The organism is Achromobacter sp. 10T422 (genome assembly GCF_056394065.1).
Map to the genome: position 1 here is coordinate 803,806 of NZ_JBFTHD010000001.1, position 177,457 is coordinate 981,262.

A 177,457-nucleotide genomic window follows, 5' to 3' on the forward strand; every position below is an offset into this window, starting at 1 on the left:
CAGAAGCTGGGCCGCACGCTGGGATATCCCACCATGAACCTGCGCGTGGCCGAACGCTGCGCCGCGCGCTCGGGCATTTACGTGGTGCAGGTATATGGGCTGGCTGACCAGCCCCTGCCCGCCGTGGCCAGCCTGGGTGTGCGCCCGACGGTCGAAGACCGTGGCCGCGTGCTGTTAGAGTCACACCTGCTCAACGACACCCTCAACGCTTACGGTAAACTCGTACGCGTCGAATTCCTGCACAAGCTGCGGGACGAAGAAAAATTTCCTGACCTCCCTTCCCTGACTGCCGCCATCGCCGAAGACGCGCGAAACGCGCGCGCCTATTTTGCCGTTCATGGACTATAAAAAGACCCTCAACCTGCCCGATACCCCCTTCCCCATGCGGGGCGACCTTGCCAAGCGCGAGCCCGCCTGGATTTCGCAGTGGGAGGAAAACCACGTCTACCAAGCGATCCGTGCGGCCAGCCGCGGCCGGCCGCGTTTCGTCTTGCACGACGGCCCGCCCTATGCGAACGGCGACATTCACATCGGCCACGCGGTCAACAAGATCCTGAAGGACATCATCGTCAAGAGCCGCAACATGGCCGGCTATGACGCGCATTACGTGCCGGGCTGGGACTGTCACGGCATGCCGATCGAAATCCAGATCGAAAAGAAATACGGCAAGCACCTGCCCGTGGCGGAAGTGCAGTCGAAGGCTCGCGCCTACGCGCTTGAGCAGATCGACCGCCAGCGCAAGGATTTCAAGCGTCTGGGCGTGCTGGGCGAGTGGGATCGCCCGTACATGACCATGAACTTCAGCAATGAAGCCGACGAGATCCGCGCGCTGGGCCGCATCCTGGACAAGGGCTATGTGTTCCGCGGCTTGAAGCCCGTGAACTGGTGTTTTGACTGCGGTTCGGCGTTGGCCGAAGCCGAAGTCGAATACGCCGACCGCGTTGACCCGGCCGTTGACGTCGCCTTCCCGTTTGCCGAACCCGCCAAGCTGGCGGCCGCCTTCGGGCTGGATTCGGTAGACGATGGCGCCATCGTCATCTGGACGACCACGCCCTGGACCATCCCGTCCAACCAGGCGCTGAACGTGCATCCGGAAATCGAATATGCGCTGGTGCGTGTATCGCCGGCGCCCAAGTTCGGCCCCTTGCTGCTGGTTGCGAAAGACCGCGTCGAAGCGTGCCTGAAGTCGTGGAACCTGGAAGGAGAAGTCATCGCCACGGCGCCTGGCGCCGCCCTGTCGGAAATTGAATTCCGCCACCCGCTGGCGCAGTTCAACCCCGCCTATGACCGCCGCGCGCCCATCTACCTGGGCGACTACGTCACGGCCGACTCGGGCACGGGCGTTGTGCATTCGGCTCCGGCCTACGGTATTGAAGACTTTGTGTCGTGCAAGGCGCACGGCATGAAAGACACCGACTTCATCAGCCCCGTCATGGGCGATGGCAAGTACGTGGACAGCCTGGCGCTGTTTGGCGGCCTGTCCATCTGGGACGCCAACCCCAAGATCGTCGAAGCGCTGACCGAAGCCGGCGCCCTGATGCACGTTGAAAAGCACAAACACAGCTACATGCACTGCTGGCGCCACAAGACGCCGATCATCTACCGCGCCACCAGCCAATGGTTCGCCGGCATGGACGTAGCCCCCAAGGATGGCGGCCCGACCCTGCGCGAATCGGCACTGGCCGGCATCGACGCCACGGCCTTCTACCCGGCCTGGGGCCGCGCCCGCCTGCACGCCATGATCGCCAACCGTCCGGACTGGACCCTGTCGCGCCAGCGTCAGTGGGGCGTGCCGATGGCTTTCTTCGTGCACAAGGAAACCGGCGAGCTGCATCCGCGTACGGCTGAACTGCTGGAACAAGTGGCGCAGCGCGTGGAGAAAGACGGCATCGAAGCCTGGCAAGCCATTGAACCGCGCGACCTGCTTGGCGATGAGGCCGACCAGTACGAAAAGAACCGCGACACGCTCGACGTGTGGTTCGATTCCGGCAGCACGCACGCCACGGTGTTGGGCGGCAAGGACGGCGAGTTCGCCGGTTCCCACGGCGCTGAACTCGGCTGGCCTGCCGATCTGTACCTGGAAGGGTCCGACCAGCATCGCGGCTGGTTCCATTCGTCGTTGCTGACCGGCTGCATGCTGTACGGCCAGCCGCCCTACAAGGCGCTGCTGACGCACGGCTTCGTTGTTGACGGCCAAGGCCGCAAGATGAGCAAGTCGGTGGGCAACGTGATCGCCCCGCAAAAGGTGTCGGACTCGCTGGGCGCGGAAATCCTGCGCCTGTGGGTCGCCTCCACCGATTACTCGGGCGAGCTGTCGATTTCGGACGAAATCTTGAAGCGCGTGGTCGAAGGCTACCGCCGCATACGCAACACGCTGCGCTTCCTGCTGGCCAACGTGGCTGACTTCGACGCCGTGTCGCAAGCCGTGCCGTACGGCGAGCTCTTCGAAATCGACCGCTACGCGCTCGCTATGACGGCGCAGATGCAGTCCGAAGTGCAGGCCAACTACGAACGCTATGACTTCCACCCGGCCGTCTCGCGTTTGCAGACGTTCTGCTCGGAAGACCTGGGCGCGTTCTACCTGGACATCCTGAAAGACCGCCTGTACACGTCGGCCCCCGGCAGCGTGGCGCGCCGTTCGGCGCAGACGGCGCTGCTGGACATCACGCAGACGCTGCTTAAGCTGATGGCCCCGATCCTGTCCTTCACGGCCGAAGAAGCCTGGAAGGAACTGGTCGGCTCCGCGCTTAAAGCTCAGGCCGACGCCGCCCGCACGACGATCTTCACCGAGGTCTATCACACGCTGCCGCCGTTTGCCGACGCCGATGCGCTGTCGGCCAAGTGGACGCGCCTGCGCGCCATTCGCGCCGACGTCCAGCGCAAGCTGGAAGAAGTGCGCACGGCAGGCGACATCGGTTCGTCGCTGCAAGCCGAGGTTGATCTCTACGCCAATGGCGACGACCAGCAACTGCTGGCCAGCCTGGGCGACGACCTGCGCTTCGTGCTGATCGTGTCGCGCGCCACCGTGCATGCCGGCGAAGGCGAGACCCGCATTGAGGTCACGCCGTCGGCGCACAAGAAGTGCGAACGCTGCTGGCACTGGCGCCTGGACGTTGGCCAAGACGCGGATCACCCCGAGATCTGCGGCCGTTGCGTGTCCAACCTGTTCGGCACGGGCGAAGCCCGCGACAAGGCTTGAACATGGCCCGCCCCTCCGATTCGGGAGTGACGGGCACGGCGCCCGCCCGCGCAACCCCTGCGCGCGTGGGCGGCTGGCTGGCGCTGGCCTTGCTGATCATCGTGCTGGACCAGGTGACGAAGGTGTATTTCAACACCTCGTTCCAGTACGGCGAACGGGTCAACGTGCTGCCGGTGTTTGACTTCACGCTGATGTACAACCGGGGGGCTGCGTTCAGCTTCCTGGCGTCCGAAGAAGGCTGGCAGCGCTGGCTCTTCACCGGGCTGGGCATCGCGGCCGCCATCGTCATCACGATCATCTTGCGCCGCACGCACGGCCAGCCGCGCTTCAGCCTGGCGCTGACGCTGATCCTGGGCGGCGCCATCGGCAACGTTATCGACCGTGTGGTGTATGGCCACGTGGTGGACTTTCTGCTGTTCTACTGGAACGACTCCTACTTCCCCGCCTTCAACCTGGCGGACGTGGGCATCAGCTGCGGCGCCGTGCTGTTGGTGCTGGACGAACTGCTGCGCGCTCGCAAGAAGCCGCAGGCCTGACCGACGCCAGCCAGGATTCAAAACCTGGATCGAGTCCAACGGCGAGCCGGACGGCGAACCGGGGCGCAATGCCCCGGCCGCCCTGCTTCACACAGGGTTTTGTCCTATTTGATACCCCCTGAATGCATGGCGAACGGCGCAATGCCGCAATGCAGAATAAAATCACCCTCCATTCCTCGTTTTCACGGCGCTGAACCCGCCGCCACGCCCTCATGCTCGATCTCGCCCGCAAACGCATCGTCCTCGGTCTGACCGGGGGCATCGCCTGCTACAAAATCGCCGAGCTGGTGCGGCGCATGACCGAACAAGGCGCCACCGTCGACGTGGTGATGACCGAGGCGGCCACGCACTTCATTACGCCGGTGACCATGCAGGCGCTGTCCGGCCGGCCCGTGTTCGTGGATGCCTGGGACGCACGCGTGCCCAACAACATGGCGCACATCGACCTGACGCGTGGCGCGGACGCCGTGCTGATCGCACCCGCCAGCGCCGACTTCATGGCCAAGCTGGCGCATGGCATGGCCGACGACTTGCTGTCCACGCTGTGCCTGGCGCGCGCCTGTCCGCTTCTGGTGGCGCCTGCCATGAACCGCGAAATGTGGGCCAACCCGGCCACGCAGCGCAATGTTGAACAACTGCGCGCGGACGGCATCAGCGTGTTGGGTCCTTCGGCTGGCGAACAGGCTTGCGGCGAAACGGGCGACGGCCGCATGCTGGAAGCGCATGAACTGCTGACCGACCTGATCGCCTTCTTCCAGCCCAAGCTGCTGGCCGGCCGCCATGTGCTGCTGACCGCCGGCCCCACGTCCGAACCCGTGGACCCGGTGCGCGTGCTCAGCAACCGCTCGTCGGGCAAGACGGGCTATGCCCTGGCCCGCGCCGCGCGCGAAGCCGGCGCCCGCGTCACCTTGATTACCGGCGCCACGTTCCTGCCCGTGCCGCGCGGCGTGACCTCCCTATCCGTCACCACAGCGCGTCAGATGCATGACGCCGTGATGGCCAGCGCCACCGACGCCGACATCTTCATCGCCGTAGCCGCCGTGGCGGATTGGCGCGTGAAGAACGTCAGCACGCAAAAGCTGAAGAAAACCAGCGAAGGCGGCGGCGCACCGCTGATGGAATTCGAACCGAATCCGGACATCCTGGCCGAAGTGGCCAAGTTGGAAAACGGCCCGTGGTGCGTGGGCTTTGCTGCGGAAACCGAGAAGCTGGCCGAACACGCCGAAGCCAAGCGCCAGCGCAAGGGCATTCCGCTGCTGGTGGGCAATTTGGCGCACAAGGTCATGGATGCCGACACCACCGAACTGGTGCTGTTCGACGAGCAAGGCGCGCACCCGCTGCCGGCGGGCGACAAGCTCGATGCCGCACGCCGTCTGATCGCGGAAATCGCAGCGCGGTATCCCGCTTGATAGCATTTCCCGCTTGCTAGCATTTCCCGCTTGATAGCACTTCCTGCCTGATGCCACTTCCCGCCTGACGCAGCATCCAGGCCAATACCGCCAGCCGATTACCACTGGCAAAAAAAGGGCCCCTTGTCGGGGCCCTTTTGCTTTTACTGCTCCAGGCTGATGTTCGCAGCCTTCACGATGTCCGCCCATTGCTTGCGGTCATTTTCCAGGAACGCGGCGGTCTTCTCCGGCGTCATGTCCGTGACTGGCTCCGAGCCCAGCTCTGCCATTTTCTCAATGACAGACGGCTCCTTCAGCACGTCTTGCAGCGCCGCGTAGTAAGCCGCCTGCACATCCGCTGGCAAGCCCGCCGGCGCAAACACGCCCTGCCACGTCGGCATGTCAAACCCCTTCAGACCCTGCTCGTCCAGCGTCGGCACGTTGGGCAATTGAGGCGCGCGCTTGATCGAGGCCACGGCGATCGCCTTGACCTTGCCTTGCGAGGCCAGCGGCGCGGCGGTAGAGATGTTGTCCATCGTCATCGCAATATGGCCGCCCAACAGGTCGGTGATGACCGGGGCCGCGCCACGGTAGGCCGCGTGCGGCACCTTCACGCCCATCTTGTACAGCATGGTCTCGGCGATCAGGTGATTGGAAATGCCCACGCCTGCGGTGCCATACGTGGCGGTTGGCGTGTTCTGGAAATACGTTTTGAGTTCGGCCAGGTTATTGGCCGGCACGTCCTTGTTCACGATGACCACATTGGGCTGCACGGCCGCCAGCGTGATCGGCGTGAAGTCCGAGGGCTTGTAGTTCGTGCCCTTCGGGTTCAGGACATGCGTAATGGCCATGGAACCGGCGGCGGCGATGCCGATGGTGTAGCCGTCAGCGGGAGACTGCGACAGGCGGAAGGCCATGATGTTGCCCCCCGCGCCCGCCAGGTTTTCAACGACGACCGATTGGCCCAGGCGCTTGGACAGCGGCTCGGCCAACAGGCGCGCCAGCGTATCGGCCGAACCGCCCGGCGCGAAGCCGACCAGCAGACGAACCGGCTTGGTGGGCTTCCACGCGTCGGCAGCGAGCGCCGAAGAGGCGGCCGTCAGGGCCGTGACGGCAAACAGAGCGCCCACGGCGCGATGCAGGGTAAGGCTGAACATGAAGAACACTCCAAACAATAAATTGACGAAGACGGCTTCGTCTCCCCTTGCCGCTCTACCGGCGTCGTCGCGGCGTGTCACCGCTGCAACGACGCATCGGTTTGCCTAGGCGGCTTTATTCCAGAATTTGCGATAACGCCTGCGCCACCAGGCGGTTGGACAGCAGCACCGGGCGGCCCGAGGCCTGGGCAACGGCGTCGCGCATGCGCTCGGCGTAACCCATGCAATGCATGACGATCACATCGCAGGACGCCAGCGCCTGCCCCGCTTGCGCGAAGTTGCGCGCGGCTTGGTCGGCGTCGGCCTCGTAGGGCGATGCGTGCACAACTTCGGTCGCGCAAGCCAGCGGCACGGCCATGTGAAAGAAATCGAGCTGTTCGGCCAGCGGCACCACCAGCCCCACCTTGCGGCAGTGCGCGGACAATCCGGCCACCAGATGGTCAACCACCTGCTGCGGCTCGATAACCAGCGTGCGCATCGGCGCGATGGCCGTACCGGTGCACAGTGGCACCAGCACGTCGTAGCCCGCGTCATCCGCTTGGCGCATCACGTCGGCCAGCCGCGCTTCCGCGCGGGCGGCGTCCAGTTCGATCTGCGCGCCGTCACGCATGCGGGTGGCGAAGCGGTACTCGCCATCGCGCGGCGCCATTGCGGCAAGCGCCGCGGCGTCCAGGCCATCCAGCGCGCCGAACTCATCAATGCGCACCGAGTCGCCCAACAGCCGCGCCATTTCCGGCACGACATCACTGCGCGGAGATTGGCCAATGGTGAAGAAGGCCACGCGGCGCGATTGCAGCGCGTTCATGCCGCACCGCCATCTTCGCGGCCCACGGTTTGCAGATGCGCCATCGAGCCATAACGGCCTTGCAGCGCACGCCATTCCGCGTCATCGAAAAACGCCATCGTGCGCTGGCCAAACATCTTGGCGATCTCGATGCAGAAGCGCATGGCGACGTCCGCATCCACGGCGTTGGTCACACCCGTGGCGCAGCCCGGCACGGCAGTCTGCGCGGTCAGCGCCACGCCCACCACGGGCGCATCGGTCACGATGGCCGGCTGCATCAGCGAGTTCACGTGCCACAGCCCGTTTTCATACGGCGTGATGTCCTGCGTCGTCAGCGGCAAGGTCACCGGCAGTTCGCCGCTGACCCAGCCCATCACATCCAGCATCGTTTCGGGAATGCGCAGCAGATAGCCCTGCTTGGCCACCGGCGTCAGCGCCACGCCGCGCTTGTTCACCAGACGGTTGCCGCGCGTGGTGTCCACCGACAGAATCGCGTCCATGCGCGGGTCGACTTCGTGCGACATCATTTCGCGCATGGGAAACGGCGAACGCATCATCGGCACGGGGTGGTGCGGACGCGTGCCGGCGCGCGGGCAGATGTGCGTGCGGATACGCACGGCGCCAGGCAACACGTCGCCCTGACGCGCCATGGCCATCAGCTTGAGCGCCGCGGCAATCGCCACCACCGCCCCGTCGCTATCGGACACCAGGCCCGTCACGGCGGGACGCGCGCCGATGCCGCCCAGGCGGCCAACAATGCCCAGCTGCGGCGCCGATGCGTCCAGGCCGGGAATGACGATGGATAGAAAATCCGTGGCTGCGCCATCGCGTTCCAGGCGGGTCACTTCCACCTCGCACTCGCCGGCCTCGCGCAGCACCTGCGCGACCGCGTCACCCGTGATGTGGGCGGACGACAAGAGCTCGATGGTGTCGATCACATGCTTCATGCCGGGATCTCCAGCGGGCCGGGTCGGAACACGCGCGGTTCGGTGTGGCCCAGGAACAGCGGCGCATCATGCGGGCCGACCAGCGCAACCTTGCCGCCGCGCACGCGCAGCGCCGAGCCTTCCGGCAGGCCCAGAACCGGCATCGCGGGATTCAGCGTGCAGAACTCAGCCAGACGCTGGGCGCGCGTTTCGCCGCGATGGCCGGGCGGGTGCGCGTTGGTGTAGTGCGGGTTGATCTGGAACGGGATCAGGCCCAGACCGTCGAAGCCGCCCGGGTCGGTAATGGGCATGTCGTTGGTGGTGCAGATGGTGGGGCACGTCAGATTGGAGCCAGCGCTCCAGCCCAGATAAGCGGCGCCCGCGCGCACGCGGCGCGTCACCACGTCCAGCAAGCCTTGACGGCGCAACTGGCCCAACAGATTGAACGTGTTGCCGCCGCCCACGATGATGACAGCGGCGTTTTCCAGCGCGGCCACCGGGTCTTCGGCACGGTGCAGGCCCTGAATGGCAAGCCCTGTGTCCGCCAAGGCCGATACCACCAGCGCGGTGTAGTCGTCCCAATCCCGCGTGACGCCGGCGAACGGCACGAACACGGCCGGCGCGCCTTGCGGCAAGGATTCGATCAGTTCGCGGATGTCCGGCATTGCGTGGACCAGATAACCGGCGTCGCTGCTGGAATTGCTAAGTAGCAAGAGGTTCATGGGAGAGGTTCCGTCAGGGGATGTTCGGGGGAGCGCCCGCGTGGGCGCGTCAACAAGAGAAAGGATTCAAGCCACCCAGAGGGTTTAGGCCAATGGGTTCAAGCCAAAGGGTTCAAGCCAGCCAATAAGGGTCGTGCAGTTCGCGGCCCAACGCCGCCACCTGTTGCAGCACCGAATCGCGCAAGCGCGCCACGCGCGCCGCATCGGCCTGGAACGACACAAACGACAGACACAGACCGCGCAATTCGCCGGTGGCCGGGTCACGCACCGCGGCCGCCACGGCGCCGATGCCGGGCATGGCCTGGTCAATCGCCACGCCGCAATGGTCTGCGCGCGTCTGCTCGACCAGGCGGGCCAGGTCGCCGACGGTGGCCGGGCAATCACGGCCTTCCATCGGCAGGCGCTGGGCCGGGTCGGCACCGTACAGCGCTTGAAATTCAGCATCGCTCAGGCGCGACAACAGCGCCCGGCCCATCGCCGTGCCGGACGCATTGCGGCGCGAGCCAGGCGGTGACAACACCTGCACCGGATGCGAGCCATTCAGGCGTTGCAGCACCACGGTTTCACGTTGGTTCAAGGTGGACAAATACGCGGTCAAGCCGCTGTCGTCGGATAGGCGAGTCAACACCGCGCGGCAGGCTTCATCCAGCGGCGTTGCGGCCATGCCGGCACGCACGGCCTGCGCCAGCAAGGCCCCTGCGCGATAGCGGCGCGTGGCGGCGTCCTGGTCCAGCATGCCGTAATGCTGCATCTGGTTCAGCAAGCGAGAGGCCGTGCTCTTGGGCATGGCCAGCCGCGCGGCGACGTCGGTAAAGCTCAGCTCCGTCGCGCCTTCCGCGTACAGCGACAGCACGCGTTGGACTCCATCTAGAATGCTCATGAATGTTCCATAAAACGGAACTTAAGTTCCTTAATATCGAACAAGAATAATGCAAGGCGTGGAATGCGGTCAATTAGGCGCGACCCAACAAGGAAAAGCCCCCGTGTTATCGGGGGCTCGTCATGGCACGAGTGCCAAGTCTGGCGGGTGTAGCAGAGGCAGCGGGCCTAGCGGGTCGACAATTCCGACCACTCCGCCAGCGGCAGCGGCGGCTGCGCGTGCAGAATGCGCGCCAGCACCAGCTTCAGTTCGCCCCAGCCGCCGCGTTCGCTAGGCCAGCTCGATGGCGTAACGGGCGTCCAGCTGCCATCCGGCCCGCGCTCGGCCATCTTGAAGCGGAACGTGTAATGCCCCGCCATGCCCATGCGCAGATCCGTCACAACGAGCGCATCGCCAATGGCGTCATACCGCAGCCAGTTGTCCGTGAACCAGCGCAGGCGCGCGTGCAGCGGCACGTTTTCCAATGCTTGGCCCAGATCCAGATTCAGCGGCTGGCGCAGCCATTCCGGCTGCCCGCGGTCGAACAGGCTGCTGACGGATTCGTAGTAATTACCATCCGCGGTCTTGGCGATGACGCGCCACACCAGCGTGTTGAACGGCATCGACACCGCGCGCAGCTCGGTCACGGCGATGCCCTGCTGCTGCATGGCGTCGCGCACGCGGTCTTCGGTGACGATACGGCTGGCCAGCCCGAAGCCCAGATAGGCCGTGCTGAAGATCAACGCCCCCGCCAGGAACCGGCGCGCGCGGCTCGTCATGCCCACGGCTATGGCATAGACCACGCCCAGCAATAAGGGCACGGTATAGATTGGATCGATGATGAAGATGGCCGACCAGCTTTCGGGAATGGCCGCCAGCGGCCAGAACAGCTGCGTGCCATAGACGGTGAACGCGTCCAGCACCGGGTGGGTCACCAGCACCAGCCATAAGGTCAAGAACAACCTTCGCCCGCCGTAGGGCGCTTGCGGCCAATATTTACGTATCAGCCAGGTCAGCAGCAAGGCCAGCCCGGTCAGCACGAAGATGGAATGCGAAAAGCCCCGGTGATAGGTCATCAGCGACACGGGGTCGGGATAGCGCATCAGCACGTCCAGGTCGGGCACCGTTGCCAGGGCCGCCCCGTAGATCAGCGCCCGGCGCCCCTGAAAGCGCCCCAGCATTGCCCCTTGTATCCCCGCACCCAGCACCGCTTGTGTTACCGAATCCATAGTTCCCCAGTCGTACGCATCAATCAGAAAGCCTAGATAACACTTGGCCATTAAAGCAGGCGTTAAGATACCCGATTGCATTCAGCTAATTTTCAGACTCCGCCTTCATGGACCAATATATCGACAAGATCGGCCTCTTCATCGAGGCCAACCAGATCTGGGCCGGCCCGATCACCTTCCTGCTGACCCTGGGCGAATCCATGGTGCTGCTGGGCCTGTTCATTCCCGCCACCGCCTTGATGCTGCTAACGGGCGGCCTGATTGGCGCCGGTACGCTCGACCCCTGGGGCGTCATCATATGGGGCATAGCAGGCGCCATCGTCGGCGACGCGCTGTCTTACTGGCTGGGCCGTTGGGCCGGCCCCGGCGTCTTGCGCCGCTGGCCGCTCAAGCAACAGCGCACCGGCGTGGCGCGCGCCCGGCTGTTCTTCTACCGCTATGGGTTCGCCTCGGTACTGATTGGCCGCTTTCTGGGGCCTATCCGGTCCACCATTCCCACGGTTGCGGGCGTCATGGGCATGGCGCAAAGCCGCTTCCAGCTGGCCAATGTGCTGTCGGCCCTGCTGTGGATGCCGCTGATGCTGGCCCCGGGCTATATCACCGCGCGCAGTCTGGGCACCGCCGAAAACGCGCAGCAGATCGCCATGATGATCGGCGCAGGCCTCTCAGTGCTGCTAGGATGCGGACTTCTGCTCGCCATGATGCGCAAGCGCCGTCAGCCGGCGCGCGTCCGGCGCGGCAATTGAACCAGAGAGAAATTCATGGCGATTGATTTGGAGCCGAAGAACGGCGATTTCGCACGCTACATCGAGAACCTGACGCGCGCGGGCGGCGTCACGCCCGGCCGGGTTCCCGACAAGCGTGAGGCGTCGCGGCAGGCTTCGTCCAAGGTGGCCGTACCCGTCCCGCCCCCCGTCACGTCTGATTCCCTGTCCACCGCGCCCTGGGGCAATACGGCGTCGCGCACGCCGTCCCCCCCGTCCCACGCTCAGGCGCCCGGCTCGACCGCGCAGTCCGACACCGGCGAGGCGTCGATGGCGCAGCGCGCACGCCTGCGCAAGATCGGCATTGTGCTGACGGTGGGCGGCATTCTGGCTGGCTGGTCAGCGGTGAACATCGCGATTCGCGCCTTTCGCAGCCCCCAATTTGAGCTTGGCGAACTGATGCCGGCCGTGTTCCTGGGCTTCTTCGCGTTCATGCTGCTCAAGGCGGCGGGCAATGCGCGCAAACCGCGCAATGGGATGGGCAAACTGCCGCCGCTGAAGACCTCGTCGTATCGCAAGGACGGCAAGTAAGCGGCCCAGGCTGGCGGACATTCATGCTCACCCATGGTGGGCTACCCAATGGTGCTGACCATTGGTGCTAACATTTCCGCCGCAATTGAGCAGACCCCTAAAGACCCCCGGAGTGAAAGTGAATAACGTTGTCGGATTGAACCAGGCCCAGGCGGCCACGATGCTGAAGTTGCAGGACCACTTGAACAGCATGATCAATCCTGACTGGGTCAATGGCGGTTCCCGTTTCCTGCGCGCCGCCTTCGTCGAGTCCGCCGAGGCGCTTGAGCACTACGGCTGGAAGTGGTGGAAGAAGCAGACCATTGACCTGCCCCAAGTGCAGATGGAACTGGTCGACATCCTGCACTTCTACCTGTCGCACACGATTGTCCAGGCCCAAGGCCAGCAAGACGGCGCCGCGAACGCGCTGATGGCCGATCTGGCCACGGAAGCAACGGTCACGCTGGACGGCAAGGCCTATGCGCTTGGCGCCCTGACCGTGCCTGAACTGCTGGAGCTGATTGGCGGCCTGGCCGTTTGCGGCCGCGCCAGCTACAAGGTGCTGGAGCAGACCATGACGGCGTGCGAGATGACCTGGAACGACGCCTACACGCAGTACGTGTCGAAGAACGTGCTGAACATCTTCCGCCAGCAGCATGGCTACAAGGAAGGCACGTATATCAAGATCTGGAACGGCGAAGAAGACAACGTGGTGTTGGCCCGCCTGCTGTCGCAGCTGGACCCCGCCAGCGCGGACTTTGCCGACGCGATGCAACGCGAGCTGGAACAGGCGTATTCGCGCCTGTAATCGCTGCGCGTTCCCGCAAGACAAAAACGCCGCTATCAAAGCGGCGTTTTTGTTTGACCTGCCCTTTTGCGATCAGCGCTGCCCGAAGCGCGTTTCGCCAAACAGATCTTTTTGATCGCGCGGTTGCGAACGCCAGTACTGATGTGGCGCGGTAACCTGGCCGCCCAACTGCGCCGCGGCATGCCACGGCCAGCGCGGGTCATACAACATGCCGCGCGCCAGCGCGACCATGTCCGCTTTGCCTTGCGCCACGATGTCTTCGGCTTGCTGCGCCTCGGTGATGAGACCCACGGTGATGGTGGGCATGCCGACCTGGCGCTTGATCTCGTCGGCGAACGGCACCTGGTAGTTCGGCCCCACCGGAATCTTCTGCTGCGAAGACACGCCGCCGCTCGATACGTCGATGAACTCACAGCCGCGCGCTTTCAGCTCCTGCGCAAACGCGATGGTCTGTTCAAGGTCCCAGCCGCCGTCGACCCAATCAGAGGCCGACACACGCACGCCCAGCGCCACGTGGTCCGGCGTGATCTCGCGCACGGCCTGGAACACTTCCAGCGGAAAGCGCATACGGTTTTCAAGCGAGCCGCCATAGGCGTCCTGACGCTGGTTCGACAAGGGCGACAGGAATTGATGCAGCAGATAGCCGTGCGCCGCATGCAGTTCAATCGCGTCAAAGCCCAAACGAATCGCACGCCGGGCGCTATCGACGAAGGCGTCGCGCACGCGCACCAGGCCGGCCTCGTCCAACGCATGGGGCGGCGGTTCCGATGCATTGTGCGCAATGGCCGAAGGCGCCCAGCCTTGCCAGCCGCCCGCGCTGGGTGGCACCAGCTGGCCGCCATTCCACGGCGCATCGCTTGAGGCCTTGCGGCCGGCGTGGCCCAATTGGATGCCCAGCTTGATCGGCGAATAACGGCGTATGGCGGCCACCACGCGGCCCAGCGCAGCCTCGGTTTCGTCAGACCACAGGCCCAGATCCCCGGGAGAAATACGGCCATCGGCTTCCACCGCCGTGGCTTCTGTGAACAGCAGCGCGGCGCCCGACAGGGCAAGATGGCCCAGATGGATCATGTGCCAATCGGTAGCGCGGCCGTCTTCCGCCGAGTATTCGCACATGGGCGCGATGACGATGCGGTTGGCCAGTGGGACGTTACCGACTGACATGGGACTGAACAGGTGACTCATGGGCGGCTCCAGCAGATTGAACGCGACAGCATAGCAACCGCCCATGACCGGAAAGCCAATCCCAACGCCCCCGGCAGGGTTAAACCGCAGCCCTTTTGCCCTTGCCTGCCGGGCGCGCCACGCATCGCCCGCCTACTGCCCTTCGATCACCGAATCCAGAAACTGGCGCGTGCGCGCCTCCTTGGGCTGGCTGAACAGCACGGACGATTCTGCGTCTTCAACGATATTGCCCTGGTCAAAGAACAGCGTGCGGTCCGAGCTGCGTTCGGCGAACTTCATCTGGTGCGTCACGATGATCATCGTCATGCTGCGCCGGGACGATAAGTCGCGCAGAATTTGCAGAATGCCGCCGACAAGCTCCGGGTCCAGCGCCGACGTCACTTCATCGAACAGCATGATCTCCGGGCACATCGCCAGCGCGCGCGCAATGCCCACGCGCTGCTTCTGCCCACCCGACAGCTGTGCCGGATAGACGTCCAGCTTGTCGCCCAGCCCCACCATGTCCAGGTACTCCACGGCGCGCTCGCGCGCCTGGTCTTTCGTCATGCCCAGCACATGCACCGGCGCTTCCATGGTGTTGCCCAGCGCCGTCATGTGCGGGAACAGATTGAAGTGCTGGAACACCATGCCGATCTTGCCCCGCACGCGGCGCAGGTGTTCGGAATTGACGCCAACCGGCCGGCCCTGCTCGTCCGTCCACATCGGCTGCCCGTCAATTTCGATATCGCCGCTGGTGGGCTGGTCCAGCGTCATCAGTACGCGCAGCAAGGTGGATTTTCCGGAGCCCGACGGCCCGATCACGGCCACCGTCTGGCCCGCCGGAATCTCCAGATTGATGCCGCGCAGCACCTCCAGCTCTCCGTAACGCTTGTGCAGATTCTTGATGTTCAAGCTGGCGCTCATCGCTTTCCTCCATATCGTTGCAGTCGGGCCTCCAGGCCGCGCACACCCCATGCCGCCACCAGGCTCAGCGCCAGGAACAGCACGCCCACGAGCGTCAGGGGCTCGGTGTACCGGAACGTTGCCGACCCGATCATCTTGCTTTGCTGCAGCAGTTCAACCACGGTGATGGCCGACAGCAGCGGCGTGTCCTTGAACATGGCGACCAGGTAATTGCCCAGCGCCGGCACCACGGGCGGAATCGCCTGCGGCAGCACCACGCCGACGGCGGTGCGCCAGCGCGACATGTTCAATGCGGTGGCTGCTTCCCATTGCCCGCGCGGCACCGCTTCAATGCCCGCCCGATAGACCTCGGCGCAATACGTGGCGTAGTGCAGGCCCAGCGCGATGACCCCAGTCACCAGCGGCGACATTTGCGCGCCAGTCAGCGGCAGCACATAAAACAGGAAATACATCTGCACCAGCAGCGGCGTGCTCCGGATGAACTCGATCACGAACGCCGTGGGCAACGAGACAATGCGCAGCCGCGACCGGCGCAGCATCGCCAGGACCAAGCCCAAGGTCACCGCGACCAGCATGCCCAGCACGGTCGCTTCAATGGTGATGACCAGCGCCGAGCCCAGCGTGGGCAGAATTTCCAGTGCGAAAGACCAATCGAATATCGGTGTCATCGGACGCGAACCCTCCGCTCAAGCATGCGCACGCCCGCCGTGATCAGCAGCGCCACCGCGAAGTACAGCAGCAGCATCAGCGTAAAGATCTCGGTAGTGCGCAGGGTTTCGCTGCGCAGCAGTTGGCCGCGGAACGTCAGGTCGGTGATGGTGATCAGCGACACCAGCGCGGTGTTCTTCATCAGTTCAATCAGCAGGTTGCCGGCAGGCGGCAGCATGGCGGGTATGGCCTGCGGCACCACGATGCGGCGCATGATTTGCGCGCGGGTCAGGTTCAGCGCCACGCCCGCTTCGCGCTGGCCGGGCGGCACGGCGCGAATGGCGCCGCGCACCACCTCTGCGCCATAAGCGCCCGCGTTCAGCGCCAGCACCACAATGCCCACCAGCATGGCAGGCAGTTGCACGCCAAACAGCGGCAGCACGAAATAGAACCAGAACAGCTGCACCAGCGCTGACGTGCCGCGAAAGACCTCGACGTAAATCGATGCCAGCCAGCGCACCGGCCGCACCGGCGACAGCCGCCCGATGCCTGATAGCAGCGCCAGCGGCACCGCCAGCACAACGGCTCCCGCCATGATTTCAAGCGTGACGACCAGCCCCTCTAGCAGGGGCGGCACCAGCTCCGCGATATGTTCGGATACGAGCTGCATCGGCGCCCCCCTTTACTGTCCGGCGCAGAGCTTGGCGGCGGTGACACCGTTAGGCAGCTCCTGATCGGTGAAGCCAAACGGCGCCACCAGCTTCTTGTGCTCGTCGGTACCGATGAACTTGGCCAGTTCCGCGTTAAACGCATCCGCAAACGCTTTGTCGTCGGTGCGGAACGCATAGGCGCCATAGCCACGCACGCCCTTGCCGTCGATCACCGGGTCGGTGAAGGGGTCGGCCTTTTCCAAGCCGCTGCCGTCTTGCGTCTTGCCCATCAGATCATTGATGGTGAGGGCGGTAGCGGCATAGGCGTCGGCGCGGCCGGCTTGCACGCCGGACAAGGCGCTGACCGCATCGGGAAACACCACCACCTGGCCTGACGGAATCTTCACTTTCTGGGCGTAATCGCCTTCGATGGCGCCCACCACCACGCCCAGTTTGGCGTCGGGGTTCTTCACCACGTCTTCATAGCTGTGCAGGTTTTTCGGGTTGCCCTGCTTCACCAGGAAGGCTTCACCCACGCCGTAGGTCGGGTCCGAAAACGCCACCTGCTGGCAGCGCTCGGGCGTGACGTACATGCCGGCTGCGATGATGTCGAAGCGCTTGGCGGCCAAGCCCGGAATCAGCGAGCCGAACTCGGTCAGCACGCCTTCCACTTCGTTGATGCCCATGCGCTTGAGCACGATGCGGGCGATCTCGACGGATTCCCCCGTGACCTTGGCTTCCTTGCTGTCCATGTAGGCAAACGGCGCCTCGTTGGCGTAGCCGATGCGGATCTTGCCAGCCGCCTTGGCGGCTTCCAGGGTATTGGCGGCGCCTGCCGCTGCACCGCCAGCCGCAGGCGCGCCCTTGTCGGCGCCCGAGTCGGAACATGCGGCCAATACGCCCAGGCTCAGGGCCAACAGCAAGCGTCTGGATCGTAGCAAGGTCATGAATCATTTCTCCCGTATTTATTTCTAGGTACATGGCTTCGCTAAAAATAATACGCTAAGAAATGATTTCTATACGAATCATTAAGGCGTGAAAAAGCAGGCCTAAGCGTGCTTTTAGGGACTGATCCCCTATGGGGCGTCAGCAAATGTTACGAACCGTAGAAATCCATGCAAGCGCCCTATTGCGCGTACGAGAACCGGCCATTCTTGACGATGCCCATCACGCGGGCGCGCTCGTCGAACCCCTGATGGTTGTCCTTCGAGATATTCAGCACGCCGTTGGGCACGACCAGCTCGCGGGTGTTTTCCAGGGCGTCGCGCAGAGCGCTGCGGAACTCCGGCGTGCCGGGCTTGGCGCCCGTTTTCAGCGCGCGCGCCACGGCGGAATCCAGCAGCATCCAGGCCCCGTACGCGTCGCCCGCAAACTGCGTCAGCGTGTTGGCGCCGTACTGGCCTTCATACTTGTCGGCAAACGCCACGGCCACCTTCTTGACCGGGTTGCTGTCGGGCAGCTCGCGCGCCACCACGCCCGGGCCGGTCGGGAACAAGGTGCCTTCCACGTCCTTGCCGCCCACTTGCAGGAATTCCAGCGTGCCGATGCCATGCGTCTGATAGATGGCGCCGGTGTAGCCGCGTTCCAGCAGCGTCTTCTGCGGCAAGGCCGACGGCGTGCCCGCCCCCGCAATCAGCACGGCGTCCGGCTTGGCGGCGATGACTTTCAGCGCCTGGCCCACCACCGATGCGTCCGTGCGCTGAAAGCGTTCCTGCGCCACGATCTTCAAGTCGTTGCCGGCGGCGGCGGTGAACTCCTTCCACCAGCTGTCGCCGTAGGAATCCGCGAATCCGATGAAGGCAACGTTCTTCAGGCCCTTCTTCTTCATGTCCTCGACCAGCACCGTCGCCATCAGCGAATCGTTCTGCGGCATCTTGAACGCCCAGGCGCGCTTGGGGTCGGACAAGGGTTCAACGATGACGCTGGAGGCGGCCAGCGCAATCATCGGCGTCTTGGTCTCGGCCAGCACGTCCAGCGCGGCCAAGGCGGCCGCCGTGGTGTTGGGGCCGACGATGGCGTCCACCTTGTCTTCGGACGTGAGCTTGCGCATGTTCTTCACCGCGCGGCTGACGTCGGTGCCGTCGTCCAGCACCACGTAGCGCGCCGGTTCGCCGCCCAGGGTGTTGGGCCACAGGCGAATCGCGTTATTGGTCTGGATGCCGATGGCGGCGGCGGGGCCCGTCGTCGACACATCCACGCCGATCACGATTTCGGCATGGGCGGACAAGGCGGGAATGACCAGCGCGGCGGCGCAGGCGATGCGAAGAAAATTGCGAGACATGACAGCAGCTCTTGGGAAGGAGTGTAGAGATGCCGTTATTTTGCCTGATGCGGATGGCGCCCAGGCCGGGCATCCGGCTCTGAGCCAGGCAGTTCTATGTCTGCCCGCCGGCCTGCCGCCCGCCGTTACATCGGCTTGCCGTTGCGCACCGCTGGATTCCGCGCCCGCCCCTCGGGCTCGCCGTATCATCGACGATGCCGCTCAGGCAACGCGCACCGCCCTTTTCCGGGGTGCGCATTCCTGCACCGGACGCGCCCGCCACGGGACGCGTCCCCTCTCACAAGGAGTCACTATGAAGAAAACCGCATCCGCCGCCTGGTCGGGCGATCTGAAGACTGGCAAGGGCACGATCTCTACGCAAAGCGGCGCACTGAAGGCTCAGCCTTACGGGTTCAACACGCGCTTTGGCGACACGCCGGGCACCAACCCCGAAGAACTGCTGGGCGCGGCCCACGCGGGCTGCTTCACCATGGCGCTGTCCAATATCCTGTCCGAAGCCGGCATGGTTGCGACCAGCCTGGACACCAAAGCCGAAGTCACGCTGGACAAGGTGGACGATGGCTTTTCCATCACCGCCGTCCACCTGACCGTGGAAGCCGTCATTCCCGGCGCCACCGCCCAAGCCTTCGAGGAAGCCGCGCGCAAGGCCGAAACGGGTTGCCCGGTGTCCAAGGTGCTGAAGGCCAAGATCACCATGGACGCCAAGCTCAAGTCTTGATCCCGAACGGTTGAAGATGGGTGCGTCCACCAGGGGCGCGCCAGAAGCCGGGGCAGGCCCCCATTGGGCGGACCTATCCCCGGCTTGTTGAAAATCAATTTGACGGTCGGCGATCGCTTCTGGAAAATGAGAACCATTCTCAGGAGTGTCGTATGACCGGTTTCATCTACGCGATATCAGGCGGCAAAGCCGCCCTTGCGCAAGACGCCCAGCTGTCGGCGAACCTGCGCCGCATGGTCGGTTCCGGCATTCTGGTGGCTGTGGGCTACATCGATCCGGGCAACTGGGCCACTGACATCGCAGGCGGCAGCGGCTTCGGCTATGGCCTGCTGATGGTCGTCATCACCTCCGCCTTTCTGGCGCTGGGCTTTCAGATTCTGGTGTCGCGCCTGGCGCTGGCCACGGGCCAGGACCTGGCCTCGCTGACCGCGCAGCATTTGTCTCCCGGCTGGTCCAAGACCGCATGGCTCGCGGGTGAAGCGGCCATTCTGGCGACCGCCTTGGCGGAACTGATCGGCGGCGCCATTGCGCTGCGCTTGCTGTTCAACCTGCCGCTGATTGCGGGCGTGGCCGTCACCGGCGTCGGCACGTTCGCCGTGCTGGCGCTCACCCGTGGCAACGCCGACCGCCATGAGCGTGTGATCGCCCTGCTGCTGGCGGTGGTGGCCGCGTCGTTCGTCTTCCTGCTGTTCAAGGCGAATCCTGCCTGGACAGCCGTGGCGCACGGCGTCACGGAAACCGGCCGCGCGCTGCGCGACCCGCAGGGTTTCCTGATCGCGCTTGGCATCCTGGGCGCGACGCTGATGCCGCACAACCTGTACCTGCATTCCGGCTCGCTGGCTGAACGCGCGAAAGCGTTGCCTGACTCCGCCCGCGACATGGCCATGCGCGTCGCCCGCAACGACACCATCGTGTCGCTGGGCATCGCCATGCTGATCAACTCGGCCATCATGATTGTGGCGGCGGCGTCGTTGTCGGGTTCGGGCCTGATCGTGTCCAGCCTGGACGATGCCCACGCCGTCATTGGRCACACGCTGGGCGTCGGCGCCGCCATCGTGTTCGCCGTGGCGCTCTACGCCGCGGGCCAAAGCTCCACGATCACAGGCGTGTTGGCCGGCCGCATTCTGTCCAAAGGTTTTCAGATCCGCAGCAACTGGTCAGACCGCCGCCGCGCGCTCATGACGCGCTTGATTGCAGGCGCCGCCGCCGTGGGCCTGCTGATCTTCACGGGCGGCAAAGACCCGGACGAACTGCTGGTGCTTAGCCAGGTCATCCTGAGCCTGGCCCTGCCCTTCGCGCTGGGTCCGCTGGTGCTGTTGGCCTGCCGCAGAAAGCTGATGGGCCAGTACGCGCTGCGTGGCGCCTGGGCATTGGCCGCCATCAGCGCCACCGTTGGCATCGTGATACTGGATGGCTACTTGCTGGTGGACATGGTGGTCTAAGCGCCAGGAAAAACGCAAAAAACGCAAAAAAAACGCCAGCAATATCGCTGGCGTTTTTTCTGGCTGACCGCTTGCGCTTAGTGGCGGGCGGAGACAACCGGGTGTTGCTGTCGGCCGGCGTCCATGTCGTGCAGGACTTCGCCGACGGCGCCGCCAAAAGAGGCCAGGCGCACTTTCAAACGCAGCCACATGCCACGGTTGAACGGGCCGGACAGGGTTTCCGCTTTGACGGCCTCGCGGATCAAGGACCGCTCCAGCGCATCCGACATACGGGCATTTTTCAACGCGGTATCGCTCATGATTCTCTCCTTGAGAAAGGCGATGTGGAACAACACGAATTCATGTTAGATCCGCGTTTGTTGCGTTGCAATAAAAACTTCAACCATTATTTTGTTCGTTGCGCAATGGGTACAAACACCACCATAACGGTGCATGCGGCACCACATTAAGCACTAGTCTTGTGCAGCGCCATACGGCTTTCAGCGGGTTAGATGCGCCTGGATCAGCTTATCGGCCATGTCCGCCACCCGTCCGGCCGGGCCGCCCTCTCCGAATAACTGGCTCGACACGAAAGCGCCTTCGATCAGCAGCAGCAGGCCATCGGCCAGCGCCTCGGGGTCAGCCGCCCCCATGCCCGCCGCCATCTCGTTCAAGCGGCGGCGCAACTCCAGCTTGTGCTCCACCGCCACGGCGCGCGCCGGGTGCCCCGCTTCCGGGTACTCGACGGCCGCATTCGTCAGGCCGCAGCCCCGGTAGCCGTTCTGCACAGCGCGCTGGCTCAAGCCCGACAGGTACTCCAGCAATTGCGCGCGCGGGTCACCCGGGTGGGCCGCGCACGCGCCATCAAAGCGCGCCCAGAATTCGGCGTCGTAATCGCGCAAATAGGTGGCCGCCAGCTCGTCCTTGGACGAAAAGCTGCGGTACAGACTGGGCTTGGTCACGCCGGCCTGGTTGACGATGGCGTCGACGCCCACGGCGCGGATGCCATCGCGGTAGAACATTTCACGCGCGGTCTTGCGGATGCGGTCGGCGGCCAGCAGCGGCTTGGCTGCGGGCTGCGGCGCGGCGCCGGACGAGGTGGAAGGTTTACTGGCCATGGACGTTTCCTTCAAAGGTGATGCATCAAACGGACAACATCAATCGGGGCGGAATCAAATACCGCTTGACGATGTTACTGACCGGTACGTACTATTCGCAAATCCCAATACGTACCGGTCAGTAACATGAGTATATCCCACCTCCCCATCCCGTTTCGGCGTGCCGGCCAAAAGTACGCTTTTGTCGTCGTCGCGGTGATTTTCCTGGCGCTGCTGGTCTCGGCGGGGCTGCGCTCCACGCCCAGCGTATTGCTGGTGCCGCTGGAAGAAAGCTTCGGCTGGAGCCGCAGCTCGATCTCGTTTGCCGCTGCCGCCGGCATTTTCCTGTACGGCCTGGTTGGCCCGTTTGCCGCCGCGGCGATGGAACGCTTTGGCTTGCGCCGGGTGCTGATCAGCGCGCTGATCATGATGTCGGCGTCCAGCGCTGTCAGCGCCTACATGACCGAACCCTGGCATTTGCTCATGAGCTGGGGCGTGTTTTCGGGCATCAGTTCGGGCGCCGTCGCCTCGGTGTTGGGCGCGACGATTGTGAACCGCTGGTTCACCAAGCATCGCGGCCTGGTGATGGGGCTACTGACCGCCAGCACCGCCAGCGGCACGCTGGTGTTCCTGCCCATCCTGGCCACGCTGGCCTCATCCGGCGACTGGACGCGCGTCGTTTGGACGGTGGCAGCCGCCGCCGCCGCGCTGGTGCCGCTGGCCTGGTGGCTGGTGCCAGACCGCCCGTCCAGCGTGGGCCTGGTGCCTTACGGCAGCGACCCGCACGCCCCGCCCGCCCCCGCTGCACCGCGCACCGGCATGGTGGCCGCAACCTTCGGCGCGCTGGCCCGCGCGTCGAAGACGACGACCTTCTGGTTCCTGTTCGCCACGTTTTTCATCTGTGGGTTCACCACCAACGGCCTCGTCGGCACGCACCTGATCGCGCTCTGCGGCGACCACGGCATGCTGGAGGTGCAAGCAGCCGGATTGCTGGCGCTGATGGGCGTATTCGATCTGGTCGGCACCACGGCATCCGGCTGGCTGACTGACCGCTACGACCCGCGCAAGCTGCTCTTCGTCTATTACGCGCTGCGCGGCCTGTCGCTGATCTACCTGCCCTATTCCGACTTCTCGTTCTACAGTCTGTCGATCTTCGCCATCTTCTTCGGCCTGGACTGGATTGCCACCGTGCCGCCCACGCTGCGCCTGACGACCGAAGCCTTCGGCGAACGCGATGCGGCCATCGTGTTTGGCTGGATCGTTGCGGGCCACCAGTTGGGCGCGGCCAGCGCCGCGTGGATGGCGGGGGCCATTCGCGAAGCGCAAGGCAGCTACCTGATGGCGTTTGTGATCTCGGGTGCGACCGGTCTGATCGCTGCGGTGATCGCGCTGCGGATCGGCAAGAAGCAAGTCACGCCACAACCTGCCTGAATCCGGCCCGCTGATTACGAAAACCTCCGGCGACGTAAAGCTCCTACAACCACAAGATCCGGCAACGACAAGCTCCGAGAACGACAAGCTCTGACAACGAAAAAGCCCGGCATTGAAAAAATGCCGGGCTTTTTATTGCTGACGAACCGCGATACCAAGGCTATGCCGACGCTTCCTCGACTTCGCCCAGATACGCGGCGCGCACCTTCGGGTCATGCAGCATGTCGCGCGCCGGACCCGACAGAATGATCTCGCCCGACTCCATCACATAACCGCGATGGCTGTTTTCCAGCGCCAGGCGCGCGTTCTGTTCAATCAGCAAGATCGTGACGCCTTCGCTGGCGATGGTGCGCACCACGTCGAAGACCTTCTCCACCATCAGCGGCGCCAGGCCCATGGACGGTTCGTCCAGCAACAGCAGCTTGGGGCGCGCAATCATTGCGCGACCCATCGCCACCATCTGCTGTTCGCCGCCCGACAAGGTGCCTGCCGCCTGCTTGCGGCGCTCGGCCAAGCGGGGGAACAACGTGAACACGCGGTCAGTGTCCTGGCGCACTTGCGCGGCATCGCGCCGGATGTACGCGCCCATCGCCAGGTTTTCTTCGATGGTCAGCTGGCCGAAGATGCCCCGGCCTTCCGGCACCATGACCAGCCCGCGGCGCACAAGCTCGTGCGACTTCTGGCCGCCGATCGACTGGCCGGCATAGACCACTTCGCCGCCCGCCATCGGGACCAGCCCGCAGATGGCGCGCAGGGTCGTGCTCTTGCCCGCGCCATTGGCGCCGATCAGGCAAACGAGTTCGCCTTCGTCCACACGCAGATCAATGCCGCGCACGGCGCGAATTCCGCCATACGCCACTTGCAGACCGCGCAATTCCAACAGGGGTGTGGATGCCGTCATGATGCGGGGCTCTCCTTGTGAATCAGCGGGTCTTGGGCCGCGCCCGCGCCCAGGTACGCTTCAATGACCTTGGGGTCGCGCTGCACTTGCGCGGGCTTGCCCATGGCCAGCACCTTGCCGTATTCCAGCACCAGCACGCGGTCGCACAAGCCCATGACAAGCTTCATGTCGTGTTCGATCAGCAGCACGGTAACGCCGTCATCGCGGATCTTCTCGACCAGCTTGCGCAGCACCACTGTTTCCGACGCGTTCATGCCGGCAGCCGGTTCGTCCAACGCCAGCAGCTTCGGGTCGGTGGCCAAGGCGCGCGCAATCTCCAGGCGGCGCTGATCGCCATACGGCAACGACCGCGCCACGTCATTGGCGCGATGGCCGATGCCCACGTAGTCCAGCAGTTCTTGCGCCCGGGCTTCGATGGCCGCCTCTTCTGCCCGCGTGCCGCGCGTGCGCAGCACGGCGCCGAACACCCCCGCCTTCGTGCGCATGTGACGGCCGATCATCACGTTTTCAATCGCCGACAAATTGGCGAACAAGCGGATGTTCTGAAACGTGCGCGCCAGCCCCGCAAAAGCGACTTCATGCGGCTTCTTGCCCGACATGGATTCGCCGTTGAAGGTGCAGCTGCCATCTTCCGGGATGTACAGCCCCGTCAGCACGTTGAACAGCGTGGTCTTGCCCGCGCCGTTGGGGCCGATCAGGCCGTAGATCTCGCCCTGCTCGATATCGAAGCTGACGTCCGACAAGGCTTGCAGGCCGCCAAAGCGTTTGCCCAACCCTTGCGCTTGCAGCAGTTTGCTCATGCCGCACCCCCTTGGGTCTTGGTCGCCAGCTCGCGCTTGCGCACGGCCGATGGCCACAAGCCCGCCGGGCGGAACAACATCACGCACACCATCGCCAAGCCGAACAGCAGCATGCGTATGCCTTCAGGGTCCAGCACGACGGCGCCAAACAGCATGTGCTGAACGGGCTCCACCACCGCGCGCAGAAACTCCGGCAAGGCGGCCAGTATCAACGCGCCCAAAATCACGCCAGGGATATGGCCCATGCCGCCCAGCACCACCATGCACAGAATCGAAATCGACTCCATCAACGAGAAGCTCTCGGGGCTGACAAAGCCTTGCATCGACGCAAACAATGCGCCCGCCACACCGCCAAACGACGCGCCCATCGCAAACGCCAGCAGCTTGATGTTGCGCGTGTTGATGCCCATGGCCTTGGCCGCGATTTCGTCTTCACGAATCGCTTCCCATGCGCGCCCGATGCGCGAATTCTGCAAGCGCACGCACACGACGATGATGATCAACGTCAGCGCCAGCAGCAGGTAGTAGTACTTCTCTGGCCCCGTGAACCGGATGCCCATCAGGGTTTCCGTTCGCCCGAAGGTGAATTCGCCCACCTTGAACGTGTCGATACGGTTGATGCCCTGCGGCCCGTTGGTGATGTTGATGGGCGCGTTCAGGTTGTTCAGGAAAATACGGATGATTTCCCCAAAGCCCAAGGTCACGATGGCCAGATAGTCGCCTCGCAACTTCAGCGTAGGCGCCCCCAGCAAGACGCCGAACAGGCACGCCACCGCCAGCGCAATCGGCAGAATCGCCCAGAACGGCAGATGCAGCCCGAAATGCGGCGAGGCCAATAGCGCCCACGTATAAGCGCCCACCGCGTAGAACGCGATGTAGCCCAAGTCCAGCAGGCCGGCGAAACCCACCACGATGTTCAGGCCCAGCGACAGCATCACATACAGCAGCGCAAAGTTCAGAATCCGCACCCAGCTTTGCCCGGCCATGCCGATCACAAAGGGCAGCACCGCCAGCACAATGCCGATCAGCGCAATGCCGACCAGGTTGCGGGTCGACAGCCCGCTGTTTTTCAAGGAGGTGCTCATGCGCGGTCTCCCACGCGTTCGCCCAGCAGGCCCGACGGACGGAAGATCAGCACCAGCACCAGCACGAAGAACGCAAACACGTCCTGGTAATGGCTGCCCAAGAAGCCGCCGGTGATGTCGCCGATGTAGCCTGCGCCCAGCGATTCAATAATGCCCAGCAGCAAGCCGCCCGCCATTGCGCCCACCATGTTGCCGATGCCGCCCAGCACGGCGGCCGTGAACGCCTTCAGGCCCAGCATGAAGCCCATGGTGTATTGCGACACGCCGTAGTAGGTGGCGACCATCATGCCCGCCACCGCGGCCAGCGCCGAGCCGATCAGGAACGCCGCCGAAATCACGGTGTTGATGTTCACGCCCATCAGGCCCGCTACCTCGCGGTTCTGCGCGGTGGCGCGCATGGCCGTGCCAAGACGGGTCTTGTGCACAATCGCCAGCAAGCCGCCCATGATCAGCGATGCAATCACCACAATGGCGATCTGCAAGGTGCTCATGCGGGCGCCAGCAAACTCGAACACGCGCGGCGACAGCACCTGCGGAAAGTTCAGATAGTTGCGGCCCCAGGCCATCATCGCCACGTTCTGCAAAATGATGGACACGCCAATTGCCGTGATCAGCGCAGCCAGGCGCGGCGCGCGGCGCAGCGGCCGGTACGCCACGCGCTCGGCCGTCCAGCCCACCGCCATGCACAGCGGCACGGACACCAGCAGGCCTACGCCCAGCACCACGAAGGCGGACACGCCAGGGTCGCCGCCCACCAGCGAAATGGCGATCGTCGTGGCCGCCATTGCGCCAATCATGACGACATCGCCATGCGCGAAGTTGATCAGCCCGATGATGCCGTACACCATGGTGTAGCCAAGGGCGACCAGGGCGTACACGCTGCCTAGCGTGACGCCGTTAATCAGTTGTTGAATGAAGATATCCATAGGGGCCGCGGAAATAAGCCTGGAAAAATCGCGCCGGACACGCGGCCCGAGCCATCATGGGCCGGGTGCGGTGCGCGCGCCGCCACGCCGGTCGGCGTGGGCGGACGGAGCGGGTGGCCCCCGGCAACGCCGGGCCCACCCTGCGTTCAACCGGCCTTAGTTGGCCTGGCTGACCATCGTTTCAACCATCTCCCACTTGCCGTTTTTGACTTCGTAGATGGTGACCGAGATTTCCTTCAGATCGCCCTTGGCGTCGTAGGAAATGTGCTCGCTGGTGGCGCCCTTGCGGTCAAGCTTGGCCAGCACGGGCAGGTACTTCTCGGGCTTGGCGGAACCGGCCTGTTCGATGGCCGTGATCATGTTCCATGCGCCGTCATACGCGTACGGTGCGTAGACGCCGGGGGCCTTCTTGAAGCGCGCCTGATAGCGCTGCTCGAAGTCCTTGCCTGCGGTCATCTTGTCCAGCGGCACGCCGGCCAGCGAGGCAAAGGTGCCGTCGGCAGCGTCGCCCGCCAGCTTGATGAAGGTGTCGCTGCGGGTCATTTCACCGGAGACCAGCGGCGCCTTCAGGCCCAGCGTGGCCAGCTGGCGCTTCATGGGACCAGACTGCGCATCCAGGCCGCCGTAGAAGATGGCGTCGGGCGCCGCGCCCTTGATGTTGGTCAGGATGGCGGTGAAGTCGTTCGCCTTGTCGGTGGTGTATTCGCGGCGGACCACTTCGCCACCGGCGGCCTTCACGGCCTTTTCGACTTCATCGGCCAGGCCTTGGCCGTAAGCGGTGCGGTCATCGATGATCGCAACCTTCTTGGCCTTCAGGTTCTGCACCATGAACTTGCCCACCGCGGCGCCCTGCTGGGTGTCGCTGGTCATCATGCGGAACGTGGTTTCGTAGCCTTGCTTGGTGTATTCCGGCGACGTGGCCATGGCGATCTGGGGCAGACCGGCTTCATGGTAAACACGCGATGCGGGGATGGTCGTGCCCGAATTGAAGTGGCCCAGAATGCCGACGACGTCCTGGTCGACCAGTTGCTGCGCCACCTGCACGCCAACGCGCGGGTCGGCTTGATCATCACGCGACACCAGCACGAACTTGGCGGGCTGGCCGTCAACCTTGATGCCCTTCTTGTTGGCCTCTTCCAGCGCCAGATTCAGGCCGTTCTGCATGTCTTCGCCGTAGTGCGATTGCGGACCGGTCAGGGGCGCGGCGAAACCGAGTTTGATATCGGCAGCCTGTGCGGCGGCCGTCATGCCAACAGCAGCAACGCTGGCGGCGAGAAGCTTCAAAGTGGTGCGGAACTTCATGGGGAATCCTCCGGGATGTCGGACTACTGGCCGTGTACTTGTTCTAGCACTTAAGGCCTTGTTATACCTGAGCTTTTAGCCAGGCTTTTGGTTTTTTCTACTACCGCGGGCCCAGCGGTGGCCGGGTCCCGCGTATGCATTTTCTGCAAAGTCTGGATGCCGGGTTGCGACATCCAGACTTAAGGTGCGACCGGATTTTCGTTCCAGTGCAACCTTGCCCGATATTGGAGATAACCCTCAGTCTCCAGAGGGTTCCCAGATGGTCACATCAACCGATGGTCATGAGGCTGGCGTTGCCCCCTGCGGCGGCCGTGTTGACGCTGATGGAGCGTTCGGTCAGCAGGCGTTCCGGCACATATCCGGCACCCGCCGCCAGGGCGTCAGACGTCAAGCCATGCACCGACAGGATGGCGCCGGGACGCTGCGCGATGCGCTGGTTCAGCGCTTGCAGCGCGTCGCCATCGCCTTCGAACAACACGGCCTGGTAATCGGCCTGATCGACTTCGTCATCAGCCAGAATGCCCGCCTGCCCTTGCTGCTCGGCGTCCAGCTTGGCCAGCAGCGCTTGCGCCGCAGGCGTGTCCGCGAACCAGGCGTGGTTGCCCGTCAGACGCGCCACAGACCACTGCGCACGCGCACCGGCCTCGGTGGCGGCCACGCAGTACACCGCGCCACGCGGCTCAACCATGTACGTGTTGGTTTCACCCGTGGGGCCCGGCAACGCAATGCGTTGCGGCAGCGGCGCAGCAGCGTCCAGCGCCGGCGGCAAGCCGGCCGGGCGCGTACCCAGCAATCGGTACATGTACAGCGGGCCACCGGCCTTGGGGCCGGTGCCGGACAGGCACTCGCCGCCAAACGGCTGCACGCCCACCACGGCGCCCACGATATTGCGGTTGACGTAGACGTTGCCGGCATGGACCTGCCCCGTCACGTGCGCAATGGTTTCGTCGATGCGGGTGTGCACGCCAAAGGTCAGGCCGTAGCCCGTGCCGTTGATGGCGTCCAGCAAGGCGTCGAGCTCGTCGCGCTTGTAGCGCACCACGTGCAGCACCGGGCCGAACACTTCACGCGTCAGTTCGCTGATGTGGTCGATTTCAATGATGGTCGGCGGCACGAAAGTACCGTGGCGGCATTCGCCATTGAGTTCCACTTGATCCACGCGATGGCCCGCCGTGCGCATCGTTTCGATGTGCCGTTGGATGCCATTGCGGGCGTCGGTGTCGATCACGGGGCCAACGTCGACCGACAGGCGGTCGGGGTTGCCCACGCTGAGTTCGCGCATTGCGCCGCGCAGCATGGTCAGCACGTGGTCGGCGTTGTCTTCCTGCACGCACAACACGCGCAGCGCCGAGCAGCGTTGGCCAGCCGAATCAAAGGCCGAGCTCAGCACGTCGAACACAACCTGTTCAGACAAGGCGGACGAGTCCACCACCATCGCGTTCTGACCGCCGGTTTCAGCGATCAGCGGAATGGTGTGGCCGTCGTCATCCAGGCGGTCGGCCAGCGTGCGCGCGATGATGCGGGCTACGTCGGTCGAACCGGTGAACATCACGCCGCGCACGGCGGGGCTGGCCACCAGTTGCGCGCCCACGGTCTCGCCACGGCCCGGCAGCAGTTGCACGGCGCCGTCCGGCACGCCGGCCGCGCGCAGGATGGCCACGGCTTGCGCGGCGATCAGCGGGGTTTGTTCAGCGGGCTTGGCCACGACGGTATTGCCGGCGGCCAGCGCAGCCGCGACCTGACCGGTAAAGATGGCCAGCGGGAAGTTCCACGGGCTGATGCACAGCACGGTGCCCAGCGGGCGGTGCGTGTCGTTGCTGAATTCCTGCTCGGCCTGATCGGCGTAATAGCGCAGGAAGTCCACGGCTTCTCGCACTTCGGCGATGGCGTTGGGCAGCGATTTGCCGGCTTCGCGCACGATCAGGCCCAACAGGGTCTGCATCTGCTCTTCCAGCAATTGCGCGGCGCGGCGCAGGCATTGCGCGCGCTCGGCCACCGGGGTCGATTGCCAGATGGGCGCCGTGTTGGCGGCAGCACGCAATGCAGCGTCCGCTTCTTCGGATTGCGCTTCCACCACGTGGCCCACCACGTCGCGCAGGTTGGCGGGGTTGCGCACTTCAACGGCACGCGCCGGGTCCCAGGCCTGTTCGCCTTCGCCCAGCATGGGGCCGGCGCGCCACGGCGTGCCGGCGCTGGCCAGCAGCGCAGCGGACAACGAGCCCAAGCGGTGTTCGTTGGTCAGGTCCAGCCCGGCCGAGTTGGCGCGAGCGCCCTGCTGCACGTTGCCGTAAAGCTCACGCGGCAGTGCAATTTTTTCGTGCGGCGCACCCAGCGGCACGATGCGCGAGGCCGCTTCCACCGGATCGGCCACCAGCGTTTCGACAGGAATGCTGTCGTCGCCGATCAGGTTCACGAACGAGGTGTTGGCGCCGTTTTCCAGCAGGCGGCGCACCAGGTACGCCAGCAGCGTTTCATGCGTGCCGACCGGTGCGTAGATGCGGCACGGGCGGTTCAGCTTGCCTTGGGCCAGCGGGCCGACCACTTCGTCGTACAGCGGTTCGCCCATGCCGTGCAGACACTGGAATTCGTATTGGCCCGGGTAGTAGTTCTGCCCCGCCAATTGATAGATGGCCGCCAGCGTGTACGCATTGTGCGTGGCGAACTGCGGGTACACGGCTTCGGGCGCACCCAGCAGCTTGCGGGCGCACGCCAGGTAGGCCACATCGGTGTACAGCTTGCGGGTATAGACGGGGTAGCCTTCCAGGCCATCCACTTGGGCGCGCTTGATCTCGCTGTCCCAATAGGCGCCCTTCACCAGACGCACCATCACGCGGTGGCGGCTGCGGCGAGCCAGGTCGATCACGTAATCGATCACGAACGGCGCACGCTTCTGATACGCCTGGATGACAAAACCAATACCGTTCCAGCCGTCGAGCTCGGGCGCGAAGCACAGCGCTTCCAGCAGGTCGAGCGAGATTTCAAGACGGTCGGCTTCTTCGGCGTCGATGTTCAGGCCGATGTCGTAGCTGCGGGCCAATGCCGTCAGCGCCTTCACGCGCGGCAGCAGTTCGGCGATGACGCGTTCGCGCTGGCTGCGCGAATAGCGCGGGTGCAGCGCCGACAGCTTGATCGAAATGCCCGGGCCTTCGTAGATGCCACGGCCGGCCGCGGCCTTGCCGATGGCGTGAATGGCCTGCTCGTACGACGCGTAATAGCGGTCGGCGTCTTCGGCCGTGGTGGCGGCTTCGCCCAGCATGTCGTACGAATAGCGGAAACCGCGCGCTTCCATCTTGCGGTTGTTCGCCAGCGCTTCAGAGATGGTCTGGCCCGAGACGAACTGTTCGCCCATCATGCGCATGGCCATGTTCACGCCCTTGCGCACGAGCGGCTCACCGCCCTTGCCGATCAAGCGCGTCAGCGCCTTGGACAGCGACTGTTCGCTGCTCACGGCCACGAGCTTGCCGGTGATCATCAGGCCCCAGGTGGCGGCGTTGACGAACAGCGATTGCGAACCGCCCATGTGCGACTTCCAGTCGCCACGGGCGACCTTGTCGCGGATCAGCGCATCGCGCGTGGCGCGGTCAGGAATACGCAGCAGCGCTTCGGCCAGGCACATCAGCGCCACGCCTTCCTGGCTCGACAAGGAAAATTCCTGGATCAGCCCTTCCACCCCACCGCCGCTGCGCTTGCCGCGCAGCTTCTTGACGAGGTCCGTCGCCATCGCATGGACCTTTTCCAGGTTGGGCATGCGGGCCTGGCCCAGCAAGAGCGGAACACATTCAGGTTCGGGGCGGCGGTAGGCGGCGGTGATCGCCGCGCGCAGCACCGACTGCGGCTGCACGTCCTGGCCAAACTCGTAGAACGGCGGCGTCGGGGCGGCATGGGCGTCGCCGCCCTCTTCGTCCGCGCCGGTATCCATGCCCAGATGCGACATTTCGGCGGGCAGATGGCCGCGCTCGATCTTGTCCAGATAAGACAAGATGGCCTGCTTGTGCAGCCAATGCGGCGTGCAATTGAGTTTGTTCGCGGCGGCTTTCAGGCGGTCGCGTAGTGCGTCATCGACTTTGACGCCGAGGGTCGTGCTGGCCATAAGAGATTGCTTCCTGTCGCATGGCAAAGGTAATACTGGATTCGAATGAATCCCAGTATGGGTAGGACCGTATGCTAGACAGGTTGCAACCGAGTTTGTATTAAGGTTAACCCTAGGTTAGACCTTGGTTAACCAATTGAGATCGTGCAGGTTTCTTAATCCTTGAGCGCGGAGCAGCCCAACATCTGCACCGAAGCCGATCCCGCCGGGGTTTGACCTCGGATCGCAGATGCCATCACCCCCGCCAAGCTGACGACCGCCCGCTGCTGCGCGGCGATCAACGCTGGCACGCCGGCTTCCGTCACGTTTTCCGTGACGACGCTGCGGCACAACAGACCCATGCCTTTGGCATTGACGGGCCTCACGCGCCAGGTGGCGTCCAGCTGCGCCATTTTCCCGGACACGAGATCAAAGCGTTGCACGTCCGTCTGCACCCGCCACACAGGCGCCCCCGGGCCAGGTTTGACCGCCTGCACATCCAGCGCCCCCAATTCGCGCTTGAGCGCATCGGACAAGGCGCCGCGCAGCTCATCGCCCAGCGGCGAGCTCCAGCGCTCGGAATACAGCGCCGACACGCTGCCATCACCCGTGCGCACCATCAACTGCGGCTGGTCGGCCTGGGTAGACAGGGTGACGCCCTGAACCTCGATCAGATAGCTGGCGGGCGCAGTGGCGGACGACGCCGGCGTTTGGGCCGCCGGCCCCTGCAAGGTGTAGTAATTCACGGGTGGCGATGACCCGCAGCCCGCCAACGCGGCGGACAAGGCAAGCAAAGACAGGACGGGACGCATGTGGGTAAGAGTCATGGTTCTTTAGTTCCTGACAGGGCCTGAACCGGGAATCGGGTCGTTGCCACGGCCGCGCAACAAGGCTTCGGGGTTGGATTGCAGGAAATCAGCCAAGGCGCGCAACGAACGAGCCGCGCGGCCGAGTTCCTGCATCGCTTTTTCGGTGTTGACCGGCAAGGATGCGTCGGACGCCAGCATTGCGTTGATGTTCGCCATCGATTCCTTGGCCTGCTTCAGCATGCTTTGCGCTTCCGGCGCCACCTGCTTGTCCAGGCGGTTCATCAGCTTGGACGTGCTGGCCAGCGTGGTGCGCAAGTCTTCGCCAATCTTGTCGAACGGAATCTTCTCGATCTTGGCGACGATGTTGCTGACCTGCTGCTGCAACTGATCCAGGTTGCCCGGGATGGTCGGGATCACGGCGGGGTCAGACGGCTGGAAATCCACCGGCTTGGCGTTCGGGAAGTTGTCCAGCACCACATACAACTGGCCGGTCAGCAGGTTGGACGTGCGCAACTGCGCGCGCAGGCCATGCTTGATCATCACGCCCAGCAAACGGGTACCCGCAACATCGCCATCCTTGGTCGCCCGTTCGCGCACTTCGTCATAAACGCGGCCCAGGCGCTCCGGATACAAGGTCGCGTCCACGATCGAGTAGAAGCGCTTGGTGGCCGGGTCAAAGTCCAGGGTGATCTGCGTAACGTTGCCCAACGTAATGCCGCTGAAGTCAATCGACGCACCCACCGTCAGGCCACGGATCGACTGGTCAAAGCGCATGCGGATCGGGAAGGCTTCGCCGTCGGGGTTGGCCTTGGCGGCCGCTTCGGTCGAATACAAGTCGAAGTTGGCGTCCGCAGGCGCGGGCGCACTGCCGTCGCGCGCGCTCTGCACGGATTCAAAGGCCACGCCGCCAATCGCCATCGACACGAGGGATTGCGTACGCACCTTCAACCCGTCTGCATTGACGCTGAAGTCCACGCCGCTGGCGTTCCAGAAACGCGTGCCGTTGGTCACGAACTTGTCGTTGGGCGCATCCACGAACACTTCAACGTTGACGGCGGTGCCGGTCTTGTCGAGCTCATAGCCGATGACGCGGCCCACATTGATGCGGCGGAAATAGACAGGCGAGCCGATGTCCAGCGACCCCAGGTCGGATGCCTTCAGCTTGAAGCGCTTGCCTGCGCGGTCATGCGTGACCGCAGGCGGAATCTCCAGGCCTTCAAAACTGAATTTGGTGGCTTTGGCGGAACCATTCTTGCCTTCGCTGGCGTCCACGCCGATGTAGGCGCCCGACAACAAGGTGCCCAGGCCCGACACGCCACTGACGTCCAGACGCGGCCGCACGACCCAGAAATTCGTGCCTTCGCGCGCCAGGTCCGACACGTCCTTGGCCAGCTCGGCCTGCACGACGACCTTGCTGCGGTCGCCATTGAAGCCAATGGACTTCACCGTACCGATGTTCACGTCTTTGTAGCGCAGCTGGGTCTTGCCGACTTCCAGCCCTTCAGCCGTATTGAACGAGATCGAGATATCCGGGCCGGCCTGCATCCAGGTCCGCACCACCAGCGACAAGCCCATCAGCGCGGCCACGATGGGCACCAGCCAGATCCACGAGATCCGGCTCTTCTGCTTGCGCGAGATCGCTGGCGACTTGAACTTCTCTTCACCGGCTTCGGGCTTTTGATCGGACATCTACTTTCCTTTTTATTCTTGAGCGGGAAACCATCGTTGTTGCTAACCCACTTCCTTGCCTGCAAGGGGCGCCGCGCGATCCGCTGGGCGCGAGAGGCTGGCGCCCTCGACCTCGGGCGCATCGATTTCACTTTCGCCTTCCAGGTCCCAACTACGGCGCAAGTCGAAGCTCATGGCCGCCAACATCGTCAAAATCACTACCACGCCAAACGCCGCCGCACCTGCGCCGGCGCTGATCTCCATCAGTCCCTGAAAATCTGCCAGGGCCGCCAGCAATATAACGACAAAAACATCCAGCATCGACCACTGGCCAATGAACTCCACCATTTGATACAAGCGGGTACGCGGACGCAAGTTGGTCGTGCTACGCCACTGTTCGGTCAACAGCAGCAGGATCAGCGCCAGCAGCTTGGTCAATGGCACGGCCACGCTGGCAATGAAGACAATCAGCGCGATGTCCCACGACCCCATCTGCCAGAGCTCAACCACGCCGCCCAGAATGGTATGGGCGCTGTCGCCCAACACGGAACTGACCTTCATCACAGGCAGGACGTTAGCCGGAATGTAGAAAACGACTGCCGCCAGCAGCAACGCCCACGTGCGCGCCAGGTGATCCGGCTTGCGGTAGTGGACGACGGCTTCGCAGCGCACGCAGTGGTGTTCTTCTTCGGGGTCGGCCTCACGCGGCAGCGCCTGCACCTGACCACAGACGTGGCAGCCGGCCAGCACCGTATCCGGCCCGGTCTCGGGGATGTGCACGGGGGCCACGCCGGCAGTTTCGGCATAGCGCCACAACACATGCGGCGACAGGCGCCCCAGCATCGTCAGGAAAATGGTCAGTGCGCCGAACGCGCCCAGGCCAATGCCGGGCGACACCGCCGCCATGCCGGCCAGCTTCACCACCGCCACCAGCACGCCCAGCAAAAACACCGGAATCATGCACCACGGACGCAGAATGCCCAGCAGGCGCATGGCGCCCCGGAACCCGACCGGCTCGCGGCCTTGGGACAAGGGGCCCAGCACCCACAACAACACGGTCAGCTGCAGCAGCGGCAACGCAAAGCCAGCCAGGCCCGTCATCACGGCGACGACCCAATGGCCTTGGCGCCACGTAATGGAAATGGCGTCCAGCAAGGACGCCTGTTGCACCATGCCCTGTACAGACATGGAAGCGACCGGGTAGGCGTTAGCCACCCCGAACACAATCAGGGCAGTGAGGGCGAGGGCCAGCCAATTGGACAAAGTAAGCCCGCTGTAGCGCCAGAGTATGGCTCCGCAGCGGGCGCAATTGGCGGTCTCTCCAGGTTCAAGCTGATGTCGGCGATAAACGCTTGCGCAATGTTCGCACTCGATCAGCGGCTGGTGGTCCGCGGTCATTAATCGATCAGTTCGACTTCCTGCTTATCCGGCGCATCCGATGACGGCGGTTTCCCGTTGTCGTCGAAGTCCAACGTCACCTTGCCCGAATCGTCCAGGTCCACCGTGACCGAACCGCCGTCAACCAGCTTGCCAAACAGCAGCTCGTCGGCCAGCGCGCGGCGGATGGTGTCTTGGATAAGACGTTGCATGGGACGCGCGCCCATGAGCGGGTCGAACCCCTCCTTGGCAAGGTGTTCGCGCAGTTTCGTGGTGAACACGGCTTCCACGCGGCGCTCGTGCAACTGGTCTTCGAGTTGCATGAGGAACTTGTCCACCACGCGCAGGATGACCTCGCGGTCCAACGCGGCGAACGGAATGATTGCATCAAGGCGGTTGCGGAACTCAGGCGTGAACATGCGGCGGATTTCCGCCATTTCGTCGCCCAGCATCCGCGAATTGGCAAACCCGATCGACGGACGGTTCAAGGTTTCGGCGCCCGCGTTCGTCGTCATGATGAGGATGACGTTGCGGAAGTCTGCCTTGCGGCCGTTGTTATCGGTGAGCGTGCCGTGGTCCATGACCTGCAGCAGGATGTTGAACACATCCGGGTGCGCTTTTTCGATTTCGTCCAGCAGCAGCACGCAGTGCGGCTGCTTGGTGATGGCTTCGGTCAGCAAACCGCCCTGGTCGAAACCAACGTATCCCGGCGGCGCGCCGATCAAGCGCGACACGGCATGACGTTCCATGTATTCCGACATGTCGAAGCGCAGCAGCTCGACGCCCAGCGTGAACGCCAGTTGGCGAGCCACTTCGGTCTTGCCCACGCCCGTGGGGCCCGACAGCAGGAACGCGCCAATCGGCTTTTCCGGCTTGCCCAGGCCTGAGCGCGCCATCTTGATGGCGGCAGACAAGGCATCGATGGCGCCGTCCTGGCCGAAGACCACAGTTTTCAGGTCGCGGTCGAGCGTGGCCAGTTTGCTGCGGTCATCGTTGGACACCGACTGCGGCGGAATGCGCGCAATCTTGGACACGATGTTTTCGATGTCGACCTTGCCGATCACCTTCTTCTGGCGCGAACGCGGCAGCAGACGCTGTGCGGCGCCGGCTTCGTCGATCACGTCAATCGCCTTGTCAGGCAGATGACGGTCATTGATGAAGCGGGCCGACAATTCGGCGGCAGCCGACAACGCAGCGGCAGAGTAGCGCACGCTGTGATGCTCTTCGAAACGGCTCTTCAAGCCGCGCAGGATCTGCACGGTTTGCTCGACGCTGGGTTCCGGCACATCAATCTTCTGGAACCGGCGCGACAGCGCGTGGTCTTTTTCGAAGACGCCGCGATATTCCGTATAGGTGGTGGCGCCAATGCACTTGAGCTGGCCGGAAGACAGCGCCGGCTTCAGCAGATTGGACGCATCCAGCGTGCCGCCCGAGGCCGAACCGGCGCCGATCAGCGTATGGATTTCGTCGATGAACAGGATCGCGTCGGGATTACCGCGGATCTGCTTGAGCACGCCCTTCAGGCGCTGTTCGAAATCACCGCGGTACTTGGTCCCGGCCAGCAGCGCGCCCATGTCCAACGAAAAGACTTGAGCCGCTTGCAGAATTTCAGGCACTTCGCCGCGCGTGATGCGCCACGCCAGGCCTTCGGCGATGGCGGTCTTGCCCACGCCCGCTTCACCCACCAGCAGCGGGTTGTTCTTGCGGCGGCGGCACAACACTTGAATGACGCGCTCGACTTCGTGCTCGCGTCCGATCAGGGGATCGATGCGGCCCGCCAGTGCGGCGGCATTCAGGTCGGTGGCATATTGATCCAGCGGCGACTGACGCGATTCGCCCTGTTCTTCACCATTGGTCTGCTGCTCTTTCTGCACGGCGGCGGACTCCACCTGGGGCTGTTTGGTAATGCCATGCGACAGGAAATTGACGACGTCCAAGCGCGTGACGCCCTGCTGTTGCAGGTAGTACACGGCATGCGAGTCCTTTTCACCGAAAATGGCCACCAGCACGTTTGCGCCGGTCACTGGCTTCTTGCCAGTACCCCCTGCGGAAACGTGCATGATTGCGCGTTGAATCACGCGCTGGAAGCCCAACGTCGGCTGCGTGTCGACCTCGGCGCCGCTTGGAATCACCGGGGTGTTTTCCGAAACGAACTGGCGGAGGTTGCGGCGCAAGTCGTCCAGGTTCGCCGCGCATGCGCGCAGAACCTCGACTGCCGAAGCGTTGTCAAGCAATGCCAGCAGCAGATGCTCAACCGTAATAAATTCGTGCCGGGCCGAACGGGCCTCGACGAAAGCCATATGCAGGCTGACTTCAAGCTCTTGAGAAATCACGCTTCCTCCGTATTGCATCGAAGCGGTCAAATACACGATTCATATTCTATGCCGATCATGGCGTAACGCCAGAGATTTCAAAAACCACTCTGTCGTGGCGGCCTTGCGTGTCCATGACGGTAAGCGTATACCGGCCGTCTTGCGCCAGCACTAAATTAAACGGATGGCTCGACGCGCCGTGTTTCACCACACGCCCATCAAGCATCCACCATACTTCGCCTTCGGCGCCTTGCACATCGACATCCAGCGCCACTTGCTTGCTGCCTGGCACGGGCCGCAGCACCGATCCATTTGCAACGCCACCCAAGCGCAAAGGCCCTTGCGTGGCGTCGGCATAACCGGCAAACGACGGCGGCGCCGTGTCATTCAGCAGCCAGGCCGCGCGCTGTTCGGGACATTCCCCCGAGGGCACGCTGCCCAATCTGTAACCCAAGGGCCAGCACGTGACCGCTGCCTGCACCGTTTCGGGCCGGCTGCGCACCTGCTGCGCGCCTTCTGGCAATGCCGCCACAATATCCTGCAGTAGCGGCGCCGCCACATTCGCCCCAAAAAATCCGGGGTTCGGCGTTCCATCGGGCCTGCCGACCCAAACGCCAATCGTCCATCTGTCGGTCACCCCGATGGCCCAGGCGTCGCGGAATCCGAAGCTGGTTCCGGTCTTCCAGGCCAGCCGCCGGGCCGGACTGCCCGACTGATAAAACGGCCGGTCAGGGTGCCCGCCGCCTTCGAGAATATCGCGAACGATCCAGGCGGCTCCAGGGCTCATCATACGGGACTCAATCCGAGGCTGCTCCGCCCGCAGGCGGGGCCGCCCAGAGATGCCGCCCCGGGCCAAGGCCCGATAAGCACCCACCAATTCTTCCAATGTGGTGCCACCCCCGCCCAAAATCAAGCTCAAATTTGGATCTGCACCCGCGGGCAAACGTAACCGTACCCCGCCCGACAGCATCATCGATGCAAAACTGACGGGGCCAACACGGTCCAGCAAGTCCACGGCGGGCACGTTCAGCGACCGCTGCAGCGCCTGCGCCACACTGATCGGCCCCGAAAATGCCGCCTGGAAATTACCGGGCGCGTAACCGCCGAACGACATGGGCGCATCGATCAGCAGGCTTTCCGAGTGAATCAGCCCCTCGTCCAGCGCCTGCGCGTACAGAAACGGCTTCAGAGTAGAACCCGGCGAGCGCACGCCACGCACCATATCCACATGCGCATAACGGGTATCGTCGGAAAAATCAGCCGATCCGGCGTAGGCCTTGACCTCGAGCGTATCGTTATCCATGACCAGCACGGCCATGGACACCTTGGGCGGCAGGCCGTCAACGCGGTCCAGCAACATTTGTTCCACCGACGCCTGCATGTCGGCATCCAGCGTGGACGACACCAGCGGCGGGCGTTCGCCCGGACGGCGCGACGCAGCCTTGCCACCCGCCTCTTGCAACAGCCGTTGCGCGGCCAGCGGCGCGAGCCAACGCGCACGCAGCGGCGGCGCAATCACGTTTTCGATCTTGGCATCAGCCACTTCCGCCGGCGTCCAGCGGCCCAGCTCGGCCATGCGGTCCAGCACCTTGTCGCGCGCGGCTTGAGCGGCGTCGGGATGACGGTCGGGCCGTAGTCTGGATGGGGCCTGCGGCAAGGCGGTCAGCATCGCGGCTTCGGCCGGGCTCAAGTTGCGGGCCGACTTGCCCAGCCACAGCCGCGAGCCCATTTCCACGCCTTCCACAATGCCGCCCATCGGCGCATGCGTCAGGTACAGCGACAGGATTTCGTCCTTGCTGTAGTGCATTTCCAGCTGCACCGCGCGCCACGCTTGCCGCAATTTGGCGGACATCGAGCGCGACGGCTTGCCGGCTAGTTGAGGGTCAATCAGGCGCGCCACCTGCATGGTGAGCGTTGACCCGCCCGACACGATGCGGCGGTTCGTGGCCCATTGCCAGCCAGCGCGCGCAAGCGCCACCGGGTTCACGCCGGGATGCCAGTAGAACCAGCGGTCTTCGTACGTCAGCAGGGTTTCCAGATAGCGGTCGGAAACCTGGTCCGGTTTGACGGGATAACGCCAGATGCCGTCGCGGCTGGGATAGTTGCGCAGCGGCGTGCCGTCGGCAGCGACGACCACGGCCGCGCCGCCCGAGTCGATACGGGGAAGCGGATACAAGCGGTCGAGCACGAATAACAACGCGGCCAGCGCAAACAACACGCTGGCCGCGATGATGCCGCGCCGCCGCCAACGCCGGGCGCGCTGGGCGCCTGGCGTTGAGGTAGCGGCGGCGTTCAAGGACGCTTGGCGCCGCGATCGCGGATGTCGACCGTGCTCCACTGCTCACCCACGCCGCGGATTTCGGGGCGGTACATATCCTCGGCCACCGTCGACGGCACCGCATAGCGGCCCGGCGTCACGACGCGCACCAGATAGAACACATCCACCTTGCCACGGCCCAACGACACGGCGGCCACGTAGCGGTCATCGCGGAACTCGCGATGCTTGATGTTGGAATCCGACATCGCTTCCGCCACGCGGCGGCCGCCAATCGTCCATTCCTGCATCTCGGGGCTTTGCGACAGGTTCAGGTTTTCAACTTCGAAACCTGCCGGCACGCGGTCCTCGATCAAGGCATCAGGAATGATCTGGTTGGCGCTGGCCTGCACCCACACCACCAGCATGTCGCCGGTTTGCAGGCTGCCGCCATCCCACGGACGGCCGTCCGGGCGATACCAGCCACGCTTCAACTGAATCACGTCGTTGCGCGGCTTGGGCGCCACCGTCGGGCTGCCCTGGATGTCGTATTCAACAAACAGCGATTGCGCACCCGTGTTGATGATCTGCGTATTGGCCAGATCAGCAGCCGGCACAGACACCATCTGATCGCTCTTGCCGCCATCGAGCTCCTTGCGATCGCCATTGACCAGCAGCGCCGCGGACCACGGCGTGCTCTTGTCGCCGCCCATGACGCGTGCGGCCAACAACAGCGACATGCGTTCTTGGGTCGACAGGTACGAGCGGTTGCCCAGTCGCGCCGTCAGTTGCGTCAGCAGGTTTTCCAGGCGGTCATGCTTCAGGCCGTACTGGTTCGCCAGCGCGTATGCCAACGAATAGTCACGCACGCTGCTGCCGTAGTCGCCCAGCCATTCGTCGTAATAGGCGTTGTAGTCGCGGCGCGGGAAACCATATTCGCGCGTCATGGCGGCATCCAGCGCAGACTTCATGCGCCCTTCATCGCCCATCAGCTTGAATGCGGCGGCCAGCTGGATCAGCGGCAGCGGCGAACGCGCCCGTTCCTGGTAGTTGTCGAACAGTTGACGCACCGTGGCAAGCGGCGCCTTCTTGTCGCGAGCCAATGCCAGCACCGCGGTCGCAAGACCGGCGAAACGGCGATGGTCTTCGCGCAGGATGTTGGCGTCGCTGCCGTCGATACGGCCGGCTTCAACGTTGCGGCGCAGGTTCACCGACCACGTGCCAAAGCCATTGGACGTCTGCTGCACTTGCTCCAGCAGCCATTGACGCGAACGGTCCAGCGTGGCTTCGGGCACTTCAAAGCCCTTGTCGCGCGCGTCTTGCAGGAAGCCCACGGCATAGGCCGTCAGCCAGACATCGCGGGACGTCGAGCCGCTCCAGAGGTTGTACGAACCCACGGCGTTGCGCATGCCCGACAAGCGCGCGATAGCGGTCGAGACCTGCGCCGCGCGTTCAGCTTGCGAATGCGGCTTCAGGCCGTATTGCTTGGCGACGTCTGCATCGATCAGCACCCACGGCAAGGCACGGCTGATGGTCTGTTCCGTGCATCCGTACGGATACGCGAGCAGGCCTTCAACCAGGCGGTTGACGTTGAACGGCGGGCGGTTCGACACCGTCACGCTGACCAGCGCCGAATCCGGATAGTACGAAGACACCCACGACGCTTGCGCCGCGTTCGTCTCGCCCGGATTCAGGCGCAGACGGCGCACCTGACGTTCACCCGCGTAGGCCGGCTGCACTTGCAGCACCGATTCGCGCACCAGGTGCACGGGCTTGCCCGCGCCCTGGCCATCAACGGTCAGGCGGATCAGGCCCAGGCCGTACGAACCCGTCGTGGTGGCGTTAAAGCGCAAGGTGGTGCGTTGCTTGTCCTTCAGCGTCAACGTGCGCACGCCATCGGGAATGGCCAGCGGGTCCAGCGCTTCCAGCTTGATCGTGATCTTCTGATCGGAGCCGCTCAGGTTGGATACGTCCAGCGCAATCGCGGCCTGGTCGCCCGGGGTGATGAAGCGCGGCGTGTTCAGTTCGGCCACGATCGGCGCCGCCACCACCATTTCGGTGTCGGTGCTGCCGTAGTTGTCAGCGGTGAAGGCCACTGCCATCAGGCGCAGCGTGCCGTTGAAATCAGGCAGGTCCAGCGGGATGTCCGCTTCGCCTTGCGCGTTCAGCGTCACCGGGCCCGAGAACAGGTCAACAAGCTTGACCTTCTTGGGCAGGCTCTTGCTGTCGCCGCGCATGGCGGCGTCACCGCCCCACTTCAGCTTGCCCTTGGTGCCGTCCATTTTTTCGATCAGCTTGCCGTACATGTCCAGCAACTCGGGCGCGTAACGGTGCTTGCCGAAGAAATAATCCAGCGGATTGGGCGTGGCGTACTGGTTGATGTTCAGGATGCCCACGTCCACGGCAGACAGCGTCACCGTGGCCTGCTTGCCCTGGGCGCCATCCACCTTGACGCGCACGGTCGTCTTGGTTTCGGGCACCGCCTTGGGCGACGCGGTCAGCTTGACGTCCAGCTTGCGGTCGGCGCTGGCGATCGGCAGGAAAGCCAAGCCCAACGCGCGGGCCGGCGTGACGCGGTCGCCTTCGCTACCCGGGCGGAACACGGCGGCGGCCACGTACAGGTCGTGACGCTTCCAGTCCTTGTCGATGGGAATTTCAACTTCCGTGCCCGTCGCTTTCACGGACACCCACTTGGACCACAGCATGCGGTCGCCTTCCACGGTGACCAGCGCCTGGCCGTCGTGCGGCGGCGTCAGCGTGACCTTGACGGTATCGCCCGGCTTGGCCGGCACGCCTTCAAGCTTCATCTGCACGCGGTCGGGGCGGTTGCCCATCGAATCAGCGTCCTGCGCATTCCAGCCCGCATAGAAGCGGTAACGCATCGTCTCGCCCGTTTCCGGGTCGGCAATTTCCAGACGGTAGCGGCCCCACTTGACCGGCACGGTCAGCTGGCTGCGATCTTTCAGCGCGATCTCGCGCGAATCGAGCAGTTCTTCGGTTTCGGTATAGCCGCTGTTCCAGCCGCGCTGGTCGTCGAAACGCCAGTAGTACTGACGCTCTTCGCGGAACAGACGCATCTGGGCCTGGGCCAGCGGTTCGACCTTGCCTTGCGCGTTGACGCGGATCACTTCGAAACCGGCCGGCGCGCCTTCGCGGGCCACGTCGCTGTCGAATTGCGGACGCACGGCAATCAGCTTGTCGGCGGGCCAGACGCTGCGCTCGATCGAACGCACGACCGGGCGGCCGCCCGATTCCAGCAGGCTGGCGGACACGCGCACCTTCATGGGCGAATGCGTGCCGGCCGTGTTCGGATTCACTTCCAGTTGCGCGTAACCCTTGTCGTCCAGCGCCGCTTCGGGCAGTTCGCCAAAGGTGCGGCGGGAATCATCGGCCACGTCGCCAAAGATGAAGCCCGGCCATTGCTGCGCCAGCGCGAAACGATCGCGCTTGACCTGGAAGGTCGACAGCAGGCGGTTGCCGGCAGCAGGTGCGCCGTACAGGTAGTCGCCCTGCACATCCACCGTCAATTCTTCGTCGGGCGACAGCACTTCCTGCTCGGACGTCAGCGCCATCTTCATGCGCTCAGGCAGGAATTCCTCGACCTGGAATTTCCACGACGCATCCGGCGCGCGCGACGCGGGGTCGACACGCAACTCGAGCAGCCAGGTACCGGTTTGCGCATCCAGCGGCAGAGCAATGGCGCGCTCAACATAGCCCACCAAATCTTTGTTCGGCTGCCACAACGTGGTCTGCACCACACGGCCATCGGGGCGCTTGATGGTGGCGGTGAGCGGCGCGGGGGTCAGCATGCGGCCGTCGAGATCGCGCGGCAGCACCGACACGTTGAACGTTTCGCCCGGGCGGTACAGATTACGGCCGGCGTAGACAAACAGGTTGTTCGGGCGCGAGGAATGGCCGCCCGTGTCGAATTCCGACAGGTCCAACGCCGGCTCGGCCAGCGCCAGCACCGTCATTTCCTTATCGCGCGAGGCGCGGATGACGCGCGCATTGGTGAAGCTGCCTTCAAAGCGGACATGGCCCTGCCCGTCGGCAGCGGCCTTGGCCAGCGACTTGCCGCTGCCGTCCACCAGTTCGAACACGGCGCCAGAGATCGCCTGGCCGGACTTCAGCGACACGGAATAGGCTTCGATGCGGTCGCTGTAGCGGCGCGCATGCAGACCGATGTCGCTGACGTAGAAGTACGTGACTTGGTATTCGTAGCGGAAACGGCCGGGCTGGCTCATCACCGCGATGTAGATGCCGGGCTCTTGCAGTTCCTTCACGCCTTCAACAGGCAGGAACGTCACATGGCGGCGGTTGGGCTTGTCGTCCGTCAGGAAGCGGCCTTGGTAGACGCTGGTCGTCAACGAATTCAGGCGGTCCAGATCCCAGTTGCTGACCGAACCCTTCAGGCTGCGGTTGTCGGAATAGCGCCAGCCATCATCTTCGTTGTAGCCGCCCTCGTCGTCCTCGGACTCGGTGGCCGTGTTGCGGCCAATGCCCAACACGGTTTCGAACAGTTCGGGCACGCGGTCAGGCGCCACGCGCAGGAACTGCACGTCGACTTCCGACACGTTGACGGTCGCCACGGGCAAACCGCCGTTCTGACCGGCCGGCAGCACCACGCCGCGGCTGGCGAAGTAGAACGAAGGCGGCATGGCCTGCGTGTTCACTTCGCAGTTGGTCGTTTCCGCCAGCACGACCTTGTCGCCCACGCCGGCCAGACCGGAGCGGACCGTGATCGCGTACTTGCGTTGCGGCTGGATGAACGGGAAATACACCATGCGCGGGTTTTCGCCCACGATCCAGTTGCCCTTCAGGATCTTGCCTTTAGGCGCGGAGTCGCCTGCCTTGACCGAGGCGGGCTGGTCGGACGTTGCAGACTCGCTGCTTTCGCCGTCCTTGCCCGAAGACGCACCCAGGTCGGTGACCTGCAGGAAATTGTCCAGGTTGCCTTTGGCGTCAACCGGCTGCGTGAAGGTGACGGATAGCGCCAACGCATCGTTGTATTGGCGCGGCTGGCACGTCAATGCCGCAAAAGGATCTGCTGCGCCCACTGTCGCGCTGGCGGGCAGCACAGGCTTGGCTTCGCCTGCGGCCGGCGTGGCCGGAGTCGCCGTACTGGCCGCAGGGGCCGACACAGGCGCCGGCGCCGGGCTCGCCGCCTGGCGATCCTTGCCCATCCACCAACCCGCGCCAATCGCGCCCGCTAATACCGCAACGCCGGCAACCGCCAGCCAGGTCTTACTGATCTTTCCACTCACGGCAAACCCCTCCGCCTACTCAACCACAACGCTCCTTAGCGGCGGAGCTGCCGACCAACGCGATCCGCGCGCTTCCCGGTGCGCGGATACTGCTGTTCAACTCATGGACAGCACAACGCCGCCATCGCTGGCGGCGTCTTCATTCTTAGTATTAAACGGGTTCCATCACGCATTGAAGCGGGTGCTGACGCGCCCGCGCATACTGGCCCACTTGCGCAATACGGGTAGCCGCGAGATCGCGGGGATACACCCCGCATACTCCACGCCCTTCGTGATGCACTTGCAGCATGATCCGCGTGGCCTCTTCGTGGTTCTTATTGAAAAATTTCTGCAAGACTTTCACGACGAATTCCATCGGCGTGTAGTCGTCGTTCAACAACAGCACTTGATACATCGGAGGCGGCGCGGCGCGTGCCGGTGCCTTCTCGACGGCCAAATCATGCTGGGTATCCAAGGTAGAACTCATAGGGCGGCTATTCTATTTAAACTGGGGACGCCTAACGCGCAACTTACGCAAAATTACACGCAGAAATACGTAGTTTCCATACTTGACGACACGAAGAAAAGCGGCGCATTATCAGCGCATTCTGGGGTTTTCAACTCATCGAAAATCTGCCAGGAAGCCGGAGGGGGGGACAGAGGTCTAGACCGCGATGCCCTTCTGTCAACATACGATTCAATGAGGCAGTCCGCATGTCTGATCCGACCGCAACCGCCGTCCAAGGGGACAATCCCAAATCGACGGGCACCGTCAAATGGTTCAACGATGCAAAGGGGTTTGGCTTCATTACGCCCGACGACGGCGGTGAAGATTTGTTCGCCCACTTTTCGTCCATCCAGATGAATGGTTTTAAAACCCTGAAAGAAGGCCAGAAAGTGGCCTTCGAAATTATCCAGGGGCCCAAAGGTAAACAGGCACTTAATATCACGGCTGCCTGAGTTACCCTTAAAGTGCAACGGTAAGGTTGCACCATTATCAGGCGGGGCTTTCGAGCCCCGCCTTGTTATTTTCTAATTACTGCGCCAGGCCATGCTGAAGAATGCCGAGTTGTTCCCTGTCAGTCGCACGTTGTTTAAGACAGCGTCATCAATCGTTAAACCCGCATGGTTGAAAGCGTTATCAGCGGCGTTGGCCGCCGCCGCATTCGCACTGTCTGCCAGCGCCCACGCACAAACCGGACCGCAACCGCAATTGCCCACCACGCAATTGTCGGCGGGCATCCATATTATCCGCGCAGAAGTCGCCAATACTGACGCCACCCGCCAAAGCGGACTGATGTTCCGTAAAGAGCTGCCCGGTAACGACGGCATGCTGTTCGTGTTCGAGCAGCCCGACGTGCAGTGCTTCTGGATGCGCAACACCCTGCTGCCGCTCTCGATTGCCTTTATCGCCGACGACGGCACGATCGTCAACATCGATGACATGGCGCCCCAGACCGAAGACCCGCATTGCGCGAAGAAGCCCGTGCGCTACGCCCTGGAAATGGCCCAAGGCTGGTTCGACCAGCATGGCATCAAGGCCGGCCGGAAAATCGACGGCCTGCCCTGAACGGCCCGCTCAGAGGCGGCCACACCCCCGCCAGATACAGCAAGGGAGCCCCGCGGGGCTCCCTTTTCATTTCCGCCCCGGACGAAGCGGCGGAAAAAACAACACTTCAGGGATCAGACGCGCTCGATGATCAGCGCAATGCCTTGACCCACGCCGATGCACATCGTGCACAGTGCGTAGCGGCCGCCCGTGCGGTGCAGTTGGTTGATCGCGGTGGTGGCCAGACGCGCGCCGGAGGCGCCCAGGGGGTGACCCAGGGCGATCGCGCCGCCGTTGGGGTTCACACGCGGATCGTTGTCGGCCAGACCCAGTTGGCGCATCACGGCCAGGCCTTGTGCGGCAAACGCTTCGTTCAGTTCGATGACGTCCATCTGGTCCAGCGTGAGGCCGGTTTGCGCCAGCACCTTCAGCGTGGCGGGCGCCGGGCCGATGCCCATGATGCGCGGCGCAACGCCAGCGGTTGCCATGCCAACCACGCGAGCGCGCGGGGTCAGGCCGTGGCGAGCGGCAGCCTTTTCGTCAGCCAGCAGCAGCGCAGCGGCGCCGTCGTTCACGCCCGAGGCGTTGCCGGCCGTGACGGAACCGCCTTCACGAACCACGCCCTTCAGCTTGGCCAGCGATTCCAGGCTGGTTTCGCGCGGGTGCTCGTCCTTCGACACGACGATGGCGTCGCCCTTCTTTTGTGCGATCGAGACCGGCACGATCTCGGCATCGAACACGCCTTCTTTCTGCGCGCGAGCCGTCTTCTGCTGGCTGGCCAGCGCGAACAAGTCCTGGTCTTCGCGGCTGATCCTGAAATCGTCGGCGACGTTTTCGGCCGTTTCCGGCATGGAATCCACGCCGTACTGCGCCTTCATCAGCTTGTTGATGAAGCGCCAGCCGATCGTCGTGTCATAGATGGCGGCGTTGCGCGAAAACGCGCTGTCGGCCTTGCCCATGACGAACGGCGCACGGCTCATGCTTTCGACGCCGCCAGCCAGCATCAGGCCGGCTTCACCGGCGCGAATGGCGCGGGCGGCGGTGCCAATGGCGTCCAGGCCCGAACCGCACAGGCGGTTGACGGTGGCGCCGGGCACTTCGATCGGCAGACCGGCCAGCAGCGTGGCCATGCGGGCGACGTTGCGGTTGTCTTCGCCAGCCTGGTTCGCGCAACCCATGATCGCGTCATCCAGTTCTTCCCAGCGCACGCCGGGGTTGCGCGCTACCAGCGCCTTGATGGCGACAGCGGCCAGATCGTCGGGGCGCACCGATGCCAGCGCGCCGCCGTAGCGGCCGAAGGGAGTGCGGATCGCATCACAAATAAAGGCATTCACGGTCATGAGAAGCTCGGAGTGAAGTGAGAAAAACGGGATCGGACGATCTTAACGCAGCGCTTTTCGCGCCATATTGGTGCACGACCAGGATGTCCGCCACACGGACAGTGTCCAGTAGGTGTTCACCCTGATTGTGCACCGCGCACGCACGGCTTCGGTGCGTAATGAAGGGGCGTGGCTGTCGTTGCGTGGCTGGAACAGCGGGCTGAGCCACGCCCCATCAGCCCGCCGGCGCCTTCGCTTGCGATGCGCCCGCATCGCCCTTCGCGGCCCGGCCGGCCTCGACAATGGCTTGCCGGCGGAAGCGCCCTGCCGCCAGATGGTAGAACGGTTGCGGGCAGAACTGGCGTGACACGCCCGAGGCCAGCAGCGAGCACACCAGCAGCCAGAACAGCATCGGCTGGCTGCCCGTCATTTCCATCACCACCACGCTGGCGGTCAGCGGCGCCTGGGTGGCTGCGGCCAGAAACGCCGCCATCGACACCAGCACCAGCACGCGCTGGTCCACGCCCTCGCCCGCCAATTCCCAGATATGCTGGCCGATGCCCGCGCCCGTGGTCAGCGCGGGCGTGAAGATGCCGCCCGGAATGCCTGCCCAATAAGACGCGACGGTCGCCGCCAGTTTGGCCAGGCCAAAACCCGCCGGCGCGGTGTCTTGGCCCGACAGCAGATTGGCCGCCACGCCGTAGCCCGTGCCGTACACGGTGCCAGCGGTACACAGGCCGATCACGGCCAGAATCAGCCCCATGATGAACGCCGTCCAGATGGGATGCGTGCGTATCCAGGCGCGCCATGCGGCGGGCGCTGCCCCGGCTGCGCCCTTGCCCAGCAAGCGCGCAAAAATGCCGCCCAGCGCGCCATTGATCGCACCGCACACGACAATCCACATGACCATGCCGTGCGCCAACGGCGCGCCGCCGAACACGCCGAAGTACGGGTTGTTGCCTTGCACGGCCACCACCAGAAAGCCGGCCGCCAGCACGCCAATCAGCACCAGCCGCTGCCAGCGCAGCACCGTGCCACGGCCCAGTTCTTCAATCGCGAAAATGACGCCGGCAAGCGGCGCGTTGAAGGCAGCGGCCAGGCCGCCTGCGGCCCCTGCGGCGATCAGTTCGTTGGCGTGAAAGCCGCGCAGTTGCACGCCGCGCCGCTTCCAGAAGTCGCCCCAGGCCAGCATCAGCGCCGCGCCCACCTGCACCGATGGGCCTTCGCGGCCGATTGATGCGCCGGCCAGCATGCCGAAGAACGCCAGGGGAATTTTCCAAAGGGTTTGCAGAAGGGACACCAGACTGCTTTGGCTGGGGCCGGGCGGCAGTGACAGCGCGCCAATGACTTGAGGAATGCCGCTGCCCGCGGCATTGGGCGCGAAGCGCAGCGTCAGCCAGCGCAAAGCGGCCAGACTGAACGGCAACACAATCAAGGCCAGCCAACCGTTGTGGCCCACCCATTCGCGGTTCCAGTCCAAGGCCTTGTCGGCCAGATACGCAAAGCCCAGCGACATCAACGCCACCAAACCGGCACCGCCCAGCAACAGCGCCATTTGCAGGCTCTTGCGTGACAGACGATTGATTTGGCGCACCTTTCGGCGCATCAGGCGGCGGACGCCGGCGGAGGTCCGGCGGAAAGAATCAGTCAGGCTCATGGGCTGCTGGCAGACGGCGGAAAGTGGCTAACCTTACCATTCCAACCTGACCCGCAGCTCAAAAACCGAGACAAAACGAGCACGGCGAATCCGCCGCCGCGCTCGTTCTGCCACCGGCTTAGAAGGTCGACCAGTCGTCGTCCGACGCGTTGGCCAGCGCGGGGCGCGCTTGCGACGGGCGTGCCGCCGATGCCGCCGGTTTCCTCGTCACGACCGGCACGGCCTGCACCAGGCGGGCTTGTGCATGGCCTGCCGAACCGCTGCTGGCGTCGACCTTGAAGCGGCGCACTTCCTGCGCCAGTCGGCGGGCCTGCTCTTGCATGCTGGCCGCAGCCGCCGCCGCTTCTTCCACCAGCGCCGCGTTCTGCTGCGTCACGGTGTCCATCTGCGCCACGGCCTGGTTCACCTGGCCGATGCCGGACGATTGCTCTTCCGACGCGCTGGCAATTTCGCGCACCAGAATTGCCACCTGACGCACGCTGTCGACCACTTCACGCATGGTGCGTCCGGCTTCATCGACCTGACGCGTGCCGCCTTCAACGCGCGTGGCCGACTCATCGATCAAGGCCTTGATTTCCTTGGCGGCCACGGCCGAGCGTTGCGCCAAGGTGCGCACTTCGCCTGCCACCACCGCAAAGCCACGGCCCTGCTCTCCCGCACGCGCGGCTTCTACGGCAGCGTTAAGCGCCAGGATGTTGGTCTGGAACGCAATACCGTCGATCACGCCGGTGATATCGGCGATGCGGCGCGAGCTGTCGGAAATGGCGCTCATGGTCTGCACGACGCCTTCAACCACCTCACCGCCACGCACGGCAACGCTGGAGGCCTGCGTGACCAGACGGTCGGCTTCGCTAGCGTTGTTGGCGTTCTGCTGCACGGTGCTGGTCAGCTCTTCCATCGACGCGGCGGTTTCTTCCAACGACGACGCCTGCTCTTCCGTGCGTTGCGACAAGTCGGAGTTGCCTTGCGCGATCTGCGACGAGGCCGAGGCGATGCTCTCACAGCCGTCACGCACATCAGCAACGATGCGGGCCAGGCTTTCGTTCATGGCCTTGAGCGCGCTCATCAGCTCGCCCGTTTCGTCGCGCGTGGCGACCTGGATATCAGTCGTGAGGTCGCCTGCGGCAACCTGGCGCGCGGCCGATACCGCTTGCTGCAACGGACGCACGATGCCGCGCGTCACCAGCCAGCCCAGCAGCATGCCAATCGCCACGCCCATCACGGCCAGCACGATCATGATCAAGCGCACGGTGTCGTACAGATTCGTGGCTTGGTCAACGGACTGCGCCGTGGACTTTTCCTTGCCCACGGCCAGGTCGGTCATCAAGTCATCAAGCTTTTGCGACGACGCAATGACGCGCTTTTCGATCTCGAGCACCTTCGGGTCCGTTTGCGTCATCGACTGCGATTTCGCTGCCGCGAAGAACGCTTCAGACTCACGCTTCCAGACCTGCTCGGTCTCCACGAACTGGGCCAGCAGGCGCTTGCCGTCTTCTTCATGGAAGTTCTTCGCAGCCTTCTCACGCAGCACGACCATGTTCTTTACCGCATCGTCAAACTGCTTCTTCAACGCCTGACGATCCTGCTCGGTGGTGGCGGCCAGATAGCCGCTGCGGGCGCGGCCCGCGTAGATCAGGTTGATATTGGCTTCTTTCAGATCCGATATGCCACGCAGCTCGGTGTCATACAGCCGATCATTCAATTCATTGATCCGAGACARCCCCCAAACGCCGAACGCCCCGATCGCGCCGCCGATCAGCGCCACAAGCAAAAACGCGCCCGACAGGCGCGCCCCAATGCGCAAGCCCGAAAATAACCGCAACATGCTTCCCTTCCCTGTAGATACCCCGGTTTATGGCGGGCAAGCCGCAGTCCTGGGCCCCGTGGTTCAGTCTCAGACCGATGGCAACAATAGCGGGACGAAATCCTAGGGAGAACCCTAAAGAAAAGGGTGTTTCTTCGTCATTTCTTCGCAATGAATTCGACAATCGACAGGTTTTTGTCAGCTGAATTTTTCCTGAACGAAAAAAAGAAAACCCCTTGCGGTTCGCAAGGGGTTTGGTCGGGGGCCGCGACGCAAGGGCCGCGGCGTCGCCCCGCTTTACCGATCAGGCAAAGTTCTTGGCGGCGAACTCCCAGTTCACCAAGGCCCAGAAGTTTTCCAGATACTTGGGACGCGCGTTGCGGTAGTCGATGTAGTACGCGTGTTCCCAGACATCACAGGTGAGCAGCGGCTTGTCGGCCGTGGTCAGCGGGGTAGCAGCGTTGCTGGTGTTGACGATGTCAACCGAACCATCCGCCTTCTTGACCAGCCAGGTCCAGCCCGAACCGAAGTTGCCGGCTGCCGACTTGTTGAACGCTTCCTTGAAAGCGTCGAAGCTGCCCCACTTGGCGTTGATGGCGTCAGCCAGCTTGCCCGAGGGTGCGCCGCCGGCCTTGGGGGCCAGGCTGTTCCAGTAGAACGTGTGGTTCCAGATTTGAGCGGCGTTGTTGAAAATGCCACCCGAGGACTTCTTCACGATGTCTTCCAGCGACAGCGTTTCGAATTCCGTACCCGGGATCAGGTTGTTCAGGTTCGTGACGTACGTCTGGTGATGCTTACCGTAGTGGAACTCCAGCGTTTCCTTGGAGATGTGCGGAGCCAGCGCGTCCAGTTCGTAAGGCAGGGGGGGAAGAGTATGTGCCATGTGTTGGTTCCTTCTGTTGAGTGCACGATCAAGCCGTTCAATTGTATCGGCAACTAATGAGGATACCTTGTTAAACCCGCGCCCGTGCGGGGTTAACGGATGCATGTGCTTATGCGATGGCGCGCATTGATTTTGTAAACGCTACTCTTTCTCGTATCGCAGTTCCCTGCCCGCGCTGGACTCAACCAGCGCGCCGTCTTTGTGCCGCGTGAACGTCTTGTGCATCGGCGTGCCGGCGGCCGATTCAGGCACCTCGACATCGATGCGGATGGCGCGTGCGCCGGCATCAATCTTGCTGACATCAACCGGATGCCAGCGCGCGCCCGAGGGCAGCGGCAGGAACACGGACAAGGCCTTCAACGTACCCGGCGCGATCGGCGCCGTGACGCCATCCGCGCCTTCCGAGGAGCGCGGCCCGCCGCCATAGTCGGCATCCGTTGACGACATCGCCACATCGATTTTGACGGGACGGTCGCGGTAGTACACGCGCACAGTCAGGGGATCGGCGCTTGCCGCCCCCGACTCGGCATGCACCGCCGCGATGGGGGAATCCGGTTGTATCGGCGGCGTGTCCAGGAACACCTGCTTGCCGTCGCTGCGCCACGTGCCGCGCGCCGAGATATCGACCGCGCCGTAGCTCATGATGTAGTCGAAGCTGCCATCATGCGACAACAGCAATTCGCTGCCCACTTCCCGCACGCCACGCAGTGAGTAGTGGCCAGGCAAACTGGAAGCATCGGTGGATTTGCTGGCGGCTTTGGCGCTGCCACGCGGCGCGGGCGCGGGCGGTGCGCACGTGGCAGTCAATGACACGCCAGCGTCTTGCAAGACCTTTGCGAACGCGGGCGCAGACTGGCACGCCAGCGTGTACGAAAACGTTTGCCCCGGCGGCGCAGACGCATTGTCGAAACGGGCATGGTGACGCGCCAGCAAGGCCAGCATGCGGGGCTGCCCCGTTTCCAGCGCCACCCATGCCGGGCTGCGGCCCGCCGCGTCAGCCAAATCCGGCTGCGCGCCCGCGCTCAACATCGCGTCGGCCAGGTCTTCGCGGCCCAGCTCGATGGCGGCGATCAAGGGCGTTTGGCCATTGTCGAGCACCGCGTCCAATGCCCCGTGCGACGCCTGCACCCATTGCAGCATGGGCACGACTTCACCCTGCCGCGCCACGATCAACTGCCGGCTGTGCAGCAACTGCGACACGATGCGTTGCGGCAACGGCGCGGCGTCGCGCACGCACGCGCCCTGCTCGCCCGTAAAGCCCGCCGCCCGCAATTGCGCAAAGAAACCCGGCTTGTCCAACAGATTGAGCTCGCCGCGTTCCGGCACGCACGCGTCCGCGATGCGTTGCCCCGTGGCCTGACTGACCCGCTGCACCAGCGCCATGTCGCCCGAGGCCACTGCCGCGTTCAACAAGGCATACCGCGCGGGCGCGCGCGGCAGGCGCGGGTCGTCCAGCTTGGCGCCTGCGCGCAGCAGACGATCCAGCATCGCGGTGTCCTGCCGGCCAATCAACCAATACAAGGCGCTTTCGCCATTGGGCGCCAGGCCTGCCGGGTCGACACGCTTGGCCAGCAAGGCGTCGACGACCGGCGCCTGGCCGGAGGTGGCGGCCAATATCAACAAGGGCGTGGGGTCGCCGGCGCTGTCGCGCGGCAGTTCGATGGACGCGCCCGCGTCGATCAGCATCAAGGCCAGCGCCGTGTCGCGGTTCTCGAGCGCACGGCGAATGGCGTTCGCCCCCAACGACTTCAAATCGAATCCGGCATCGGCGAACTGCCGCAGCGTGGCCGCGTCCCCGGCCTCAAGGGCAACATCCACTGCCGACTTCACGTCGTAGCCGTCACGCTTGACGCGCGGGTCCGCCCCCGCCGCCAGCAGCAGCTTGACGGCATCAGGCTTGCGGGCCTGGACGGCTTCGGCCAGCGGCGTGTTGCCATACTCATCGAGCGGATCGCCGTCCACGGCTGCACCCAATTCCAGCAGGCGTTGCAGCGTCTTCACGTCACCCTGCCGCGCGGCAAGATTCATGATCGGCCGCGCCTGCATTTCCAACTTTGTGAACACCATGGCGCTGCCTCGCGTCTGCGGGCCATGCTGCGTAAACGGCATGCCTTTACGCAGCAATTGCGCGGCAATGTCGGGGTGGCCGCCTGCCACCGCGGCTTGTGCGGCATCCAGCCAGACGTCGCGCCCGCCGGTTTCGCCGTAGCTCGTTGCGGAAATATGGCGCGGGCCCAACTCCATCAGCACGGGTACCGCGCCGGCGTTACCCAGGTAGGCCGCCAACGCCAATGCGGTCAGGCCGTCTTCATAGGCGGGCTTGCTGCCGGTTGCGGCCAAGGCTTTCAAGGGCGCGGCGCCTTCGGTCAATTCCACCATCGGCCCCCACGCCAGGTAGTCCGCCACGTCAGGTTCGAAATCCGCAAAGGGCTTGGCCGCGCCGGCCTTGAACAAGGCCAGCACCATCTGCGTCATCGACGCGCGATCCACCATGCGCGGCAGATACGTCATGCGCACGGCAAATTCAAAATCGCGGTTCAGCAGGAAATCCAAAGGCGTGCGGTTTTCATCGCCGCGCTGGTTTGGCTTTGCGCCAGCGGCAAGCAGGCTGTCCATGATCTCGGGCGTGCCATACAGCAAGGCCAGATGAAGAGGCGGCCGACGCGATTCGTAGGTGACGTCATCCAGCGCGGGCTTCGTGGCCAGCAGCGCGGCCAGCATGCGGGTGCGGGCCGGCAAGATCGCCTGATACGCCTTGCGGATATTGGCGGCGTCTTCCGGCGTGATGCTCCAGTACACGTCTTTGGCGCGCAAGGCGCGCGGCGGCATCAGCAAGGCATGCAGCAGCGGAATGCCATCCAGGGCGTAGTCGCCGGGATGATCCACCGCAGGCAGCGCGGCAAGGAACGCGGCGTCGTCGCTTGCACGGACGGCGGCAAACAGCGCCTGCGTTTGCGGCGTATCGGCGGTTTTGTATTCGCGGTAAAGCGATTCGCAGTCGCAGGGTTTGCTTGGAGGCTGGTCCGCCACTTGTTGGGCTTTACTGGATTCCACGGCGGTCGGGTCGACCTTTACGCTTTCAGAGGCAGCCGCTTCGGCCTGTGCGAATACCGGGGGCCCCATCGCGATTGCCGCGCCGGCCAGAACGCCGGTTAACCAAGCCTTGCTTGCCTTGTGCTGCATCGCGTCGCCTTAGAGTGCGTCGTAAAGTCAGTGCGTTGAAAAGACAGCGGGTCGAAAAGTCAGTGCATTGAAAAGTCAGTGGGTCGAACAGCCCGTGGGTCGCGGATTACTGGGCCGGGTTCAACCCGACGAAAGCATCAGCCGGGGTCGCGCGTCTTGCGGGTTTGCTGAACTTCAACCTGGGCGCCGCCTTGCGCAAAGCTCAGGTCCAGTGCTTGGCCCGCCGCCAAGGCAGACGCGTCGCGCACGATATGGCCATCGGCGTCGCGCGCAATGGCGTAACCGCGCGACAAGGTATTGCCGGGGTCCAGCGCACGCAGTTGAGCGGAGGCTGCCGCCAGCCGGTTACGGCCTTGGACAAGCAGACGCGCATGCGCCTGGCCGAGCTGGCGCGTGGCGCTGGCCAGGCGATCGGCCGCGCGGCCGGTATCAGGCACGCGATGCGTCAAACGCTGCGCCAGCAGATTGACGCGCGCCGTGCGCCGGCCTTGCGGACCCGACCACGCAGACGCCAACCGGAAGCGCAGGCCATTCAACCGTTCGCGCTGATGCTCAAGCCGTTGCGCGGGCGACACCAGCTGGCCCGACGCGCGGTCCAGCCGCTGCGCGGCGCGTTCCAGGCGGCGTTGCTGGCCTCGCACCATGGTCTGGGCCGATTGCATGACCCGGCCCATCAACTCTGACCTGGGCACGCAAGCCAGTTCGGCGGCGGCAGTGGGGGTGGGTGCACGCACGTCCGCCACAAAATCCACAATGGTGAAGTCGGTTTCGTGGCCTACGCCACTGATCACGGGAATGTCGCTGGCCGCGACCTGACGCGCCAGATCTTCGTCGTTAAAGCTCCACAAGTCTTCGATGCTGCCCCCGCCGCGCACCAGCAGCAGCGTGTCAACTTCGGCACGCTCGTTGGCCAGGCGGACCTGGGCGGCGAGCCTGCCGGCCGCGTCCGCCCCCTGAACCGGGGCCGGATAGATGATGACGGGCACCTGGGGCGCACGCCGGGCCAGCGCCGACAACACATCGCGCAGCGCCGCGGCGTGCAGCGAGGTAATCACCCCGATAGCGCGCGGCAGCCGGACGGGCTCGCGCTTGCGGGCAGGATCGAACAGGCCTTCAGAGGCCAATTGCTCTTTCAGCCGCAGAAATGCTTCATATAGATTGCCCAGCCCGGCGCGCCGCATGGCGTCGGCCTGCAACTGGTAGTCGCCCCGGGGCTCGTACAGCGACACCCTGGCCCGAATTTCGACCTGGTCGCCTGCGCGCGGCACGAAACCGACTGCACTGGCGCGGCTTCGGAACATGACTGCCCGCACCGAGGCCCGGCTGTCCTTGAGCGTGAAGTACCAATGCCCGGATGCCGCCTGCGTGAAGTTGGAAATCTCTCCGCGCACCCATAACGCCGGGATGCTGCGCTCCAACAACTGCCCCACTGCTTGGTTTAGCTGGGCAACTGTCAGGATATCCCGCGTGAATGCGTTGTTTGTGACTGCAAATTCAATTGTCATGGGGCTTTCCGATGCGTACCTGTCCACAGGGCATACGTAGCGGGCCGCAATGATACCGCGTTCACAGATTTTTGCAGCGGCGGCCCTGACAGCCAATAAATTCCGCACAAGGTACTGATTTTTATAGGATTTTTATAAAAACCCAGTTGCGCTCAATTGAAGCAAACAAGCGCCAGCCCCGTGCCCACAAGCGTTTCGGCAGAGTTTTACACAGAATTATCCACAACTTCTGTGGATAATTCCGGCACTTGTCCGCCTTGCCACAACCCCGCCGCACCGTTACAGTTTCGTCTTGATCAGACGTCTGCACGCGCCGTTCTGCGCGCCCGGATTCCCCCAGGAGTTGAACGCTTTGCTATCCATTCTGCGCGAGGCCGGCTGGCCTATCTGGCCCCTGCTGGCCACCTCCGTGCTGGGTCTGGCGCTGATCTTCGAGCGCTTCCTGTCGCTGCGCCGCAGCCTGATCCTGCCGCGTGGCCTGAATGAACAGGTCGCCGACATGCTGCGCAATCATCAGGACACCCCGGAATCCATCAACCGGCTGGAACGCAATTCCCCGCTGGGCCGCGTGCTGGCAGAGGTGATGCGTCACCGTCATCTGCCCCGCGAAGAACTGCGCAACGTGGTCGAAGACACGGGCCGCGCCGTTGCGCACGACCTTAGCCGCTACATTCCCGCCATCGGCACAATTGCCGTGGTGGCGCCGCTGATGGGCCTGTTCGGCACCGTCGTCGGCATGATCGAAATCTTTGGCTCTTACACCCCTGGCGGAGGCGACCCGGCGCAGTTGGCCCGCGGGATCTCGATGGCGCTGTACAACACCGGCTTTGGCATCCTGATCGCCATTCCCGCCATGATCGCGCACCGTTACCTGCGCAGCCGCGTCGACGGTTATCTAAGCGCCATGGAGCAATCCGCGTCGCGCCTGGTGCGCGCCGTGTCGTCGCATTCTGCGGCACGCGAGGGGCGTTCATGAATTTCCGCGGCTCACGGGGTGATCGCGACGAGCTGGACATCAACCTGATTCCGCTCATCGACGTTTTGCTGGTCATCCTGATCTTCCTGGCGGCCACCACGTCGTTCGCACGCTTCACGCAGCTGAAAGTGACGCTGCCGCAAGCCTCGTCCGAGCAAGACACCCCGCCCGCGTTGGAAGTGGCCGTCAGCCAGGATGGGCGGTATGCGTTGAACGGCACGCTCATCGACGTGTCCACGCCGCCCGAAATCGCCGACGCGCTGCGTCAGGCCGCCGCCGGCAAGCCCGATGCGCTGGTGGTCATCAATGCCGACGCCCAAGCCACCCATCAATCCGTGATCAACATCATGGAAGCCGCCCGCCTGGCGGGCATCGGCCGCGTCAACTTCGCCGCCCAGACCACCCGGTGAGCAATCCGCGTTCGTCCCCTTCGCTGCTGGCCCGCCAGTGGCAGCATGGCGGCTGGCTGTCGACCCTGCTGCTGCCGCTGTCCGCCTTGACCGCGTGGGCAGTGGCGCGCAAGCGCGCCGCTTATCTCAGCGGCGCCAAACCCAGCTACCGCGCCCCCGTGCCGGTGGTGGTGGTGGGCAACGTCTACGTCGGCGGCACGGGCAAAACGCCCATGGTCATCGCCACCGTTGAAGGCCTGCGCGCACGCGGTTACACGCCGGGCGTCGTCAGCCGGGGGTACGGCGTAAAGATCGGCCCCGACGCGCGCGTGGGGGCCGGCGCGCTGGAAGCGGCCCGTTTTGGCGATGAACCCGCATTGATCGCCCGCGCCACGGCCGCCCCCATTTCCGTACACTCCAAGCGCGCACTGGCGGCGCAGGCCTTGTTGAAGGCCCACCCCGAGGTCGATGTCATCGTCTCTGACGACGGCCTGCAGCATCTGGCGCTGGCCCGAGACATCGAAATCGTGGTGCAGGATGCGCGCGGCGTGGGCAACGGGCGTTTGCTGCCCGCCGGCCCCTTGCGCGAACCCGCCAGCCGTTTGCAGGATGTGGATGTGGTGGTGACGAACATCGGCACGGCGGACGGCCGACCGGCCAACACCGGCAATGGCCGGCCCCGGCAAGTGCGGATGTGGCTGGAACCGGGCGATACGCGTCAGATCGAAACGGGCGCCACGCGCCCCTTGGCCGGCTATGCCGGGCAGCCCCGCATCGCAGCGGCCGCCGGCATTGGCAACCCGGAACGCTTCTTCACGACGCTGCGTGCAGCGGGCATCACGTTGGACGCGACCCTGCCCCTGCCCGACCACCACGCTTACGCCGAGTCCCCCTTCAAGACACTGGCGGCGGACACCATCCTGGTMACGTCCAAGGACGCCATCAAGTGCGCCGCCTTGCACGACGCGCGTTTGTGGGAAGTGCCGGTGGCGGCCGCGTTTTCAGACCCGGGTTTGTTTGATTGGCTGGCGCAGGCTCTGCGCCAGCCCGCCCGCGTCCAGCGTTAAAAGAACGCGGATTTCGCGGCGCTGCGGCGCTGTGCGTATTCCAGCAGGGCTTTCTCGCGCATGGACGCGGCGCGCTTGCGCATCACGGCTAACGGCGCATGCACCAGCACCAGCAATGCGGCAAGCAACAGCCACGCCATGCGTGCGGCAGACGGCCACGGGTTGTCCAGGCTGCGCGTGGCGTCGATGGTGATTTCTGGCGCGCCGGAGGCGTCGCTGCCCACGTGCACAACCAGGCCGTTAACCGAGAACGGCATGGCGCCTTCCGGCGAAAACATGCGCTTTTGCTGTTCCCACGCAGCCAGCGGGTCATTCATGCCGCTGTGCTTGAGCTCGGGCAACGCAGCATGCGGGCCGGGCAACACCCGCAGCACCACCCCGCCCCGTTGCGATGCCATCGCCAGTCCGGACGCCCGGTCCAACGCTGCCCTGACTGCGGGTTCCGCACTGGCTCGCGCGCGGCTCTGCACGGCCTTGATCGAAGGGGACAGCATCACGCCTTCGTCGTTACGGCCCTTGGAGGTGAACGTGCCCGCTTCCGCAAGCTTCAGCAGTTCCAGCCAGGATTCCGGCTCTTCCCTGGCCAGCATGATGTTTTCCACAAATTCATGCTTCAGCGCGTCGCACGCGGAGATCGCGTCGCCCGATGCCGATTCACACGCCGCCTCGATGCCCTGCACCGTCTTGGTCAACCCGATCACGTTCGCCGCCGTGACCGATCGCGCGCTGTAGAGCGCCATCGGGTCATTGCGTGATTGCCCCAGCGCCTGGCTGCGGATCAACATATCCATCATCGGGTTGGGCTTGGTTTTCAGGAACGCGCCGGTGTACAGCCGCAGCAGTGGCTCGTCGACGGCCAGCGGGGCGAGTGTGGGCGGGCTGCCCTCCCAGCGCAGTTGGCTGCAATCGAACGCCACCCGGTTCACGGCTTCGTCAGACTGCAATTCGCAACGCGCGCTTCCCCGCAGCGACACGACCGTGCCGACCGCCGGCAGATCCTTGGCCAACGCGGCGGCCGAATCAAACTGCTGCGGTTGCGCGCCGCGTACCCAGGCGCTGGTGAGTGCGGCGTCGCCGTTCAAATTGTCTGCAGTCAGCAACAACGCCCCGCCCGCCAACAGGCCCACGAGCGTCAGCGTGGCGTGCCTGCCCCAGAATACGCGCGGAAACAGGCGCTGCTCTTCGTCCAGCGAGTAGTTGCTGTCCATGCGCACGACGGAGTAATCCTGCACCCGCATGTCGACGTCGATGCGGCCGTCGTCGGGCAAAGTCATCGTGCTGCGCCAATGGTCGGGCAGCTTGATGGGCAACTTGTCGCCCAGGAAAAGCTGCGTTGACACGGCCTGCGAGTTTTCCGGGTTGGTCAGCACGATGACGTTGAGCTCTCCGCGCGCCCGATTCACTTTCTGCGGCGCATCGGGCTGGCGGCGGCGCCAGGTCAGCCACAGGGCCAGCACCGCCAACGCAGCCGCGGCGCCCGCGAACGCCACGCCGCCATCCGCCGCCGTTATCGCCAAGCCGATAAAAGCCAACAGCCACACCATGGCAATCCAGAACGCGATACCCGGCCGTTGGCGCTCGGCGATTTCGGCGGGCGTTTCGTCGCGCTGGTTCAGAATGTCCACGCGCACGGCCTCGGCAAGGTCATGCTCGGAGGCCTGGCCTGCCGGCGTGCCGGTGGGGCGATCTGTGTGCAGCTCGGCCTGCGGCTCAGACGTGTCCAACGGCGCCACATCCTGCAACGCCCCGATTTTTCCGCTGGCCCATTGCTGGTCCTGCTTCTGGCGGCGCTGTTCGCGCTCGCGCCCGCCGGCAAGGTCGAACTCGCCGTTCAAGGCGACGACGATGGCGAATTTCTCGGTCATCACGACTTCGGCCACATTGTCTTCGCGCAGGAAGTCGCGGGCGTCATAGGGCAGCACCACATCCACGCCACCCAGGGTGTCATGCATGGTGGACCCGCCCTGGCCGGTCTCAAGACCGTGCCGCACGAACGCCCCCTTGAGCGGGAAAACGCTGTCATTGACCAGGCTGGCCGTCTTCTTGGGATTCGCGGGCGACACCAGGAACGGCTGCACCATGGCGGCTTCTTGCGCCGACAACGTCCGCAACGCCTGACCTTCATGTTTGAGTTCGCGCAGCGCCCCCTTGTTATCGCTGCGCCGCATCATGTACGTAATCCAGCTGATCAGTGACCACACCAGAATGATCAGCATCAACCCCAGTTTGAGGGTGTTGGAATCCATCTCGCTACTTTCCCTTTGCGTAGAAACGCGGCGGATCATAGCGGGGATGCGTCCCGAATTTTGAAAATGCCGATTCAATTCATGACATTAATTAACCAAACGAGTAAGGACGGCGTTTGCAGACCCGCAAAAATCGGACTTCTCCCAGGACGTGCCGGTCCATCCGCTACCTAAACTGTTTTAGAATCGCGGTCATGGAATCCCGACTTCTCGACATCCTCGTCTGCCCCTTGTGCAAGGGCCGCCTCGAACACGACCGCCAGCAAGCCGAACTGGTTTGCCGCGCCGACCGCCTGGCCTTCCCGCTGCGCGACGGCATCCCCGTCATGCTTGAGTCCGAAGCGCGCGCGCTGGACGACGCCCCCGCTGCCCACTGACACGCCGCTACCGTGAGCTTCATCGCCCTGATCCCGGCGCGTACCGCCTCAACCCGCCTGCCCGACAAACCGCTTGCCGACATCGCCGGCAAGCCGATGGTCGTGCGCACCGCCGAGCGCGCCGCCCTGTCGGGCGCGTCGCAATTGTTCATCGCGACCGACGACGTCCGCGTCCAGGCGGCCGTGCAGGCCCATGGCCTGACCGCCCTGATGACGCGCAGTGATCACCCCACCGGCACCGACCGGCTGGCGGAAGCGGTGGACCAGCTGGGCTTGCCCGATGACGCCATCGTGGTGAACGTGCAGGGCGACGAACCGCTGATCGAACCCGAACTCATCGACGCCGTCGCGGCCAAGCTCCAGGCTTGCCCCGAGGCCGATATCGCCACCTGCGCCTGCCCGCTGGCCGACGCCGAGGCGCTGTTCAACCCGAATGTCGTAAAGCTCGTCTGCGCCACCGACGACCGCGCGCTGTATTTCTCGCGCGCCCCCATCCCCTGGGCCCGCGACGCGCTGGCTTCGGGCGAACGCGTGCTGGCCGACGGCCTGCCCGCCTGGCATCACATCGGGCTGTATGCCTACCGCGTGTCATTCCTGCGCCGCTTCCCGACCCTGCCGCAAGGCGTGCTGGAACGGTTCGAGTCGCTGGAACAACTGCGCGCCATGGAACATGGCCATCAAATCGTCGTACACCGGGCGTCCAGCCCTCCCGCAGCAGGGGTAGATACCCCGGCGGATCTGGAACGCGTCCGGCTGATCTACAGCAAACAGATGTAAGGGTTATTTCGCATGGCGCAGCCCCGCATTGGCTGCTGCGTTGCGGCATAATCCCCCGGATCACAAAAAATAAACCCCATCAGGAGCACTCATGCGTCTTATCTTGCTCGGACCCCCCGGCGCCGGCAAAGGCACCCAGGCCGCGTTTCTCACCCAACACTTCGGCATTCCTCAAATCTCCACCGGCGACATGCTGCGAGCCGCGGTGAAGGCAGGCACGCCGCTGGGTATTGAAGCCAAAAAGGTCATGGATGCCGGCGGTCTGGTTTCCGACGAGATCATCATCGGCCTGGTTCAAGACCGCCTGAAGCAGCCTGACTGCGCCAGCGGCTACCTGTTCGACGGTTTTCCCCGCACCATTCCGCAAGCCGATGCGCTCAAGAGCGCTGGCGTCAAGCTGGACTACGTGGTGGAAATTGAAGTTCCCGAAGAAGACATCATCGAACGCATGAGCGGCCGCCGCGTGCACCAGCCCAGCGGCCGCAGCTACCACGTCCGCTTCAACCCGCCCAAGGTTGAAGGCAAGGACGACGTCACCGGCGAAGACCTGATCCAGCGCGACGATGATCGCGAAGAAACGGTGCGCCATCGCCTGTCCGTGTACCGCGAACAAACCCGTCCGCTGGTCGATTACTACTCGACCTGGGCGCAGCAAAGCGCCGCCGAAGCCCCCAAGTACCGCAAGATTTCGGGCGTGGGCGCTGTCGACGAAATCAAGTCGCGCCTGTTCGAAGCCGTCAAGAGCTGATTGGCGCCTTGATGGCCAAAGGCCTTCGGCGCCGGCTGGACGCATTGCGCTCCGGCACCGGCCCGAAGGCCTTGTCGCATTCGGCGCCTGCCGCGCCGCACAACTTCCCTTGAACTGATCTGGTGGTAGAGACATGGAAATCGCGAACAAGGTATTCATCGTTACGGGCGGCGCGTCCGGCCTGGGTGCAGGCACCGTGCGCATGCTGGTGGAAAATGGCGCCAAGGTCGTCATCGCCGACGTGCAGGACGAGCCCGGCCAGGCCTTGGCCAAGGAACTGGGCCAGCGCTATGTGCATTGCGACGTGACGCAGGAAGCCGACGGCAAGAGCGCCGTTGCCGCTGCCCTGGAACTGGGCTCGCTGTTCGGTCTGGTGAACTGCGCGGGCGTCGCGCCCGCCGCCAAGATCGTGGGCAAGAACGGCGCGCACCCGCTGGACCTGTTCCAGAAGGTCGTGTCGATCAACCTGATCGGCAGCTTCAACATGATGCGTCTGGCCGCTGAAGCCATGAGCGCCAACACGCCCGAGCCCACCGGCGAACGCGGCGTGATGATCAATACGGCATCGGTTGCCGCCTTCGACGGCCAGATCGGCCAGGCGGCTTATGCCGCGTCGAAGGCCGGTGTCGCCGGCATGACCCTGCCGATCGCCCGCGATCTGGCCAAGACGGGCATCCGCTGCATGACCATCGCCCCGGGCATCTTCGGCACGCCGATGATTTTCGGCATGCCGCAGGAAGTGCAGGATTMGCTGGCCGCCAGCATCCCCTTCCCCGCCCGCTTGGGCCGCCCGGAAGACTACGCCAAGCTGGTTTACAGCATCGTCACGAACGATATGCTGAATGGCGAAACGATTCGTTTGGACGGCGCCATCCGCATGCCGCCGAAGTGATGTAGTACAAAGGCAGGCCCACGACGTGGGCCTGCCTTTTTTTGTTTGACCGCCTTTTTCTCGTAGTCCGTCTCGGGCCGGCCCGCACTTTTTACGTAGTCCCATCCATGAGCCTGTTTCGTTCGGCGGCCACTGTCAGCAGCTTCACGTTGCTGTCCCGCATTTCCGGCCTGATCCGCGACATCCTGGTTGCCCGCGCCTTTGGCGCCGGCCCCATCACCGACGCCTTCTGGGTCGCGTTCCGTATCCCCAACTTGCTGCGCCGCCTGTTCGCCGAGGGCGCGTTCGCCCAGGCGTTCGTGCCGATTCTTGGCGCCGCGCGCAACAAGCGGTCGGAAGAAGAAGTCCGCATCTTGCTGGACCGTGTGGCCCTGCTGCTGACGGCCACCCTGATGCTGATCACGCTGATCGGCATCGTCGCCGCACCCTGGGTCGTATCCGCCATGGCCAGCGGCCTGCGCGGGGCGGCCCGCGATACGGAATTCGGGGCCGCCGTCTGGATGACGCGGATGATGTTCCCGTACATCTTCTGCATGTCGCTGATTGCCTTCGCCTCGGGCGTGCTGAACACCTGGCGGCGCTTTGCCGTGCCGGCGTTCACGCCGGTGCTGCTGAACCTGTCGATGATTGCCGCCTGCATCTGGCTGGCCCCGCGCATGGACGTCCCCGTCTACGCACTGGCCATCGGCGTGATGATCGGCGGCGTGGCGCAGTTGGCCGTGCAATGGGTGGCGCTGGCCCGCCTGGGGCTGACGCCACGCTTTTCGCTGCGTTTTCGCCAAGCCTGGGCCGACCCCACCGTGCAGCGCATCCTCAAGCAGATGGCGCCCGCCACGCTGGGGGTGTCCGTGGCGCAGATTTCGCTGCTGATCAACACCAATATCGCCACCTGGCTCACCCCGGGCAGCGTGACCTGGCTGTCTTTCGCCGACCGGCTGATGGAATTTCCGACGGCCTTGCTGGGCGTGGCGCTGGGCACCGTGCTGCTGCCCAGCCTGTCGGCGGCCCACGCCCGCGACGACCACGGCGGCTATAGCGCGCTGCTGGACTGGGGCCTGCGCCTGGTGCTGTTGCTGGGGCTGCCCGCCGCAGTGGGCATGGCGCTGCTGTCGGATGGCTTGGTCGCCACGCTGTTCCACTACGGCGCCTTTGCCGCCCAGGATGTGCTGCAGACCCGCCTTGCCGTGATTTCCTATTCCGCAGGGCTGATCGGCCTGTTGGCGGTGAAGATCCTGGCGCCGGGCTTCTACGCCAAGCAAGACATCCGCACGCCCGTGAAAATCGCCATCGGCGTGCTGATTTTGACGCAGGTGATGAACCTGATTCTGGTGCCCTTCATGGCGCACGCCGGCCTGGCCCTGGCCATCGGGCTGGGCGCCTGCCTGAACGCGCTGGCGCTCTTGATTGGCCTGCGYCGCCGTGGCGTGTATCAGCCCGGGCCGGGCTGGACGGTGTTTGCGCTGCGTTTGCTGCCTGCGCTGGCCGCATTGGCCGCCCTGCTTTGGTACGCGGATGGCCGTATCGACTGGCTCGGGTTGCAGGCCCATGCAGGCCTGCGCGCAGCCTGGCTAGCAGGCGTGTTGGCCGCCAGCGGCGTGGTCTACTTCGGAATGTTGTTACTCTTTGGCTTCCGTCTTAAGGACTTTGGACGACGTCCAAGCCGCTGATTTCCACCCTCAGGGCAACATTTCCCCCAAAAAGCCGGCTACCTGCCGGCTTTTTGCATTAGATTCGTCAAGAATTGACAACCACCCGGTAATCTTTGGTAAAAAACCTTTATTATTTACAAATTGCCATCGAAAGGATTCCTGTCGGCGYCGCCGCCAGGGAGAAGAAGTGAAGTACGCCCAAGGACAACCCATGGCGGACCAGGTGATCAATTGGTTGCTACTGCTGCGCTCAGGTAAAGCGACAGCGCAGGACTACAACGACTTCCTGGCGTGGCGTGCGGCTGACCCCGTTCATGAGAATGCCTGGCAACAACTGACAGGCACCCTCGCAGGGTCGACATTTGGCCGGCTTGGTGACGCATATCCCGCAGCGGGATACACCAGTACTGCCTCGCAAACCGCATCGTCGCTGATCCCGCCGCCCCCGGCCATCGTGCCGCCCCGCCGCCGCTTTCTGACCGGCGCGCTTGCGCTCGCCAGTACCGGCGCCTGCGCCGCCTATGTCGGCAACGCCTTCTACCCGCTGAACAACGTGGCGGCTGATGCCGCCACCGCTACCGGCGAACGCCGCCGCTATATGCTGTCAGACGGCAGCCAGTTGCTGCTGGATGCGCGCAGCCGCGTCAACCTGGATTTCACCCCCGCCTACCGCCAGGTCCGCCTGCTGGATGGCGCGGTGACGGTTTCGGTGGCGCCCGATGCGCGCCGCCCGTTCCTGGTGCAAACCGCTGAAGGCACCGTGCGTGCGCTCGGCACCCGTTATATGGTCCGCCAACAGGCCCAGCGCACGGTTGTCGTGGTGCATGAGCATGAAGTCGAAGTCGAGACCATGGCGGGCGCTCACGGTACCGTGCGCGCGGGCACCGGCGCCCGGTTCGACATTTCCCGCATGGACACCCCGCGCGCGGAACTGATGGCTGAAGCTGCCTGGGAATCGGGCTGGGTGGACGCCCGGGGCCGGCCGCTGGCGGAAGTGATTGCCGCGCTGCGCCCGTATCGCACCGGGACGCTGCGCGTATCGATGGCAGCGGGCGGTTTGCCCGTTTCCGGCCATTTCCCGTTGGACGACACCAACGCCGCACTCGACACGCTGCAAGACATGATGCCCATCCAAGTACGCCGTTTCACGCCGTGGTTCGTGTCGATCAGCGTCGCGACCTGACAACGCTCAGTCCCCGGCCTGTGTTTCTGCGGCCCGCTTCGTTGTATACTCAGTACCGTGTTTTTATCCAGTAGGCGCCGCGGGTTTTCCTCAAGGCTGTGGTTCTAGGCTTTACAGAGGATCATCCGAAAGGGTTCTCTAGCTAGGACTCTCCAGCCCAGGAACGCTTTCCCCCCTGCGCCCCCCGCCCGGTTGACGGGCGCTCCATCGACAGATCAAACATTAAAAGCTTGCAATCCCATAGGGACTTGCTACAATGTTCGACTTTGCCGAATTCAACTTATATAGCAACATGGCCAATACCGCCCAAGCCCGCAAGCGCGCTCGCCAATCCGTTGAGCGCAACAAGCACAATTCCAGCCTGCGCTCGATGCTGCGCACCGCCATCAAGCGCGTTCGCCAATCCATCGCCGCTGGCGACAAGGCTGCGGCTGGCGACGTGTTCCAGAAGGCCTCGAGCGTGATCGATCGCGTGGCTGACAAGAACATCATCCACAAGAACAAGGCTGCTCGCCACAAGAGCCGCCTGGCTGCCGCTATCAAGGCGCTGGCCTAAGATTCTGCCGCCCCAGCTTTTTTGGGGCGTCATGAATACGGCAAATGAAGAAGGATGCCCTAGGGCATCCTTTTTTGTTGCCTGCTCCAACCTGCTACGCCCTTCTACGCCCCCAGCCGCGCTTTGATGGCGTCAGCGGCCTCGATCAGCGACGCCATGAACGTCTCCACCAGCGGGTTGGCCGGACGATGCTCCGGGAACACCACGTTGACGCGAAACGGGAACGCGCGCCGCAGCGGCCGGATATGCAAGCCGCGGCCCACGAAATCCAAGGCGGTCAGCGGGTTGACGATGGCAACCCCCAGCCCCTGACGCACGAACGTACACACGGATACCGCAGTCGGGGTTTCCACGATCGAGCGCCGCAGCACCCCGGCTTCCGCAAAGGCTTCGTCAATCTGAATGCGGTAGGGGTCGCTGGATGACAGGCTGACAAAGGCGTGGCCTTCGAAATCCGCCAGATCGATCTCGGCCTTTTCCAGTAGCGGATGGCCATCGGGCAACACGCACACCTCATCCACCTGCAAAAGCAGCTGCACCCGCGTGCCAGCAGGCGCCGCATCGTGTTCGGTCAGACCCAGGTCATAGCGCTGCGCCGTCAGCCACTCTTCAAGAAACGGCGACTCCTGCGTCTCAACCGACAGGCTCACGCCCGGATGCTGGCCATGAAAGCGCCGGAACGCGTCAGGCAGGATGGAATGCGAAAACGCGGGCAAGGCAATCACCGAGAGCTGCCCGCCACGGAATTCGCGCAGCCGCGCCGCCGCCGACGCCACGCGCTCAAGCCCCGCATAGGACTGGCGAATCTCGTCATACAGCGCCAGCGCCGGCATGGTGGGCCGCAGCCGCCCGTGCACGCGCTCGAACAGCGCAAAGCCGATGCCCTGCTCCATGCGCGCCAGTTCGCGGCTGACGGTGGGCTGCGACGTGCTGAGCAGCTCGGCCGCCCGCGTCACGCTGCCCGCAATCATCACCGCGCGGAACACTTCGATATGCCGATGCGTCAGCATGGACCACTCCATATCAGGAATGAATGGATCTTCAACATATAAGCATTTTACTGGATGCCCTGAAACCGGCATCATGCCGCCTGGTTTCCCTTCCCCTTCAAGGTCCGCACGACATGGCATTCGATCCGCGCCAACTCACCCAACTCGCCACCGAACACGGCACGCCGCTGTGGGTATACGACGCCGCCGTCATCCGCGAACGCATCGCGCAACTGCGCCGCTTCGACACCATCCGCTTTGCGCAGAAAGCCTGCTCCAACCTGCACATCCTGCGCTTGATGCGCGAGGAAGGCGCCGTAGTGGACGCGGTGTCGCTGGGCGAGATCGAACGCAGCCTGGCGGCCGGCTTCGACCCCAAGGGCGAGCCTGAAGGCATGGTCTTCACGGCCGACCTGATCGACCACGCCACGCTGGCCACCGTGCTCAAGCACGGCATCACGGTCAACGCCGGCTCACTGGACATGCTGGACCGCGTGGGCCAGGCGTCGCGCGGCCATCGCGTGTGGCTGCGCATCAACCCCGGCTTTGGCCACGGCCACAGCAACAAGACCAACACCGGCGGCCCGCAAAGCAAGCACGGCATCTGGATCGATGACGTGGCCGAAGCCGTGTCCATCGTGCGCCGCCACGGCCTGAAGCTGGTGGGCGTGCACATGCACATCGGCTCGGGCGTGGACTACGGCCACCTGTCCAGCGTCTGCGACGCCATGGTCGACGTGGTGCGTTCGCTGGATCACGACATCGAAGCCATCTCGGCGGGCGGCGGGCTGTCCATCCCCTACCGCGACGGCGAGCCGCGCATCGACTGCGACCACTACTTTGAACAGTGGGATGCCGCCCGCAAGCGCATCGAACAATTCCTGGGCCACGACATCCGCCTTGAGATCGAACCGGGCCGCTTCCTGGTTGCCGAAGCGGGCGTACTGGTGTCGGAAGTGCATGCCATCAACCGCCGCCCCGAGCGCGACTTCGCGCTGGTGGACGCGGGCTTCAATGACCTGATGCGCCCCGCCATGTACGGCAGCTTCCACCGCATCTCGGTGCACGCGCCCGACGGCTCCGCGCCGCAAGGCGTGGCCGAAACGCGCATCGCCGTCGCCGGCCCGCTATGCGAATCGGGCGACGTGTTCACGCAAGAAGAAGGCGGCGTCATGTCCGACCAGCTTCTGCCGCAGCCGCGCATTGGCGACTACATGGTCTTTCACAACGCGGGCGCCTACGGTTCGTCGATGTCTTCGAACTACAACAGCCGGCCGCTGGCGCCGGAAGTGTTGCTGAACGAGGGCAGCGCCCGGCTGATCCGCCGCCGCCAGACCATTCGTGATTTGCTGGCGCTGGAAGACTAAGCGGCCGGACGCTGCAATAGCATGAAGCAATAGAACCGGACCATAGATAACGACGCAGCAGAAAGACGCCGCAAGCCTGAACAACAAAGCCCCGCCGATCAACACACGGCGGGGCTTTTTTATGCGTATCGCTGGGACGTTGATGCGATCAGGTCGGAAACGCGTCGCGCAGCGCGAAGGTGGCTTGTTTGAAGACGCCCAGGTCAGTGCCCACCGCCACGAAGTGCATGCCCATGTCCAGGTAGCGGCGCGCGTCCGCATGCACCGGCGCCAGGATGCCAACCGCCTTGCCTTGCGCCGACACGCGCGCATGCAGATGGCGGATGGCCTCTTGCACTTCGGGGTGGCCCGGATTGCCGATGTGGCCCAAGGCCGCGGCCAAGTCCGACGGCCCGATGAACACGCCATCCACGCCTTCCACCGACGCGATCTCATCCACCGCATCAATGCCCGGCCGGCTTTCAATCTGCAGCAGCACACAGATGTTGTCGTTGATGGTCTGCAAATAATCCGGCACGGTGCCGTAACGGTTGCTGCGCTGCGCGCCCGCCACGCCGCGTATACCTTGCGGCGGATAGCGCGTGGCAGCCACCGCCAGGCGCGCATCGGCCTCGGATTCAATGAACGGAATCAGCAGGTTATAGAAGCCGATATCCAAAAGGCGCTTGATCTGCACCGGGTCGTTCCACGACGGCCGGCCCACCGCCGCGCTGGCGCTGCCCTGCAAGGCTTGCAACTGTTGCAGGAACATCGGCACTTCATTGGGGGAATGCTCGCCATCCAGCAGCAACCAGTCGAAGTCCGCCAGCCCGACGAGCTCGGCCGTAATGTGGCTGGACATGCACATCCAGAATCCGATCAGGCGCTCGCGGGCCAGGATGCGTTGCCGGAAGCGATTGGGTAAGGGTGAGTTCATTGCCGCCTTCGTGTTTGCAGAAAAGGGAATACGGGAATACGGGAATACAGGAATCATGCCGGGCCGAAGCCCGGCGGTACAGCGGGCAAGCACTAGGGCATGCCCTTAATCCATGCGGGCGCCGGACGCTTTCGCGGCCTTGCCCCACTTTGTGATTTCGTTATCGACAAACGCCGAGAACGATTTCGGGTCGTCCGCCACCACCACGAAGCCCACGCTTTCAAGCTTCTTGCGGATGTCGGGTGACGCCAGCGCCTTCACCGTGGCCTGATTCAGACGCTGGATGACCGCAGGCGGCGTCTTCGCAGGGGCCGACAATCCAAACCACGATTCTGCCGAGAAGCCTGGGTAGCCGGACTCCGCGACTGTCGGCGTGTCGGGATAGGCCGGGTTGCGCTTGGCGCTTGCCACGGCCAAGGCACGCAGCTTGCCGGACGTGACCTGCGGCAGCAGCGTGTCTTGGTTCAGGAACATCACCGACACGCGGCCGCCGATCATGTCGGTAATTGCCGCAGCGCCGCCTTTGTATGGCACATGCACCAGATCAATCTTGGCGTCCTGCTTCAACATCTCCATGGCCAGATGGCCCGACGAGCCGCTGCCCGAACTGGCGAACGTGTACTTGCCCGGGTTCTCGCGCGAGAGCTTGATGAAGTCTTCGATGGTCTTGCCCGGGAACTCCATGTTGGCCACCAGCACGTTGGGGCCGGTTGCCAAGAGCGAGATGTGCGCGAAGTCGCTGTTGCGGTACGGCATGTTCTGGTAGACCGCGTAGCTGATGGCGTTAGACCCAACGCCCGACAGCAGCAAGGTGTAGCCGTCGGGTTCCGCCTTGGCCACCACGTCCGAGCCGATGTTGCCGTTGGCCCCGCCCTTGTTCTCGACGATGACGCTCTGGCCCAGCTCTTTGGACAATTCGGCAGCCAGCAAGCGGCCCACGGAATCCGTGCTGCCGCCCGCCGGGAACGGCACGATCAGCTTCACGGGTTTGGCGGGCCATGTGGCCGCTTGCGCGCGGGCGGCGTTCGGCGCCATCGCCAGCACGCCGATCGTCGTGGCGGCCAGCGCGGCGGTCAGGATGGCAAGGCGTCTGCGCGCCAAAGGTTTGTGTTGTTGCATGGTTGTCTCCTCGTGGTTTTTCTAGGTATGGCGCCCGGTGTCCGGGTCTGCTGTTGTCTTGCAAAAACACGGCTATGCAAAGGCCTGCGCCCGCCTACTTGTCGTCCAGCAGGTAAGGCGTGCCCGCGCGTTCGCAGATGCCGCGCAAACGCTCGGCCAAGGCCGCGGAAATGGGGATGCCCGCGCGCAGCCGGCGCGCACGCTCAGCCGCTTCGGGTTCGCCCGCCACCAACACGGGTTCGTCGGGATTCGCGGGCGGGGTGTCGTGCATCGAATCGATCAAGTCATCCATGTCGGACTCAAACGACCCGGCCGCACGGAACGCATCGGGATTCAAGGCCAGGAAGAAATGCCCGACGTCATCGGGCTCCCCCGGCTGACGCGTGGGCGCGCGGCGTGCGGCGAACGCGCTGCCGCTTAACGTGCCGCCTAGAATCTGCGCCATCATCGCCAGGCCGTAGCCTTTGTGGCTGCTCATTGCGGGCGTGCCGCCCAACGGCGTCAAGCCGCCTTCGGGCCGTTTGAAGATGAACTGCATGGCGGCGTCGGCGTCTGTGACCGCCCCGCCCTGCCCGTCCACCGCCCAGCCCGGGGGCAGCGGCTTACCCAGAAAGTCGTAGACCTTGACCTTGTTGGCGGCGACGGTGGTGGTTGCCATGTCCAGCACAAAGGGTTCGTTGTGAGCCGCGGGCGCGCCGAAGGCGATGGGGTTGGTGCCCAGCATGGGCATGGCGCCGCGCGTGGGCACCATGATGACGCCGTTGGCGCTGCTGGTCACCAGCCCGACCACGCCGCGCTCAACCGCGATGCGTGCGTAAACGCCGGCGGCGCCGAAGTGATGCGAGTTGCAGACCGACACCGCACCCACGCCGTGTTCCAGGGCCTTGTCCACGGCCAAGTGCATGGCTTGCGCAGCCACCGGATAACCCAGCCCGCCCATGCCGTCGATCAACGCACTGGCGCCGCTGTCGCGCACGATCTTCGCGCGCGCATCCAGCCGCAGCGACCCCGCGCGCCATTTTTCTTCATACGAAGGCAGCATCGAAATGCCGTGCGAATCGATGCCCAGCAAATCCGTTTGCGCCATCAGACCCGCCGTGGTGTGCGCCAGATCTTCATCCATGCCCCACGCTTGCAGCACCTGCAAAATCTGCTCGCGAACCTGCTCCACCTGCACGTCCGTTCCTGTTGCTACGTTGCCTTGCACTGAGTCGTCTCCGTTCGTTATGGGTAGTGCGATGCCGGGCGCGGCGGCGGGAAGGGGCTGCGCGCGCCTAGTCCCGTTCGCGGTCCACCAGCCGATGGCGCGCCTGCCCCAGATGAAATTGCATGGCCACGCGGGCGCGCTCGCTGTCCTGTTCGCGGATGGCGTCCAGGATGGTGGCGTGTTCATCCACGACGCGCTGGGCGCGTTGGCGCGAGCCGGTGCGCGTCAGGCTCAACGTCAGCCGCATGAAACCGTTGATGGATTCGTGGATGCTCTCCAGCACCCCCAGATAGAAGTCGTTGCCGCTGGCCTCTGCGATGCTGGCGTGAAAAGCCAGGTCCGCTTCGGGCGACACCTGGCCGTGCGTCAGGCTGTCGGCAAAAGCCGCATGCGCATCGGCGATCTTCTTCAGTTGTTCGTCTGTGCGGCGCAACGCCGCCAGACGCGCGGCGTCGCCCTCCAACGCCACGCGAACCTCTTGCGCGCGCAGATACGCGCTGACGTTCTGCACATCGTTGAAGGTTTTCAGACGCGGCGCGGGCTGATGGCTGACAAACGTGCCCAAGCCTTGATGCGCGGTGATCAAGCCATCTGCACGCAAACGCAGCAATGCTTCGCGCACGACCGGACGCGACACGCCGAAGCGTTCCGATATTTCGTTTTCGGATGGCAGCTTGTCGCCCACGTTCAGGCCGCCCGAGACGATCTGTTCAAAGATCTGTCCGTAGACCTGATCCGCCAGCCGCACCCGATGCCCGCGTTCAAGCGGTTGGGAAGCTGACGCGTCGGACTCGACGGGCGTCTGCGGCTCGGACGAAGAAGATGCTTTGGATCGGGCCACGAAACCTCCTGAATGCTTAGGGCCTGCTCGCCTTGACGCGAACAGCGCTCATCGTACCGCCAACAGGCGATGCAATGAGCGGCATGCAGCGAACCCGTTCACGCTCAGGCCGCCACGGCTTCCTTGTCCCATGCCGCCAACGCACGCGCGACCGGCGCCACGCGTTCTCGTTCAGCCGCCGAGATGCCCGTCAACAACGGCAGCATCGGGCCCATGTCCGCCACGCCCGACAGCGTGACGGCGTCATGCAGCACGCGGATGGGGCTGATGCCGTCGCGGCAATCTTCCAGGCCCAGATAGTGTTCGCGCACGGCTTCGGCCTCGTCGTAACGGCCTTCGCCAAGCAGGTGCAGCAGGCGCATCGAACCGCGCGGCGCAACGCACACGGAGCCCGACGTGAAGCTCTTCAAACCGAAGTCGCGGTAGTGGACGATGGCCGGACGCTCGCCGATGCCGCTGACGATCCAGCGCGAATCCACGGATTCCAGCAACGACGACAAGTACGCATCTTTTGCCGGGTTGTCGCGCACCACGGCGTACTTGAACGCGGCGATGCGGCCTTCTTCGATCAGGCGCGCGGCGGTTTCCGGCGCCAGGTAGTCGGCCGACTTGATGTAGACCACGGCCGGCTTGCCCAACGCATCGGTGAAGCGGCGCACGCCTTCGGCGAGACCGTCATCGGTGTACGGGAACGCCATCGGCAGCAGCATGGCGGTGGGAAATGCGCGCGACCGCAGGATGGCGGCCTGGTCCATCATCTTGCCGTAGTCGGGGCCAACCGACGGCAGAATCCACGTGTCCGATCCCGCCAGGCCTGCCAGCATGTCCACGATGCGCGCGTATTCGCTCACGCCCACGTTGTAGAAATTGGCGTTGCCGCCGTACATCACGTTGCGCACGCCGCCGGCCTCCAGATGCCCCAGCAGCGCCTTGTTGGCGGCTTCGTTCAAGGACAGATCGTCGTGGCGGGCGAGCGGCGGCACGGCGATGACCGAACGTTGCAGGTCCTGGGCGGTGACCGGGGTAGTTTTCATGAACGGGGCTCCTGGCGGTTGCACTTGTCAGATGAGTGATGGGAAAAAAGTATACTTGGTTGACAAGCAAATTCTCAATACCTATATTTGTTTGACAAGTAGAAAGGCATCAACAATGCGGGGCGCGATGAGCGCCCCGCTGCAACACGCCTCGGGCGATGCCAGGGGCGCGCAACATCCCCACAAACGATGCGCGGCCACGCGCACACCGAGGAGACAACCCATCATGCAAGCCCCCATCGTGCGATGCCGGCTGATCACTGCCGTCTGTTTGATGGCGACGGCGCTGCTGCTGCCCGCAGCCCACGCCCACGCCGACTATCCCGAACGCGACGTCAAGATCATCGTGCCCTTCCCCGCAGGCGGCACTGCGGACATCGCCGCGCGCGTCGTGGCGGCTGAGCTGGGCAAGAGCTGGAACAAGCCGGTGGTGGTGGACAACAAGGCTGGCGCGGGCGGCAACGTCGGCACGGCCGAGGCGGCGCGCGCCACCGCTGACGGCTACACGCTGCTGATGGGCACCGTCAGCACGCATGCCATCAACCAATCGGTCTACAGCAAACTGCCTTACGACCCGGTCAAGGACTTCGTGCCGGTCACGCTCGTCATTCCCGTGCCGAACATTCTGGAACTGAACCCCAAGTTCGCCGACAAGCACGGCATCCGCACGGTGGCGGACCTGATCAAGTATCTGAAGGCCAACCCGGGCAGCGTCAACATGGCGTCCACCGGCAACGGCACGTCCACGCACCTGTCGGGCGAACTATTCCAGAGCATGACGGGCACGCGCATGACGCATGTGCCGTACAAGGGCAGCAGCCCCGCGCTGACCGATGTGATGGGCGGGTCCGCCGACCTGATCTTCGACAACCTGCCCTCGTCCATGGGCTACATCAAGGGCGGCAAGCTGCGGCCGCTGGCGGTTACCACCGCCGCGCGCTCGCCCGCACTGCCCGATGTGCCGACGATGGCCGAAGCGGGCGTGAAGGGGTATGAGGCATCCAGCTGGTTCGGTTTGCTGGCGCCTGCCGGCACGCCGCCCGCCATTGTTGAAAAAATTCAGCGCGATGTGGCGGCCGCCTTGCAACAGGAACCCGTGCGGGCGCAGTTGCAGGCGCAAGGCGCCACGCCATCCGGCAATACGCCCACGCAGTTCAAGCAATTCATGGCGCAGGAAACCGTCAAGTGGGCGGAAGTGGTGAAGACCTCCGGCGCAAAAGTCGACTGACCCCACGCGAATCACGCTCCACATTCAGACTCAGATTCAGGTCCACATTCAGCCCCCCGATTCAGGCCCGGCCGCAACGCGTGAGCGCCGGGTTTTTCATCACCACGCGAACCAGGAGACACCATGAATAAACTGATCTGCGCCGCCGCGGCGAGCGCCGTTCTACTTGGCGGGCCGGCTGCACAAGCGGCCGGCTACCCCGACAAGCCCGTCACGATGATCGTGCCGTTCGTGCCCGGCGGCTCGTCCGACATCACGGCGCGTTCGGTCACGCCCGCGCTGTCGAAGATCCTGGGCCAGACCTTCGTGGTTGAAAACAAGCCGGGCGCCAACAGCGCCATTGGCGCGCAGGCGCTGGCTCGCAGCACGCCTGACGGCTACACGATGATGGTCGGGTCGATTGGCACCTTCGCCATCAACGAAGCGCTGTACAAGAACCTGTCTTACAACCCCAGCAAGGATTTTGCATATCTGACGCAAKCGGTGCGCAACCCGAACGTGCTGGTCGCCGCCCCCACCTTCCCTGCAGCCACCGTGGCCGAGCTGGTTGCGTACGCGAAGAAGAATCCGGGCAGCGTGTCGTACGCGTCGTCTGGCACGGGTTCGTCCGACCACCTGTCCGCCGTGCTGTTTCGCCAGCGCACGGACAGCACGGGTGTCGACGTACCCTACAAGGGCGGCGGCGCGGCCATTGCCGACCTGATCGGCGGACAAGTCAACGTGTCGTTCCAGAACCTGGGTGCGGTACAGAACCACATCAAGGCCGGCAAGCTGAAAGCGTTGGCCATTACGGGCGATGCGCGCGCACCGGATCTGCCCGACGTGCCGACCCTGGCGGAAGCGGGCATCAAGGACATGGTGGTGTATTCCTGGCAAGGCTTCGCCGTGCCCAAGGGCACGCCGCCGGCCGTCGTGGAGCAATTATCCAAGGCGCTGCAAACCGCGCTGCGCGACCCGAAGACCCAGCAAACGCTGCAAGGCTTAGGCTTTGAAGTGGTGGCCAACACGCCGCAGCAGTTCACGCAATTCCAGCAAGGCGAGGTCAAGCGCTGGAAGGACGTCATTCAGAAAGCCAACATCCAGCTGGAATGAGCCGTGGCTAAAGCCGCGGCATAAGCTCATGGGGATGCCTGCGGGCATCCCCGGTGCCTGATCCCAGGCCGAATCAAGTAGCATGACCGTTTTCGCCACCCACCCGTACGACAACATGACCACCAAGCAACGCATCATCCAGGTCGGCTCGCTGGCCGGCTCCCCCACCGCCAACAAGAGCCTGGCAGACCGCTATGACGTCGTGGAACTGTGGAAGTTTCCCGATCGCAAGGCGGCGCTGGCCGAACACGGCAAGGGCATCACCGCGGTTGTCACGTCGGCCAACTTCGGCGCCGACGCGGAACTCATCAACGCCCTGCCCGACCTCAAAGCCATTTGCAGCTGGGGCGTGGGCTACGAAACCATCGACGTGGAAGCCGCCAAGAAACGGGGCGTACAGGTCAGCAACACGCCTGACGTGCTGACGGATTGCGTGGCGGACCTGGCCTGGGGCCTGCTGATTGCCGGCGCCCGCCGCATGGGCCAGGGCGAACGCTTTGTGCGCGCTGACCAATGGGGCCAGGTGCATGGCAGCATCCCGCTGGGCCAGCGCGTCAGCGGCAAGAAGCTGGGCATTGTGGGCCTGGGCCGCATCGGTGAAGCCATTGCCAAACGTGGCACGGGTTTCGACATGGACGTGCGTTATCACAACCGCAGAAAGCGCGACGACATCGCGTACGGCTACGAAGCGTCGCTGGTGGATCTGGCCAAGTGGGCCGACTTCCTGGTGGTCGCCACCGTGGGCGGCCCGAGCACGCGCCATCTGGTGAATCAGCCCGTGCTGGAAGCGTTGGGCCCAACCGGCATCATCGTCAACATCGCGCGCGGCCCGGTCATTGATGAAGCGGCGCTGGTGGCGGCGCTGGAATCCGGCAAGCTCGGTTGCGCAGCCCTGGACGTGTTCGAACACGAACCCAAGGTGCCCGACGCGCTGAAGAAAAGCGACAACGCTGTCGTGCTGCCGCACATCGGCAGCGCCACGCTGGAAACTCGCCTGGGCATGGAAAACCTGATGCTGGATAACTTGCAGGCCTACTTCGATACGGGCCGTGTGATTACGCCGGTCGAATAAAAAACACCTGCTGCAAAAACGAAAAAGCCTCTCGGTGCCCATACCGAGAGGCTTTCGACTTTCCGGCCCCGCGGGATCGGCAGTCTTCCTGCAAAGGAACTACTTAAGGCTTTTCAGCCGCTTGCTACTTGGCCGGCGTCGTGGCGCCGGAATGGTCCATCTTTGATGCAGTGCCTGATTTCGCGGCCGCCGGTTTGGCGGACGTTTTGTCAGACTTGTGATGCTTGTGCTGCGCGTGGGTCTTGGTATCACCCGCCTTGGTCGTGGCATCGGCGCCGGCCGCGAACGCAGAAGGCGCAGCAGCAAGACCGAGGCACAAGGCCGAGGTGGATAAGAACGCAGCGATACGGGAGTGAGTCGTCATTTCATGAACTCCTGAATGTGCAAGGCTAAAAGCCTATCCGACACGGGGCGGCAACATCGCCGCTTACCCCGTACTCCGTTTGAAGAGCCGGCACGCGGAAGGTTCAACGCGGAACCACAAACTTTCGGACGCTAACGTTTGCTAATACAGGGGGTGTTAATACAGCGCCGCACTCAGCTTTCAAACGCCAGCAACGCCACGGTGGCGAACAGCATCAGCGCGAAGCTGGCTCTCAGCTTGCGTTCAGGCAGCTTGTACGCCAAGCGCACGCCAACCGGCACGAACAGCAAGCTGCCAATCGCCATGGGCAGGCCCACCATCCAGTTCGCCTGACCCGCCCATCCGTAGGTGATGAGCGCAATCGTGGAACCCGGAATCACCATGCTCAACGCGAGCGCCTGCGCCGTGGTCTGCGGCAGCCGGAAGACCGACGTGATGATGGGCACCGCCAGCACTGCGCCGCCCACACCGAAGAAGCCGCCCAAGGTGCCGCACAACATGCCCAAGACGCTCGCACGACGGGGCGTGAAAGCAGGCGCTGCCCGCGTTGGCTTTTGCGTTTGCGTTGCCGCTTTTTCTTTGTGTTTCTGATTGCCGGCGGCAACGCGGCCCGCGCGCCACGTCTGCCACACATAGAACAAGGCGATGAAGAACAGGAACACGGCGAAGCTTCGGCGCAAGACACTGGAGTCGATACCCAGCGCCAAACGCGCGCCCACCCACGTGAACAGCACGGCGCCCGCCGCACCTGCGGCGGCCACGCGCTTGTCGATGCGGGTCTGCTGGTTGTACTTGCGCACCGCCATCGTGATGGCGGGCAACACCATGATCAGCGCGGTGCCTTGCGCCAGTTGTTGCGACATGCCCATCAACAGCACCAGCGCGGGAATGGCGATAAGACCGCCCCCGATGCCCAGCACGCCGCCCATGAAACCAATCAGGCCACCCGCGGCCAGGCACGCGGCGATCACTAACAGACTCACAACATGCTCCCGATCAGCGCAGCTTGTCCAGCGCGGCGTCCAGGCGGTCCACCGCCCAGATCTCCAGACCCTCGATAGGCTGGCGCGGCGCGTTGGCCTTGGGGATGAGTGCAATCGAAAAGCCCAGCTTGGCCGCCTCGCGCAAACGTTCCTGGCCGCGCGGCGCGGGCCGGATCTCGCCTGCCAGCCCCACTTCACCGAATGCAATCAGGCCACGCGGCAAGGGCTTGTCGCGCAACGACGACATGATGGCCAGCAGCACCGGCAAGTCGGCCGCGGGCTCCGTGATGCGCACGCCGCCCACGGCGTTGACGAACACGTCCTGGTCGAACGTGGTGACGCCCGCGTGCCGGTGCAGCACGGCCAGCAGCATCGCCAGCCGGTTGCCTTCCAGCCCGACCGTCAGCCGGCGCGGGTTGGGCGCGTGCGAACTATCGACCAATGCCTGGATTTCAACCAGCAGCGGGCGCGTGCCTTCCTGCGTTGCCATCACGCAGGAACCGGCCACCTGCTGTTCGTGTTGCGACAAGAACAGCGCGGACGGGTTGGCCACGCCACGCAGACCGCGGTCGGTCATGGCGAAGACGCCAAGTTCATTCACTGCACCAAAACGGTTCTTGAAGGCGCGCACCAGGCGGAACGACGAATGCGTATCGCCTTCGAAATACAGCACCGTGTCCACGATGTGTTCGAGCACGCGCGGACCCGCCAGCGCGCCGTCTTTGGTGACGTGGCCGATCATGACGATGGCGATGCCCGTCTGCTTGGCCAGCCGCGTCAGCTGCGCGGCGCACTCGCGCACCTGCGACACGGAGCCCGGCGCGGCGCTGAGTTCACCGCTGTACAGGGTTTGAATGGAATCGATAACGGCAACGGTCGGCTTCTGCTCGGACACGGCAGCCTGAATGGCTTCCAGCCGGATCTCGGCCAGCAGATTGACGTTGCCGGTCTGCAAGTCAAGGCGGCGGGCGCGCAAGGCGACCTGCTCGGCGGACTCTTCGCCCGTCACGTACAGCACGGGCGTGGTCTCGGACAGCGAAGCCAGCGCTTGCAGCAGCAGCGTGGATTTGCCGATGCCGGGGTCACCCCCAATCAGCACCACGGCGCCGGCCACCAGACCGCCGCCCAGCACGCGGTCAAATTCGTCCAGGCCGGTAGGCTGGCGCGGCGTTTCGCGGGCTTCGATTTCGGACAGGCTGCGCACCGGGCTGGCCGAGGCCAGCGGGGCATAGCGGTGGGCGGACGCGGCGGGCGACGACGACTCCACCGTTTCTTCCAGCGTGTTCCAGGCGTTGCAATGCGGGCATTTGCCCTGCCACTTCGGGGTCGTGCCGCCACAGTCGGCGCACACATATACGGTTCGGGATTTGGCCATGCGCGAAAGTGTACTGGCAACCCTCGCGTCCCGGGGCGCAGAACCGGGACCAAAACGCGCATTGAACGGCCACATTGACGTGCTGCGGGGCGTGAGTCTGTCATTCTGCTTTCAGTATTAGGGACGGGCCAAAGTTACATCATGCAAATAGAAGAAATTCCCTGCCGGAATCCCGCAAATCGCGCATAATCGACGGATGCAGCGCGGCCTGCTTCTCACAAGCCGCATAAACCGGAACAAGACCCCAGCCCCGACGAGATCGCCGGACCACCGGCGCGGCGCCCAGCAAAGGTCAAACGCGAATACGTCCTCCCACCGGGCGTATGCGCGAGGAGTACGCGCATGAGCATTACCTATCGCCCCCCTTTCGATGAAGACGATGAACGGGATCTGCGCGCCCTGTACCGTAAGCCCAGACCCGGGAGCAGTCCCGAACTTGACGCCGCGGTGCGCCGAGCCTGGCACCCTGGCCACAGCTGGCACCCCGGCTGGGCTGCAGCGGCATGCGCCGCGATGGTGGCGGGCCTGTTCGCCTGGACGGACATGCGCGAAAGCGCCGACGCCCCCGAGCTGAACGCGCAGCTTGTCGCCCCGCATGAAGTTGGCACCAGCGCCGAACGTTCGCCGCCCCCCGTCGCCCTGACCGATGCGCTGGCCGGAAAATCCGCGGCGCCCGCCGTCACCCAGCGCGTTTCTGTTTCCGCATCGGCGTCGGAGTCAACGGCCGAGCCCATCCAGAGCCAGGCGGCTCAAGTGGCTCCGGCCCCGGAAGCCGCTGCCGCCGGTACGGCACAGCCCGCCGAGGCGACGGCCACCGACGTCGTCGCGTTCAGCGAAGAAGATATCGAGGCTCGCGTGGCTCACATCCGGTCGCTGATGCAGAACGACCAGCAGGACGACGCCGTGCAAGCGCTGCGCGAATTGCAGCAAGGCGCGCCCGACCTGACCTTGCCTGACGACCTTCAGGAACTGGCCCAGCAAAACCCGGCCTGAGCTCACGGCCCGAACTCACGGGGCGAACTCACAGCTCGAACTCACGGCCTGACCTTACGTCCTTGATCCGGCCCCCGGCCCCGCCCATTACGGCGGCGCCGGGGGCCGTGTTGCATCMCCGCCGCAAGCCGTTCAGGATCAAGAAACAGTGATCAAAAAACGGGTGGCTTCTTGCTAACATAGCCGCCATGAGTCCGAGCTTCCACCACCGCAATCTTCCCCACCTGCTGCTCTACGCACGCGAAACCCTGATGGCGCATTTCCGACCCGTATTGCACGCGGCCGGCGTCACCGAACAACAATGGCGGGTGTTGCGCACCTTGAGCGAAGTCGGCTCGATGGAACCGAACCAGATCGCGCGCAGCTGTCAGATCCTTAGCCCCAGCCTGACCCGCATGCTGGCCGGCATGGAAGAACAAGGCCTGATCAAGCGCGTGCGCTCCAGCGCCGACCAGCGCCGCCAGGAAATCTCGCTGACCCCCAAGAGCAACAAGCTGATCGACCGGATGCGTCCGCACGTGGATGCGAAGTACCAAGAGATCGAAGCCAAGATCGGCAAGGAATTGCTTGACCGCCTGTACCGCGACGTCGACACCATGGTCGACCTGATCAAGCAGAATACGCCGGCATCGCGCGATGCCGACGAAGGCTGAAACTCAGTCGGGCACCGGGAAGATCGCGTTGATCTGCCCCGTGCCGGAGCTGGTGAAGTAATCGGTGACGATCTCCACCGGCTTGTCGTAAACGTCCCACCCCAGCAAGCCCAGCAGCATCGCCGTGTCGTGCATGCCGCCCTCGCCCACGCACAGCTCGGCGTACTCCGGCAGCATGGCGCAGAACGTCTTCCAATCCCCCTGGCGCCACAGATCGACCACCCGCAGATCCACCTGACGATGGAACTCGCGGCTGATCTGGTGCATGGCGGCTTCGGGGCTGTTGTTGTCGTTGAACCGATGTGACAACGAACCGCTGGCCAGCACGGCCACGCGGTTATCGCTGGCCTCGATCGCCTGACGCAAGGCGGCGCCGAAGCGCCGGCTTTCATCCAGACCATGCCAGGCGCACCATGCCGCCACCGACACCACATTGAAACGGCCGTCGCCGTTCATGTAGCGCATGGGAACCAGCGTGCCGTATTCCAGTTCCAGGCTGTCGATCTCGTGCGTGCGCGTGCCCACGCCCGCCGCGTTGGCGCATTCGGCGATGCGGCGGCCCAGTTCAGGGTTGCCGCCGTAGGCGTAGTCCATGTCCTTGATGAAGTGCGGCAGTTCGTTGCTGGTGTAGCGGCCCGCAAAGCGCGCATTGGCGTTCACGTGATAGCCCGCGTTCACCAGCCAGTGCACGTCCAGCACCACAATCGTATCCACATCCAGATCGCGGCAACGCTGGCCGATTTCGCGGTGGCCCTGGATGGCGGCCTCGCGGCAGCCGTGGTGCTTGCCGGGAAGTTCCGACAGATACATCGACGGCACGTGCGTCACTTTCGCCGCCAGCGCAAGCTTGCCCATGATGGTTGTCTCCTTGGGTGCAGGGGCTCAAACGCCCCATTTCGGTATGTGGTGGCTGCCCATCGACACGCAGACGTTTTTGATTTCGGCGAAGACCTCGTAGCTGTATTCGCCGCCTTCGCGCCCCGTGCCGGATTCCTTGGTGCCGCCGAACGGCTGGCGCAAGTCGCGCACGTTCTGGCTGTTGATGAACACCATGCCGGCCTCGATGCCGCGCGCCAGACGGTGGGCGCGGCCAATGTCGCTTGTCCAGATGTAGGACGCCAGGCCGTATTTGACATCATTGGCCAGCGCCAAGCCTTCGGCCTCGTCCTTGAACGGGATCAGGCAGGCAACGGGGCCGAAGATTTCTTCCTGCGCGCAACGCATGCGGTTGTCGACGTCGGCCAGCACGGTCGGGCGCACGAAGTTGCCGCCGGATAAATGCGCCGGCAGCCCGGCCGGCTTGCCTGCGCCACCGGCCAGGATGCGCGCGCCCTCTTGCTCGGCCAGCTGGATGTAGCCCGTTACCTTTTCCCAATGCTGGCGCGTGATCATCGCGCCCACATGCGTGGCGTCATTCATCGGGTCACCCACCGCCAGCCGTTCGGCGCGCGCGGCGAATTTGCGCACGAAGTCGGCGTAGATGGTTTCTTGCACGAAGATGCGCGAGCCCGCCGTGCAGCGTTCACCATTCAACGAAAAGATGGTGAACAACGCGGCGTCCAGCGCGCGCTCGACATCGGCATCATCAAAGATCAGCACGGGCGACTTGCCGCCCAGTTCCATCGAGAACTTCTTGATGCCGCCGGCGCTGGCCATGATTTTTTTACCGGTGACGGTGCCTCCGGTAAACGAGATGGCGCGCACGCCGGGGTGGCGCACCAACGCGTCGCCCGCCGTTGCGCCCATGCCCTGCACCACGTTCAGCACGCCGGCGGGGATGCCGGCTTCTAGGGCCAGGCGGCCCAGCTGATCTGCTGTCAGTGGCGAGAGTTCAGACATCTTCAGCACTGCCGTGTTGCCCAGCGCAAGGCACGGCGCGGTTTTCCACGTGGCCGTCATGAAAGGCACGTTCCACGGCGACACCAGCGCGCACACGCCCACCGGCTGGTACAGCGTGTAGTTCAGCATCTGGTCATCGACGGGATAGGTATGCCCGTTCATGCGCGTGCAGACCTCGGCGAAGAAATTGAAATTCTCGGAGGCGCGCGGAATCAGCTGCTTGCGGGTTTGCGAGATCGGCAGGCCGGTGTCCTGCGTTTCAAGTTCGGCCAGCATGGGCACGTTCTGGTCGATCAGTTCGCCCAGGCGGCGCATCAGCCGGGCGCGTTCCTTGGCGGGCGTGTTGGCCCATTTTGGAAAGGCGGCCGCCGCGGCGGACACGGCGGCGTCGATTTCGGCCTGGCCGCCCGACGCCACTTCGTCGATGGCGTCGCCCGTGGCCGGGTTGTAGGTAATGAAGCGGTCTTGGCTGTCGACCTGCTCCCCATTGATCCAGTGCTTGATGCTCATCGCGGCTCCTCGTCCCGTGCTCGGCGGTGATGGCCGCCACTTTTTAATTAACACGTTAACATTATGCCGGCGAAAGGCAGGCTGTCAACGTCTGATAACCACTAGCGGAGGGCAGCGGGGTTGCTTGCATTTGGCGTTGCGGCACGGCTGCTCCTCGGTTGCCGCGCCCGTTGCAGCCCCGTTGCAGCCCCGTTGCAGCCCCGTTGCAGCCCCGTTGCAGCCCCGTTGCCGCTCACTCCGGATTTCATTATGATAATTAACATGCTAACAATATTGTGCGGGAGACCCCATGCCCCATATCTGGATTGAGTACTCGGGCAATCTGGCCCTGGATACCGGTGCGCTGATGCGCACCGTACAGGCTGCCGCCGTGGGTGACGGCAGCCTGTTTCCGTTGGCCGGCGCCCGCACCCGCGCCTTGCGGGTGGATGATTGCCTGATCGTCGATGGCCACCCAGACAATGCGTTCGTCCACGTGGTGCTGCGCATCGGACATGGCCGCAACGACCCGCAGAAGGCCGCGCTGGGTGAACGCGTTTTCCAGGCGCTGACCACCGCGCTGGCGCCGCAGATGGCCGCGCGCCCCTTGGGGATTTCGATGCAGATCGAAGAAGCAGACCCCGTGCTGAACTACAAGCTGAACAACTACCGCGACTATCTGGCGGCCAGAGCCGCCCAGACAAGTGCCGCGCTGGCCGCGCCGCCGCGCACCGTGGTGGGTGCGGCGCTGAACACGCGGCAAGCGTTGGCCGCTTTGGGCAGCGCCGTGGACGCCCCGCCCTACAAGGCCGCGCCCAAGGCGCCCGTGCTCTACATCAAACCTGCCAACACCTATGCGCAAGACGGCGACGTCATCACGCTGCCGGCTGACATCACTGAAGTGCAAGTGGGCGCCACCTTGGGCGTGGTGTTCGCACGCCGCGCAACACGGCTGAGCGAGTCGGAAGCGTTGGACGTGGTGGCGGGGTATCGCGTAGTGGCCGATTTGTCTGTGCCGCACGCGAGCTACTTCCGCCCCGCCCTCAAACAGCAATGCCGCGACGGCTTCTGCCCTATCGGCCGTGATTTGGCGCCCGCCTCTGCCATTGCCAACCCCGACGCGCTCGACATCGAGGTGTGGGTGGATGGCGTGGTCGCGCAGCGCGCCAGCACCGCCGACCTGGTCCGCCCCGTCGCGCGCCTGATCGCCGACGTGACGCAGTTCATGAGCTTTGAGGCGGGCGACATGCTGCTGGTTGGCACGCCGCACGACGCGCCGCGCCTGCGCGCCGGACAGCGCTACGACATCCGCATCGCGCAGGTTGGCACGTTGGGCAACGCGTTGGCCGCCGCCACGGTTTAAGGACGAATCCATGAAACACGCACGCATCGCCTATGAAGGCGCTATCCACCCCGCCACCGAAGCGCAGCCCGGCCACGTCCGCCTGGCCGACGGCCGCGTCCTGGCCGAAGACGCCGTGACGTGGCTGCCGCCCATCGAACCGCGCACGACGTTCACGCTGGCCATCAACTACGCGGACCACGCCCGCGAACTGGCCTTCAAGGCGCCCGACGAACCCTTGGGCTTTCTGAAGGCGGCCAACACCTTCGTCGGGCACCGCGCGCAAACGCTGCGCCCGGCCGACGTCGCCTTCATGCACTATGAATGCGAGCTGGCTGTCGTGATCGGCAAAACGGCGCGAGGCGTCTCGCGCGAGCAAGCCTACGACTACGTGGCGGGCTACACGGTGGCCAACGATTACGCGCTGCGCGACTACCTGGAAAACTGGTATCGCCCCAACCTGCGCGTGAAAAGCCGCGACACCTGCACGCCACTGGGCCCCTGGCTGGTCGACCGCGACGACGTGCCAGACCCCATGAACCTGAATCTGCGCACCACCGTCAACGGCGTCGAAACCCAACGCGGCAATACGCGCGACATGGTGTTCGACGTGCCCGCCCTGATCGAATACTTCAGCAGCTTCATGACGCTTTCCGCGGGCGACCTGATCCTGACCGGCACGCCCGACGGCATCGTCAATGTGGCGCCGGGTGACGAAGTTGTCACTGAAATCGAAGGCATCGGCCGGCTGGTCAACACGCTTGTTCCCTACCCCTCGTGAGCCCTCTACAGGACACCCCATGCTAGACACCCAAACGGTGCGCAACCTTGCCGCGCGCCTGCACGACGCCGAACGCAGCCGGCAGCAGATCGGCCAGATTTCACTGGAACACCCGGACATCACCATCGCCGACGCGTACGCCATTCAGCGCGCGTGGATGGACATCAAGCTGGCGGAAGGCCGCGAGAAGCGCGGGCACAAGATCGGGCTGACGTCGCGCGCCATGCAGCAGGCATCGCAAATCAACGAACCCGATTTCGGCATGCTGCTGGACGATATGTTCTTTGCCGATGGCAGCGACATTCCCGCAAGCCGGTTCATCCTGCCGCGCCTGGAAGTCGAGCTGGCGTTTGTGCTGGGCAAGCGGCTGCAAGGCCCGAACGTGACGTTGTTCCAGGTGTATGACGCGGTGGATTACGTGATCCCGGCGCTTGAGATCATCGACGCGCGCTCGCACGGCATCGACCCCGCCACGCAGCGCCCGCGCAAGGTGTTCGACACCATCGCCGACAACGCCGCGAACGCGGGCGTGGTGATGGGCGGTCGGCCCGTGAAGATCGGCGAGCTGGACTTGCGTTGGGTGGGCGCCATCTTGTCGCGCAACGCCGTCATCGAGGAAACCGGCGTGGCCGCAGGCGTCTTGAATCACCCGGCCAATGGCGTAGTATGGCTGGCTAACAAGCTGGCCGCCCACGACGTGGCGCTGGAAGCCGGGGAGATCATTTTGTCGGGTTCGTTCACGCGCCCGATCGCAGCCCGGCCCGGCGACACCTTCAATGTCGACTACGGCGTGCTGGGTTCCGTCAACTGTCATTTCATCTAACACGGCATGCCGTCCATGGACATCCTGACCAACACCTTCAAGCAAGCCTTGCGCGACCGCCAACCCCAGATCGGCCTGTGGGCCGGGCTGGCCAGCGCCTACACCTCCGAGATCGTCGCCGGCGCCGGCTTTGACTGGCTGCTGATAGACGGCGAACACGCCCCCAACACCTTGCAGACGACGCTGTCGCAACTGCAATCGGTGGCCGCTTACCCGGTAGCCGCCGTGGTGCGCCCCGCCTGGAACGACCCGGTACAGATCAAGCAGATTCTGGACACCGGCGCGCAGACCTTGCTGGTGCCGATGATTCAGTCCGCCGACGAAGCGCGCGCGGCGGTGGCCGCCGTGCGCTATCCGCCCGCTGGCATTCGTGGTGTGGGCAGCGCGCTGGCACGTTCATCGCGTTGGAACCGCATCCCGAATTACCTGGAGCGCGCGAACGACCAGATGTGCGTGCTGGTGCAAATCGAAACGCCGGCCGGCCTCGCCGCGCTGGATGAGATCCTGGCGGTGGACGGTGTGGACGGCGCCTTCATCGGCCCGGCCGACCTGTCGGCGGGCATGGGCTACCTGGGGCAGCCTGACCACCCCGAGGTCTTGAAGACCATCGACGACGCCATCACCCGCATCGTGCGCTCGGGCAAGGCCGCGGGCATCCTGCACGGCGGCGTGGCGCAAGCCAAGCACTATCTGGAATTGGGCGCCACCTTTGTGGCCGTGGGCGTGGACGCCATTCTGCTGGCGCGCGCCGCCGAAAACCTGGCGGCGCAATTCAAGGATGTGAAGCCGGTGGCAGCGGGCAAAGGTCCGTACTGACCGCGGTATTCACGAATAAAAAAAAGCGCACCCTGTGGTGCGCTTTTCTCTTGGGGCCGACGGAACGCAATCAGGAACGACCGCCCAGGCTGCCCCCGCCATCCACGCCCAGCACCTGGCCGGTAATGAAGCCCGCGTCATCGGACAGCAGGAAGGCGATGGCGGCGGCCACTTCGGCCGGCGTGCCCAGGCGCTTCATGGGCACGGAAGCCAGCGCGCGCTTTTCGCCTTCGCTGCCAGCCGGGCGCGTGGCGCGGAACATTTCGGTCTCGATCGGGCCGGGAGCCACCGCATTGGCGGTGACGCCGTACTCGGCCAGCTCCAGCGCCCAGGTGCGGGTGCAACCGACCAGCGCGTTCTTGGCGGCGGAATACGCGGTGCGGTCCAAGCCGCCATAAATGGCGCGGCTGACGACGTTGACGATGCGGCCGGCGCGGCGCACTTTCATGGATTCAATGAAGGCCTGCGTGACTTGCACCGCCACGCGCACGTTCAAGTCCAGCACGTTGTACAGCGTGGCCAGATCAATTTCACCCAGCGGTTGCGGCGACGCGATGCCGACGTTATTGACGACGGCGTCGACGGGGAATTTCTCGCGGATTTCGCGCAGCACTTCTTCGGTGCGGCCAGCGTCGGCCAGGTCACAGGCGTACAGATAACCGGGGAAATCGACATCCGTCGTGTTGCGCGCGATGCCCACCACATGACAACCCATGTCGGACAGCCGCTGCGTCAGCGCCCAGCCTATGCCCTTGGTGGCACCCGTAATGAGCACGCATTTGTCCTTCATGGATCGAAACCTCGTAGTCTGTTTGCTTGGTCAAAAACGGGCGCTTGGGCGCCCGGTGTTCCCAGTAGACACCATCCTGAGATGGCTGTCTTGTAAATTGCGTAGCAAATCTTGCCCGGCGGACACCCTGCCGCCCGGGACGGCAGGCGGCGAAATCAGCGCGTTCAGGCGTCGCGGGTGACGGGTACGCGGGGCGCCAGTGCGCACAGCAGCTCGTAGCCGATGGTGCCGGCGGCCATGGCCACTTCGTCGACCGACGGGCCGTCTTCGCCGAACAGCACGACGGGCGCGCCGACGCCCGCGGCGGGAATCGGGTCCAGGTCAACGATCAGCATGTCCATGGATACGCGGCCCAAGAGCTGGGTGCGGATGCCGGCCACAACAACCGGCGTGCCGGTGGTGGCGTGCCGCGGGTAGCCGTCGGCGTAGCCGCAGGCGACGATGCCCACGCGCATGGGGCGTTCGGCGCGGAAGATGGCGCCGTAGCCCACCGAATCGCCCGCCTTCAGTTCTTGCACCGCGATGATCTCGGAGCTGAGCGTCATGGCAGGCTTCAGGCCAAACGACGTGGCTTCAGCATCCGCGAACGGCGACGCGCCGTACAGGCAGATGCCCGGGCGCACCCAATGGGTTTGCGCTGGAGTGCTGACCGCGATGTCGGCAAAGCGCAAGGTGGCGGCCGAGTTGCAGACGCTGATTGCGCCCGGCATCTTATGCGTCACCGAATTAAACACGGCCAGTTGCTCGGTCACGCCTTGGGGGCCGTCCGCGCAGGCAAAGTGCGTCATCTTGCCCACCGAACCCAGCGTGCCCTGCTGTTGCAGCAGCATCGCGCGTTCATGGGCGGCGGGATAGGCGGCGGGGCTGAAGCCCAGGCGGTTCATGCCGCTGTTCAGCTTCAGCATGACGTCCACGCGGCGGGTGAAACGCGCGCGCGCCAGCATGTCCAGCTGTTCGCGGTTGTGTACGGTGGTGCTGAGATGGTAGCGGTCGACCAGATCCAGGTCGGACGGCTTGAAGAACCCTTCCAGCAGCAGAATGGGGCCGCCCCAACCGGCTTCGCGGCAGCGCACGGCTTCGTCCAGATCCAGCATCGCCAGGCCTTGCGCCTTGGAGAACCCCGTGACCGCTTGCTCAATGCCGTGTCCATACGCGTTGGCCTTGATGACCGCCCAGATGGAGGGCGGCAGGCCGGACGCGGCGGCGGCGGTTTGTTCAAGATGGTGGCGCACGGTGGCAAGATTGTGCGCAAGCGCGGAGACGGAAACAGTGGCTGATATGGGGCGCGGCATGGTGTGAGATCCTGTGGCGCTTAAGTCTAACTGATCGACGCCCTCGCGGGGACGCCCTCGCCGGGATGCCCTCGCCGAGATGCCCTCGCAGGGATGCGCTCGCCGGTACGCCCTCGCGGGGATGCCCTGACGGGTATAGCGCCCCGCCCAAAAAAGCGACTACTCTAAAATGCGTCGAACACGGTCCACCGGACCCGATCTGCACCGCTATCCATGTCCATCGATCACTACGAAAACTTTCCCGTCGCCTCGCTGCTGCTGCCGCGCAGGCTTCGCGGCGCTGTGACCGATATCTACCGGTTCGCCCGCTCGGCGGACGATATCGCCGATGAAGGCAGCGCGTCTGACGCCGAACGCCTGGCGCAGCTGGCCGCCTACCGCACCGAGCTGCACCGCATTGGCGCGGAGCCCGGCACGGTGCCCCCGCCCGGCCTGCCGCCGTTGTCGGACGTCTTCACGCCGCTGGCCAAGACCATCGCCCAGCACCAGTTGCCCATCACGCCGTTCTACGACCTGTTGTCCGCCTTTGAGCAGGACATCACCGTCAAACGCTACGAAGACTACGCGTCGCTTGCCGACTATTGCACGCGCTCGGCCAACCCGGTCGGCCGCCTGATGCTGCATCTGTTCAATGCCACCAGCCCGCAGGACATCGCCGAAAGCGACGCCATCTGCACGGGGCTGCAACAGGTGAACTTCTGGCAGGACGTGCGGGTGGACTGGCACAAGCATCGCGTCTACCTGCCGCAGGAAGACCTGCGCCGCCACGGCGTCACCGATGACGACCTGGCCGCCTGCCGCCTGACGCCCGCGTGGCGCGAGTTGATGGCCTTCCAGGTCGAACGCACGCGAGCGCTGCTACACTTCGGCGCTCCGCTGGCGCGCCGCCTGCCGGGCCGCATCGGCCTGGAGCTGCGCCTGGTGGTGCAAGGCGGGCTGCGCGTGCTGGAGCGTATCGAGGCAAGCAGCTACGATGTATTCATGAATCGCCCCGAATTGGGCGCCAAAGACTGGGCCATCATGCTGTGGCGCTCTATCAAGTAACAGGCCCTGCCTATCTATGACCCCTGACGAATACTGCCAGGAAAAGGCCGCGAAAAGCGGTTCCAGCTTCTACTACTCATTCCTGTTCCTGCCCCCCGAACGCCGCCGCGCGATCACGGCGCTGTACGCCTACTGCCGCGAAGTGGACGACGTGGTGGACGAATGCACCGACCCGTCGCTAGCGCGCATCAAGCTGGCGTGGTGGCGCACGCAGGTCGACCAGATGTTCGACGGCAAGCCCGATCACCCCGTGACGCGCGCGTTGCAGCCGCATCTGGAAAGCTGTTCGATCACCCGCGAGCGCCTGCTGGCTGTGGTCGATGGCATGGAAATGGATCTGGACCAGACCCGCTATCTGGACTGGCCTGGCCTGCGCAAATACTGCTGGCACGCCGCTGGCGTGGTGGGCGAGCTCTCGGCCGGTGTGTTCGGCTACAGCGATCCCAAGACGCTGGTCTACGCCGAAAAGCTGGGCTTGGCGTTCCAGATGACCAACATCATCCGTGACGTTGGCGACGATGCGCGCCGCGGCCGCATCTACATTCCGGTGAACGACATGCAGCAGTTCGAGGTCAAGGCCTCGGACATTTTGAACGGCGAATACTCGGACCGTTTCAGCGCGCTGATGAAGTTCCAGGCCGACCGCGCCCGTGAGCTGTACCGCGAGGCCATGAGCAATCTGCCCGAAGTTGACCGCCGGTCGCAACGCCCTGGGCTGATGATGGCCGCGATCTATTACGCGCTGCTTGACGAGATCGAGCGCGACAACTGGCAGGTGCTGCATCAGCGCATCTCGCTCACGCCGCTGCGCAAACTGTGGCTGGCCTGGAAAACCTGGGTGGGCGGCGGACGCGGACTGGTCCGCCGGTTGGCGCGGTGAAGGCGGCGGTAATCGGCGCGGGCTGGGCTGGCTTGGCGGCCAGCGTGGCCCTGCGTGAAGCCGGCGCCAAAGTCACCGTATTCGAAGCCGGCCACACGCCTGGCGGCCGCGCCCGCCGCGTGTTCCACGAAGCCTTTGAAGCCCCGCTGGACAACGGCCAGCATCTGTTGTCGGGCGCCTATCGGCAAACGCTGGCGCTGATGCGCCGCGTGGGCCGCAACCCCGACGCGCTGCTGATGCGCCGCCCGTTGCGGCTGGCCAGCCTGGACGGCCGCTTCCATCTGTCTGCCCCCCGCCTGCCCGCCCCGCTGCACATGGCGATTGCCATCCTGCGCGCGCGCGGCTTGTCGTGGTCCGACCGCTTTGCCTCGCTGCGGCTGATGCGCGGCTTGAAAGCCATGTCGTGGTCGCCGCCGCGCGACTGGACGGTGCTGCAATTGCTGCACTATCACGCGCAATCCGACGTGCTGATCCGGCAAATCTGGGAACCGCTGTGCCTGGCCGCGCTGAACACGCCCACGGCCACAGCCAGCGCCACGTTGTTTGCCCGCGTGCTGCGCGACAGCCTGGCCGGCGTGCGTGAAGACAGCGACCTGCTGCTGCCCTGCACCGACCTGTCCGCGCTCTGGCCCGACGCCGCCGCGCGCCAGGTCACGATGCGCTACGGCAGCACCGTGCGCCAGTTGCATCCGTCGGATGACGGCATCGTCGTCAACCAGGAACGCTTTGACGCCGCCGTGCTGGCCGTGCCGCCCACCTACGCCGCGCGCCTGCTGGACGCCCCCTTGCGCGAAGCCGGTGCGACCGGCCTGCTAGAAGCCCTGAAAGCGTTCGACTACCTGCCCATCGCCACCCTGAACCTGCGGCTGGCCGAACCGTGGCGGCTGCCCGAACCCATGATGATGCTGCGTGAAGAAGCCGCCCGCGGCCACGTCGGCCAATGGCTATTCGACCGCGCGCAATTGGCGGGTGACGCCAATTCGGGCGAACTGGCGGTGGTGGCCAGCGCCGCCACCAGCATCGCCGAACGCAATCGCCAGCAGGTGATCGAAGCGCTGATCGACCAGGTGGCGGAACAAGCGGCGCGCCATCCCGCGCGCCTGCCGGCCATGCCAGAGGTGTCGGCAGCGGAATTGCTGATTGAAAAACGCGCCACCTTCGCCGCGGTGCCGGGCCTGACCCGTCCACTGAACACCACGCCGTGGCCGACGTTGGCCCTGGCCGGCGACTGGACCGACACCGGCTACCCCGGCGTGTTGGAAGGCGCGGTGCGCAGCGGCCTGCAAGCCGCCCGCGTGCTGAACCCGCACGCCAGCTGACCGTATCAATGCCTGGGCCCGTGCGGCGGACGCCCGTCCGCCGCCGGCTCAGCGCAGCAAGTGCGCGGTAGCCAGACCCGCCGCCGTCAGCGCCAACGACCCGATCAGGCTCAACCCCGCATAGCTCAGCGCGGTGCCATATGCGCCGCGTTCCAGCATGGCGACCGTTTCGGCCGAGAAGGTTGAGAACGTGGTCAACCCGCCCATGAACCCGGTGATGACGCCCAGCCGCACCCATGCGGGCCATTCCGGATGCCCGGCCACCAGCGCCAGCACCAGCCCCACCAGATACCCGCCCGCCAGATTGACCGCGAACGTGCCCCATGGCCACGACTCCACGTTCAACCACAGGCTGACCAGCCAGCGCGCCCACGCGCCCAAGACGGCGCCCAGGCCCACGGCCAGAAAATTCAGGGGAATCAGGGTTTGGTAGACGGACATGGGCGTGTGGATATACCAGGGACTTGGCAAGAACGAAGCAGGAACGACGCAAGGACGAAAAGCAAGGACGAAGCAAAAAATAAGTGGCCTATCTTATCGCCGGGCGGCGTCTTGCACCTGACGGCGTGCTTAGAAATGGATTGAAATCTTCTTCTTCGCTTTGCCGGCGCGTTAATGCGGTCTTTTATAAGAGTAATTCTCATTAAATGTTAGAATCCGCCGCTTCAAACCGAATCCCGCATGGACAGTCAACCTACTCCCCGGCGCCGCGCCTACTGGCTCAAAACGCTGCATCAATGGCACTGGATCAGCTCGGCCCTGTGCCTGCTGGGAATGCTGTTGTTCGCCATCACCGGCCTCACGCTGAACAACGCGTCGCACATTGAATCGAAGGCGGTGGTCGCCACCCGCCAGGCGCAGTTGCCCGAACCCGTGTTGAAGCAGTTGACCGCCCCCGCCGGGCAAAAAAAGGCGCCGCTGCCCGCCCCCGTTGCCCAATGGCTGGACGACACGCTGGATGCCGGCACCGCCAACAAAACCGCTGAATGGTCCGCCGACGAGGTGTATTTGTCGTTGCCGCGGGCCGGTGGCGACGCCTGGCTGTCCATTGACCGGGCCAGTGGCGAAGTCGAATACGAACGCACCGACCGCGGTTGGGTGTCGTACCTGAACGATCTGCACAAGGGCCGCAACACCGGCCTGGCGTGGAGCTGGTTCCTTGATATTTTCGCCGTCGCCTGTCTGGTCTTTTCGCTGACCGGACTGGTGCTGCTCAAGATGCACGCCGGTAACCGCAGCGCGACCTGGCCCATGGTGGGGCTGGGCGTCGTGATCCCCGTGGTTCTGGCCCTGCTCTTCATCCACTGATTCCATCGATCCGCCCCTGGAGAATTCCATGCGCAAACTGTTGTTGTCGGCCGTCTTGGCCGGCGCCATCGCCCGAACGGCCAACGCGGCTGACATCAGCGTATCCATCGAGGTGCCGCGCCTGGATGTGGCCGAGTACCACCGCCCGTATGTGGCGATCTGGATCGAGAACCCCGACCAAAGCGTCGCCACCGATCTGGCCGTTTGGTACGACGTGGCCAAGAAGAACAACGAAGGCACCGAGTGGCTGAAAGACATGCGCCAATGGTGGCGCCGCAGTGGCCGCAACCAGCAGTTTCCGGTGGACGGCGTCAGCGGCGCGACCAAGCCCGTGGGCAAGCATGCGCTGAGCTTTGATGCGGCGTCCAAGCCCTTGGCCGCGCTCAAGCCCGGCCAGTACGCCGTGGTGGTTGAAGCTGCGCGCGAAGTCGGCGGCCGCGAGCTGCTGCGCATCCCCTTCCAGTGGCCGCCGCAAAAGGCCGAGCAACTGACGGTGCGCGGCGAACACGAATTGGGCGCGATCGCGCTCGACCTCAAACCCTGATGCCCCCCTACACGCCTTCAAGGAGCGCAACCATGAAATCCGCCGCCAAACTGGCCGCCGCCCTGGCGCTGTGCCTGCCCTTCGCCGCCCACGCGCATGACGTGTGGATGGTGCCGTCGTCCACCGTGCTGTCGGGCACCGACAGCTGGATCACCGTCGATGCCGCTGTTGGCAACGACAAGTTCTACTTCAACCACGCGCCGCTGCGCCTGGACGGCTTGGCCGTCGTCGCGCCCGATGGCAGCGCCGCCGAAGCCGAAAACCTGAACCGCGGCAAGCTGCGCAGCACGTTTGATTTGCAGTTAAAGCAAAGCGGCACCTACCGCGTGGCGGTCGTCAACGACGGCGTGTTCGCACGCTGGAAAGAAGACGGCAAGAACAAGCGCTACTTCGGCAAGGTGGAAGGCATGGCCCAAGCCGTGCCCGCCAACGCGCAAGAGCTGGAAGTGTCGCAAAGCCTGGGCCGCGTCGAAACGTTCGTGACGGCGGGCAAGCCCACGCCCGTCAAGCCGGTGGGCCGTGGCCTGGAGCTTGCGCCAGTCACGCATCCCAACGACCTGTTCACGGGCGAAGAAGCCACGTTCCAGATGTTGATTGACGGCAAGCCCGCCGCCGAACTGGAAGTGAATGTCGTGCCGGGCGGCAGCCGCTATCGCGACAAGGTCGGCGAAATCAAGCTGAAGACCGACAAGGACGGCAAGTTCGCAGTGAAGTGGGCGCAGCCGGGCCTGTACTGGATTGAAGCCGGTCTGGAAGACGCGAAGGTCACCGTGCCGCAAGCGAAGAAGCGCCGCCTGTCGTACGCCGGCACCGTCGAAGTGCTGCAACCCTAAGCGAACACGCGTGTCCACGCCCCCTTCCTACGCGCCACGCGGCGCGGCGGCTCCCGTCGTCCGCGTGGCTTACGGCGCCATGCCCGCCCCGCTGCCCGAGCTTGCCGCACTGGCGGGCGCGACCATGGGCACCACCTGGTCCGCGCGCATGGCGTTGCCCGCCGGCTGCGGCAGCGACGCCGCGCGGCGCGCCATCCAGGCCGCGCTGGACGAGGTGGTGGCGCAGATGAGCACGTGGGAAGCGGACTCGGACATCACGCGTTTCAATCAAGCGGCGCCCGGCTGGCGGGCCTTGCCCGACGGCTTCTTCCATGTGCTGCGCCACGCGCTGGCGCTGGCGGAAGACAGCGGCGGCGCTTACGACCCCACCGTGGGGCCGCTTGTGAACGCCTGGGGCTTTGGTCCGCACCAACGCGCATTCGAACCGCCCTCTTCTGCTGCGATCGACGCCGCCCGCGCCCGTTGCGGCTGGCAGCGCGTGACGCTGGACGCCGCCGCCCAAGCCGCGTGGCAACCGGGTGGCGCGTATATCGACCTGTCTTCCATCGCCAAGGGCTACGGCGTGGACCGCGCCGCGATGGCGCTGGATGCGTTGGGTATCTCGCAATACCTGGTGGAAGTGGGCGGCGAACTGCGTGCGCGCGGCATGCGGCCCGATGGGCAGCCCTGGCGCGTAGCCATAGAAGTGCCCGACGCCAGCGATGACCACGCGCTGGCCTTGCCGCTGGAAAACTGCAGCATCGCCACATCGGGCGACTACCGCCGCCACGCTGGCAGCGGCGACGCGCGCTATGCCCACACCATTGACCCGCGCACCGGCCAGCCCGTGCGCAATAACGTCGCATCCGTCTCCGTGCTGCACCCGGTGTGCATGCAGGCCGACGCCTTGGCCACGGTGCTGACAGTGCTGGGCGAAACGGACGGCCTGGCCTACGCCCGCCGTCACGATCTGGCGGCGTTGTTCATCTTGCGCGATGCCGATGCCGACGCTTACCGCGTCATCGCCACCCCAGCCTTTCAGGCGCTGGCGCTGCCCCGCTGAACTTATGAGCCTGACCCGATTGATTGCAGCGGCGTGCGTGGTGGGCGTGTGGTTGCTGCTCTGCCTGTGGGCGTGGCGGCGCGCCCGTCAACACGACGCCCAACAGGCGCAGGCGCTAGCCGCCTTGAATGCCCCGGCACCCGACGACACCATGCTTGTCGCTTACGCCACGCAAACGGGCTATGCCGAATCGCTCGCCGCGCAGACCGCAGAGTCGCTGCGCGCGGGCGGATTAAGTGTGCGCGTGGCGGCCCTGGATCAGCTGGATGTGGCGCGGCTGTCTGGCTACCGGCGCATGCTGTTCGTGGCCAGCACGTACGGCGAAGGCGACCCGCCCGATGCCGCCGCTGCGTTCGCGGGCCAGATGCAGCCCCGACCTTCTTCCCCGCCTGCAGCCGCAGTCACAGCCGCAGCGAGGAATGCAGCCACTGCCGCAACCACCGCGACAGACGCAACCGCCCCCGCCCTCTCAGGCGCACAATACGCCGTGCTGGCATTGGGTGACAGCGAATACGCGCAGTTCTGCGGCTTCGGCCATCGGCTCAACGACTGGCTGCATGAGCAAGGCGCCACCCCCTTGTTCGACTTGGTCGAAGTGGACAATGGCGACCCCGCCGCGCTGCGCCACTGGCAGCATCACCTGGGCTTGCTGGCCGGCCGCAGCGACCTGCCCGACTGGCAAGCGCCCGTCTATGAAACCTGGCGGCTCACCGGGCGCAAGCTGCTCAACCCCGACAGCCAAGGCGGCCCGTGCTATCTGCTGACGTTGACGCCGCCCGCCGGGCAAACGCCGCACTGGCTCGCGGGCGATATCGCTGAAATCGGCCCCCGGCAGGAACGTGGCGGCGCGCTGCTGGCGCACCGCGAATACTCCATTGCGTCGGTGCCTGAAGATGGCGCGATTCAACTGCTGGTGCGCCAGATGCGCAGCGCCGATGGCGGGCTGGGCGTAGGCAGCGGCTGGCTGACTCATATTGCGCGAGTGGGCGACGAGATCGACCTGCGCGTGCGCACCAACCGTAATTTCCATGCGCCGATTGATGACCGGCCGTTGATCCTGATCGGCAACGGCACAGGGCTGGCGGGCCTGCGCGCGCTGATCAAGGCGCGGCGCGCGCGGGGCCATCACCGCAACTGGCTGGTGTTTGGCGAACGCAACGCGGTGCATGATGCGTTCTGCGGAGACGAGATCACGGCATGGCGTATCGACGGCACGCTGGCGCGCGTGGACACCGTCTATTCCCGTGACCAGCCCCAGCGCCGCTACGTGCAGCACCTGCTGCGCGAACAAGCCGGCACGCTGCGGGACTGGGTAGAAGACGGCGCCGCCATCTATGTGTGCGGCAGCCTGCAAGGCATGGCGGGCGGCGTGGACGCCGCGCTGCAAGACATCCTGGGCGACGACCGCCTGCAAGCCTTGCTGCACGACGGCCGGTACCGGCGCGACGTTTACTAGCAACGCCGTCTGAAGCCGTCAGTGCCAGCGCGGCGTGTACTAGCAACGCCGTCTGAAGCCGCCAGTACCGACGCGGCGTGTACTAGCAACGCCGTCTGACGCCGTCAGTACCGACGCGGCGTGTACTAGCAAATGCCGTCTGAAGCCGTCAGTACCGACGCGGCGTTTACAGCCGCTTCGTCCGGCGCGGATGCCGCCCCCGCTTCCTTATTGCAGCTTGATCTGCGCGCGGTCGATCACCGTCTTCCAGCGGTCGCGTTCCGTGCGGATCTGATCGCCAAATTCCGCCGGAGTATTGCCCAGCGGAAACGCGCCCGTCTCTTCCATCTTCGCCGCCGTGGCGGGGTCGCGCACGGCTTGCGCGAATGCCTTCGCCAGCTTGTCGCGCACGTCTTCCGGTATGCCGGCCGGGCCGACGACGCCGTACCACGCGGTGACGTCGTAATCCTTGTAGCCCTGCTCCGCAAACGTCGGCACGTCCGGCAGGCGCGGGTTGCGCTCGGTGCCGGTGATGGCCAAGGCGCGCAGATGCTGGCTCTTCAGGTACGGCAACGACGACGGGAAGTTGTCGAAGATCACCGGCACCACGCCGCCCACCGTATCGGTCAGCGCGGGCGCCGAGCCCCGGTACGAAATGCTGTTCATCTTGCCGCCGATGAGTTGCAGAAACCAGATCATGCCCAGATCGTTCACGCCGCCTGCGCCCGCGTTGGCGTAGCCGTCCTTGTTGGGATTGGCGCGCACATGCGTGACGAAATCGGCCAGCGTCTGCGCGGGGTATTTCGGATTCACGCTCAGGATGTTGGGGCTGGTGACCAGGTTGCTGATCGGGGTGAAGTCCTTGACCGGGTCATACGCCAGGTTGGGAAACAGGTGCGGCGCGGTGCCGTGCGTGCTGACCGTGGCCAGGCCCACGGTGTAGCCATCAGGCTTGGCGCGCGCGGTGGCGGTCATGCCGATGGTGCCAGACGCGCCGGTGCGGTTCTCCACCACGATCTGCTGGCCCAGGATCTCGCCCGCCTTCGCCGCCGCCAAACGGCCGACGATATCAGTGGGGCCGCCCGCCGGGAACGGCACGATCAGCGTGATGGGGTGGTCGGGAAAAGCGGCGTGGGCGGCGGGCAGCACGGCCGCGAGCAACACAGCGGCACAGGTTTTGCGCATCATGATGGGGTTGTCTCCTACGGGATAGGGGGGGTTGTTATTGGGGTTGTTATTGAGTTGTTATTGATTGTTTATTGGCGTGATGACGGTGCGCACGTTGGCGCGCGATCACCCTGCCGCGGCCTCGCGCCGCAAAATCTTGCCCGGCCGCGCCATGCCTTCCACGGCGGGAAACACCGGCTGCCCATTCACCAGCACGTGCTCAACGCCCACCGAGGGCAGCGTGGGCGATTCCCATGTGGCGCAATCCAGCACGGTGTCCGCGTCGAACACCACAACGTCCGCCCACGCCCCCGGGCTCAGTTGGCCCCGGCCCGACAGCCCGAACACACGCGCGGGCAAGGCCGTCATCTTGGCGACGGCGGCCTCAAGCGTCAGCAGTTCGGCCTCGCGCACGTAGCGGCCCAGCACGCGCGTGAAGCTGCCCCACAAACGGGGATGCGGATGCGCGTCGTTGGGCAGGCCGTCTGAACCCACCATGCAGCAGTCATGCTGGAAGATGCGCTGAACTTCGGCGTCGTCCATCGCGAAGTAGATGGCACCCGCGGGGCAAAGCCGTTCTGCCGCTTCCTGTTTGCCGCACCCCCAGCGCGCCGCGATGTCGGCAAGCGATTCCCCGCTGCATTCGGGATGCGGCACCGACCACGTAATGCGGATGTCATCGATGCTGTCGGCGCGTTCCGGGATCAGGATGGTGGAGCTGCCCGGGTACGGGTAGATGTCCAGCGCCACGTCCACGCCTTCGGCGCGCGCGCGGTCGATGTTGGCCAGCGTGGCGCGGCTCTTGCCCCAGTTGCGCGGCATCATGCATTTGTGGTGCGACAGCACGGTCGCGCAGCCGGTGTTGCGGCCCACGGACAGCACTTCGTCTACCGCCGCTTCGACGTCATCGCCCTCGTTGCGGATGTGGCTCGTGTGCAGCGCGCCTTCTGCGGCGGCCACGCGTGCCAAGCCGTCCAGTTCCGCTTGCTCGGCCGCACCGCCGGGCTGATACGCGAGACCCGTGCTGAAGCCCACCGCGCCTGCCGCCAACGCATCGGCCAGCATGCGCTCCATGGCGCGTTGCTCGTCAGGCGTGGGTGCGGCCGCCGGGTCGCGCATGGCGGCCAGACGCAGATTGGCGTGGCCGACCAGCGCCGCAACGTTGATCATCGGTTGCTGCGTGCGCAGCGTGTCGAAATAGGCGTGCATGTCGGCGAACAAGGGCGTCTCACCCAGCAGCGCAAGCGCCGCTGCGGTGTTACCCGGCAAGGGCGCGGGCGCGCCGCTGACGCCACAGTTGCCCACCACCACCGACGTAATCCCCTGGCTGGTCTTCCATTCCAGACCGGGTTTTTCCACGAACATCAGGTCATCGTGGCCATGCGAATCAATGAAGCCCGGCGCCACGATCTTGCCGCGCGCGTCCAGCCGGCGCGTGGCGGCGGCATGGGACAAGTCACCGATGGCCGCAATGCGCTCGCCCGCCACCGCCACATCGGCGCGCCGGCGTGCTCCGCCCAAGCCGTCAATAACCCAGCCGCCTTCAATGATCAGATCGAATTTTTCCTGTTGCATGATCGCCCTCCCTGGATGAAGCCCCTAGTATCGTCGGCGTGATCAATCTGGAAAAATTGTTTTTATTGATCCATCTATCGTGGTTTGAAATGAATCGTCTGCCCAAGCACGTCACCCTGAAGCACTTGACTGCGTTTGTCGCGGTGGCCCAGGAATCCAGTTTCACGCATGCGGCCAAGCGCCTGTTCCAAACGCAGTCGTCGGTGACGAGCCTGGTGCGCCAACTGGAAGACGCGCTCGCCACCCAGCTCTTTGCGCGCACCAGCCGGCGCGTGTTGCTGACGGCGGCGGGCGAAGAATTCCTGCCGCGCGTGATGCGGTTGCTGGCGGATTTTGATGGCGTGATCGAAGACGTGGTGCGCTTTGGGGCGTTGGAGCGCGGGCGCGTGGGCCTGGCGGCGGCGCCATCGGCCATTACGGAAATCATCGCTCCGGCGGCGGCGGCGTTTGCGGCGCAGTACCCGGCCGTGCGCCTGTACTTAAGCGACGACAACTCCGGCCGCATCCAGCGCAAAGTGGCCGCGCGCGAGGTGGACTTCGGGCTGACCAGCCGCTGGGCAGACGCCCCCGGCCTGCGCTTTGATCCCTTGCTGGAAGACCGCTTCGGTGTGCTGTACCGCGCCGATGACGCGAGCCTGCGCCCGGGCCGCGACGGCACCATGCGCTGGTCGGATCTGGCGCAACGCAAGCTGGTGGGCGTGGTGGACGAAACCGGCATCATGGCGCTGCTGCGCGCCCGCGCGGATTTACCGATCGAGGCTGGCGCACCCTTCTACGAAGCGTCCAGCACAACGTCGCAAGCGGCGCTGGTGAAGGCGGGTCTGGGCGTGGCGCTGCTACCCGCGCTGGCCGCGGAACGCGTGCTGGAACCCGGCCTGGCGTACGCCTTGCTGGCGCGGCCCACCGTCGTGCGCACGGTGTGCATCATCCGGCACAAGGAATATCCGCTAAGCCCCGCCGCGCAAGCGCTGATCCGCGCCATTCATGACTATCTGCGGGGCGCCGTGCTGCCCGCCGGCTGCAAGCGCGTGCCGGCGAACAGAAAAACGTTGGCGGTGTAGCTGCGAACAGAAAGACGTTAGCGGCGTAGCTGCGAACAGAAAGACGTTAGCGGCGTAGCGGCGAACAGGAAGACGTTAGCGGCGTAGCGGCGAAGAGAAAGACCTTGGCGGTGTAGCGGCGATCAGGAAGGCTCGAACAGCGCAGCGGCGATCGCCAAGCGGAACGGGCCGCAGCTCAATTCGCGATCAACCCTGCACTGACCCCGCGCGCACCTTCTCATCCAGCGCCGCCAGCCCCGCCGCGAAAACGCCCTGGCCCACGGCCTTGGCCACGTCGGCCAGCTCGGCGCCTTCCACGCGGAAGTCGGCCCACCATTCCACCAGCGTGTGGCCGCTTTCGGTGATGGGGCGCAGCGACACGCCGGCGATGTAGTCGCGCATCGGCAAGCTGGTCTCGATGATGGAATAGCGCAGCGCCGTGCCGGGGTCGTCCAGCATCAGCAACTGCTCGCGCACAAAGCCCGAGGGCTTGAGCGCCAGATATCGCACACTGCCCACCGCGTCGTGGCGGCCGTCGGCTTCCAGCCGGCTTTGCGCGATGCCAGGATGCCACCCGGCCAGGCCGTTGAAGTCACGGAACAAGGGCCAAACCTTGTCCAGCGGCGCGTGGATGATGGCACTGACGTGTACGGTGTGCGGCATGGGAACGCCTCTTAGAAGGTCAGGTTTTTGAACTCGCGCGTGGCAGCGGTCAGCGCTTGTTCGGTGGGCAGGCGCTCCATGGAGCTGGCGCCATAGAAACCGTGGCAATGCTTGCAGGCGCGCAGCACGTGCGCGGCGTCGTCAGGCGTGGCGATGGGGCCGCCATGGCACAGCACGATGATGTCCGGGCGCACGGCCAACGCGGCTTCGGCGATGCGGTCGATGGCGGCGACGCAGCCGTCCAGCGTCTGCGACGTTTCGGCGCCGATGGAACCGCCGGTGGTCAGGCCCATGTGCGCGACGATGATGTCGGCGCCCGCTTTCGCCATGGCCACCGCATCGTCTTCGTTGAACACGTAGGGCGTGGTCAGCATGCCCTTCTTGTGCGCCAGACGGATCATGTCGACTTCCAGCGCATAGCCCATGCCGGTCTCTTCCAGGTTGGCGCGGAAGGTGCCGTCAATCAAGCCCACGGTAGGAAAGTTCTGCACGCCGGAAAATCCCTGGCGCTTCAGGTCGTCCAGGAACACATCGAAATCGCAGAACGGGTCGGTGCCGTTCACGCCGGCCAGCACTGGCGTCTGCTTCACCACCGGCAGCACTTCGCGGCCCATGTCGACCACGATCTCGTTGGCGTTGCCGTAGGCCAGCAAGCCGGCCAGCGAGCCCCGGCCGGCCATGCGGTAGCGGCCCGAGTTATAGATCACGATCAGGTCGATGCCGCCCGCTTCTTCGCACTTGGCTGACAGCCCCGTGCCTGCGCCGCCGCCCACGATGGGCGTGCGCGCGCGCACCATGGCGCGAAACTTGTCCAGCAGCTCGTTACGGTCAAAACGCGGCATGACGGCAATCCTTAGTGTGTAGCAATGTCAAGAAAGTGATCGACCGCCGTCTTGGCGAACAGCGGGTCGTTGATGTGGCACGGCACGCGCACCAGGCGGCGGTTGGGCGTCTGCACCAGATGCGCTTCCAGCGCGGCGAACAAGGCGGCATCGGCCTCGGGGTTCCAGAACGCCTGGCCCGGCGCGTCCAGCGCCGAAACGCCGCCTTCGGGAATCAAAAAGCGCACCGGCCCGTTGCATTGATTCAGCTTCGCGGCGATCCATTCGCCCTGCCGCGTGTTTTCCTCGACCGTGGTGCGCATCAGCGTCACCTGCGGATTGTGCGGATAGAACTGGCGGCCTTGATAGCGTTCGGGAATGGTCTCCATACCGCCAAAATTCACCATGTCCAGCGCGCCGCAAGATCCAACATAAGGCGCGCCCGTGCGCGCCACCGCGCCGAAGCGGTCTTCGGTGCAGGCCAAGACGCCGCCGAACAGGAAGTCGCACACTTCCGTTGTGGTCAGGTCCAGCACGCCGCCCAGCAGATGGCTGTCCAGCAGCTTTTCCATCGACTGCCCGCCCGTGCCCGTGGCGTGAAACACCAGGCAGTCGTAGCGCGATTCCAGCAAAGGCGTTACCTGCTGCACGCAGGCGGTCGTCACACCGAACATGGTGATGCCAACGGCAGGCCGGCTGTCGTCTTCGGCCGCAATGCTATCCGCCATCCGGAACGCGCCTGCGACGGCGCCTGCGGCATTGGCCAGCACGCGGCGTGAAATGCGGTTAAGACCGGCCACGTCGGTCACGGAATACATCATGGCGATATCAGAGGGCCCGACATACGGCGCGACATTGCCCGAGGCCATCGTCGACACCATCAGCTTGGGCGTGCCGATGGGCAAGGCGCGCATCGCGGGGGTGATCAGCGCGGTGCCGCCCGAGCCGCCCAGGCCCAGCATGGCGCCAATGCCGTCATGGCCGGCCGCATAGCGCTCAAAGGCCAGCGCCATGGCGGCGATTGCGGTGCCGCGGTCGCCGGTGAAGACGGCGTCAACGCCATCGGGATGGCTGCGCGCCACCTCTTGCGCCTGCACCTGCGCCGCGCTGGCGGCGCCCGAGGTGGACACGTCCACCGACACCACGTCCAGCCCGTCGCGCTTGAGCAGATTCACGACGTACTCGGCTTCGTGGCCCTTGGTGTCGTAGGTGGCGGCAACAAAGACCCGCCGATTCGAATGCGTCATGGCTCCTCCGCGGGCGGCTACACTCGGTGCGCGCCTCGATATGTGAGGCCGCTAGGCCTGTAGAATCAAGAAATGAGACGAAAGAATCATACTGAGACACCTGTCTCACGTCAAACCTTAGCCCCTGCCAAACCCGCCGCCGGATCGGGCGCGGCTGCCCGCCTGATCGCACCCGCCAGCCCGCAGGCCGCGGCCAGCGGCGAACCGCCTCACGGCCCGCGCGCCCGCATGCGCAAGACGCTGCTGGATGCCGCGCAGCAGTTGATGGCTCAAGGCATTACGCCATCAGTCGCGGAACTGGCCGAACACGCCCAGGTATCGCGCGCCACCGCCTACCGCTACTTTCCCAGCCAAAGCGCGCTGATCGCGGCCGTGGTGGACGAGAGCCTGGGCCCCATCCTGGCGTGGGACTCCACCGCGCCGGATGCCGCGACGCGGGTCGATGAGCTGCTGCGCTTTGCTTACCCCCGGCTGGCATCGCACGAAGCGCCGCTGCGCGCCGCCATCATGGTGTCTTTGCAGCAGCACGCCGAAGCCGCTGCGGGCAAGTCCACCGCCGAACCGCGATTGGTGCGCGGCCACCGTGTCGACATCCTGAAGCGCGCCATCGCGCCGTTGGCGGCAGAGCTGTCGGCGGCCGAGCAGGCGCGCGTGGCGCAAGCGTTGTCGCTGGTGTACGGCACGGAGGTGTTTCTGGTGTTGAAAGACATCTGGAATCTGGACCTGCCCGCGGTGACGGACGTGGTGCGCTGGACGGCCAACGCCATCATCAACCAGGCGCTGGCAGACGCGAACGCAGCGAAGCCGTAGGCGCGCAATCCCCCGTACTGCCCGTACCCGGCCGGGGCGCTCGCGCTCGCGCCTCGCGCCTCGCGCCTCACGCTCCACGCGCGGCTGTCATGGCCGCGTCACCCGCCGCCTGCATAGTTCCGCGTTTTGCGGCCATGCCTTTCGCATGCCGCCAAACGTTGGAGTGTGTCCATGCAGTTCGAAGTATCCCGCTTGCGGCGGGCCATCATGCCCTTGTCGCTGGCTTGCGTCACCCTGTTGAGCGCGTGCGGCGGCAGTGATGACGATGACGAAACCGTGACAGCGCCCACCCCGCCGGCCGTCACCGAACCCGCGCCGCCCGTTGAGCCGAAGCCGCCGGTTGAAACCGGCGCCTGGAGCGCGGGCGACCTGCATGTGCACACGTACCAATCGGACGACGCGCAAGTCAGCCTGGAAAGCGCGCTGGACCAGGCCTTTGACCGCTACAAGCTGGACTGGGCCGCCATTTCGAACCACTTGCGCCTGTCTGGCCGTGACCACACCGGCACCGCGCTGGCAGGCGGCTCCATTCCGTTTTCCAGCGGCATGGCGCAGTACGAAGTGCCTTTCATCAAAAGCGCGCAGGCCGCAGGCCGCTATGTCGGCAAGATCATCTTCTCGTCGTTCGAATGGGACATGCCCACGCATGACCACGTGAACATCGGCATTGGCACAAACGACCCGAGGTCGGCCAAGTCGCTGCAAGCGGTGGCCGAATTCGAATACCTGTTCACCAACCGCGACCCCGCGCTGTTCGACCCGCTGCTGGTGTCGCGCTTGTCGGGCGAAACCCGCGCGTTCACCACGCATGCCGATTCGCTGGCCGCGCTGAAGTGGCTGCGCGACAAGCACCCCGACAGCTACATGCTGCTGAATCACCCGTCGCGCTATGCCGGCAAGTACACGGTCGCGCAACTGCGCGAGATGAACGACCTGGCGCCGTCCGTCTTCTTCGCCATTGAAGGCATGGTGGGCAACCAGATGGAGCCGGACCGCGGCGGCTACGCCACGGCCTACACCAACGCCTTCCTGCCCAACCGCACGTATGGCGGCGTGGACTATCTGGTCGCGCACTTGGGCGGCACGTGGGACGCACTGTTGGGCGAAGGCCGGCGCATTTGGACGGTGGCTGATTCCGACTTCCACTTCCGCACCGCATCGGGCCTGTACAGCTCTGGCTACGCGCCCGGCGAATACGCCAAGACGCACGTCTGGAAAGACGGCAACGACATGGCGGCCGTGGTCGCGGGTTTGAAGAGCGGCCGCGTGTTCGGTGTGTTCGGCGACTTGATCGACGCGCTGGACTTCCAGGCCAAGGGCGCGGCGGGCGCTGTGCACATGGGCGGCGAACTGCAAGCCGCCAAGGGCGAGAAAGTGGAAGTCACCATCCGCTTTCGCAGCCCAGACAGCAACCACTACGAATACCCGATCGAAAGCGGCAACCCGACCTACGTGAAACCCACCGTCAACCACGTGGACCTGATTGTGGGCGACGTGGGCACGCGCGCCGCCGCCGGCACCGCGGGTTACGACGCCGACACCAACCCCACGACCCGCGTACTGGCTCGCTTCACCCGCGCCGACTGGGCGGTGGACGCCGAAGGCTACAACGTAATCAAGACGACGGTGACGGCGGACAAGAGCCAGTACCTGCGCTTGCGCGGCACGAACCTGGGCGTGGACGTGGCGGGCGAAACGGCAGCGGGCGAACCGTTGCCCGACGCCAAGGTGGACCTGGCGGATAACGCCGCCCGCTTCAACGCCATCAACGCGCGCAACTACAACGACCTGTGGTTCTACTCGAACCCGGTGTTCGTGACGGTCGCTCAGTAACGCTGGCGGAAGCAGACTGGATGTGAATCCCGTCGCAGGCAAAAAAAAGCCCAGCGCACACATTGCGCTGGGCTTTTTCGTTTGCAGCACTTACTGCAAGGTGCGGGTGAAGATGAATTCCCCGTCTTGCCAATCGACCGGCACCACATCGCGCGGCCCGAACTTGCCTTCCAGGATCAGGCGCGCCACCGGGTTCTCGATCTGTTGCTGGATCGCGCGCTTCAAGGGGCGCGCGCCAAACACCGGATCGAAACCGGAGCGGGCCAGTTCCGCCAAGGCGGCCTCGGTCACTTCCAGGCGCATCTCCTGCTTTTCCAACCGCGCGCCAAGGCGGCGCAACTGGATGCGGGCGATGGACTCGATGTGCTGCGCTTCCAGTCCGTGGAACACGACCACTTCGTCGATACGGTTCAGGAATTCGGGCCGCAGCGTCTGCTTCAACTCGCCCCACACCACTTCCTTCACCACGTCATACGGTTGGCCGGCCAGGCTCTGGATGTGATGCGAACCCAGGTTCGACGTCATCACGATCACCGTATTGCGGAAGTCCACCGTGCGGCCCTGGCCATCGGTCAGACGGCCGTCGTCCAGCACTTGCAGCAGCACGTTGAACACGTCCGGATGGGCCTTTTCGACCTCGTCCAGCAGCACCACGCTATACGGCTTGCGGCGCACGGCTTCGGTCAGGTAGCCGCCCTCTTCGTAGCCCACGTATCCCGGCGGCGCGCCAATCAGCCGCGCCACCGAATGCTTCTCCATGAACTCGCTCATGTCGATGCGGATCAGGTGCTCTTCGGAGTCGAACATGAACTCGGCCAGCGCCCGCGTGAGTTCGGTCTTGCCCACGCCGGTGGGGCCCAGGAACAGGAACGAACCGTAAGGCCGCGCGGGGTCGGCAAGACCCGCACGCGAACGCCGGATGGCGTCGGACACCAGCCGCACGGCCTCGTCCTGACCCACCACGCGCTTGTGCAGGAACTCTTCCATGTGCAGCAGTTTTTCGCGTTCGCCCTGCATCATCTTCGACACGGGAATGCCGGTGGCGCGCGACACGACTTCGGCAATTTCTTCGGCGCCGACTTTGGTGCGCAGCAGACGCGGACGGCTTTCGTCGCCCTCGGCGTTTTCAGCGGCCTGCGCAGCGCCCACTTCGGCGGCCTTCAGGCGCGATTCCAAGTCCGGCAGCTTGCCGTATTGCAGTTCAGCCAGCTTGTCGAATTGACCCTTGCGCTGCAACTCCGCCATTTCGGCGCGCACGCTGTCGATCTCTTCCTTGATGGCCTGCGTGCCTTGCACGGCGGCCTTTTCGGCCTTCCAGATTTCTTCGAAGTCGTTGTATTCGCGTTGCAGCTTTTCCAGTTCGTCTTCAATGACGCCCAGGCGGCGCTTGGACGCGTCGTCGGTTTCCTTCTTGACGGCTTCGCGTTCGATCTTCAACTGGATGATGCGGCGGTCAAGCTTGTCCATCACTTCGGGCTTGGAATCGATTTCCATGCGGATGCGCGCACCGGCTTCGTCGATCAGGTCGATGGCCTTATCGGGCAGGAAGCGGTCGGTGATGTAGCGGTGCGAGAGCTCGGCCGCGGCCACGATTGCCGGGTCGGTGATTTCAACCCCGTGGTGGATTTCATAGCGTTCCTGCAAACCGCGCAGGATCGCGATGGTGGATTCCACATCGGGTTCGTCGACCAGCACCTTCTGGAAGCGCCGCTCCAGCGCCGCATCCTTTTCGATGTACTTGCGGTATTCGTCCAGCGTGGTGGCGCCAATGCAATGCAGCTCGCCGCGCGCCAGCGCCGGCTTGAGCATGTTGCCGGCGTCCATCGCGCCTTCGGCCTTGCCCGCGCCCACCATGGTGTGCAGCTCGTCGATGAAGACGATGTTGCTGCCGTCGTCCTGGCCCAGCTCTTTCAGCACGGCCTTCAGGCGCTCTTCGAATTCACCGCGGAACTTGGCGCCGGCCAACAGCGCAGCCAGGTCCAGCGACAGCACGCGCTTGCCGCGCAGGCTCTCGGGCACTTCGTCGTTGACGATGCGCTGCGCCAGGCCTTCGACGATGGCGGTCTTGCCCACGCCGGGTTCACCGATCAGGACCGGGTTGTTCTTCGTGCGGCGTTGCAGGATCTGGATGGTGCGGCGAATTTCGTCGTCGCGGCCGATCACCGGGTCGAGCTTGCCTTGGCGGGCGCGCTCGGTCAGGTCCATCGTGTACTTGGACAGGGCTTCGCGGTTGGATTCGCCTTCGGCGCCCGAGACGTTTTCGCCGCCGCGCACGGCGTCGATCGCGGACTCCAGGGCCTTCTTTTGCAGGCCGGCATCACGCAGGATGCGGCCAGCTTCGCCCTTGTCGTCGGCCAGCGCCAGCAGGAACAATTCGCTGGCGATATAGGTGTCGCCCCGGCGCGCGGCTTCCTTGTCGGTGCGCGTGAGCACCGCGTTCAGGTCACGGCCGACCTGGACGTTGTCGTCGCCTTGCACCTGGGGCAGCGACTTCAGGGCGCTTTCCAAGGCGGGTTGCAGGCGGTTCACCGCCACACCGGCGCGCGCCAGCAGGCTGCTTGCTCCGCTGTCCGGATCGGACAACAGCGCCGACAGCACGTGTACGGGCTCGATGTAGGGGTGGTCGTTGCGGGCGGCCAGACTTTGGGCGTCGGCCAGGGCTTGCTGGAACTTGGTAGTCAGTTTGTCGAATCGCATAATGGTCGTTTGGCTTGTTGGGGAGCCTGACCGATACGTGCCGGCTGGCTCGATATCCTGAATATGCGGTCGGATGAGAGAATTTCAACACCTGCCGCACACGGGTTTGCTTCGACATGCATTCAGACGTGCATTCAGACGCAGATCCAGACATCCATCCGGACATGGATCAATAAACCGACCTATGAGCATATACGTTTTTGTCTACGGCACCCTACGTGCCGGCGAAATCAATGACCTGGCCAAAGCCGCCGCCCAGCGCGGGCTGCCTGATGCCGAATGGGTCGGCGCGGCCTCCGTGCCGGGCGTGCTGGTCGACTTCGGCGATTGGCCCGGGCTGATCCCGGTGGCCGATGGGCGGCGGGTGCGCGGCGACGTCTACCGGGTCGATCCCGGCCTGCTCGCCTTGATGGACGAGATCGAAGAATATGTGCCCGGCAAGCCCTGCTGTTTTGTGCGGCGCGACGTCACCGCGCGCCTGGATACGCCCGCCGACGGCGCCCATGACATCGCCTGCCAGTACTACCCGATCGACCCGGCGCTGCGGGCCGCAGCCATCGATATCGCGGGCGACGACTGGATCGCGCACCGCCGCAGCCGAACCGGTGGAGACGCCCCGTAAGACGGGCGTAGTAACAACCGACTACAATGGAATTTGTCTTCACGCTTTTACACCCGTCCCTGCCCTTTGCGGTGCGACGGGCACTCTAGAGGTCATCGTATGCAAAAACGGGTTCCCGTTGCCCCTGATGCCGCCCACTGTTCCACCTGCATGTTGGGCCACGTGTGTGTTCCCGTGGGCATGGCTGCCGCCGAAGTGGAAAAGCTGGACGAGCTGGTGAAAGAGCGTGTGCGCCTGGAAAAGGGCAAAACGCTGTATTCGCTGGATCAACCGCTGGACGCCGTTTATGGCGTGCGTTTCGGCAGCATCAAGACTCAGCTCGAAGACGCCACGGGCCAGATTCAAATCACCGGCTTTCACTTGCCCGGCGAAATCGTCGGCATGGACGGCATGCTGGACAGCAAGCACGTGTCCGCCGCCGTGGCGCTGGAAGACTCCGAAGTCTGCGTCATCCGCCTGACCGAAGTTGATCGCGTCGCGACGCACCTGCCGTCGCTGCAACAGCAATTCCGCCGTCTGATGAGCCGCGAAATCACGCGTTCGCATCAGATGCTGGCGTCGCTGGGCTCGATGCGCTCTGAACAGCGCCTGGCCGCTTTCCTCTTGAACCTGTCGCAACGTTATGCCTCGCTGGGCTACTCGTCGACCGAGTTCGTGCTGCGCATGAGCCGCGAAGAAATCGGCAACTTCCTGGGCCTGACCTTGGAAACCGTCAGCCGATTGTTCTCGCGTTTCGCACGTGAGGGCCTGATCAAGATCAACCAGCGCGAAGTCCGCATCCTGGACTTGCCCGCGCTCAAGCAGCTGCTGGGTCACGAGGGCTGCTGATTACCCGCCGCGCCATGCGCCGCGCACCTGCCTCTTCCGTCTCCCACCGCTCCCACGCTACACACGCCGCAGCGCGCCGAGCGTCCGGGCGCCGGCTGGGTGCGGCGCTGGCCTTGATTGCCGTGCTCGCCCCCTGGGCCGTGCATGCGCAGACGCCGCTGCCTGACCCCTACGATTACGACGAGGCCGTGCCCGCGCCCAAACGCGCCGCGCCCTTGCGCTGGCAAACCGTAGAGCTGGGCAAACCCGGCCACAAGTACAAAATTCCGGTCTACGCCAATCGCAATCTGACGAAAGACGACCTGCGCGACATCAAGCAGGTCATCGTCATCATCCACGGCGTCAAACGCGATGCCGACCGCTATTACGAAACCGCCGCCGAGCTGCTGACGCACAACCCCGACCGGGCGCGCGACACGCTGATTCTGGCGCCGCGTTTCTCCGGCTCCATTGATTCAGGGTTTGGCGGCATGGCCGCGTGGCGCAAGTCCAGCTGGGAAGACGGCGATGAAAGCGTGCAGGCCAGCGGCCGGCCCGCGCCCGTCTCGTCGTTCCAGGTGCTGGACGACCTGCTGCGCAGCCTGGACGACCGCAAGCGCCTGCCCACGCTGGCCAGCATCGTGCTGGCCGGGCACTCGGCCGGCGGCCAATTGGTGCAGCGCTACGCCGTGCTGAACAACGTCGACGGCCCGCTGCGGCGCGATGGCCTGGCCCTGCGCTACGTCATCGCCAACCCGTCGTCCTACCTGTACCTGACCAACGAACGGCCGCGCGCCGATGGCAAGGGCTACGCGCCCTACGAACGCGGTATCTGCCCCACCTACAACCAGTACAAATACGGCACGGACAAGCTGCCCGCGTACGTATCCGCCTATATGTCGGGGTCTGCGTCTCCCAATGCGCGCGACACCGACGACACCCGGCTCTTTGTCCGGTACGCCGCGCGCGACGTCATCTATCTGCTGGGTGGCGCCGACAACAACCCCGAACACCGGCTGCTGGACAAGACCTGCGGCGCCGAAGCGCAAGGCGCCACGCGGCTGGCCCGTGGCACGGGCTATCTGCAATACGAATACGTGCTGGCCGCCCGTGGCCCCAAACCCGTCACGCTGCATCGCAGCAGCTTCGAAGTGGGCGGCGTGGGGCACGACAACGCGCGCATGTTCGGCTCGGTCTGCGGCGCACAAGCGCTGTTGGGCAGCGGCGCGCAAACAGGCGACCGCGCCGCCGCGTGCGACATCATCAAGCCGCGCGGCCGCTAAGCCTGACATTTTCCTGAATAACAACTATTTACCGGTGCTGCATTTCGCGCCGGGCAGGCGCAAGATACGTCAACGAGTTCTTCCCGAGAGCCGCTATGACGCAAACGTATCTCGACATGCCCGACGCAAAGCGCCGCATCAAGGCCATCTTCGTCGGCTCCATGGGCAACCTGGTTGAGTGGTACGACTTCTACGCCTACACCGCCTTCGCCCTGTACTTCGCCCCCGCCTTTTTCCCGTCGCACGATCCCGTCGTCCAGCAACTGAATGCCGCCACGCTGTTTGCGGCCGGCTTCATCGTGCGTCCGCTGGGCGGGTGGCTGTTCGGCCATATTGCCGACCGGCACGGGCGCCGAATATCGCTGATGGTGTCGGTGGTGATGATGTGCGTGGGCTCGCTGATCATCGCCGTCACGCCTACCTACGCCAGCATCGGTTTCGCCGCGCCCGCGCTGCTGGCGCTGGCCCGCGTGATCGAAGGCTTGAGCCTGGGCGGCGAGTACGGCGCCAGCGCCACCTACCTGACCGAGATCGCCGACCCCGAGCATCGCGGCTTTTATTCCAGCTTCCAGTACGTGACGCTGATCGGCGGACAGCTCTGCGCAATCCTGGTGCTGCTGCTCTTGCAGAACGTGTTCCTGACCCACGAACAACTGGTCGAATGGGGCTGGCGCATTCCCTTCGTGATCGGCGCCATGCTGGCCATTGTGACCGCGCTGATGCGGCGCGACATGCCCGAGACCGACTCATACAAGGAAGCCCAGAAGACCAAGCCGAAAACGAGTTCGCTGCGCGGCCTGATGAAGTATCCGCGTGAAGTGGCCATCGTGGTCGGGCTGACCGCGGGCGGCACCGCGGCCTTCTACACGTTCACGACGTACATGCAGACCTTCGTGCGCCAGACGTCGGGCTTTTCCGACATCACCACCACCTACATCATCGCGGCCTCGCTCATCTTCGCGCTGATCCTGCAGCCGCTGTATGGCGCGCTGTCGGACAAGGTCGGCCGCAAGCCGCTCCTGATCTTCTTCGGCGTGGCGGGCGCGCTGCTAACCGTGCCCATCCTGATGACCTTGTCGCATACGCGTTCGCCGTTCATCGCCTTCCTGCTGATCTGCGGCGCGTGGGTGTTCACGGCGGGCTACACGTCCATCAACGCGGTGGTGAAGGCCGAACTGTTCCCCACGAACATCCGCGCAACAGGCGTGGCCGTGCCTTACGCCGTGACCGTGTCCATCTTCGGCGGCACGGCCCCGGCCATCGCGCTGTTCTTCAAGCAGCAAGGGCATGAAGAATGGTTCTACTACTACCTGGCCGGCGTGATCTTTGTGTCTCTGCTGGTCTACGCAACAATGCGCGACACCAAACATCAGTCGGCCATGCACCGGCACGATTGAGCCTTCGGGAAATTCCCAATGCTGCCGGCTTGACGCCGGCAGTTTTTCGGATCAATACTTAACCTTATGGTTAACTTAAACGACGACACGCTGGACAGCATCTTTTCCGCCCTGGCCGACGCCACCCGGCGGCGGGTGCTGGCCGATCTGGAACAAGGCACGGCATCGGTCAGCGACCTGGCCCGGCCTCACGCCATGTCCCTGCCCGCCTTCCTGAAGCACTTGCGGGTGCTGGAAGACGCCGGGCTGATTGCCCGCGCCAAGGACGGCCGGGTCGTCAGTTGCACGCTGTCGCCCGAACCCATGCAGGCCGCATCCACCTGGCTGGCGCGCTACGAGAAGTTCTGGAATGGCCAACTGGATTCACTGGCCCGATACCTGTATCACGACGAGGAGATCCATCCATGGCCACCCAACGCCCCGAAGACATCCCCAGCCACCCCCCCAGCCCCAACGGCACCTCTGGCAACGCCCCCCTTGAGCTCCGGCTCACCCGCCGCTTCACCGCGTCCGCCGAGCGCGTCTGGCGCGCCTGGACGGACCCGCAAGCGCTGATGCGCTGGTTCGGCCCCGCCGGCACCCAGCGCGTGCTGCTGGCGGAAACCGATGTGCGGGTGGGCGGCGCCTACCAGGTGGGCTTTGTCACCGACGACGGCCAGGCCCATTACGCCAGCGGCGTGTACCGCGAAGTCGAGCCCCAGCGCCGCTTGGTGTTCACCTGGGCCTGGCGCGATACCCCCGACGAAACCTCGTTGATCACCCTTGAATTGACCCCTGCGCAGGGCGGCACCGACCTCGCCTTCCTGCAAACCCCGTTTGTCGATCAAGCCACCCGTGACGGCCATGAAACCGGCTGGGCGGGCGCCATGGACCGGCTGGCGGACCATCTGGCAAGCGCAGTCTGACTGCACTTTCTACGCACCGCTTGCCGCTTACCGTTCACGGGCCGCATTGGCCCGATCCAAGAAGGAGCCGCACCATGCAGACCCAACACGCCGTCGTATCCCGCCCCCAATGGGAGGCCGCCCGCGAGACCCTGCTCAGCCGTGAGAAAGCGCTGACCCGCAGCCAGGACGCGCTGGCCCGTGAACGCCAGGACCTGCCTTGGGTTCTGGTGAACAAGGCGTATCAATTTCAAAGCGCGCACGGGCCGCTCGGCCTGGCCGACCTGTTTGGCGGCAACAGCCAACTGATCATCTACCATTTCATGTATGGCCCGGACTGGGAAGAAGGCTGCGTGGGCTGCTCGTTTCTGGCCGACCACCTGGACAGCGCCATCACGCATCTGCGCCATCACGATGTGTCCGTCGTAGCCGTATCGCGCGCGCCATTCGCCAAGCTGGACGCCTTCAAGCGGCGCATGGGCTGGCGGTTTGACTGGCTGTCTTCCGAGGGCTGCGACTTCAATTTCGACATGCACGCGTCGGTGCCGCTTGCCGACGGCAGTGTCGAAGAACGCTCAGGCGCCAGCGCGTTTTTCCGTGACCCCGATGGCGAAATCTTCCACACCTATTCCGCCTTCGAGCGCGGCGTGGAACGGCTGGTTGGCGCGTACAACTATCTGGACTTCGCGCCGCTGGGACGCAACGAAAACGGCCCGCACTTCAACCTGGGCGACTGGGTGCGCCACCATGACCGGTACGACGACGCCAAGCCCGCCTCCTGCCACGCCTGCGCATAGCCCGGCGCGCGCGATGACGGCGCTGTGGCTGGCCTGTCTGGCGGCCATGGCGCTAGGCCTGTGGCTTGACACCCGCCAGACGCCTGCGGCGCTGCTCGCCAGTGAGTGCGGCGCGCCCGGAAGCCTGTGGGACATGGCATGGCGGCACACCACCCTCATGCCCGCCAGCAGCGCGGCGATGGTGCTGGCCGCGCTGGCGCCCTGGCCGCGCCGGCATGCGCCAGCAGCTGGCCGGCGGTTGCTCTGCGCTGTGTTCATGGCGATCGGGATGGTGCTGGGCGCCCGCCTGGGTGCCATGGCGGCGCTTGCTTGGACCGCGCCGCCCTTCGCGGGCATGGTGATAGGCATGGCGGCCGGCATGGCGGCGGGCCTGTTACCGGCGGGGCTAGGCGCTGGGAACGGCGACCCGGCCGGTTGCCGTAGGAGCGCTAGATAGCGCCGTGGCGCGGGATGCCTGCTTGGAGCGAGATGCCCGCTGGGCGCTGGATGCCTGCCGGGCGCTGAATGCCGTCTTAGCGCCGAGCGCCCGTCAGCGGCCGATCAGCCGGCGTCACCGCCGGTTCGATCGGCGCGGCCAGCGGCGCCTGGATCTCAAGCGCCGAGACCGCACGCGCCACGCAGGGCAAGATCCAGCCCTCTTCTTTTTCGTCGCGCGACAGGCCTGGCCATTCGATCAGATAGTCCACGGCCCCTTCCAGCAGCAAACACATGCAGGCCCGGCAGGTGCCGTTGCGGCATGAGCTCGGCAGCTTCACGCCCGCCGCTTGCGCGGCCATCAGCAAGGAAGTGTCTTCACCCGCGTCAAAGCGCAGGCCGGCGGGCTGGACCAGAACGGGAAAAGCGGCCATGGCAATCAGATAAGCGGAACGTTGACGCGGACGGCCGTCAGCCCGCGTTGTCCTGCCAGTCCAGCTTCCAGGCGCCCGACAGCACGTTCTGCATCCACAGCACGCACGTCAAGGTCTTCGCGTCGGTGACCTCGCCCTTGCTGCAAGCCGCCAGCAATTCGGCAGGGTCGGCGCTGATCACATCCAGGAATTCGTCCTGGTCCAGCTGGCGCGGCCCCGCGCGCAAACCGCGGGCGAAGAAGATATGGATGATTTCTGTCGAGTAGGCGATAGCCAGGTGCAATGCCCCAGCATGCGCCCATTGATCAGCCATATAGCCGGTTTCCTCAAGCAGTTCGCGCTTGCCGCACACCAGCGGGTCTTCGCCCGAGTCGAGCTTGCCAGCCGGAAATTCCGTCATGACGCGCCCGATGGGGTAGCGGAACTGGCGCTCCAGCAACACCCGGCCGTCGTCCAGCAAGGGAATCACCACGACCGCGCCGGGATGCACGACGTACTCGCGCGTAGCCGTGTTGCCATTGGGCAGGCTGACCGTGTCGCGGCGGATCTTCAGGAAACTGCCCTCGTAAGGGGCTTCGCTGGTGACCAGCGTTTCAACAAGATGGGGTTCGGATGGGCGGGTCATGAGGGCGTGTCGGATTCGTAAACAACGCGCGGCGCAGCGCGGCGGGCACCAAGCCAAGGAGCTTACCATCTGCCTGGCGGGGTAACTGCTGCCCCCTGCTTGCCACTTGCTGCGTGCTAGTTGCTACCTGCTGCCTGCTGCCTGCTACTTGCTACTTGCTACTTGTTGCCTGCCGCATGCTGCTTGCTCCGTCACCCGCCACCCTCGGCGTTGGGCCGATCAGTCGAACTTGCGGCGGGCGTCCAGCGCCAGACCGGCGCCGATGCTGCCAAACAGGTCCCCTTCCACGCTGCGCGCGCCCGGCACCAGTGCCGACACCGTTTCGCGCAAGCGCGGCACGCGGCTGGAGCCGCCGGTGAAGAACACCGTGTCCACGTCGGCCGTGGCCACGCCCGCATCGCGCAGCAGCGCGCCCACGGTGGTTTCGACCTTTTCGATCAGCCGGCCCACGCAGGCGTCAAACGACGGACGGGTCACGTCCACCCCAAGTTCCGGCGCGATGCGCGACAAATCAATGCGTGCCAACGGCGTTTCCGACAGCGCGATCTTGGCCTCTTCCACCTGCACCGCCACCCAGTGGCCGGCGCGCTGCTTGACCAGATTCAACAGCAGATCGATCTTCTCGCGGTCGCCCGCTTCAGCCCGGATGTACGCAAAGTGCTCTGCGGCCTTGCGCGTGTAAGCCTGGTTGATCGTGTGCCAGCAGGCCAGGTTGCCGTACTGCGTGGACGGCACATCCTTGCCGCTGCGCAGCTGGCTGCCCAGACCCAGCAAGGGCATGACGTGCGCCAGGCTAAGTTGCTTGTCGAAGTCCACCCCGCCGATGTGGACACCCCCATAGGCCAGGATGTCTTCACGGCGATCCGCCTTGCCGGCGCGGTCCGGTCCCAGACGAATCAAAGAAAAGTCCGACGTACCGCCACCGATGTCGATGACCAGTACAAGCTCTTCACGGTCAATCTGCGACTCGTAATCAAATGCGGCGGCCAGCGGCTCGAACTGGAATTCAATATCGGTGAAGCCGACGCTACGCGCAATTTCGCCCAGCGTGTCTTGCGCGGTCTGGTCGGCGGCGCTGTTGTCATCCACAAAGAACACCGGCCGGCCCAGCACGGCCCGCGTGAAATCCCGGCCAGCGGCGGTTTCGGCGCGCCGCTTCAATTCGGCGATAAAGCGCGTCAACAGCACACGAAACGGAATCGAACGCCCTTGCACTTCCGTGGACCCATCGATCAGCGAACTGCCCAACAGGCTTTTCATTGACCGCATCAAGCGCCCGTCGTAGCCCGCCAGATAGTCGGAAATGGCGGCGCGGCCATAGCTGACCTCGGCGTCTTCGTCATGGAAAAAAATGGCCGACGGCAAGGTGGTCTTGCCGTCTTCCAGGGCGAGGAGCGCGCGCTGGTCGGGGCGGCTCCAGCCTACGGTGGAGTTGGAGGTGCCGAAGTCGACGCCGCATGCGGAGGAAATCATGGAGAATTCTGGGGCTGAAAGCAAAACGGCGGACAAGTGTACCCGCTTCGAGGGGCCAAGGCTGTCATGACCCGTCCCCCAAACTACCTTTCGGCTCCGTCATCCCAGCACTGCCCCCTTCGGCCCCGTCGCGACCAGACTGGCGCCACATGCCGTTTTCATGCCATTCAAGGCGACCGCAATACCGTCCACCTTGTACGAACCACTGCCTTCGACAATGGGAAACAGTCCCTTGCACAATGGACAACTGACCAAATGGCCCACCCCCGCGATGGGTTTGCCATTCAGATTCGTATTGCTGAATGCCTGCAACACCTTGCCGCCGTGAGACGTCGCGTCGCCCAATCTGATAATTTCCAACATGAATTGCTCCGGGTTTATGGGTCAGAGGCATCTGCGCCCGTCAGATCCACCCCTGGCCCACTGGCCAGGAAATCGTCCAACGTCCGCTGATCACGCGCGACCTGTTCAGGGTCGATGAACCGCATCGGCATCGTCGATGCACGCGATTGCTGCGCCTCTTGCTGTCTCGCCAGGAAGATCGGGTCGGGGCCGTCGCTTAGGGAATGTTGCGGCATCAACCGCACACCGAAGGGGTCGAACGGGGGCTTTTGCCCCGGTGTCGGGGAACTGATCGGGATCAGCGTGGCCCGGTTGGTTCGACGCAGCGGCATCACAACGCCACTGTCACCATTGAGGTAACTGGCCATCGTCGCCAACGCGAGACTGACAAACGGAGAGACGGCACCCGTATCACCCAGGCGCTGCGTGAGGTTGTAGCTTTGATCGGACGCCAGTAAATCCAGTGGGCTGTTCGCTACGTTCAACGCGGGAATCCATTCGGTCAAGGCCGTGTTGTCCGATTCACCCGTGTCGAAGAACACGCGCGCGGGAGGGGTCGGCAAGGCTTGGGACGCTTGCCCCCAGCCMGCCGCCAACGCCGCGTGCAGCGCGTTGTTCATCAGGCGCTTGCCGCCGTCGAGCTGCAATGAAACTGTGACAGGACGGTACAGCTTGGCCAACACCGGCAACGCGTCCCATTGCTGAAAGGCGCGCACGGTCCACGGCTTGGGGATAAAGGGGGATGGTTGAAAAGGGACTGTCGGCTGACGGGAACCCCACCCGGTAAATTCCGGGTTGATGGGGTTCTCGTTGACCTGGGTGAACGGCGCGTAGTAGCGCAGCCAATCGACTCGCTCCGGACGGCCGACGACCAAGGCGACCATGGCGTCGGTGAGTTCGCCGGGCTGGCGTGGGCCGGTGCCAGCGCCAACAAACGTCTGGCTGTGATCAGACAATGTCATCGCCATGTTGAACCCGTCCACGCCATAGACGAGCACGGCAGGCAGGTCGGGCGTCCGTTCAAATAATTGAAACAGGCTTTCCACCAACCCTTCTGGCGTATCCGAGCAGACGATTCCATTTTCCAATTCACGTATGCCATGCCAATGCAGGCCCGCATCGCCTCGCATTCGATTGACCATGCTGGTCAGCATGTTCGTGACCGCCTCTGCGGGCACTCTTGGCTTAGGATGATCCGCGGTCCAGCCCCGCACCACGGTCACCGTCGGAATGGGCCACTTCTCCAAGAAGTTCTTGAGACCCAACTCCAACGCATCTGATTTGCGCTTGTCATACGCCGTGTCCTTGTCCGCTCCTGTAATGGGGTAGCCGCACGGACCGGTCGGCAGTATGGATGTCGCATGCAAGGCATTCGGATTGGCGCGATTGCCTAGCTCCAATGCTTGCCACACCTGGCCTTGCCGAAAAATATCCAGGCTCAGGCCCAGGCTAAGCACATCCAACGTGTCTAGCCGCGCGGACGAAGTCGGCGCGCGGTATTTGACGTCTCTTGACATGGTGCTGCCTCCCGCTTCAAAAGCCGGCAACTTGCCGGATCGGTCCTAGGAAACTATCGCCCAAGGTCTCGCTGACGATCCGGGTAGGCAGCGTCACGGCCTGCACTGAAAAAGGGATAACCCCGCCGCCCTCGGTCGTCGCCGCCCCTTTCCGGTCGTACTCCGGGATCGTGGAGTTCCGATAGCGCGACGTCGCGTCAATCAGACTGCGATGCGCCGAATCTTCCTGAAAGTAGAACGCCAGCAACTTTGCATTTGGCATATCGGCATAGGGATCGGTATCCTCATGCCAACGGCAGTCGACTTTCTCCCAGTCCAGCCTCCAATCCGCCACCCTGCACAGGTACTCATAAAACTCCAAATCATCCACGCTCTGCCCTGCGCCCACTGCCACGTCAAACGCCAGCGATCGCTGACTGTGTTCGGGGTTCGCCGGTATCCCCGAGTGAAACGAGAGCGGCCCCTGATCGCCCAGTTCTTGATTCTGCAAGCGGATGCGCGCCTCGTAAGGCGTTTCTCCTCGAACGATCAGCACCTGCCCATTCCCAAGATCCCCTGCCGAGAACACCTCTGCATGATCCGAGGCATCCAGCCCATCATTGCGCCCCTGCTTGATTTGATTCAGGCGCTTACCGTATCGATACGCCCGATGCGTATCTAGAAACTCCTCTTGTGAGTAGGCCCGGTTCTTTGGGTCCCAACCCCCGGTGGCTACAGCGATGGAGGCGTCAATCGGCTCATAGGGCGCCCTGACCTCATATACGCCGCTGCCTGTCGCGTCTTTGTCAGAAGGGGAATTTCCTGCGCTGACCGTGCCCGCATCCGCGAAATTCACCTCTAGAGGGGCCGGTAGCGGATGCCCGCGCAATTGCACCGACTGGTTCTCGGCCAAAGAAGCCCTTGTCAGCCCCCAGCGACCAAACCAGCTCAGGGCTGTGTCTTCCCATGTTTCTTCGCCAGGCAGCAACAGCACGTAGCGATCAATGTGCGCTCGGCTGCCCACCCGTTCGCACTCGCCATTGCGTTTGCGTATCGTGAAAACCCGCTGCTGAAAGCGCGAGCTCAGCACGCTGCAAACCGGCGTGCTGCCAATCATCCCTGGCACGCCTTGCCAGCCAATGCCTTGAACGTTCGCAAGCCCCACGGTCTGATCCTGCGGAGTGAAATAAAGATACGTGCAGCCGCGGTTATCGCGTTCATCGAAAGCGACCTCGCGTCCGTCCAACGTCGCCTTACTGCCTTTGCCACCGGTCCAGCGCGGCCCCCCAATCGCCCCGTATCCGCGGCTACCCGCAATGGTCAACGCAGATAAAGCAGGCTGGTGTACCGCTTGCGTGTCAATAACGTCGATGATCCGCTTGAACGTTTCGATGCGTGCGGCCTTGGTTTGCTGCTGAACCCACATCTGTGCCATCTCCGTCGTCGGTTCCAGCAGGCTATACGGGGGATTCATCATCACGACGCAGTCCGCCGGGCGCGTATTGGCTTCGTCAGCCAGCAGCGCTTGCGCCAACAGATTCACCATGTTTCCCTGGCTATGTCCGACCACGTTGATGACGTCCCCCGGATACCGCTTGCGAATGATGCGGATCAGCATCGCCAGCCGCACTGCGGCTAGCACCATGTACTTGCGCGCCGGAGAACGTAACAAGGGATGGGCTGCATCAGGCGAGAACAGATTCGTCGAAATAAAGCCAAGCAGCCTGCCATTGAATCCGTCACCCCACATGTCGGGCAGGGTGGTGGTCGCGTTGGCGAACGCACCTCCTTCCTGAGTGCCCGCCTTGTCCAAGCGGTTGCCGTTGCGATCCAACCATTGGCCGTGCGGCATAGACTTGTTAATGAATTTTTCCTCTTCACGAAAGCCCCAGTAAAACGGAATCACCACGCTACGCGCGGGGACTCCGTTTGCAGCCTCCGAGAAGCGGCGCCGGTAATAGACCGCATCGGGATTGCTTGCGGCCCCCCCATCGTCGCCGGGAGAGGTGTAGGTGGCCGCGTACAGCCGGCCTGCCCCGGGGGACCCGTCTGGTTGCTCCGCAAGGTCCAGCCGTTCGTTCAAACCATCGCAAAGGCCTTGCTCAATGCTGGCGTAGACCCCCGCAAGATCATTGACGCCATGGATCAAAATGGTCACGCAGGGCTTGGGCGGCGGCGGCTGCACACGGGTATCGCCGCCCGCCGGCATTACCACGCTGCGGGCGTTGCCGATGACCCGGGCCTGGGTATTGACATTCATCATGCGCTCCTTGTTTCAATGACAACGAAGGGGCCACTAAGGCCATTTCACGCGCCGTTCGGCGGTTTACGAGGGTCCATGATCCGAATATTGGCGATGTGCATCGCCGTTTTCTCCAGCAATTGCGTCGCGCCTTGCGCGTCGGTGATGCCTTCCACCGTCTCACCATTACTGAGCGCGATCCGGTAAGGCACGTTGGCCATGGGTGTCTTGCCGTCGATGTTCGTAACGACGAATCGGCGTTGCGTATCGCCTACGTCAAAAGCAGGCAAGTCCGCCGCTTGGCTGGCGGCCCCTTGCATGTCGTAGCTGGCTGCTTTGAACGTCATGGCGCCCGGGCAACCGATCTCTACCGCGCCGCCCTGCAACTTGATATAGGCGCCGCCGCAAAGCAGCGTGACATGTTTGTCCGCCATGACCATGACGTGATCCTGGGTAGCACTGATCTCAACGCTCTTGTCGGCCTGCACCCGGATGGTGTCGCGCTGCGCCTGCAACAGCATCTCGCCCTGATGCGCGATGTGCCGCATATCACCGCCATGCGCGAACTGGCTGATGCCCTGCCCCGCATTGATGACGAGCGCCTGCCCCGCGGTCAGTTGCAGCTTTTGCTGTGCAACGGCGTCCACATGCTGACCGGCCGCCAAGGTGATGGATTGCGGCGTGCCCGCCGCGATACCCGCCGGACTGCTCAGCGCAATCAGCGGCGAACCGCCGTTCGATTTGTTCGCTTCATCGTTGGCGCCATGCCCCAGATCACGCACGGCCTCGGACAAGGTCTGTTGAGGTCCCGCGTCCAACGGCATGCCCTGATGCTGCACCGCGTAGCTGCCCAATCCCTTCGCAAGTTCCAGCGCACTCTCCAGGCACTGCACCAGTTCTGCCCGCGACAATTGCCCGCCCTTGGCCTGCGCCTGCCCATCGGTGCTGATGAACAACCCTTTGCCCGCGCGCAACGCACCCTGCTCATCCGTCCGCAGTTCAAACCCTTCCCCACGCGGCGCACCGCCTTGCGGGCGCGGGTGCGTCAGGTATCCCAGATGCAATTGCGTAGCGCCATGGTCGCTCATCAGCGCGGCGCTGATCTGCGCCGACGTGTCATCCAGGCGCAGCTCGTTTGCGCGATTGCCCTTGTGTTCCTTGCTTTTGACGGTATTCAGGATGTTGTGCTTGGGCAGCGCGTAAGGCGGTAGATTCGTCGCCCGGTATGTTCTGCCCGTAATAATTGGCTGATCACAATCGCCGTCCAAAAAGCTGATTATTATTTCCTGTCCGATGCGCGGTATCGCCATATGGCCCCAGGCCGCGCCAGCCCAGTTCTGGGACACCCGGACCCAGCAAGAGCTGTGCTCGTCATGCTTGCCCAACCTGTCCCACGGAAACTGCACCTTTACGCGGCCGAACTCGTCGCAATAGATCTCTTCGTTGGGCGGACCCACTACGGTGGCGATCTGCGGTCCATCAATGCGGGGCTTTGAGCTGGGTTCCGGTTTCCAATCCACCTTGTCCGGCACGATCTCAGCGGTGTAGTGATAGCGCGTGCCCAGGCTTGCATCGGCGCTTTCCTCTTCCTGGCTGGTGTACTGCACACCGCGATGATGCATGCGGACGGGACGCCATCCGTGATTCCAGTCATCGCGGGGATGGCCAGTCAGATCGAAGGCGACACCCGGAACCAGACGCGCATCGTCTCCTTCAACGCGGGCCAGGCGCGCGTCGCGGCGCAGTCCCAGCAAGCGGGACTGCGTGAACGGAATGCCTGCTTCGTCCCGCTTGTAGCGGCCCGGGTAGTCGTAGCGTTCATAGCGGCCGTCCTGATGGTCCCGGTCGGCAGCCACGGCGCAATGTTCCTGCTCGTAACGGGGGTGCGAATACGTGTAGTCGCGCTGCGTCTGGCGTGCGGTGCGCACTTGTTCCGCATACGTGAAACGATGCAGACCGGGTTCGGGGCGGCCACCGCCCGGCATCGGCTGATAGACCACCGGCCCGCCTTCAATTTCTCCGTGAATGTAGATGCGGTCGCCATGGATCAAGCGGTGACCCTGCGCATCGTGTACATAGCGATAAAAGATCCCCTCTTCCGCCGCCAGCCGAGCCAGAAACGCCAAGTCCGTGTCGCCGGCCTGTACGCAGTATTCCCGTGACAGGTGCTCCTTCGTCATGACTTGCTCATAGTTGGTGATCCCATGCGACTTGATCACTGCCGACAGAATTTCAGGCACCGACAACTGCTGATAAATACGCCAATCGGAGCACAAGCCAGCCCGCGCCAAAGCGGGCTCGACCACGGCGCGATAGCGCGTACGCCGAAACCCCGACGGCCCCTGCTCAAACGCCGAGACCAAGCCATGGACATGCCGCGCCGCCGTATCGCCSCGCCAKATCGTGAACAGCGCGGGCTSATCCAGCACCGCGCCAAAATCCACTGCAGGATCGAAGCAAGACAAGTCCACCTCTAGCCGGAACGACTCGGACAGCGCCTCGTCCAGCGAGAACTCCACAACGTCGAACTCGGCTCCAGCCGCCTGAACCGAAAAGGAAAATCGCAAATCAGATAACGGATTCATGACGCCTCCTGGTCATTTAAAGCTAGTCAAATCCACGCCCGGCCCACTTGCCAGAAAGTCATCCAAGGTCTGCTTGTCTTTGGCCACCTGCTCCGGGTCGATGAACCGCGTCGGCATCGTCGGCTGCTGCGCCATTTGTGCTTCGTGCATGCGGGCGACAAAGATAGGGTCAGGGCCGTTGCTGCTTGAATGCTGCGGCATCAGTCGGATGCCGAAGGGATTGAAATCAGGCTTTTGACCGGGCGTGGGCGAGGTGATCGGAATCAACGTCGCGCGATCGGCACGGCGCAGCGGCATCACCACGCTGCTGTCCGCATTCATATAACTGGCCATCGTCGCAAGCGCGATGCCGACGAAGGGCGACGAAGACCCGGTATCGCCCAAGCGCTGTGTGAGGTTGTAGCTCTGCTCGGAGGCGAGCAGGTCCAGAGAACTGTGTGCCTGCTTCAACGCCGGCACCCATTCTGCCAGGGCGGTGTTCTCAGACTTCCCGGTATCGAAGAAGGCGCGGGCAGGCGGCGTCGGCAAGCCCTGCGTCGCGTCGCTCCAGCCCTTTTCCAGCGCCGCGTACAGCGCGTCGTTTTTCAAGCGCTTGCCCGCGTCATTGTTCAATGCAACCGTGACTGGCCGGTGCAGCTTGGCAAGCACAGGCACGGCGTCCCACTGCTGGAAGGCGCGCTCGGTCCACGGCTCTGGGATGAACTTCGTCGGTTGAAACGGCACCTTGGGTTTGCGCCATCCCCAACCGGTGAATTGCGGGTTGATCGGGTTCTTGTGGACCTTGGTGAATGGAGCGTAGTAGCGCAGCCAGTCGACACGTTCGGGGCGGCCGATGACCAGGGCGACTATGGCGTCGGTGAGTTCGCCGGGTTGGCGCGGCCCCCGGGACGAACCAATAGGCCGGGCGTCACGTGCTGAAAGCACCCCCTTGATATTGACCCCTGCCACCGAATAGACCAGCACAGCAGGCAAATCCGGATTTGCTTCGAAGACTTGAAATAAGCTTTCCAGAACCCCTTCGGGAGTGTCATTGCAGATGATGCCGTCTTCCAGTTGCCGAACTGCATGCCAGTGCAATCCAGCCTCGCCACGGGCAGAATTTATCATCGCGTCCAACATCACTTTGACATCATCCGGCTCGAGATAGGGGTTGGGAGTGCTAGGGCTCCAACCCGGCACTACTGTGACCGCCGGGATGGGCCATTTCTCAAGGAAGTTCTTCAGCCCGTGCTCCAAAGCATCGAACTTACGCTTCGTATAGGCACGATTCTTATCGCCTCCGCTCAAGGGATAGCTGCCCGGTTCCATAGGAAGAATTCCGCCGACAAGCAATGCGCTGTCCTGCAGAGCGCTTTTTTGTTGAAGTTCTGTCCAAACCTGCCCTTGGCGAAAGACATCCAGACTTATTCCAATGCTCAAGACGTCCAGGCTTTCCAAGCGGAAAGAGGTTGCCGAGGGACGGGTACGACTATCAACGGGCATCGTGGAGGCATCCTCAGGGAAGTGCTGAAATTTGCGCGGCTGCGGTAGGTCTCCAGCACACACGAACGGGGTCACAGAAGTCCCACCGCCGATTACGCTAGTGGGAAACAACGCAGCGGCAACGATCATGCATACGGTCGCAATGGATCTGGTCATGGTTGAGTCCAGCCTCCCGCAGGACGGGTGTGCGCTTGGCTTTGTCCGCGCGTTTCACTTTTCACCTTGGTAGGCAGACCTGCACTTTCTACAGTCGAGGGCAGAACTCCCCCTCCAGGCGTTAACGCCTTAAACGCCTGGTCATACTCCACAAGCTTGGAACTTCTATACAAAGAAGTTCCATCGATAAGGTTGCGGTTCATCTTGTCTTCCTGTTTGTAGTGGGCCAGAACTTCCACGGTCAGATCTTCGTAGCCCATCTCACTCTCGTCCTTGTAGTCATGATCTTTCATCTTCCAATCCAACCGCCAATCCGCCACCCGGCACAGATACGCATAAAACTCCAGGTCATCCACACTCCTCCCCGCGCCCACCGCCACATCAAACGCCAGCACGCGCCGGCTGTGCTCCGGGTTCGCCGGTATCCCCGAGTGGAACGACAACGGGATTTGTTTGCCTAGGTCCTGATTCTGCAAACGGATACGTGCTTCAAAGGGCGTTTCCCCGCGCACGATCAGCACCTGGCCATTGCCCAGCTTGTGCGCCGAGAACACCTCTGCCTTGTCCGCCGCCTCCCGGCCGTGATTGCGTGATTCCGTGATCTGCGCCAAACCACTTCCGTTGCGGTACACCTGCTGCTCGTCCAGCAGTTCCTCTTGGGAATAGTCACGGTTCTTCGGTTCCCAGCCGCCATTGGCGAGGACGATGGCCGCGTCGATCGGGTCGTAGGGCGTTTTCACCTGGTACACGCCGCTGCCCGTTGCGTCCTTGTCCGATGGCGCATTGCCCACCGTCACCGTGCCTTCATGGGCGTAGTCCACTTCCAGCGGCACCGGCAAGCGATGGCCCCGTAGTTGCACTGACTGGTTTTCGTCAAAGGATGCGCGGCTAAGACGCATGCTGTCGAACCAGCCCAGCCCCGTGTCTTCCCACGTCGTTTCACCCGGACGCCGCAGCACATAGCGGTCGATGGCTTCGCGGCTACCGACCTTCTCGCGCTCGCCGTCGCGTCTGCGCAGCGTGAAAACGCGTTGATGAAAGCGCGAACTCAGAACGCTTCGTGCGGGCTTGCCGTTTACCATTTCCGGCACACCTTGCCAGCCAATGCCTTGAACGTTCGCCAGCCCGACCGTCTGATCTTGGGGCGTGAAGTACAGGTAGGTGCAGCCCCGGTTGTCGGTGTCGTCGAACGACAGCTCTTGGCCGTCGATCATTGCCTTGCTGCCCTTGCCGCCCGTCCAACGCGGGCCGCCGATGGCGCCGTAGCCGGGGCTTCGGGCAATGGTAACTGCGCTTAGCGCAGGCTCGGCCGTCGCCTGTGCGTCGATGAAGGCAACGATCAGCTTCAGCGTTTCAACACGTGCATGGGTTGTCTGTTGCCGGTGCCCTAACTGCACGCCCTCCGTCCAGGGTTCATGCAGGCTGTACGGCGGATTCATCATGATGCAGCAGTCCGCAGGACGCGTATCACCTTCGTCAGCCAGCATCGCCTGCGCCAGCAGGTTCAGCAGATTTCCCTGGCTATGACCCACGACGTTGATGACGTCGTCGGGGTAACGCTTGCGGATGATGCGGATCAGCATGGCCAGCCGCATCGCGGCCAGCACCATGTATTTGCGCGCCGCGGATCGGAATAAGGGATGGCTGGGGTCCGGCGAGAACCAGTGCATGGGAATGAAGCCGAACAGCTTGCCGCTGAAGCCGTCACCCCACATATCCGGCAGCGTGGTCGTCGCGTTGGCGAACTGGCCGCCCTCCTTCGTACCCGCTGTATCCAGACGGTTGCCGTTGCGGTCCAGCCATTCGCCGTGCGGCGTGGTCTTGTCGATGAAGGCTTCTTCTTCGCGAAATCCCCAGTAAAACGGAATCACCACGCTGCGGGCTGCGCGTCCGTCTGATGCGTCTGAGAAACGACGGCGGTAGTACACCGCGTCGGGATTAGATGCAACGCCGTAGTCATCAGCGGGCGAGGTATAGCTGGCAGCTTCAAGTCGGCCCACGCCCGGCGAGCCGTCTGGCTGAAAGGCCAGATCCAAGCGTTCGTTCAAGCCTTCGCACAGACCTTGCTCGATGCTGGCGTAGACCCCGGCCAGGTCGTTCACGCCATGCACCACGATCGTCACGCAGGGTTTGGGCGGCGGGGGCTGCACACGGGTGTCGCCGCCTGAAGGCATGACGACGCTGCTGGCTTTGCCGATGACCCGGGCCGTGGGACTAACGTTCATCTTGCGCATCCTTGCTGCACAGGCAGCGCATTCAATTCTTCAAAATGCCGTCCAACGCATGCAGGACGACATCCGTCGTGCTTCCCAGATTCAGCGCAAAGGCGGCGTACACCCCCGAGAGCACGACCAGCGCGCTGGCCCATGGCGTCCACCACGGCCATTGGCGCCCCACCCGATAGCGGCGCGATGCGATGTTGGCGTCGGCGTCGGTCAGCGACTCTGGCGTTTCTCCGCGCAGCTCGCGCAAGATGCGGTGAAGCTTGACGAGGATGGTCTGCAACGCATCGTTCTGGTTGTGCTGCAACCCGTACTTGCCCTTGAACCCCAGGCACAGGCACAGGTATTTGAATTCCAGGACGTCGCGGTATCGGGCGGGGTCCATCATCATGCGCGACAGCACCGTGAAGAACTTCTCGCCTCCCCAGGTCTCGCTATGGTTGACGCTCAGCAAAGAGCGCTCGGCCCAGATCGAGTTGGACCCCCATGCGGTTCCCATCACGGCTTCATCGATGAACGTACACAGCGCATATCGATACGCCAATTGCGTCGCGCTGTCATAGCCGTGCTGGCGGATTTCTTCGTCCAGCGCGGATATCTGGTCCCGCACCGTGGAATACAGCTTGCCGATGGATTCGTAGTTGGTCATCTTGCGTACGCGGATCACCATGCCGAAGAGTGGCAAAGCTGCATCCACCAACGGGTTGTAGCCATGGCCCCGAAGCTGGAACGCCAGGTCTGCGTCCGTATCCAGGTTTTGAATGGTGTTGAAGCCGATCTGTTCTTTGTCGTGGACGGCTGCCGTTACGCTCGTGCGCAGGAATTCGGCTTCGCCGCGCTCGGCGGTAGAGGTCGTGTTCATGTCATTGGCTCCTGATGGCCCACAGCTGCAGCTCCAGCTCGGGGTAGTCGCCGGCAATATGCAGGCCGAAGCCCGCCGTATCCCGAAGCATCTGCCACGAAGGATGGCTGCGGTCGAACTGGAAATAGGTAAAGCCGGCATGGAACGGCAGGTGGCGCGGCGCGACCGGCAGCGGCTGCAGCGGGATGCCGGGCAGTTGCAGGCTGACGAGCTCGCCCAGCTTTTCCATCGAGGCCACCTTGGCCTGCTGCATGAACTGCTGACGCAGCCGGTCAAGCGGCATGCGGGCGCGCACGGCCAGAACGAAATCCGCGTCTGCGTAAAGGCTGCGGTCGTGCACCGCCGCGGTCAGCACGCCGTACTGCTGGCGTTCGATCGGCAGCGACACGGCGCGCGGCTGCAACACGGTGCTGAGCGTGCGCCGCAACGTGTCCTCAAGCATGCGGAACGATTGGCGGGGATCGTCGTGCCGGTAGGCCGGATATTCTTGCGGCAGCCGCCCTTCGTCGGTGAATGTGACGAGTTCGCCGCAGGCCTGGCTAAACGCGATGTATAGCTGCTCGGGGTGCAGATGGCGCAGGCGCGACAAGTGCAGAAACCACGGATGCAGCCGGTTCAACGCCAGCAGCAGATTGAAGTCCGTTACGTCCGCCACGCCGGCCTGCCCGGGCGAGCCAATGCGTTCGGCGATGTTCTTCGCGCGTTCCCGCATCAGGCCGGCGATTTCCCCCAAGTAGCGTTTCAGCGGCGGGATCGCATTGATGGACATGCCCGTGGGATAGAACGCGTCGTCCAGCAGCAGGCTGCCGTCAGGGCGCCGGTCCAGCAGCCGGCACAACGCCACGCCGGTAAATGCGCTGCGGTCTTCACGCTCGAGCGTCAGCTGCAAGTTCGGGGCGGCCAGATCCATCGACACGTAATCGCCTTCGTGGCTATGCGTGTCGCGCACCTCTTCGCTACGCGTCACGTAGCGCGCATTGGCGTAGGTGTCTGGCCATTGCACTTCCAGCACGCCGTCCGAGCGCAGCGGCAAGGTCAGGTAGACGGTCTGGTTGACGGATGAGGTATCGGTCACCGCCAGTGGTGTCGGTGGTGGCTGATCGTTCGGGATGTCGAACACCGTGCCATCAGGCATGACGCCGCGCGCGCGCACGATGGCGATCTTGCCAAAGCTCAGGTATTCCTGGTTCAGCTCCAGCTCGCTCAAGCCATAGAGATGCTCACTGACGCCCGCGATGCGTTGGTTGGCATGGTGTTCAAGCGCGCGGGTCTGCTGCTGGAAATGCTGGGGCTTGACGAACAGCCCTTCACTCCAGATAACGGGATTGCGGGAGGTCATGGTTGGGATCTCGGTTGCGGCGGACGGGTGCTTTCATCGGTGATGGCCACGCGGTTGCCATGCAGCGTCATCAGCAAGGCGTAGCGCCGGCCCGTGGGCTCCAGCCGGAATGCGTGCTTCCAGACCGCGCCATTCGGATCATGGAAGTCGGCGATGATCGCCACATAGCGGGTGGCGGGTTCGATCCGGGCGAAGTCAATGAACTTGAACTGGCCGGGTTGCAGCACGTAATCGTCTTCAACCACATAGGTGCTGCCCAGCGCCTTCTTCAAATCCTTGGCCAGCTGGTCCGGGTCGGCGTTCAGCAGCAGGGAATCGTCTTTCAGCTGAAGCACCTTGAACGCAATCGGCGTGGGCGCGCCACGCGGCGCGGGCGTGGGTTCCATGGTTGGGAGGCTGTGCGCGCGGCTGTACTGCCCCAAGCCCAGCCCGGGGGCCTCGCCGGACTCGCCGGCCCCGCTGAACTCGATGGACATGCCGAATCCGCCCTGCCCGCCAAGACTTTCCGACCCGCCCATGCCTTTCGGACCTGGCGCGGCCAATCCGCCCAGCGGCAGCGGCACCCCCGAGAACCCCTGCTCGATTACCTGCTTGCCCGCGCCAAACTGCCGGCCCGGCACGAAGTGCTCTGACACGCCTATCGCCAGCAACAGGTCCAGCTTCGCCACGGCATCCGCCGCGCCAGGTTCTGCGGCGGTTTCACCCGGCATGCGCTGGATCGTCGATGGGCCCATGTCCACCCGCCGCAACGGATGCAACGAGGGCCGGCCCTCTTCCAGTTCGTCCAGCAATCCGCGCAGATGCTCGATCAGCTCTTCGCGATTCCCGCTATTGAGCTTGACCTCGTAAGGCCCCGCTTCCCGGTTGGACGGCGCCGCAGCGGATTCGGGTTCTTCGTCGGGCATGCTGGCCGGGTTGGGATTGACGTCTGCCGCCGCGTACAGGCTGAGCCCGATGAGCGACAGCTGTTCGTCGGGTGGCCCGATCTGGATGGACGGGTCCATCAGCACCATCCCTGTCTTCGTCACCACATCGGCAACCGTGCCACACGCCGCCAGCAGCGTTGTCGCCAGCAAGGCAGGAACCATCCGCTTCATTCGGCCTCCACCCGCAAAGCGCGGTCGTAGGCTTGTTCAAACACTTCCCAGAACAGCTTCTCGAACCCTCGTTGACGTGCTGACGCCAACTCGTCGTAGTAGTGCGTATACATGCCCCATGCCCAATCGTCGGCGGCCGGCGCATCTTGATCAGGGCGGTAGCGGCGAAAGCGCTGCATCAGCACCGACGGCGCAAAGGCGCGTAACAACGCTTGCAGACCTGCTTCGATCGCCTGTGTGACCGCGTCGTGATGCGTGCGCAACTGCGCCAGGCTTTCGTCGACCGCGTCTTTGGGAGACAGGTGCACCACACTGCGATTGGCGGCGAACATTGCCCGCACGGTGTCGGCGTAGCTTTGGCCCAGGCGCAGCGGATTGTCTTCAATGGGCTGCAAGCTGCGTCCCAGCAATTTGCGCGGCGCAGCCGAACCCGCCTGGTCCGCATACAACCCGGCGATGCCCTTGATGGCCGCATTCAGCGCCTGGCCGGCTTCCAGCAGCAGCGCCTGCCCCGCTTGCGGGTCAAGCGGCCCCAATGGAACGTCCAGGCCTTGCATCAATGCATCCGCAGCGTCGGTGGGGTCTCCCGCCATGGCCTGCCGGTTGCGCAATCGATAGGGGGACCCAGTGCGGGTTCCGCTGTGGGTTCCGCTGTGGGCATCGGGTCGGTCATGTGACTTCGGCATACGGGAATCTCCAGGAAATGGCAGGGGCGTTCCGGTCACGGCTTCAAACCGGGTCGAGGCAAGATCAGCCTGGGTCGGGGCCAAGGCGGCGCCGCGGCGCACATCCCAAGGGCCCATCACGACAGGCGGGAGTTCGCTTGTGCGCTCGGCCGCGTCCAAGGCACGCAAGGGGTCGGTGTCCGCGCGAGCGTCGTGCGGCGCGCTCAGGGCCTGGTAGGTGGCATCCAGGGGGGCCGACACGTGCTCGGTTTCAAAGACATAGGCGCCAGTCGGCAAGCCGTCATGGCCGTCCGCCGCGTTGCTTAACAATTCGCCAACCCCGTATTGCGCCAGATGCCGCCCCGGCTCCAGCAGCTCTTGATGGGGATCGTGCAAATGCACGGCGACACGGTAAGGGCCGATGTGCAAGACGTCGCCATCCCGCAACTTCGCCATCACCAGAGCGCCCAGTGGCTCGTTGGCATCGTTGACGCGCGTTTTCCCGCTGCGGTCAACGATGCAGAACGCGGCGTCTTCATAGCGGATTTCGCAGTGGATGCGCTCGATGCGGCCCGCCTGGTCGGTCAGCGCCCAATCGGCGCCCTCGCCGCCGATGGTTCCGCCCGCGGCGTCAAAGCCGTGCCGGGGCGTGCTGCCATGTTGCAGGTGTTCGGGGTTGGCGACCACAAGCGCCAGCCGGCTCGGAAGCGATTCGGGTTTCATAGACGGGCCTTTATGCGAACGATGAACGGCCGGCGCGCCGCCGTGTGCTGGACGAAGCTTGTCCAGCCCAGATGCGCGCCGGTGTCGCGCCCCAGATTGAACGGCGGCACCTGGTCATGCCGTAACCCCAGTTCAAGGTCATAGGCCGCGGGGTCGCGCAGCAGAAAATCGATCAGCTTGCGCAAGCGTTCGAAGTTCTCGCCGCTAGGCAGGAACTCCCGGAAACGCGATTGATCCAGGTTGGAAATAACAATCGAAAACTTGCTGTAGCGGGTGCGGACGCGGCTGCCGATGACAAAGCTGTCGCCCAGGACACCATTGCGCCGCCCCAGCCCCAAGCGCTGCGGCTCGGCCACATGCATGTAGCGCAGCTCGAACTCGCGCACTTGCACCTGCTTCAAGTCGAAGCAATGCGACACGATACCCGCCACCACCTGCGGTGAACGGCTGCGGCTGGCGATCACGCCCGCGTAGCTCAGCAGGCGGCTCCAGGGAATCGGCGTCACGCCGCGCAGCTCAACGTCACCCAAGCCCACCATGGCGAACACATAACGCGAGAAGCGATCGTGCGCCTCGCGGCGAAAGCGCACGTAGTAGCGGTATTTGCGCCAGGCTTGATGCAGCAGCGTCAGCAGGCGATGGTTGAAGAAATCCAGGAACGCGGGTCGAATGCCGACGCCTTGGCCGTATTCGTATGCCAGCCGGTCCAGGTAGTAGCCCGGCAGGGGCGAGTCCGGGCCATGCATGCCGAAGAACGTGGCCTGCACGTGATAGTGGCTGCGGGCGCCTTCAGGCATGCGTTCGGCCAACGCCACATCCGACGCCGGAAACCCCAGCCCCGCATAGCTGCTCAGGCGGACACGCTGACGCTCGGGCTCGTGGGTATCCCGGGATTCCAGGTCATCTTCGTGCAGGCCGTGCAGTTGCTCAAGCAACCTGAAGAAGTCATAGTTCTTCGCACTGGCCAGCAGAAGGTCCGCTAGATCAGCGGTTGTTTTCCGGTCTGCAATGGCCATTCGTAGTGCTCGTTATTGCCGGTGTTGGTGGCTTCCAGCAGGTGAAAGGAATTGATGCTTGCGTACAGCGCAAAGAAATGGCTTAGCACCGTGCCGAACAGGTAGAGGTCTCCTTCACACAGGAACGCGGCAGGGTCGAGCTTCAAACGCGTTTTCAGCCCGCGTATGGGCAGGCCCTTCATCAAGAGATCGGCCGGCTGCGTCACGGCATCGCCGATGCCGTCCAGGCGCTTGCTGCCGGCGCGCGCGTGCTGAATGTCATGCAGCGCCGCAAAGTCGTAGGCGCGCAGCACGGCCTTCAAGGGTTCGGTCGACAGCAACGACAGGTAGTTCAGCGACAGATTCGAGATCAGCGTCCACTGCAGCGCGCCGTCCAGCACGGGCCGGTAAGGCGGGGTGGGCCGGGTGATGTTGGTGTAGGTGGCGAAGGTGGGCGTCGTCTGGGTCTGCACACAGATGTCGCCCACGCCGAGCGCCAGCGGCAAATCGCGGTTGGTGCAGGTCAGTGCTAACGACACGGTTTCATCCTCGTCGATGTAATCGGTTTCGTCGCCCCGGATGAAGGCAATGCGGTGCACAACGCCTTCTTCGCTCATCGCGTTCTCGATCCGGCTGCGGTAGTACAGCGCGCTGCGTCCCTGCGCATGTTCGATTTCGTGTTGCAGGGATTCAAAGGGATAAAACGTGCGCAGAAAGCGCCCGCGCTGTCCGTCCGCCACCCGCTGCCAGCCGGTGACATCGTCAATACTGAAGATCTCGTAGGCGCCGGGGTCTTGCCCGCCCGGCATCAGCCGCTGATCTACCGCCCGTCCGTTCAAGTTGATGGGTTCGGCGTCTTGCTCGAACAGGTTGACGGCGGGCGCGCAATACAAGGACAAGTCGTTTGGGCGCAGCCGGATGTCAACCGGCATGGGCCGGTTGAAATGGAATTCGAAGCGCACGCGCTGCGTGGTGCCTTCGGGCCATAGCGCGCGCAGGCCAGCCAAGCTGAAGAACAGAAACCGCCTCGGGAAAATGAAATATTCCTGAAGAATCCGATAGCCATCGAACACGTTCTTGGGATACGGCAATAAAGACTCTTCGGGCGAGAACCCGGGAAACGTCACCTGCCTGGCGGACAGCGTTCGCGTTTGGCCGCCGATCTCCAGCCGGATTTCGCCCAGATAGCGAGACAGCCACAGGTACATCGTCAACGCGGTGGTGTCGTCGCCGCTCAGGTGGAAATCAAGCTTGTCGCAATCAAACGTATCGATGGCGTTGCCAGCGATGGGTTCAAGATCCACGCGCAGGATGGATTTCTCGCGCGTGTGGGCATCGCTGACGTCAACGATATGCAGCGGATAAATCACCACATCCGTGCTGATCCGGAACTGGCACCGCGTGCCGTCCACGGGGCGCGACAACACGCGCGTGCCCTTCGGGATGACTTGACGCGTTGTGATGGCGCGTTCCACCGGGTCGAACCGCATGATCGTCGCGCTGGGCAAGGGCCGTAAGTAGTTGGGCCACAGCAGCTGCAATAACGAATGGGTGAGTTCGGGCAGGTCGTCTTCGATCTTCAAGCGCAGCTTGGCCGTCAGAAACGCAAACCCTTCCAGCAGCCGCTCGACATCCGGGTCGGCCGCCTCGTCCCCCAGGAATTGCGACAGCTGCGGGTTGTCGCGCGCGAACTCGCGTCCGAGCCTGCGCAGATAGTCGATCTCCTCGCGGAATTTTCCTCGCAACGGCATGTTTTCCTGCCTCCGTGGCCCACAGGGATCAAACGATCCGCGTATAGCCGTCCTGATGGTGAATCACCAGATCGATCTCCACCTGCTCTTCCTTATTGAAGATAGGCACCAGACAATCCAGCCTGAAGTTCAGGCTGAGCGGCTGGGCAGGATCGGGCCGCGATCGCACGCTCATCACCTTGACCCGGGGTTCGTAAGCCGCGACCGAGGCCCGGATGTCCTGGCTGACCTGCACCAGCAAGTCGGCGCTGCCCATCGACGCGTCGTTGAAGTCCTGCAAGCCCAGCCCGGGGCTGCTCATTGAGCAGCCCCGGCGGCTGTTGAGGATGCGTTCCAGATGCCGCTTGATGGCAAGGACGCGCTCGGCGGCCAGCTCTTGCCGGGAGCGGCTGCGCCGAGGCAAGGCGTCGGGCACCAGCCGTTCGAACAAACTGCCCTGTCCCCGCGACCTCGGCATGCGGAGCGCCTCCTTATTCCTTGTCCAAACGGCCGACCAGCGACAGTTCGAAGTTGGCGCCCATGTACTTGAAGTGCGGACGCACGGCGAGCGACACCTGATACCAGCCGGGGTTACCGCTGACGTCTTGCACCTGCACCTGAGCGGCGCGCAACGGGCGGCGGCTGCGCACATCCGCCGACGGGCTTTCCTGATCCGCGATGTACTGCTTGAGCCACGTGTTCAATTCGCGTTCGAGATCCTGGCGTTCCTTCCAGCTGCCGATCTGCTCGCGCTGCAGCACCTTGATGTAGTGCGCCAGACGGTTGACGATGAACATGTAGGGCAATTGTGTACCCAGCTTGAAGTTCGTCTGTGCGGCCTGACCTTCGGGCGTCTTCTGGAACAGCTTCGGCTTTTGCACCGAGTTCGCCGAGAAAAACGCGGCGTTGTCGCTGTCTTTGCGCATCGTCAGCGCAATGAACCCTTCTTCGGCCAGCTCGAATTCCTTGCGGTCGGACACCAGCACTTCGGTGGGGATCTTCGCTTGCAGCTGACCCAGCGACTCGTACAGGTGGACCGGCAGATCGTCCACCGCGCCGCCGGACAGCGGGCCGATGATGTTGGGGCACCAGCGGTACTTGGCGAAGCTGTCGGTGATGCGGCTGGCAAGCAGGTACGACGTATTGCCCCACAGGTAGTTGTCGTGCTGACCGTCGATGGTTTCGCGGTAGACGAAACTGCTGGTGGGGTTTTCCAGCGGATCGTAGGGCTGGCGCAGCAGGAAACGCGGCATCGTCAGGCCCAGATAGCGCGCGTCTTCGGACTCGCGCAAGCCGCGCCATTTCGTGAAGCGGGGGCCTTCGAAGATGTCGCGCACTTCCTTCAGATTGGGCAGTTCCTGAAAGCCGTCGATGTTCAGGAACTCGGCGCCCGCCGCGCCCAGGAACGGCGCATGCGCCATGGCGCCCACAGACGCCACATAGCTCAGCAGTTTGATGTCGGGCGACGACGGGCCGAACGTGTAGTTGCTGACGATGCTGGCCACCGGCTCGCCGCCGAATTGGCCATAGCCCGCCGTGTATACGTGCTTGTACAGACCGCTGCGCGTGATGTCGCCCGCGCTTTCGAAGTCTTCCAGCATCTCTTCCTTCGTGACGTGAAGGATTTCGATCTTGATGTTCTCGCGGAAGTCGGTGCGGTCTACCAGCAGCTTCAGCCCGCGCCATGCGGACTCCAGCGCTTGCAGCGGCGGCTGGTGCAAGATGGCGTCCATTTGCAAGCCAAGCTTGCGGTCGATCTGCGCGATCATCTGGTCCACCAGCTGCTTGTTGACGGGCTGCTCGCGTTCCTGTGTTTTCAGTATTTCCGAAATGAACGCCGCGACGCCGCGTTCGGCAACGGCATAACCTTCGTGGCTGGGTTCGATGCGGGTTTGGGCCATGATCTGGTCCAACAGGCCGATCGACGGGTTGTCTTCTGACTTGGCGGCAGCTTGAGCCTTCATGCTCATATCCTTTTTTTGCGGGTTGGCGTTGCAGCGAAACGGCAGGCTCAGGCGGCCGGCTTTTCCAGGACCAGATTCAGTTCCTTGGCCAGCGCGGTGCGCGCCTTGTCGTCGGCAAGCAAGGTCTGAAGCTGCTTGCGAAACGCCGGCACGTTGCCCAGGGGGCCTTTCAGCGCGACAAGCGCTTCACGCAATTCCAGCAGCTTATTCAATTCCGGCACCTGCCGCGCAATGGCATCCGGCGAAAAATCACGCATGCGTTTGAAGTCCAGCGACACATTCAAGGTGTCGTCTTCCTGGCCTGCTTCACCCAGCCGAGACGGCACTTGCATCGTCAAGGCGATGCCGGCTTCCGCGATGACATCGTCGAAGTTGTCTTTGTCGATGCGCACCACCGGCCGCTCCTCCAGCGCCGTCTCTTCGCCGTGCCCCTTGAAGTCGCCCGTGATGAGCAATTTCAGGGGAAGCTCGATCTCAGCCTGCTGGTCGCCCGTGGCGGGCACGTACTTGATGTTGATCCGTTCCGGCGGGGCGACGGACACCGATTTCTTCGCCATGACAAGCTCCTTTGGAGAGTTTGGGAAGCCGTTTTTGGCGGCCTCGAACCAGTGGGCTGATGCTAAGAGGGCTGAAGGATGAGTCGCAATAGGACGACTACTAAATGTGCTTGAGCACGTGCGACAAGTGAGACATCTTTGACACGGTGAGCGCGTTCCGGGCGCGGTTTCATAGTCCTCCTATGGAATTAATTTGAGTGGCATGGTCTCGTTGTGGATTCCTCGAACGCGTGTGACGCCATGATCAGAATTGACCTCTCCGCCCTGATCGAACGCTTGAATCCGATCAGCCGCCAGGCCCTGGAAGAAGCCGCCAGTCTGTGCATCAGCCAGCATTGCGCCGAGATCACCGTGGCGCACGTACTGTTCAAGCTGGTCGACCAGCCCTTGTCGGATATGCGCATGCTGATCAGGCACGCCGAACTCGACCCGGATTCGGTCCGCCAGGCGCTGGCTAACGCCAGCCCTTATCGCAGTGAAACGCCGGGCCAATACCCCACGTTCTCGCCGCTGCTGATCGAGTGGCTACAGGAAGCGTGGCTGCTGGCGTCGCTGGAGCTCGGCCATACACAGTTGCGCGGGGGCAGCCTGACGCTGGCCGCGCTGCTGAATCCGGGGCGCTATCTTCCCCTTTCCGCCATCACGCTGTTCGAACACATCAACCGCGAGGCCTTGCGCAAAGAATTCAGCAGCGTGTTTCAACACTCCTGCGAATCACCGGCCGGTGAACCCGCGGGAGGCAATGTCGAAGCGATCCACGCATCATCGGTGTCGTCCGACAGCGCGCTGGCGAAGTATGGGCACGACTTCACCGCACAGGCGCGTGCCGGCAAGATTGATCCCGTGCTGTGCCGCGATGCCGAGATCGACCAGATGATCGACATCCTGTCACGCCGCCGCAAAAACAACCCCATCGTGGTGGGCGACGCGGGCGTCGGCAAGAGCGCCGTGGTCGAGGGCCTGGCGTTGCGCATCGTGCAAGAACGTGTGCCGGCGCCCCTGCGTCATGTGTCGCTATGGGGGCTGGACCTGGGCGCGTTGCAGGCGGGCGCGTCGGTCAAGGGCGAATTTGAAAAGCGCCTGAAGGCCGTGCTTGACGAGGTCAAGGCATCGGCCCAGCGCATCATCCTGTTCATCGACGAGGCGCATACGCTGATTGGAGCGGGCAATGCCGCCGGCGGCAGCGACGCCGCCAACTTGCTCAAACCCGCGCTTGCGCGCGGCGAATTGCGCACCATCGCGGCCACGACCTGGACCGAATACAAAAAGTACTTCGAGAAAGACCCGGCCCTGACGCGGCGATTCCAGCTGGTGAAGCTGGACGAGCCCAGCCAGGAACAGGCGGTTCACATCTTGCGTGGCTTGCGCCGCATTTACGAGCAGGCGCATCGTGTCTACATCGGCGACGACGCCTTGCAGGCGGCCGTGACGTTGTCAGCACGCTACCTGTCGGGCCGGCAATTGCCAGACAAGGCCATTGATGTGCTGGACACCGCCAGCGCCCGCGTGGCAACGGCGTTGGCAGAGCCTCCGCGCCGGCTCACGGCGATGGAACATGAACAATTGCAAATCGCAGCCGAACTCCAGCAGTTGCATCGCGATGCTCGCGCCGGCCGCGACGCCGCGCCGCGCCGTCTAGCCGAACTCGAGGCCAACGCCGCCGCGGTTGACGGCCGCATCACACAGCTGCAACAGGCGTGGGAACAGCAGAAGGCGCTGGTCGATGACATCTTGCGCTTGCGCGGCGCGCTAGATGACGATGACCCGGATTCGCCGGGCCACCCTGCCTCCGACGAATTGCGCCAACAGGTGGCGGCGCTGACCGCGCTCCAACGCGATGGCGCGTTGTTGCATGCCGATGTCGGCCACGCGCAGATCGCCCAGGTCATTTCCGACTGGACCGGCATTCCCGCCACTACGCTCAATCGTGGCCAGATAGAACGCCTGGCCCGGTTGCCTGCCGTACTGGGTGAACGTATCAAGGGCCAGGACGGCGCCATTGATCGCTTGCACAAGCATTTGCTGACGGCCATGGCCGACTTGCGCCGCCCCGGCACGCCCCTGGGCGCGTTCCTGCTCGTCGGCCCCAGCGGCGTTGGCAAGACCGAAACCGCGTTGGCGGTGGCCGACGAACTATTTGGCGGCAGGCAGTTCCTGACCACGATCAACATGTCCGAATTCCAGGAGCGGCATACGGTGTCGCGCCTGCTGGGTGCGCCGCCCGGCTATGTCGGATATGGCGAAGGCGGCGTGCTGACCGAGGCAATCCGGCGGCAGCCCTATTCGGTGGTGTTGCTGGACGAAGTCGAGAAGGCCCACCCGGAAGTCATGAGCCTGTTCTACCAGGCCTTCGACAAGGGCGAACTGGCTGACGGCGAAGGGCGCCAGATTGATTGCAAGAACGTCCTGTTCTTCTTGACCTCCAACCTCGGATTCGACCAACAAGACGGCGATCTGGCCGATTTGCCCGAAGACGCGCTGCGCATCCGGCTGGCCGCATTCTTCAAACCGGCGCTGCTTGCGCGCATGCAGGTGGTGCCATACCGGTATCTGGACGAAAGTGTGCTGGACCAGATCATCCAAAGCCGGCTGGAACGTTTGCGCGTCCAATTCGCGACGCGTTACAACGCCACGCTGCACCTCAGCGCCAGCGCGCGCGATGAACTGCGTGGCCGCTGCGCGCGCCACGAGAACGGCGCGCGTCTGCTGGACGCCACCATCGATGGCGAACTCTTGCCCCCCCTTTCCCTGGCGGTGCTGCAACAGTTGGCCGCCGGGCTCGCCTTTGGCAGCGCCCGGCTGGAATGGTCGCAAGGCGGCTTCGCCGCCACGCTGGATTAAAGGTCCGCGATGGATGCGCAAAGCGTGGCGGACATCGCCCGGGACATGGCCATGGCTTCACGCGTGGACGCGCTGTCACGCGTGTTCCTCGACGCGTGCCTGAACGAGCCGGGCATGGCTGGCGCATGCCTGTACGCGCGAGACGCCACAGGAGACCGGCTGTTTCCGCTTGTGCAGGCGGGGTCGGCGGCCAATCCCCTTCCCGACATCAGCATGGACGCCCTTGACGACCCCCTCGTCTACACCATGACCAGTGCAAAGTCTTGTCTGATCGATCAGATGTCCGGGCTGGTCGATGTGGGCACGGGGTATGAACGGCTGCGCGATGAACTGGGTGCGCAATTCGGGTTGCTGGCGATTCCGCTGCGCGACGAGCGCCGCCAGCCCTTGACCGTACTGGCGCTGGCCGGGCCGCCCGCGGTGCTGTCGGCGTGGCGCGATGATTCCCTCTGGCGCGCGCTGCTTGCGGCCCACGAATCCCTTTACGCGCGTCTGCATCGGCAGGCCAACGTGGCCGATGATGCGCGCTACCAACGCAGCCAGCACGCAGAGCCGGCCGTCGAACAAAGCCGGATGCGCGCTGCGCGCCTGCTGGCGGCCGAGTTCATCGGCGTCAGCCCCGCGGCCCGGCGTATGCGCGAAGACATGCTGCGCTTTGCGGATTCCGCGCTGGCCGTCCTGCTGACCGGCGAAACCGGCACGGGCAAAGACCATGCCGCGTGGCTGATTCATCAAGCCTCGCCGCGCCGAGGCAAGTTCGTGCCCGTCAATTGCGCCGCCATCCCAAAGGAGCTGATTGAAGCGGAGCTGTTCGGCAATGTGCGCGGCGCCTTTACGGGCGCCTTGCAGGCCAGATCCGGGCTGGTGGCCGAAGCCGATGGCGGCACGCTGTTCCTGGACGAAATCGGCGACATGCCCTTGGCGCTGCAAGGCACCCTGCTGCGTCTGTTGAACGAAAAGAAATATCGGCCATTGGGCGCCACGCGTGAACTCAGTTCCGACTTCCGCCTGATCTGCGCGACCCATCAGCCGCTGCCCCAACGGGTGCGCGATGGGCATTTCCGGGAAGACCTGTACTTCCGCATCCGGCAACTGACGCTGGCGTTGCCCGCGCTGCGCGACCGCCCCGAGGACATTCCCGCGCTGGCCTTTCATACGGTGTTGCAGCACAACCGTGAACGCCAGTCGCGCGTTGCGGGCATCACGCCAGACGCGCTGGCGATGTTGGCGGCGCAGCCCTTGCCCGGCAACGTGCGCCAGTTGCGCAGCGTGGTGCTGGTGGCGGCTGAACGCACGCCCCCCGGGCAACGCATCAGTGCCGGCATGCTGGACTTGTCGCAACCGGACCTGGACGCCCCGCCGCTTGCCGACCCGGGCAGCGCGATGCTGCAAGGGCTGCTGCATACCGACAACCTGCCCCAGGCGCTGGACACGTTCCAAAGCCTGGTGATCAAAGCCCGGCTGCGCCAAGTCAATGGGTCTCGCAGCCGCGCCGCGCAGAGCCTGGGTATCCCCAAACGCACGCTGGCACGCCGCTGCCAGGCCTGGAATCTGGACCGGGAGGACCACCCCTTATGAAGCGTTTCACCCTTCTGCCCCTGTTGTTGCTGGCGCCGTTGGCCAGCCACGCGGTGTCCGTGTCCGGCCCCGACGCCGCCGCCTGCACGCAGATCATCTCGGCCATTGAACGGCTGGCCTGCTTTGACGCGCTGGCGGGCACGCCACCCCGCCCGGTTGAGCGCTCCGCGCGCACCGTGTCAATCGACCCCGCGCCGATGGGTCCGGCGAGCCTGCTGCCAGATGAGCCGGCGCCCGCCCTCGACATCGCACCGCCCGTCGCCGCTGAGCAGCCGCCGCCCTTTTTGCCGGCGCCCACCCTGGCGTCCGATCTTGTCCGCATGAACGAAGCCGCCCGGCAAGCCGGCGACACCGCCTTTCTGCTGTCTCACACGCAAGACGAGCACGCGGGACAACACCGGGTGATGATCTCCGCGCCCGCGCAAGCCGCCGGCCCACCCACGTATCTGGCGATCAGTTGCCTGTCCAACATCTCGCGCCTGCAACTGGTGGCCGAGCAGCCGTTCGAACGCAATCAAATCAGCATCCGTCTTCACATCGATGAACGCCCGCTGTCCGCCGCCCGGCGATGGCGCGTACTGGATGAAGGCAACGTCGTGGATGCGGGCCGGGGCCTGGTGGCCATTGAACAGTTGCGCCCCTTCGTGGCGGGCGCGCAGTTGCGGGTGGAAAGCGACTACGCCCCGCTGAATGGCCTGACGTTCAACGCCACCGGCTTGCAGGCCCTGCTGTCCCGCCAGCGCGAGGCATGTCACTGGTGACGGACTACGCCCCTCTTGCACTCGACGCGTTGCTGGCCCCGTTGGACGCGCGCCATCCGGCGGGCCACTTTGATCCCGAAGACGAAACTTTTCAGGCGATCGACCACGAAATGATCAAGCTGGGCGGCTTGCAGGAAGCGCGGCTGGACTGGCTGTACGTGGATGAAGCGTCGCGCCAATACCTGAGCACGCAATGCAAGCACTTCCGCATCGCTGGCCATTTGATATCCGCGCGCCTGAAGGCCCCCTCCTGGCCACGCTGGGCCGAGGCCGCGGAGGTATTGGCGGGCATGGTCGAACACTATTGGGAGACCGGGCACCCCAAGCCCGGCCCCACCGGCTATCTGGGCAAGCGCCGGCTGGTGGCCGTGCAGGCGGAGCGTCTGCGCAGCGCGTTGGACGCCTTGTCCGCCACCGGTTTCAGCAAGGCGGATCACGCCCGGGCGCAACAAGCGCTTGACCGCCTGCAAGCCTGCGCCGTTGCCGCCCAACTGGATCAAGCGCAACTGACCGGGCTCGAGGCGCACTTCTCGCGCCGCGTCGAACAAACCCGGTTTCCGGAAAGCCCCGCGCCCGCCCGAAGCGCTGGCCAACAAGGCGGGCAGGCCATCACCGAAGCGTTCTTCAACACGGACAACACCCGCTTGAAGCCGGGTGACGAACGCGAGAACCGGCGGTCGCTGCTGGGGGTGGCCGACTTCGTCAACCAGCAGGATGCGTACGACCCCACCGGCTACCAGCTGCGCCGCTTCGCGCTTTGGGCGCATCTGCATGCCGCACCGCCCACGCGCCATGGCATGCGCACGGAACTCATGGCGGTGCCGGCCGACATCGCGGACGGCTACAGCGAGGCGTTGGCGGGCAATGCCGTCAACCCCGCGTTGTTGCAGCGCGTAGAGAAAAGCGTCGTCGCCTCGCCCTATTGGATACGCGGCAGCTTTCTGGCGGCAGGTATGGCCGCGCGGCTGGAAATGAAAGACGTGGCAACGGCGATCCGTCTGGCCACGGAACGCTTCGTACGCCGCATTCCGTCGCTGGTCGATCTGAGCTTCAACGACGGCCGCCCCTTTGTGGACAGCGAGACGCTGGCGTGGCTGAGCGGTGCGGACGCCGAAGGCGCGGCAAGCGGCCCCTTGCAGGAATTCGGTGCGTTGCGCGAAGAGCTTGTCGCGCAGTTGGACACCGAAGGCGTGGAAACCGTGCTGCGCCGCTTGCAAGACATGCAGGGCCATTCGGAATCGCCGCGCCAGCGCTCGTATGCGGCCGTCATCGCGGCCGACCTGCTGGCCGCGCGCGGCCTGTCGTGGCTGGCCGACACCCTATATACGAACGTCGGCATCACGCTGCACACACTGCCCGCCCACGAATGGGAGCCTGAGTTGTCCGAACAGTTGAATAAATACCTGCCCGCGCGTCCGCCCGCCGAGGCGGACCGCAAGAGCTAAGGAAGGAGTCTCCCGATGAAGAATGTGTGGTCGTACCTCAAGCGCTACGGTCTGCCGGTAGCGAGCCATTTCAAGAGCGCGATGCCCGTGCTGGCCGCATTGGCGATCACCTTCGTGCTGATCGGCATTTGGTGGCTGGGTCCGCACTGGACATGGCGCAATCACCAGCCCTTGGCGGATCTGTCCATGCGCGTCCTGTGCACGCTCGTCGTTCTGATGCTGCCGGTGCTGGCCTGGGTCTGGACGCTTCGCCGCCGCAACCGCCGCCTGGAAGCCGAACGCGGCGCGGCCGAGCAGCGCGAAGAAGATCCGGTGCTGCGCTTTGTGCAGGCGCAGGACCGCGCGCTGGACCAAAGCCTGCATGTGTTGCGCAGCAACTTGAAGGGCCGCAACGCGTTGTACCAACTTCCGTGGTACTTGGTGCTGGGCCAGGAAAACACCGGCAAGACGAGCTTCATCAACCGCTCCAGCCAAAGCTTCTCGCTCAGTAACGAGGTCAAGGCTGGCGCCAGGCGCGCGTTCACCGACCCGGACCTGGCGTACGACATCGACTGGTGGATGGGCGACGAGGCCGTGCTGATCGACCCGCCGGGCGAACTGATCAGCCAGATCGAAGCCGCGTCTGCACCGGAGCCCCTGGCCCAAACCGCAGCCGGGCCTGACCCCGGCCCAAGCTCGGCGGCCACGCCCGATCCGGTCCGCAGCTCGCCGCCAGACTCCACCGCCGACGCGGCACCCGCCCGTGCCACCTCGCGGGTGGCTCTGCCTATCGGCGCGCACGCGCGCCTGTGGGTTGGGCTGGTCGATTGGCTGAGCCGCAACCGCAGCCGCCGCCCGCTCAACGGCGTGGTGTTGATGGTGGATCTGGTGACGCTGCTGAACCAGAAAGCCAGCGACCGCAAGGCGTTGGCGATTCTGCTGCGCACGCGCTTGTCCGAACTGAGCCGCCATTTGGGGACGCGCCCGCCGCTGTACGTGGTGCTGAGCAAATTCGATCTGCTCAATGGCTTCGAGCCCTTCTTCGCGCGGCTGCCGCGCACCGTGCGCGAAGACATTTTCGGCTTTACCTTCACGCTGGATTCCGTGCATGACTACGATGCCTGGCTTGATGAGCTGGCCGGACGCTATGACGGCTTCATCCAGCATCTGAACGAACAGATCTTCGACGCCATGGCCGAGGCAGCCAACATGGAAGCCCGCGAAGCGCTGTTCTCGCTGGTCCGGCAGCTCGCGGGCATGCGGCCGGTGCTGCTGGGCTTCCTGGAAGACGTGCTGGGCAGCGACCGCTACATCACGCCCGCCTTGCCGCGTGGCGTGTATTTTTCGTCGGTGTATCAGCAAGGCCTGTTGTGCGACGCGTTCATCAGCGCGGCGGCGGCGTCCTACAGCCTGACGCCCCCCGCCACCAACGTGAAGCCTAGCGGCCGCTCGGCGGTGTACTTCGCACAGCAAGTGTTCCAGCGCATCATCTACCCCGAGGCCGGCTTGGCCGGCGACAACCTGAAGGTGATGGCCGACAAGCGCCGCACGCTGATGGTTGGCTTTGGCGTCGCGGCCTTGGGCAGCCTGTTGCTGGCGGGCGGCTGGTATCACTACCACGGTGTCAACCGGCAAATGGCGATGTCGGTGCTGGACAAGAGCCGCGAATTCAGCACGCACAAAATCGACGGCAGCAGCGACCCGACGGGACGCAATCTGCTCGAACCGCTGGATCAGATCCGCGGCGCGGTCGCCGTGGTGGGAGACTACCGTCAGGCGTGGCCGCTGGTATCCGAGCTGGGTTTGTACCAAGGCCGCAAGATCGGCCCCAAGGTTGACGAGGCCTATCTGCAGCTGCTGTCCAAGCGCTTTCTGCCCGAGCTGGCCAGCGGTGTCATGAACGCCATCAACAGTGCGCCCTCGGGCAGCAATCAGCAGTTGGCGGCGCTGCGCGTCTACCGCATGATCGAAGATCGCCACAACCGCCGTTCACCCATCGTGGAAGACTGGATGACGCAGCAGTGGCAAGCCGCGTTCCCCGGCGAAGGCGCGGTGCAAAACGGCTTGCGCCGCCATCTGGACTACGCCTTGACGTACGCGGATGCGGTCTTGCCACAGCATCGCGCACGGGTCGAGGAAGTGCAGCAGCGCCTGCGTCAAATCCCGATGCCGCAGCGCGTCTACATGACGATGCGCGAACAGGCGGGGAAAATTCTGCACACGCCGCTGGATTTGCGCAATGAAGTGGGCCCCGCCTTCGACATCGTGTACAAGGCCGCCGCGCCCCTGGACGCCCAAACCGATCCCGCCACACGCATAGACCCGCTGCTGACGGCCACGGGCTATCACAGCTACTTCGCGGCGCACGGCAAAGACTTCACCGACCTGGCCCTGATCGACCGCTGGACGCTGGGCGAACGCCAGCGCATTGATTATTCGGAAGCCGACAAGCAGGTGCTGGCCGAACGCGTGCGCGCGCTTTACAGCAGCGATTACATCAACACATGGCAGCGCAGCTTGAACCATCTGGAAGTGGTGGACTTTGACGATCTGGGCCAGGCGGTGGATGTGCTGGGCAGCGTGACGAGCCCCGCGGCGCCCTTGCGCCGGCTGGTGGAAACCGTGCGCGACAACACCGTGCTGAATCCGCCACTGCCTGCTGTCGCCACGGCAGGCGATACCGCCGACAAGAGCCCGGGGGTGGCGGCGGGTGCGGCGGCGTCGATGTCAGCATCTGCGTCCGCATCCGCGACCGCGTCAGCAGGCGCCAATGTGCCGCAGGTGGCGGCTATCGCGCGCCCCTTTGCGCCGCTATCCGAACTATTGGTGGCCAAAGGCGACAAGCCTTCCTACCTGGACGAGAGCATGGCCGCCGTGGCGCGCGTGCACGAAACCATGAAGCGTGTGCACGACAGCCCCGAACCGGGAAAGGCGGCGCTGGCAGTGGTGCTGGACCGCTTCGCGCTGAAGGGCGCCGACCCCATCGCCAACCTGCAACGCGTGGCGGCGGGGCTTCCCGAGCCCCTGAACCGGCAGGTCAAGAAACTGGCCGACGAGTCGTCGCAGGTGCTGTTGATCGAAGCCTTGAAGGAGCTGGAGCGGCGCTGGGAAACCGACGTATACCGCTACTACCACGAGCGCCTGGCCAGCCGCTATCCGTTCAACCCGGGCAGCCGCGTTGATGCGTCATTGGAAGATTTCACCGCGCTGTTCGGACCGCAGGGCCGGCTGGCGCAGTTCAAAGAGCAATATCTGAAGCTGTTCTTTGACGAGAACCTTGAGGCGCTGTATTCGGAACGGCGCGGTGGCTACCTGGTGCGTATGGATGTGCTGACGCAGCTGGAAGCCGCCGACCGTATCCGCGACGCCTTCTTCAACAGCCGCGGCGCGCTGGGTGTGCAGTTCAGCATCACGCCGCTGGGGCTGACCGCCAGCCGGCGCAGCAGCGTGCTAAGCGTCGAAGGCCAACTGATCGCCTATAGCCACGGCGCAAGCAACAGCGTCGGCCTGATCTGGCCCAACAACTTGGGCGATTCCACCGAAAGCCGCATCACGCTGGTTGGCGCGACGGGAACCAGCAGCGGTCTGGCGTACCGGGGGTCGTGGTCGATGTTCCGCCTGTTGAGTCAGGCGCGGCTGGAAAGCGCGACGGCCAACAGCGTTGATTTGAGTTTCTCGGCCAATGACGGCGCCATGCGCTACCGGATCACCGCTGAAAAATCCAACAACCCGTTCACGCAGGCGAGCTTCGACGGCTTCGCGCTGCCGCGCACGTTGCTGGCCGAGGCTTCCGTGGCCACGCCGGCTGCGCCGCCCGTGCCGGCCGTGCCAAAGATCACGCCGCGCGGCACCCAGAAGCCGGCACCCGTCACCGGCACCAACGCGGGCCCGCGCGCGGCGCCGCCCAAGGGGCCGATGAAGTCTCCCCCCAAGGCCGATGCGGGGCATGCCGAAAGAGAAATCAAAATGGCGGCGCGGTAATCGCAATCAAACCGCGGGCGATGGCTCGCCACGCCGCGGGATTTCTGCTGTCGCACCGCCGGATATCCCAGGTGGCGCTGCTGGTTATCGCCGGCGGCGCGACGGTTATTGCTGGCGGCGCTGCTGCGGTTATTGCTCGCGGCGCGGCTACCGTTATTGCTAGCGGCGCTGCTACCGTTATCGCTAGCGGCGCTGCTACTGTTGTTGCTGGCGGCGCTGTTCCAGTTCTTTCAGGCATTGCGCCACGCCCGCCTGCATCTGCGCGTTCGACACCGCTGCGCGGTCTGACACCTCGCGGCAGCGCACATACTGCGCCTGGCTCTCCGCCGAGTCCCGGATCACCGCGGGCGGGGCCTGTTCAGGCGTGACGGTCATGCGCAAGGTCGACGGCGGCGATTGGCTGCCATCCTTGGACGGCATACTGGGAAACTGCATTTCCTGCGCCCCCGGGGCGGCCGGGGCGTACTGGGCCTGCGCGGCGCCAGCGGCGCACAACGCGGCAAACAGGAAGGCAGTGATGTGGCGTTTCTTCATGGCAACCTCTCTTCAATGAACAAGCGCGCGGAGACGGAGATGCAAGGGTCCGCCCTGGCGCGCCGGCCTATCGTAGCGCCGGGCACTGGCCAAAATGCGGCGGCGCCCCCTAGAGTTGTTTCCCTACGTTTCGGAGCAGCATGGGCCGGCCACGTATTGCCGGCGATGCCCAAGCCGTCCTACCCGCGCGGCGAAGCGGGCCGGGATTTTCGCAACGGCGCCAGCAGCGATGACAAGCCGTTGTGGTCCAGCTCATGCATCAAGGCCAGCAAGCGGCCCAGTTCTCCGGGCGGAAACCCCTTGCGCGCAAACCAGGCCAGATACGGGCCGGGCAGGTCGGCGATCAGGCGCCCCTTGTACTTGCCAAAAGGCATGTCGCGGGTCACCAGCAAATTCAACAGTTCAGGGTCCATAGGGTCGGGGCATTCCGAAAGGCCGGGTGACGATGTTGCGGCGTTCGCTTTTTGCTTTCGTCATGATGGCTCGCGGGCAAGCGCCAGTCTGGCAGAAAAGACGCCAAGCGTAGCGCAATTCCGCTTTACATCCCGTTTCAGCATCGCCCCGTTGCTGTCCGTATCGTGAACGCGTCTACCCACAGGAGCTCGCCATGATGAAAACCACCCTGACCTGCACCCTGAGTCTTGCCTTGCTTGCCGGCTGCGCCCCGCCAAAAAGTCCGAATGCCCGCGATACGCCGGTGGACAATCACACGGCGCGCAACGCGCTGGACTGGCCGGGCAGCTATGACGGCACGCTGCCTTGCGCGGACTGCCCGGGCATCAAGACCCGGTTGACCTTGTTCAAGGATGACCGCTACGAACGCCAGACCCAATATCTGGACCGCGAGCCGCAGCCGGAAATCGTGACCGGCACGTTCAGCTGGGAGTCGGATGGCAGCACGATACGCCTGGACGCCGCGGGCGACAGCCAGCGCTACTTCGTGGGTGAGAACCAGGTCACGATGTTGTATCGCGATGGCACCCGGCCCACTGGCCCGCTCGCCCCGCACTACGTGCTGCGCCGCGCACAATAGCAAAACGGCCATCGCGCAACGCCCACGCTTCCGGCTATTCTTCTGCAATCGCCCGCGCCCTGGCGTGCGGCCCACCCCCAAGGAAGCCATGAAGACCGACCACGAGCTGCTCTCCGCCTTCGCCCCCACCGGCGCGCTGCGCGCGTCCATCAACCTGGGCAACCCCATCCTGGCTAACACCGACCCTGCCACCGGCAAGCCCTGCGGCGTGTCGGTGGACCTGGCTACGGAGCTTGCGCGGCGCCTGGGCGTGACATTGGAACTTGTGGTGTTCAAGTCTGCGGGCGAATCCGTCAACGCGGTGGCCGCCGAACAGGCGGACGTGGGCTTCTTCGCCATCGACCCGTTGCGCGGCGAGCAGATCGCCTTCACCGCGCCCTATGTGGTGATCGAAGGCGCGTATCTGGTGCGTCAAGGTTCGCCGATCACCGCCATGGATCAGGTCGACACCCAGGGCCAGCGCGTCGTGGTCGGCAAAGGCAGCGCCTATGACCTTTACCTGACGCGCGAACTCAAGCATGCCGACATTTTTCGCGCCCCGACCTCGCCCGCTGTCGTAGACACGTTCATGCAGGAAAACATGGAAGTGGCCGCCGGCGTGAAGCAGCAGCTGGAAGCCGACGCGCAGCGCCTGGGCGGGCTGCGTTTGCTGGACGGCCATTTCATGCTGATCCGTCAGGCCATGGGTGTGCCCAAGAGCCGTGGCGACAAGGCCAGCGCGTATCTGGCCGCGTATGTGGAGGCCATGAAGAAATCAGGCTTCGTGGCGGACGCGCTGGCGCGCCACAAGATCCAGGGCGCGGCGGTGGCGCCGCTGGAAAGTGCAGCATCGGCCTGAACGCTCCAAGAATCAGCCGAAGCACAAACTTGCGCCGCTGGTAAGCGCGGCGTCGGCCTGAACGCTCTAACAGTCAGCCGAAGCACAAAGACGCCCCGCAGGCCGCCGCGCGCGAGTCCATCACCAGAACGAAAAACGGCGCGCCCGGCAACAAGCCGGTACGCGCCGCTGCGGGCTGGCCAGCGATTGCCTGGCCGCAAGGCTAGTGGCTGATCATCCAGGGCCTGGCGCCCGCGAATGACTTTGCGCCGTCAGCGGTGGTGCGCGTTTTGCCCGATGCGCGTCCGCCCGAACAACATCCGCAATTCATGCCGTGGCCGGCGCGCGAGCTGCGTGGCTCGTTCGCGCTGCGCTCGTTGACGGCGCGCGCCCGGTTCACGGCGGAAGATAGCGCCGAGATGGCAGGCGCCCCGCCGATGATGCGGCCAGACATTTCCCCGCATTGCGGGCAGGCGGCCGGGTCGCGCCATTGTGCCAGCGGACGCAACGTGGCAAATTCGCCGCAGCCGCCGCACGCGTAGTCGTACATGGGCATCGTGAGTCTCCTAGCGGTCGCGCGACAGCGGCATGTCCACCCCGCCCTTGATGTGCTTGATGGGCCCCGACGCCGAGGGCTGGATATCGAAGTCGAAGATTTCTGTGGGCAGCCAGAGCGTGGCGCAAGAGTTCGGAATATCGACCACCCCGCTGATATGCCCCTGCACCGGCGCGCACCCCAGCAGCGAATACGCCTGTGCACCCGAATAGCCGAACTTCTTCAGGTATTCGATGGCGTTCAGGCAGGCTTGCCGGTAGGCCACGTTCACGTCCAGGTAGTGCTGCTTGCCCTCTTCGTCAACCGAAATGCCTTCGAAGATCAGGTAATCCTTATAGGCGGGCGTGATCGGGCTGGGCTTGAAGATGGGGTTTTTGATGGCGTACTTTTCCATGCCGCCCTTGATGAGCGACACGCGCATGTGCACCCATCCCGCCATTTCGATGGCGCCGCAAAAGGTGATCTCGCCATCGCCTTGCGAGAAGTGCAGGTCGCCCACCGACAGGCCGCCGCCCTTGACGTACACCGGAAAGAACACGCGGGCGCCGCGCGACAAGTCTTTGATGTCGCAGTTGCCGCCGTGTTCGCGCGGCGGCACCGTGCGTGCGCCTTCACCCGCCGCCTTGTCACGCTCGGCGCCTTGCAGCGCCCCCATGTGCGCCGTCTTGGGCGCAGGCGGATTCGCCAGCGGCGGAACACGATTAGGGTTGGTGTCGATCAGCGCCTGTTCGCGCCGGTTCCAGGTGTCCAGCAACTTCTTGTCGGGCAGGCAGCCAATCAGGCCGGGATGAATCAGGCCCGCGAAGTTCACGCCGGGAATATGACGCGAAGACGTGAACATGCCGTGGAAATCCCAGATGGACTTCTGCGCATGCGGAAAATGTTCAGTAAGGAAGCCGCCACCATTGTTGCGGCTGAAAAAGCCGTTGAAGCCCCACAGGCTGTCGGGCTTGGCGCCGATATCCAACAGGTCTACCACCAGCAAGTCACCGGGCTCAGCGCCTTCGACGCCGACGGGGCCAGACAAAAAGTGCACGGTCGATAAATCCACGTCGCGCACGTCGTCGGCGCTGTCGTCGTTCTTGATTGCGCCGCCGGTCCAGTCATAGGTTTCCAGCACGAAATCGTCGCCCGGCTTCACCCAGACGGCCATGGGGATGTCGGGATGCCAACGGTTGTGGATCTTCGGGTTCTCGTAAGGGGATTGTTCCAGATCGACTTCGATGAGCGTGTTCGCCATTCTCTTTCATCTCCAACGTAACGTGTTGATAAAACAGAACTTCAGCCGGATGCGCGTCCAATCCCTTGCGAGTTGGATCTCTTAGTGGGTTCCCTTGGCGGGATCTCTTCGTGGGATCTCTCGGTCAACCGATATGAATCATTGACCTGTCAGCGATGGTAGACGCGTTGCCGCGTTTTGCCATACTGGTTTTCCATGCAGTGTCAGCCGCGCAGCGCAACATGACGCGACGCTATTTCGCAGCAGTTATGATGCAGAGCATTCTTACCGCGACACCAAGGTTTTACGCATGGCAGCAACGCCCCGCCGGCCCCTGGCCGGCCTTCTGATCATCGCCGCCCTCGCCGCGTTTTCCGCAGCGCCCACGCACGCCGCCGACGACTGCGCTGCCCGCATTGATGACGGCCTGGCCAGCATCAAGCGTGCGCAAGACGTGCAGCGCACGCGCGAAGCCGCCAACGATTTGCAACTGAACCGCGAACTCTGCCAAGGCCGGCTGGACTTGCTGGATGCCCGCTTCGCGCTTAGCGATGACTTCGAAGCGTGCCGCCGCAAGGGCGTGACGTTTTCAGATAGCGTTGTGCGCACGCTGACCCAGGCGTCAGACGAACTTACCGATCTGAAAGCCGCCTGGATACGCACGTGCGGCAAGCAAATGCAGGACTGATCCGACTCAGGCCGCGACTTCCAGGCGGGCGCTCAGCGGCTTGAAGATGGCGCGGCTGGGGTCGAATCCATAAAGGCTTTCGAATTCCGTCGCATCCGAGGCCAGCGCCCGCACCGACTCCAGAATGAATGCCGCTTTGGCGTCCGACAGCAGCACGCTGAAATTCAAGCGGACAAAGCCGGGCTTTTCAATTTCGCGGCCATCCAGAATGGCCTGACGCATCTGCTGCGACTGCTCAGCGTCAATGTCCAACAGACGATGCACGTACGGCCCCGCGCACGCGCAGCCGCCACGAGCCTGAATGCCGAAACGGTCGCTCAGCATGCGCGTCACCAGCTGCTGGTGCACATAGCCGCCCTTGCCGTTGCGCACGCGGAACGAGAAGATCGGCAGGCGAGCGGCGGTCAAGGACCCCAGCAATTCCAGGTGTTCATTGTCTTGCCAGGCGGCAAGCGCCTGCTGCACGAAGTGCGCGTTGCGCTGCTGCATGACGTCCGCGCCCAGCGCGTGCTTCACCAACAACACCAGCGCCGCGCGGATATCGCCCACCACATTCGGCGTGCCCGCCTCTTCGCGGGATTCCAAGCTGCCGCTGTAATCGTGGCCAGTGGGTGACACGAACTTCACGGTGCCGCCGCCCGGCCAGGTGGGCGTTGCCGTCACCACGGCATCGCGCCGCACGATCAGCACGCCAGACGCGCCGGGGCCGCCGATGAACTTGTGCGGCGAGAACACGATAGCGTCGATCTGCGCATCGCTGGCGGGCGACATGCGGATGGGCAGGTAGGGCGCGCCGCCCGCGTAGTCCCACAGCATCTTCGCGCCCGATTGCTTCACCATCCGCGTGATGGCGGGCACGTCGGCGACGATGCCCGTCACGTTGGAAGCGGCCGACAGCGCGCAGACCACCAGCGTGTCGTCCGAGACGGTCAACGCCGTGGCCAGTTCGGCCAGGTCTGGCCCGCCTTCGGGGCTTTCCGCCAATTCGATGATCTCGGCGCCGCATTCGCGCCAGGGCAGGATGTTCGAGTGGTGTTCGTACGGGCCGATGATGACGCGGACCTTTCTGCCCGCCCGCACTGCGGCGTCTACGCCAAACAGATGCACCAGGCGGTTGATGCCGGCCGTGGCGCCCGAGCCCGCGAAAATCACCGCGTGTTCTTCACTGGCGCCGCAGCATTGGGCAACGGCCGAGCGCGCCTCGCGGCGCAAGCGCGTGATGAAGCCGCCGCAATAGGAGGCTTCGGTGTGCGAGTTCGCGTAGTACGGCAGCACATGTTCCAGCACGAAGCGCTCAACCTGCATCAGCGCGCGGCCTGACGCCACATAGTCGGCGTAGACCAGCGGCTTGGCGCCAAAGGGGCCGTCCATCATCGCGTCCTTGCCGATCAGGCCATCGGCCAGGGCGGCGGCGATATCGCCGGTGGTGAGGCTGTCTTGAAACTGCTGCAACGGCCCGGTCAATACGGGAGCCGTTGCGTGGTGCGTAGTCATGAGATGGGGTATCCGGAGCGGTGCGCGGTGAGGTTCGCGATGTCAGGCGCGGGGGAACGCGCAATGTGCGATGTGATGCGAAATATCATACGATGGATGCCAAGTTGAAACATCACCGTTTTTTTGCTTAAAACCGGCAAAAACAGATCATATGAACGATAAACTTGAAAAAATAGACAAACTTGATCTAAGCATCATTAGTTGCCTGCAAAAAGACGGCGCGCTGTCGCAACGCGAGCTGGCGGATCGGGTGGGCTTGTCGCAGAACGCCTGCTGGCGCCGGCTTCAGCGCTTGAACGCGGTCGGCATCATTCGTGGCACGCGCGCCGAGGTCAGTCTGGTGGCGCTGGGCCTGGACTTGACGGTGTTCGTGATGATCCGAACCAGCCACCACGCCAAGGCCTGGGCCGACGGGTTCCGCCAGCACGTTGAACGCCTGCCTGAAGTGACGGAGTTCTATCGCATCGGCGGCGACTGGGATTACCTGATCAAGGTTGTCTGCCGGGGCATGGCGGGCTATGACCGCTTCTATCAAAGGCTGATCACGGATTTTGAGTTGTCGACCGTGACCGGGTTCTTTAGCATGGAGGCCATTATTGAAAACCGGCCGCCGGATCTTCGGATGCTGGAAGACTGAACGAGCCGGTAGCTGGGGAACTTTCCCGGGCAGGCGGGTTCGAACTGCCCACGCGTTCAAACTGCGCAAGCGTGAGACTGCCCACCTTTACGAGTGCCCACACTCACGACTGCGCACACTCACGACCGCCCCCCTAACGACTGCCTTCCTGGAGACCCGCACGGCCATGATTCTTTAAGCCCTCCCCCCCCTGTCGCCCTTTGCCGCATTGCGCGCAAAGCGTCTTGCCGACCCGGAGAGCTATCCATGGCCCAGTCTTCTTACGCACCCACCCCGCCGAACGCGGCGCATTCCACGCCGTCTTCCGCACGTTCCACGCCGTCTTCCGCGCCTTCCTTCATCAGCTTGCGGCACGTCAGCTTCGCGCTGCCCGATGGCCGCGTCTTGCTGGATGACGTCAGCCATGACTTCGCGCCCACGCGGCATGGCTTGATCGGCCACAACGGCGCGGGCAAGTCCGTGCTGTTGCGCGTGCTGCAAGGGGGCTTGCCCGCGCAATCGGGCAGCGTCGTGCGCCACGGGCAAATCGCCTATCTTCCCCAAATTCAAATGCCGGCCCCAGACGCCACGATGGCCGACGTAGCGGGCATCGGCACGATTCTGCGTGCGCTGTCGCGCATTGAAGCCGGCAGCACCCATAGCGCGGATTTCGATCTGGCCGAAGGCCATTGGCTGATCCGCCAAGACTGGGCGCGGATGCTGACCGACGCGGGCCTGCCCGGCTGGGCGCCGGAACACCCTGCCCACGCAGCCAGCGGCGGCGAGCTGACCCGGGTGGCGCTGGCGGGCGCACTCTTGCAACACGCGGACGGGCTGCTGTTGGACGAACCCACCAATCATCTGGACGCCCGCGCGCGCGATTGGCTGATGGAGAAAATCCACGCATGGCGCGGCGGCTTGATCGTCGTCAGCCATGACCGCCGCCTGCTGGACGCCATGTCCGCCATTGTCGAACTGGACCGCGGCGCGCTGTCCGGGCATGCCGGTAACTACCGTGCCTGGCGCGCGCAGCGCGACATGCAGCAGTCTGCCGCAGAGGCCGCGCTGGCGCATGCCCGCAACGAACGCGCGGCGGGGCGGCGCGCACTACGGGCCCAGCACGACGCGCAACAGCAGCGCAGCGCCCGCAATGCGCGAAACGCCCGCGATACCAATCAGGCGGCCATCCTGCTTGGCATGAAGAAAGCCAGCGCCGAAGGCCATGCGGGCCGTGACCGGCTGCGGCGCCAGGAAACCGCCGCCGCGCTGGACGACGCAGTCACGCAAGCCGCCAAGCGCGTCGCCGCCACCCCGGGCGTTGCGCTGGCGCTGCCCGACACGGCCGTGCCTCGCGGACGGCGGGTCTTGCACCTGGAAGACGCCACGCCGCCCTATCCGCTGCACGCACAGCCCTTGACGCTAAGCCTGAGCGGCCCGTTCCGGCTCGCCATCTTTGGTCCGAACGGTTGCGGCAAGAGCACGCTGCTGTCGATGCTGGCGGGGGACCTGAAGCCCCTGCGCGGCACGTGCGACGTGCGCGTGTCGACCGCCCTGCTGGACCAGCGAGCCTCCGGCTTGCCCGCCACACAGTCGTTATTGCAAACGCTGAACGTATTGCACGCGCCGCTGCCAGAAGGCGAACTGCGCAGCCGGCTGGCCTTGCTGGGGCTGGGCCCGGCGCTCGTTGATGCGCCTGCCGCCACGCTAAGCGGTGGCGAACGCATCAAGGCCGCCTTGGCCTGCGCGCTATGGAGACAACACCCCGCCCAGTTGCTGCTGCTGGACGAACCCACGAACCATTTGGACCTGGCCGCCACGCAGGCCTTGGAGGAAGCGCTGGCGGACTACCCCGGCGCGCTGATCGTGGTGTCGCATGACACTCAGTTCCTGGCGGCGCTGGCGCCCACACACCAATTGCGATGGGAGCAGGACGGCAAATGGACGCTGTTCGAAGACGATCCTATATTTCCTGGGGTTATCCCGAATGCCGCCATACCAACAAATCGTCAATAATTCGCCAACATTTTGTCATCGATCCGTCCCTGGTCCGTCTTGCCCATGTCTGTTTCCCTTCGGGACGCCATAGTTTCCTCAGCCCATCTGGCCACCTCCGCCCCGCAGTTGTCCGAGGTGGAGTTCGGCTTGATCATCGCGTCCCACGCCTTCAATCGCTGGATGGTGCGTTGCATGGCGTGCGCCGGTTTGCCCGATCTGACCTCGCTGGACATCCTGGTGCTGAACCACGTGTTCCATCGCGGACGCGGCAAGAAGCTGGCCGACATCTGCTTCACGCTGAATGTTGAAGACACCCACCTGGTGAACTATTCGCTGAAGAAACTGGAGCGGCTGGGCGTGGTGCAAAGCGCCAAGACGGGCAAAGAAGTCATCTACACCACTACCGATGCCGGCGCCGCCGCCATTCAGCGTTACGCCGAAGTGCGCGAGCAATGCCTCGTCAAATCGTTCATCGACTCGCCCGCGGCGGACGACGCCAGCCACCAGTTGGCCAACACCCTGCGCGCGCTCTCGGGCCTGTACGACCAGGCAGCCCGCGCCGCCACCTCGCTGTGAGAATCCACGTTGTCTAGCACCACCCCCGCCTCCTCCGCCCCGCTGCTGTCCGTGCGCGGCGTCTCGGTTGATTTCAATACCGACAACGGTGTGTTCCGCGCCGTCGACAACCTGGATTTCGATGTCCGGCCGGGCAGAACGCTGGCCATCGTTGGCGAGTCCGGTTCGGGCAAATCCGTGACGTCCATGGCGATCATGCGGCTGACGGATTACTCCAGCGGCCGCATCTCCACGGGCCAGATCCTGTTTCGCGGCGACGACGGCCGTGAAACCGATCTGACCAAAGCCAGCGACGAGCAGATGCGCGCCATCCGCGGCAACGACATCGCGATGATCTTCCAGGAGCCGATGACGTCGCTGAACCCGGTGTTCACGATCGGTGACCAGATCATCGAAGCCATCATGCTGCACCAGCAGCTGTCGCGTTCCGCCGCGCGCGAATCGGCGCGCAAGCTGCTCGACAAGGTGCGGCTGCCCGACGCCGAACAACTGCTGGACCGCTACCCGCACCAACTGTCCGGCGGCATGCGCCAGCGCGTGATGATTGCGATGGCGCTTTCGTGCCAGCCGCGCCTGCTGATTGCCGACGAACCCACCACCGCGCTGGACGTCACCATCCAGGCGCAGATTCTGAACACCATCCGCGAATTGCAGCGCGACCTGGGCACCGCCGTCATCTTCATCACGCACGACATGGGCGTGGTGGCCGAGATGGCCGACGATGTGGTCGTGATGCTGCGCGGCAAGAAGGTCGAGCAAGGCACCGTTGATGAGATCTTCAACGCGCCCAAGCATCCGTACACGCGCGCGCTGCTGGCCGCCGTGCCGCGTCTGGGCAGCCTGACCGGCCGCGACCTGCCGCTGCGCACGCCGCAAACCGTGCTGGACGGCGACACGCTGCGCGAAGTGGGCGAAACCCGCGAGCAAGACACCGCACGTTACGACGAACCGGTGCTGCGCGTAGACAAGCTGACCACCCGCTTTGACGTGGGCCACAACCTGTTTGGCCGCGTCACGCACCGCGTGCACGCCGTGGAAGAAGTCAGCTTTGACGTCTACCCCGGCGAAACGCTGGCGCTGGTGGGCGAATCGGGCAGCGGCAAGTCCACCATCGGCAAGACCTTGCAGCAGCTCGTCGCGCCGACCTCAGGCGCCGTGCGCTACAACGGCCAGGATATTTTCTCGATGGACGCCGCAGGCCGCCAGCGCCTGCGCCAGGAAATCCAGTACATCTTCCAGGACCCGTACGCGTCGCTCGACCCGCGCAAGACGGTGGCCTTCAGCATTGCCGAACCCATCCGCACGCACGGGCTGTTAAGTGGCGAAGACGCCATCGCCCGCCGCGTGGGCGAACTGCTGGAGCAAGTGGGCTTGAAGCCCGAGCACGCCAAGCGTTACCCGCATGAATTCTCGGGTGGCCAACGCCAGCGCGTGTGCATCGCGCGCGCGCTTGCCAGCAACCCCAAGCTGATCATTGCCGACGAATCCGTGTCGGCGCTGGACGTGTCCATTCAGGCGCAAATTCTGAACCTGCTGATGGATCTGCAAAAAGACCGCGGCCTGTCGTACCTGTTCATCACGCACGACATGGCGGTGGTGGAGAAAGTCAGCCATCGCGTGGCGGTGCTGTACCTGGGCCAGATCGTGGAGCTGGGCACGCGCCGGCAGATCTTCGAATCGCCGCAGCATGCCTATACCCGCAAGCTGCTGGCCGCCGTGCCGGTGGCCGAACCCGGCCGCCATATTGATACGTCGCTGATCGAAGGCGAAATCCCCAGCCCGGTGCGCCGCGTGGGCGACGAGCCGGCCATCATTCCCTTGATCGAATTCGCGCCCGGCCATCAAGTGGCCCGCGCGGCTTGAAGACAACCCTCTTTTCCTCGGTGTGATCCGAGTTCCCGTCCCTGGAGCGAACATGCAATTCCTACGCACCACCTTCACCGCCACCGCCCTGACCCTGGCGCTGGGCGGCGCGCTGCCCGCCGTCTTCTCGACCGCGCATGCCGCTGGCACGCTCAGCGTGGCCATCAACCAGGACCCGGGCAGCTGGGACCCCATCGACACCTTCGTGACTTTCTGGGGTTCCGTCGGCGGCAACCTGTATGACGGCCTGACGATGCGCGGCGCCGACCTGAAGCTGCAACCGGGCCTGGCCACCAGCTGGGAATACCTGGACGAGAACAAGCGCCTGCGCTTCAAGCTGCGCGAAGGCGTCAAGTTCCACAATGGCGAACCCTTCAACGCCGAAGCGGTGAAGTTCACGTTCGAACGCCTGCTGGGCGCCGAAGGCGCCAAGGGCCCGCAAAAGTCCAACTACGACTCCATCGGCGAGATCAAGGTCGTGGACGAATACACCGTGGACTTCATTCTGAAGCAGCCCGACCCGGTTCTGTTGACCAAGCTGGCCGGCTACGGCGCCATGATCGTGCCGCCGAAGTACATCAAGGAAAAGGGCGAAGACTTCTTCAACACGAACCCGGTCGGCACCGGCCCGTTCAAGTTTGAAAGCTACCAGCCCAAGGTCAACGTAACGCTGGCCCGCAACGACGAGTACTGGGGCGGCAAGCCCAAGCTGGACAAGGTGGTCTACCGCTTCATCAGCGAACCCGGCACGCAAGTCGCCGAGCTGCAGGCCGGCCGCATCGACGTGGCCACGCTGATCCCGCTGGGCCTGATCGACACCGTGAAGAAGTCCGGCAACGCCGACGTCATCTCGACCGGCGGCCCCGTCGCTTTCGCGCTGCGCTACAAGACCACGGGCGGCATCACGCAGAACCGTGACGTGCGCCGCGCGCTGATCATGGCCGTTGACCGCGAAGCCATCGTCAAGCAGCTGCTGCTGGGCCAGGCCAAAGTCATCGCCAGCTTCCAGGGCCCGCAATCGTTCGGCTACAACCCCGAGCAAAAGCCCCTGCCCTTCAACCCCGCCGAAGCCAAGAAGCTGCTGGCCTCGGCCGGCGTGAAGCCGGGCGCCACCGTGCAGATCGACGTGCGCGGCAGCGATTCCAACTTCCGTGAAGTCGCCCAAGCCGTGTCGGGCTACCTGCAAGCCGTGGGCGTGCGCGCCACCATCAAGCCGTATGAAACCGGCGTGCTGCTGAACGACATCATCCCGGGTGGCAAGACGGGCGAGATGTGGCAGAACCAATGGGGCGGCTGGACGTATGACTACGACAACACCGCGTACCTGATGTATCACACGGGCCAGAAGTGGAACCCGTATGACAACGACGCCAAGCTCAACGGCATGCTGGAAGCGCAACGCACCGTCTATGACGTGAAGAAGCGCGAAGCCATGCTGCAGGAAATCGCCGCGTACGTCGCCGACCAGGCGCTGGAACTGCCGCTGTACAGCCTGAACACGATCGTGGGCGTGAACAAGCGCGTGAAGAATCTGGAAGTTCCGGGCGACATCCGCTTCCGTTTCCTTGAAACCAGCGTGGAGTAAATCCCCCCGAAGCGCTACCGCGCTTCCCCCTCAAGGGGGCATGCCTGCGGACCGGCAAAGCCGGCCCCGCGGCATCCCGCTAGCGGGGCACTTGCAGCATTAACATTACTGATCCGCCCGGGTGCAAACCGGGGCGGCGCCTCATGACCGGATTTCTCATTAAACGCGTGTTGCAGGCCGTCTTCGTGATTGTCGCCGTGACACTGCTTGTCTCTTATGCCGTACGCCTGACCGGCGACCCCGCGCTGATGCTCAGCCAGGGTTCGGGCAGCGTCACCGAACAAGACCTGGCCAACATCCGCCAGGCGCTGGGCCTGAACCGCCCGTTCCACGAGCAATACCTGTCGTACATGCAGGGCCTGCTGCACGGCGATTTCGGCCGCAGCTTCATGGGCGGCACGTCTGTCGCCAAGCTGATCGGCGACGCCCTGCCCGCCACGCTGATGCTCGCCTTCACGTCGCTGATCGTGTCCATCCTGATCTCGCTGCCGCTGGGCATCCAGGCGGCCATCAAGCGCGGCAAGTCCACCGACCAGGCCATCCGCATCCTGTCGCTGGTGGGGCTGTCGTTCCCCAACTTCTGGCTGGCGCTGATGCTGGTGCTGCTGTTGTCGATCACGTTCCCGCTGCTGCCGCCTTCAGGCTGGAGCGGCCCGGCCAGCCTGGTGCTGCCGTCCCTGACGATGGCCATCATTCTTAGCGCCACCAACATCCGTCTGGTGCGCACGACCATGCTGGAAACGCTGTCGGCGCAATACATCATGGTGGCGCGCAGCAAGGGTCTGAAGGAACGCGTGGTGCTGTACAAGCATGCGCTGCGCAATTGCGCGATTCCGCTCATCACGTATCTGGGCCTGCAATTTGGCGGCCTGATCGGCGGCATCGTCGTGATTGAAATGGTCTTCAACTGGCCCGGCCTGGGCACGCTGGCGTTTGACGCCATTTCCGGCCGCGACTACCCGGTTCTGCAAGGCACGGTCACCGTGCTGGCAACCGTCATCGTCCTGGTCAACCTGATCGTCGACATCGCCTACGGCATCGTCGACCCCCGTATCCGCACGCGGTAAGCCTTATGCAGACAACCACTCCTACCGCCGCCGCCCCCAAGCCCGTCAAGCCGCGCAGCCGCTACCGTTCACTGGAATTCGTGCTGGGCGCGGTGCTGACCGGCATCATGATCCTGCTGGTGCTGACCTCGGGGTGGATTTTCCCCGATGGCGGCGAATCCATGGACCTGGCGGCCCGCCTGATGGCGCCGTTTACGTCGTCCGCCCATCCCTTTGGCACCGACCCGCTGGGCCGCGACGTGCTGGCCCGCGTGATCGTGGGCGGCAAGATCTCGCTGATGGTGGGCTTTGCGTCCGTGATTGGCGGCGCGCTGCTGGGCATCGTCATGGGTCTTATTGCCGGCTACTACCGCGGCTTCTGGGACATGATCGTCATGCGCTTTGCCGACGTGCAACTGGCGCTGCCGTTCATCCTGGTGGCCATCACGTTCATCGCCATCCTGGGCGGCGGACTGTTCAACGTGATCTTCTTCATGATCGTGTCGCAGTGGGTGCAGTATGCGCGTCTGGTCCGCGCCCAAGTGCTGGCGCTGCGTGAACGCGAGTTCGTGCTGGCTGCCCGCGCCTTTGGCGTGCGCGATCTCGCCATGATCCGCCACCACATCGTGCCCAACCTGCTGGGCCCGCTGGTGATTCTGATGACGCTGAACGTGGCCAACAACATCCTGCTGGAAAGCAGCCTGACCTTCCTGGGCCTGGGCGTGGACCCGATGATTCCCAGCTGGGGCGGCATGCTGGCCGATGGCCGCACGTATATGCAGACGGCATGGTGGGTCAGCGTCTTCCCGGGTCTGGCGATCATGCTGACCGTGCTGGGCCTGAATCTGCTGGGTGACTGGTTGCGAGACCGTCTGGACCCGACCGGAAAGGTGTAAAAGATCAGATGCCCCGCAAGGGGCATTTGTCTGTGCATCGGATACATCGGATACGCAAGAACTCGAAGGAACATGAAGCATGTCTTTGCTTGAAAAAACATTCGACCGCACGCTGGACGCCTGGACGCACGCCTACATGGCGCCGGCGTGGCGCGGCGCGGTCGTGGAAGGCTGGCTGTTTGAAGGGGTGGAAGCCCGCCGCGCGGCAGAAGCCCGGCTGGCTCAGGCGGGTGTCACCGCGCGTTTTCGCAGCGCGTACAAACCGCTGGTGCACTTCTTCCTGGAAGAAGCCGACCGCGACGGGCTCGTGTCCGCCCTGGTGCGCTACCCGCTGCACGAACACGCGCAGGCCAAGCGCTTCACGCTGGAAGCCTACCCGCTGGTGGCGCTGATGGAAGGCGTGCGCGTCACGATGCAAGCCGGCGCGTCCGACCTGCACTACGACGTCACGCTGACCTACGCCGACGGCCGCCGCGTCGACACGCGCGTCTTCGCCCCCAACGTCGTGGGCCACGCGCAGGACGGCAAGCCCGAACTGTCGCCCACCGGCTGGCTGCGCGTGCGCGACGCCGACGGCGCCATCCAGACCGACGCCGCCCAGACCACTGAGTACCAGCAGGTGTTCCGCAGCATCGTCGACACGGTGCGCAACCACCCCTGGGGCGCACACGAGCCCTATTTCGACCGCCTGGAAATTCGCGTCGACCTGCCCGGCATGGACTTCGCCTTGCCGGTGGACGAAGAAATCGTCAGCACGTTTGAAGCGCTGCACGAAGATATCTATTTTTCGTTGCTGGAACACTTCCAGCAGCATTCCGGCCGCCCGTCCGGTGACCGCGGCTTGCAGCCCGGCCAGATCATTCCCGACATCCGCCGCCACGATGGTGCGGCACGCGTGCAGATGTCGCTGGAGCCGTTCGATGCCGTTGCGTCCGTGACGCCGGTGCTGCCGGATGCGCCGCTCTCGGCGCGCCGCGAACCCCTGTCGGCCGCGCAGATCGCCGGCTGTATGGCGGCGTTTGGCGGAGACGACTTCCAGGCCGTGTCGCGCCAGGGCCGCCCCGTGCTGGGCACCTATGTGCGCGGCCCGGGCCCGGCCGTCTTCATTTCGGGTGCGCAACACGCCAACGAGACGTCCGGTGTGGTCGGCGCGTTGCGCGCGGCGCAAGCGCTGGCGGCAAGCGGCAATGCGCACTTCGCGCTGATCGCCGCCGAAAACCCCGACGGCTACGCGCTGTTCAACCGGCTGCGCGAACACCATCCGCGCCACATGCTGCACGCCTCGCGCTACAGCGCGCTGGGCGACGATATCGCATACCGCGAACACGCCCCGTACTTTGAACGCGATGGCCGCCATCAGGCGCAGGCGATCAGCGGCGCGCAGCTGCACATCAACCTGCACGGCTACCCCGCGCATGAATGGACGCGTCCGCTGTCGGGCTACCTGCCCCGCAATTTCGAATTGTGGACGGTGCCCAAGGGCTTCTTCCTGGTGCTGCGCCATCACCCGGGCTGGGGCGAACGCGCGCGCCGCCTGATCGAAGGCGTCACCGCGCGGCTGGCCCGTAACGTGCCGGGGCTGGTGGAGTTCAACGCACGCCAGCTGGAACTGTTTCATGCGCACGCGCTGGAAAGCGGTTTCGACGTGATGAACGGCATCCCGGTGCAGATCACAGAGAGCGACCGCGAAGAGCTGCCGCTGGCGCTGATTTCGGAATTTCCAGATGAAACGGTCTACGGCGACCGCTTCGTTTTCGCGCATACTGTGCAAATGGAAACCGTCCTGGCGGCTACCGAGCTGTACCGTTCAGGGCTGTAAGCATCAACAAGAAAATGAATATCCGAGAACGCAATCACGGCGACGATCTGGCCCTGGCGGACATCTGGCTCCGCTCGGTGCGCGCCACGCATTCTTTCCTGACGGAAAAAGAAATCCAGGCCATGTACCCGCAGGTGCTCAACACTTACCTGCCGTCAGTGCGCGTGTGGGTCTGTGAGGACGATACCGGCGAAGTCGCCGGCTTCATGGGCCTGACGGGCAACAAGGTCGAAATGCTGTTCGTGGACGCAAACAAGCGCGGCAAAGGCGCAGGCCGCCGACTGCTGAACTTCGCGCGTTCGCTGCACGGCACCTTACAGGTGGACGTGAATGAACAAAACCCGCAGGCGCATGGGTTTTACAAGCACTACGGGTTCGTGGACGTGGGCCGGTCCGCCCACGACGACGCGGGGCGGCCGTTCCCGATCATTCATATGACGCTGGCGGGGTAGTCGCTGCGTTTGGCGGTTAAGCGGTTAGGCGGTTAGGCGACTAAGCGATTAAGCGATTAAGCGATTAAGCGATTAAGCGGTTTGGCGATTAAGCGGTTTGGCGGTCTGGCGGTTATGCGCTTACCCGCCTGACGAGCCGGTCACTTCGTGCCGGCTCCGCCAGGCTTTCAGCGCCTGGCGATAATTTTCCATTGCCTCGTCATACATGTCGTAAACACAAGGAATGCAGCCGCTGTTGCAGCATTCTTCGGGTGCGGGACGTTCAGGGGGAACGGGCTGCGGGTCGTCATCGGGAAGGGTCGTCGTACTCATGCCCGAATGTTAACGCTGCTGCGCAAGCAATTCATCGCCCGCCTGCCCCTGAAGTTGCCGCCATTCGGCGCGGCGGATTTCGTAGCGGACTTTGACGCTGTCCTCGTCGCCGGCACTTCCCCCTGCCGCGCTTTCACCTACATAGCGCAGCCCGGTCTTCTCCATCACGCGGCGTGAAGCCGTGTTGGACCGAATTGCCACTGCCGACAACACATCCACCGGCAGCAGTTTGAACCCCAGCGCAATCAGCGCCGCCGAGATCTCGCCGGCATACCCCTGGCCCCAGCAATCGGGCTGAAACGCGTACGCCAGCTCAATTGCCCCCTGCTCGTCCGACACGGTGTACTTCAGGCCAGCACGGCCGGCCATCGCACCCGTGCGCCGGTCGTCCAGCACATACATGCCGTAGCCGTACTCCACCCAATGCGAGACGTTTTGCGCCACATACAGCCGGCTGGCTGCGGCATCACGCGTGCCACCCATCGTCGCCATCAGATCGGCGTCGGCGTGCATTTTCGTGATGAAAGGCAGATGCCCCTGCCGCATGCGCTGGGCACGAAGCCGGGGAGTCAGGAAAATGTCAGGAAAGACAGCGTGCGGCATGACGAATGAGACATAGAGGGAAACGCTCCATCATAGCGGCGCCAGGCCGCGCGCGGCATCCGCCTTTCTGGCAGATACCGCGCGTGTGCTCTTACTTGGACGGACGCGCGCGCAACGCGTCAGGTTTGTCGGCCTTCAAGGCATCCAGGATGCGTTTGCCGACGCGGCCATCTTGCGGCAGGTTGCGGCGTTCCTGTTCGGCGCGCACGGCGTCGCGGGTCTTGGCGCCGGGAATGCCGTCCGCCTCGCCCACGTCGTAGCCACGGCCGTACAGCTCTTCCTGCAACTGCTTGATCTCGGCGCGGGACAGGCCGGGGTCGTCAGTTGGCCACGCCGCGATGATGCCCGGGCGGCCCTGCAAGCGGTTCAGCAGCAGCGACACGGCCAGGCCGTAGCGGCGCGACTGGTTGTAATGCAGGATGGCGTCGAAGTTCACCGTCGCCAGAAACACCGGGCCCTTGGAACCGGTGGGTGCGAACAGATAGGCCTGTTCATCGTTGCCTGACGGCAACTTCAACACCGAACCATCGCCCTGCTTCAGGCCCGCCTGCGCCCATTGCGCGATGGTGCGGCGGTCTTGCGAGCCCACGTATTCCGCGTCGGGTTCGGGCGGAATCGCAGCGGCCAGTTCGGCCGGCACGCGCACTTCCACCACTGCCGGCAAGCCATGCGTCCACTTGGCGCGGCGCTTGCGCAGGTGGTTGGCCGTGGACGCCAGGGCGTCGGGCAAGGAGTTGTAGAGATCGATACGGCCATCGCCATCACCATCGGCGGCCAATTCATAGAAGGACGTCGGGATGAACTGCGTCATGCCGAACGCGCCGCTCCACGAACCCACGAAGCTATCGGCGGGCACGGTGCCGTCGCGCAGCAGGCGGACGGACGCGTAAGCGTTCTTTTCCCACAGCGTCTTGTTCTCGGTGCAGGCGCGCGTCAGCCAGGCGTTCAAGACATCGGTCTTGCCGATCTGGCGGCCGTAGTTGGTTTCGATGCCGAAGATGGCGACGAGCGTGGCGGGGTCGACTTGATACTGCTGGCCGATCGCATCCAGTTGCGGCCCCACCTTCTTCATCACCGCGCGGCCATCGTTGACCCGTTCGTCATCGACGGTCTTGGCGATGTAGTCCCACCAGCTTTCACGCCCTTCGGGCTGACCCTTGGCGGACGCGACTGTCGTAGGCAGCAGCTTGGCGCGGGCGGTGTACTTGTCCCAATCCGCCACGGTCAACCCGTTGGCGGTTGCGCCCTTGCGCAGCTTGTCGATGCAAGCCTTGGTATCGAGCTCGGTCGGGATGATGACGGTAGGCGCGGCGGGCGAAGCAGTGGCGGCGGGGGCTGCGGTTGCGGGGGCTGCGGTTGCGGGTGCAGCGGCAGCCGGTGCTGCGGCAGCCGGTGCTGCGGCAGCCGGCGTCGCCGTTGCGGCGGGAGCGTCAGCCGGAGCGCCTGCGGGGGCCGACGCCGGCGTGGCTGCCGATTCTTGCGCTTTGACGACATCGTCAAAGCTGCGCTTGGGCGTCAATGCGGGCTGCGCCGGTGCGGGTGTCTGCACCCGCGAACCCGTCGCGGACGACGGCGATTGCGCGTGTGCGGCGCTGGCACCTGCCGCCATCAGGGCGGCGGCCAACAGCACGCGGGACAGGGGTTCGATTCGAAAGCCTGAAGAACGCTGACGCATGGTATTCCTGAAAAATCGAAGTCAGCCCGGATCGTACCGCGACCAGCCGCCGAAATCGAACCGTGGGGCGGCCATCCGTGGGGGAGCCATCCGCGGGGCGGCCATCTGAGAGGCCGTCCACCGTGAAACCGTCCAACGCTTAATAGCCCGCTGTGGGATTGCCCACCACGGGACCACCGCGCCGCCCTATCAGACGGTTTCCCGCCCGCCCAGCACAACCGGTGGCGCGCGCAGCACGCGCAGGCAGTAGACCATCGCGATCACGCTGAACAGCGCGAAGCCCAGTGTCTGGCCCAGCATCACGCCTTCGGGACCGCCGTAATGCGCGCCCAGCCAGACAAACGGCAAGGTTCCCACCGTGGAGCGCAGCCAGCCGATCACAGTGGAATACGTGGCGTATCCCAGGTTGTTGAAGACAGCAATCGACACGAAGAACAGGCTATTCACCGCCCACGCAAAACTGCCGTAACGGCAGAAGAAGAGGATCAGGTCGCGCCCCGGCCCGGTGACCTGGAACCAGTCGGGCACCCAAGGCGCCAGCACTGCCAGCACGGCGGCTGCGGCAAAACCGTAGAGCAATGCCCAACGCGTCGTGATGCTGACAGTCTGTTTCACGCGGTCCCATTGGCCCGCACCCAGGTTCTGCCCAAGAATGGGGCCAATCGCGCCGGGCAGCACGAAGAACAACGAATACGCCAGTTGCAGCACGCGGTCGACCACCGTGGCGCCCGCCATCACGCTTGGCCCGAAGCTGGCATAGGTCGACACCGTGAAGATGACCGCCGCCGGTGTCGCCAAGGTGGTCAGCGCAGCAGGCAGTGCAATCTTGCCGATGGCCGCCAAGTTGGCCCGCAACGCGCGCCGAGCCGGCCAGACCACCAGACGATGCTTGCCAAACACCAGCCAGGCGCCCAGCGCCACGGTTGCCAACCGCCCTACGCCGCTGGCCCAGGCAATCCCCACCATGCCGCCATCCAGCACAAAGATGACGATCGGGTCCAGCACCGCCACCGTCGCCGTACCCGCCAGCAGCACCCACATGGATTGACGCCCGCGCCCTGACGCACGCAACAGGTTCGACAGCATCATGCCCACGCCCATCACCATCGCGAATGGCGTGGTGATCAGGACGTAGGACAGCAGGTGTTCGCGCACATCTGGCGCCAGCCCGATAGCGGCGGTGAACGGCCCGATCGCCGCCAGAAAGATCGCTCCGGCCGCGAGCGCCGCCCCCGTCATCAACACCAGCGACGCGCCGGCCAGCGTGCGCGCCCGCGTCAAGTCCCCCGCGCCCAAGGCCCGCGAGACCAGCGCAGCGCCGCCCACCGYCACGCCAATACATATCGACGTAATCGTGAACTGCGTCATCGACCCGAACCCCACCGCGCCCAGCACCGCTTCGTCCTTCAAGGTGCCCAAATACAGCAGCGACAGAAACTCCACCGCAAACACGGCGAGCATGCTGGCCCAGCCGGTCATGATCATTTCAAAGACGTGCGGCCCCAGCGGCCCCGACACAAAGCGCGCGCGCGGGTCGGCGGTGGCGGCCTGGGCGGACGGGGCAGGTAAGGTCAACGCCGTGACCTATCGGGCCGAGGGCTGCGCACGCAGCGCCTGCAAGCGGGCGATCGCGCCTTCGTCGCCCTGCGCGGCAGCGGCCTCATACCAGCGCATCGCTTCCTTGATGTCGACCGGCTCCAGCATCATGCCCTGCATGAACTGCGCGGCCGGGTTGCCTCGCTGTGCGTCGGCCAGCAACGCCCGCTGGGCCAGCGCGTCCTGTCGCGGCGACTCCCCATAGATCTGCATATCGCCTTCTATCTGGTCACCGACCAGGGAACGCAGGGACGGCGGCGTATGCGCAAATTGATCACGCCAGAAGAGTGCGACCAGCACGATGAAAACCAGCAGAGACAACAACGAAAGGATCAGATTTTTACGAGTCATTGAAGCAATGGGGTAATGAGGGAATTACGTAATGGGGCAATCGCGTGATGGGGAAATTGCGTAATGGGGTAATGGCCAAATGGCCCAATAGCCCAATATCGTCAGAGCGTGACGCGCTGCAGACGCCGCATAAAAATGCCGCAACCGCCGCGTCAGGGCGCGACCCGTGCAAACCAATACTGGAACACACTGCCATCGTTGGAATACCAGGGCAGCATACCGATGCTGTCGGATTCCCGCTGCACGGTCACCAGCAGGCCGCCTGCGTCCGGACGGAATATTGCCACGTGCCGCATCACGCCCATGGACTCGTACTGGCGCCAGTCGTTGCGCACGCTGACCCACAAGCGGCCTTGCGTGCAACCGGTATGGCGCCGGACGCCGTCAGGACGATTGGCGTTGGCATCGCCAGACAAGGCGGCGGGGTCCTGCGCGCCGTTCAGCATCGGCAATAGTGCGGTCGAACGCGCGCCCTGCTCGTCCTGAGCCAACACGCGCCATCCGCCATCCACGCGGGACAAGGCCACGGTGGCCTCGGGCGTCGAGCGCCATTCAGGCAGAAGCGTATCGCGCATGCCCGGCAGATCCAGCGTATATAAAAAGAAGTTGCGCAGGTCGTTCAGGGCCGTGGTCTCGCGGTCGCCCGAACGGAATTCGCCTTGCGCCCGGTACGTGCCCGCAAGGTCCGGGCATTGCGCCGGGTCCGACGGCAACACCACCGGTGTTCCGCTCTTGAACGACGGCCATTTGACAGACACTTCGTCCACGCGCGACACGCCGCAAGCACTTAAGGCCGTCACTAACACGCCCGCCCCGGCCAACCGCAGCGCACGCTGCGGCCACTTGCCGGATATCGTTGAATTCATGGCTGACTGTCTCCCTTTCCGGCCCCCGCGTTATCCCTTGGTTCGCATGGCGACACCCACGGTTTGCCCGGCGACGAACTATATCTGAATCCCGCCCCGCCGTTGCCAAGCGTCCGGCGGGAGAGAATAATCGGCACATCCCCACCGATCCGCGCCATGACACCGTTCCGAGGCAAACTCCGCATCCGGCACCTGGAAATCGTGCTGACCGTTTCCGAGCTGGGCAATTTGTCCAAGGCGGCGGCGCAGCTGCACAGCACGCAATCAGGGCTGTCGCGCGCCATCGCGGAAATTGAAGAACTGGTCGGCGCGCGCCTGTTCGAACGCACCGCCAAAGGCACCACCTGTACGCCGCTAGGCGAGGCCATGTGCCGGCACGCCCGCCTGCTGCTGACCGACTTCCGCAAGGCCGAGATCGATCTGGCCGCGGTATCGCGCGGCGACGAAGGCAGCCTGACCGTGGGATGCTTTTCGATGTTCGCCGGCTGGCCCGTGGCCGAAGCCGCCCGCGCGTTCCGCCAAGCCTACCCCCGCATCACCCTCACCATCGAGATCGGCACGCACGAAAGGCTCATCGAAGACCTGGACGCGGGCGGCGTGGACGTACTGATCAGCCGGTTCTCATCCACCGTCAACCCGCAGATCTATCGATCAACCACCTTGCTGGAAGATTTGGTGGTGCTGGGCTGCGCCACCCACCATCCGCTGGCGGGCGTGCCCGACACCTCCCTGGCCGACTACATCGCCTACCCCTGGATCACCGCACTGCCGGGAAGCCGCATCCGCGGCGAGCTGGAAATGTCACTGCGCCAGGCCGGCCTGCGAATTCCGGATATGATCGGCGCCCTGTCTCTGGAATTTGGCCGCGAAATGCTGCTGGACGGGCAAACCTTGTGGATGCTGCCGGGCAGCGTCGCCGCCGTTCTGCAAGCGCGCGGAGAACTGTTCATGCTGCCGGCCCGCCCCGCCCTCCGGAAATCGCCGCTAGCCGCCATTTGGCGCCGCGACCGTCCCAGCACCCGCCAGGCACGCGCCTTTGCGGCGCAAATGCAGCTTGCCATCCAGGCAGATCACATCGCCCTGGCCGCCTGAGCGGCCAAAGCACTTGCTTTACTTTTTTTGATCGGAGCACCCATGTACGACTGGCTCAACGCACTGCCCAAGGCGGAACTGCACCTGCACCTGGAAGGCTCGCTGGAACCCGAGCTTCTGTTCCAGCTGGCGCAACGTAACGGCGTGGCGCTGCCGTGGCCAGACATCGACGCCCTGCGCGGCGCGTACAACTACGGCAACCTTCAGGAATTCCTGGACCTCTATTACCGGGGTGCGGACGTGCTGCGCACCGAACAGGATTTCTACGACCTGACCTGGGCATATCTGCTGAAGTGCCACGAGCAGAACATCGTGCACACGGAACCCTTCTTCGATCCCCAGACGCACACCGACCGCGGCGTACCGTTCGCCGTCGTGTTGAGCGGCATCAGCCAGGCGCTGAAAGACGGCCGCGAGAAACTCGGCGTGACAAGCGGCCTCATCCTGAGCTTCCTGCGCCACCTGCCAGAAGAACAGGCCATGCGCACGCTGGAAGAAGCCCTGCCCTTTCGCGACGCCTTCATCGCCGTCGGCCTGGACAGCAGCGAAAAAGGCTTCCCCCCGCGCCTGTTCCAACGCGTGTTCGACCGCGCCCGCGCCGAAGGCCTGCCCGCCGTGGCCCACGCGGGCGAGGAAGGCCCGCCCGAATACATCTGGGAAGCGCTGGACTTGCTGAAGGTGCTGCGCATCGACCACGGCGTACGCGCCGCCGAAGACCCGAACCTGATCGCGCGCCTGATCGACGAACAAATCCCCCTGACCGTCTGCCCGCTGTCCAACACCCGCTTGCGCGTCTTCGAACACATGCGCGACCACAACATTCTGTCGTTGCTGGACGCCGGCGTGAAAGTCACCGTCAACTCCGACGACCCCGCGTACTTCGGCGGCTACGTCAACGAGAACTTCCACGCGCTGTATGAACACCTGGGCATGTCGAAAGCACAGGCGCAGGCGTTGGCGGACAACAGCCTGAATGCGCGGATTGTGAAGTAAGGGGCGGGGCGACAGGCGGATGGCGAAGGGCGCGGGGCCAGCGGCGCGCGGCTAACGGCACACGACGCACCGCACATCGCACATCGCACATGGCACATGGCACATGGCACATGGCACATGGCACATGGCACATGGCACATGGCACATGGCACGGCCACTCAGCTTGCCGCGTCCCTGGAGGATTCAGGAATTCACGGCGCGCTGCGAGATTCCTGATCCATCGCTTCCGGCCACTCCACCCGAGGCGCCCAGCGCAACGCCAAGTTGTACGCCGGCACATCGTTCGCATCGCGCGGTTCGATGTCGCAAGGCGGCAAGGCTTGCGGGCCTTGCTGCATGTAGGTGCAGACGTAGGCCCAGACGTTGTCCAGGTCTTGGTTGTAGGTGCTGAGGTGGAAGCGTTCGATGACGTCATTCGTGCCAGGTTTGACGATGGCGATCGACACGCCCCACTTGATCATCAAGCCACCGCCAGAGGTCGCGCCCCATTGCTCCCAAACTTCGGCGCGGACATCGTCCCAGGGGTAGCTGGCGGTGGTGACGTACCAGCGGGTGAAGGGGTTCCACCAGACCATGTGGAAGCCGTAGACGTAGATGCGGCGGCGGGCGCGGTTGAA

The 177,457-nt window shown here is 64.3% G+C and carries 153 protein-coding genes and 1 pseudogene (1 of these 154 cut by a window edge); 70 read left to right on the top strand and 84 right to left on the bottom strand.

The features are described from left to right. The 4 genes from AC1DB0_RS03410 to coaBC all read left to right on the top strand — a co-directional run. Positions 1-348, top strand: the 3' portion of a protein-coding gene (locus AC1DB0_RS03410; protein WP_054425045.1) for a bifunctional riboflavin kinase/FAD synthetase. The gene continues 618 nt to the left of window position 1, outside the view; 348 of the gene's 966 nt are visible here — the last part of the coding sequence; the start codon falls outside the window, past its left edge; the stop codon is at positions 346-348. Next, positions 338-3,199, top strand: a complete 2,862-nt coding sequence (gene ileS, locus AC1DB0_RS03415; RefSeq protein WP_175169352.1) for an isoleucine--tRNA ligase — start codon at positions 338-340, stop codon at positions 3,197-3,199. The genes AC1DB0_RS03410 and ileS overlap by 11 nt, the downstream gene beginning before the upstream one ends. Before the next feature lie 2 nt (positions 3,200-3,201). After that, positions 3,202-3,735, top strand: coding sequence for a signal peptidase II (lspA, locus tag AC1DB0_RS03420; protein ID WP_054425042.1), 534 nt, complete (start codon positions 3,202-3,204; stop codon positions 3,733-3,735). Between the two features lie 212 nt (positions 3,736-3,947). Next, positions 3,948-5,144, top strand: coding sequence for a bifunctional phosphopantothenoylcysteine decarboxylase/phosphopantothenate--cysteine ligase CoaBC (gene coaBC / locus AC1DB0_RS03425; protein ID WP_054425040.1), 1,197 nt, complete (start codon positions 3,948-3,950; stop codon positions 5,142-5,144). Positions 5,145-5,287: 143 nt separating this feature from the next. Here the strand turns inward: coaBC and AC1DB0_RS03430 are convergent, their stop codons facing one another. The 6 genes from AC1DB0_RS03430 to AC1DB0_RS03455 all read right to left on the bottom strand — a co-directional run bounded on the left by AC1DB0_RS03430 (position 5,288) and on the right by AC1DB0_RS03455 (position 10,800). After that, the gene (locus AC1DB0_RS03430) at positions 5,288-6,280 is read right to left on the bottom strand and encodes a Bug family tripartite tricarboxylate transporter substrate binding protein (RefSeq protein WP_476756582.1); all 993 of its coding nucleotides are present in this window, start codon (positions 6,278-6,280) and stop codon (positions 5,288-5,290) included. 115 nt (positions 6,281-6,395) lie between these two features. Next, entirely contained in the window at positions 6,396-7,085 is a 690-nt protein-coding gene (locus AC1DB0_RS03435; RefSeq protein WP_476756581.1) for an AroM family protein, read from the bottom strand. Next, positions 7,082-8,011, bottom strand: a complete 930-nt coding sequence (locus tag AC1DB0_RS03440; RefSeq protein WP_476756580.1) for a DUF1177 domain-containing protein — start codon at positions 8,009-8,011, stop codon at positions 7,082-7,084. The genes AC1DB0_RS03435 and AC1DB0_RS03440 overlap by 4 nt, the downstream gene beginning before the upstream one ends. Continuing rightward, positions 8,008-8,712, bottom strand: coding sequence for a dipeptidase PepE (gene pepE, locus AC1DB0_RS03445; protein WP_346550455.1), 705 nt, complete (start codon positions 8,710-8,712; stop codon positions 8,008-8,010). Before pepE ends, AC1DB0_RS03440 begins: the two co-directional genes overlap by 4 nt. 112 nt (positions 8,713-8,824) lie before the next feature. Further along, positions 8,825-9,592: an IclR family transcriptional regulator gene (locus tag AC1DB0_RS03450; protein ID WP_476756579.1), complete on the bottom strand. Its 768-nt coding sequence runs from the start codon at positions 9,590-9,592 to the stop codon at positions 8,825-8,827. A gap of 167 nt (positions 9,593-9,759) precedes the next feature. Then, positions 9,760-10,800 carry a metal-dependent hydrolase gene (locus tag AC1DB0_RS03455; protein ID WP_476756578.1) on the bottom strand — a complete coding sequence of 347 codons (1,041 nt, stop codon included), beginning with the start codon at positions 10,798-10,800 and terminating at the stop codon, positions 9,760-9,762. Between the two features lie 107 nt (positions 10,801-10,907). Between AC1DB0_RS03455 and AC1DB0_RS03460 the strand changes: the two genes are divergently transcribed. The 3 genes from AC1DB0_RS03460 (at position 10,908) to AC1DB0_RS03470 (ending at position 12,882) form a co-directional block, all read left to right on the top strand. Continuing rightward, complete coding sequence (locus AC1DB0_RS03460) at positions 10,908-11,546, top strand: DedA family protein (RefSeq protein ID WP_054425024.1); 639 nt, start codon at positions 10,908-10,910, stop codon at positions 11,544-11,546. Between the two features lie 15 nt (positions 11,547-11,561). After that, positions 11,562-12,095, top strand: coding sequence for a hypothetical protein (locus AC1DB0_RS03465; protein ID WP_175169360.1), 534 nt, complete (start codon positions 11,562-11,564; stop codon positions 12,093-12,095). A 136-nt stretch (positions 12,096-12,231) separates the two neighbouring features. Further along, positions 12,232-12,882, top strand: coding sequence for a dUTPase (locus AC1DB0_RS03470; protein ID WP_054425020.1), 651 nt, complete (start codon positions 12,232-12,234; stop codon positions 12,880-12,882). A gap of 72 nt (positions 12,883-12,954) precedes the next feature. On the opposite strand, the gene AC1DB0_RS03475 is transcribed toward AC1DB0_RS03470, so the two are convergent. The 6 genes from AC1DB0_RS03475 to AC1DB0_RS03500 all read right to left on the bottom strand — a co-directional run bounded on the left by AC1DB0_RS03475 (position 12,955) and on the right by AC1DB0_RS03500 (position 18,549). After that, entirely contained in the window at positions 12,955-14,067 is a 1,113-nt protein-coding gene (locus AC1DB0_RS03475) for an NADH:flavin oxidoreductase/NADH oxidase (RefSeq protein WP_476756577.1), read from the bottom strand. A gap of 132 nt (positions 14,068-14,199) precedes the next feature. Next, positions 14,200-14,970, bottom strand: a complete 771-nt coding sequence (gene ehuA, locus AC1DB0_RS03480) for an ectoine/hydroxyectoine ABC transporter ATP-binding protein EhuA (protein WP_054425018.1) — start codon at positions 14,968-14,970, stop codon at positions 14,200-14,202. Next, positions 14,967-15,638, bottom strand: a complete 672-nt coding sequence (gene ehuD / locus AC1DB0_RS03485) for an ectoine/hydroxyectoine ABC transporter permease subunit EhuD (protein ID WP_342065913.1) — start codon at positions 15,636-15,638, stop codon at positions 14,967-14,969. The genes ehuA and ehuD overlap by 4 nt, the downstream gene beginning before the upstream one ends. After that, positions 15,635-16,288 (bottom strand): ectoine/hydroxyectoine ABC transporter permease subunit EhuC, encoded by a 654-nt coding sequence (gene ehuC, locus AC1DB0_RS03490; RefSeq protein ID WP_054425014.1) that lies wholly within the window; start codon positions 16,286-16,288, stop codon positions 15,635-15,637. The genes ehuD and ehuC overlap by 4 nt, the downstream gene beginning before the upstream one ends. A 12-nt stretch (positions 16,289-16,300) precedes the next feature. After that, positions 16,301-17,215, bottom strand: coding sequence for an ectoine/hydroxyectoine ABC transporter substrate-binding protein EhuB (gene ehuB / locus AC1DB0_RS03495; RefSeq protein ID WP_082387143.1), 915 nt, complete (start codon positions 17,213-17,215; stop codon positions 16,301-16,303). A gap of 179 nt (positions 17,216-17,394) precedes the next feature. Then, positions 17,395-18,549 carry an ABC transporter substrate-binding protein gene (locus AC1DB0_RS03500; RefSeq protein WP_476756576.1) on the bottom strand — a complete coding sequence of 385 codons (1,155 nt, stop codon included), beginning with the start codon at positions 18,547-18,549 and terminating at the stop codon, positions 17,395-17,397. A gap of 292 nt (positions 18,550-18,841) precedes the next feature. On the opposite strand from AC1DB0_RS03500, the gene AC1DB0_RS03505 reads away from it, so the two are divergent. Both AC1DB0_RS03505 and AC1DB0_RS03510 read left to right on the top strand, forming a co-directional pair. Then, positions 18,842-19,267, top strand: coding sequence for an OsmC family protein (locus AC1DB0_RS03505; RefSeq protein ID WP_054425007.1), 426 nt, complete (start codon positions 18,842-18,844; stop codon positions 19,265-19,267). Between the two features lie 152 nt (positions 19,268-19,419). Continuing rightward, positions 19,420-20,709, top strand: a complete 1,290-nt coding sequence (locus tag AC1DB0_RS03510; protein WP_054425005.1) for an Nramp family divalent metal transporter — start codon at positions 19,420-19,422, stop codon at positions 20,707-20,709. A gap of 77 nt (positions 20,710-20,786) precedes the next feature. On the opposite strand, the gene AC1DB0_RS03515 is transcribed toward AC1DB0_RS03510, so the two are convergent. Next, positions 20,787-21,008, bottom strand: a complete 222-nt coding sequence (locus tag AC1DB0_RS03515) for an XRE family transcriptional regulator (RefSeq protein ID WP_342065916.1) — start codon at positions 21,006-21,008, stop codon at positions 20,787-20,789. A 180-nt stretch (positions 21,009-21,188) separates the two neighbouring features. Further along, on the bottom strand, positions 21,189-21,806 hold the full coding sequence (locus AC1DB0_RS03520; protein WP_476758600.1) for a TetR/AcrR family transcriptional regulator: 618 nt from the start codon (positions 21,804-21,806) through the stop codon (positions 21,189-21,191). A 126-nt stretch (positions 21,807-21,932) separates the two neighbouring features. Here AC1DB0_RS03520 and AC1DB0_RS03525 point away from each other — a divergent pair, with 126 nt between their 5' ends. After that, positions 21,933-23,216 (top strand): MFS transporter, encoded by a 1,284-nt coding sequence (locus AC1DB0_RS03525; protein ID WP_175169368.1) that lies wholly within the window; start codon positions 21,933-21,935, stop codon positions 23,214-23,216. Positions 23,217-23,376: 160 nt separating this feature from the next. Here the strand turns inward: AC1DB0_RS03525 and AC1DB0_RS03530 are convergent, their stop codons facing one another. The 13 genes from AC1DB0_RS03530 to clpS all read right to left on the bottom strand — a co-directional run bounded on the left by AC1DB0_RS03530 (position 23,377) and on the right by clpS (position 46,449). Next, positions 23,377-24,117: an ABC transporter ATP-binding protein gene (locus tag AC1DB0_RS03530; protein ID WP_054424997.1), complete on the bottom strand. Its 741-nt coding sequence runs from the start codon at positions 24,115-24,117 to the stop codon at positions 23,377-23,379. Then, positions 24,114-24,917, bottom strand: a complete 804-nt coding sequence (locus AC1DB0_RS03535; protein ID WP_054424995.1) for an ABC transporter ATP-binding protein — start codon at positions 24,915-24,917, stop codon at positions 24,114-24,116. Before AC1DB0_RS03535 ends, AC1DB0_RS03530 begins: the two co-directional genes overlap by 4 nt. After that, the gene (locus AC1DB0_RS03540) at positions 24,914-26,002 is read right to left on the bottom strand and encodes an ABC transporter permease subunit (protein WP_447578135.1); all 1,089 of its coding nucleotides are present in this window, start codon (positions 26,000-26,002) and stop codon (positions 24,914-24,916) included. The genes AC1DB0_RS03535 and AC1DB0_RS03540 overlap by 4 nt, the downstream gene beginning before the upstream one ends. Next, on the bottom strand, positions 25,999-26,928 hold the full coding sequence (locus AC1DB0_RS03545; RefSeq protein WP_054424991.1) for a branched-chain amino acid ABC transporter permease: 930 nt from the start codon (positions 26,926-26,928) through the stop codon (positions 25,999-26,001). The genes AC1DB0_RS03540 and AC1DB0_RS03545 overlap by 4 nt, the downstream gene beginning before the upstream one ends. A gap of 156 nt (positions 26,929-27,084) precedes the next feature. Beyond that, positions 27,085-28,230: a branched-chain amino acid ABC transporter substrate-binding protein gene (locus tag AC1DB0_RS03550; protein ID WP_054424990.1), complete on the bottom strand. Its 1,146-nt coding sequence runs from the start codon at positions 28,228-28,230 to the stop codon at positions 27,085-27,087. Positions 28,231-28,498: 268 nt separating this feature from the next. Next, positions 28,499-32,320, bottom strand: coding sequence for a trifunctional transcriptional regulator/proline dehydrogenase/L-glutamate gamma-semialdehyde dehydrogenase (gene putA / locus AC1DB0_RS03555; protein WP_054424988.1), 3,822 nt, complete (start codon positions 32,318-32,320; stop codon positions 28,499-28,501). Positions 32,321-32,475: 155 nt separating this feature from the next. Further along, positions 32,476-33,126: a PqiC family protein gene (locus AC1DB0_RS03560; RefSeq protein WP_476756572.1), complete on the bottom strand. Its 651-nt coding sequence runs from the start codon at positions 33,124-33,126 to the stop codon at positions 32,476-32,478. A 6-nt stretch (positions 33,127-33,132) separates the two neighbouring features. Further along, entirely contained in the window at positions 33,133-34,797 is a 1,665-nt protein-coding gene (locus AC1DB0_RS03565) for a PqiB family protein (RefSeq protein ID WP_054424983.1), read from the bottom strand. A gap of 42 nt (positions 34,798-34,839) precedes the next feature. Further along, complete coding sequence (locus tag AC1DB0_RS03570) at positions 34,840-36,174, bottom strand: paraquat-inducible protein A (protein WP_175169371.1); 1,335 nt, start codon at positions 36,172-36,174, stop codon at positions 34,840-34,842. Next, positions 36,174-38,504 (bottom strand): ATP-dependent Clp protease ATP-binding subunit ClpA, encoded by a 2,331-nt coding sequence (clpA, locus tag AC1DB0_RS03575; protein ID WP_245636393.1) that lies wholly within the window; start codon positions 38,502-38,504, stop codon positions 36,174-36,176. The genes AC1DB0_RS03570 and clpA overlap by 1 nt, the downstream gene beginning before the upstream one ends. Positions 38,505-38,541: 37 nt before the next feature. Further along, complete coding sequence (gene pbpC / locus AC1DB0_RS03580; protein WP_054424979.1) at positions 38,542-40,761, bottom strand: penicillin-binding protein 1C; 2,220 nt, start codon at positions 40,759-40,761, stop codon at positions 38,542-38,544. Further along, positions 40,758-45,983, bottom strand: a complete 5,226-nt coding sequence (locus tag AC1DB0_RS03585) for an alpha-2-macroglobulin family protein (RefSeq protein WP_476756571.1) — start codon at positions 45,981-45,983, stop codon at positions 40,758-40,760. The genes pbpC and AC1DB0_RS03585 overlap by 4 nt, the downstream gene beginning before the upstream one ends. 151 nt (positions 45,984-46,134) lie before the next feature. Continuing rightward, a complete protein-coding gene (gene clpS, locus AC1DB0_RS03590; RefSeq protein ID WP_006220276.1) occupies positions 46,135-46,449 on the bottom strand; it encodes an ATP-dependent Clp protease adapter ClpS in 315 nt (104 codons plus the stop codon). Positions 46,450-46,676: 227 nt separating this feature from the next. On the opposite strand from clpS, the gene AC1DB0_RS03595 reads away from it, so the two are divergent. Together AC1DB0_RS03595 and AC1DB0_RS03600 are read left to right on the top strand one after the other, a co-directional pair. Continuing rightward, positions 46,677-46,922, top strand: coding sequence for a cold-shock protein (locus tag AC1DB0_RS03595; protein ID WP_054424977.1), 246 nt, complete (start codon positions 46,677-46,679; stop codon positions 46,920-46,922). 91 nt (positions 46,923-47,013) lie between these two features. Continuing rightward, a complete protein-coding gene (locus AC1DB0_RS03600; RefSeq protein WP_156336713.1) occupies positions 47,014-47,532 on the top strand; it encodes a DUF192 domain-containing protein in 519 nt (172 codons plus the stop codon). A 113-nt stretch (positions 47,533-47,645) separates the two neighbouring features. On the opposite strand, the gene pcaF is transcribed toward AC1DB0_RS03600, so the two are convergent. The 6 genes from pcaF to xseA form a co-directional block, all read right to left on the bottom strand. Then, positions 47,646-48,851, bottom strand: coding sequence for a 3-oxoadipyl-CoA thiolase (pcaF, locus tag AC1DB0_RS03605; RefSeq protein WP_476756570.1), 1,206 nt, complete (start codon positions 48,849-48,851; stop codon positions 47,646-47,648). A 214-nt stretch (positions 48,852-49,065) separates the two neighbouring features. Continuing rightward, complete coding sequence (locus AC1DB0_RS03610) at positions 49,066-50,487, bottom strand: chloride channel protein (RefSeq protein WP_054424974.1); 1,422 nt, start codon at positions 50,485-50,487, stop codon at positions 49,066-49,068. Between the two features lie 118 nt (positions 50,488-50,605). Next, entirely contained in the window at positions 50,606-52,312 is a 1,707-nt protein-coding gene (locus AC1DB0_RS03615) for a methyl-accepting chemotaxis protein (protein WP_476756569.1), read from the bottom strand. Between the two features lie 283 nt (positions 52,313-52,595). Then, a complete protein-coding gene (gene sodB, locus AC1DB0_RS03620) occupies positions 52,596-53,174 on the bottom strand; it encodes a superoxide dismutase [Fe] (protein WP_006227881.1) in 579 nt (192 codons plus the stop codon). Positions 53,175-53,315: 141 nt separating this feature from the next. Beyond that, a complete protein-coding gene (locus AC1DB0_RS03625) occupies positions 53,316-56,357 on the bottom strand; it encodes an ankyrin repeat domain-containing protein (RefSeq protein ID WP_476756568.1) in 3,042 nt (1,013 codons plus the stop codon). A gap of 137 nt (positions 56,358-56,494) precedes the next feature. Beyond that, positions 56,495-57,862, bottom strand: a complete 1,368-nt coding sequence (gene xseA, locus AC1DB0_RS03630) for an exodeoxyribonuclease VII large subunit (protein ID WP_175169373.1) — start codon at positions 57,860-57,862, stop codon at positions 56,495-56,497. Between the two features lie 352 nt (positions 57,863-58,214). Here xseA and AC1DB0_RS03635 point away from each other — a divergent pair, with 352 nt between their 5' ends. Genes AC1DB0_RS03635 through lpxK form a run of 3 tightly spaced genes read left to right on the top strand, consistent with a single transcriptional unit; the run spans position 58,215 to position 60,294 of the window. Further along, positions 58,215-58,838 (top strand): MotA/TolQ/ExbB proton channel family protein, encoded by a 624-nt coding sequence (locus tag AC1DB0_RS03635; RefSeq protein ID WP_054424968.1) that lies wholly within the window; start codon positions 58,215-58,217, stop codon positions 58,836-58,838. After that, entirely contained in the window at positions 58,835-59,248 is a 414-nt protein-coding gene (locus AC1DB0_RS03640; RefSeq protein WP_054424966.1) for an ExbD/TolR family protein, read from the top strand. The genes AC1DB0_RS03635 and AC1DB0_RS03640 overlap by 4 nt, the downstream gene beginning before the upstream one ends. Next, positions 59,245-60,294: a tetraacyldisaccharide 4'-kinase gene (gene lpxK, locus AC1DB0_RS03645; RefSeq protein WP_476756567.1), complete on the top strand. Its 1,050-nt coding sequence runs from the start codon at positions 59,245-59,247 to the stop codon at positions 60,292-60,294. Before AC1DB0_RS03640 ends, lpxK begins: the two co-directional genes overlap by 4 nt. Here lpxK and AC1DB0_RS03650 read toward each other — a convergent pair. Next, positions 60,291-62,540: an IgaA/UmoB family intracellular growth attenuator gene (locus tag AC1DB0_RS03650; protein WP_476756566.1), complete on the bottom strand. Its 2,250-nt coding sequence runs from the start codon at positions 62,538-62,540 to the stop codon at positions 60,291-60,293. The two genes, lpxK and AC1DB0_RS03650, sit on opposite strands and share 4 nt — an antisense overlap. A gap of 194 nt (positions 62,541-62,734) precedes the next feature. Between AC1DB0_RS03650 and AC1DB0_RS03655 the strand changes: the two genes are divergently transcribed. The 7 genes from AC1DB0_RS03655 to rpsT all read left to right on the top strand — a co-directional run bounded on the left by AC1DB0_RS03655 (position 62,735) and on the right by rpsT (position 68,722). Further along, the gene (locus AC1DB0_RS03655) at positions 62,735-62,917 is read left to right on the top strand and encodes a Trm112 family protein (protein WP_054424959.1); all 183 of its coding nucleotides are present in this window, start codon (positions 62,735-62,737) and stop codon (positions 62,915-62,917) included. 12 nt (positions 62,918-62,929) lie between these two features. Next, on the top strand, positions 62,930-63,694 hold the full coding sequence (gene kdsB / locus AC1DB0_RS03660; protein WP_175169376.1) for a 3-deoxy-manno-octulosonate cytidylyltransferase: 765 nt from the start codon (positions 62,930-62,932) through the stop codon (positions 63,692-63,694). Positions 63,695-63,785: 91 nt separating this feature from the next. Continuing rightward, entirely contained in the window at positions 63,786-64,442 is a 657-nt protein-coding gene (adk, locus tag AC1DB0_RS03665) for an adenylate kinase (protein WP_054424956.1), read from the top strand. 133 nt (positions 64,443-64,575) lie between these two features. Next, a complete protein-coding gene (locus AC1DB0_RS03670) occupies positions 64,576-65,334 on the top strand; it encodes a 3-hydroxyacyl-CoA dehydrogenase (RefSeq protein ID WP_476758601.1) in 759 nt (252 codons plus the stop codon). Between the two features lie 107 nt (positions 65,335-65,441). Then, positions 65,442-67,001 (top strand): murein biosynthesis integral membrane protein MurJ, encoded by a 1,560-nt coding sequence (gene murJ, locus AC1DB0_RS03675; RefSeq protein ID WP_054424953.1) that lies wholly within the window; start codon positions 65,442-65,444, stop codon positions 66,999-67,001. Between the two features lie 193 nt (positions 67,002-67,194). Beyond that, complete coding sequence (locus AC1DB0_RS03680; protein ID WP_054424951.1) at positions 67,195-68,166, top strand: FecR domain-containing protein; 972 nt, start codon at positions 67,195-67,197, stop codon at positions 68,164-68,166. Positions 68,167-68,458: 292 nt separating this feature from the next. Further along, positions 68,459-68,722, top strand: coding sequence for a 30S ribosomal protein S20 (gene rpsT, locus AC1DB0_RS03685; RefSeq protein WP_025135824.1), 264 nt, complete (start codon positions 68,459-68,461; stop codon positions 68,720-68,722). 104 nt (positions 68,723-68,826) lie between these two features. On the opposite strand, the gene AC1DB0_RS03690 is transcribed toward rpsT, so the two are convergent. Further along, positions 68,827-69,732, bottom strand: a complete 906-nt coding sequence (locus tag AC1DB0_RS03690) for a LysR family transcriptional regulator (protein ID WP_346550471.1) — start codon at positions 69,730-69,732, stop codon at positions 68,827-68,829. Positions 69,733-69,845: 113 nt separating this feature from the next. Here AC1DB0_RS03690 and lysA point away from each other — a divergent pair, with 113 nt between their 5' ends. Further along, positions 69,846-71,078, top strand: a complete 1,233-nt coding sequence (gene lysA / locus AC1DB0_RS03695; protein WP_441370767.1) for a diaminopimelate decarboxylase — start codon at positions 69,846-69,848, stop codon at positions 71,076-71,078. A 148-nt stretch (positions 71,079-71,226) separates the two neighbouring features. On the opposite strand, the gene garL is transcribed toward lysA, so the two are convergent. From garL to AC1DB0_RS03720, 5 genes are all read right to left on the bottom strand, one after another. Then, positions 71,227-71,994 (bottom strand): 2-dehydro-3-deoxyglucarate aldolase, encoded by a 768-nt coding sequence (gene garL, locus AC1DB0_RS03700; RefSeq protein ID WP_054424946.1) that lies wholly within the window; start codon positions 71,992-71,994, stop codon positions 71,227-71,229. Between the two features lie 105 nt (positions 71,995-72,099). Then, positions 72,100-73,113, bottom strand: coding sequence for a Bug family tripartite tricarboxylate transporter substrate binding protein (locus tag AC1DB0_RS03705; RefSeq protein ID WP_342065927.1), 1,014 nt, complete (start codon positions 73,111-73,113; stop codon positions 72,100-72,102). Between the two features lie 94 nt (positions 73,114-73,207). Then, positions 73,208-74,320, bottom strand: a complete 1,113-nt coding sequence (locus AC1DB0_RS03710; RefSeq protein ID WP_175169380.1) for an Ldh family oxidoreductase — start codon at positions 74,318-74,320, stop codon at positions 73,208-73,210. Positions 74,321-74,387: 67 nt separating this feature from the next. Beyond that, a complete protein-coding gene (locus tag AC1DB0_RS03715) occupies positions 74,388-75,161 on the bottom strand; it encodes a FadR/GntR family transcriptional regulator (protein ID WP_175169381.1) in 774 nt (257 codons plus the stop codon). 104 nt (positions 75,162-75,265) lie between these two features. Then, a complete protein-coding gene (locus tag AC1DB0_RS03720) occupies positions 75,266-76,195 on the bottom strand; it encodes a dihydrodipicolinate synthase family protein (RefSeq protein ID WP_175169382.1) in 930 nt (309 codons plus the stop codon). A gap of 226 nt (positions 76,196-76,421) precedes the next feature. Here AC1DB0_RS03720 and AC1DB0_RS03725 point away from each other — a divergent pair, with 226 nt between their 5' ends. The 3 genes from AC1DB0_RS03725 (at position 76,422) to AC1DB0_RS03735 (ending at position 79,587) form a co-directional block, all read left to right on the top strand. Continuing rightward, on the top strand, positions 76,422-77,423 hold the full coding sequence (locus AC1DB0_RS03725; RefSeq protein ID WP_342065929.1) for a Bug family tripartite tricarboxylate transporter substrate binding protein: 1,002 nt from the start codon (positions 76,422-76,424) through the stop codon (positions 77,421-77,423). A gap of 123 nt (positions 77,424-77,546) precedes the next feature. Further along, positions 77,547-78,515 (top strand): Bug family tripartite tricarboxylate transporter substrate binding protein, encoded by a 969-nt coding sequence (locus AC1DB0_RS03730; RefSeq protein WP_476758602.1) that lies wholly within the window; start codon positions 77,547-77,549, stop codon positions 78,513-78,515. A gap of 115 nt (positions 78,516-78,630) precedes the next feature. Beyond that, positions 78,631-79,587 (top strand): 2-hydroxyacid dehydrogenase, encoded by a 957-nt coding sequence (locus AC1DB0_RS03735; protein WP_054425556.1) that lies wholly within the window; start codon positions 78,631-78,633, stop codon positions 79,585-79,587. 124 nt (positions 79,588-79,711) lie between these two features. Here the strand turns inward: AC1DB0_RS03735 and AC1DB0_RS03740 are convergent, their stop codons facing one another. From AC1DB0_RS03740 to radA, 3 genes are all read right to left on the bottom strand, one after another. After that, positions 79,712-79,951: a hypothetical protein gene (locus tag AC1DB0_RS03740; protein WP_050730069.1), complete on the bottom strand. Its 240-nt coding sequence runs from the start codon at positions 79,949-79,951 to the stop codon at positions 79,712-79,714. Between the two features lie 173 nt (positions 79,952-80,124). Beyond that, positions 80,125-80,934, bottom strand: coding sequence for a sulfite exporter TauE/SafE family protein (locus AC1DB0_RS03745; RefSeq protein WP_054424932.1), 810 nt, complete (start codon positions 80,932-80,934; stop codon positions 80,125-80,127). Positions 80,935-80,947: 13 nt separating this feature from the next. Beyond that, positions 80,948-82,309, bottom strand: a complete 1,362-nt coding sequence (radA, locus tag AC1DB0_RS03750; protein WP_054424929.1) for a DNA repair protein RadA — start codon at positions 82,307-82,309, stop codon at positions 80,948-80,950. A 342-nt stretch (positions 82,310-82,651) separates the two neighbouring features. Here radA and AC1DB0_RS03755 point away from each other — a divergent pair, with 342 nt between their 5' ends. After that, positions 82,652-83,302: a hypothetical protein gene (locus AC1DB0_RS03755; RefSeq protein WP_342065931.1), complete on the top strand. Its 651-nt coding sequence runs from the start codon at positions 82,652-82,654 to the stop codon at positions 83,300-83,302. A 188-nt stretch (positions 83,303-83,490) separates the two neighbouring features. Further along, entirely contained in the window at positions 83,491-83,955 is a 465-nt protein-coding gene (gene hpaR, locus AC1DB0_RS03760) for a homoprotocatechuate degradation operon regulator HpaR (protein WP_175169386.1), read from the top strand. Between the two features lie 3 nt (positions 83,956-83,958). Here the strand turns inward: hpaR and hpaD are convergent, their stop codons facing one another. Together hpaD and hpaE are read right to left on the bottom strand one after the other, a co-directional pair. Beyond that, a complete protein-coding gene (gene hpaD, locus AC1DB0_RS03765) occupies positions 83,959-84,810 on the bottom strand; it encodes a 3,4-dihydroxyphenylacetate 2,3-dioxygenase (protein ID WP_476756564.1) in 852 nt (283 codons plus the stop codon). 27 nt (positions 84,811-84,837) lie between these two features. Beyond that, the gene (hpaE, locus tag AC1DB0_RS03770; RefSeq protein ID WP_346550477.1) at positions 84,838-86,304 is read right to left on the bottom strand and encodes a 5-carboxymethyl-2-hydroxymuconate semialdehyde dehydrogenase; all 1,467 of its coding nucleotides are present in this window, start codon (positions 86,302-86,304) and stop codon (positions 84,838-84,840) included. 289 nt (positions 86,305-86,593) lie between these two features. Here hpaE and AC1DB0_RS03775 point away from each other — a divergent pair, with 289 nt between their 5' ends. The 4 genes from AC1DB0_RS03775 to hpaI are packed head-to-tail and all read left to right on the top strand — an operon-like array spanning position 86,594 to position 90,045. Beyond that, on the top strand, positions 86,594-87,646 hold the full coding sequence (locus AC1DB0_RS03775; protein ID WP_476756563.1) for a fumarylacetoacetate hydrolase family protein: 1,053 nt from the start codon (positions 86,594-86,596) through the stop codon (positions 87,644-87,646). Between the two features lie 10 nt (positions 87,647-87,656). Further along, positions 87,657-88,406, top strand: coding sequence for a fumarylacetoacetate hydrolase family protein (locus tag AC1DB0_RS03780; RefSeq protein ID WP_476756562.1), 750 nt, complete (start codon positions 87,657-87,659; stop codon positions 88,404-88,406). Positions 88,407-88,425: 19 nt separating this feature from the next. Continuing rightward, entirely contained in the window at positions 88,426-89,229 is an 804-nt protein-coding gene (gene hpaH / locus AC1DB0_RS03785) for a 2-oxo-hept-4-ene-1,7-dioate hydratase (RefSeq protein ID WP_054424917.1), read from the top strand. A 15-nt stretch (positions 89,230-89,244) separates the two neighbouring features. Next, on the top strand, positions 89,245-90,045 hold the full coding sequence (gene hpaI / locus AC1DB0_RS03790) for a 4-hydroxy-2-oxoheptanedioate aldolase (RefSeq protein ID WP_454669310.1): 801 nt from the start codon (positions 89,245-89,247) through the stop codon (positions 90,043-90,045). Positions 90,046-90,115: 70 nt separating this feature from the next. Here hpaI and AC1DB0_RS03795 read toward each other — a convergent pair whose 3' ends face one another. Both AC1DB0_RS03795 and alr read right to left on the bottom strand, forming a co-directional pair. Further along, positions 90,116-90,835 (bottom strand): SDR family oxidoreductase, encoded by a 720-nt coding sequence (locus AC1DB0_RS03795; RefSeq protein ID WP_054424913.1) that lies wholly within the window; start codon positions 90,833-90,835, stop codon positions 90,116-90,118. A 164-nt stretch (positions 90,836-90,999) separates the two neighbouring features. Then, complete coding sequence (alr, locus tag AC1DB0_RS03800) at positions 91,000-92,127, bottom strand: alanine racemase (protein ID WP_054424911.1); 1,128 nt, start codon at positions 92,125-92,127, stop codon at positions 91,000-91,002. A 213-nt stretch (positions 92,128-92,340) separates the two neighbouring features. Here alr and hpnC point away from each other — a divergent pair, with 213 nt between their 5' ends. From hpnC to hpnE, 3 genes are read left to right on the top strand one after another with little or no spacing between them, the layout of a single operon-like run. Beyond that, complete coding sequence (hpnC, locus tag AC1DB0_RS03805; RefSeq protein ID WP_054424909.1) at positions 92,341-93,171, top strand: squalene synthase HpnC; 831 nt, start codon at positions 92,341-92,343, stop codon at positions 93,169-93,171. A 16-nt stretch (positions 93,172-93,187) separates the two neighbouring features. Further along, positions 93,188-94,051 (top strand): presqualene diphosphate synthase HpnD, encoded by an 864-nt coding sequence (hpnD, locus tag AC1DB0_RS03810; RefSeq protein WP_054424908.1) that lies wholly within the window; start codon positions 93,188-93,190, stop codon positions 94,049-94,051. Further along, positions 94,048-95,370, top strand: a complete 1,323-nt coding sequence (gene hpnE / locus AC1DB0_RS03815) for a hydroxysqualene dehydroxylase HpnE (RefSeq protein WP_054424906.1) — start codon at positions 94,048-94,050, stop codon at positions 95,368-95,370. Before hpnD ends, hpnE begins: the two co-directional genes overlap by 4 nt. 48 nt (positions 95,371-95,418) lie before the next feature. Here hpnE and crcB read toward each other — a convergent pair whose 3' ends face one another. After that, the gene (crcB, locus tag AC1DB0_RS03820; protein WP_054424905.1) at positions 95,419-95,811 is read right to left on the bottom strand and encodes a fluoride efflux transporter CrcB; all 393 of its coding nucleotides are present in this window, start codon (positions 95,809-95,811) and stop codon (positions 95,419-95,421) included. A gap of 240 nt (positions 95,812-96,051) precedes the next feature. On the opposite strand from crcB, the gene AC1DB0_RS03825 reads away from it, so the two are divergent. From AC1DB0_RS03825 to AC1DB0_RS03845, 5 genes are all read left to right on the top strand, one after another. Continuing rightward, positions 96,052-96,678, top strand: a complete 627-nt coding sequence (locus AC1DB0_RS03825) for a PepSY-associated TM helix domain-containing protein (RefSeq protein WP_427948774.1) — start codon at positions 96,052-96,054, stop codon at positions 96,676-96,678. Between the two features lie 28 nt (positions 96,679-96,706). After that, positions 96,707-97,222, top strand: a complete 516-nt coding sequence (locus AC1DB0_RS03830; protein WP_054424901.1) for a DUF2271 domain-containing protein — start codon at positions 96,707-96,709, stop codon at positions 97,220-97,222. A gap of 32 nt (positions 97,223-97,254) precedes the next feature. Then, the gene (locus AC1DB0_RS03835) at positions 97,255-98,055 is read left to right on the top strand and encodes a DUF4198 domain-containing protein (protein ID WP_054424900.1); all 801 of its coding nucleotides are present in this window, start codon (positions 97,255-97,257) and stop codon (positions 98,053-98,055) included. Between the two features lie 79 nt (positions 98,056-98,134). After that, positions 98,135-99,097 (top strand): FAD:protein FMN transferase, encoded by a 963-nt coding sequence (locus AC1DB0_RS03840; RefSeq protein ID WP_476756850.1) that lies wholly within the window; start codon positions 98,135-98,137, stop codon positions 99,095-99,097. A 4-nt stretch (positions 99,098-99,101) separates the two neighbouring features. Continuing rightward, the gene (locus AC1DB0_RS03845; protein ID WP_476756561.1) at positions 99,102-100,553 is read left to right on the top strand and encodes a sulfite reductase subunit alpha; all 1,452 of its coding nucleotides are present in this window, start codon (positions 99,102-99,104) and stop codon (positions 100,551-100,553) included. A gap of 207 nt (positions 100,554-100,760) precedes the next feature. Here the strand turns inward: AC1DB0_RS03845 and AC1DB0_RS03850 are convergent, their stop codons facing one another. Together AC1DB0_RS03850 and AC1DB0_RS03855 are read right to left on the bottom strand one after the other, a co-directional pair. Then, positions 100,761-101,720, bottom strand: coding sequence for a tripartite tricarboxylate transporter substrate binding protein BugE (locus tag AC1DB0_RS03850; protein WP_476756560.1), 960 nt, complete (start codon positions 101,718-101,720; stop codon positions 100,761-100,763). Positions 101,721-101,825: 105 nt separating this feature from the next. Next, a complete protein-coding gene (locus AC1DB0_RS03855; RefSeq protein ID WP_476756559.1) occupies positions 101,826-103,274 on the bottom strand; it encodes an N-acyl-D-amino-acid deacylase family protein in 1,449 nt (482 codons plus the stop codon). An 89-nt stretch (positions 103,275-103,363) separates the two neighbouring features. Between AC1DB0_RS03855 and AC1DB0_RS03860 the strand changes: the two genes are divergently transcribed. Continuing rightward, positions 103,364-104,335, top strand: coding sequence for a LysR family transcriptional regulator (locus AC1DB0_RS03860; RefSeq protein WP_441370758.1), 972 nt, complete (start codon positions 103,364-103,366; stop codon positions 104,333-104,335). A gap of 186 nt (positions 104,336-104,521) precedes the next feature. Here AC1DB0_RS03860 and AC1DB0_RS03865 read toward each other — a convergent pair whose 3' ends face one another. From AC1DB0_RS03865 to AC1DB0_RS03875, 3 genes are read right to left on the bottom strand one after another with little or no spacing between them, the layout of a single operon-like run. Continuing rightward, positions 104,522-104,977: an SRPBCC family protein gene (locus AC1DB0_RS03865; protein WP_054424890.1), complete on the bottom strand. Its 456-nt coding sequence runs from the start codon at positions 104,975-104,977 to the stop codon at positions 104,522-104,524. An 11-nt stretch (positions 104,978-104,988) separates the two neighbouring features. Next, on the bottom strand, positions 104,989-105,819 hold the full coding sequence (locus tag AC1DB0_RS03870; protein ID WP_175169397.1) for a phosphoenolpyruvate hydrolase family protein: 831 nt from the start codon (positions 105,817-105,819) through the stop codon (positions 104,989-104,991). Between the two features lie 11 nt (positions 105,820-105,830). Beyond that, positions 105,831-107,045 (bottom strand): Tm-1-like ATP-binding domain-containing protein, encoded by a 1,215-nt coding sequence (locus AC1DB0_RS03875; RefSeq protein ID WP_427945726.1) that lies wholly within the window; start codon positions 107,043-107,045, stop codon positions 105,831-105,833. Positions 107,046-107,207: 162 nt separating this feature from the next. Here AC1DB0_RS03875 and AC1DB0_RS03880 point away from each other — a divergent pair, with 162 nt between their 5' ends. Together AC1DB0_RS03880 and AC1DB0_RS03885 are read left to right on the top strand one after the other, a co-directional pair. Continuing rightward, a complete protein-coding gene (locus AC1DB0_RS03880; protein WP_175169568.1) occupies positions 107,208-107,855 on the top strand; it encodes a TetR/AcrR family transcriptional regulator in 648 nt (215 codons plus the stop codon). Between the two features lie 171 nt (positions 107,856-108,026). After that, complete coding sequence (locus AC1DB0_RS03885) at positions 108,027-109,688, top strand: CehA/McbA family metallohydrolase domain-containing protein (RefSeq protein ID WP_476756558.1); 1,662 nt, start codon at positions 108,027-108,029, stop codon at positions 109,686-109,688. A gap of 90 nt (positions 109,689-109,778) precedes the next feature. Here AC1DB0_RS03885 and clpB read toward each other — a convergent pair whose 3' ends face one another. Continuing rightward, a complete protein-coding gene (clpB, locus tag AC1DB0_RS03890; RefSeq protein WP_175169400.1) occupies positions 109,779-112,385 on the bottom strand; it encodes an ATP-dependent chaperone ClpB in 2,607 nt (868 codons plus the stop codon). A gap of 184 nt (positions 112,386-112,569) precedes the next feature. On the opposite strand from clpB, the gene AC1DB0_RS03895 reads away from it, so the two are divergent. The 8 genes and pseudogenes from AC1DB0_RS03895 (at position 112,570) to AC1DB0_RS03930 (ending at position 118,611) form a co-directional block, all read left to right on the top strand. Next, complete coding sequence (locus tag AC1DB0_RS03895) at positions 112,570-113,007, top strand: gamma-glutamylcyclotransferase family protein (RefSeq protein WP_476756557.1); 438 nt, start codon at positions 112,570-112,572, stop codon at positions 113,005-113,007. A 99-nt stretch (positions 113,008-113,106) separates the two neighbouring features. After that, positions 113,107-113,835 carry a helix-turn-helix domain-containing protein gene (locus AC1DB0_RS03900; protein ID WP_054424877.1) on the top strand — a complete coding sequence of 243 codons (729 nt, stop codon included), beginning with the start codon at positions 113,107-113,109 and terminating at the stop codon, positions 113,833-113,835. Between the two features lie 14 nt (positions 113,836-113,849). Beyond that, the gene (locus AC1DB0_RS03905) at positions 113,850-115,097 is read left to right on the top strand and encodes a hypothetical protein (protein WP_476756556.1); all 1,248 of its coding nucleotides are present in this window, start codon (positions 113,850-113,852) and stop codon (positions 115,095-115,097) included. A gap of 95 nt (positions 115,098-115,192) precedes the next feature. Beyond that, the gene (locus AC1DB0_RS03910) at positions 115,193-116,494 is read left to right on the top strand and encodes an MFS transporter (protein ID WP_054424875.1); all 1,302 of its coding nucleotides are present in this window, start codon (positions 115,193-115,195) and stop codon (positions 116,492-116,494) included. A 66-nt stretch (positions 116,495-116,560) separates the two neighbouring features. Continuing rightward, positions 116,561-117,049, top strand: a complete 489-nt coding sequence (locus tag AC1DB0_RS03915; RefSeq protein WP_082387140.1) for an ArsR/SmtB family transcription factor — start codon at positions 116,561-116,563, stop codon at positions 117,047-117,049. Next, positions 117,037-117,399, top strand: a pseudogene (locus AC1DB0_RS03920) (SRPBCC family protein); the annotation flags it as partial. The gene AC1DB0_RS03915 and the pseudogene AC1DB0_RS03920, both read left to right, overlap by 13 nt. Positions 117,400-117,473: 74 nt before the next feature. Then, positions 117,474-118,175 carry a DUF899 domain-containing protein gene (locus AC1DB0_RS03925; RefSeq protein ID WP_054424873.1) on the top strand — a complete coding sequence of 234 codons (702 nt, stop codon included), beginning with the start codon at positions 117,474-117,476 and terminating at the stop codon, positions 118,173-118,175. A gap of 13 nt (positions 118,176-118,188) precedes the next feature. Further along, entirely contained in the window at positions 118,189-118,611 is a 423-nt protein-coding gene (locus AC1DB0_RS03930) for a hypothetical protein (protein ID WP_476756555.1), read from the top strand. Between the two features lie 76 nt (positions 118,612-118,687). On the opposite strand, the gene AC1DB0_RS03935 is transcribed toward AC1DB0_RS03930, so the two are convergent. The 18 genes from AC1DB0_RS03935 to tssB all read right to left on the bottom strand — a co-directional run bounded on the left by AC1DB0_RS03935 (position 118,688) and on the right by tssB (position 141,578). Next, complete coding sequence (locus tag AC1DB0_RS03935) at positions 118,688-119,023, bottom strand: 2Fe-2S iron-sulfur cluster-binding protein (RefSeq protein WP_054424869.1); 336 nt, start codon at positions 119,021-119,023, stop codon at positions 118,688-118,690. Positions 119,024-119,060: 37 nt separating this feature from the next. After that, on the bottom strand, positions 119,061-119,648 hold the full coding sequence (locus tag AC1DB0_RS03940) for an NUDIX domain-containing protein (RefSeq protein ID WP_476756554.1): 588 nt from the start codon (positions 119,646-119,648) through the stop codon (positions 119,061-119,063). A 219-nt stretch (positions 119,649-119,867) separates the two neighbouring features. After that, complete coding sequence (locus tag AC1DB0_RS03945) at positions 119,868-121,121, bottom strand: Hsp70 family protein (protein WP_454669322.1); 1,254 nt, start codon at positions 121,119-121,121, stop codon at positions 119,868-119,870. Positions 121,122-121,220: 99 nt separating this feature from the next. Then, a complete protein-coding gene (locus tag AC1DB0_RS03950) occupies positions 121,221-121,484 on the bottom strand; it encodes a PAAR domain-containing protein (protein ID WP_476756553.1) in 264 nt (87 codons plus the stop codon). Between the two features lie 14 nt (positions 121,485-121,498). Further along, positions 121,499-122,980, bottom strand: coding sequence for a type VI lipase adapter Tla3 domain-containing protein (locus AC1DB0_RS03955; protein WP_476756552.1), 1,482 nt, complete (start codon positions 122,978-122,980; stop codon positions 121,499-121,501). 16 nt (positions 122,981-122,996) lie between these two features. Continuing rightward, positions 122,997-125,222: a T6SS effector phospholipase Tle3 domain-containing protein gene (locus AC1DB0_RS03960; RefSeq protein ID WP_476756551.1), complete on the bottom strand. Its 2,226-nt coding sequence runs from the start codon at positions 125,220-125,222 to the stop codon at positions 122,997-122,999. A 44-nt stretch (positions 125,223-125,266) separates the two neighbouring features. Then, positions 125,267-127,786, bottom strand: a complete 2,520-nt coding sequence (locus tag AC1DB0_RS03965) for a type VI secretion system Vgr family protein (protein ID WP_476758603.1) — start codon at positions 127,784-127,786, stop codon at positions 125,267-125,269. A gap of 12 nt (positions 127,787-127,798) precedes the next feature. Next, positions 127,799-129,424: a type VI lipase adapter Tla3 domain-containing protein gene (locus AC1DB0_RS03970; RefSeq protein ID WP_447578161.1), complete on the bottom strand. Its 1,626-nt coding sequence runs from the start codon at positions 129,422-129,424 to the stop codon at positions 127,799-127,801. Then, positions 129,421-131,658: a T6SS effector phospholipase Tle3 domain-containing protein gene (locus tag AC1DB0_RS03975; RefSeq protein ID WP_476758604.1), complete on the bottom strand. Its 2,238-nt coding sequence runs from the start codon at positions 131,656-131,658 to the stop codon at positions 129,421-129,423. Before AC1DB0_RS03975 ends, AC1DB0_RS03970 begins: the two co-directional genes overlap by 4 nt. A 22-nt stretch (positions 131,659-131,680) precedes the next feature. Continuing rightward, positions 131,681-132,508 (bottom strand): type IVB secretion system protein IcmH/DotU, encoded by an 828-nt coding sequence (gene icmH, locus AC1DB0_RS03980; RefSeq protein ID WP_476756548.1) that lies wholly within the window; start codon positions 132,506-132,508, stop codon positions 131,681-131,683. 1 nt (position 132,509) lies between these two features. Next, entirely contained in the window at positions 132,510-133,847 is a 1,338-nt protein-coding gene (gene tssK, locus AC1DB0_RS03985; protein ID WP_054424862.1) for a type VI secretion system baseplate subunit TssK, read from the bottom strand. Next, complete coding sequence (tssJ, locus tag AC1DB0_RS03990) at positions 133,844-134,944, bottom strand: type VI secretion system lipoprotein TssJ (RefSeq protein WP_476756547.1); 1,101 nt, start codon at positions 134,942-134,944, stop codon at positions 133,844-133,846. The genes tssK and tssJ overlap by 4 nt, the downstream gene beginning before the upstream one ends. Then, complete coding sequence (gene tagH, locus AC1DB0_RS03995; RefSeq protein ID WP_476756546.1) at positions 134,941-136,332, bottom strand: type VI secretion system-associated FHA domain protein TagH; 1,392 nt, start codon at positions 136,330-136,332, stop codon at positions 134,941-134,943. Before tagH ends, tssJ begins: the two co-directional genes overlap by 4 nt. After that, positions 136,329-137,348: a type VI secretion system baseplate subunit TssG gene (gene tssG, locus AC1DB0_RS04000; protein ID WP_346550495.1), complete on the bottom strand. Its 1,020-nt coding sequence runs from the start codon at positions 137,346-137,348 to the stop codon at positions 136,329-136,331. Before tssG ends, tagH begins: the two co-directional genes overlap by 4 nt. Further along, the gene (gene tssF / locus AC1DB0_RS04005) at positions 137,312-139,078 is read right to left on the bottom strand and encodes a type VI secretion system baseplate subunit TssF (protein ID WP_476756545.1); all 1,767 of its coding nucleotides are present in this window, start codon (positions 139,076-139,078) and stop codon (positions 137,312-137,314) included. Before tssF ends, tssG begins: the two co-directional genes overlap by 37 nt. Positions 139,079-139,106: 28 nt before the next feature. After that, on the bottom strand, positions 139,107-139,535 hold the full coding sequence (gene tssE, locus AC1DB0_RS04010; RefSeq protein ID WP_476756544.1) for a type VI secretion system baseplate subunit TssE: 429 nt from the start codon (positions 139,533-139,535) through the stop codon (positions 139,107-139,109). Between the two features lie 13 nt (positions 139,536-139,548). After that, positions 139,549-141,027, bottom strand: a complete 1,479-nt coding sequence (gene tssC, locus AC1DB0_RS04015; protein WP_425286186.1) for a type VI secretion system contractile sheath large subunit — start codon at positions 141,025-141,027, stop codon at positions 139,549-139,551. Positions 141,028-141,068: 41 nt separating this feature from the next. Then, complete coding sequence (gene tssB, locus AC1DB0_RS04020) at positions 141,069-141,578, bottom strand: type VI secretion system contractile sheath small subunit (RefSeq protein WP_054424850.1); 510 nt, start codon at positions 141,576-141,578, stop codon at positions 141,069-141,071. A gap of 240 nt (positions 141,579-141,818) precedes the next feature. Here tssB and tssH point away from each other — a divergent pair, with 240 nt between their 5' ends. Genes tssH through tssM form a run of 5 tightly spaced genes read left to right on the top strand, consistent with a single transcriptional unit; the run spans position 141,819 to position 152,163 of the window. Next, entirely contained in the window at positions 141,819-144,419 is a 2,601-nt protein-coding gene (gene tssH, locus AC1DB0_RS04025) for a type VI secretion system ATPase TssH (protein WP_476756543.1), read from the top strand. 9 nt (positions 144,420-144,428) lie between these two features. Then, complete coding sequence (locus AC1DB0_RS04030) at positions 144,429-145,997, top strand: sigma 54-interacting transcriptional regulator (protein WP_447982082.1); 1,569 nt, start codon at positions 144,429-144,431, stop codon at positions 145,995-145,997. Next, positions 145,994-146,758, top strand: a complete 765-nt coding sequence (locus AC1DB0_RS04035; protein WP_447578168.1) for a type VI secretion system-associated protein TagO — start codon at positions 145,994-145,996, stop codon at positions 146,756-146,758. Before AC1DB0_RS04030 ends, AC1DB0_RS04035 begins: the two co-directional genes overlap by 4 nt. Beyond that, positions 146,746-148,203 carry a type VI secretion system protein TssA gene (gene tssA, locus AC1DB0_RS04040; RefSeq protein WP_346550500.1) on the top strand — a complete coding sequence of 486 codons (1,458 nt, stop codon included), beginning with the start codon at positions 146,746-146,748 and terminating at the stop codon, positions 148,201-148,203. The genes AC1DB0_RS04035 and tssA overlap by 13 nt, the downstream gene beginning before the upstream one ends. A gap of 15 nt (positions 148,204-148,218) precedes the next feature. After that, complete coding sequence (gene tssM, locus AC1DB0_RS04045; RefSeq protein ID WP_476758605.1) at positions 148,219-152,163, top strand: type VI secretion system membrane subunit TssM; 3,945 nt, start codon at positions 148,219-148,221, stop codon at positions 152,161-152,163. 195 nt (positions 152,164-152,358) lie between these two features. On the opposite strand, the gene AC1DB0_RS04050 is transcribed toward tssM, so the two are convergent. Beyond that, a complete protein-coding gene (locus AC1DB0_RS04050; protein WP_346550502.1) occupies positions 152,359-152,697 on the bottom strand; it encodes a hypothetical protein in 339 nt (112 codons plus the stop codon). Positions 152,698-152,876: 179 nt separating this feature from the next. Further along, the gene (locus AC1DB0_RS04055) at positions 152,877-153,110 is read right to left on the bottom strand and encodes a DUF3820 family protein (protein WP_054424837.1); all 234 of its coding nucleotides are present in this window, start codon (positions 153,108-153,110) and stop codon (positions 152,877-152,879) included. A 194-nt stretch (positions 153,111-153,304) separates the two neighbouring features. Here AC1DB0_RS04055 and AC1DB0_RS04060 point away from each other — a divergent pair, with 194 nt between their 5' ends. Both AC1DB0_RS04060 and AC1DB0_RS04065 read left to right on the top strand, forming a co-directional pair. Continuing rightward, entirely contained in the window at positions 153,305-153,730 is a 426-nt protein-coding gene (locus AC1DB0_RS04060; protein WP_054424833.1) for a copper resistance protein NlpE, read from the top strand. 88 nt (positions 153,731-153,818) lie between these two features. Beyond that, entirely contained in the window at positions 153,819-154,568 is a 750-nt protein-coding gene (locus AC1DB0_RS04065) for an ABC transporter substrate-binding protein (RefSeq protein WP_476756540.1), read from the top strand. Between the two features lie 202 nt (positions 154,569-154,770). Here the strand turns inward: AC1DB0_RS04065 and AC1DB0_RS04070 are convergent, their stop codons facing one another. Together AC1DB0_RS04070 and fmdA are read right to left on the bottom strand one after the other, a co-directional pair. Then, positions 154,771-155,103 carry an FmdB family zinc ribbon protein gene (locus tag AC1DB0_RS04070; protein WP_476756539.1) on the bottom strand — a complete coding sequence of 111 codons (333 nt, stop codon included), beginning with the start codon at positions 155,101-155,103 and terminating at the stop codon, positions 154,771-154,773. A 10-nt stretch (positions 155,104-155,113) separates the two neighbouring features. Further along, on the bottom strand, positions 155,114-156,343 hold the full coding sequence (gene fmdA, locus AC1DB0_RS04075) for a formamidase (RefSeq protein WP_175169420.1): 1,230 nt from the start codon (positions 156,341-156,343) through the stop codon (positions 155,114-155,116). A gap of 289 nt (positions 156,344-156,632) precedes the next feature. On the opposite strand from fmdA, the gene AC1DB0_RS04080 reads away from it, so the two are divergent. Then, positions 156,633-157,010 carry a hypothetical protein gene (locus AC1DB0_RS04080; protein WP_054424820.1) on the top strand — a complete coding sequence of 126 codons (378 nt, stop codon included), beginning with the start codon at positions 156,633-156,635 and terminating at the stop codon, positions 157,008-157,010. A 6-nt stretch (positions 157,011-157,016) separates the two neighbouring features. On the opposite strand, the gene AC1DB0_RS04085 is transcribed toward AC1DB0_RS04080, so the two are convergent. Continuing rightward, positions 157,017-158,504 (bottom strand): aminotransferase class V-fold PLP-dependent enzyme, encoded by a 1,488-nt coding sequence (locus AC1DB0_RS04085; protein WP_476756538.1) that lies wholly within the window; start codon positions 158,502-158,504, stop codon positions 157,017-157,019. Positions 158,505-158,655: 151 nt separating this feature from the next. Between AC1DB0_RS04085 and AC1DB0_RS04090 the strand changes: the two genes are divergently transcribed. The 9 genes from AC1DB0_RS04090 to AC1DB0_RS04130 all read left to right on the top strand — a co-directional run bounded on the left by AC1DB0_RS04090 (position 158,656) and on the right by AC1DB0_RS04130 (position 169,352). Beyond that, positions 158,656-159,141, top strand: coding sequence for an Lrp/AsnC family transcriptional regulator (locus AC1DB0_RS04090; protein ID WP_054424814.1), 486 nt, complete (start codon positions 158,656-158,658; stop codon positions 159,139-159,141). Between the two features lie 246 nt (positions 159,142-159,387). After that, positions 159,388-161,133, top strand: a complete 1,746-nt coding sequence (locus AC1DB0_RS04095) for an ABC-F family ATP-binding cassette domain-containing protein (RefSeq protein ID WP_476756537.1) — start codon at positions 159,388-159,390, stop codon at positions 161,131-161,133. A 45-nt stretch (positions 161,134-161,178) separates the two neighbouring features. Next, on the top strand, positions 161,179-161,691 hold the full coding sequence (locus tag AC1DB0_RS04100; RefSeq protein ID WP_054424809.1) for a winged helix DNA-binding protein: 513 nt from the start codon (positions 161,179-161,181) through the stop codon (positions 161,689-161,691). A gap of 9 nt (positions 161,692-161,700) precedes the next feature. Then, positions 161,701-163,554, top strand: coding sequence for an ABC transporter ATP-binding protein (locus tag AC1DB0_RS04105; protein WP_054424806.1), 1,854 nt, complete (start codon positions 161,701-161,703; stop codon positions 163,552-163,554). 52 nt (positions 163,555-163,606) lie between these two features. After that, positions 163,607-165,139, top strand: a complete 1,533-nt coding sequence (locus tag AC1DB0_RS04110) for an ABC transporter substrate-binding protein (protein ID WP_054424803.1) — start codon at positions 163,607-163,609, stop codon at positions 165,137-165,139. Positions 165,140-165,282: 143 nt separating this feature from the next. Further along, a complete protein-coding gene (locus AC1DB0_RS04115) occupies positions 165,283-166,206 on the top strand; it encodes an ABC transporter permease (RefSeq protein ID WP_054424801.1) in 924 nt (307 codons plus the stop codon). A 5-nt stretch (positions 166,207-166,211) separates the two neighbouring features. Next, a complete protein-coding gene (locus AC1DB0_RS04120; RefSeq protein WP_342067792.1) occupies positions 166,212-167,081 on the top strand; it encodes an ABC transporter permease in 870 nt (289 codons plus the stop codon). Between the two features lie 79 nt (positions 167,082-167,160). Further along, positions 167,161-168,900 carry a M14 family metallopeptidase gene (locus AC1DB0_RS04125; protein WP_342067791.1) on the top strand — a complete coding sequence of 580 codons (1,740 nt, stop codon included), beginning with the start codon at positions 167,161-167,163 and terminating at the stop codon, positions 168,898-168,900. A 14-nt stretch (positions 168,901-168,914) separates the two neighbouring features. Then, positions 168,915-169,352 carry an acetyltransferase gene (locus AC1DB0_RS04130; protein ID WP_054424794.1) on the top strand — a complete coding sequence of 146 codons (438 nt, stop codon included), beginning with the start codon at positions 168,915-168,917 and terminating at the stop codon, positions 169,350-169,352. Between the two features lie 120 nt (positions 169,353-169,472). Here the strand turns inward: AC1DB0_RS04130 and AC1DB0_RS04135 are convergent, their stop codons facing one another. From AC1DB0_RS04135 to AC1DB0_RS04160, 6 genes are all read right to left on the bottom strand, one after another. Then, complete coding sequence (locus tag AC1DB0_RS04135) at positions 169,473-169,664, bottom strand: oxidoreductase-like domain-containing protein (protein ID WP_082387136.1); 192 nt, start codon at positions 169,662-169,664, stop codon at positions 169,473-169,475. Positions 169,665-169,673: 9 nt separating this feature from the next. After that, complete coding sequence (locus tag AC1DB0_RS04140; RefSeq protein ID WP_476756535.1) at positions 169,674-170,267, bottom strand: GNAT family N-acetyltransferase; 594 nt, start codon at positions 170,265-170,267, stop codon at positions 169,674-169,676. A gap of 91 nt (positions 170,268-170,358) precedes the next feature. Continuing rightward, complete coding sequence (locus tag AC1DB0_RS04145) at positions 170,359-171,942, bottom strand: lytic murein transglycosylase (RefSeq protein WP_476756534.1); 1,584 nt, start codon at positions 171,940-171,942, stop codon at positions 170,359-170,361. A 189-nt stretch (positions 171,943-172,131) separates the two neighbouring features. Then, the gene (locus AC1DB0_RS04150; RefSeq protein ID WP_476758606.1) at positions 172,132-173,517 is read right to left on the bottom strand and encodes an MATE family efflux transporter; all 1,386 of its coding nucleotides are present in this window, start codon (positions 173,515-173,517) and stop codon (positions 172,132-172,134) included. A gap of 9 nt (positions 173,518-173,526) precedes the next feature. After that, complete coding sequence (locus AC1DB0_RS04155; RefSeq protein WP_441370734.1) at positions 173,527-173,889, bottom strand: SEL1-like repeat protein; 363 nt, start codon at positions 173,887-173,889, stop codon at positions 173,527-173,529. Between the two features lie 152 nt (positions 173,890-174,041). After that, entirely contained in the window at positions 174,042-174,755 is a 714-nt protein-coding gene (locus AC1DB0_RS04160; protein WP_476756532.1) for a hypothetical protein, read from the bottom strand. 156 nt (positions 174,756-174,911) lie between these two features. Between AC1DB0_RS04160 and AC1DB0_RS04165 the strand changes: the two genes are divergently transcribed. Further along, positions 174,912-175,847: a LysR family transcriptional regulator gene (locus AC1DB0_RS04165; protein WP_476756531.1), complete on the top strand. Its 936-nt coding sequence runs from the start codon at positions 174,912-174,914 to the stop codon at positions 175,845-175,847. A 42-nt stretch (positions 175,848-175,889) separates the two neighbouring features. Further along, entirely contained in the window at positions 175,890-176,840 is a 951-nt protein-coding gene (locus AC1DB0_RS04170; RefSeq protein ID WP_476756530.1) for an adenosine deaminase, read from the top strand. 191 nt (positions 176,841-177,031) lie between these two features. On the opposite strand, the gene AC1DB0_RS04175 is transcribed toward AC1DB0_RS04170, so the two are convergent. Further along, positions 177,032-177,457 (bottom strand): DUF6708 domain-containing protein (locus AC1DB0_RS04175; RefSeq protein WP_476756529.1); only part of this gene is annotated, 426 nt, incomplete at its 5' end.

Excerpts from the sequence above, each read along its gene's own strand:
- AC1DB0_RS03845 (WP_476756561.1), top strand. The coding sequence starts at position 99,102 with ATGAGCCTGACCCGATTGATTGCAGCGGCGTGCGTGGTGGGCGTGTGG.
- ehuC (WP_054425014.1), bottom strand. The coding sequence starts at position 16,288 with ATGCAGCTCGTATCCGAACATATCGCGGAGCTGGTGCCGCCCCTGCTA.
- hpnC (WP_054424909.1), top strand. The coding sequence starts at position 92,341 with ATGTCCATCGATCACTACGAAAACTTTCCCGTCGCCTCGCTGCTGCTG.
- AC1DB0_RS03925 (WP_054424873.1), top strand. The coding sequence starts at position 117,474 with ATGCAGACCCAACACGCCGTCGTATCCCGCCCCCAATGGGAGGCCGCC.
- AC1DB0_RS04090 (WP_054424814.1), top strand. The coding sequence starts at position 158,656 with ATGAACGATAAACTTGAAAAAATAGACAAACTTGATCTAAGCATCATT.
- AC1DB0_RS04140 (WP_476756535.1), bottom strand. The coding sequence starts at position 170,267 with ATGCCGCACGCTGTCTTTCCTGACATTTTCCTGACTCCCCGGCTTCGT.
- tssM (WP_476758605.1), top strand. The coding sequence starts at position 148,219 with ATGAAGAATGTGTGGTCGTACCTCAAGCGCTACGGTCTGCCGGTAGCG.
- AC1DB0_RS03550 (WP_054424990.1), bottom strand. The coding sequence starts at position 28,230 with ATGAAGTTCCGCACCACTTTGAAGCTTCTCGCCGCCAGCGTTGCTGCT.
- AC1DB0_RS03655 (WP_054424959.1), top strand. The coding sequence starts at position 62,735 with ATGGAATCCCGACTTCTCGACATCCTCGTCTGCCCCTTGTGCAAGGGC.
- AC1DB0_RS03570 (WP_175169371.1), bottom strand. The coding sequence starts at position 36,174 with ATGACCGCGGACCACCAGCCGCTGATCGAGTGCGAACATTGCGCAAGC.
- lysA (WP_441370767.1), top strand. The coding sequence starts at position 69,846 with ATGGCATTCGATCCGCGCCAACTCACCCAACTCGCCACCGAACACGGC.
- AC1DB0_RS03755 (WP_342065931.1), top strand. The coding sequence starts at position 82,652 with ATGAGCATTACCTATCGCCCCCCTTTCGATGAAGACGATGAACGGGAT.
- AC1DB0_RS03565 (WP_054424983.1), bottom strand. The coding sequence starts at position 34,797 with ATGTCCGATCAAAAGCCCGAAGCCGGTGAAGAGAAGTTCAAGTCGCCA.
- hpaD (WP_476756564.1), bottom strand. The coding sequence starts at position 84,810 with ATGGGCAAGCTTGCGCTGGCGGCGAAAGTGACGCACGTGCCGTCGATG.
- tssF (WP_476756545.1), bottom strand. The coding sequence starts at position 139,078 with ATGCCGTTGCGAGGAAAATTCCGCGAGGAGATCGACTATCTGCGCAGG.
- AC1DB0_RS04065 (WP_476756540.1), top strand. The coding sequence starts at position 153,819 with ATGAAGACCGACCACGAGCTGCTCTCCGCCTTCGCCCCCACCGGCGCG.
- AC1DB0_RS03545 (WP_054424991.1), bottom strand. The coding sequence starts at position 26,928 with ATGGATATCTTCATTCAACAACTGATTAACGGCGTCACGCTAGGCAGC.
- AC1DB0_RS03740 (WP_050730069.1), bottom strand. The coding sequence starts at position 79,951 with ATGACGACTCACTCCCGTATCGCTGCGTTCTTATCCACCTCGGCCTTG.
- AC1DB0_RS03860 (WP_441370758.1), top strand. The coding sequence starts at position 103,364 with ATGAATCGTCTGCCCAAGCACGTCACCCTGAAGCACTTGACTGCGTTT.
- AC1DB0_RS03975 (WP_476758604.1), bottom strand. The coding sequence starts at position 131,658 with ATGCGCAAGATGAACGTTAGTCCCACGGCCCGGGTCATCGGCAAAGCC.
- AC1DB0_RS04115 (WP_054424801.1), top strand. The coding sequence starts at position 165,283 with ATGACCGGATTTCTCATTAAACGCGTGTTGCAGGCCGTCTTCGTGATT.
- AC1DB0_RS03950 (WP_476756553.1), bottom strand. The coding sequence starts at position 121,484 with ATGTTGGAAATTATCAGATTGGGCGACGCGACGTCTCACGGCGGCAAG.
- AC1DB0_RS03855 (WP_476756559.1), bottom strand. The coding sequence starts at position 103,274 with ATGCAACAGGAAAAATTCGATCTGATCATTGAAGGCGGCTGGGTTATT.
- hpaH (WP_054424917.1), top strand. The coding sequence starts at position 88,426 with ATGCTAGACACCCAAACGGTGCGCAACCTTGCCGCGCGCCTGCACGAC.
- AC1DB0_RS04095 (WP_476756537.1), top strand. The coding sequence starts at position 159,388 with ATGGCCCAGTCTTCTTACGCACCCACCCCGCCGAACGCGGCGCATTCC.
- AC1DB0_RS03970 (WP_447578161.1), bottom strand. The coding sequence starts at position 129,424 with ATGACCAGATCCATTGCGACCGTATGCATGATCGTTGCCGCTGCGTTG.
- AC1DB0_RS03435 (WP_476756581.1), bottom strand. The coding sequence starts at position 7,085 with ATGAACGCGCTGCAATCGCGCCGCGTGGCCTTCTTCACCATTGGCCAA.
- putA (WP_054424988.1), bottom strand. The coding sequence starts at position 32,320 with ATGGCCAGCACGACCCTCGGCGTCAAAGTCGATGACGCACTACGCGAC.
- ileS (WP_175169352.1), top strand. The coding sequence starts at position 338 with ATGGACTATAAAAAGACCCTCAACCTGCCCGATACCCCCTTCCCCATG.
- AC1DB0_RS03530 (WP_054424997.1), bottom strand. The coding sequence starts at position 24,117 with ATGACGGCATCCACACCCCTGTTGGAATTGCGCGGTCTGCAAGTGGCG.
- ehuB (WP_082387143.1), bottom strand. The coding sequence starts at position 17,215 with ATGACCTTGCTACGATCCAGACGCTTGCTGTTGGCCCTGAGCCTGGGC.
- radA (WP_054424929.1), bottom strand. The coding sequence starts at position 82,309 with ATGGCCAAATCCCGAACCGTATATGTGTGCGCCGACTGTGGCGGCACG.
- AC1DB0_RS03610 (WP_054424974.1), bottom strand. The coding sequence starts at position 50,487 with ATGAGCCTGACTGATTCTTTCCGCCGGACCTCCGCCGGCGTCCGCCGC.
- xseA (WP_175169373.1), bottom strand. The coding sequence starts at position 57,862 with ATGACAATTGAATTTGCAGTCACAAACAACGCATTCACGCGGGATATC.
- AC1DB0_RS03910 (WP_054424875.1), top strand. The coding sequence starts at position 115,193 with ATGACGCAAACGTATCTCGACATGCCCGACGCAAAGCGCCGCATCAAG.
- tssK (WP_054424862.1), bottom strand. The coding sequence starts at position 133,847 with ATGACCTCCCGCAATCCCGTTATCTGGAGTGAAGGGCTGTTCGTCAAG.
- hpnD (WP_054424908.1), top strand. The coding sequence starts at position 93,188 with ATGACCCCTGACGAATACTGCCAGGAAAAGGCCGCGAAAAGCGGTTCC.
- ehuD (WP_342065913.1), bottom strand. The coding sequence starts at position 15,638 with ATGACACCGATATTCGATTGGTCTTTCGCACTGGAAATTCTGCCCACG.
- AC1DB0_RS04120 (WP_342067792.1), top strand. The coding sequence starts at position 166,212 with ATGCAGACAACCACTCCTACCGCCGCCGCCCCCAAGCCCGTCAAGCCG.
- AC1DB0_RS03515 (WP_342065916.1), bottom strand. The coding sequence starts at position 21,008 with ATGAGCGATACCGCGTTGAAAAATGCCCGTATGTCGGATGCGCTGGAG.
- AC1DB0_RS04070 (WP_476756539.1), bottom strand. The coding sequence starts at position 155,103 with ATGCCCATGTACGACTACGCGTGCGGCGGCTGCGGCGAATTTGCCACG.
- AC1DB0_RS03460 (WP_054425024.1), top strand. The coding sequence starts at position 10,908 with ATGGACCAATATATCGACAAGATCGGCCTCTTCATCGAGGCCAACCAG.
- AC1DB0_RS04160 (WP_476756532.1), bottom strand. The coding sequence starts at position 174,755 with ATGAATTCAACGATATCCGGCAAGTGGCCGCAGCGTGCGCTGCGGTTG.
- AC1DB0_RS03705 (WP_342065927.1), bottom strand. The coding sequence starts at position 73,113 with ATGCAACAACACAAACCTTTGGCGCGCAGACGCCTTGCCATCCTGACC.
- tssJ (WP_476756547.1), bottom strand. The coding sequence starts at position 134,944 with ATGAAGCGGATGGTTCCTGCCTTGCTGGCGACAACGCTGCTGGCGGCG.
- AC1DB0_RS04145 (WP_476756534.1), bottom strand. The coding sequence starts at position 171,942 with ATGCGTCAGCGTTCTTCAGGCTTTCGAATCGAACCCCTGTCCCGCGTG.
- tssB (WP_054424850.1), bottom strand. The coding sequence starts at position 141,578 with ATGGCGAAGAAATCGGTGTCCGTCGCCCCGCCGGAACGGATCAACATC.
- AC1DB0_RS04165 (WP_476756531.1), top strand. The coding sequence starts at position 174,912 with ATGACACCGTTCCGAGGCAAACTCCGCATCCGGCACCTGGAAATCGTG.
- rpsT (WP_025135824.1), top strand. The coding sequence starts at position 68,459 with ATGGCCAATACCGCCCAAGCCCGCAAGCGCGCTCGCCAATCCGTTGAG.
- AC1DB0_RS03440 (WP_476756580.1), bottom strand. The coding sequence starts at position 8,011 with ATGAAGCATGTGATCGACACCATCGAGCTCTTGTCGTCCGCCCACATC.
- AC1DB0_RS04060 (WP_054424833.1), top strand. The coding sequence starts at position 153,305 with ATGATGAAAACCACCCTGACCTGCACCCTGAGTCTTGCCTTGCTTGCC.
- crcB (WP_054424905.1), bottom strand. The coding sequence starts at position 95,811 with ATGTCCGTCTACCAAACCCTGATTCCCCTGAATTTTCTGGCCGTGGGC.
- tssC (WP_425286186.1), bottom strand. The coding sequence starts at position 141,027 with ATGAGCATGAAGGCTCAAGCTGCCGCCAAGTCAGAAGACAACCCGTCG.
- AC1DB0_RS03595 (WP_054424977.1), top strand. The coding sequence starts at position 46,677 with ATGTCTGATCCGACCGCAACCGCCGTCCAAGGGGACAATCCCAAATCG.
- AC1DB0_RS03885 (WP_476756558.1), top strand. The coding sequence starts at position 108,027 with ATGCAGTTCGAAGTATCCCGCTTGCGGCGGGCCATCATGCCCTTGTCG.
- AC1DB0_RS03450 (WP_476756579.1), bottom strand. The coding sequence starts at position 9,592 with ATGAGCATTCTAGATGGAGTCCAACGCGTGCTGTCGCTGTACGCGGAA.
- AC1DB0_RS03690 (WP_346550471.1), bottom strand. The coding sequence starts at position 69,732 with ATGCTGACGCATCGGCATATCGAAGTGTTCCGCGCGGTGATGATTGCG.
- AC1DB0_RS03825 (WP_427948774.1), top strand. The coding sequence starts at position 96,052 with ATGGACAGTCAACCTACTCCCCGGCGCCGCGCCTACTGGCTCAAAACG.
- AC1DB0_RS03905 (WP_476756556.1), top strand. The coding sequence starts at position 113,850 with ATGCGCCGCGCACCTGCCTCTTCCGTCTCCCACCGCTCCCACGCTACA.
- AC1DB0_RS03650 (WP_476756566.1), bottom strand. The coding sequence starts at position 62,540 with ATGGATTCCAACACCCTCAAACTGGGGTTGATGCTGATCATTCTGGTG.
- AC1DB0_RS04125 (WP_342067791.1), top strand. The coding sequence starts at position 167,161 with ATGTCTTTGCTTGAAAAAACATTCGACCGCACGCTGGACGCCTGGACG.
- hpaE (WP_346550477.1), bottom strand. The coding sequence starts at position 86,304 with ATGAGCATCAAGCACTGGATCAATGGGGAGCAGGTCGACAGCCAAGAC.
- AC1DB0_RS03835 (WP_054424900.1), top strand. The coding sequence starts at position 97,255 with ATGAAATCCGCCGCCAAACTGGCCGCCGCCCTGGCGCTGTGCCTGCCC.
- AC1DB0_RS04085 (WP_476756538.1), bottom strand. The coding sequence starts at position 158,504 with ATGACTACGCACCACGCAACGGCTCCCGTATTGACCGGGCCGTTGCAG.
- AC1DB0_RS04050 (WP_346550502.1), bottom strand. The coding sequence starts at position 152,697 with ATGAAGAAACGCCACATCACTGCCTTCCTGTTTGCCGCGTTGTGCGCC.
- AC1DB0_RS03795 (WP_054424913.1), bottom strand. The coding sequence starts at position 90,835 with ATGAAGGACAAATGCGTGCTCATTACGGGTGCCACCAAGGGCATAGGC.
- AC1DB0_RS03560 (WP_476756572.1), bottom strand. The coding sequence starts at position 33,126 with ATGACTCTTACCCACATGCGTCCCGTCCTGTCTTTGCTTGCCTTGTCC.
- ehuA (WP_054425018.1), bottom strand. The coding sequence starts at position 14,970 with ATGAGCGCCAGCTTGAACATCAAGAATCTGCACAAGCGTTACGGAGAG.
- AC1DB0_RS03960 (WP_476756551.1), bottom strand. The coding sequence starts at position 125,222 with ATGATGAATGTCAATACCCAGGCCCGGGTCATCGGCAACGCCCGCAGC.
- AC1DB0_RS03945 (WP_454669322.1), bottom strand. The coding sequence starts at position 121,121 with ATGATTTCCTCCGCATGCGGCGTCGACTTCGGCACCTCCAACTCCACC.
- AC1DB0_RS04130 (WP_054424794.1), top strand. The coding sequence starts at position 168,915 with ATGAATATCCGAGAACGCAATCACGGCGACGATCTGGCCCTGGCGGAC.
- AC1DB0_RS03455 (WP_476756578.1), bottom strand. The coding sequence starts at position 10,800 with ATGGATTCGGTAACACAAGCGGTGCTGGGTGCGGGGATACAAGGGGCA.
- AC1DB0_RS03640 (WP_054424966.1), top strand. The coding sequence starts at position 58,835 with ATGAATTTCCGCGGCTCACGGGGTGATCGCGACGAGCTGGACATCAAC.
- sodB (WP_006227881.1), bottom strand. The coding sequence starts at position 53,174 with ATGGCACATACTCTTCCCCCCCTGCCTTACGAACTGGACGCGCTGGCT.
- AC1DB0_RS03930 (WP_476756555.1), top strand. The coding sequence starts at position 118,189 with ATGACGGCGCTGTGGCTGGCCTGTCTGGCGGCCATGGCGCTAGGCCTG.
- alr (WP_054424911.1), bottom strand. The coding sequence starts at position 92,127 with ATGCCGCGCCCCATATCAGCCACTGTTTCCGTCTCCGCGCTTGCGCAC.
- AC1DB0_RS04155 (WP_441370734.1), bottom strand. The coding sequence starts at position 173,889 with ATGACTCGTAAAAATCTGATCCTTTCGTTGTTGTCTCTGCTGGTTTTC.
- tagH (WP_476756546.1), bottom strand. The coding sequence starts at position 136,332 with ATGAAACCCGAATCGCTTCCGAGCCGGCTGGCGCTTGTGGTCGCCAAC.
- lspA (WP_054425042.1), top strand. The coding sequence starts at position 3,202 with ATGGCCCGCCCCTCCGATTCGGGAGTGACGGGCACGGCGCCCGCCCGC.
- AC1DB0_RS03940 (WP_476756554.1), bottom strand. The coding sequence starts at position 119,648 with ATGACCCGCCCATCCGAACCCCATCTTGTTGAAACGCTGGTCACCAGC.
- AC1DB0_RS03900 (WP_054424877.1), top strand. The coding sequence starts at position 113,107 with ATGCAAAAACGGGTTCCCGTTGCCCCTGATGCCGCCCACTGTTCCACC.
- AC1DB0_RS03465 (WP_175169360.1), top strand. The coding sequence starts at position 11,562 with ATGGCGATTGATTTGGAGCCGAAGAACGGCGATTTCGCACGCTACATC.
- AC1DB0_RS03870 (WP_175169397.1), bottom strand. The coding sequence starts at position 105,819 with ATGCCGCGTTTTGACCGTAACGAGCTGCTGGACAAGTTTCGCGCCATG.
- AC1DB0_RS03430 (WP_476756582.1), bottom strand. The coding sequence starts at position 6,280 with ATGTTCAGCCTTACCCTGCATCGCGCCGTGGGCGCTCTGTTTGCCGTC.
- AC1DB0_RS04030 (WP_447982082.1), top strand. The coding sequence starts at position 144,429 with ATGGATGCGCAAAGCGTGGCGGACATCGCCCGGGACATGGCCATGGCT.
- AC1DB0_RS03915 (WP_082387140.1), top strand. The coding sequence starts at position 116,561 with ATGGTTAACTTAAACGACGACACGCTGGACAGCATCTTTTCCGCCCTG.
- pepE (WP_346550455.1), bottom strand. The coding sequence starts at position 8,712 with ATGAACCTCTTGCTACTTAGCAATTCCAGCAGCGACGCCGGTTATCTG.
- AC1DB0_RS03725 (WP_342065929.1), top strand. The coding sequence starts at position 76,422 with ATGCAAGCCCCCATCGTGCGATGCCGGCTGATCACTGCCGTCTGTTTG.
- AC1DB0_RS04080 (WP_054424820.1), top strand. The coding sequence starts at position 156,633 with ATGGCAGCAACGCCCCGCCGGCCCCTGGCCGGCCTTCTGATCATCGCC.
- AC1DB0_RS03865 (WP_054424890.1), bottom strand. The coding sequence starts at position 104,977 with ATGCCGCACACCGTACACGTCAGTGCCATCATCCACGCGCCGCTGGAC.
- AC1DB0_RS03540 (WP_447578135.1), bottom strand. The coding sequence starts at position 26,002 with ATGAGCACCTCCTTGAAAAACAGCGGGCTGTCGACCCGCAACCTGGTC.
- AC1DB0_RS03475 (WP_476756577.1), bottom strand. The coding sequence starts at position 14,067 with ATGAGTCACCTGTTCAGTCCCATGTCAGTCGGTAACGTCCCACTGGCC.
- AC1DB0_RS03895 (WP_476756557.1), top strand. The coding sequence starts at position 112,570 with ATGAGCATATACGTTTTTGTCTACGGCACCCTACGTGCCGGCGAAATC.
- AC1DB0_RS03840 (WP_476756850.1), top strand. The coding sequence starts at position 98,135 with ATGCCCGCCCCGCTGCCCGAGCTTGCCGCACTGGCGGGCGCGACCATG.
- AC1DB0_RS03500 (WP_476756576.1), bottom strand. The coding sequence starts at position 18,549 with ATGTCTCGCAATTTTCTTCGCATCGCCTGCGCCGCCGCGCTGGTCATT.
- AC1DB0_RS04100 (WP_054424809.1), top strand. The coding sequence starts at position 161,179 with ATGTCTGTTTCCCTTCGGGACGCCATAGTTTCCTCAGCCCATCTGGCC.
- garL (WP_054424946.1), bottom strand. The coding sequence starts at position 71,994 with ATGAACTCACCCTTACCCAATCGCTTCCGGCAACGCATCCTGGCCCGC.
- AC1DB0_RS04135 (WP_082387136.1), bottom strand. The coding sequence starts at position 169,664 with ATGAGTACGACGACCCTTCCCGATGACGACCCGCAGCCCGTTCCCCCT.
- AC1DB0_RS03720 (WP_175169382.1), bottom strand. The coding sequence starts at position 76,195 with ATGAAAACTACCCCGGTCACCGCCCAGGACCTGCAACGTTCGGTCATC.
- AC1DB0_RS03780 (WP_476756562.1), top strand. The coding sequence starts at position 87,657 with ATGAAACACGCACGCATCGCCTATGAAGGCGCTATCCACCCCGCCACC.
- icmH (WP_476756548.1), bottom strand. The coding sequence starts at position 132,508 with ATGAACACGACCTCTACCGCCGAGCGCGGCGAAGCCGAATTCCTGCGC.
- AC1DB0_RS04110 (WP_054424803.1), top strand. The coding sequence starts at position 163,607 with ATGCAATTCCTACGCACCACCTTCACCGCCACCGCCCTGACCCTGGCG.
- fmdA (WP_175169420.1), bottom strand. The coding sequence starts at position 156,343 with ATGGCGAACACGCTCATCGAAGTCGATCTGGAACAATCCCCTTACGAG.
- AC1DB0_RS03875 (WP_427945726.1), bottom strand. The coding sequence starts at position 107,045 with ATGACGCATTCGAATCGGCGGGTCTTTGTTGCCGCCACCTACGACACC.
- AC1DB0_RS03505 (WP_054425007.1), top strand. The coding sequence starts at position 18,842 with ATGAAGAAAACCGCATCCGCCGCCTGGTCGGGCGATCTGAAGACTGGC.
- AC1DB0_RS03625 (WP_476756568.1), bottom strand. The coding sequence starts at position 56,357 with ATGCAGCACAAGGCAAGCAAGGCTTGGTTAACCGGCGTTCTGGCCGGC.
- AC1DB0_RS04170 (WP_476756530.1), top strand. The coding sequence starts at position 175,890 with ATGTACGACTGGCTCAACGCACTGCCCAAGGCGGAACTGCACCTGCAC.
- AC1DB0_RS03775 (WP_476756563.1), top strand. The coding sequence starts at position 86,594 with ATGCCCCATATCTGGATTGAGTACTCGGGCAATCTGGCCCTGGATACC.
- AC1DB0_RS03535 (WP_054424995.1), bottom strand. The coding sequence starts at position 24,917 with ATGAGCAAACTGCTGCAAGCGCAAGGGTTGGGCAAACGCTTTGGCGGC.
- AC1DB0_RS03680 (WP_054424951.1), top strand. The coding sequence starts at position 67,195 with ATGGCGGACCAGGTGATCAATTGGTTGCTACTGCTGCGCTCAGGTAAA.
- AC1DB0_RS03830 (WP_054424901.1), top strand. The coding sequence starts at position 96,707 with ATGCGCAAACTGTTGTTGTCGGCCGTCTTGGCCGGCGCCATCGCCCGA.
- adk (WP_054424956.1), top strand. The coding sequence starts at position 63,786 with ATGCGTCTTATCTTGCTCGGACCCCCCGGCGCCGGCAAAGGCACCCAG.
- clpS (WP_006220276.1), bottom strand. The coding sequence starts at position 46,449 with ATGAGTTCTACCTTGGATACCCAGCATGATTTGGCCGTCGAGAAGGCA.
- tssH (WP_476756543.1), top strand. The coding sequence starts at position 141,819 with ATGATCAGAATTGACCTCTCCGCCCTGATCGAACGCTTGAATCCGATC.
- AC1DB0_RS03850 (WP_476756560.1), bottom strand. The coding sequence starts at position 101,720 with ATGATGCGCAAAACCTGTGCCGCTGTGTTGCTCGCGGCCGTGCTGCCC.
- AC1DB0_RS03600 (WP_156336713.1), top strand. The coding sequence starts at position 47,014 with ATGCTGAAGAATGCCGAGTTGTTCCCTGTCAGTCGCACGTTGTTTAAG.
- clpA (WP_245636393.1), bottom strand. The coding sequence starts at position 38,504 with ATGCAATACGGAGGAAGCGTGATTTCTCAAGAGCTTGAAGTCAGCCTG.
- hpaI (WP_454669310.1), top strand. The coding sequence starts at position 89,245 with ATGGACATCCTGACCAACACCTTCAAGCAAGCCTTGCGCGACCGCCAA.
- tssA (WP_346550500.1), top strand. The coding sequence starts at position 146,746 with ATGTCACTGGTGACGGACTACGCCCCTCTTGCACTCGACGCGTTGCTG.
- hpaR (WP_175169386.1), top strand. The coding sequence starts at position 83,491 with ATGAGTCCGAGCTTCCACCACCGCAATCTTCCCCACCTGCTGCTCTAC.
- pcaF (WP_476756570.1), bottom strand. The coding sequence starts at position 48,851 with ATGACCGTGAATGCCTTTATTTGTGATGCGATCCGCACTCCCTTCGGC.
- AC1DB0_RS03735 (WP_054425556.1), top strand. The coding sequence starts at position 78,631 with ATGACCACCAAGCAACGCATCATCCAGGTCGGCTCGCTGGCCGGCTCC.
- tssE (WP_476756544.1), bottom strand. The coding sequence starts at position 139,535 with ATGCCGAGGTCGCGGGGACAGGGCAGTTTGTTCGAACGGCTGGTGCCC.
- AC1DB0_RS04035 (WP_447578168.1), top strand. The coding sequence starts at position 145,994 with ATGAAGCGTTTCACCCTTCTGCCCCTGTTGTTGCTGGCGCCGTTGGCC.
- AC1DB0_RS03525 (WP_175169368.1), top strand. The coding sequence starts at position 21,933 with ATGAGTATATCCCACCTCCCCATCCCGTTTCGGCGTGCCGGCCAAAAG.
- AC1DB0_RS04055 (WP_054424837.1), bottom strand. The coding sequence starts at position 153,110 with ATGGACCCTGAACTGTTGAATTTGCTGGTGACCCGCGACATGCCTTTT.
- tssG (WP_346550495.1), bottom strand. The coding sequence starts at position 137,348 with ATGGCCATTGCAGACCGGAAAACAACCGCTGATCTAGCGGACCTTCTG.
- AC1DB0_RS03935 (WP_054424869.1), bottom strand. The coding sequence starts at position 119,023 with ATGGCCGCTTTTCCCGTTCTGGTCCAGCCCGCCGGCCTGCGCTTTGAC.
- AC1DB0_RS03520 (WP_476758600.1), bottom strand. The coding sequence starts at position 21,806 with ATGGCCAGTAAACCTTCCACCTCGTCCGGCGCCGCGCCGCAGCCCGCA.
- coaBC (WP_054425040.1), top strand. The coding sequence starts at position 3,948 with ATGCTCGATCTCGCCCGCAAACGCATCGTCCTCGGTCTGACCGGGGGC.
- clpB (WP_175169400.1), bottom strand. The coding sequence starts at position 112,385 with ATGCGATTCGACAAACTGACTACCAAGTTCCAGCAAGCCCTGGCCGAC.